The organism is Thermococcus camini (genome assembly GCF_904067545.1).
Lineage (GTDB): Archaea > Methanobacteriota_B > Thermococci > Thermococcales > Thermococcaceae > Thermococcus > Thermococcus camini.
This window is the reverse complement of the sequence record NZ_LR881183.1, coordinates 778,100-993,613: the sequence shown is the minus strand read 5'-3', so window position 1 is coordinate 993,613 and position 215,514 is coordinate 778,100. Positions and strand designations below refer to the sequence as shown.

The window sequence follows — 215,514 nt, the reverse complement described above, 5'->3', positions numbered from 1 at the left end:
ATGCCGTGATCGAAACCTACCGGCGGAATTACTCCCCAAAACCGGGAGCCTTCTTAAAGCGCCTCGCGGGGTATTTTGCAGTGTTCTTAGTTATAACCCTCTACGGCCACCCTGAGACCGCACTGGAGGTTCTGATAGTCCTGCTACTGCTGGACCCGTTCATTAGCCGGGTACTGGGCGGGACAGTATCAAAAGAGGATGGTGGTCATAAATGACTCCGACAACGCTCATTCCCGGGCGGGGGTGAAAACATGGACGATGGGAGATTTTTGGCATTCCTATTCATGTTCTTTTTTGCCGGCTACATTGTTTATCTGAATGAGTTTTATTCCACTACGGAGACGCTTTTCATGGCCACTGTCACAGTGGTCCTCGTGTACCTGATTCCAGTTGCGCTGGTGAAAATTATCCAGGGAAAAGGGTACACTCTCGTCAGCGGAATATTTGCTGCCACGATCTGGGAATTCATGTTGGCAGCTCTTGCGAGAGTACTGGCATTTCCAGCGTGGGAGAGATTCCTGCTGGCGGGGGTCGGCGGAGCCCTCACAACGGCATTCCTTGCGTTTGTGCGACAAGGGAAGGAAAAACGGAATGAAAATGCCGCGAAAGTCCAAATCTGAAACGGGGTGTCACAAATGTCCGCCACAGTGAACCCGTGGATCGGGGTCTTTGTAGTCCTCGGCATCCCTCTCCTCATCTATTTATACTCCAGAAGACGAATGAGCGCCCCTAAAGCCGGTCTGATGGCAGTTGCTTTATACCTCCTCCTTGGACTGGCCCTGATAGCCCGCGGCTGGAACATCAGCCCCTGGACAATAATCCTTCCCGGCCTCTTCGTGGCCTTCTTGGACGTCCTCCAGCTCAGGCAGCGCCCTTAGCAATCTTTTTATCCTCCCGCTCCAAATCCGCATCCATGAAGGCCGAAATCAAAAACTTCATCGACAGGGGCACTTACAGAAAGCTCCCGCTCTTCGAGGGAGAACTGCCCGAAGGCTCTTACGCCCAGATAGTCGAGGTCAAGCCGGGGCAGACGGTTAAGAAGCACTACCACAAACACCAGTACGAGCTGTTCTACATAATGAGTGGCGAAGCTAAACTTGGCATCGGCGAGAGAGAATACATCGCAAAGCCCGGGGACATCTTCCTTGTCAAGCCAAAGATCGTGCACTGGGTAATCAACGAGCGGGATGAGCCGTTCAGGCTCTTCGTGGTCAAGCTGAACTACTACGGCGATGACTCAGTCTGGCTGGAGGAGTGAAGACCAAAACAACAGAAACAAGAAAAACCGGGAAAATCAGAGCTTCCCAGAGAGAAACAAAGATAAACTGTACTTCAGGAGCTCTTTTTTGTCGTCATCGACAAGCGTTTCGGCCGCCTTCAGCAGGACTGGAATCTCCTGATATGGTGTGTACGCAGGTGGAGCCTCCCTCCCGAGATCGAGGAGGGTGTAGACGCCTATCATTGCAGACTTGACGGAATACTCGACGGTGAAGACGCACTCCCCAGGTATCTCGACGTACTGGCCGAGCAGAGCTAAGTTTCCGTAGTTTTCGGGAACAACCGGAGGCCTGTCGCCTGGCTTCCTCGGCATGAAGTGGGCGGTTATGTAGGGCATCATGGCGGTTCTCACGTTTATGACGGTCTCAAGGAGCTCGTCCTTCCTGTCAAGCCAGCCGAGGTGGTAGAGGAGCTCAAGGAATATCTCTTTTCCAGTTGCCTGGCTCATCGGCTTCTTGATGTAGTCGCCGGGCTTATCTACGAAGAGCCCGTAGCCCCAGAGAACGGTCACGTCATCAGGCTGGTTCCTGAAGTGGGGCTGTCTGAATGCTACTATTGACATCAGCCAGGAGGAGTCTTTGAAGGTGACCAGTCCGCCAGTTCCTGTCCTGTTGCCCGTGAACTCCTCGAGCATTTTAAGGAACCTATCTCCCCTGAAGGTTATCGTGAAGGATTCCCACTTGGTCTTGTCTATGTCCGAGGCAAAGGCATCGGGGTTCCCTAAGGCAGGATCCTTTTCAACCAGCTTTCTCCAGAGCCTCCAGCTGTCGCCCTCGCCCCTGTTGAGAACCGGTGGATGGTTAAAGTCCCCATAGGTTGAGTTGTCCACCATCGAACCCAGTGTTATGAAGACGAGGTCCTTCGGGTTAACTTCGATTGTCCCGCCATGCTGGCCCTTGAGGTGGAGCTTGGTGACATATTTTGTGCCGTCCCTCTCCTCGATTTCCACATCGACAACCGTCGTCCCCATTATGAAGTTGACGCCCCGCTCTTGGAGCCACTTCTGGATGGGCAGGATTATCGAGTCGTACTGGTTGTATGGGGTTCTCTTAACGCCTTCTATCCTGTTCATGCCCGGAACGAGGTGCATGAAGCGCAGCATGTACCGCCTCATCTCGGCAACGCTGTGCCAGGGCTGGAAGGCGAACATCGTTGCCCAGAAGTACCAGAAGTTCGTTTCAAAGAAGTCCTTCGAGAACCACTGCTCTATCGTTATTCCTGCGAGCTTTTCCTCCGGAGTTAAGATAAGTTCGTTCATCTCGTTGAGGTGCCTCACGGTTAAGCCGTACTTCGAGAAGTCCACCTTTTTGCCCGGCGTTCCAACGAGGCGGCACTTTGATGAGCCAACGTACTCCTTATTGAACTCCACAACCTCGTCGAGTATCGTCTTCTCTGGGTCGTCGAGTGAGGGTATCGAGCCGAGAAGGTCCCATGTGGCCTCATAATGCTCCTCGAACATCCTTCCCCCTCTGAGCAGGTAGCCGTTCTCCGGGGTTCCGGAACCATCGAGACAGCCGCCGTTGACCGGAGTTTTCTCAATGATGTATATGTTCTTCCCGGGCATCTTGGCGTCCCTTATGAGGAAAACGGCTCCGGCAAGAGAGGCTATCCCGCCTCCAACGAAGTATGCCTTCCTTTCCTTAATGTCCGGGATTTTCCTTGGAGTCGTCCTCCTGTAGTTCAACATATTCCTCACCCCAACATGTCTTATAAAGACATGTTTGATATAGTCATAGTGGCCAAATTTAAAAATATTTCTCAATAAAGGTTAGTGGTGAGTGAATGACTGAGAAAACCATCGGAATCCTCGGCGGGATGGGGCCTTTAGCTACTGCCGAGCTCTTCAGGAGAATAGTGGAGAAGACACCGGCAAAGCGCGACCAGGAGCATCCAAGGGTAATCATCTACAACAATCCGAAGATACCCGACAGGACCGCGTTCATCCTTGGGAACGGAGAAGACCCAAGGCCCGAGCTCATTGAGAGCGCTAAGAAGCTCGAAAGCTGGGGTGCGGACTTCATAATAATGCCCTGCAACACCGCCCACTTCTTCGCCGAGACGATCCAGAAAGCGGTAAAGATTCCGCTCGTCAGTATGATCGAGGAAACAGCAAAATTGGTTCGAGGAATGGGGCTGAGAAAGGTGGGTCTCCTCGCCACAGATGGTACCATCAAGGGCCTCGTGTATCACAGGGCCCTTCTATCCCACGGCGTTCAAATCGCTGTGCCGGGCAGAAGAGACCAGGAGCTCGTCATGAAGGGAATCTACGAAGGTGTGAAGGCCGGGAACCTTGAGCTGGGAAGAAGGCTCCTTTTGGAGGTGGCCAAAAGGCTCGAGCGCAGGGTTGATGGAATAATAGCCGGCTGCACGGAGGTCAGCGTTGCCCTGAGACCGGAGGATTTGAAAATTCCGCTGGTAGATCCTCTCGACGTGATAGCCGAGAAGGCCCTGAAACTCGCCCTCGGGCTCGACTCCTAAATCCACCTCTTCTTCCTGAAGTACATGAGCATTCCAACCGCGATAGAGAGCATCAGCAGGAGAACGAAGGGATAGCCATACCGCCAGTAAAGTTCCGGCATGTATCGGAAGTTCATTCCGTAGAGGCCGGTTATGAAGGTTAGGGGGATGAATATCGTCGAGACGACCGTGAGGATTCTAATGATGTCGTTTGTCTTCATCGAGATGGTCGAGTAGTAAAGCTCGACGAGGCTGTTGGCGAGCTCCCGTTGCCCTTCGAGGATTTCGAGAACCTCAAGGACGTGGTCGTGGAGTTCGTCTATGAAGGGCTTGGTGTCCTCGCTGAAGAAATCCCCTCCCTCAAGCCTCAGCTTCCTGAACGCCTCCAGGAGGGGGAATATCGTGCGGCGCATGAAGAGTATCTCCCGCCGTATTCCGTGTATCCTGTGAAGGATGCCCTCGTCCACCCTCGAAAGTATCCGCGCCTCGAGCTCTTCCATCTGGGAGCTTATGCGCTCGATTATCGGTACGTAGTTTTCAACTATCGCCTCAAGAATTGCGAAGAGCAGAAAATCGGCACCGTGTTCGCGGAGGAGTCCCTCCCCCCTGCGGATGCCTTCCCGTATCGGGTCGAAAACGTCCCCAGGGGTCTCCTGGATTGTTATCACGAGGTTGCCCTTCAGGAGGATGCCCATCCTCTCCCTCTTCAGTCCACCATCTATCTCATAGACCTGGTGGAGAAGGAGAAAGAGGTAGTCCGGGAACACCATCACCCTTGCCCTGCCGTTCGCCCGCCCCAGGGTCTTCATCGGCGTTTCGTGGATCCCCAGTGCATCCCTCAGTTCGAGCACGAGGGAGACTGTATCCACGTTCACCCACACAACATCATAGCCGCTTATGGAGAGGGCCTTCTCGATGCTTTCCGCCTTTCTGCTGAGAAACTTGTCCCGTGAGTACGCGAGGACTGTTATCCTCGGCTTTTCGTCGGTTTCTGTTGTCATGTTCCCACCTCAGAAGCCACGCCCCACCTCAACCCAGCACGGTAGCAGGTAGAAGGTTCCTCTACTCCAGTATCCGCGACTCCACCACAGTTCTTTCGACTGGCAGGGACGTATATTCGCATGGGTTTTCACCAAAAGAACTGGTGCAAAGGTGGAGTTATAGTTTTCGGCCGAAACCCCTTAAAACCCTCGCGCGAAGTTAGGGCGGTGGTAGCATGGAGATAGGTGTTGTTGGAAAGCCAAACGTCGGAAAGTCAACTTTCTTCTCGGCGGCAACCCTTGTCGATGTCCAGATTGCCAATTATCCGTTCACCACCATTGATGCCAACGTCGGCGTCACCTACGCGATAGCCGAGCATCCCTGCAAAGAACTCGGCTGCACACCGAACCCCCAGAACTACGAGTACAGGGACGGAAAGGCGCTTATCCCGATAAAGATGATAGACGTTGCCGGTCTCGTTCCGGGGGCGCATGAGGGAAGAGGCTTGGGCAACAAGTTCCTCGACGACCTGAGAATGGCCTCCGCTCTGATACACGTGGTTGACGCCACCGGAAAGACAGACGCCGAGGGAAATCCTGTGGAGCACCATGACCCCGTGGAGGACATCGAGTTCCTTGAGAAGGAGATAGACTACTGGATATACGGCATTCTCCGGAAGAACTGGGAGAAGTTCGCGAAGAGGATAAAGCTCCAGCATCTCAAGCTCGCCCAGGCCATAGCCGACCAGCTGACCGGAATAGGGGTGAGCGAGGAAGATGCCTTCGAGGCCATCCACAAGCTCGGCCTCGACAACGACCCGACTAAGTGGAGCGATGAAGACCTATTCGCCTTCGTCCGCGAGCTGAGGAAGATAAACAAGCCGATTATCATAGCGGCCAACAAAGCCGATGCCGCTGCCGATGCCCAGATAGAGCGTTTGATAAGGAAGGGCAAGAGCAGGGGTTACATAGTCGTTCCAACGAGTGCAGCAGCAGAACTAACGCTGAGGAAGGCAGCTAAAGCAGGGTTCATCGACTACGTCCCCGGTTCGAGCGACTTCAAAATCCTTAAGCCGTTGAGCCCCAAGCAGGAAAAGGCCCTTGGGCTGATAAAGGAGAGAGTCCTCGATCGCTTTGGGTCCACTGGTGTTCAGGAGGTAATAAACCGGGCAACGTTTGAGCTCCTGAAGCTAGTCCCCGCCTACCCTGTGGAGGACGAGCACAAGCTCACGGACCAGTTCGGTAACGTTTTACCCCACGTCCACCTCCTTCCAAAGGGTTCAACGCCCCGCGATTTGGCCTACAAGGTGCACACCGACCTCGGGAGGACCTTTCTCTACGCAGTCAACGCGAGAACCCACAGGCGCGTTGGAGAAGACTACGAGCTGGAGTTCAACGACATCATCAAAATTGTAGCCACGGCACGCTGATTTTGATTTTGCCGTTTTATTTTTCCTCAACTTCCCTGATCAGCTCCTGGTAGAGCCTCGGCTCAACGTCATCCTCGGTGAGGCCGAGCCTTTTCGCGATTTCCCATATCCTGCGCTTGGCTTCTTCCACATTGTCAGAGATTACCTCGATGTCCAGAAAAGCTCCCAGCCCTTCTACCTCGTTCAGCTCGAAGGTAACACCCTCCAGCCGGTAAACGAGGCGGCGTTTCCTGATCCGGATATCCTCCCGGAACCCAAGGCGCTGCAGGATCTCGACGGTCCTGTCGAAGTCGGAGACCTCAACTTCAATCTCGTCGAACTCCTCGTTTCGCCCGGGGTCAGCTATGCGCTTGTAGGTTAAAAAGGACCTCCCAAGGTTCGAGATCCTTCGAACCCGAAGAAGCTCATGGGAAGGAAGGGAGAAATAGATATCCTCCTGGATCTCCTCCCGCACGAAGTCAGCACCCAGGGATTCTATGGCGGCCCTGGTCTGATTGAAGTCGATTCGAAACTTTACCTCGATTTCCATCAGACACCCACCAGAAAGCCCACAAGGCCACTGCCCTTGCCGAATTCGTCTATGGGAATGACCTCCACCCTCTTGAGCGTGGGGAGAACCTTGATGGTTTCATCGACAAAGCGGTTTAGCTTTTCGGGGCTTTCCTCACCGACGAGGGCAACGACACCATCCTTGCCGCTCCTGGCAACGGTCAGGACATTGGGGAGGAGTGAGAGCGTTTTCATTATGTGCCTGATATATCTCTCCAGGAAATCCTCGATTATGGGAGTTTCGGCCTGTATGTAAACGATCGCCAGGGCTTTCGGCTGGAGATCCTCCCCGAGGACGATTGTGTATTTGCCGATGATGCCGCGCTCCTGGAGCTTTTTAATTCTGAAATGGATGGTTGATTCCGGCCTGTTCAGTCTCTCTGCTATCTCGGAGATGGTCAGCCTGGCATCTTCCTTCAGGATGCGGAGGATTGCCCTGTCAAGGTCATCGAGCTGAACCATGTTAACTCCTCCACCGGGGATATACATCGTTCTCAATGCTAAGAAGGTCTAAGATTTTTCCAATTATAAAGTTTACCATATCGTCTAAAGTTTTGGGCTTTGTGTAAAATCCTGGGGAGGCTGGCATAATTATCCCGCCAGCTTGAGTAACGCGCACCATGTTTTGCAGATGTATCAAGTTCAACGGTGTCTCCCTGACGAGTAGGACAAGCTTTCTTCTCTCCTTTAGCGCCACGTCCGCCGCCCGGGCGATCAGATTGTCAGCATAGCCGTTTGCTATTGCCGAAAGGGTCTTCATGGAGCACGGGGCTATGACCACGGCGTCGAAGGGATGTGAGCCGGATGCTATAGGGGCAAAGAGGTCGTCATCCATGTAATCCGGCTTGAAATCCGCGCCGGTCTCGTGCCGGAGCACTGCGAGGCCCGTTTTCGAGGCAACGGTGATGACCTCGTGTCCCTTTTCCCTGAGCACCTCGATGAGCCTGAGCCCATATATCGCGCCGCTGGCCCCTGTTATCGCGACTATCACCTTCATCTCCCACACCAATGAAACTACGTGCTGCCTGTTTTAACGTTTTCTGGATGTGCCCGGGCCGGTAGATTTTTATGTTGCAGGTGGTACTCTAAAACGGTTGGTGAGCATGGGGCGGGGGATTCCTGAAGTTTTAATAAACAGCGCGATAGGAATTGTGAAAGAGCTTGGGGGCAAGGCCCTCGTCATTCTGGAAGATATCGACCCCGAGAGGCTTCGGGACGCAGGCGTTACCATAGTCATAGTCGGTTCCTCCTTCGATGTTGAGGAGGAGATGGTCAAGCGGGTCTCGATACCCCAGAACCTCGACTTGAACAACATCCTGAACCTCATATCTGCGTTTCTGATAGAACACAACATCCTCGGGGAGGGCGAGTCCTTCGTCTACGTCACCCGGGAGATGATAGGGATAAAGACCGTCAAAAAGAGCATATCCGCCATGAGGGGATTTTTTGCCCAGAACCAGAGCGTGCTCCAGCGGCTGCTTGAGATAACCATAGAACTGAGTGTGGAAGGCCGCGAGGGAACGCCCGTTGGGACGATATTCGTCATCGGCGACACCAGGCGCGTTCTCAGGCACTCCCATCAGCTCATCCCGAACCCGTTCAAGGGGCATAAGGTGAACGTACTCGACAGGAACAGTAAGGAGATAATCAAGGAGTTTGCCCAGCTGGACGGGGCGTTTATAGTCCGCGACGACGGCAGGATCGCGGCCGCCGGCCGCTACCTGGAGGTCGAGCCGAAGGTCATAGACCTCATGCTTCCACCGGGCCTGGGGAGCAGACACATAGCGGCCGCGGGGATAACGAAGCTCACCAGGGCGATGGCGATAAGCCTCTCCGAGAGCGGCACGATAAGGATATTCAAAAACGGCCTCATGCTCCTGGAGTACAACCCGCGGATAAGGTACTGAAGGAAACTTTGCTGGTGCAAAGTTTGGCCCTCCATAAAAAAGTAGAGGATTGAATGAAAAATCAGAATAGCCACTGGTTCTCTATGCACTCGTCGCACGGCGGCTTCTCGCCCGCTATGGCTTTGAACTTGGTGTAGATGCACTCCGGCAGGCCGAGCGGGCAGCGGTCCGGGGTGACGCCGGGCCTGACCTTGGTCGGGTCAAGCTTTATCTTGATGTATGCCTCGTACTCCTCAACCTTCTTCCACGGCAGCACCTTGGCTCCGTAGATAACGAGGTTATCGTAAATCTTGGCGTAGTCGCCGACGACTGCGGTCTCCTTGAGTATGACGTTCTTTCCGACGACGACGCCCTCTCCGAGGATGCTGTCCTTTATCTCGGAGCGCTCCCTAACGATGTCGTTGCCTATAAGTATGGCACGCTTGAAGTAGGCCCTGTCCTCGACAACGGTGTTCGGACCTATATACGTGTAGGCCTTTATCTTGACGCCGTGGCCTATCTTAACCCCCTCGTCGATGTAAACCGGCCCCTGTATCTCAACGTCCTCTGGGACTTCGGCACCCTCTTTGATGACAAAATAGCCGTTCTCCTTGGCTATCTCATCCATCGCAACCTGGTGGGCGTAGAAGAGGTCGTCCGGGGTCCCGAGGTCGATCCAGTGGTACTCGCGCGGTATTTTGTGGGCGTAAACAAGTCCCCTGGCCACGTACTTCGGGAGAACCTCGCGCTCGAAGTAGACCTCCTTATTCTTCGGAATCTCCTCCAGGACCTTCTTGTTAACCATGTAGATGCCCGCATCGACGAGGTTGGTGCGGGGCCTGTGGGGCTTCTCCTCGAAGTGGGTGACCTGGTTTCCATCGTCCAGCTCGACGACTCCGTACTTCTCCGGGTCATAGACCTTGGTAACCGCAACTGTTATGAGGCCGTCGTTCTCTTTGTGGGCCTTAATGAGCTCCCTGAAGTCGAAGTTCGTGAAAACGTCACCGTAGATGACCAGAAAGTCGCCATCCACGTAATCCTCCACGTTCTTGAGCGCTCCGCCGGTCTCGAGCGGCATCGGGTCATTAACGAACCGTATCGTTTTGGGGTAGTCGGCCATCTTTTCGTCGATGAATTCCCTTATCTCTCCCCTCATGTAGTGGACGGACAGGATTATCTCATCGATCTCCTGGATTTTCTCCAGGCTCTCAAGGAGGTACTGAAGGTTTGGCTTGCCAAGAACCGGGATCATGGGCTTGGGTCTGGTCGATGAGAGCGGCCTTAACCTCGTTCCAAAACCGCCGGCAAGAATAACTGCCTTCATGGTATCACCATTTACCCTTTCAACAAAGGGTTTTATATGTTTTACGGCCATAAAATATATAACCGGCGGTGGCAGGTTTAACTGGCGGTGAAAAGTTCAAAAAATTCGAGTTTAAGCCTTCACAGGAGTGTTTTGTCCCAAAAATCGGGGTTTAACCGCGGAAAAAGATAAGTTTTTTGTAAAGGCCCCATCACGGTTTCAATGCCCGTCCTTCCGGCCGAGCCTGAAATCTGAGAGCTGATATACCTTCCCCTTAAAGCGAAAGCAGGCGCCGGGGCAAACGCTCTTAAGAGGGCAGGTGGCGCAGGAGTCGCCCGCTTCCACCTGCTCCAGGTAGCCGAGGTCGGCCAGCACCTCCATGGCGCCGACGACCTCGTCCCTCGGAACGTCCAGCTCCCGGGCTATCTCGTCTATGCTCCTTCCTTCCTCCAGCAGTTCTAGGATCCTCTCCAGCATTCTAACACCTCAGTAGCCCAGCGCCGTCCCCACGTTCCATATCAGGATCCCAACGAGCGACGCGAGGCCGATCATGTAAACCACCGTGAAGGCGGCCCATTTCCAGTTGCTCTCTGCCCTTATTGCCCCTATCGTGGCTATGCACGGGACGTAGAGGGTGGTGACCATGCCAAGCACGTAGGCCTGGAGCGGTGTCATTGCTCCCACTATGGCCTCCTCGCTTCCGTAGATTATTCCGTAGGTTGAGATGACGTTCTCCTTGGCGATTATCCCGAACAGCAGACTTACAGCTGCCTTCCAGTCAAGGCCCATGAGATGCATGTACGGCTCGAAAAACATGCCAAGCCTCTCCGCGTAGCTTCCTCCGGTGCCCATCCCCACGGGATAGCTGCTGAGGTACCAGATGGCCATCGAGCCGAGCAGGATTATGGTTCCCGCCTTCTTTATGAACTCCTTGCTCCGCTCCCACGAGTGGAGCGTCACCGTCTTCCACGACGGGATGAGGTACTCCGGCAGCTCGATGATGAACGGACTCTCTTCGCCCCTGATAACGAATCTGCTCAGGAGCCAGGCCACGAGGAGGGCAAGCAGCACTGCAGTGGCGTAGATGCTCACCGCGACGAGCGCCTGGTGGCTGGCAAAGAAAGCCCCAGCCAGGAAGCTTATGACGCTCAGCCTGGCGCTGCAGGGTATCAACGGGTTGACGAGCATGGTCAGCAACCTGTCCCTCTCGTCATCGAGCGTTCTGGTGGCCATCACTGCCGGGACGTTGCATCCGAAGGCGAGCACCAGCGGGATGAAGCTCTTGCCCGGCAGGCCGAACTTCCGCATTATGCGCTCCATGACCACGGCCGCCCTGGCCATGTATCCAACGTCCTCGAGGATGGAGAGGGCCAGGAAGAGAAGGAAGACGAGCGGGAAGAAGCTGAGCACGGAACCAACACCCGCTATGATTCCATCGACCAGGAGTCCCCTCAGAGCCTCGTTTGTTATATGCGGCGCGAGCCATTCTCCGAAAGCCGTGAAAGCATCGTCGAGGTATCCCTGGAGGGGCAGCCCGACGGCAAACACGAATTTAAACATGAGGTAGAAGACACCGAAGAGCACGAGGAGGCCGTAGACGGGGTGGGTGAGGAACCTGTCGAGCTGGTCGCTGAAGCTCTCGCCTTCCACCTTTGTGTACCTCACAAAGCGGTGCATGAGCCTGTCGATGAACTCGTACTTCTGGCTGGCGATTATAAGGTCCATCGCGCGCTTGTAGCGCTCCTCAACCTCCGCTATGTGCCCCATGATCTCATCGAGCTTCTCACTCCCAAGGTGCCGGAGGACGAGCTTTATGACCCCATCATCGCGCTGAAGGAGTTTTATCGCAAGCCAGCGTAGGTTGTAATCCTCTCCCAGTTCTGTGCCCCTGAGAACCGCGGTTATGTGCTCTATCTCCCTCTCGACCTCCGGGTCGTACCGGGGGATCACGGGCCTCTCCTTCAGCATCCCGTTGGCCATCTGGTGTATCTTCTCCTTCAGCTCGTCGAGACCGGCGCCCTCCTTTGCGCTCATCGCCACGACCGGAACGCCGAGAACCTCCTCCATCCTCTTCACGTTTATCTCGATACCGTGCTTCTCGGCCAGGTCTACCTTGTTGAGGGCTATGATAACGTTGTTGAGGCCCATCTCCAGTATCTCCATGGTAAGGAAGAGGTTCCTCATGAGAGCCGTTGCGTCGATGACGTTCACGACCACGTCGGCGCTCCCCTTCAGGAGGAAGTCCCTCGCGACGAGTTCGTCGATGGAGTGGGCCGTGAGGGAGTACGTGCCGGGGAGATCAACTACGAGAAACTTCTGGCCCTTGTACTCCAGGATTCCCTCCTTTTTCTCGACCGTGACGCCGGGCCAGTTGCCGACGTGCTGCCTCAGCCCGGTCAGTGCGTTGAATATGGTTGTTTTTCCGACGTTGGGGTTTCCTGCCAGTGCAATGACCTTCATCATGACGGCCACCTCACAGTTTCCGTATCATGACCTTCGCCGCCATTCCCCTGCCGATGGCGAAGCGCACGCCGCCGACGGAGATGATTATCGGGCCGTACTGGTGGGACTCGATTATTTGAACCGTCGCTCCGGGGGTGAGGCCCATGCCCACAAGCCGCTGCCTCGCGGTGGGGCCGCCGAGGATGTTCACCACAATCCCCTTGTCCCCGGGTCTGAGTGCGTTTAAAGGTACAATCATGAGCATCACCGTTAGGCTTTCCTAATTCGATATTCCAATCCCTCGATGACCTTAAAAAGCTTTGGTGAGCCTAACAAAATCAGAGAGTTCGAAATCAGAAATCCACGGGTTCCGAGACGCTCCAGAAAGGTGTTCCCGGAGGATACGAAATTTAAAACTTCGGAAAGGTATTTAAGGGATTGTGGAGAATACAAGGAGTTGAATTTCGGAGGTGTGTTATCATGGAGGAGACTCCGCCCGAAGAACCCAAGAAGACGTCCCTCGGCATGGATGAGAACCTTGAGGGGCTGCTTGCCTATCTCGCCTGGTGGATTACAGGGATAATATTCCTGGTGCTTGAGAAGGAGAGCGATTTCGTCCGTTTCCATGCGATGCAGTCGACGATAACCTTCATAGGCATCACTGTGCTCCAGGTGATCCTCAGCCTCATCCCGTACATAGGGGGCATCCTCGCCTGGCTCCTGGGAATCATAGGCTTTGTCCTCTGGATCCTCGGCATGGTGAAGGCCTACCAGGGCGAACGCTACAAGTTCCCGGTCGTCGGCAACCTGGCCGAGGAGTGGATGGGAAAGGTCAACGTCTGAGGCTTAGCTTTTTAAGCCTCCTTTTTTACCTCACCCCATGAGGGACATCGAGAGCGTTGTTGAGGAGATAGCGAGATTCTCCGGGGAACACGGGCTTTATGAAAAACGCATACTCGTCATGTTCTCTGGCGGAAAGGACAGTTCACTGGCCCTCCACATCCTCAAGGAGGCAGATCTTAACGTATCGGCGCTAACCTTCTTCCACCGCTGGAGCTGGAGGGAAACGCTCAACTGGGCGATGGGCTTTACCAAAAAACTCGGGGTTGAACACCACCTCGTTGATGTTACCGACGGGCTTCTTCGCGAGGCAGCCGGAAGAAAGGGGCCGATCTGCATCAACTGCAAGAAGGTCATGCTCTGGAACGCCAAGTGGTTCGCCATCAACAACGGCTTTGACATCCTTGCCAAGGGGGACAACGCCAACGATAAGATAATAGGTGCCCTGCTGGATCAGTGCGAGGGAGATATAAGGCTCTGCGGACTTCCGAGGATAGGGATTCCCTTCTTCAGACCTCTGATTAAATACACGGCCGAGGATGTTGAAGCCCTTGCAGAAGAGGCCGGAATAAGACCCTACCGCATGTACGAGCACTCGCGGAGAAGGCAGTGGAGGGAGGGCTGTCCGCTCCAGTACATTGACCGCGAGGAGATAGTGACAGAAAAGCTCATGGACTTGGCCTATCGGGTCAACTACGAGGTGAGCAAGATTGCGAGGAAGCGTAAAGTCCGCGTAAGCGTCAGGGTTCCCAGCTTCGAGGTCATGTGCTGGGACTGCGACGGGGAAACCCTTCGGGAGGTGGGGGAGATTATCTCGAAGTTTGGAGGGGATGAAAGTGGAACTTCCGCTCGGAAAACTTAGAAACGACCTCCTAAGGGACGTTGTGTTCCCCAACCTGGGAGTAGAGGACATGAGGGTGGTGTATGGACCCAGGGAGGGTTTTGACTCGGCGGTCCTCGAATACGACCACGACCACTATCTGGTGGTTGCCACGGACCCTGTTCTGGGCGTTCCGGAGGAGACCTTCGGGTTCTTTGCATACCACTTCGCGGCAAGCGATGTTGCGGTTTTCGGGGCGAGGCCGATGTGGCTGGTGGTTGATATCCTCCTCCCGCCCGGAAGCGAGAAGGGTTTTCTCGAAAAGGCTATGCGCGACTTAAACACGGAATGCTGGAAGTACGGGAGTTCGATAATAGGCGGCCACACGGGCGTTTATCCGAGTGTGGCTGAGCCAACCGCTACCACCACCGCGATGGGGCTCGTTAGGAAGGACGGGCTGAAGCTCCCTCTTGCTAAACCCGGCGACAGAATAGTCGTGACCGGTAAGGTTGGCCTTGAGTTCGCGGTCTCGGCTTCCTATTTCCGCGAGAGGGAGCTTAGAAAGCTCCTGTCCTTCAGGGAGATAGCCAGACTCAAAAAGTCCTTCAGGTTTGAAACCGTTGTTCCTGAGGCCCTCACTGCAAAGCCCTTTGTGAGGGGCATGCACGATGCAACTGAAGGCGGACTAACTGCCCTCCACGAGATAGCCGACAACTCTGGGCTTGGGTTCAGGGTATATGCCGAGAAGCTCCGGCTCGACCCTCTCGTGGAGAGGGTCCTCGATTTCTACGGGATCGAACCATGGAGCGTCTCCTCAACAGGCACGCTGATAGCGATAGCCCCACCAGAAAAATCCAATTCCCTAATTGCAGAATTACAGAAAAACGGAATTATTGCATTTGAACTCGGTGAGTTCACCGCCGATAGGAAACGTATCCTAATCGAAAACGGGGAAGAGAAGGAGTTTCCAACGTTCAAGGGCGACCCCTACGTGGAGCTGTACGGCAAAGGATAAATACCGGAAGGGTGTATTACTGACCATGAGCCGTGAGACGATCAGAGATGTGATTCTTAGGGTATCGAGAGAGCTCGGCCTAGAGGTCAATGATATAATCCTTTTCGGTTCCAGAGCCAGGGGCGATTTTAGAGCCGACAGCGATTGGGATGTTCTGGTGGTTCTCCCCAGGGCATTGGAGAGGAAGAAGGAACTGGAAGCGTACAAGAGGATACACAGGGAGCTTCTGTTAAAGGGAATCAAGGTGGATCTCCTGTTTATTTCTAAGGATGAACTCGAAAAGGTCAAGGATGACACGGGTTTTCTTTACTACTACGCTCTCAGGGAGGGTGTGAAAATTTGAGCTTTAGGAAATGGCTCGAAAAGGCTGAAAAAGACTTTGTACTGGCCAAAAATAGCCTTTCTCTTAAATTCTACGACTATGTAACCTTTCACGCCCAGCAGTGTGCTGAAAAGGCTTTAAAGGCGTTTTTGGTATCAAAGGGGAAACCCATCAAACGAACCCATGATATTGGAGAACTCATACTCCGGTGTGCCGATGTAGATTCTGAATTCTTAAAGCTCTTCGATGATGATGTGGATCTTCTAACCCGCTTATGCTGTGGAGGCAAGATATCCGACCATTCATGAGCCGGAGAAAGAAGAGGCGGAAAGTGCCATAAAACTGGCTGAGCTCGTCCTTGCATTTGTGAAGTCCAAACTTACTTCACCCTGAACCTCAGCAGTGCCGCCAGGCCGCCCAACGCTTTCAGCTTGTCGCCTCCCTCGTGCTCCGAGCTTACAACAACAACCTCGCCCCTCGAATACCTCACCGCGTCCATGAGCTCCTCTATCTTTTCCCTGTGCTCTCCCTTCAAGAGCTCGTCCAAAACGAGTAGCGTCTCAACTGCGCCGTAGTTCACAGCTTCCTCAACTTCCCTCAGACCGTAAGCGGCCAGGCCGTTGTTTCTGGCCACGTTTTCAAGCACCTTCTCGACGAGCTGGACTTCTTTCGCAACGCGGTTCTCGTGGTAGACCCTGTCAACCGTTCCGCGCCTTATGACCTCGTAGATGCCCGTCCTCCCGGTTACGCTCGTGTCCTCGATTACCACCTTCTTGGCCAGCTCTGGATAGTTTTCGCGAAGGAACTTGTGGAAGTCCTCCTTGACGAAGCCGGGACCGGCTACTATGGCCCTCTCTATTCCTTCACGGCTGATTATCTCCTCCATGCTCTTGGCGACATCGTGGAAGAACTTCTTCTCCTCGCTCTCGCGGTTGGTGCTGTACCTCTTCCCCCCGAGGTTGTAGCGTATGCCCTTCAGTATCTCGACGCCGTATTCTCTGATTATCGCCATATCAGCTTCTCCGTCGTCTATGACGACTATCATGACCCTTGCCCTCTTTGATGCCTCAACCGCTTCTTTCAGCCTCTCTATGTGGTGCTCCTTCCAGCGGGGCTTCTGAATGGTAACGACCGTGCCTTCCTCTATCGCTATCGTGTGGTACTTGCCGAGCGGGACGTCGTCCCTGCTGGCGTAGACTATCGGCCCGGTAACGCGAACCTGGTTGGCGAACTTGTGGAAGTTTATCTTCTCTGCCTTAACGCCGAGGAAGACGGGAATGACCTCAACCTTCTCGGCCCTCAGGGAATCGCTCCTCTGGCTCTGCTTCCTGAGCGTTTTCGCGTAAACGGTATCGCCCGGGTCTATGATGTGGTAGAGGTGCCAGAGGTCGTCGAGGGTCTCGGCCTTGACCTTTATCTTGCCCTCCTTGGCGTCCTGGTGGATTATCTGCACCCCTTTCACCTCCCGAAAAGAGTACCCTTAGCCCTTTAAAAAGTTGCTAAAAGGGAAGAGAATCAGATGAGCTCCCTCTCGGTTTTGGTGAGCCTCTTTGCACCGTTCTCCGTGATGAGGACAGTGTCCTCTATGCGAACGCCGCCGAACTTGGGAAGGTATATGCCAGGTTCGATGGTTATCACCATCCCTGGCTTGAGTTCCGTCTCATCGAACTGGCTCACCCTCGGCCACTCGTGAATCTCTAGGCCAACACCGTGCCCCGTTGAGTGTATGAAGTAGTCGCCGTAGCCGTACTCCGCTATGACGTCCCTGACGATGGTGTCGAGTTCTTTGGCCGTCATCCCGGGTTTGGCGGCTTCAACGCCCTTTCTCTGGGCCTCAAGAACGACGTAGTAGATGTCCTTCTGCTTCTCGTTCGGACTGCCCACGACTATCGTTCTTGTCGTGTCCGAGTGGTAGTGTCTGTAGAGCGCTCCCTCATCTATGACGACCAGATCGCCCTTCTCTATCCTCTTGTCGCTGGCTATCCCATGCGGAAGAGCTGAACGCCATCCGCTGGCTATTATCGTGTCGAAGGCCGTCTTTTCCGCTCCGTTCATCTTCATGACGTACTCCATCTTGGCCGCTATTTCCCTCTCGCGCTTGCCCTCGCTTATCTCCTCAAGGGCGGCCATCATTGCCATGTCCGCTATCTCGCAGGCGGCCTTTATGAGCTCGATTTCCTCTGGAGTCTTGATTATGCGGAGCTCCTTCACCACATCATCGACTGAGATGAAATCCGCGGCGCCCACCTTCTCCCTGAGTGTCTGGAGGGTCGAGAAGCTCGTTCTGCCCTCTATGCCAAGCCTTTTCAGCTTGAAGGAGGAAAGCCTCTCGTAAAGCTCCTTTCCTGTCTTGAATTTTTCGACGGGAACCCTGGAGGCTTCCCTTGCCTCCTCGTACTCCAGCTCCGGGACGATGAAGAGGGCATCATCAGGGGTAACGACGAGGTATCCCCCGAGGACGGGTGATGAGCCGGTGAAGTAGAAGAGGTTTTCCCGCCCAGTTATTAGAACCCCATCGAGCTCGTTTTTGGATATGAACTCCTTAAGCCGGTCAATCCTCATCTTTTAATCACCGGGCATTTGTAATCGTCATTACAATAAAACCCTTTCGGCAGACCATCGACGAAAACCCGAGCTTCTCGTTTCAGGAAAAGGTTATAATCCAGCTGAGGATACTAGGTACATGACGGTTTATCTGTTCGACTTTGATGGAACCCTCGTGGACAGCACGGGCGCGGTTGAAAAGGCCCTTCGCATAGCCATCGAAAAGACAGTCCCCGCGGTCATCGAGAGCGACCTGTACGAGGACTACTACAAGGCCCTTGCCCTGTTCATCAAGGGCAAGCTGACCTACCAGTACCTCGGTGTCATTCACGAGCTCGTCGCCCAGGGCACGATACACGAGTACTACAAGCTCATGCCGCGGTACATCAAGGACTTTCCCCACGCGAGGAGGGTTATCCGGGAGCTCAGAGCACGGGGAAGGCGCGTAATAAGCTTCTCCGGTGAGCATACTTACCCAGGCGGAAAGGTCATCTTCATGAAAAGGACAAACTGGTACGACGAGTTTGACGAGGTGATAACCTTCAGGGGCACCAAAGACATGCTCAAGAAGTTTGAGAACCTGCGCGAACTCTATCCCGACGAGCCCTTCGTCTGGGTGGACGACAGCCCGAGCAGGTTCACTTACATACTGGATGAGAACACGCTACTCGTTCAGAAGGCATCGCCGTACAAGAGCGACGTGGCTCTTCTTTTTGAGAGACAGAACTTCCTGAAGATAAGGAGCATCAGGGAAGTGTTGGAGATAGACGACGGGCTCTTCGCCTTCGCGGAGGAGGATAAGACTTAAAAATGTCTGTTGGAGAACCCTCACCCGGTGGAGGTGAGGGCGATGGCCAGGGGGAAGGCTCTCGTCCTTGCCTACGCCGGGACGAAAGAGCACCAGGACAACCACCACATGATTCTAAAGCCCCTTGGCATCGACGACAGGGGCGCTGCCTCGAGGCTCATAGGCAGGAAGGTCGTGTGGAGGACTCCAACCGGCCGGAAGATGTACGGCAAAATCCTCAGGACGCACGGCAACCGCGGTGAGGTGAAGGCCTACTTCAAGCCGGGCCTTCCGGGCCAGGCCCTTGGGGACTACGTTGAGATTCTCTGAGCGCAATCCTTTAAACCTCCCAACCTTTTCTTTCTCCGGTGAGATAATGGAACTCGTTGAGGTGCGCGAGGGTCTTGCAAAAATCCTTGTCCCGAAGGCGGAGAGGATATACGATGCTCCCGTCTTTTACAACCCAGTCATGGCCCTAAACCGGGATATAAGCGTCCTGGCCGTTGGAGTGCTCAAACCGGGGACTGTTCTCGACGCTCTCTCCGCCACAGGTATTAGGGGTATCCGCTACGCCCTCGAAACTCCGGCCAAAGAGGTCTGGCTCAACGACATAAGCGGGGAGGCCTTCAACCTGATTTTGGAAAACGTCCGGCTGAACCTCGGCATCGATGGGGAGAGAATAGGCGAGAATAGGGTCTCTTTTGAGGGAGAGAAGAGGATCGTGGCCAACCTCGACGATGCGAACAGGTTAATGGCGGAGAAGTTCCGCTACTTCGACTTCCTCGACCTCGACCCCTTCGGCTCGCCGGTGGAGTTCCTCGACACCGCCCTAAGGAGCGTCAGGAGAAGGGGCGTTTTAGCCCTTACCGCCACCGATACCGGCGTCCTCTGCGGTGCATACAGAAACGCCTGCCGCAGGAAGTACCTCGCCGAGCCCATACGGGGTGAGCTCTGCCACGAGGCCGGACTGAGGATTCTCATAGGGACGGTCGTCAGATATGCCGCTAAATACGACCTCGGCATTGACGTTCTCCTCGCGTACTACCGCGACCACTACTTCAGGGCATTTCTGAGGCTCAAGAGCGGCACGAGGAAGGCCGACGAGAGCCTTTCAAACCTCGGCTATCTCTGGCAGGATGAGAGCGGAAAGTTTACCTACGAACAGGCCTTCCTCCCTGAGAGGCCAAAAGCCTACGGTCCTCTCTGGCTCGGTCCACTGAAGGAACAGGGGTTCGTTGACGATATGCTGAGCCTGGCAGGTACCCACTCCCTCGCCCACAAGAAGACTCTTCCGTTCCTCGAAACCATCTCCGGGGAGCTCGACGTTCCGTTCCACTACGACACCCACGCGCTGGCGAGGAGGAACAACCTTCAGGTCGGGAAGCTCGCGGATATAATCGAAACCCTCCGCGGGAAAGGCTACTCCGCAACGAGAACGCACTTCTCTCCGACAGCGATGAAGACAGATGCGCCCTTCGAGGAGGTGCTGAAGGCACTGAGGAGCCTCCGATGACCGACACCCATTTAACCTCAGCCGCTGTTCTTTCCAGGGGGTGGGGGAATGGACGAGATGCTGGAACTAGCGAGGGGCTTTTATAAGGACGAGTACGCCGATTCAGTCCTCTACGCCCAGCTTGCAAGGATTGAAAAGGACGAGGAGATAAGGAAGGAATTTCTTCGGCTCTCAAATATCGAGTCAAAGCACGCCAAGTTCTGGCACGACTTCATAAAGCGACACGGAGGGGAGGTTCCAAAGCCTTCCGTGAAAAGGCTCACAATCTTCAGTGTCAAGCTCCTCAGAAGGCTCCTTGGACCAGGCTCGGTCGCTTCGCTCCTTGAGATGGGTGAGAACAGTGCGATAGGGAAGTACTTCAAGTACCTCACGACCTACGCGGACAGGTTCAACGAGGATGAGTTGAGGGAGATAAAGGATGTTATACTGGACGAGCTGGAGCACGAAAAGTTCTTCTACGAGAGCAAGGAGCGCTTCCACGTCGAGAATACCCGCGACCTCGTTCTGGGCATGAACGACGGGCTGGTTGAAATCCTCGGAGCAGTGACAGGTCTTTCTGCCGTGTATCCGAACAACCCGCAGCTCGTTGGAATAAGCGGCCTCATCGTCGGTGTAGCAGGCGCGCTCTCGATGGCGATAGGCACCTTCGTTTCCGTCCGCTCCCAGAGGCAGATTAAGGAGTCAATACGCGAGAGGATGGAGGTTCTCTTCAGAGTCTCGCCGGAAAGGGCGGCAGAAGAGCTTGTGGAAAAGCTCGTCGAGGGAGGAATGCCCGAAGAGGTCGCGAAGGAAGTTGCGAGAGAACTCGCCGACAACAGCGAGGCGGTAATGCAGCTCCTCCTCCCTGAGGCTGAGGAGAACGAGATAAGGGCGGCTCTCTACACGGGCTTCGCCTACCTCCTCGGTGTCGCTTTCCCGGTTACGCCGTACTTCGTAGCTTCCAGCTCGCTGACCGCGCTCCCGTTCTCGATACTGCTGGCGGGCTCGGCACTGGCGATAGTGGCGGCGTTGATTTCACTACTCTCCGGAATCTCAATCAGAAAGAAGGTCGCGGAGATGGTGGCAACGGGACTTGGAGCTGCCTTCCTGAGCTATCTCTTCGGCCGGCTCATGGAGACCCTCTTCAACGTCTCGACGCTTTAGAGGTAGGTTACCTCAACGCCGAGTTTCTCCGCTATTTTTCCCTGCTCTTTGTCACTGGTGGCAAGTTCGCCATACTTCAGGGCCTGAGCGATGTAGAGGGCGTCATAAACGGTGATTCTGTGCTCCAAGGCTATGCTCTTCGCGTGATGAAGATACTGTAGTCCACTTTCCAGAATGACCACATTAGGTACTGCGTCAACCACAAGCACCCGTTTTTCGAATTCCTCCCGTGAGATTCTTCCGTAGAGGACGTGATGTTTCCAGAGGGCGTTTGAAACCTCAGCCAAGGCGTAGTCAAGCGAGACGACATCTTTCAGGAGTAGCTCCTCGATCCGTTCCCAGCCAGGTTCGAGGAGAACGTATTTGGCTAGGACAGAGGCATCAATTACCATCACGGTCCTCCCTCACGTACCTTTTTGCGGTTCCTTCCTTAGCGGGGATTCCCCCAGCGAGTAACTCGTGCATCATCTCAACGGTTCTTCTCTTCTCCTCCTTGCTTATTCTCGAAGCTATGAACCGCCGTATCTCCTCGCTCCAGTTGATGTCGTACTTCTTCATCTTCTCCTTTAGCTCGTCCGGGACGCGAACGCTTATGACCGCCATACAACCACCGTTTACAGAAACGCATTACAAGGATATAAACGTTGTCGTCATACCTTCACGTACTTCCACTTGCCTCGCTTGAATGCCCACCAGAACAGCCCCGCGGTGGTGAAGGTTTCAAGGCTCATGGCTATCCACGCGGCGATGACCCCAAGGCCCTCAAACTGCACCGGCCCGATTGAAAAGCCAAAGCCGAGGATGTATGCCGGCACTATGCGGAAGAGGAGCTTGCTGACCGCTGTGATGTACATCGGCGTTTTAGTATCGCCGGCTCCCCTCAGTGCGCCTCCGAGGACGAAGAGCCATCCGAGGGGAATTTCGCTTATTCCGACTATTATGAGGTATATGCTGGCAAGCCTCATGACCTCGCCGTAGTTCGGGTCGCTCGGGCTTATGAAGGGCATGACAAGGTAGCGCGGGAATATTATCAGGACAGCCGCCATGACGCTCATAAACAGGCCCACCATCTTGAGCGCCTCATAGACGGTCTTTTCAGCCTTTTCTGGTTTTCCTTCGCCGAGGCTCTGACCGACTAAAGCTGATGTCGCCACGTTGAAGCCGAAGGCGGGCATGTACGCTATGCTCTCGACGCGGAGACCAACCTGATGGGAGGCAAGGGCCACGGTTCCAAAACGCGTAACGATGCTCATATAGAGGAAGTTGTAGAAGCTGAAGATGCCGCGCTCGATCATCGTCGGCACACCGATGCGGAGGATTCTGCTCGCCATCTCGGGGTGGAAGCTCCAGCTCGGCCGGAACCTCAGCACCAGCTTTCCGCTCCAGAGGAGGTAGAGGCCGAGGAGGAACGAGGTGGTGATTCCTATTCCCGACGCCCAGGCCGCTCCAACGGGGCCGAGCTGTGGGAAACCGAGCTTTCCGAATATGAGGAGGTAATCGAGAACCGCGTTTACCACGTTCATAAGGATGCCGAGCTTCATGGGGGTCTTTGTGTCTCCAGCCCCTCTGAGGGCCGAGAAGGCCGTAAAGCCGGCGAATCGAATGGGATAGAAGGCAAAGATTACCTTGATGTACTCGTAGCCCAGAGCAACTACGTCCGGCTTAGCGCCCATTATCCTCAGGATGTCATCCCCAAGGAACCAGCCGAAGAGCATAACGGGGATTCCAAGGAGGAACGCCAGGTAGAGGCTCTGCTCCAAAGCTAAGGTTGCGTTCTCCTCGTCTTTGGCTCCAACAAACCTCGCCACCAGCGCGAGGGTTCCCGTGGCTACGGCAGCCATAATGGGCATCATGAACCAGCTGACCTGGCCGCCGAGGCCGACAGCGGCTAAGGCCAAAGCCCCGAGCTGGCCGACCATCATCATGTCCACTAGGTTGAGAAGCGTCTGGGATATGTTGCCCATGATTGCGGGCCAGGCAAGCTTCCAGAGCCTTCTCTGCTCCTCGTTGAAGTGCAACATTAAGACGTCCCTCTAAACGAACAGAATGGCATTTAAGTTAATAAGAGTTGCGGTGAACCTGAAGATGCAGAAGGGGAAAATAAAAAGGTTCAGTAGGCGAGGTTCCTCTTCTTCCTCCACTTGTGGGACCAGCTGTACTTCCTCATGCGCCTGCTCCTGCCGAAGCCACAAGCGGCGCAGTAGCCCTTCTGGACGTTGAAGGCGCGCCTTCCGCAGCGCCTGCATCTAATGTGAGTTGGAGTGTGGTTCCTCCTGCCCTTTGGTTCGGTTCCCGCTCCCATGGTATCACCTCGCTAAGCCACGACTTCACTCAAGCTCAACCGGGGAGATGGCGAGAACGTTGTCTCCCCTGATGACGATTTTACCGTACCTCTTAACTTCCTCGCCCTCCTGGATGAGGGCAGCGTCCGCAAGGACGACGTTCAGGTGGATGTCGTAACCGATGAGCCTGCCCCTGAACTCCGAACCCCTCTTGAGGAGCACGAGGACATCCTTGTCGAGGGACTTGTGGATAACGTCGAGTGGTCTTTCCGCCATTTTCACGCACCTCCAAATAATCAAAGCTCGTAACGATAACGAGGGAAACGGTTTATAACTCTTTCCCCGTGCTTTTCGCTGGGGTTCCGGGAACACACCTCCTGTGGAAAACCATATAACTATGTATCACCAAGGGTGACTATGGTGGTTCCATGAAAAAAGGTGGCCTGCCTCTGATTCTCATACTCCTAACCGCCATACTGAGCGGATGCATCTCGGGTGAAACCCAGAACCAAACGGGCACGACTTCAAGCTCGGTTCCCACGACAGCCACTTCTCCGGTGCTCACTTCAACATCCACATATTCCCCTTCTCCAAAGGGTGAGTTCAGACTGCCGGAGGGCAACTACAGGGCCATCTACACCGGCCTCGGCAAGTCATGTCCAACCGGAATGGTTCCCGTGCGGTTTACCTATTATCCTAGGAACGAGACAGTAAAGTTAGTCAGTCTGCGCGGGAGTTTCAACAACTGGGATGAGTTGTTAATGAAAGAGGAGAACGGGACCTGGAGCACAACGGTCTGCCTCAGGCCCGGGAAGTACGAGTACAAGTACTTTATCAACGGCCAGTGGGTCAAAGACATGCCAGATGATGGCACAGGAAAGCCCTACGATCCGGACGCCGATGGATATGCCGATGACGGCTACGGCGGGAAGAACGCGGTCAGGGTCGTTGAGGGGAAGGAGAGCTTTTACCTTGACTTTGATCCCGGCGACCCGGCCTACCTGAGCGTTGCCGACAACAGGACGGTTGTGAGGTTCGAGGCAAAGAGGAATGCCGTAAACTCGGCCGTCCTTGTGACCGACAGAGGAAACTACACTATGGAGCTTCAGGTATGGTGGGACTCTGGGGAGGTGTGGCGCGCCGAGGTGCCGTTCGTTGAACCAATGAGGTATTACATCGCCGTAAATTCTACCGACGGTGGGATGTTTCTCGTCCTTAACACAAGCGAGAGCCCGTTCTTCAGCTTCGACGGCGTTGATAGGTTTCCTCAGCTGGAGTGGGTGAGCAACGGGATAGCCTACCAGATATTCCCCGACAGGTTCAACAACGGTAACGAGAGCAACGACGCCCTGGCGCTGGACCACGACGAGCTTCTCCTCAACCAGGTCAACCCCGGGAGACCAATACTCTCCAACTGGAGCGACCCGATAACTCCCCTCCACTGCTGCCACCAGTACTTCGGCGGGGACATAAATGGAATAACCAAAAAGCTCGACTACCTTCAGAGCCTGGGCGTCACGATAATCTACCTCAATCCCATCTTTCTCTCCGGGAGCGCCCATGGCTACGACACCTACGACTACTACAGACTGGATCCGAAGTTCGGGACGGAGGAAGACCTCAGGGAGTTCCTCAATGAGGCCCACAAGCGCGGCATAAGGGTCATCTTCGACTTCGTGCCCAACCACTGCGGGATTGGCAACCCTGCATTCCTTGATGTCTGGAAGAACGGAAAGCAAAGCCCCTACTGGGACTGGTTCTTCATAAAGAAATGGCCATTTAAGCTGGGCGATGGGGAGGCATACGTCGGCTGGTGGGGAATTGGCAGTTTGCCAAAGCTCAACACGACGAATCCAGAGGTGAGAGAGTATCTCATTGGTGCCGCCCTATACTGGCTCGACTTTGGCTTCGACGGGATAAGAGTGGATGTGCCAAACGAGGTTCTCGATCCCGGTACCTTCTTCTCCGAGCTGAGGGAGCGGGTAAAAGAGAAGCACCCTGATGCATACCTAATCGGCGAGATATGGACGCTCTCGCCTGAGTGGGTCAAGGGAGACCGCTTTGACTCGCTCATGAACTACGCCCTCGGAAGGGACATTCTCCTGAACTACGCAAGGGGCTACCTGAGCGGTGAAGCCGCAATGAAGATGATGGGCAGGTACTATGCCGCGTACGGTGAAAACGTCGTCGCGATGGGCTTCAATCTCGTTGATTCCCACGACACGTCGAGGGTCCTCACCGACCTCGGCGGCGGGAGCTTTGGAGATGAACCCACCAACGAATCTATCCAGCGGCTCAAACTGCTTTCGAGCATCCTCTACTCGCTTCCTGGGACTCCAGTGACCTTCCAGGGCGACGAGAGGGGCCTGCTGGGCGACAAGAACCACTACGACGAGCATCGCTATCCGATAGGGTGGGATCAGGTGAACGAGGACGTGCTGAACCACTACAGGGCGCTGGCAGAGCTCAGGAAGAGAGTTCCCGCCCTGAGGAGCAGTGTCATAAGGTTCTACACTGCTAAGGGAGGTATGATGGCCTTCTTCAGGGGGCACAACGATGAGGTTCTCGTCGTGGCAAACAGCTGGAAGAAACCTTCTCAGCTTGAGCTTCCCCCTGGGAAGTGGAGGATCGTCTGGCCTGAGAACTACACTGGAATTACCGTGTCAGGCCCCGTTGAGGTGCCCCCAGTTAGTGTCCTCCTACTGGAGAGGGACTAACTTCCCTCAGTCTTTTTTCATTGCCACTCCGACGATTCCCGTTCCAAAAGCTTTTTATGAAATGGCCTTACTCCAGTTTCAGGTGGTGAGTAATGGGAGAGAAGCCCGACAGATACGAGATTCTTCAGGACTTGATGAGGAGGAGAGGCTTTGCCTGGGGGAGCTTTGAAATCTACGGTGGTGCGAGAGGTTTTTATGATTACGGTCCGCTTGGTGCGACGATAAAGAGGAAAATCGAGCGGAAGATACGCGAGGCCTTCCAGAGGGAGGGCTTTTTCGAGCTGGAAACACCGGATATAACCCCTGAGAGGGTCTTCATAGCGAGCGGTCACGTTGACAAGTTCGTCGACCCGCTGGTTGAGTGTAAGAAGTGCGGTGCGCGCTTTAGGGCAGACCACCTTGTTGAAGAAGCCCTCGGCATAGACACAGAGGGCATGAGCGCCGAGCACCTAACTGAACTCATCCGCGAGCACGACATCCGCTGCCCCGAGTGCGGCGGCGAGCTTTCCGATGTCTGGTACTTCAACCTCATGTTCGAGACCAAAATCGGCCCCTACGGCGACCAGAAGGGCTATCTGAGGCCAGAAACCGCCCAGGGCATCTTTGTGAACTTCAAAAGACTGAACGCTTTCGCCAGGAACAGGCTCCCCTTCGGCGTATTCCAGATAGGTAAAGCATACCGCAACGAGATTTCACCGAGGCAGGGGATGTTAAGGCTGAGGGAGTTCACGCAGGCTGAAGCGGAGATATTCTTCAACCCGAAGGAGACTGCCCATCCTCACTTTGACGAGGTCAAAGACGAGGTTCTGCGCCTCTATCCAATAGAGCACCAGCTCAAGAACCTCGGTACGATTGAGATGACTGCGCTGGAGGCCGTGGAGAAGGGCTACATCATGAACACCTTCTTCGCCTACTACATGGTCATGGTCAAGCGCGTCCTCCTCGATATCGGCATCCCCGAGGATAAGATACGCTTCCGCCAGCAGCTGCCCGAGGAGCGCGCTCACTATTCGCGCGACACATGGGACGCCGAGATACACAGCGAGCGCTTTGGCTGGGTGGAGTGCGTTGGGATAGCCAACAGGGGAGACTACGACCTCAGCAAGCATCTGAAGATGAGCGGGGCAGATTTAACCGTCCTCATACACTACGATGAGCCCAGGATAGTCAAGCACCTCAAAGTAAGCCTCAACATGAAGAAGGTTGGTCCCAAGCTGAAGAAGGACGCCAAGAGGATAAACGACCTCATCCAGGGCTGGGACGAGGAGAAGAAGCGTGAGCTGGTTGAAGTCCTCGAAAGGGACGGAAAGGCTATCATCGAGGGCTACGAGCTTGAGAAGGACGACTTCATAGTCAGGGAAGTAGAAGAAAAGATCACCGGAGAAAAGATAGTGCCCCACGTCCTTGAGCCAAGCTTTGGAATAGACAGGCCGTTCTACCTGCTCCTTGAGAACAGCCTTGTAATCGAGGAGGACAGAACATACCTCAAACTGAAGAAGGATATGGCGCCGATCGAGGTCGCGGTTCTGCCCCTCGTTGCGAAGGAGCCGCTGAAGAGCATAGCCTACGACGTATTCAGGGCGCTCCAGAAGGCGGGCTTCATAGCGGTCTACGACGAGAAGGACACCGTCGGGAGGAGATACATCCGCTACGACGAGATAGGAACGCCCTACTGCGTCACAATAGACAACCAGACGCCCGAGGACAACACCGTTACGATCCGTGACCGCGACACGAGGGAGCAGATGAGGGTGAAGATTGAAGAGCTACCGGAGAAGCTCAGGGAGCTGATTTTTGGGGAGTGAGCTTAGCAGAGCTCTTTTACCATTTTCTCTTTAGACATAAACGAGGTCCCCCTTTATGTGCTCCCAGAAGCGATTTCTGCTCATAGCTGCACTTTTTGTTATCAGATCCACTTTGACTCCAAGCAGGGATTCGAGGTAGTCCTTGAGATCGACTATCTCCCAGCCGATGGGCCGTTCAAACTCGACGAGTATATCCACGTCGCTAAGCTCTGTCTCCTCTCCCCTTGCATAGGAGCCGAATATAGCGATTGAGCTGACTCCGAATCTCCTGCGGAGATCCTCCTTATGTGTTCTAAGAATACTCTCAACCTCGGAAAGGGTAATCCCTGTCATCAATAAACACTGAAGTTGTGAAAATATAAAAAGGTTCAGTCCCATCCCCCTTGGGGGTATCATGGCCGGGAAGCTCCACCTCATCTACCGTCGCCTTCCAAACAGGATTCTTGAGCGCGATGACGAGGTAGTCGCTGATTTGGGAGATGTCATAGTTGCCAAATCCCGCTTTGAGGGCATGCTTGCCCCGCTGAGAGTGAACGGCGTCGAGGTAATCAAGAACGGTTATAATATGCTCTATTTTGCCTTTGTCGGAGAGAACTACGACATCCTGAAGGTCTACGACGAGAAGGGAAACTTCAAAGGCCTCTACATCGACGTTCTGGCTTACACAAAGAGGGAAGGAAACACCCTTGAGATGCTAGACCTTTTCCTTGACATCTTCGTCTTCCCGAGTGGCGAGGCCTTCCTCCTCGATGAAGACGAGCTTGAGATGGCACTTAACTACGGAGTGATTGAGGGGGAGACCTTTGACTTCGCCTACCGCGTTGCGAGGGAAATCATCGAAAAGATTAAACGGAATGAGTTCCCGCCAGATATCGTGTGGAGATACAACTGGAGGGATTGATAATGAGCGCGAAGTTCCTGAAGGAGACCAAGGACGGGACGATTCTACTCGTTTACGTCCAGCCGAAGGCGAAGAGGAACGAGATTGAAGGCGTTGATGAGTGGCGCGGTCGCTTAAAGGTCAAAATCAAGGCCCCGCCCGTAGATGGAAAAGCCAACAAAGAACTCGTCAGGTTCCTCTCGAAGGTTCTCGGTGCGGAGGTTGAGCTCGTCAGGGGTGAGACGAGCAGGGAGAAGGATGTGGTGGTTAAGAGGCTAACCCCTGAGGAAATCAAGAAAAAATTGGGGCTGTAATCACTTCAAAATCCCCAGGCTCTCGTTCGTCTTCCTTATGCTCTCCCACTTGTCGGCCATCTCAAACATGGCCCTTATCGCGTCTATGTTCTCCGGAACGACGTCGCTCTCCTGGTGAACCGCCTGGATGTAGAAGAGCCTGTTTCTTCTCACACTTACGCTCTCCTTCCAGACGGCAATCTCGTAGAGGTTGTTCCACTCGCGGTGCAGGTCACGGGCGAACTCTATAAGCTGGGCCGTGCTGTCAAAGCCCTTCTCCTTCTCGAAGAGGAGAACCCTTGTGGTGTTCTCGAAGACCTCAACGACGTCCTTGGATTCGAGCGGCTTCTTCAGCTCGACCATTATGCTGTGAACGTGCATGAGCGTGGTCGGAACAACAAAGGCGCTCGTTTCAATGTTTATCGGAATCACCGTTTGAACATCAGGGCCGTGGTGCGAAGGAACCGCTACGCTCGGCGTTATCGCATTCACAGGTCCGCGCTTGGAGTCGTTCGGGTCGGCGGCCCTTCTAATCATAACTGCGTAGACGTAGTCTATGTACTCCTGAATCGCTGAGAGGGTTCTGGTAAGGCCCGTGGTGTTGCACGAGACAACGCGGACGTAGTCCTTCCCCAATGCTTTCTCGTAGTTGGCCTGAGCCACGAAGGAAACCTCCGCGACGCTAGCCTTCTCGCCACCCTGGAAAATCGCCTTAACCCCTGCCTCCTCGTAGAGCTCCTTGTTTTTGGCTCCCATTCCCCCAGGGGTGGCATCCACAATGACGTCAACCTCCTCAAGGAGGTCACCGAGTGTTCCTGCCACCTCAAAGCCCGCCTTCTCGAACCTTGGCAGGAACTCCTCGCTGGCAGCATAAACCGGAATTCCAAGCTCCATCGCGCGGTAAGCTTCAAAGTCCGGCTTCGTCTTGGTAACGCCCATGAGCTTCATATCGTCCTGCTTCGTGACCGCGTAGGCGACGCGCTTTCCTATCGTTCCGTAACCGTTAACTCCAACCTTCACCTTCATGCTACCACCGGAGAATTTTATCGCGATAAAATACTTAAGCCTTGTTTTCACCCGCGGTGAAAACTGCTATTGAGGGTACTGGATTTTTACATTTTCCTGCAAAGGAATTCCGCTGGGGTTATAAGGAGTTCCCCTGAAAATCCATCGGTGATTGTGATGTTCGCCGAGATACTCACGATAGGCGATGAGCTTCTCACGGGAAACACCGTGGACAGCAACTCCGCATTTATTGCCCAGAAGCTCACAGAGAGGGGCTACTGGGTGAGGCGGAAGACTACGGTTGGCGATGACGTTGAGGAAATCAAAACAGCGGTAAGGGAAATCCTCGCGAGGAAGCCCGAGGTTATTATCATCTCTGGAGGGTTGGGTCCAACTCACGATGACGTCACGATGCTGGCAGTTGCGGAGGCCATAGAGAGGAAGCTCGTCCTCTGTGAGGAGTGTCTTGAGAGAATCAGGAAGTTCTACCGCGAACTCTACGAGAAGGGCCTCATAGACAATCCTGAGTTAAACGAAGCGCGCAAAAAGATGGCATACTTACCCGAGGGTGCGGAGCCTCTGGAGAACACCGAGGGAGCCGCGCCAGGGGCATACATCGAGCATGGAGGAGTCAAGATATTCGTCCTTCCGGGGATGCCGCGCGAGATGAAGGCCATGCTTGAGGAAGAAGTTATGCAGAGGCTCGGCGAGAGGAGGTTCATCCAGAGAAAGCTTTTGGCCGAGATAACCGACGAGAGCAAGCTCGCGCCGATTCTCATCGAGGCTCTCAAGAAGTTCCGTGTGAGAATACACTCATCTCCGAAGGGCTTTGGGAGGTACATTGGCATCATAGTCTTCGGCGAGAGCGAGGAGGAGATAGAGCGCGCGAAGGCTTTCATGGAATCCAGAGGGATTAGGTTTGAAGAAGGCTGGTAGCGAAACGCTGATAAGGGAAAAGGCGAATTAACCGCGTTCCGTGCCAATAATGCAAGGTGTTGCCCATGCTTCCTGCCGAGGTTCGTTCAATCATTGAAGAGATGAGGGCTGAGAGAATCAGGGGCGCGGGCTGGCTCGCTAAAAGGGGTGCCGAGGCGTACATAGTCCTCTCCGAACTCCTCGAAGGGGAAGAGCTTGAGAGTGCCCTGAAGGAGATGAAAGAGGAAATCCCAGCCGTCAACAGGACGATGGCGTCACTTTACAACCTCTCGCGCTTCATGCCCATAACGGGGGATCCCGACGTGGTGAGGGCAAAGGCTGAGGAGTTCATCCGCCTTGGTGAAGAGGCAAAACGCGAGATAGGCAACATCGGGAGCGAGCTGATAGACGAGAACGAGGTTGTAATCACGCACTCATTCTCCTCGGCCGTTCTTGAGATATTCAATGCCGCGAAGAGGAAGGGCAAGCACTTCAGGGTCATACTGACCGAGAGCGCGCCCGACTACGAGGGGATAGCCCTAGCGAGGGAGCTGGATTCCATTGGAATTCCCTTCGAAGTTATAACCGATGCTCAGCTGGGCCTCTTCACCAAGAAGGCCACCCTCGCGCTGGTCGGGGCGGACAACGTTACGCGCGACGGGGCGGTTGTTAACAAGGCCGGAACCTATCTCCTCTCCTTGGCCTGCCACGACAACGGTATTCCTTTCTACGTCGCCGCGGAGAGCTTCAAGCTCCACCCAAGGCTGACCTCGGAGGAGGTTGAGATAGTCGAGAGGCCCTACGCGAGACAGGGCTACCGCGTGAGAAACCTGCTCTTCGACGTTACCCCCTGGCGGTACGTCAGGGGCATCATAACGGAGTTCGGAATTCTGGTCCCTCCAAAGGAGATATGAGCCGGCCAAGCAAAAGAGGTAGAAAAGAAAAGGTCACTCCTGGTGGGCAAGCCAGAGGAGGGCACCTTTGATGAAGGGCCAGGTGCTCTTGATGTATTTCTGATAGTAGTCGTCGCTGAGGGCCTTGCTTGAGCCGTAGGCGACTATTCTGCCGGTGCCGAGATCAACGGCAGCCGCTATAACCGGGTTGGTGCCGGGTATCCTGACGACGTTTCCATCGGCATCGACTGAGTAGCCGGTGTCGTAGCCTTTGATGAGCCATACAGCGGTGCCTCCTATTGTGAGGGTGTTACCGTTGTAGTACATCGTCCAGTCGTCGGGCACGAACTTCATGACCGGGTGTGCCTTGTTGTATATTCCGACGAACGGGTAGTATGGCCTGCCGCCGTTCTGGTCGTCGTCCATGAGCTCGTCCGGGTTGAAGGTTATTCCATAGTCACCAACTATCTCGTTGAAGTTCTCGACGTTGGCGTACTTGTACCATTCGCCCGTTATTAACAGGCCTCCGCCGTTCTCGATGTACTCTTTGATGCTCTCAATCTCTGAGGCGGTGAAGTCGTCCTTCGGGTCGGTAAGTATCACAACGTCGTACTCCTTGAGTAGGTCGTAGGTGAGCGGGAGCTGGTTTATCTCCACCTCCCAGCCGAGCTCGCTCTGTATCTTGTCCACGAGGTAGCTGACGCCGACCTTATTGACGTAGTACTGTCCGTGGGCGGCGTCGATGAGAACGCGGGTTATCTTGATGGTAACGTTGGTTGTGGGGGTGGTGTTGGTTTCAGGGGTGGTTCCCGTCTCGTTGCCAGGAACGGTTTCGTTGCCAGGGTTCACCTCGGTTTCGTTGGCCGGAGCCGGTGGGTGGCAGAGGGGCTCGACCTGGGTCAGTACTGCCTGGAGCTTTGGAAGGAGGTTGTTGATCTCCTCCGTTACATCCCTTCCCAGCATTGCGGCCTTCCTTATGTGGACCATTACCGGATAGTAGTACGAGTTCCTGTACGGGTTCTGCTGGACGAGAAGGCCTTTGAGGGCATCGTAAAGCTGGTACTGCCTCTGTATCTCTGCCATGCTGTCCTCTATCCACTGGACCTTCGGGGCGAGATCGCCGAGATCAACACCGCAGGCCTGGAGCTCGCTGACGGTCCAGGTAATGTTCTCGTAGAGCGGGGAGAGGGCTTCCATTTCCTTGGTGTAGAGCCTCTCGTAGTACGGGGTGAGGCCATACGCAACGACGTTGGGGTTTGGGACGACCCTGTATTCGTAAACCCTTTCATCAACCAGACCCCAGTCTCCCGCGAATACCTGTATGTCAATGGAAAGCTCTCCCAGGTTCATCGGGATGTATGAAAGCTCGTAGGTTACGCTTCCGTTGGTTTCTATCTCATGGGTTGCATTCCCGACCTTCGCCCCGTTGGCGTAGAGAACCACAGTTACGTTGTCTGCCACTTCTCCGTTGTTAACGACTGTAATCGTGAACTTCATCGGGATGCCCTTAATGGAGTAGTCCGGCTTGGCTACGTGAGAGATGCCAACGGACGGTATGTAGAGTTCATAGTCCGTTGGATAGACCTCAATGACCCGGTACTTGTAACCGATTCCCTCAACATATCTCAGCATTTTACCCTGAGTGACGTCCATTATTCCGTAGTAGTCGTAGAGAACCAGCGTTCCGGTGTCGTCAGCGACGGTGATGCTCTTCCCATCCACATCTACAACCCGGACCCACTCTAACCTGACGCGCATGCTCTGGTAGGAATCGTTCATCTCCCCTGCGCCAAGCACAACGGGTTCAGGAACTTCTGCAGAACCGACAACTTTGTAGGTGGGGTTCTTTATCTCGTAGAGTCCATTGTACGCAGCGGTTGTTCCATTAACCTGGACGACGTCTCCGGGCTTGACATCATGCATGAAGGAGCTGCCAACGTACACGTAAATTCCGCTGTTGGGTTCAGTGCCGTTCTGGATGAAGAAGCCGGTGCTGCGGGTGCCTATGACTATTCCGCTGGTGACGACCTGCTTGCCGGTCTCCCAGTTCTCCCTTATCTCCCTGATGGGCTGGTACTGCGGGCCCTCAGGGACGTAATAGACAACCTCAAGGTAGGGGTAGTTTCCATACTTGCTCTCCTTGGAGTTATAGCCTATGCTCTCGGCCACAACCCCCTCAACGTCGGATATGAGAACGAAGCTGACGACCTTGTCTCCGGAGAGCTCGGCCTCGACGAAGTCCGTCACGTTCCAGACGGACCAGTGGCGCCCATCTGTATCAACGAGGTCCTTATCGAGAAGCTCCCCTGCTGGGGGCTTGGTGTTCCAGGTTATAGAATCCTCGGTCCAGGAATCGTCGGAAACCGCGTAGGCGCTTATGTTCACGGGGGTTGAGTAGGCGCCGCTGTAGGTGTAGGCGTGGAGAGTTGCGCTGACTATGACCGCGTTGTCCGGAATGCTGGAGAGGTCGAACTTGAGATATGTCCTCTCATCTGCGTGGTCTTTGTAGTAGGTTCCGACGTAAAGACTGCCGTAGGAGCCGTAGTTTGAATCTGGAGCGGTATCCTTGACGTACGCGTCGTCGGTGGGGTTTATTTGAACCGTCGTTGCTGCAGCCGAAACCGCGTGAAATGCGACGTTCGGCACAATGCTCAAAATCAACAGGGCCATTAAAACGATGCTCCATCGCTTCATAGGGATCACCTGAGAAAAAACGGTATCAATGTATAAATAAGTTTTTCCACCAATTCCTTGTATCAATTATCACCCAAGGTATTCACCAACGCCCATAAAGGCTAAAAACTGAAAGGCTGCCAATTAAAGAGGTGGTCAAAATGTCCATCACCACGAAGACGGGAGATAAAGGTTTGACCGGCCTCTTCACCGGCGACCGCGTGGCGAAGTACTCGCCTATTATGGAAGCCAACGGGGCTATAGACGAGCTCGACAGCTTTCTGGGAGAGGCAAAGCACTACGTTCCCGAGGAGATGGTCGGGACTCTCGAAAAAATCCAGGTTCAGCTCTACGACCTGATGGCGGAGCTGGCCAGCAAGGGGAAGTACCAAAAGGTCGGTGAGGAGGAGGTCGAGTGGCTTGAGGGACTCATCCATAAATACGAAGAGGAAGTCCAGCTCCGGGCCTTCGTCCTCCCGGGCTCAACAATAGCGAGCGCCAAGCTCGATGTATGCAGGGCGATAGCGAGGAGGGCCGAGAGGAGAGTTGCCAAGCTCGTCCTTGACTATGGGTTTGGCCAAAACGCTCTCGTCTACCTCAACAGGCTCAGTGACCTGCTTTTCATAATGGCAAGGGCGATAGAGAAGAGGGAGGGGAAGCTGAGGGGGGTCAGGTGAAGGCTTCACTTTCCGTTTTCCCGCTTTTTCCGGTTCCGGTTGCTGCAGAAGAGCCGTTCTGTGCTTTGTCCAGAACGTAGAGTGGCAAAGCCACTTCCTTCACCGCCCAGCCGAGCTGGGAGATGAACCTTCCTATAGCAAAGAGCCAAAAGTTCCCCTTGAGGCTCACGGCACCACCTCCGCATTTTCTGAGCCGATGTTCACGACGGTTTCCCTAAAGCGAAGATAATAGTACAGGGTTACCATTACGCTCGGGACGGTGAGGGCGAGGATTATCACCGTTGTTCCAGCGACGTCGATGAGGGGTCCAACGAGGGCCATGCCGAGGGGTGTGGTGGCCATCATTATGGTTTCCATTGCCGTGAAAAATCTGGAGCGGACTTCATCGGGAACCGCCTTCTGGAGCTTCGTGAAGAGCGGTATGTTGACCAGGGTGTTGAAGAACCCAATCAGGCCGATTATCCCAAGCAGTGATGGATAAGCCAGTTCGCCGAGGATGGAGCGCGTCACGAAGGCGAGGCCCGTCAGGCAGAGAAGCTGGGCAAACAGTGCCCCGAAGAGAAAATCCTCAGATTTCTCGCCGAGCTTCAATGCGATGAGCATGTTTCCAGCCAGTGTTCCTAGAGTCGCCGCCGTCTCGACGCTGCCGAACTTGACGGAGGAGAGACCCAGCTCAATCCTGGCGAGGTAGGGAAGGACCACCGCGAACACCGGATTGAGGAGGGTGTTGAGGATGACTCCAAAACTCACGAGCACCATGAGGTTTCTCGAACTCCTCATGAAGCGGAATCCTCCGACCATGTCGTCCCAGACCTCACGAAGGCTTGAGAGCTTCCGTGTTTTCCATGGATATTCAATTAGAACCTCAAACAGTCCCGAGCCGAAGAAACTAACCGCATTGATGAGGATAGCCAGCTTAATGCCCCCGATGGCGTAGATTAACCCGCCGAGGATCGGGCCGAGTATCCTGAGTATTTGGCCGCCGCTCTGCAGTATCGAGTTCGCCCTAGCTAACTGCTCCCTCTCCACCAGGTCTGGGAACATCCCGACTATGCCGGCCGAGAAGAAAGCCCCCATAACGCTCATCGCCATCTGAACCACAAGGAGCTGGTATATCCCCAGCAGGTTGAACCCTATGACCGCGAAGAGGAGAACTCCTCTCGCTATATCGAGGCCGTACATGAGCTTCTTCCTGTCGTAACGGTCGCCGATTACTCCAGCTATCGGGTTTACGAGCAGCCTCGGAATCAGCTCGACCATTATGAAGAGGCTCATCATCGCCCCGCTACCGGCCTGGTCGAGTATATAAAGCGGAACGGCGACATCCTGGATAACCCAGCCGGCCTGGGATATCCACCTGCCTATGGTGTAGAGCCAGAAGTTCCTACCGAGCTTAGCCTCGAACATCTCATCTAACCCCCACTAGCCCAATTACCTAATTAAGTAATTGAAGAATTAAAGAACTAAATCAGCTCGACCCTAATGTCGCCGTTCACGGTGCTGACCTTAACTTCGAACTCACCCGTCCCTATAATTGGTTCGTCAGGGTCTACCCCGACCAGCTTGACGTCTCCGTTGACCCTTTTGCTGACAATCCTAGCATCGCAGAACTCGGTCAGGCGAAGCACGATGTCTCCGTTAACGCAGCTTACCTCGACGTCTCCCTCAAGCTCCTCGATGGTAAGCTCGATTTCCCCGTTCACGGTTTTAACTTGGAGCGGTCCGGCGACCGTTAGATGGGCCCGTACCTCACCGTTCACGGTGTTGAGCTTTTCGGCCTCGCAGTCTTCCATGCTTATTTCGCCGTTTACAGTCGTGACGTCCTCAAAGCGCACGCCCCTGGCCTTAAGCTCACCGTTCACGTTTCTGGCCTTCACCGGGACGCTCCGTGGAACCTTCACAACTATCTCGGCCCAGCCGTTCCCCTTGAGCAGGTTTAGGAACCTCTTCTTCGGTTCCTCCCGGATGATGAGCCTGCTTCCCTTCTGCTCGACTTCAACGTTTACCTCGCCGTGGAGGGTGTAGTTCACCTCGGCGTAGTCGTTTTCCCAGCCCTCTATCTCGATCCGGCCGTTGGTGGCATTTATCTCAACTTCCTCGACGTTTTCAAATATCACATCAAACCCCCCAGCGGATGAAATTCAAAATCAAAAAGGGGCCTCTCGTGCCCCGTCTTCTTTTCACAGCCTTCTTTCACTTCACCTGGGACTGTGATGGTTCCCAGTGCTCTGGAAATTGCCGCGGTTTCCATCCTCCTCACCCGATATAGCCCATCAGCTCGTCGAGAAGCTCCTTCACGCGCCTGTTGAGCAGGGTTCTGTCTATGCCAAGGCCCTCTATCAGCTCGGCGCTCTGCTCCTCCACTATCTCCTTCGCCTTCTCCATGACGAGCCTGTATGCCTCGGGGTCTTCCACCGTGTAAGTCCTTCCTCCGGCCCTTATCCTGACTTTGCCCTCTCTGGCGGAAATGACGACGTCCTCTATGCGTATCTTGGCCCTTCCCCTGCCAACGCTGACCGAGATATCTCCAGAACGGAGCGAGACAGTCTCACCAAGGCTGAGGCTCTCGTTTCCGCTCCTGTAGGTTACCCTCTCACCGTCGACCTCGATGGAGTACTCGTCGGTCTGGACCTTCAGCCTCTCGCCGACCCTGGTCAGCTGGAAGCCGTTATGGAGTTCTCGGATGGTCAGCATCTCAGCCGGGGGCATCTCAGGGTTGCCCTCGCGGAACCTCATTGGACCTATCTTGACCTCCTCACCGCCCGGCGTCTCTATGACCTCGATGAAGGGCAGTTTCACGTACTCAAAGCCTTCGCCCTCGTAGACCTTGATGAAGCCGAGGTCAACCACGCCCTCCCTCTTGCCCTTCTTGTAAAGCCCCTCAGGGTTCACGAGGTCGTTCACCCTTGAGACAAAGCCGGGATCCGCGGAAGTTTTCCGCCCGGCTATCCTCTCCTCAGTCCACACGATGACCGGGCTGAGGAGCCTTTTCGTTATCCTCCCGAGCGGTGTCTCCGCCTCGACTTCAACGCTTCCATCTATCACCCAGGCAACGTTCTTCCTTCCAAACTTCACGGGATAGGCCTTGCCAGTCCCCCTGAGCTTCACCTCGCCGAAGTCTGCCCCGCTGAACTCGTAGGCCTTACCTTCAACTTTGATGTCAAATTTTCTCTCATCGAACTTAGCCAGCAGAATTCCCGCTATGACGAGGACGACTGAATAAGCGAAGGCCGTTCCCGCGTAATTGTGGAGTGTTTCGGACATTCCCAGCCACCCCCCGAAGAACAGGAAAACGCTCGTCCAGAAGAAGCCTTTAGCCAAAGCAAAGACTATTCCGCTTATCGTTACTCCGAACCATTTGCCGACGCTCAGCAGCTCGAAGGCGAACAGGAGCGCCACTATCGCGTACACCAGCTGATCGTTGTATGCCTCAAGCCTCAGCGGCCCCTTGAACAGCCATGCAATGAGCAGTATCGCCGTGAGGGCTTTGAGGTACTCCGCCAGCTTAAACCTTGGGCCTTCGCGATGGGCATGGTACTTCCAGCTAAAACTCATTCTTCCACCTCCTCGAGGGCAGTTATTATCTCAAGCAAGCGCAAAAAGAGACGTCCATCGGGCGATATTTCGTATCTTTCCCCCTTTCTCACCATCCGGGTTTTCACCAGGAGCTTCAGGTGGTGGGAAACCGTGGGGCTTTCCACCCCAAGGGCATCCTTTATTTCCTTGAAGCCCATCGGTCCCTCGGAAAGCATCTTCAGGATCCTTATCCTGTCCGGGTTGGCGAGGGCCTTGAGGGTTCTCGCAGCTCTCTCCTCGTCTATCTCTGGCAAACTTCCACCTTCGAGCTTTCTCCTCAGGCGGGCCTTTATCGAGAGCATGACCTCATCAACGGGGTCAATGCTCTCCTCCAGCACCTCCAGCCTCTTCTTCAGCTCCTCGAGCTGAACTCTGAGATCCTCCATGGTACCACCGGGTACAGATTTTTGTAGTACAATCTTCTGTACTTAACTAGTGCGGTGGGTATATAAAAGTTTATCGGTTGATGGTCGCACGAGATAAATGCCGCCCTAAATATCCGGAAGGGGAGAGAAGAGAAAAGCAGGGAAAATCAATTCTCCGCGGAAAGTTCGGCCTCTATAGTTTTTATTTCCTCGTCCAGTATGTCGCGTATCCTCTTAAGGAGCTCCAGGTATGTCTTGACGGTCTCCCTGTCCATCGGCCTCTTAAGTTCCATCTCCTCAAGCTTTCTCTTCAGGGCCTCGTGGTAGTTGATTGAGGTATACAGCACCCTGAGGGCGAGATCGTTCGAGGTTCTGAGGTAATCCCATCCCTTCTCGGTGAGGCTGTACTTAACCCGTCTGACTTTTCCACGATACTCCTCCCTCGGCTCCAAAAGTCCCTCCTCAACCATCTTGCTCAGGATGGTGTAGAGGTTGCTGTGGCTGGGCTTCCAGAGGCCGATAGCGAGCTTTTCAAGCTCCTTCAGTATCTCATAGCCATGAGCTTCTCCCTTCAAGCCCACTATGACGAGTATGAGGTTCTTCAGGGGCACCGTAAAAAGTCCCTTGATTATTCTTCGCTCGGCGTTCTCCATGGTGACCACCTATGTTCAAAGTTTGAACCACAATCCTTATAAATGCTTCTCTCAACGACATGTCGAACTTTGACATGTTAAAACACATCATGTTGATGAGCGACAATGGTGGTGGGTATGGCCTGGAACGAGTGGATAGTGAAGCACGCAAAGGCCATCGTGGCCCTGTGGATAATAGCCGTCATAGCCGCGATGCCCCTGGCGATGAAGCTCAACAGCGTTACCAACTACAGCATGGACCAGTTCCTGCCCAAGGACGTGGAATCGGTTAAGGTGCAGGATACCCTGGCAAAGGAGTTCCAGGAGTTCTCAACGAGCACCAACCAGACTTACATGATAGTGAGCGGCGTTGATATCAACGACCCGGCAACGAAAGAAGCCTATAAACGCTTCAAGGCCGAGGCAAGGCCCTACGGTTCGAATTTCACCTCCTACTACGATGCCGTTGACATGCTCCACAACAAGTCCTATGAGATAGCGCTCAACCTCACCAGAACTACAGCTAACCTAACCGGAATCTTCTACGACTCGGCAATCAACGCCAGCAGCACTTATGGAACCCTTCTTTCTCAGATTGAGAACCTCAGCGAGCAGGTCAAGACACTCAACGAGACCGTCCCCGAGCTTGCCGGGGCCTACTTCGCGCTCGAGGCCAACCTGAGCGTTCTCTACAACCAGAGTCTCACCCTCCGGCAAGCGCTCAACCAGACGGATTTGGCCTACGTTGAGCTTCACGAAAACCTCACCCAGGCCAGCGAACAGTTGAAAACGCTGAACTCCACGATAGCAGGCCTTAACGTGGGCCTCTACAACCTGAGCGATAGCTACGCGAGAACTTACCTCGGAACGATAGGAGCCTACGATGCCCTCGTTCAGGCTGGAGCCTACGAGAGGAGCCTTGACGAGAGAACGGCGCAGGCGATAGCTGAAAAGCTCGGCGTTCCCGTCGAGTTCGTTTACGCGGTTTACAACTCCACCTACCCGGCCTACTCCGCATATGGTTCAGGGGCAATAACCGACGGCTTCCTGGCCAACGTCACCAGGGTGATGGTTCTCGGTCAGATCAGCGACCCGATGCAGAGGAACCTCGCCGAGGCATATTCCGTTGCATTCTACCAGGGCGTCATTGTGTTCGACCAGAAAGAGGGAAGCAACTACGCCCTAATCCAGCTCGGCGAGAATGCGGTTAGGCCCGTTGATGGGATAGCAAGCAACGCCCTCAAAAACCTCCCGCTCGTCGTCGAAGGGACTGGGGGAAGCTACGAGGTTCCGGGTTTCGGTGAGGTTCCGGCGGAGACTTTAGCTTACATCCTCAACGCCTCGATAAGCCTTGGAAGGAATCCCAACGCTTTGGCCGTCGAGAACGCGACCGTTGAGGTCGCAAAGGCACTCATGGCAGGAAGCCCGCTCCTCGAGATGCCGAACGCGGATGGGGTACTGAGGACGCTCCTCGTTTACGGCCCGACGAGGGGACTTGAGGAGAGCCTGCTCACCGGAGTGCTCAAAGAGAAGCTTCCAGAGGAGCAGAAGGATTTAGCAGAGCCAATAGTCAAGACCGTTGTAAACTTTGACTCGAACGCCACCGGCGTTCTGGCGAAGAACCCTGAGGTGCTGAAGAAGGCCACCGTCTCACTGCTCGCCCAGCTGGTTAAGGAAAAAGGCGTTGAGCTCCCGGAGAGCGTTATTGGCGGAGTCTACGACTCCAACGGGAACGTCACGCCGATAGCGAGGGAGATACTAATTCAGAAGACCGCCGAGAAGGTTGGGAGCGAGAAGGTTGCCGAAACCATCGTCGATACCGTCCTCAAGAACCCGGAGGAGCTTGCCAGGGGAGTTGGCGTTAAAGAGACCGTCAAGGAGATAATCACGAGCCTGGCTGGAGACGTCCCGATAGACCTCGGCAAAGCTGTGGACGATGTTTACGCCGGCAAGAGTCCTGAGGAGATAGCCTACGAACTCTTCGAGGAAGGGGTTAACGAAAAACTCGCCAACGTTACCGCCCCGGAGGACGTCAAGGAGACGCTGAAGGAGATAATGCTCACCGTTGCCAAGAACTACCCGATGAGCAAGTCCCAAATTGGGACCCTCGTCAAGGAGAAAACGGTGAAGCTTGTCGAGAAGTTCGTAGGGGAGATTAACCTCGGAGTTCCGCTCCACATAAACGCCATCGAGCTTGTGAACATCGCCTTCGAATTCAGGGACGACCCGGATAGGATAACGAAGGAAGGGGTCAAACCAATAGAGGAGCAGGTCTACCCGTCCATTTACAGCCTCGCAAAGAGCTACATCGGGATGCTCAAGAGCCCGGACAACAGGACGATGCTGATTCTATTTGTTCCAAAGGGCCTCAAGGGTGTAAGTGACCTGGAGAAGCAGAGCAAAGCACAGTACGAGAGCTCGTTGAAGGTCAAGGAGGTCGCTCTGAAAGAGTTCAGAGCGGTCTCGCCGAAAGTCGAGGTATACGTAACCGGAACGCCTATTCAGACCTACGAGGCCATTAAATACGGCAAGGAGGACAACGACAAGACTACGAAGTTCAGCATAGCTGGGGCGCTCCTGGTTCTCCTCGTCCTCATGGGCGTGGCGTTACTTGCAACGCTCCTGCCTTTCACTGGCGTCGCGACTGCAACGCTCACCGCGCTGGGAATACTCTACCTGCTCGCGAAGGGTGACTACCTGGACGTCGGGAGCTGGGCCCAGATGCTCACCGTCACGACGGCTCTCGGGCTGGGGATAGACTACTCCACCTACTACCTCCACCGCTTTAAGGAGTACCTGGCGGAAGGCTACGACCACGACAAAGCTGCAAGCGAGGCGCTGAAGAGGGCAAAGGACGCGGTCTTAGCGAGTGCATCGACCGACATCATAGCCTTCGCGAGCTTTATCCTTGCCTGGGAGTTCCCGATATTCAAGACCATCGGCATGATAGCACCCCTGGCAGTCATCGTAGTCCTCCTTGCCAGCCTGACGTTCATCCCTGCGATAACCGTTCTCATAGGCGAAAAACCGGCCTTCTGGTGGCCGAGGCACATCGAGCACCACATCGAGAGTGTGGACATCCACGAGAGGAGCAGAATCGCGGAGTGGGCCGTCAAGCACGCTAAAGTGGTTGTCCTCATAGCGCTCCTAGTGGCGGTTCCAGCCGCGTATAACTTCGTCAACTTCAACGGTACCCACGACATAAAGCTGTTCATCCCCAAGGACAGCGAGACCTACAACTTCCTCCGGCTCAGCGAGAGCACGGTTGGTGCGGGCGTTACCTCCCCGACCTACGTGGTCATAGACCTGGGCCACCCGCTGAGCGATGACGACCTCAAGGCCATCGAGGCGCTCGCGGGAAGGATTTCAAAGGTGGAGGGCGTCGAGTACGTCTACACCGTGACCCGGCCCTACGGGAGGCCCATAAACGTCAGCGTGGAGGAGCTGAAGAGCATCGGCGGTGACCGCTACATCTCGGAAGACGGCACCAAGGTGCTGATTCAGGTTACCGGGAAGTACGAAGCAACCGACGACCGCTCCAAGGACATGGTGAGGGAGATAAGGGCGATAGTGAAAGACGAGGAGAAATCGGGAGCAATAAAGTCAGGAATGGTCGGAGGGAACACAGCTTTGGCCCTTGACCTCAGCGACCTCATCAACGACGTCTTCTGGCACAGAATCTTCCCGGTGGCGCTCCTGCTGATGTTCCTCTCGCTGATACCGACCCTCAAGGGACTGCCGGCGGTTATAACCACCATAGGCACCATAGCGGTCGGCGTGCTCCTCAGCATAACCGTCTCCAGCTGGCTCTTCGAGAGGGTCTTCGGCCAGCAGGTTATGTGGTTCCTGCCCATGATGGTCTTCATAGTGCTCATGGGAGTCGGCATAGACTACAACAGCTTCTACCTGGTCAAAGCCAGGGACGAGTTCGAGCGCAGGAGCGCGAGGGACGCCCTGGTGGTCGCTGCCGGAACGATGGACACCCTCGTCGTCGGCCTCGCCGCCGTGCTGGCGGTAACCTACGGCTCGCTGATGACGGGAGCGACTTGGGGAATAAGGGAGATAGGCTTCGCACTGGCCATCGGAGTGCTCTTGACTGCCACGGCGGCGGTTTACTTCATTGGTCCGGCCACGATGGCACTCTTTGGAGAAAAGGCCTGGTGGCCTCTGCACAGGACGAAGAAGGAATGAGCCCCAACCCCTGCTTTTATTTTTTCAAGTTCTGCCCCAACCCCTTTTATTTTTCCACACTCGACAGACTTTTAAACGCTGAACTCAATGTTTAAGCATGAACATCGCCGAGATGCTCGCCCTCATAGCTCTTGGTTACGTCCTCAAGAAGCTGGTCAAATCGGAGAAGCCATTTGACTACCTCCGAATCCTGGTGAACGACTTTCTCCTCGCCCTGTTCATCTTTGGAAACGTCGCGAGCAAGGACCTGAACTACCTCCTGAGCATAAAGACCGTCTTCCTCTACGTCTTTTTGATAATCGCAATAAGCCTCGGGTTTTCGTACATCTATGGCAGGTTTAAGCTCAAAAACGACCCCTGGGCCGGTGCGCTGATGGTTCTCTCGGTCTATCCCAATACCGCCGCCCTTGGCTTTCCGATAGCGAGCCTCTTCCTCGACGACATAACGCCCGCGATACTCTACTCCACGACCAACTCGATGATAGTTATTCCAATCGTCACCTTCATAGCGGCCCACTACTCCAGCGGCGGCGCGAGCGTTAAGGACAGCTTCATCAAGGCCCTCAAGTTTCCGCCGACGGTGGCGAACCTCGTCGCCCTTGCACTCGTCATAGGCGGCGTTCATATCCCTACCCAAATCCTTGAGCCCATACGAAGCGTCGGCTGGCTCAGCATACCCCTACTTATCATCTACTTCGGCTCGCGGATAACGCTGAGGAGCTTCGACTGGCGCAAGCTCGCGGAGGTCGGGGCCTTCAGGATAGCGATTCCATTCACCTTTGTCTTCCTCACCCTCCGCTGGGCGGCCCCTGAGGTTTTCTACTCAGTCTTGGTTGAGGCCTCGATGCCCCCAGCTATAGCGGCCAACGCGATTCTGGCCCAGTACCGCCTGAAGGCCGAGGAGGCGATAAGCGTTACCTTCGTGCTGACCCTGCTCGTCATAGGGCTCTTCATGGTTCTCAGCGCGCTGACCGGCTGAGACCGATGCCCTTTTTAACCCTTCGACCTTTCTTTTAACGGTGGTCACGATGGAAAGGGTCGTCCAGATTCTCAGGGAAATCCTTGAGATACCCTCCCCGACGGGCTATACGAAGGAGATTATGGCCTACATAGCGGGACTTCTCAACGAAAACGGCGTGAAAACCTACTTCACCAACAAGGGTGCCCTGATAGCGGGCAACCATCCGGAGCCAGAACTCGTCATAGCAGGTCATGTAGATACGCTCGGCGCGATGGTTACTGGAATTCTGCCGAACGGGCATCTGAGCTTTACCAGGATAGGCGGCCTTCACCTTCCGGCCTTTGAGGGCGAGTACTGCACGATAATAACCCGCTCCGGGAAGAGGTTTAGGGGCACGCTCCTCCTCAAGAACCCCAGCGTCCACGTGAACAAAGACGCCAGCAAGAAGGAGCGCAAGGAGGAGAACATGTACATCCGCCTCGACGAGCTCGTTGAGAAGAAGGAGGACACGGAGAAGCTCGGCATAAGGCCGGGGGACTTCATAGCCTTCGACCCGAAGTTTGAATACGTCAACGGATTCGTTAAGGCCCACTTCCTCGACGATAAGGCGAGCGTTGCGGTTATGATTGACCTGCTCCTCGATTTGGCAGGCGAACTCGAAAAGCTCCCGGTGGCGTTCTTCTTCTCGCCCTATGAGGAGGTCGGCCACGGCGGTTCGGCGGGCTATCCGAGGAGCATGAAGGAGCTCCTCGTCGTCGACATGGGCGTTGTTGGAGAGGGCGTCGCGGGCAAGGAAACGGCAGTGTCAATAGCGGCCAAGGATTCAAGCGGGCCGTACGACTACGAGATGACGACGAAACTCATCGAACTGGCTGAGAAGCACGATATCCCTCACGTCGTTGATGTGTTCCCCTACTACGGCTCCGACGGCTCCGCTGCTTTAAGGGCAGGCTGGGACGTTAAGGTCGCCCTCATCGGCCAGGGAGTGCACGCAAGCCACGGCATGGAGAGGACGCACATTAAGGGCCTGCTTGCAACGAAGGAGCTGATAAGGGCCTATATTGGGGAGAAGTTCCGGGTCTAATACTTTCTCCATATTTTTGAACCTGAAAAAATGGGAAAGTCAGCGGCCTCATCTTTTCCGTCCCATCAGGACCACCAGTGCAAGTATCAAAAGGCCTGCCAGGCCGATTGCATACACGGGCGAGATGTTGGTGGCCGTTTGATGGCCGTCTGGTCCGTTGGCTGGTTCCTGAGGATATGGAGTCGAAACCTGGGACGTCGTGGGGGTAGTTGACGGGGAGGGAACTGGAGATGCTCCCCCAAATGCCCTCAGCTCCAGGTACAGGCTCCTTGGCTCGGACCTCTCGATGTAAAACGGCCCATTGCTTATGAAGGCGTGGCCTCTTTCCTCAATCCACTCCACCGCCCGCTTATAGCCCCTCGTCGGGTCGTCCACGTCCCCCGCTATCGCACCGGGGACTTCCTTCCCCTCCTTCAGAAGATCAAGTACCCTCTTCAGGTCCATCGCGTGCTCCCTCTCCAGAAGGTTGAGGCACAGGGGGCCTCTGCTGAACGAGTAATCTCTGGCTATCCCGTACTCGCCCGGCCTGGCAACAAGCTCGCTCATGGCGTGGTACAGTTCCCAGGGAAACGTTGGGTAGTGAAGGTAGTGCCGGGCCGTTACGTCATCGGCAAAGGGGTGGGCGTAGTTACCGTAGACCACGTAACCGTTGCCGGTGAACTCGAAGCCCAGGACATCTGAGAGTGATTTGGCCATGTCGTCCAGGTTCTCGTCGTAGTAGGGGTCGTCCGGACCGTCTCTGTAGGCCCAGGTGTAGAGGAACGCCAGGTAGTACTTGAAATCCGCCCCCCTAAGCTCCACACCGTCGTGCCACGTTGCCGGGCGGCAGGTAAAGGTTACCCTGACGCTGGCGGTCTCTCCGGCGTGGGGACTCACCCAGCCCAGGCTCTGGTTGTAGACGACGGCATCTCCAGGGATCGTGAAGTTGCCCCTCTCGACCGTCCAGTTGCACCCGTAGGGTTCATAGAGCCCGCCACTTCCAACGCGGCCACCGGGAACGTGGACGAATCCCCATAGGCTGATCGGAACGGTGGGGCTGTCAAAACCATCAACGGGATTGAAGGCACCGCAGAGTCCGCAGGTGGGGACGAAGTACGCCACCCTGAGCATCCCGTCGGGGGTACTCGTCCCCAGCAGGCTCCACCGGTTGAGGATTCCGGTGGTCGAATCGGGGGTTACGCCCGTAACCCTCTCCCTGTTCACCGGCGAGAGCTCCCACTCCTCGACGAGGAAAATCCCGGCGCTCTCCAGTATTCCGATGCCAACTGCCATCTTCTGCATGTCCCAGTACTGGTTGGCGCTGGTTATCGCGTAGCTCTCGCCGTTCACCTCGGCGCTAAGATTAAAGAGAAGCCTCGTCAGCTCCTCCTCAGTCCAGTTGAGCATCTCCCCCAGCTCCGAGGCTCTGCCGTAGTACTCCGCACCGATTGCCCTCAGGCCGTTATCCGGATTGCCGTTGCCGACTTCCCTCAGAAAGTCCAGGACCGTGACTGTGTTCCTGTGCTCCGGCCCAACCCTTCCCGGAAGGTAACCGTACCATGCCGAGTAGAACCAGGCGGCGTAGTCGTCTATCCAGAGGCCGGAGCTTTTATCGGCGAACCAGCCGCCGGTGTAGACGTTCCATTCGTAGTCGCTCGGAGGCTCGTTGAATATGACCTTGCTGGCCTTTTGCCTGTCGAAGTAAATCATCTCCACGGCGAAGCCGGCTTTTCTGAGCTGCTCGGCGATGTATAAACCCAGTTTTACCCTCTCGTCCTCGGTGCGGACGGCGAGCTTGACGGTTACCGGCCGGCCATCGAAGTGCCAGGTTTCGTTTATCTTTTCCAGCCTGTGGCTGTACTTGGCGACCTCATCCGCGGCATCCTCCATCGCCGTCTCAATCATCTGGAGGGCGAGTTCTTCGTTTCCCCCGGCCGTGAGGTTCAGGGCGGCATAGACAGGCTCGATGTACCCGCTGGCCGGGTGGCTGGGCCTCACACAGCTTAACATCGGTGCGGCAACTCCGTTGTAAATCTCCCCGACTATGTGCTCTCTGTTTACGAGATAGTTCATCGCGAACCTGACCTTTCTGATGGCGAAGGGATTGAAGTATGTCTCGTCTCCCCGGGTGACGATTGGGGCTTTCTTGTCCGGGTCATGGTAGGTGTTGAAGGTCAGGTCCACGTACGAGACGACGGTCTTGTAAAGTTCGAGGTTTTCCAGGCCGCGGTAGTTCTCTGCAGGGAGGGAGAAGAGTCCGACGTCGTATTCACCGCTGGCTATCTGGGGTATAACCTGCCCGCGGGTCTGAATCCCCTGGAACTTGATTACCTCCACGGGGATCCACTCCCCGGCCTCCGCTAAAGGTGCCAGAAGAACGAGGACGAGCAGGGAAAGGACGATTGCCGACCTCATAATCCATCACCGCGATGTTACCCTGTGAGATAAAGCCGACAGAATAATATACCCTCTGAAGCCATATAAATCTTACCACATTCGAGGAAAAAGAAAAGGAACTCACTCAATCTTTGCCCCGCAGACCGGGCAGAACTTCGCCCCCTCTGGAACTATGTGACCGTTGGGACAGCGCTTAATTTCGTGCCCGCAGTAGGGGCAGAAGCGCGCTCCGGGCGGGATTGGCTTGCCGCAGTAGGGGCAGATTTCCTGGTTAGGTTGAGCCGCTCCGGCAGGCTGGGCTCCCTGATATCCAGCCGGCGGAGCACCTCCACCGGCGTAGGGCTGGGCCGGTTGAGCAGGTTGAGCCGGTTGCTGGAGGAGCTGGGGCATTATCATCATACCAGCCCCTATAGCAGCTCCTTCACTCTTTCCGAGTTCTGCTGCCACCTGTTTCGCCGTGTCCATCTGCATAACAGCTTGAGCGTTGCCGGTCTGCATTATCCAGAAGAGCCTCTGGCGCCACTCGTCGGTGGTGTTTACGCCTTCAATCTTCACATCGACCAGCTCAAGGCCCAACCTGCGGAAGTCCTCCATGAGCTTGACCTTTACCTGCGTGCTCACCACCTCAAGGTTCTGGAAGAGGTCGACTATTGAATAGGCCGAGAGATGCTTCATCATACCCTCGTTGAAGTACGCCCTGATGAACTTCGTAACGTCCTGGGTGTCGTAGAGGCTCTGGCCGCCGACAACTTCCGTCAGGAAGAGAACGGGATCAGAAACCTTGAACCAGTAAACGCCGTAGTACTTGACGGGAGCGAGCTCCCTCGTCTGCGTTTCTCCTCCATAGCGTCCCTGGAACTGCTTCATACTGACGAATATCACCGTTGCCTTGAAGGGACTGTTTGAACCTCCAACGAGCTTGTAGAGGAGCGGCAGGTTCTGTGTCGTTAGGGTATGTCTGCCCGGCCCGAAGACGTCGTAAACCTTGCCGTCGCGCATGAATATTGCCACTTCGTACTCGTGGACTATCAGCTGGGCCCCCCACTTTATGACCTCGTTGGGGTACCTCCAGATTATCTCATCTTCTCCGGGATTCACCCACTCTATCACCTGCACCATATCAATCACCCATTATAACGTGGTTCCGCCTGTCCAGGAGCTCCTCAAGTTCTCGCACCTTATCATCGAGCTCAAACACCGCCATTCCGAGGGAATTCGGGTCTGCCATGGAGCCGTTGAGCCTCTTCACGGCCTCTTCTATCGCCTGGGCTGTCTCTATCAGCTTTGCGTCGTACTCTATGAGCTTCTCTATCTCCTTCTCCCTGACCGATATCCTGTCGAAGTACCCGGAGTAGCCCGCCTCGGCATGCCTGACCCTGCTCTCAAGGGCCATGAGCTTCTTCCTCAGGGTGTCTATCGCAACCAGCTGGGCACAGTTAAGCATGGCACACCTCTGCATGGCCCTCTCAATGTCCTTCCGTGCGAGGGCAAGCGTGTCCGCCACCTTGCCCCTGACTATCCTGTCGTCTTCCCTGAGAAGTTCCTTCTTCTTGTAGCCGTGGTAGCCGGGAACGATCAGTTCTATCTTCTCCAAAAGTTTGGTCTCCTTCCCCATGTTATCACCTCATAGGCTTGAAATACAGGTTCCCTCCACCGGTCCTCATGACCTCGCTCACCTTCCTCCTCTTGACGGAGCCCTTGGAGAATATCCCAAATGCCCCGACGCCGGCCGGGATAAGTCCCCCGATGAGACCCCAAGCACTTCCGTAGGCACCGGCGGCGGCAACACCGAAGACCAGGCCGGTTGCCAGAACCCCGGCCCCCAAAACCGTCGCCTTTTTCCTGGCACTGCTCATGAGCGGATACTCACCGAGGATAACCCGCCCGTCGGTGCCATCGACGTAGCCGGCAAAGCTATCTCCACCGTACTCATAGTGAACCTCCCAGATCGGGTAGTGTACCAGCCCGAGGAAGCGAACGTCGATTTCCATCCCTCCGACGGACTTATCCTCCTCCATTGCCTCGCTCCTGAGTGCGCTCTCCATCTCCTTCCTTGCCATTGACTCAGCCTTCTCCCGGTCAAGTTCCGGTTCGTAATACCTGCCCTTTTTGACTATGCTTTCATCGAAGAAGCGCTTTCCCCTTATCGGAAATGGGTAGTGGTCAAGTAGGTCCATAAACCTTGAAGCGGCCGGAAGGCCGAGGAACCTCACCTCCTCTATGGTGGACCAACGGGTGCTCCTTCCGTGGAGGTAGAAGAAGTAAACCGGAACCCAGTGGAGTTCCTTTTTCGTTATTCTCGCGCCGGTTATATCGGCTGGAGCCCCGTACTGCCTTGAAAGGAACTTAAGGAGAACTCCCCCGGCATCTTTCCTCATCGGTGGGAAGAAGAAGTGCTCCTCCTCGCTTTTCTCTCCGGTGTGGACGTGAAAAGTGGTACCGCAGTAGGGGCACGTGGCCACGCTAACCGTATCGGGGACCTTGAACCTGGCCGAGCAGGTGGGACACTGAACCTCCATCGTGATCACCTCTTAAAGGCCCCGGCGAAGTTTCCAAGGATTCCGCCGGAGCGTTCTATTCTCTGTCCCTCCAGAACGAGCCTTCCGAAGTAGCCGCTCGCCCCGGCGCCGAGGAGGATCGCCAGGATTGACACCACCGGTGCCCCGTTGATTCCCCCATAAGCTGCTCCAGCTGCCCCTATCAAAATGCCGAAGACCGTTCCAGCGAGATACTGGGCGCGCCTCCAGACGGGCATCGGCTCGGTGGACATGACGTCCTTCCCGTCCCAGCCCGCGAAGACCGTGTAGAATATGGAGTTCTCGAAGCGGTAATAGACGGTCCACATCGGAAGGAGAACGAGGTGAACGTTTTCGGGCTCGTCCGCGGTGATGTCAAAGCGGTCTATCCTGTCGGCTTTGGCCGAGTAGTGGTCCCTTATCACATCTATAGCGTCCTCCCGCATTATCGTCTTTGCCTGGGTCTCGTCCATCTCCGTATTGAGTATCTCAAGCTTCACTTTTCCCCACTCTTCTTCCTCCAGCTCAAGGAGCTTCTTTCCCTCAGGTCTGGAACGGGAGTAGTGGTTTATCATATCATCAACGCCGAGGCTCTTCACCTGCCTCCGTGCAGAGCCTATGAGCGGAAGGTTCTCGTTTATCCTGTCCCTGTAGTGCCTCTCAACGGTGTGGCAGTGGGTGTTGCCCTTTGAGTCCGTGTGGCACTCCTCTTCGCGGACGGTGTACTCCACGATGCCCTCGACGTGAACCGTCCCGACCCAGTAGGGGGCGTAGTGCCCCTCCACCTCAACTATCTCCAGTTTCTCCTTCATTCTCTTGAGGTCGAAGTCCCTCTCAACCCTATCCCAGAAGGCCTTGGCAATGGCGTTCTTGTCGAGTGTCGGGACTATGAAGATGTTATCCGTCTTCAGGTTGCCGCTCAGGTGGTTGGGAAAGCCGCAGTAGGGACAGATCGCGACTATCGTTTCGGGCGAAACCTCGAGGGGCGCACCGCACCTCTCACATTTAAATTCAATGGCTTCCATGAATCACCACAGTGCACATAACTACCTTGGAGTATTTAAGAGTGCCGGAGATTTTTATGAATCGTGGTAATATTGGAGGGCTTACAGCATTTTTCTTACCAGCCCCACAAGCTCCCACAGGTCGTTCACGTAGTAGTCGGCACCCTCAATTTCACCAAAGCGCGTTACGTTAACCACCTTCATGCCGGCGCGCTTTCCCGCCAGAACGTCATGACGGCTGTCACCGACCATCATAGTCTCTCTGGGTTTCAGACCGAGCGTCTTCAGGGCCTTTTCGACGAGGTAGGGGCTTGGCTTGACGCCGTCGAGGTTGGAGTAGTCCTTGCCGTACACAACGTCGAAATACTTCCCCAGGCCAAAGAGGCTCAGAACGAACTCCGTGCACTCCTGAGAAGCGTTGCTCACCGCGGCGACCTTCAGGCCCATCTTTTTCAGTTCTCCCACCGCACCAACATCGGGGAACGGCTTTATCCTGCCGAGTCTGGCCATTTCCCTCCGGTAGCGGAGGTTCACACCGTCAATGATCTTCCAGAACTCCACGTGGTCTATCCCGAACCGCTCCACGTAGCTCCTTGGCAGTTCGCCGGTTACCGTCTTTCTGTATGTCTCGTAGTCCAGCTCGATGCCCCGCTCTTGAAGGGCGGGCATAACCCACTTCTCGTACCATTCCCTGTGGTCGTAACCCTCGTAGTAAACCAGGGTCTCATCAACGTCGAATATCAATCCTTTGAGCATGCCTCGGCCTCCTGGACTGGTCATCACCCATCAGCCGGTTGATCCCTCGTCATCGGCGTAGAAAGTAGGGAAAAGAGGTTAAAAGGTTTCAGAACAGCTCCTCGAGCTTGACGTCAATCTTGTCCGGGTTGAAGGGCAGGACGTGCCTGGTGGTCTTCGGGGAGTAGACCTCGCCGCGCTTGACGAGCTCCATAACCTCTTCCTTGCTCGGGGCCTTCCTGATGAAGACGTAGTCGATCTCGCCCTTGCTCATGTCCTCCCTGGCGTCCTCCTTGAGGCCGTAGTAGATGAGCTCGATTTTACCCTCAACGCTCATCTCGTCGAGGACCTTGCTGACCTTCTTCTGCTCCTCAAGGTCGCCGGGTATGGCAAAGCTCTTCTCGCCGACAAGGGCAAAGGCTATCTCGCCCCTCTCAGCCTTCTCCTCAGCCTCAGGATCCTCGATGACTTCGAGGCCTTCCTTCTTAAGCCTCTCAAGAACCTCCTCAAGGCTTCCCTTGAAGGCCGGGTACCAGGTGTAGACCTTGACGTCGTCGCTGAAGTAGTCGAGTATGACGGAGGGAGCCTTCTTGGCGCCGAGCTTTTGAAGGCCGGCCCAGCGGTGGTGGCCATCGACGATGAGGTACATGTCCTCACCGGGGACCTTGGCGAGGAGCATGGGCTTCCAAAAGAGGCCGGAGCCTGTGACGCTCTCGATGAAGGCCTCGAGCTCCTTCTGAACGAGCTGCTCGTGGGGCTTCATCTTGTCGAGCTCGATAAAAACGTAATCAACCTTAACGGTCGGGATGTCGTACTTCGGAACCTTCTCAACTCCCATCTTCAAACCCTCCGTGAGCCTAAACCAGCAGACGGAAATCGAAGCGGAGGATAAAAAGGCTTTCCCATTTATATGACCAGTTTTTCCTGATGATTCTGCGTACTGTTGCCCAAAATTATGAAAATTCTACGGGGATAAGGGTTAAAACTCCGGACAGGTATATAACTTCGATGAGGAACGTAGCCCATCTGCCCCTCCACGGCGGCCGCGTCCCAGCGTGGCTGGCGCAGAGGATGAGAAAGCTCACAAGGTTAGTGTTAATTTTAGCGGTTGAGGAGTACGGAACGAAGGGCCTCCTTGAGAGGCTATCTGACCCGGTCTGGTTCCAGGCCTTCAACAACGTCATCGGGATGGACTGGGACTCCTCTGGCTCGACAACCGTAACGGCGGGCATGATAAAGGACGCCCTCTGGAGGGAGGAGCTTGGGGTTAAAGCCGCTGGGGGCAAGGGGAAGAAGAGCCGCGCCACACCAGATGAGCTGAAGAGGATAGCGGAACTCTACGACCTCGACCCCGAGCCTTATGTGAGGACATCCAGGCTAGTGGCCAAAGTCGACACGGTTGCGCTCCAGACCGGCTACGGGCTCTACCACCACGTCTTCCTTCTCGATGAAGAGGGTAACTGGGCGGTGATACAGCAGGGCATGAACGAGAGGGAGAGGATGGCGAGGCGCTTCCACTGGTTTGACGCTGAGACCTTCACCCTCGACCCCCACAAGGCCATCTCCGGGCTCAGGAGAGAGTTCGCCCTCAACACCGTCTCAAAGGAAGCCAAAGAATACCAGAAAACGCTCCTCAACGTGGTTCAAGAGAATCCGGTTAAAATAGAGCGCGAGCTTGAGAGTCTGAAAGCGCTCGCAAAAGGCTACCGCCCGCTCGTTTACTACAAGCCCCGCAACGTCAATGAGGTTTCCATCCTAAGGCGCTACGAAAGTATGGGAAGATTTGAGCTGAACAAGAGGGCATTAGAGTTTGCCCGCGAGCTTAGTGTGAGCAACTACGAGGAGTTTTTGCTGTTGAAGGGCCTCGGCCCGAGCACTTTACGCGCTCTTTCGCTCGTCCTTGAGCTGGTCTACGACGTCCACCCGAGCTGGAAAGACCCCGTAACGCATCCACCCGACCCCTTCAAGTTCACCTACGCCGTCGGGGGGAAAGATAGAGTGCCTTTCCCGATAGACAAGCCGGCCTACGACGAGCTCATCTCATTTCTTGAGGAGCTCGTCTCAAGGCACCCGGAGGAGAAGGCCCTCGTGAGAAACGTGACGAAAATAACCAGAAACTGGAAGTTCCCGGAGGAGGATAAGAGGGCGACATGATAAAACAGAGAACAAAATGGAACGGTTGTACCCCCGCTACTTTTTGGCTAAGCATAGGATTACCTTCATATTACCCCCCTCTACCTGCCCTTTAACCCAAAACCTGTTGTAGGTTCTCAAGTCAGAAACAATCTCCTTGCTGTCGATTATCTGGGAATAGATGTAATCAACGAACTCGTCGTGGAATAGAGGAGTGTAGTGCTCTGTGAAATCTGGAAACGTAGTTTTCCATGTAACTCCATCAGAGTAACCATACGGCAAAGACGTAGCAATATCAAGGTTAGAAATCTTTGAGTCCAATTGCAAGTTTGGGAACTTTCTGATGAACTTTGCCCTTAAATCTGAGATAAGCCTTGTTAAATCAGCCCCTGAGAAAGTATAATCGTATTTCTTGAATTCCTCACCAGTCAGAGTTCCTACGTAGTCAACAACAACTTTTCCAGACTCCAATCTCGCCTCATAGACCTTTGCAGAGGATATTATCAAATTCCTCAATGTTCTGTCAGAGTACTCGCTGCGCCAATAGGCCCAATACTTCCAATACGTCCCCAAATCCATTATTGGGGGGTGCTGGTCTATCATAAAGAACTGCCCATTAATTTTTATCGCAGTAGTTGCATGTCCCATCGGATCGTTTGAGAAGTCAATTTCAAATACGTATACCGGAGAATAGTTCATTGCCAAGAGCAGACCTGCAGTCAGGACAGCGTAATCCACGCAAACCCCCGAGCCACGCTGAATAGTCTCAGAAGGCTTCTGTATCTTAGTTGACCTCAAACCACGGTATTTTGCCCAATCGTATTGAATGTGTTGATCCTCCCACTCCAAGATATTCCACGCGCTCTCCTGCAGAGTCGAGCTCTTTAGTTGAAATGCCAGAGGTTCTAAGGCTTGAAACTCATTCGGATCGTTGAGGTAACATTCCAACGCAGCCTCCAACGAATAATCCACATTAGAGCACGCAACTGCAGTGGATGCCAGCGACTTTACGGAGGGCACTTCTTCAGTGGAGTTCTTTGCTGTGTCCCAAAACCCCAAAATCTTAGCCTCAATATCGTCAGGAATAGCCTGTCGCACAAGTTGCCCATTAGTATGACTAAGATCGTAGAGGGTAACTAATACCAAAAACACCAATATGAATCCAAAGAACTTTTTCCAAGGGCGTTTCCATTTTCGCTTTTTCTTAGGCTTTTCTTGTGAGGATGTTGCGGGAAAGGTTCTTTTATTAGTGGCAGGGTAAATTTTTCTTTCTGGCTCAGAAATGGACTTCCTGATTGACCTTTTGTTCACTTTAACACCAATATCCTCTTTTTTCTTCTGTTCTTCCAGTTTTTGTCTGAGTTCCTCATCTCGCCTCCTAATTTCAACTACCTTGTTGCTGAAGTACTCTTTCTTTGACTCTACATAGCCCTTGAGTCCGAGATAAGCCTCTACTTTCTCGGCCATCTCCCACAGATTGGATATTACCCTACCCTTGCTGTCGCTGTCAGGAAGTTTAGCTTCAATCCGGATCATAATTTCAAGAAGAGAATCTAGAATCTCGGTACCACGCTCAAGAAAATTCTCTCGATAGCTATACCAGAGATTATTTCTCCACTCTTCAAGCTCTGAGGCAAACGTGTCGCTTAAAGTATGATCCATCCAGTGGATGCGGGTATAACCATCACGACCATATAAGACGCGATTGCTAGAACGCAAAGAAGCAACAATCCAATTCAAGTATGGGTTGATGATTCGTGTAATAAGGTAATGGAGATCTTTCTTGGACATGTGAAGACCCCCCAACCAATTTAAGGAAGTCCACATGTGTTGTTACAGAGAACTATAAGAAAGTTTCGGCCCTTAAAATGCAACCTGAATATCCAAATCCGGTGTACAACTATCACAGGATAGTCTGAGCCCTCACACTAATGCCCCCTGGGCGTGTATCCGAGTTTTGGAAAAGCTTCACCAAAAGTTTGTAGCTCCTCGCAAAGAACGCCATGCGAGTGAGATTTTATGCTCCAACTGCAAAGTTTTTAAGCGGAGAACACTTTAAAAAATCCATTGAAATGGGTTTACTTTCTTTTAACGCCTACGGGCGTTTTTTTCCATGACTAAAACCTTTACGCTGAATCTTTGGATAGGTTCTCACTCAAAACAATGCTTTTAATTATTAAGAAACCCTCAGGAACTTGTACTTCGAGAAGGAGCTACGAACTTTGATGAAACTTTTCGCCAGAAAAGTTTCTATGGTGGGCCCGCGGGGATTCGAACCCCGGACCTCCACCTTGTAAGGGTGGCGTCATAACCATCTAGACCACGGGCCCGCCCGAAATAGGAGAAGAGAGGGACGTTATAAAATTTTCTACTTCTCAACGCCCCTGCGAACCTTCACGGCTAAACCGCTCTGGAAGACCTTCAGTTCCTCGCCGTTGAGAAGGGTCTGTCCGGTCGCGAGAAGCTCATCGCGCTCGTTTACCACCAGAACCTCGTCGTAGGGCCTTATATCCGGGTCTGCATCGACCACGAACTTGGCGAAGACGTTCTTGCCCTTCCGTGCGAAGGGGTCTGCATCTTCGTTGACCACAACGCGCATCCTCGGGAACGGCAGTATCTCACGTAGCCTTCTGGCACCCTCGATGCCGAGGGTTAACAGACCGTCCTCCGCTCTAAAGGTCGCAAGGTGCTTGCCATTGGCCTTTATCTGCCTCGGCATTCCGGTCTTTCTTGACAGCTCGACGAAGGCATCTCTGAACGCCTCGCCGGCCCCTTCTCCGAACTGGTATTCCGCTATGGCCATAACATAGCTCCTTGCTTCTCCCCTGGCGGGCTTGGTTATGGTGAATTCTTCCTCGCCCTCGCTCTGGGCGAAGGGGTAGGTTAAGCCGAGGTACCTAGGTATCTCTCCGAATATAGGGTGTTCTATTGTCTCAGGGAACTTGCTCTTAACGCGCTCTGCCCTCTCCTTAGCGCGCTGGGCGATCGGCCAGCTCATAGCTTCCTCGCTCACCTTGAAGAAGGCACTCGCCTTGGTCACCGGCTCGTTCTTTTCGAGGTAGTCCCTGTACTCCAGCAGTCTCTTGTAAGCAGCGTAAAGCTTCGGGTGTGAGCGAGCTCTCTCGTCCACGAGCTCCCAGAGGGTTCCCTCCTTTATCGCCTGCTTGACCCGGTTGAGCTCCTCGCGGATTACCCAGAGGTTGTGGAGAGCCAGAAGCCTCGTCCTCTCTTCCTTCGGCATCTCGCGAAGCTCTTGAGGCGTGTAGCGTGAGCACACCGGACAGGAGCAGGGAAAGTATTCGAGCTCTTCCAGCCTTTTGGTGCCTTCGGGCGTCAGGTAGCGGTCGTCCTTCGCGTAGAGGGCGTAGCTCGCGGAATCGAAGAGGTCAATCCCCATAGCGACCGCTAAAGCAAAAATCATCGGGTGACCTGCGCCGAACAGATGAACCGGCCTGTCGGGCCTGAGCCCCTGCTTTGAAGCAATAACGACATCAACAAGGTCTTTATATCGGTAGCTCTCCATGAGCGGAACTACAGCGCCGATGGGATGAATCTCAAAGTCCATCTCGCTGAGCTTTTTGGCGGCATAGGTTCTCAGGTCTGGATAGGTGGATCCCTGAACTGCCGCGTTCATCGCGATGTTCTTGACTTCCTCGGCTTCCTTTGCCCTTTCAAGGGTCACCCTGAGGTCCTCCTCGGCCTTCTCTCTCGGTGCATCCGGTGGGGTCGGAATGTCGAGGAAGGTGCCTATATCGACGCCTATCCTCTCCTGGAACTCGATAATCTCCCTGTTCGTAACGTCCACGCCGCCGTAGCGCATGAGCTGGAAGGAGCCTGAATCGACCTCGATGATACCGTCGTAATCGAGGAGCCCGTGGATTCCAAGCTCAAGGGCATTCTCCCTGAGTTCGGGCGTCTTGTAGATGATGTAGGAGTTGGTGATTATCATTCCAAAGCCCATTTCCTTGAGTTCCCTTGGCGTCACTATAAGCTGCTTCGGGTTGATGACCGGCATTATAGCTGGAGTCTCTATCGTTTTTCCGTTAACGGTCAACTTCCCAATCCTTCCCGCGGCGTCTCTCGCCTTTACCTCAAACTTAAACTCGACCATCTCTCAACACCTCTGAGACCTTCGGCGGGGGGTTTAAAAGCCTAAGCTAAGAACGTGATGAGAAGGTACGCTATGGTTCCCGCAAAAACCGGGGCTATTACCCAGCCCTTCACGATTCCCACGAGGAGTTTGATGTTCACATGCTCACCCTTGTAGAGTCCGAGGCCACTTATGGCTCCCACTATGGCCTGGCCCGAGCTGACGGGCAGGCCGATGAGGTTGGCCGCGCTCACTGCTAAAGATGCACCGAACTGGCTTGAAAAGGCCGACGTTGGCCCGAGGGGTGAGATGTCCCTTCCGACCGTCATCATCACCTCGTAGCTGAATGTCAGCGCTCCCAGGGCGAGGGTAATGGCCAGAACCAGTCTGAAGGGGCCGTTGATTCCCAGGCTCTCCATCAGTCCGGCGACGTTGGAGAGCTCGTTGGCACCAAGGTTGAAGGCTGAAAAAGCCGCCGCCGTGAAGACGAGCCACTTCTGGGTCAGTTCAAGGTTTCTTAGGCATTTTATCCTCCTCACCATGGGCTTATAGAGACGGTAGACGGCCACCGCGAAGAGCGCGGCGACGATCGGTGAGAGAACCCACGCCGAGGCTATTTTTCCAACGGTCCACCAGTCGACTGGCAGTCCAAGGGCAAGGGAAGCCCCAACGAGGCCGCCTATTATGGACTGGGTCGTTGAGATTGGCCTTCCCCAGAGGCTCGCGAGGGTTACAGCGGAGGCGGCGCTGAAGAGGACGAGACCGACCTCAACCGCGGACATTCCCTCGGCCAGTCCGCTGACCGTTCCAGAAACGCTGGAACCACCGATGATAACGCCGAGCGTTGTGAAGATACCTATGAGCAGCACGGCCCGTTTGAAGCTGATAACCCCTGAGCCAACGGCAGTTCCAACGGCCTTTGCACTGTCGTTCGCACCTATCGCCCACGCCATGAAGAGAGCCGTCGGGATTATCATCGTTATCACTATAGTCTATTTGTTGCCCCATAATCTATATAGTCTATGGAGTACTGAAGTGAGCATTTAAAAGGGTTTCGCCTCATATTGCCTCATGCATTCCGGAGGAGCACCGAGAGATAGCCGTAAACGTGGAGCGCTAGGTAAAAGGCCGCCCAGAACCAGACTATAACCGGAAACAGGAGCGCGTTTATCAGCCTACCGCCCTCGAAGAGAGTCGGTAAAAGCATCGTGAAGGTCTCGAAGAACCACCACAGGGCGAAGAGCTCAAGCTGTCCGGTGATGAGGAGAAGAGGAGGAACGATCACATCGAAAAACGCCACAACATCGGAGAGGAGCAGAAAGGCCAGGTCCTTGGTGAAACCGCCGCCGAGGTTCTTCAGGTCGCCGAGAAACCAGCGCTTTCTCTGTCTCCAAAGGATCCTTGGGCTCTTTGGCATCTCAGTCCAGACCCTCGCGCGGGGAGCGTAAACAACCTTCCCAAACTCCTTAACGGCCTTCGTCGTGGCGTAGTCCTCAACTATATCCTCAACGAAGCCGCCTATCCTCTCAAGGGCCCCCCTGCGGAAGGCCGCTATCGGGCCCGGAGCTAGGCTCAGGTCGTCCAGCTCCTTTGCCCTGCGGAACATCGCTATCCTGAGGTGCTCGGCGTCCTGCACCATCTCAAGAAAAGAGCTTCCGGCGACGCGGACCTGGCCGCCAACGCCGAGGACTTCATCGGAGTAGAAGCGTCTCACCAGCTCTCCCACGGCATCAGGTTCAAGATAACTGTCGGCGTCGGTCGTTACTATAACCTCGCCGGAAGCCTTCGAGAGGCCGAAGTTTAAAGCTTTGGCCTTTCCTCCGTGTTCCACCCTGTAAACCTTCAACCTGGCGCTCTTGACCGAGGAAGCGATCTCAAAAGTGTTGTCCTCGCTTCCATCGTCGACCACTATGACTTCAAAGTCCCGGTAATCCTGGGCAAGGGCCGACTTTATGGCCCTGAGAACTCTCTCCCCTTCGTTGTAGGCGGGGATTATTATGGAGACCCTGGGCTTCCATTCCATAATTCTGTAATTCCTGAAAAGGCTAGTTATGTAATTGAAGAAGAAGTAGCCGTCCCAGAGGAAGATGACGACGAGACCAGAGATGAGCGGGTTCATGTTGGGGATTCCGGTGGGGGGCTTTTAATCTTTATCCGGGAGTTCTAAGGAGGGGATTTTCCAATCCTGTACCTCACTACATACCTGCCACGCTCGAACTCGTCTTCATCGGCCTCCAAAACATCCACGGGCTCGATTTTCAGGCCGAGGTCCATAGCCTCCCACTTTATGTCGTCGAAGTAGTCGTACAGCCCGCATGTAGCACAGAAGGAACCGGAGAACTCGATGATGATCTCGTCCCCCCGAACCTCCAGCACCCTCGCCGTGGCCTCGCTTCCGTGAGGTCTGTTGAACTCCTCTATGGCCCCCTCAGCGCCCCAATATCCTCCTGCACGCTTGCCACCAGAAATAGCTTTCGAAATGATTAAAGCGGATGTTTAATCGACAGGCGGTGGCTTTTAATGCTCACGGCAGAGATACCATACGGTCGTGATACACGACCATACCATGGTCGGTTATCTCGTACTGTCGGATTGCGTCGTCGAAACCACTACCTCTGAGCTTGGTTATCCGTATTCCCCTCGAGAGCCTGCCGCCCACTTCAAACACTTTAAGCTCGATAACCCCGTTCACAAGGTACTCCTCTATATCCGTCCTTTCCAGTTCGGAGGTGAGCAGAACTGTGGTTTTTAACCGTATCATGCTTTTAACGAAGCTCAGGAACGCCTTGCGGTACTCCGTCTCTTTCGTTGCGGTCATCTTGAGCATTGTGATGGGGTCTATGACTATTCTGGTATAACGTCTCTCCTGGAACTGGCGTTTGATGGCGTCCGCCATTTTCTCGATGTTCGCCGCGAACTCCTCAAAGAAGTCGCTTATCAGTACGTAGCGCTCTGCCGTAGGGGTCGCATCGATGAGAGTAAACCGCGGATCGCGGAGATTAAAGCCCATACGGGTCATATCCACCTTCAGGTTTTCGGCGGGCTCCTCCAGGGTAACGTAGAGGACGTTTTCACCATTGGCAACGCCTGCCATTGCAAAGTGCATGGCTAGGGTGGTCTTACCGGTTCCAGGAGCCCCTTTGACAAGATAGACTCTGCCGGGTATAAGCCCTCCCTGAAGCATGGAGTCCAGGCCAGGGATTCCCGTTGAGATTTTTGATATATCCATGGTCTACCCCAAACGTTAGTTATCGCCCCAAATATAAGAACTTTTCGAGGCACGGTCCCCCGAAGAACGAAGTTCAGCGGACATTTTTTGGTGGAAAAGAAAAAAGATGTTAGAGCCACAGCATCTTAACCACAAAGGCCACGAGGTCGGTCAGCTCCCTCGCCCTCGTTTCCGGCGAGGCACCCATGTGGCCGCTCTTCGTCTCCACGCGGAGGTAAACATCTTTACTGACTTCCTTCATCCTGGCAAAGAACTTAAGAGCATGGGCGGGATGCACGCGGTCGTCGTGGAGACCGGTGTAGATGAGCGTCGGCGGATACTTTTGCTTTTTCACGTTGTGGTAGGGACTGTACTTCAGCAGAAACTCCCTGTCCTCTGGGTCGTCGGGGTTTCCGTACTCGGGAATCCAGACGCTTCCGATGTAGAGCTTGTGGAAGCGCATCATATCTATGACGGGATAGCCTATCAGCGCCGCGTCCATCACGTCCGGCCGCTGGACGAGCGTTGCCGAGACCAGAAGCCCACCGTTGCTCCTGCCCCATGCGGCAACTCTATAGCCTTCTGCCTTGAGCTTGCCGAGAACCGCTATGAAGTCATCGAAGACGTTCCCTTTGTTCTCCCTCATTCCTGCCCTGTGCCACTCCTCGCCGTACTCGGAACCGCCGCGGAGGTTGGCCATGGCGAAGGTTCCGCCGCGCTTTATGAAGGGTATCGCTTGAGGAAAGAAGCGGGGCGTCAGTGAAATGTTGAAGCCGCCGTAGCCGAAGACCCACGCCTTCTTCTCATCTCTGGTTCCCTTAACGAGGAAGTAGTGAACCCTCGTCCCGTCTTTGGAGACGGCAAAGTCCTCCTCGACCCTGAAGTCCCCTTCAACTTCTTGCCCCTCTATGAGGTTGAGCTTCCCGTCAAACCCGTAGAGCCTGTACGGAACCGTGAAGCTCTCGTAGCGGAGTAAAGCTCTCTTCCCGTCGGTGTCGAGTGGATAGACGCTTCCCGGGAGGTCAAAAGTTACTTCGTCAAGCTTTTCTCCATCGAGCGAGTAGACCTCAAGCCGGTGGCTCGCGTGGACGAGCCTGCCGGTGAGGATTTTGCCGTCCACGATGATCGCCCACTCCAGCGGGAATTCCCCTTCAGGGATGATCTCGGTAACTTCGCCGTCTTCTACCGTTATAACCTTTCCGAGGCCCTTTCCTTCCCTCGTGAGGACGTAGAGCTTTCCGTCGATCACGTCAATCGGCTCCGCAGGCACCTCCGCCGAATAGGCCTTCTTCCACATTCCCGGCTCCTCAATCGGCCCGACGTATATCTCCGCCCTGTTCCAGCCGAAGGTCACGGTTACCATCGCAGTCTTTCCGTCGGTGCTCTTCCTCAGCGAGATGAAGTAGCCGGAGCCGAGACCCTCCCCGAAGACCATTCTCTCTCCACTGCCGTCCTTCCAGAAGAGCCTCACCGCTGGAGCCTTAACGCCATCGGGCGTTTCACCGTGCCGGTAGAAGCGGGAAAAGTAGTAGCCGTCCCCAAGAAAGGTCACGTTCCAGACCGAGGGCTTCATCTCGTCGACGAGCCTTCCGGTTTTGAGGTCTACGATTCTCGTTATCCCCTCGTCTGCCCCACCTATCGAGAAGCTGTAAGCCAGGAACCTTCCCTTTTCATCGGCTGTGAAGCCCTGGAGCAGAACCTCGTCGTTGAGCTCCTCCTCAAGGGCCGTGGAGTCGACTATGACCTCTCCACCGAGCCATCTGATGAGCTGTCTTTCCCTCTCCTTGTACATCGCTATGGTGCCCTTATCGGTGAGCTTTGCGCCGTAGAGGGCCGGCATCGAATAGTACTCCCATACCTCCGGGAACAGTTCATCGCTCAGCTCCCCAATGAACTCCCTGAAGCGCTTGTTCTCCTCCTCAACGAGCCTGATAACCCGCTCATCTTCGAGGTTCTCCATCCATGCGTGAGTGTCTTCCATGAAAACCACCATTAAGATGACAGCCTTAACGCTAATAAGGGTATCGGTGAAACTCGAACTGTAATGTGTCAGAACGACAGAAATAGCCGCAAGTAAGTTGTCCATTTCGCCATTGTTACATGATTTCATGGAAAAAAGTTATATTGGGACGGGATCTTTCTCGACCGTCGCATCGAGGTGTCGGAAATGGACGTGATATGGACGACAATAGCGGTTTACATGGGAGCGATGCTAGCGATATCAGCGTACGCGCGGAAGTATATCAGAACCTCGGTCGACTTCCTGCTTGCCGGAAGAAGGCTGGGACTGGGACTCAGCGTAGGAACCCTTGCAGCCACTCACTATGGTGGTGGCTTTCATCCTGGGCGGAGCTAGCTGGGGAGCAACGTATGGGTTAGGTGGAATTTGGTACGGCTTCGCCTGTGGCCTGGGGCTTCTGGTTCTCGGTCTGACCCTTGCAAGGCCCATGCGCACGCTGGCACTTTACACCGTGCCGGACGTTCTGGAGATGCGTTATAGGAGCAAGACCATCCGTTTACTCGCCGCCCTGCTGTCGCTCCTGGCGCTCGTTGGCATACTGGGGGCACAGGTCTGGGCAGCCTCGGCGATCTTCGAGGCGATTGGACTGCCCGGCACGGCTGGAGCGGTGCTTGCGACGCTGGTCTTCATAGCCTACACTGCCTTTTCAGGACTGTGGGCGGTGGCACTTACGGATTTCGTTCAGGTAATCATCGGAAGCGTTGGAATCTTCGTGGCCGTGGTTCTCGGCCTCATAAAGGTGGGGGGAATAACCGGTCTGAGGGGTGCACTGGAGGGCATCCAAGGCCTTCCCCAGCCGGCCTCAAGCTACTTCAGCCTCACCTCGCTGGGAGTATCTCTCCTGGCCCTGACGCTCCTGGCCACGGTAATGTACACCCTCATTGGCCAGGACTTTTATCAGAGGCTGTTCGCAGCGAAGGACGAGAAGACAGCAAGGAGGGGCGCGATATACGCCGGTGCTCTGCTTATGGCACTCTCTTTCCTGCCGGCACTTGCAGGCATGCTCGCTATAGCTCTCTCAGGCAACCCGGAGTCAATAATAAACTCACCGAAGACCGCCGTGCCCGCGCTGGTCATCACAGTTTTCGGGAACGGCGTGGGGGCAATCTTCGTGGCGGCCGTTCTGGCCGCGGTGATGAGCACCGCCGATTCCCTACTATCAGCGGCAACATCCCACGTGGTGAGGGACATATACGCCAGCTTCATCAATCCCGAAGCCGACGAAAAGAAGCTGCTGAACCTTTCGGTGATAACCACTGTCGCCATCGGCCTGCTGTCCCTGGCAGCGGCGCTCACCATCCAGGGAATCGTGGAGCTGCTGATATACTCCTACGACGTGTATACCTCCGGCGTCTTCATACCCCTCGTGCTCGGCATTTACTGGAGACGGGCCACGAAAGAGGGCGCTCTGGCGGGTATGGCAGCAGGTTCCCTGACCGCGGTGCTCGGAATAACCGGTGTCGTGTCCTTCCAGTACTGGGAGTACATCTACGTCAGCGGGGCGCTGGTGTCGGCCGTGGTGATGGTGCTCGTGAGCCTCGCCACCAGGGCAGAGCCGCTTGAGGGGGAGCTGGAGGAGGCCTTTTCGGTTAGGGGCTGACTGCCAGCCCCCACCCCTTTTTCTCCGCCGCGACCCCAATCGCCAGAACCTTCTTCTCGAAGGGCAACTCTATGGCCTTCTCGGCAAGCTCCTCAGCGCTCTCAAAGGCTGGAAAGTCAAGTTCAGCAAAGCTAAGGTTGTAGGTTGCCGTTACGAAGGCCTTCCCATCTTTAAGCTCCAGCGATTTGACCCAGAACTCATCCCTGCCGGCGAAGCCCAGCCAGCCCTTACCGTTTCCGTGTTCAACTATCCCAGCTATTCTCGGAGTTGAGTAGGAATCGCGCTCGTAGTCGAGTGCATCCAGGACATGAACCAGGGCTTTCCTCGGGCTCTCCCACTCAAGGGTTTGAGCGATAAAGTCCGTCTGGAGGCCGTTGGTGACGACGGCATAGTCATCGAGGAGCCTCACCACGGGGTAGCTGACGTAGGGGTTGTCCGTCTCCGTCATGTTCTCGATGTAAACTGCCCTCCCTTTAAAGATGGCCTTTCTCTTCGGGAAGGAGCGGGAGCAGAGCAAATAAAAGGCGAAGGGCTCGCCGTTCATCAGGCCAATTCCCAGAGTTCTACCCGTGTACGTCAAGTTACCACCTCCTTAAGGCGGTCCTCCTCGAGGGCGAACTTAATCTCGCGCGCTATCCTCTCGCCCATGAGCATCGACCTCTCCCAGTAGAGGGCCGAGTACCAGTGTTTGGCATTGCTGCCGCCGTCTATGCGCGAGGCGAAGCCTATGCAGCGGAATTCACCATTGTAGGCGAAGTGGAGGGCGAAGGGACCTATGATGCCGGGAGGTTCAAGCTCCTCCATGGCCTCGACGAAGGCCAATCCGTAATCGTAGAGCACTGGAATGAGCGACTCTCTCAGCGCTACGGCCTTGTTTCCTGCTATGGTGTATGGGAGGGTCCTGAAGGGCCGCCTCTTGTTTGCGTCCGCGATGACCAGGCGCTCATCAACGCCAAAGAGCTCCAAACGGTTTGAAATCGGCGAATAGAAGAAGTGGACGTAGAGGTAAACGCCGTCTGTGAAGCGTTCAATCCTGTAGGGTTCGCTCAGGCCTTTGGTCTTCTCCTCCAGTTCATAACCGTAAGCCAAGAAGTGCCCGCTTCCGCCCCTCGGTCCCTCAAGGCGGACAAAGTAAAGCTCGTCTGGCTTAGCCTCTTCGGGCTCGATGACTTCAACCATCGGAATCCCTGCCTCGTCGAGGGCCTTATCCTGCAGTTCAAAGGTCGTCTCCCACTTGAGGAAACGCTTGTTGCCGAAGAACTTAGCCCTTGCTTTCTCGATGGCCTCTATGCCAAGGTATGCCACGAAAGAGCCGTGGGGTACGATGATGCCGTCATCACCGAGTACTTCCCTCATGTTTTCCGTTACGACGATTTCATCGACAAGCGGGATGGAGGAATAGAAAGCCTTTCTGCCCGGTTTGACGTAGAGCCTCGTTCTGAAGCCCTCTCTCTTTGCCCCCAGGAGTATCTGAAGTGAGGAATGGGAAGCTATGGTGGAGATTATCATTCTACCACCTCCAGGAGCTCTTCCTGGCTCAAAAGCCTTCCACCCTTCATAACGCGCATCGTGTCGCCGCTGAGCTCGTCTATCACCAGAAGCTCTCCATTCAGCCTGCCGAACTCCAGCTTGAAGTCTATTAGCTCAAGCCCCTTTGCGGAGAAGAACTCCTCCAGGATTTCGGCGACCCTTTTCGTTACCTCCTTCATTTTCTCCAGCTCCCCTTCGCTCGCTATACCGAGCCGTGATATTGCTTCTTCGGTTATGAGGGGGTCGCCGAGCGAGTCGTCCTTGAGGGTGAACTCAACTATTCCCAGCTCTTGGAGGGACTTCACCCAGCCTCTGTATCTCCTGAGGAAGCTTCCGTAAGCCTTAAAGCGGTATATAGTCTCCAGCGGAATCCTCTCTGCCTTCAGAAAGCGCGCCCTCCGCTCGTCAATCCGCTCGACGAAGTGGGTCCTTATCCCGTTCCTTTCCAGCAGGCTGAAGAAGAACTCCGTCTGCCCGAGAACTGCACTCCCCTTGCCTGGTCTCTCGCCTATCACCTCGTTGCCACCCGTGTCCTCTCTGCCGTCTTCGCCCAGCAGGGAGTCCTTGAAGTAAAAGACTAGATACGGGCCATCCTCGTAAACGTCCTTCGTTTTGCCGCGGTAGATGAGCCTCACTCGGCCTCACCCTTCCTCAGCATGTCGTTGATGAGCTTTATCGCGCAGAGGTCACCGCACATCGAGCAGGCCTCGGTCTTTGTAGGCCTCTCCTTCCTTATCTCGATGAACCTGTCCCTGTCCCCGCTCAGCTCGAACTGCTTTGCCCAGTCGAGCCTGCCCCTCGCGACGCTCATGAGGTAGTCCTTCCTGAAGTCCGCCTCGAAGCGCGTCAGGTTTACCGCATGGGCTGCTATCCTTGCTGCAATCACGCCCTCCCTCACGTGCTCCACCGTTGGCAGTCCAAGGTGCTCCGCCGGCGTTACGTAGCAGAGGAAGTCCGCGCCGTTTAAAGCGGCTATCGCCCCGCCTATGGCCGCCGTGATGTGGTCGTAGCCCGGGAAGATATCCGTGACGAGCGGGCCGAGGACGTAGAAGGGCGCGTTGTCCGTTGCAACCTTGGCGAGCTTCACCTGGGCCGGAATCTGGTCAATCGGGACGTGGCCCGGCCCCTCGACCATCGTCTGAACGCCGGCTTCCCTCGCGTGCTTCACGAGCCTCCCGAGGGTGTAGAGTTCCGCTATTTGAAGCTCATCGCCGGCATCTGGAAGTCCACCCGGTCTTAACCCGTCGCCGAGGCTGAGAACGACGTCGTACTCCTTGGCCAGATCAAGGAGGTAGTCGTAGTCCCTGTAGAAGGGGTTCTCCTCGCCCCAGTGAAGTATCCATGCCGCCAAAAATGTTCCTCCGCGCGAGACCATGCCGACAACTCTCTTTACCCGCTTCATCTTCTCGACGACTTCCCTGGTTACTCCAACGTGAATAGTGGTGTAATCAACTCCATCTTTGAAGTGCTTCTCAACGGCCCTCCACATGTCGTCCTCGGTCATCTCGATGATGGCCTTCCCCTTTGCTAGCATCTCCTCGGCGGCCTGGTAGATTGGAACGGTGCCGATTGGCACATCAACGGCGTGCATTATGCGCTTTCTTATTTCATCGAGGTCACCGCCGGTGGAGAGGTCCATTATGGTGTCTGCCCCGTATCTTATGGCCACCTTAGCCTTCTCTATCTCGGCCTCGACGTCTATAATGTCGCGGGAGGTGCCGATGTTGGCGTTGATTTTAACGCGGACAGCTTCCCCGACAGCTACCGGCTTCACCCAGTCGTGGCGGACGTTGCGGAAGATGACGGTGTGTCCTTTGGCCACGCTCCTCCTGAGCTTTTCGGGGTCTATACCTTCCCTCTCGGCGATGAACTTCATCTCCTCCGTGATTACGCCCCGCTTTGCTTCCTCAAGCTGGGTCATTCCCATCACCCGGTTTTAAAACCCGTTTATAACAAAGTTTTTAAATTTCAAAACTTAGTTTTTACCGCGGCTTAAAAGGTTTTGGGTGGTTGCGATGCTTAGGGAGATGGAGATAAGCAGGGCGATAATCGAGGCCTACACGGGGGAGCTTCTCGAGAGCTTAAGCCTTGATGTAGCGATAGTAGGTGCAGGCCCCTCCGGAATGGTGGCAGGTTATTACCTCGCCAAGAACGGGGCGAAGGTCGCGATATTCGAGAAGAAGCTCTCAATCGGCGGCGGAATCTGGGGCGGCGCGATGGGCTTCAACAAAATAGTCGTGCAGGAGGAAGCGAGGGAAATCCTCGACGAGTTCGGGATAACGTACAAGCCCTTCGGAAAAGGCCTCTACGTGGCAGATGCAATCGAGACGGCAACGACGATAGCGAGCAAGGCGGTGAAGGCCGGGGTAAAGATATTCAACATGGTCGAGGTCGAGGACTTAGTGGTTAAAAACGACCGCGTGGCCGGGATAGTGATCAACTGGACGCCGGTTCTCATGACGGGCCTCCACGTGGACCCGCTCACCGTCGAGGCGAAGTTTGTAATCGATTCAACGGGTCACGGTGCGCAGATAAGTCAGCACCTCGTTAAGAGGGGCCTCATTGAGGTTCCCGGGGAGGGCCCGATGTGGGCAGAGAAGGGGGAAGAGCTGACCGTTGAGCATACGAGGGAAATCTTCCTAGGTCTCTACGTCACCGGAATGGCCGCGAACGCGATAGCCGGAGCGCCGAGAATGGGACCGATATTCGGCGGAATGTTCCTCAGCGGGAGGAAAGCGGCCTTCGAAATTCTCGAAAAGCTGAGGTGATGGAATGGCCGTTTTGATTGTAGCCGGCCTCGACACCGGCGGTGGAGCGGGTCTAAAAGCGGACATCGAGACGGTCTCGGCTTTAGGGGAGCACCCGCTCCCGGTTCTCACTTCGGTTACCTACCAGAACCCCGAGAAGGTTTCCGGCTATTTTTCCCTTCCAGCGGAGGTCGTGAGGGAGGAGATACGGGCCGTTAGGGGGCACTTCGATATTAAGGCAGTCAAAGTGGGCATGCTTGGGAGCGGGGAGATAGCCAAGGTCGTCGCCAAGGAGACGGAGGACTTAAAGAGGGTCTTCGATCCGGTGATGGCTTCGAGCACCGGTGAGAGGCTCATTGACGACCTCGAGTCGCTCAAGGTCCTCGTGAAGGGCTCAATAGTTACCCCAAACGTCCCGGAGGCCGAAGCTCTAAGCGGTCTTAAAATCCACTCCCTCGAGGACATGAAGGAATCAGCAAAGGCCATCGCCGAGGAGCTTGGAGCAGAGGCGGTGATAGTCAAAGGCGGGCACCTGGACCTAACCGACCTCCTCCACTGGAACGGGGAGTTCTTCGAATTTAAGGGAAGAAAAGTTGATAGCTTCACCCACGGAACGGGCTGTGCCTTCTCCTCGGCTTTGGCCGCTTTTCTGACGAAGGGCCTTGAGCTTCCTAAAGCTGTAGAAAGGGCCAAGCGCTTCGTCGAAAACTCCATACGGTTCTCAAAAGCCGAAGCGAGGGCCGTCAATCCACTCTGGGAGCTCCAGAGGGATGCCCACCGCTTTAGAGCAAGGGAGGAGCTTGAAAAGGCCGTTGAAGAGCTCGTGAAGCTTGGTGAAAGACTTAACCCCCACGTTCCCGAGGTGGGAACCAACTTCGCCCTAACAACTCCCCTTGGAGAGGTCTTCGCGGTGAAGGGCAGAATCGTCCGCTACGAAAAAACGATAAAGCCCGTCGGGCCGGTCGAATTGAACGCCAGCGACCACCTGAGGAGGGCTTTGCTTAAGATGCGAGAGTTCTATCCAGAGGTTAGAGCCGTCCTGAACCTGCGCTATTCGGAAGGGCTGATAGAGCGGGCCAAAAAGCTCGGCCTAGCGGTTTCCTTCTACAACAGGCGGGAGGAGCCGGAGGATGTAAAGAGAGCCGAGAGGGGAACGATGGAGTGGGGAATAGAGACTGCCGTAAGAAGGGCAGAAAAAAGGCCCGACGTGATATATCACCTTGGCGACTGGGGCAAGGAGCCGATGGTTCTGGTCTTCGGAAGGGACGCGCGGGAGGTGGTGGAGAGGGTCAGGGTTCTCCTTTCTCCCTCTCCTCGATGAAGACCCTCACGTGCTCCGGCGCCTTCTCCTTTATTTCCCCGGCCAGCTCCGGCCGCTCGAGATAGATTTTGAGGAGAACCTCTCCCCTGCGCCACCGGTTTTCGATTCTTTCCGCCGTTCTCAGAGCGGCCTCGTGCAGTCCGGAGTGAACCAGCGCTATGGCGGCGGAATGGTACGCCTCATCGCTTCCAAGCTCCCTGGCCAGTTCCAGTCCGCTGTCGTAGAGTCCTCCCCAGGTAATCCTGTAAACTAGATGGGCCAGTGCCTTCTCCCCATAACTGGCTGGAAGGTGACGGTAAAACTCCTCCACCACGTTGAAAGGCACGTCGGAGCCTATCTCAAAGACCGCCGTGAGGAAATGGTTTGGATTCCTGAGGGTCGAGATTACCGCCAGCGCACCATCAACGTTGTTCCTGGCCAGAAGCATGGAGGTGAGCCGGGAGATTTCTTCCACCTCCCACGGGGCGTAAGCGGGAGGCAAGGCGTCGATGTCGATCGGGTGGGCGTCGAGCAGGAGGCGCAGTAGAGCTTTGGCCCGGCCGAGGGTCCTAGGGTAGTTTGAGTAGCCGAAGCGGAGGAGGGTTTCCCTCATCGCCTCCATGTCCCTGACTGCCATCGCGATGAATCTAACCGTGCCGTCGAACCACTCATCAACCGGAACCTCATCGTACACCCACTGGTGCGGGCCGTACCATTCCAGCGAGAGGACGTGGATTCTTTCACCGTCTGAGGCGAGGTGAAGGTCTATGAAGGGGTCGTAGGAGCCGAGACCAAGCAGGGGGTGCTCGTCGAAGAACGGCTCGAGGTTTCCCCCTGTGAGGGCGCCGAGGTATGGTGAATCATCAACGCGCCCCGTCCGGAGTTCGATCGGTTCGACAGGGCCGCTAATTCCAAGGAGGGAGAAATTGAAGGCCGCCAGCTCCTCGATGGCACTCAGAATGCTGCAGTCTGCCGAGAAGATGGGGACTTCTCTGCTAATCACGAGGTAGTCCTTATCCTGTAGAATCGATGAGCGGTAATATTCCATGTCCCCGCTCTCCATAAGTTCCTTGAGATTATAAAGGAGCGCTTCCCTGTCAGTCCCGAACTTCCAGTTTACCTCCATAGCCGACCACCTTGAGGAGAAGCCTGACTGGGGCCGTATTGCGCAGGAACTCCCTCCCCAGCCCCGCGGAGGAGTATCTTTCCCACAGCTCTTCCATATCCCACGGAAACGGTCCGAGGAGAAAGTCCCTTATCTCCTTCCGCACCTCGCTGACCTGGACTTCCCTTCTGTCGCCGTCTCCAACCGCAACTAGCGAGCCGTCCTTAACCTCAAAGGCCGCCCCATCCCTAGTGCCGAACTCGTGAACGAGCATGCCGCCCCTAACCCTACCAGAGAGCTTCACGCCGGTGATGTTGGCTATCTCCTGCGCGCCTCTGAACCTCCCGTCGATCCACGCTAGGAGGCAGAGCAGGCCCTCAACGAAGCCGAGGTAATCGGCCCTGCCATTCGCGACCGCCCATCTCCCGAGGGAGAACTCGACCTCTGCCTTCGGCCTGGCACATTCCCTAAGCCGGTAGCCCAGGCCCGGTGAGAAGAGCTTTCCCACGAAATCGCTCTCGTCCCTTGTCGCCTCGTCCACGAGGGCCTCCAGTGCGACCTTCTTTATGCACTCCTTTGGGTCGTTATCTTCTGGCACGGCTCTGATTTCCACTCTCATACGATTTGAAGTTGGAATAAGCCTTTTAAATTTTCCGGTTAGATTGGAAGCCCCGAAATAGGTCCGTGGATAAGCCTCAGCAGGCCCACGAGAACCGGCTGGTGGAGCAGGTAGATTGCCAGGGTGTGCCTGCCCGCGAAGGTTATGAAGTGGATCGCGGGACTCTGCGGCAGGGAAAGGTGCATTTTTCTTGTTCCTCCAGGGTAGAAAACACTCCCCGCGGCCATTCCCAGGAGGTGCACCCCAAACCAGGGGAAAATCGGGAAGTAATCGGGGGCGAAGTAATTCTCTGGCGTGATGCCCAGGGGGAGGAGCCAGAGGCCGTCGTGGAGGTTCCTTACCAGGAGGTGGCCGAAGAGGAAAAAGAAGGCCCAAAAGACGTTCTTCCTACCAAAGCGATAGAAAGGAACAGCCAGCAGGGTGGCCACGCCGAGGAAGTGGAGGATTCCAAAGTGAATCGTCATTTCGCCCGGGAGAATTGAGGTGACGAGGGTTATGAGCATACCAAGGCCAAAGAGCTTGAGAAAGCGCCGGAAATACTTCCGGTAGGGTTGGGGGTTTCTCTTTACCGCTCGGGAATAGCTTATCCTGAATGAGAGGCCCGATGTGAAGACGAATATCGAGGCGGTGGCAATCGCGAAGGAAAACCAGAACGTACGGTGCCCGGAGTAGTTGAGAAAGAGCCAGAGGTCTGTGACAAAGTTTGAGACCACCATCATCATTATTCCGATACCGCGCAGGAGGTCAACCTCCCAGTACCGGCCCTTCAGGTACACTTCGGCGCCGAGCATAAGGTTTCTTGGGACCCATCCCTAATAGCCATTTCGCCCTCCAACCTACAGGAGGACACACAGGACGTCGAAGAGCACCGAGCCGAGCCAGTGAAGGAGGAAGCTGGGGAGAAAGCTCCCGGCCCGAAGGTCGAGATTGGCGAAGACTATCCCCGCCACGAACGAATAGGGAACCTCTATGCCTGGCTTTCCAAAGTGGACGAGGGCGTAGGGAACATCCTGTGCCAGAATTCCGAGCCACTCGTTCCTCTTTGCAAGGGGGAAGAGTATTATTCCCCTGTAAAACGCCTCGTGGGCGAACATTATGGCTCCAACGGCCAGCTCCTTGACGATGAAATCAAGCGGTCCCGAGTATTTGAATATAGGGTAGTACGCCTTCATCGACGGAATAGTCGTGCCGTAGAGGCTCAGCGGAATTGTGGCGATGAAAAGGAAGAGGGCCCACCTGTACTCGGAAAGCCTGCCCTTCTGAACTCCCAGCTCCCGCCGCTCGAAGCCGAGGGCATACGCCAGGATCAGGGGGAGGACAAAGTAGAACAGGACGTTGTAACCTGCCCAGAGGAAGAGCCCGCCGCCGCTGTAGCGGACTGCGAGGATAAATGGTATCGAGAGTGCGTAGAGAACGTACGGGTTGCGTCTGAATTTCATGGAGAAAAGTTGGGGGAGAAGAATAAAAGCTTTTCACTCCTCCTTGGACTCGCCCTTCTTCTCCTCGGCAGCCTTGGTCTTCTTCTTGCTGGTGGTCTTCCTGGTCGTCGTTCTCCGGGTCTTCCTGCCCTTGGTGCTCTTTCTGGAGGTGCTCTTCCTGGTGGTCTTCTTCTTGGTCTTCTTCTCGGCCGTCTCTGCCTCCTCAGCATTCTCACTGGAGGGTTCCTCTGTCTCCTTTGCCTCTCCCTTCTCCTTTTCTTCGGCCTCTTCATTCTCCTCGGTCTTCTCAACGAGGGGCTCGCTGACCTCTTCCTCGAGCTCCACAACTTCCTCACCCTTCTCCTCGGGCGGCTTGAGGAGCTCGTCAACACCAGGCTTGAAGTTGACCTCCTCGTAGCCGATGAACTTGAGGTCGCTCTCGAGGAGTATCTCGCCGAGGACGAGGGTGTTCCTGTCAAGTCCGGCGTTGCTGAAGTCCACGGTGACGTCCTTCTCACCGACCTCGATGATGACCTTCTCGGTATCCACCATCGGCATGCGGAGCTCTATCAGGGCCTTGACCTTCTCTATCGGATCCTCAATCTTCTCAACAACCTCTGCCTCGTAGATGAGGTGCTTGCCGGCGTAGGGGTGGTTGAAATCAACCCTCACGCGGCCGCCGCTGACGGTGAGGACGCGGCCCTTGAGCTTCCTGCCGCTCTCGGTCTCTATCTCAACCGGCATTCCCGGGAACGGGTAGATGCCCTGCCTCCTGAACTGACCGAGGGTGAAGGTCTTTATGAGCTTGGGGTCGCGCTTTCCAAAACCCTTCTCGGGTGGAACGATTATCTCGTACTTCTTCCCGACCTCGAGGCCCTCAAGCTGCTCATCGAGGCCGCCGAGGACGTGACCGGCGCCGACGGCTATCGGAACCGGGCCGTAAATACCGTTCTCGTTGTAGATTCCGGCTTCCTTGGCAACCTCCTCGTAGGTGGTGTCAAAGACCTCGCCGGTCTCCTTGACCTTTCCGGTGTAGTGAAGCCTTATGACGTCTCCCTTCTGAACCTTCATCATCGTAACCTCCTTTTTCCTGCTCTACCCCGGATTGAGAGGGTTACTTTTTAAGCTTTTGCCGGTGGCCGTGCACACACATCCAGACTTCCAAAAAAAGAGCGGGCCGCGTACACAAATCTGGCCATAATGAAGGCGATAACCTAATAAAAGGGCTTCGCGAAGTTCCCCCGGTGGTGAGAAAATGGCTATAAGAGTGTACAACACCCTGACAAAGCAGAAGGAGGAGTTCAGGCCTTTGAGAGACGGGGAGGTCAGGATGTACGTCTGTGGGCCAACGGTTTACGATTACACTCACCTCGGCCACGCCAGAACCTACGTGGCCTTCGACGTTATCCGAAGATACCTTGAGCACCACGGCTACAGCGTTCTCATGGTTATGAACTTCACCGACATCGACGATAAAATTATCCGCAGGGCGAATGAAACCGGAGAGGATCCAAGGAAGCTTGCCGAGAGGTTCCTCCACCTCTTCCTTGAGGACATGAAGGCCCTGAAGGTCAAGCCCGCCGACGTCTATCCGCGCGTCACCGAGCACATGGACGACATTATAGAGTTCGTGAGGAAGCTCCAGGAGAAGGGCTACGCCTACGAAGGCTCTGACGGCGTTTACTTCGAGGTTCAGAGGTTCAGGGAGTACGGAAAGCTCAGCGGGATAAAGCTTGAAGAGCTCAGGAAGGGTGCAAGAGTTGAGCCCGGCGAGGGCAAGAGGAACCCCGAGGACTTCGCCCTCTGGAAGAAGGCCAAGCCGGGAGAGCCTAAATGGTCTTCACCGTGGGGCGAGGGAAGGCCCGGCTGGCACATAGAGTGCTCCACGATGAGCACCAAGTACCTCGGGGAGAGCTTTGACATCCACGGCGGCGGCAACGACCTCATCTTCCCGCACCACGAGAACGAGATAGCCCAGACCGAGGCCTGCACGGGGCACGAGTGGGTCAGGTACTGGCTCCATACCGGCTTCCTGATGGTGAACGGGGAGAAAATGAGCAAGAGTCTCGGCAACTTCGTGACTATAAGGGAAATGCTGGAGCGCTACGACCCCGAGGTCATAAGGCTCTTCATCCTCCAGAGGCACTACCGCTCACCGCTTGACTACACCGAGGAGGGCATGGAGCACGCCAAGAACAACCTCGAGAGGCTCTACAACACCCTCGAGAACATCCGCGTGGCCATGGAGAGGGCAGATATAGCATTCAAGTGGGGTCAGGAAGAGTTCGAGGCCTACGAGGCCATAAGAAACGCGAGGGAGAAGTTCTACAGTGCTATGGACGACGACTTCAACACCGCCGAAGCGTTAAAGGCGGTGTTCGAGGCAAGCAACGCGGTCAACAGGTATCTAACGAAAGCAGAAAAGCCGAAGGAGAGCATCCTCCGCAAGGCGCTGGAGTTCTTCAGGATCGTAAGCGAGGTCTTCGGCATCTTCGAGGACTACTTCAGGGAGCAGAGGGCGGGTGAGGAAGAAAAGCTAATTCAGCTCCTCATCGACGTCCGCGCCCAGCTCAGGAAGGAGCGCAACTTTGCTTTGGCCGACATGATAAGGGCCCAGCTCAGGGAGATGGGTGTTCAGCTCGAGGACACCCCGCGGGGAACGGTTTGGAAGAGAGTTAAGGTCTGATTTCCAGCCTTTTTTATCATCCCCCAATCAACGCCCTGGAGCAAAACACTTAAATACACCCTTCCCTCCGCTCAATTAAGGGAAATCCAATGAAGAAGTTTCCGGCTTATCTCGCTTCTTGGGACGACATAGAAAGGTGGGCAAAGGAAGGCGCCTGGAAGATTCTCGAAGACGGCTGGAAGCCCGATGTCGTGGTCGGGCTCGCCAGAGGGGGCTGGGTTGCAGCGAGGCTCTACTGCGACTACCTCGGCATCAAGGACCTGGTCAGCCTCAAGGTCGAGCACTGGGGCGTTACAGCGACCCCGGACGGGAAGGCAAGGCTCAAGTACGGCACCAGCTACGACCTGAGCGGCAAGAAGGTTCTCATCGTCGACGACATCAGCGACACTGGTGAGAGCCTAACCCTAGCTAAGAACTACATCGAGGGCAAGGAACCGGCCGAGATAAAGGTTGCAACGCTCCTCACCATCAGGGGTTCGCGCTTCAAGCCCGACTACTACGGTGAGGAGATCGATTGGGCGTGGATAGTCTTCCCGTGGAACTTCGTTGAGGACATGATAAACCTCGTTGGCAACCTCTTCGAGGAGAAGGAAGCTCTAACCACCGATGAAATCATCGACCTTTTCAAGGAGCTCCACGGGATGGAAGTCCCGAAGGGCAAGCTTGAGGAAGCACTCAGAATGGCAGAGCGCAGGAAAGTTTTTAAGTTCCGCGAGGGAGCCTGGCGCAAAGCCTGAGGGTGTGATAGCTTGGACCGGGAAAAGAAGGTTCAGGAAATCAGGAACCACAGCGTTTACGCTAGGGAAATCTACGATATGCACAGCGATAGCATAGATGAGGTGCTCGATAACTACGACGACCTCAAGGAGGGCTACCTGAACGACCACTCGCGGGCGAGAATAGTGCGCATAGTCTTCAACGAGGACAACGGGCTTCCGCTGGCGATAGAGTTCAACAGAAAGGACGACAGCTTCAAGGGGTTCACGATAGCCATCGGCAAACCCCACATCAAGAGCAACGGAAACGGAAAGGGCGGGGAGAAATCCCCTCACGGAGACGCCAGCGGCTGAACGTAGAAGCCAATTTCTATTCCCTTTTCACTCCATATTTCGTAGCTGCTCAGGTAGTAGGTCGGGTTCTGGAAGAGGGCCGTCAGGTTCCTGTTCTCTCCCGCCACCCAGACGATGTAGTTTCCAGGGTTGTAGGGGTTCATCACAGCCATTATTACGGCGGTTCCCGTGATGTTCCCAAGCTCCCCCGCGATAACTGGGTCTTCATCGTTCTCCGTTAGAACGTAGGAGTAAACCTCCTGGCCAGGATTCTTCTCGAGGACCCAGTGGCCGTCTCCCACGGGCACGAAGCGGAGCGGAAAGTCCTCGTCCAGCTCATCGACGAGCGAGTTTGAGTAAGGCCCTCCAACCAGCACCAAGTTCGACCCCAGGTCCTCGTCGGTGACGTTCACGTCCGCCTTGATCGAAACCTCCACCGTCCCGTTCCACTGGGAGTAGAAGATCCTGAGGTTCTCGGCTATGAGTTCAGCGGTTTCTCTGTCGTATTCCGTTCCCTTTGGGTCTGGGTTTTGCGTTCCGTAGACCACCACGACTTTTCCTGTAACGGCGCCCCTGTCGAAGGCCCTCAGCGGGGTCACCGGGACGCGCTCGCTGTAGATCTTCCCGGCATTCTCAGGGGGAATCATGGTTCTCAGGTCAACGAGCATCTCGTCCACGTAGTCGTCAATGGGGACGGAGTTCCCGACGCTCATTGCCGCGTACTTGCCGTAGAGCTGGAGCACCTCGTCTATCCAGAACTCGCCCCAGGCCCTCTGGAGCCACACCGCCAGAGCTGCGTAGTCAGGGTCCACGTTGGAGAGCGCGAAGTCCAGCCAGCCGTCGGCGAAGCCCTCGTATATCATTCCCGTCCGGTCCCAGAAGTGAATGTCGTAGCGCGCGAGGTAGGGCATGTCCTCCTCAATGGCCTCCTCCAGGTAGGCCAGCGAGTAGGTGTCGCCGTAGTTGGCGTAGAGGCCCGGCAGAGTAATGTCGTGGCCCAGCTCGTGGTAGACGAAGCCCAGGTAGATAAGCTCGTCGAGGCCCGTGTTGTTCACGTAGTCCCTGTTGAGGGGCAGGCCGAACATCGTGTCTCTAGCGGTCTTGTAGCTCCAGGCCGTCCTCTGGGGGTCGCGTCTCACGAGCGGCACCATTCCCCCGGCCCCGTATATCTGGACGCCGTCCCTGACGGGGTTGAAGCTGTGGCCGTGTATTGCCACCAGGAACGGGTGCAGGAACTCGAAGCGAACGTTAGAAACGTCGGTGTACCTGCTCAGGAACTCGTCCGGTGGCAGGAGCGAGAGCGCGTTCGTGTATATCCCGAGGTCTTCTCGGTAGTAATTCTGATGGGTTCTGTAAAAGGCCATGAAGTCGCTCTCCCTGGCGAAGTCCCTAAGGGCCTCGATGAAGTCGAGGGTCCAGGGGTCGTCGATGTTCCCCCAGGGCTGGAGCTCAGGAGGTTCTGTGCAGAGAAGGAGGTAGTATTCTGTGTAGAACAGTCTAAGGTCCCTCTCCGAGATGGAAGCGGCCTTTTCAAGGTGTTCTCGAAGCATCTGAACCGCGCGGTGGTTCCTGTAGGGGGCAAAGTACGAATCAACCTCATCGAGATAACCGCCACGGTCTATGACAAAGGGGTCGCTCCGTCCAAAGGCAAGGTAGTAAACCACGCTCAGCAGCTCCGAGTTGGGACTTATCTCGACGCTCACCTTTCCGGTCACATCGTAGCCGGTCACCTGCGGTGCGGCCGCTCCGATGAAGAGCGTGAGGATTATTAAAGCCCACAGTCGCTCCATCACGACACCCGGTGGTATTTCGGCTAGGGGTATTTAAAGTTTCCGAGGGCTTTTTAAAGCCGGCCATTAAAAAGAGTTCGGGTGACCGAAAATGAGGGCGAGAGGATTGATTATCACATTCATCTTACTAACCGCGGCGGCAGGGCTCATCCCCTTCGCCGGAGCCTCCTCAGAGAAACCCCTCGTAGTTACAAGCATAGCCCCGATTGCTTCGATAGTTCAGGACGCCTTCGGAGACTCCGTTGAGGTCGTCTACCTCATTCCACCAGGAGCCGACCCCCACGAGTACCAGCTAACCGCGAGCCAGATCGAACTCCTGAGGAAAGCCGACGTGATAGTAACCACCGGCGGCCATCTCCCGGTAGAGAAGAAGATAGCCGAGCTGATTGATGAGGGTACGATAACGGGGGAGGCACTTTTCCTCGATGACTACAAGCGCGAGGGCTTCCGCTATCTCCCCGAATACTGGTACAACGATAAGGACAACCCGCACGGCGTCTGGCTGGACCCGACCAATGCCCTGGCCATAGCGAGAGCCACAGAAAAGGCGCTCGAGAGGGTCAACCCCTCGGGGGCCGGGCTTTACAGGTCGAGTTACAAGGACTTCGAGAGCAGGGTTGGGACGATAGTGGAGGCATACAGGGCGCTGGTTGAGGACAATAAAACCGCCGTCATCCAGATGCCGCCCGACGAGTACGCCATCGAGTGGCTTGGGATACGGGCAATTGCCTCAATAAAGCCAGAGGAGGAGGTTCCAGCCATAGGCATCGACGAGCTCCTTGGAACCGCCGAAGGAACTGACCTCGTAGTCTACGCCAGGGACAGCCCGGACCAGATGAAGGATGCCGCAAAGGAGCTCGCCGCCAAGAGCGGAAAGCCGCTGGCAGAGATAACGGTCTTCTGGAGCGACAGGCCCTACACGGAGGTTCTAATCGAGAACAGCGCGGCTATTCTTAAGGCCCTCGGCGGAAGGCCGGGAGAAACCCCGCCGGCCCGGAGGGACGACGTGGGAAGATACGTGGCGCTCTCCCTGGTCGTTGGTATCGTCCTTGGTGTCGCCCTCGGGGTTATACTCAAGAAATGATTCACTCTTCTTTTCCCCACTGTGGCCAGTATTTTGCCATCGTGGAGGCAGATAAAAAGCAGAGAAAAGAAATGGTCACTCCCTCTTGTAGGGCCTTCCGTCCCACTTCGGCGGTCTGGCCTTGCCTATTATCCCCGCCACGATGATGAGGGTCATTATGTAGGGCAGCATCAGGATGAACTGCCCAGGGATTATGTGCTTCGGGGCGAGCCACGCGGCAAGGGCGTCGAAGAATCCGAAGAGCCAGCCGCCGATGAGGGAGACGAGCGGGTTCCAGCCACTGAAGACCATGTTGGCGAGGGCTATGAAACCCCTGCCTCCGGACATGGTCTTGTGCACGAGGCCGAGCCAGTCAACGCTCATGAATGCCCCACCGAGGCCGGCCAGGGCGTGCCCATAGACCGTTGACCAGAACCTGTATTTCTCGACGTTTATGCCCAGCGCGTCTGCCGCCTCCGGGTTCTCACCGACGGAGCGCACGCGGAGGCCGAGTGGGGTCTTGAAGAGCACCCACCAGGTGACCAGCGCGATGAGGATGGTCACCAGAACCATCGGACTGAGCTCACCGTAGGGCGTCTTCCAGTGCCACATCTGGGCATCGTGCGGGAGCTGGTGCTGGCCGGCGGTTCCCCAGTAGGCGAGGATACCGAAGGGAACGACACCCATGGCGAGCAGGTTGATGCCTATACCGGGGATAACGTGGTCCCCCTTTAGGTAGACGGTGAGGACGCCGTGCAGCATGCCGAGGAGTATTCCGATGAAAACGCCGCCAAGCAGTCCCATAACCGCGTTGCTGGTCAGTTCGGCGAATATCGCGCCGAAGAAGGCGCTCATCAGGAGTACACCCTCGTAGCCGATGCTGACCACACCGGCACGCTCGCTCCACGCGGCACCAACGCTAGTGAGCACTATGGGCACCATGGCCATTAGGGAGGTTATCAGGATGGAGAGCACGGATCCAACGTCCATCAGGCAGCCCCCCTGTGGATTGCTTTCTTAACCAGGTCGTACAGGCTCGGGATGGCGACGGTTATGACGATGATTCCCTGGATGACCTTGATGATCTCCAGCGGGACGTGGGCCTGAGCCTGCATTAGCGCCGTTCCAGCGCGGAGCATTCCAAAGAATATTGCCGACAGGATTATGCCCAGCGGGTGGTTCCTTCCGACGAGGGCAACGCCTATTCCGTCGAAACCGAAGCCGTATATGTTCGCACCGCCCTGGCTGATGGCGTAGCCCGGTCCCTCTCCCATGATCTTCATGGCACCGCCGAGGCCGCTGAGGAGACCACCGATGAGGAAAGACCACATGACCGCCATCTTTGGATTCATTCCCGCGTAGCGTGCGGCTTTCTGGTTTATTCCGCTGGCACGCATGCCAAATCCCATAGTGGTGTGCCAGAGCAGGAAGTAGGTGAGCACCGCGGCAACGACCGCGATGACTACCGCTATCGAAAGTCCGTAGCCGAGGATGGGAAGCCTGGCATCAACTGGTATCCTGATGGTCTTGTTGGGGTCGTTGGGGTTGGCGTAGGGGCCAACTATGAGCCAGAGAACGAAGAACCAGCCAATCCAGTTGAGCATGATTGTTGAGATGACCTCGTGAACGCCGCGGTAGACCTTGAGAACCGCCGCAGGCAAGGCCCAGAGTGCTCCGAGGAGCATACCCATGACGAGGCCGAAGAGCATGTTGTTCCAGACGTTGGTGAATATCACCGCCGCTATGGCTCCGAAGTAGAAGGAGCCTTCTGCACCTATGTTGAAGATTCCGGTTCTGGTACCAATCGCAAAGGTGAGCGCCGTGAGCATTATCGGGGTCGCGTACTTGAGCGTGGACGCTATTCCGTACGTGGATCCAAGGGCACCCTGGAAGAGCCAGTAGTACGCGGACCACGGGTTGTAGCCGAAGGCCAGGAGGACTATCGCACCGATGATGAAACCCACGAGTATGGCTATGAGGCTCTCAACGAAGGGGCGAAGGTTTATTGACTTCAGGGACTCACTTCCTGATTTCTTCATAGCGTATTCCCCCCATCATCATTCCTATCTCTTCCGTGTTCACTTCCTCGGGCTTCACAATGCCCATGAACTCGCCCTCGTAGATGATTCCCATCCTGTCGCTGAGCTGAATAACCTCGTCCAGATCGGCCGAGACCAGAAGGACGGCCTTGCCCTCGTTTCTGAGCTTGACGAGGTAGTTCCTTATGTACTCCGTCGAGGCGACATCGACACCGCGCGTCGGCTGGGCCGCGATGATGAATATGGGCTCCTTGCTGACCTCCCTTGCAACGATGAGCTTCTGCTGATTTCCACCGCTGAGGGATTTAACCGGTGCCTCGGTACCCGGGGCGGAGATGTCAAACTGCTCTATAAGCGACCTGGCGTGTTCTCTGGCCTTGCTCCAGTTTATAACGCCCTTGAAGCGCTGGAACCTGGGGTGCCAGTGGAGGCCGAGGACGGAGTTTTCAGTTACAGTCATGTCCAGGATGAGGCCCATGTGGGTTCTATCCTCAGGTATGTGCGCCATTCCAAGGTCGTAGAGCTCCCTTGGTCCCTTGCCCGTGATGTCCTTGCCCTGAAGATATATTCTGCCGCCCTCCACCTTCCGGAGACCGGAAATCGCCTCAATCAGCTCGGTCTGGCCGTTGCCCTCGACGCCCGCTATTCCAAATATCTCGCCGGCGCGGACATCGAACGAGAGGCCGTTGACAGCAATCTCGCCACGGTCACCTATCACCTTGAGGTTCTCGACGCGCAGAATCGGCTCACCGGGCTCCTTTGGCGGCTTCTCTACCTTAAGAACAACATCCCTGCCGACCATCATCTTGGCAAGGAGCTGGGGCGTTGCCTCGCTCGTGTTGACCGTTCCGATGACCTCGCCCTTCCTGATGACGGTGACGCGGTCTGTCAGCTCGATAACCTCGTTGAGCTTGTGACTGATGAAGATGATGGTCTTGCCCTCTGCCTTGAGCTGCCTCAGGACGCGGAACAGCTCCTCGACCTCTATGGGCGTGAGAACCGCCGTGGGCTCATCGAGGATGAGGACATCAACGTCGCGGTAGAGCATCTTGAGGATCTCTATTCTCTGCTGAACACCAACGGGGAGGTCCTCGACGGGAATTTCAAGGGGCACCTGGAAGTTCAGGTCGTCCATGAGCTTCTGGAGCCTTTCCCTAGCCCTGTCAACGTCTATCTTAGAAAACGCCCCGTGGCCCTCCATGCCCAGGATTATGTTGTGGAGGGCATCGAAAACTTCAACGAGCGTGAAGTGCTGGTGAACCATACCGATGCCGTGGGCGATGGCATCGGAGGGGCTCTTAAAGCGAACCTCTTCGCCCCTGATGAGAATTTTACCTGACGTGGGATGGAGCATCCCGAAGAGGATCTTCATGAGGGTGGTCTTTCCGGCGCCGTTCTCACCGAGGAGACCCAAAATCTCGCCTTTATTAACCGTAAGATCAACGCCTTTGAGGGCCTTTGTGCCGTCAGGATAGACCTTGACGATTCCCTTCATCTCGATTATTGGTGTTCTCTCCATTGCCGCACCCCCTTTGAAAGTAGAGAAAAGAAAATCAAAAGGGTCACTTGGCGAGTTCCATCATTTCCTGCCAGGTCTTGGCGTTCCTAACTTCTATAATTCCGTCTTTGTCCATGGGAGCCGGAACCTTGATGGTACCGGTCTTGATCTTGCCCGCAAGATCGTTCACGGCTTCCCATATCCAGTTGGGAACCTGGGCCCTGGTGTCCTCGAGATACTTCTTGAGCTCGTCCCTGCTGTTGAAGCCGAGGTCCTTGAGCTTCTGCTTCTGAGTGTCCTCAGGAAGTGAGTCGAACATGGCCATAACGTCGTCCACGGTGCTTATGCCGACACCGCCCTCTTTGAGGCCGAGCTCGACTATTCCTCCCCTGAAGTCGCCGTTAACCGCAGCCTCAACGGCTTTGTAAACACCGACGTCAACGCGCTTCATCATGCTGGCTATGATAACGCCTGGCTTGATCCAGTCCTGGGCGGAGTCAACACCGATAGCGAACGGCGGACCCATCTTCTTACCCTGGGAGTCGAGGACCTCTCCAACCGCGTCAAAGACACCGAGCCCGGTTCCGCCGGCGACCTGGTAGATGACCCAGGCACCCTGGGCGAGCTGGGCCCTGGCCGCGGCCTTACCCTTGGCGGCGTCGCCGAAGCTTCCGGTGTACTGGTAGAGGACGTCTATGGTAACGTCCTTGCCCTCCTTCTGCTTGTAGTAGTCCTCGGCCCACTTAACACCAAAGCGGTAGCCTGCTTCGAACTTGTAGAGAACCGGTATCTCCATTCCGAGAACGATGCCGACCTTGTCCTTGCCGTCGTTGGCCGCTATGAGGCCAGCGAGTGCACCGGCAAGGGCCGAACCCTCGTTCTCCTTGAAGAGGATGCTCATGACGTTGTCCTTGTCAGGAATGTAACCATCGATAATGGCGAACTTCTGGTCGGGATACTCGTCCGCGACCTGCTTAACGGCGTCGGTCATCATGAAGCCGACGGCTATGATAACGAGGTACTTCTTCTGGGCGGCAAGGGTTTCGAGGTTTTTAACGTAGTCGTCCTCGCTGTTGCTCTGGAGCTCAACGAGGTCGAGGTTGAAGTCCTTCGCCGCCTTGCTGGCACCGAGGTACGCCATGTCGTTGAAGCTCAGGTCACCCCTTCCGCCGACATCATAGACGATGGCAATGGCGCCTTTAGTGGACTCCTCTCCACCGGGGGATATACAGCCACTGGCCACGACGCTAAGGGCCATAAGGCCTATTAAAAACAGGCTCAGCCATTTCTTCATGTTAACACCCCACGAGTTTTCAAAGGTATAACTCCGGACGGAATATATAGTTTGCGGTCATAAAAGAACCGAAAATTTGAGAAAGAATTTTAACCACCTGATAAAAGTTTTTTGTGATGACCATGCTGAAGAAAATAGCCGAACTGGACTCGGGAGCCGTTTTAATAACGGGAGACGGGAAGAGACTTGCGAGAATATACATCAATGCCTGGAGCAGGGACGGCAGGCGCGTGCTTGCCGAATACATTCCATTCCAGGTGAACGGTGACATCTACATAGGCCCACCGTTTGAGAGCGACGACTTCGATGTGTACCTGATAATCAACCCCCTCTCGCGCTCGAAGGCAGAGAGGGAAAAGCTCCGGGAGTGGCTGGAAGAGCACAGGGACAAGCTCATTCTGCTGTACGAACACAAGTACGTGAAGGATTCGATAACGCGCTACAGAATCAAGGACTTCATTGACTACCTAATCGCATACAAGAGGGAAACCGTCGGCTTTGAAAGGGTCGATGTGATGCGTCTGGAGAGCGGGCGAATAGTTGAGAGCAAGACCTACGTCAGGAGGTACTGAACGGGCACGTGTGGTTTATAAACCCCCGGGAGGAGACACTCCCGCCCGATGACGAGTGGCTTCGGGTCTGAGGTGTGATGACACCAGCTATCGCCGAGGGCATTCATAATAATTATATATGCCTAAGTCTCTCGCTCATCAGGTGGTAAAGATGCTGGGAAAGCTCAAGGAGAAGTTAGGCTCATTCGTGGAAAGGGTTTCACAGACTGAAATAAGTGAGAAGGACGTGGAAAACGCCCTCTGGGATCTGGAGATAGAGCTTCTCGAGGCGGACGTCGCCCTCGAAACCGTTGAGGAGCTCAAAGAGAGGATAAAGGAGAAACTCGTCGGCCAGAAGGTAAAAATAGGAACCAACAAGAAGGCCATCGTTGAAAACGCCGTTAGAGAGGCCGTTCTGGAAGTTCTCACGCCGGAGAAAAGGATAGACCTCATCGAGCTTATCAGGTCAAAGGGGGAGAAGCCCTTCGTCATAGCCTTCGTGGGCTTCAACGGCTCCGGAAAGACGACGACCATAGCCAAGCTCGCCCACTGGCTCAAGAAGAACGGCCTCGGAGTCGTCATAGCCGCGAGCGACACCTTCAGGGCTGGAGCGATAGAGCAGGTTGAGGAGCACGCGAAGAGGGTTGGCGTTAAGGTCATAAAACACTCCTACGGCGCCGACCCGGCGGCTGTTGCTTACGATGCAATCCAGCACGCCAAGGCCAGAAACATTGACGTCGTCCTCATAGACACCGCCGGAAGGAACGAGCTGAACAGGAACCTGATGGACGAGATGAAGAAGATAGCGCGCGTAACCAATCCCGATCTGGTGATATTCGTCGGCGACAGCTTAGCAGGCAACTCGGTGGTGGAGCAGGCAAAGCAGTTCAATGAGGCCGTAAAGATAGACGGGGTAATCCTCACGAAACTCGACGCGGACGCAAGGGGCGGTGCGGCCTTGAGCATAAGCCACGCGATTGGCGCGCCGATACTCTTCGTTGGCGTTGGACAGGGCTACGACGACCTAAGGCCCTTCGACGAGAAGTGGTTCGTGGAGAGGATTTTCGGGGAGTAGCGGCCAATCTTTTTTGCTTTTCCCCGTTTAGCCACTCTACTATGTTTCCACTTTCTAAGAGGGCAATCGCTCAGAAGAGCCTCAGCTTTTTCTTAATGGTTCGATGGCGCTTCACGGTATAGCTCACCTCAAAAATTGCCAACAGAACCGGAAGCCCCGTTGAGATACCAAGCGAGGGGAGTTTTCAGGGCACTGGCTTGTTCAGAAACTCCAGTGGAGAGAAACACCATTCCACCTACAATAAAGGGTGGAGCGGAGCTTTATGGTTCAACCACCACCCATTAACACCATACGACCGTGAGTTCAGCCGCTATTGTCATACCTACTATAAGACCTGGTAGAAAGCCCGCAATACTGAGTAGCACTTTTTCCCGCCAGTCCCTCCCAAATCCTCCGCCGACCAGGGCCGAGACAAGGACCAGAACAAACAAAACACCCGGCCCAGTGGTTTTAAAGTAGACGACAATCACCGACAGAAGAGGTACTCCCGTTGAGAGTGCCAATCTCTTCAATGCTGGCTCTCTGAACCGGAGGTACAGGACGAGAAGGACGAGTGCCGGAAGCAGGACCAGTAGAAAGAACTTCACTGATGGGGAGTATCTGATCCAGGAAACGCAGGGTCTTCCGGCTCCACCCGTCCAGTTCTCAAAGAAAATCGTGCCTTTCTCAACGTAATACCCACCGATGGTCCGGCTGCTATAGGCAAGTACAAGCTCCCAGGCCGTTGCAAAGATAATGGAAAGGATATGCGGAATGAATTCTTTAGGGCTCATTAATTCACCCCCTTGGGAACTTTACATCACCTGCTTTCACGGACTTCCCCCATTGGGTATCTCTAGCACGCACCGTAGAATTGAGCAGATATTACGAATATAACCACCAGCCCCGGTAAAAATCCTCCAAAGGCGAGAATTGCCCTATCCCCAATGTCTTTCCCTAGGGTGATTCCACTGCTCAAGGAAACGAGCATGATTAGAATAGAATTGATGGAGGGGTCAAGCATGAAAACCGGTGCTATGGTCGCAGCCAATAGTGAAAACAACATGGAAAGGCCAAGATTTCTAAGTGATGACTCCCTGTGGAAAATATATGAAACCAGGAGCACGAGCGCAGGAAGAAGAACCAGAACAATGAAGATCGGAGAAGGAGAGTACTTCGTCCAACAGACGTAGGGCCTCCCGGCGGGGCCAGTCCAGTTCTCGAACCAGACCATTCCGCCTTTAATATAGTATCCTACAGGAATTTTGAAGGGAAGTATTAATTCCCACACAAAAGCAAAAAAAGGAATGAGGATTCTTGGGAGTTTCATGGGATCACCTCTTTTCAGGGATTATTTTTACAAGGTGAGTATGCGAGCCCCAGTTGCCCCATGCAAGATAGTGCTCATACATATCCCAACCGCTGTGAATGACCAGATAATCCACTGTGTTAGAATTCCCCACGTACCCTGTTATAACCACACTATGGTCTCCGTAAGGCCCTTGTCCATCCGTTGCGCTTCCGCCATTGTGAAGTTGAAGGAGGATAGGACGGTTGTTGTCAACTTCATTAATTACATCATCTGCCTCTATATAACCAAACCAAGAGCACAATCCTAATGTGCAAGTGGGTTGCGCATCATAGTTGTTTACAAGAGACCATGAAACTATCCCCTGATCCTTTAATCTCTGATATTCACTTGCAAAGGACTCAATGCCATCACACGCATCGGAACCGGGATATCCACACCACCAAGTCCATCCCTTCTTGTCTTTTGTATCAAACGTCCCCATGGTGTGGTGGAGGATGTCAACCAAAGACGTCATGTACTCCTTGTATTCCTGAGTGTAATAACCGTTTTCATAGATTTCTGGATGCTCATGGTATGCTATAATCTGTGCGGCAGCAATGGGAGTGCACCCATCCCATGCATCCCATGGATCTCCATCTGGCCCAACGTTCTTCGGATAACTCTTTGACAAATTTTTCGGGTCTCCAAAGTATGGATCCATCTCAGTCCATATTGGAACATTGGGTATAATTTTGGTGTATATGTCATCTGATAGAATCCCGATCGTAGGTTCACTTGCTGATGAAGTCTCAAGGGCTCTCCATATATTCGCCACATGTTTTGGAGAGAATGAGAGTTTGACAGTTTTGGGGACTGAAGAAACCTTTCCGTAAACGTTCATGGCCTTTCCATTCCCCAACTCTACGCTGTAGCTCAATGCACCGTAATAAAGTAGTCTGTGTTTCCCTACTGAGAATCCTCTGACTCTAGCCATGCCGACTCTTTTCAGCCTCTTACTTGGCGTTTCACCTTTGCTGAACTCAAGAACCGGGGGCATATACCTCTGAGCCGCCACGAGTATGAATCCATCGGGCTTACCGTTCACCAGCACGGTGAACTCGTAGGCGCTCTTGGTTCCGTTGGGGAAGTAATACACCACAGGCTGAGAAAGTTTCGAGTTCTTCCAGTCTTCAAAGTTCGGAACGTTTGAAGACGCCCACTGAAGGTGCCTCTGGGCAACGAGCATTGCTTCCTCTGGCGTTACAAAGCCGTCGTGGCCCTTTGGGGGAACCAAACTCAAAGCTCCCGCGAAGCTACTCAAAACCAAAACCGCAAAAAAACACCAACATACGGGTACTCAGCCGGTACATTATGGACCACCATAAGTCGTATAGTAAAACATCTTAAAAAGTTTTTTGATCACTTATTCTAAAAGGACAATTACTCTTCTGTTTTTCAGAAATAAAGAGCACATCCATGCATCTATGTATTGCCAAAAAGGACGTTTCTGAGTTCTTCAAAATCCACCTTCGCCGTCATGTCAATGTTCACCGGCGTGACGCTCACCTTTCTCTCCACCTTCAGCGCATAGGAATCCGTTCCCGGCTCGAAGTCCCGAACAAGTTTGCCCACGATCCAGTAGTAGGGGTTGCCCTTGGGGTCTATGCGCTCTTCAACCGTTGGGCAGTAGCGCTTCCTCGCGAGTCTCGTTATTGCTATTTCTGTCTCAGGCGTTGCATCGCCCGGCACGTTCACGTTGAGCATGTCCACACCCTTTGGCAGGCCTTTCTCAAGAACCGCCCTGGCTATCCTCCCCAGAAAACGGGACGCAACGGAAAAGTCTATTCCTTCACCTTCCCCAAGCGTTCTCTTCCACTCCACTTCGAGGCTTATAGCTATACTTGGAATCCCATGGGTGGAGGCTTCTATGGCGGCCGAGGCTGTTCCAGAAACCGTTATCTCCGTGCTGAGGTTCTCGCCGAGGTTTATCCCGCTAACTGCCAGGTCAAAGTTCCCGAAGCGCGCTATTGAGAACACAACGCAGTCTGTCGGCGTTCCATCTATGCCGTAGGCCACCTTCGCGCCTGGAATGTGGAAGCGCTTGGCCCTTATTGGCCTGTGGAGAGTCATTGCCCTTCCGCTCGCGCTCCTCTGGAAGAGAGGTGCAACCACATACACCTCGCCGAGCTCGCTCAGGGCCTTCACCGCCGCGCGCAGGCCGTTGGAGTAGATGCCGTCGTCGTTGATGAGGAGGATTTTGACCATTCAACCACCTTCTGGAGAATAGTCAGGTGCCCTCAAAAGAGTTTTTCCAATCCAAGAAAGGCCCATCATACATTTCCGCCTCCAGCTTCTGCCAGGATTTGGAGGTTTTCATTATTCCCTTAGCCCTTCTCAGTGCTTCTTCCTTGACAATCTTGCCCAAAAGAAGGGCGAGTTGAATCTCAAGCCAAAGGGGATCGTCAGTCTTGTGACGGGCTATGATTTTCTCAACGTCCTCCATTTTCTCACCATTAAAACCCTCGGTGCCGATCAATTTAAAACTTCCCTCACCTTTAAAAACCCTAACTCCCAGCGAGGCTTAGGTGAGAGAATGACATACTGGACGAGCGAGGACAATGTCGCCGGCAGACCCGGAACGGCACTTTTCATAATCCTTCCGACCATCGGCTGCTACCGCTTCAGGATCAACCAGGCCTGTTACATGTGCGCCTACCCCACCGCGGCACCTAGGGTCAGGTGGAGCCAGGACGCCATAGTGGACTACGTTAAGGAGGCCCTTAAAAAAATCGAAGGCAAGAATGGTCCTTTCGCGGTGAGAATGTTCACCTCCGGCTCTTTCCTCGACAACGGTGAGCTGAAGCCCGAAACCCGGAGGAGAATCTTCGAGCTTTTAGCTGGGATGGAAAACGTCGAGGAAATCGTGGTAGAGAGCAGGAGCGAACTCGTGAGATACGAGGCCGTTAAGGAGCTGGCAGAGATCGTCCCGGATAAGCACTTCGAAGTTGCCATAGGTCTTGAAACGGCCAACGACGATATAGCCGATGTCTCAATCAACAAGGGGAACACCTTCGAGGACTTCGTTAAAGCGGCCGAGATTACACACGAAGCCGGGGCAAAGGTCAAAACATACCTCCTGCTGAAGCCGATTTTCCTGAGCGAACGCGACGGCATAGAGGACGCGAAGGAGAGCATAATCAAAGCCGAGCCCTACACCGACACCTTCTCGATAAACATCACCGATATCCAGAAGGGGACCCTCTACGAGAGACTCTGGGAGAAGAATGAGTATCGCCCGCCCTGGCTCTGGAGCGCGGTTGAAGTCCTAATATGGGCGAAGAAGCGCTTCCCCAACAAGAGAATCCTGAGCGACCCGGTGGGAGCTGGCTCGAAGCGCGGGCCACATAACTGCCTCACGGACTACGACCGGACCATAGGAAGGGCAATAAAGAAGTTCTCGGCAACGCAGGATTTAACCCACATCGAGAACCTCAAGCTGGAGTGCCGCGAGAGGTGGGGGTATATAGTTGAGAACGGCCTCCTCGACTGGCAGCTGCTGACGTGGTGAATGTATTTCGTTTTTGAAAGAGTTTTCATACCCTCTTTTCGTTATACTTATAACGCCCCCCGTGATTCTTTGATGCCCATTTATGGGCACCCACGAAAGCTTTAAATGTTGACAAACGTAAAAGGGCTTAGCAAATCGTGGGTGATGCTTATGGCAGCTGTCGAAGGGAAAACCTTTGTCGTGAAGGAGAACTACCTCGTTACCGGCAAGGCGGAAGGTGTTGTTGAAATCGACGTCGACACTTTTCTCTGCAAGGGCTGCGGTGTTTGCGTTGAAATGTGCCCGAGAAAAGTGTTTGAGTGGAGCAAGGAGCTCAGCGAAAAGGGTGTCCACTACCCGGTCCCCGTCAATGCGGAAAAGTGCGTCAAGTGCAAGCTCTGCGAGCTCCTCTGCCCGGACTTCGCGATAGCGGTAAGGTGGTGACTCATGATCATCCGTGGTGACGAGCCTGAGCAAGTCAGGCTCCTTAGAAAGCTCTACAAACCCGGCAACTACTTCATGCAAGGCAACGAGGCATTAGCTTACGGCGCTCTCTTCGCAGGCTGCCGTTTCTACGCGGGTTATCCGATAACCCCCTCCAGCGAGATAGCCGAAACCATGGCTCGAGAACTGCCAAAGCTCGGTGGCTACTACCTCCAGATGGAGGACGAGATTGGAAGCATAGCGGCTATGATAGGCGCCTCCTGGACGGGCTTCAAGGTCATGACAGCAACAGCTGGCCCCGGGTTCAGCCTTATGCAGGAGAACCTTGGTTATGCAGTAATGACCGAGACCCCGCTCGTCCTTGTCGATGTTCAGAGGAGCGGCCCATCAACCGGACAGGCGACCAAGGGAGCGCAGGGCGACTTCTTCCAGGCCAGGTGGGGAACGCACGGGGACCACCCAATCGTTGCCGTTTCTCCGACGAGCGGACAGGACGCCTTCTGGGAGACGATAAGGGCATTTAACATCGCCGAGAAGCTGAGAACCCCCGTTGTGGTGCTCTTCGATGGCGTTTTAGCTCACACAAGGGAGCAGATAAAGATTCCGGACGTTTCTGAGGTTGAGATAACCTATCGCAAGCTTCCGGAGAACGAGGAAGAGGCTAAGCTCCCCTTCGGCGACCCTCACGGTGACGGCGTTCCTCCGATGCCGCTCTTCGGCCACGGCTACTTCACCCACGTCACCGGTTCGACCCACAAGGAAACCGGCCTGAGGGACGTTTACACGCCAGAGGTTCACGATAAACTCGTGAGGAGAATCCACCGCAAGATCGAGAAGAACCGCGAGGTTTACGAAAGCTATGATGAGCACTTCACAGAAGATGCGGAAATCCTCATAGTCGGCTGGGGTGTTACCGCGAGACCAGCCCTCGGAGCGGTTCTTAAGGCAAGAGAAGAGGGAATAAAGGTCGGCCTCTTCGTGCCGAAGACAGTCCACCCGTTCCCGGGAGAGAAAATGAGGGAACTCGGAAAGCGCGTTAGAGCGATTTTGGTTCCAGAGATGAACCTCGGGCAGATGATAATAGAGGTCGAGCGCTACGTCAACGACGACGTTCTCCTCAAAGGTGTGAACAAAATCGGCGGTGTTCCATTGACTGTTGAGGAAATCCTCCGCGAGATAAGGGGTGTTGCCTGATGGCGAAGAAGATATACTCCACCTACCCGATGGTCAAGTATCTCCGCAAGGAGGCCTTACCAACGGCCCTCTGTCCCGGCTGCGGCGGTGGAACGGTCCTCAACGCCTTTGCAAATGCGATAGACCAGCTCAAGCTTGACCCAAAGGATTTAGTAGTCGTCAGCGGAATAGGCTGCTCCGCCTGGATAGCCTCGCCGTACTTCCTTGCCGATACCCTCCACACCACCCATGGAAGGGCGATAGCCTTTGCCACCGGCGTCAAGGTCGGTTTGCCGGACAAGAAGGTCGTCGTCATAAGCGGCGACGGTGATTTAGCCAGCATAGGCGGAAATCACCTCCTGCATGCGGCAAGAAGAAACATCGACATAACCGTGATACTCGTGAACAACTTCATCTACGGAATGACGGGCGGGCAGGTGGCCCCAACGACACCTTTCGGCGCTAAAACAACCACCAGTCCGTACAGGAACATAGAGCACCCGCTCCAGATTTCCGAGACCGTCGCTTCTGCAGGGGCGAGCTACGTGGCAAGGTGGACAACTGCCCACGTTTACCAGCTCATCGAGAGCATAAAGAAGGCCCTAACTGTTAAGGGCTTCTCGCTCGTTGAGGTCATCTCCCAGTGTCCAGTCCAGTACGGAAGGAGGAACAGGATGAAGGAGCCGGCAGAGATGCTCAGGTGGTTCCTCAAGAACTCGGTCCCGGTCAGCAAAGCTAAGAACATGAGCCCGGAGGAGCTTGAGGGCAAGTTCGTCATAGGGGAGATAGTCAACAGGGAGAGGCCGGAGTTCACCACGGAGCTTAACAAGCTCATAGACGAGGTTCAGGAGCACTTCGGCCTTAAGGGTGAGGGGGATGTTTGAGGTAATTGGCAGAAAAATCAGGGAAGCCTTCGGTGAGAGGGTAAAGGAAGTGATAATCTTCGGCTCAAGGGCGAGGGGAGACTGGAATGAGGAGAGCGACCTTGACGTTATGGTAGTTCTTGATAGGGTCAATCCAGAGGACTGGGACATCGTTGGAAAGCTCAGCGCAGAGCTAACCATTGAACTTGGAGTTTCGGTTATGATAGTGCCTCACTCAAGAAGGGACAGCATCTACATGAGCGCACTGAAGGAGGGGGTCGCAGTATGAAAGAGATAGACGCCCTGATCAGAAAAGCCGAGGAGCGGCTTAAAGCTTCAGAAGAGCTGATTTCAAACGGTCACTACGGGTTTGCCGTATCGAGTGCCTATTACTCGATGTTCTACTGTGCCAGGGCACTGCTTCTCTCAAAGGGGATTGCTCCAAAAAGCCACGCCGGTGTCCACGCCCAGCTTGGGAAGGAGTTCGTTAAAAGCGGAGAGATGCCGGCGAGACTTTTTACCGCCTACTCAAAGGCCCTGAACATGAGGCACACAGCGGATTACGATGTGTTCGTTGAATACACCGAAAAAGAGGCCAGTGACGTCTTAAAGTCCGCACGTGAGTTTTTGGAGTTCACAAAGAAATACCTCGACTTGGGGGTGTGACGTATGCAGGTTAGGTTTGCAGGCATAGGAGGCCAGGGCGTTGTTCTAGCCGGTGTCATACTCGGCGAGGCCGCCGCCATAGAGGGGCTGAACGTCGTCCAGACCCAGGACTACAGCTCCGCAAGCAGGGGCGGCCACTCCATAGCGGACGTAATAATATCCAGGGAGCCGATTTACGACGTCATAGTCACCGAGGCGGACGTTCTCGTCGCACTCGCCCAGCTCGGCTACGACACGGTGAAGGACGAGCTGAGAAAGGATGGACTGCTGATTATAGACACCGACCTGGTTAAGCCCGATAGGGACTACATCGGTGCCCCATTCACGCGCCTGGCTGAGGAGAACACAGGTCTGGCACTCACTGTCAACATGGTGGCTTTAGGTTACTTCGTGGCGAAAACCGGCGTTGTGAAGAAGGAAAGCGTCGAGGAGGCCATAAGGAGGAGGGTTCCCAGGGGAACGGAGGAGATAAACATCAAAGCCTTCAGGGTTGGCTATGAGGAGGGATGCAGATGAGGTACCCTTTCCCTGTTGGTAAGAGCGACTTCATTCAGGGCGACGAGGCCATAGCGAGGGCCGCTATTTTAGCCGGCTGTCGCTTCTACGCTGGCTATCCGATAACGCCCGCAAGCGAGATATTCGAGGCGATGGCGCTCTACATGCCCCTCGTTGATGGGGTAAGCATACAGATGGAAGACGAGCTGGCCAGCATGGCGGCGATAATAGGCGCCTCCTGGGCCGGGGCGAAGGCCATGACTGCAACTAGCGGGCCAGGGTTCAGCCTCATGCAGGAGAACCTCGGCTACGCGATAATGACTGAAACCCCGGTCGTTGTCGTGGACGTCCAGCGCGGCGGTCCGTCGACGGGCCAGCCAACTTTGGCGGCGCAGGGCGACATAATGCAGGCCATTTGGGGAACTCACGGCGACCATTCGCTCATAGTCCTCAGTCCCTCAACCGTCCAGGAGGCCTTTGACCTGACGATAAGGGCCTTCAATCTGGCCGAGAAGTACAGGACTCCGGTCGTTCTTCTCACCGACGCCGAGATAGCCCACATGCGCGAGAGAGTTTACATTCCCCTGCCTGGGGAAATCGAGCTGGTCGAGAGGAAGCTCCCCGCCAACGAGGAGGAGGCGAAGTTCCCGTTCGGTGACATACACGGTGACGGCGTGCCGCCGATGCCGATATTCGGAAGGGGGTACAGAACCTACGTTACAGGTTTGACGCACGACGAGCGCGGAAGGCCCAAGACGGTAGATGCAGAGGTTCACGAGAAGCTCATACGAAGAATAATCGAAAAGCTGGAGCGCAACAAGATGGACATCATAACCTACGACGCCTTTGAGCTCGATGATGCCGAGGTGGCGATAATAAGCACCGGCATCGTTTCCCGCTCGGCGGTAAGGGCCGTCAAGATTCTCCGCGAGAGGGGCGTTAAAGCCGGTCTGCTGAAGCTCAACACGATATGGCCCTTTGACTTCGAGATGATTGAGGAGCTTGCCGAGCAGGTGAAGAGGATATACGTCCCGGAGATGAACCTCGGACAGCTCTACCACCTCGTCAAGGAAGGGGCGAACGGGAAAGCTGAGGTCGAGCTGATAGCGAAGATAGGCGGCGAGGTTCACACTCCGATGGAGATAGTCGAGAGGGTGGTGGGCTGAATGTACCTGAAATCCGCTTACGATATTCGCGACAAGTACCTGAGAAAGGACATGCTCCCCACGATATTCTGCCCGGGCTGTGGAATAGGCTCAGCTTTACAGTACACGCTCCGAGCGATAGATGACTTAAAGCTGAACCCGGACGAGATAGTCTGGGTCAGCGGAATCGGCTGTTCCTCCCGCGTTCCGGGATTCGTCAACTTCGACGGCCTGCACACGACCCACGGAAGGGCTTTAGCGTTTGCCACCGGCATAAAGCTCGCCAATCCGGACCTCAAGATAATCGCCTTCATGGGCGACGGAGATGCCGCAGCCATCGGTGGGAATCACTTCATTCACGCCATCAGGAGAAACCTTGACGTTACGGTGATACTCATCAACAACTTCACCTATGGAATGACAGGTGGACAGGTAGCGCCAACAGCTCTGAAGGGTCTGCGCGGAACCACAGCGCCGTACGGCCAGTTCGAGAACCCCTTCGACATAGCTGACTTGGCAGTCTCTGCCGGAGCCAACTACGTGGCGAGATGGAGTGTCTTCAACTACCTCCAGGGAATCAACAGTATAAAGAAGGCTCTCCAGAAGGAGGGCTTCACACTCGTCGAGTTCCTCTCGCCGTGCCCGATAAGCTTCGGAAGGAGGAACAGGATGAAGACCGCTCCGGAACTTCTCCGCTGGTACCAGAAGATAACCGTCCCGCTCGCGAAGGCCAAGAAAATGTCTCCAGAGGAGCTCGAGGGCAAGATCGTCATAGGTGAATTCGCCGACAGGGACAGGCCCGGTCTCGTGAGGGAGTACGAAGCCTACAAGAAGCGTGCCAAGAAGATGATGGGGTGGGAGGAATGAGGAAGGAGATACTCTTCAGCGGCTTCGGCGGTCAGGGAGTTATCCTCGCCAGTGTCATCCTTGGCAGGGCAGCGGCCGTTTACGAGAACCTCTACGCCGTCCAGACGCAGGCCTACGGGCCGGAATCGAGGGGCGGGGCGAGCAAGGCAGAGGTAGTCATCAGCGACGAGCCCATAGACTACCCCAAGACCCTCAATCCTGACTGCGCCGTCTTTTTCTCCCAGGAGGCCTACAACAAGTACCTCCACACCGTCAGGAAGGGTGCCAGGATAATAGTCGAGGAGGAGCTCATTCCACACAGGGACATCGAGTTTGAGAAGGGGCTTGAGGTGGTCTCGCTACCGCTCACGGAGATAGCCGAGGAAACCACCGGTTTAAGCCTCACGATGAACATTCTCACCCTCGGAATCCTGACGGCATGGACCGGCGTCGTGAGCAGGGAGGCCATAGAGAAGGCCGTTTTGGACGCTGTGCCGAAGGGAACGGAGGAGATAAACCTGAGGGCATTGAGGAAGGGCTTCGAACTTGGGGAGAAGGCCAAGTCAGGTGAACTTTGACATTTTATTTTCCCAAAAACTTATCAACCCGCGCCCCTCATTTCTTACCATGCTCATCAACGAGACCAAGGAGCGAATATGGCATGGGCCTGTCAAGTTGGCGGACAGCTTCTTTAAGCGCTTTAGAGGATTAATGCTGGTTAGAAACATCAACTACGCTCTGGTCTTCGTTCTTCCCGCCGAGACGAAGGCTAACGCTTCTATTCACATGTTCTTCATGCTGAGCGATATCGACGTCATCTGGCTCGATTCAGCGAGACGGGTGGTTGATTTCAAAACCGCCCGGAAATGGCGGCTTTACTCTCCAAAAGATCCGGCCAAGTACATAATAGAAGGGCCCCTGGGACTGATAAAAACGCTCGACGTTGAGAGGGGCGATTTGATAAGCTGGTCTCCGAGCGAGGAGAAGGAAAGGACCGTGCCGGTGAAGGTGTCGCTGCCTGATGGCCTCTCCTTCGAGAAAGGAACCAACGGAATGGCGCTCACAGAGAGCGTGAGGGAAGTTAAGGCGAAGGGGAACTAAATTAGTGTTTCAAGCTTCTTTTTCAGCTGTGGAATATTATCATTGGGGGTTCGCCATACCACCCGGTGCTGACCTCCTCCCCGCCCTGAAGGGCGGGGGTTTCACTGGAGAACCCCCTAACCTAAAGGTGGGGAGGTTTGAGGAGTTCTCATCAGGGCAACCCTTGAAAAGGGTTCTTCGAACCCCTCTGGCCCGGTCTTGAGCCAGTTACCCCTACCCGCCAGAGCAGGCAGGCTCGGGGTTATAGCTTTAACCTTCCTCAAAATATTAAAAGCTCCCACAAGGTCAGCATTCATAACAACGCCCTCTCTGTGGCACTTAAACAAACCCCTAAAAATCCGCCCGTCAGAGTGGCGTTGGCCGCAGAGGGGACAAGTTTTTGAAGTGAAAGCCTCATCAACGACTTCAACAACAATACCATACTCCTCGGCCACTTCTTTGAGTCTCTTAATGACATAATTAAACCGCCACACGTGAGAGAGAATGAAATTCTGTTTCTTTCCCTTCTCAGAGTTTCTGGCGATACCCTTGGGATAACCGACGACAATCTTAGAAACTCCCAAATCATAAAGCCTTCTGACAGCCCCTCTTACTGCCGTGTTAATGTAATGCTTCGCCCGAAGTTTCGCCTTCTCGTGCATTCTCTTAAGCTTCCTGCTCGTTTTCGCCCCACTCTTATTGAGTTTGGACTGGTAATCTGCTATTTTTCTTTGCCAGTAGAATGCTATTGACTTCAATGGCCTCCCATTCACGAGGAAGCTTTCCCCGTTCTCCACATAAACGGTCATCAAATTGTTCACTCCCAAGTCAATCCCCGCGGAAAGGCTTCCTTTTGGCGTTCTCGGGAGTGCAACCCATTCCTCGCCCTCAAGTTTCTCCTCAACTTTGGAGAAGCTGATGTGAGCGTACCACTTCCGCTTTACCGGGTCGTAAGTTATTTCCAACCTCCCCTGCTTTCCCTTGAGGTAAATTCTCCCCTTGAACTGGATTTTGAGTATTCCGAACTTACCAAGTCTCCTCAATTCAATAACGTTTCCCTTAATCCGATACTGGTCGTTCCTTAATGGAATTGCAAAGATTTTTCTGCCGTTCTCTTCCCTAACGAATTTGGGCGGTCTTGGCTTGAACCATTCTGGAAGTTCTTCCTTCTTTTTCTTCTTGTTGAGGGAAAAGAAACTCCTCCAGCTTCCAGCGTTCTTTCTGGCCAACTGTTGAACTGTTGAGCCACCAATCCAGTTTTTGAACTCGTGGTATGCTTCCTTTTCCGTCCCGTTAAAGTCGATTTTGCCGAATTCCCTGAATTGCTTGAGCCTTCGGTAGTTGAGCTTGTTCCAAATTACTGCTGAAGCGTAAGCTAACTCAAAGAGGATTTTCTCCTGCGCCTTTGATGGTTGAAGTTTAACCGTTACTGAACGCTTCATTTCAAAGTATGGTATGGGTTTTATGCTTTAAAAAAGTGTTGCTTTCCTGCTCAAGAGCCAAATTCTCGAACACTGTACCCCGCCCTAAAGGGCGAGGCTTGCAAAAGAAAAAAGTCAACTCCGAAATATGCATGTATGAAAGGTACGGATGACTGCAAAATGTGTCTTCTCATCCCATTTGAACTCTTCGAATTCCACATTCTCAGTAAACCCTTCTATTAGAGATATTGCCTCCTACTCTTCCCAGAATCCCTTCGGAACGAGCTTGATGATGTCCTTTACCGCTCCAAAGTCCTCATCGAGGGCGGCAAGCTTGTCACAGTTGTATTCCAAGGCCGTGGCGAGAATTCTGGCGTCGTGGGGAAGGAGGGAGTAATCATGAACGAACGTGGCAACGGTCAGCCAGTCCCGGGAGTCAGAAACCAGTAAAATATCTTTTGCGTCAATAAGTGCTAAGATGTCCGATATGACATCAGAAGCGCGTCTCCTGAACTCTGCGTCGTTCCTGAGAAGCTCCTTAACTTTCCAGATTGACCTTGCGTTGTACTCCTTCTCACCAAGCTTCCTGATGAGTGCATAAAATAACTCATCAACGACGGTGTCTGAAGTTAGTTTCCCCTCTCGAGACTCAAGAACATCAACGGCGTATTCGGTAAGGCTGGTTTCGATAAGGTAGTTGTAGAGAACGCTTGAGTCTATAAAAATCACCGCTCGTACACCTCAAGCCTATACCTTTTGAACTCCTCAGCGCTCCCCTTCCCAAACATTCCGGGTCTGACTTCCTTTTTTTTCACCTCGATAAGCTTCTTAAGTTCAAGAGCCTCCTTGAAAAGATGAGAATACAGCTTTAACATCCGTTCTGAAGTAACCTCGGACATTCCGTTCACCATTGCTAACTTCCACATTGGGGGATAAAAATGTTTCTCAGAACTCAAACTCCACCCCGTTCTCCTCGCCCTCCCAGAGGACTATCCTCTGGAGCCTTATGCCACTGGGAAGCCTCTTTTCAATCTCCTCCGCTATCCACAGGGCGACGTTCTCGGTCGTTGGGTTCTCGAAGAGAACATTTAAGTTTCTGTGGTCAAGCTTCCCGATGATTTCGTTCACGATTCTCCTCAGCTCGAGAAAGTCCATCACGTAGCCCCTCTTAAGCTCTCCTTCGACCGCCACTTCAAGCCTGAACGTATGTCCGTGTATCTCTTCAGGCTTTCCGTTGATTACAACGGCATGGGCCGCCTCGAATTTGAAGCGCTCGATGATTCTGGCTTTCATGATGCTCACCACCGGTCGTGGATGCCATCCAAACTAAAACCTTTGGTCCGTGGATATGCATAACTCAACATATTTTGGCCATTTAAAAATAACCTACCGTAATGTTTTTAACGCGAAGTCCTTATAAGGCCCTAAACCCATTGCCGGGACGGTGGTTAAAATGGTCAGGTACATGGTAACATCTGCACTCCCTTACGCTAACGGGCCGATTCACGCGGGACACCTGGCAGGAGCGTATTTACCAGCGGACATTTTCGTTCGCTACCTGAGGCTCAAGGGAGATGAAGTGCTCTTCGTCTGTGGAACCGATGAACATGGGACTCCGATAACATTCCGTGCTCTCAAAGAGGGAAGAAGTGCCAGGGAAATCGTCGATGAGTTCCACGAACACATAAAGACGACCTTCGAGAGGGCAAAGATAAGCTTCGACTACTTTGGCAGAACCGAGCTTCCGGTTCACTATAGAATCAGCCAGGAGTTCTTTTTAAAAGCACTAGAAAACGGTCACCTGGTCAAGAAAGTCACGAAACAGGCCTACTGCGAGCACGACAAGATGTTCCTGCCTGACAGGTACGTCATAGGCACCTGCCCCTACTGCGGTGCCGAGAACCAGAGGGGAGACCAGTGTGAGGTCTGCGGGCACCCACTTACGCCGGAGATACTCATTAACCCGCGGTGCAACATCTGCGGTAATCCAATAACCTTCAAGGACTCAGCCCATTACTACATAAGGATGAAGGACTTCGAAGAGAAGCTTAAGGCCTGGGTCGAAAGCCAGGAACACTGGAAGCCAAACGTCAGGAACACTGTCCTCGGCTGGATAAAGGAGGGCCTTGAGGAGAGGGCCATAACGCGCGACCTCGACTGGGGTATTCCGGTCCCCCTCGACGATGAGGACGTTAAGGGAAAGGTGCTCTACGTCTGGTTTGAGGCGCCTATAGGCTACATCTCGATCACCATCGAGCACCTGAAGAAGCTCAGCAGAGAAAACGAGTGGAAGAAGTTTTGGCTCAACCTCGACGGCCAAACTAAGGTAATCCACTTCATCGGCAAGGACAACGTGCCCTTCCACGCGATATTCTGGCCCGCCTTCCTCCTCGCGTATGGCAAATACAGGGACGGGGAAGTCGAGGCCGAGTGGCTTCTGCCGTACGACATCCCTGCAAATGAATACCTCAACCTTGAGGGCAAGAAGTTCTCCACCAGCAGGAACTGGGCGATATGGGTCCATGAGTTCCTCGATGCGTTTCCAGCAGATTACCTCCGCTACTACCTCACCGCGATAATGCCCGAAACTCGCGATAGCGACTTCAGCTTTGCAGATTTCAAGAGCAAGATAAACGAAGAACTGGTAAACAACCTCGGAAACTTCGTCCACAGGGCGATGACCTTCGCCAACCGCTACTTCAACGGAACCGTGCCGGAGAGAGGCGAGCTCGATGAGCTCGACAGGCAGGCCTTCGAGGAGATTGAGAGGGCCTTTAAGGAGACCGGAAAGCTGATAGCCCAGTACAAGTTCAAGGACGCGTTGAAGAGGGTCATGGAGCTGGCAATCTTCGGCAACCGCTACTTCGACTACCAGAAGCCGTGGAAGACCGCCAAAACCGACCGCGTGAGGACGGCCACTACGGTAAACATCTCCCTCCAGATAGTCAAGGCCCTCGGGATCCTCCTTGAGCCGTTCCTTCCAGATGCGGGCGAGAGGATATGGCACCTCCTCAACCTTGAGGAGCTCAAGCGCTGGGAGTTCACCGAGATTCCGGCCGGGCACCGCGTTAGAAAGGCCACCCCGATGTTCAAGAAGGTGAGCGATGAGGACATAATTTACTTCATCGTGAACTACATAGCCAGGGGCAATCCGGAGAGCGCGAGACTGCTCCTCAACAAATACTACAAGCGGGACGATGTCGTGAAAGTGGCTTTAGAGCGCTTCAAGAGTGAGGAGGAAGCGAGGGCAATCCTTAAGAGCATCTACGGTGATGAGCTGGAGGCCAAAGCCGAAAAGGCCGGAAAGGCCTCGAAGAAGGGGAAAGTGAAGAAAAAGGAGAAAGGTGGTGAAAGCGTGGAGTACATAAGCTTTGATGACTTTGCCAAGCTCGACCTGAGGGTCGGAAAGATAATCGAGGTCAAGGACCACCCCAACGCCGACAGGCTCTACGTGGTCAAGGTTGACCTTGGCGACGAGGTCAGGCAGCTCGTTGCTGGGCTTAAGAAGTACTACAAGCCGGAAGAGCTGCTCAACCACTACGTCGTCATCATAGCGAACCTCGAACCCAAGAAGCTTCGCGGTGTGGAAAGCCAGGGAATGCTCTTAGCGGCTGACGACGGCGAGAACGTGGCTCTGCTGATGCCGGACAAAGAGGTAAAGCTCGGCTCAAGGATAATGTGATTCTTTCTTCTCCCCTTTTCGTGTTGATGGTGCATGTTTGAAAGGCTTCTCAAAACAGGGTTTAGGTTTGAGGAGGACAAGATGTTCATTGAATACCCCACTGGGCTTTAATGCCAACTTTACGACTCATAAAAAAGTTATAATCCACGTATTATACCATGTCAATAACTTTCGTTAATCACGCCCCAAGGCCTTAGAGGATTTCACCCCCGTCAGGAACGAAGATTGAAATTAAAAGGAAGTCCCAAACAAAGACCCGTCTAAAGCCTCAGCTCCACCCAGTTTTCCTTCCTGCCCTTAAGAACCTTCACCAGACCCTTCCTCTCAAGGCGCTTGAACATCCTCCATGCGGTGGTTTTGGGCAGGCCTATCGCTTCCCTGACCTCAGCCTGGCTGGCCTTTCCGCCCCTATCGAAGAGGTAGAGCAGCGCACGCCTCTCCTCCTCGTTGAGGTCGAGGTTCCCAAGCCTGGCCTGGAACTCCTCACGGCTTGGCATTGAGCTCTGACCCTTTTTCTTTCTCCATAGGGCGTAGGCAGAGCCCCCGACTACCGCGAGGCCTCCCAGGACTGGCAGATACTCCGAGCTCCCCGCTCCACCCTCGCTGCCGGCTCCTCTTCCGCTGAGCGTGTAGGAAACGCTCTGGTTTCCGGGGGGCATGGTTATCGAGTTCCCCGCTATCTCAAGGGGTATGTCGCTCAGGTCAACCACTATGGCGTTTGCAGGCAGCACAACTGTGAAGGAATCGTTGGTCGCAATGTTAAGCGTCCACACCATGCCCTGCTTCACGGTCAGGTCGGGGGTGTAGTAGGAGACCTTGACTACTTCAGCGTTCCCGGAATAGATGAGAAGGCTTCCGTTCTCAAGCCTGAAGTTGAGGGGATTTCCGTTCCCGTCCTCGACGATAACGTTCTCGTAATGGTCTCCGAGGAGGGGGAGTTCAACCTGGGATGAATACTCCGAGGGTAGGATTTCATATTCAACCTTGGTGTAGCCGTCATTGTAAACCGTCAAAACCAGGGATGAAACGGTATAGGAACTAACCCTGGGCAAGAGGATGAGCGTTATCAGCATGAGGGCCGCAACTGTGAGTCTCATTTAAGCATCCCTCCCTAAGCTAAAAAGGAAAGGTCAGGAGTGCCTTAGAATGAACTCATCCACCCTGTGGAGCACCTCCAGCGCTATTGCAAAGTGTGCCCTGGCCTGGAGGGGCTTCTTCGCTTTTAGAAGCTCGACGCCTATCCTGAGCTCCTGGATAGCTACTTTCAGCTGGATCTCTGCCCGGGTGGTGTCGACCCCCCTGCTCTTGAGCTCGCGGAGCGCCTTTGCATCCTTCTGGATCCTGCCGTTCATCTCCATAAGGAAAGCGCGGACGTCCTTTAGCTTTTCATCGAGCTCCCTCTCGCGAACCTTCCTGAGTACGAACTCAACAGCCCTGTGGAACTCAATTATTGTTTCCCTGTTGTCTTTCATGACTGTGAGGGCGTCCTCCCACCTGCCCTCGTCCGCGAGGGCCTTGACCTGACTGTAAACCTCCGAAAAGGCATCGAGCCTCTCCCGGAGCTCCGTCACGTTGTAGCTGTTCTTCTCCCCGACCTCGATTGCCTTCTGAGCTATCTCCATTCCCTTCTCACCCTTGATCAGGAAGTCCTTGACGATCTTATCGGCGTTGGCATAGGCGAGCTCCTCGCGGACCTTTCTCAGCTCTCTGTCGAGAAGGGCCTTCTTCTCCTTGGCGACTTCATAGTCTGCCCTCGCCTTTTCGTAGTCTCCGGCCTTAAGGTCATCCAGTACAACTTTATAGGCATCCTTGGTCTCGTTGTAAAGTGCGGTGAGGTTGCTCACGTCTATCCCCTGGTTCTCCGCCAGCCTTATGGTCTTCTCAACGAACCTGAAGTACTCTCTGGCACGCTCGATTTCCAGTTTGATGCGTTCCCTTACATCCTGAGCCTTTTCTCTGCCTTCCTTAAGTGCCGAGAGGGCAACCTTGTAGTGGTGCATTGCTGTGAGGCTGTCGAGTATCGAGCTGTAGTAGTCGCCGGCCTCGTATTCACTCACCGCCTTTTCCCTGTAGTCCTCAGCGAGCTCGTAGTGGGTTAGTACAGTCGAGTTCTCGGGTAGCCTGTCCTTTATAGGCTCTATCTTATCTTCGGCGAACCTGCTCAGCCTCTGAAGCTGGTCAATCAGCTGACCCGCTATCACCATCTCCCTGGTGCTGTTGTCGAGGACTCCTGTGTAGCTCTCGGTGGCGTTGCTCGTGCCCTCGGCTTCCGCCAGTCCCAGAGGTATCACGCTTCCAACCAGCAATATTGCCAGGGCCAGTGCAAAGCCCTTCGTCCCCTTCATGGGCATCACCAATGAACGCTACGCCCCAAACCTATTTGAGGACTCCGACGAAACGAACGTTTCAGAGCGTTCCATTGGCTTCAAGCTCCCCCACACGAAGGGCTGTGACGCATATACCCTCAACTACGCTCGTAAAATACGGAATCTCGCCAAACTGGGCGTACAAACTCCCGTAGTTCGGGTGCCACGCATCGACCTGCTCGCGTCCCCTTGCGGTGATGATGTACACCACCCAGCCCTTTTCCTTGAGCATCTCAACGAGCTTCCACGCGTTCGTCATGTCGTTTTCATTCCTTATCTCGACTCCAAACTCCTCCTTTACCCTCTTGAAAAGCTCCCTCATTTCCTCACCCAGGGGATTTTGGGGGAGGACCTAATAAATCTTCGTAGAGGCATCTCCGGTGGAACCTTCACAGGAGCATTCTGATTGCAACGATCACGAGGATGGCGGAGAAAGCCCTCCTCAAGTGCCCGGGATGGAGACGGTGGACGAGAAGGGCACCGATTCTGGCCCCGATTATGAGGCCAGGAGCCAAGAGCAGTGCGGTGTGAAGGTCAACCTGTCCGAGGCGGTAGTGTCCGATTGAACCTGCCAGTGCTGTAAAGAAAAGGGCAAAGCTCGATGTTCCGACCGCGTAGCGCATTGGTATTCCAACGTAGGAGTGAAAGAGGGGCACGTTGAGAATCCCACCGCTGATTCCCAAGAGGCCCGAGGTAAGGCCAGAGAGGACGCCAACCAGGGACACGCGGGATGTTTTGAGTTCCCCCGGTTTCGAATGTGATGACGCATTCCCCCGCCACATCTGAAAAGCGAGGTAAAGGAGAATCCCAGAGAAGAGAACCTTAAGATAGTTCTCCGGCAGCAGGGAGGAGAGGTAAGCACCCAGAAGTGCCGCCGGGACAGAGAACGCCTCCTTAAGGAAGACGACCCGGTATAAAACCGCCTCCTTCCTGATGTGAGTTACCGCTGCCGAGAGGGAGCTGAGGACTATACAGGCTAGACTCGTCCCTATTGCAACGTGTACGGGAAGACCGAGGAAGACGAGGGCAGGGACTATGAGGAATCCCCCGCCGACCCCAAAGAGACCGGCTATTAGACCGATGCCGATGCCGAGGAGGAAATCGAGGAAGTAACCCAGCATGGGAACTCTTTTTAGGGATGGCATTAAAAATTCTCCGGTGGTTGTGTGAGGGCCGCAGAGCTCAGGTTCTGGCTCATGGTGACACTTGCCTTCGTCCTCACCCAGCCGGGTTCGATAGCCTTCGCCAACTGGGACGCTCCTTACGGCTTCTACAAGGATCTCTCGGTCTGGCTCAGCTCTTCTGCCGGAGGATTGCTTCTGGTGATTGCATACGGCCTGTACGAGTGGAAACGCGAAAAACTGGGTTGCGCAAACATTATTCTGGCTACCGTTATTGTGGTTTTAGCAACTATAATCGGTTATCGCGCTGAGCTTGCCCTCGGAGGCGAAATGGGCTACGGAAGCGGGAACATAGTGCTTTTTGTGATCGGAGGGCTCATTGGCTTTGTCCTGTCGATAATGCTCCTTCCCGTTTCTCTGCCCTACGCGCTCACCGGCGACCTCTACTACCCCTACGATCGTCCCCTAGCCGTTGCATGGGTGGTGATGATAATAATTGCCGCAATCCTGCTGGCTGCATACATAAAAGCAAGAAAAGAAGAGAAGCTCATGGAACCGGAAGGCCGAGGCCCTTCAGTATCATCCTCAGGGCAAGGAGGGCCATAACGACCGCGAAGGCCTTTTTCAGGGAAGACGCCCTCGTCCGCTTCGCTATCCTCGCGCCGAGCTGGGCGCCGATTATGAGCCCCGGAACGAGGAGGACCAGCCACTGGGTTTCAACGTTGCCCATGGCGTAGTGCTTGAGCGCTCCGGCGGTTGCGGTGAAGACTATCGCAAAGCTAGAAGTTGCTACCGCGTAGTGTATCGGCAGGCCGAGGTACGTCAGGAAAGGTACGTTGATTATGCCCCCTCCAACGCCGAGGAGACCGCTGGATATTCCCGCGAAGAAGCCACCGAATGGAACGAGCTTGTAGTTGACCTCAACTTCCTCAAGCCTAACCTCGCTCGGCTCGGCCGTCTTCTTCCGGTATATCCTGGCTGCAACAACGATTAAGGCAAGGCCAAATATGACTTTCAGCTGGCCGGCGCTTATAAAGGAAGTCATCCAAGCGCCGATGTACGCCCCGATTACAGCCGTTGAGGCCAGGAGAAGGCCGGCCTTATAATGTATTCTTCTCTGCCGGTGGTAGGCTATCGCCGAGCTGAGGGATGTGAAGACGACGGCCGCGCTGGAAGTTCCGACGGCGTGGTGTATCTCAACGCCGAGGAAGTTGAGCGTGGGGACTATCAGAAAACCCCCTCCAAGGCCGAATAACGCTGCCAAAATACCGATAAAGACTCCAACTGCGAAGTAGCCGATGTATTTTAGCAAGGAATCACCTCCAGAGCCCTTTCTTCGAAAGCGCTCGCGGAAAGCTTTTTATACAACCGTGATTTCTCATGAGATGGGGCCTTCCCCCACCTGTAACCTTTCCATTGTTCGCTTCCTTAAGAGTGCCTGACGGCAAATGAGCGCGAACCTTACCAAAGGCGATCATTTCTTAAACACCCCTACGAGCTTCTTCGCATTTTCTGCTCATAGCTGACTCATAGACCTTACATCTCCAGTGTTATCGCCTCTATGAGCTTTATCAGCGCCTCAAGGTCGGCCAGATGAAGGGTCTCGACCTCGCTGTGGATGTACCTTATCGGAACGCTCAGAGCCAAGACCTCGCTCCTGTCCTGGAAGACCGACGCGTCCGTTCCGCCGCCAGTAACGCCCACCTGGAGAGGGATGCCGTTCCTCGACGCTATCTCGGCAACCTTTCTAGCGAGCTTCCTCGTGTAAATCGCGGAGTTATCTACGGCCCTTATTACCGCTCCCCCGCCGAGCCTTACGTCTCCGGTTATCTCACCGCAGCAGGCGAATGAATCGACGGCAAAGGCGTACTTTGGGGTGTAGTGCTCCGCCAAGAACTTTGCTCCCTTGAGGCCTATCTCCTCCTGGACGGTGAAGGCGAAGAGCCACTTTCCATCGAGGTCGTGGTCAACGAGATCCTTTATCGCCTCAACCAGAGCAACGACTCCAAAACGGTCGTCCAGAGAGCGCGTAGAAATATAGCGGTTATTAAGAACCGCGAAGTGCTTCTTGAAGACCGCGTAGTCGAGAACCTTAACGCCGAGGGCTTCCGCCTCCTCCCTGCTCTCGGCGCCGATGTCTATGACCAGCCTGCTCCAGGGGACCGTGTCGAACTTCCTTTCAAGGTTCAGGTGCACCGGAAGTGCCCCGATAACGCCGTCGAGCTTCCCGTTTTCGGTAATTACCTCGAAGTGCCTGCCGTAGAGGAGCCTATCGTCTATTCCACCGATTTTCCTGAAGGTAAGCTTTCCGTCAGGCCTTACACCCGTTATCAGGAGCCCTATCTCGTCCATGTGGGCCATGAAGATGCCCTTGAGCTCACCCTCACCGAGCTCAACGACGAGGTTTCCAATGGTGTCAACCGTATAGTCGGCGTATGGCTCAAGCCACTCAGCTATCTTTTCCCGGATCCTTTCCTCGTAGCCCGAAATACCGGGGATCCCGGTTATTTCCCTCAGCTCCTCAACAAGCATCACGACCACCTTAAAGCATCTTAACGTCCTCTGGGGAGCGTATCTCAACCACCTCACGGTTCACGAGCGCCTCCGGGACCTCCCCCCTGAGAACGGCGAGTAGGTTTCTAACCGCCTGGAAGCCCATATCCTCCATGGCCTCCTTTGAGAGACCCGCGTAGTGAGGCGTTAGAACGGTCTCCCACTCGTGCTTAAACAGCTCGTGTTCCTGAACTGGCTCGTTTTCAAAGACGTCCGTTGCGTAGCCCTTTAGTTTACCCTCTTTGAGGGCCTTCACGAGGGCCTTCTCGTCTACCAGCGTCCCGCGCCCGATGTTGACGAGGTATTTGCCTTCAAGGAGCTTCAGCCTCTCCTCGTTGATGATGTGGTACGTCTCCGGTGTGGACGGCAGGGCCAGAATCACGATATCGCTTTCCCGCAGAACATCTTCAAGGGGCTTGTAGATAGCTCCGACTTCCTTTTCAATATCGGGCTTCCTTGACCGGGACCAGTAGAGTATCTCCGTCCCCATGGCCTTCATTCTCCTCGCTATGGCCTTTCCTATGGCACCCATTCCGAGAATTCCTGCCTTTTTTCCATAGACCGTTTCTATGTCCCTGAATCCGCTCCAGACGGTTCTGTGGGAGTCCCACTTCCCGGCACGGATGAACCTGTCTGAGTAGGTTATCTTCCTGAGGAGCGCTATGGTCAGTCCAACGGCAAATTCCGCAACGGCCTCGCTCAGGACACCAGCAACCTTGGTGACGTATATTCCCCTCTCCGTTGCGGCCTTAACGTCAACGTGGTCGTAGCCGGCGGAATGACAGCTTATCACCTTTAACCGCTCGGCCCTCTCGATGACTTCGCGCGGAAACCTGTTCAGCGGGGAGATTATGACGCCATCAAACTCTTCTATCCTTTCTTTGAGCTCATCGACGCTTGGATACAGGATGAACTCGACGTCTGCGTACTTCTTGAGTTCCTCAACGGGCTTGCTCTTCATCTTAAAGAGAACGGCCACCTTCGGCCTCATGGTATCACCTTAAGATGCTTATCGAAACGGCCCTAATAAGGTTTTTGCATGGGTTCGTCAAAAATCCGAGCCGCCACCGGGAAAACTTAAAAACTTTTCCGGTTTCTCCCTTTAGGTGGTGTAGATGGGTAAGGTGGAGAGGAAGAAGTGGAGCGAGGAGTTCAGTGAGTGGTACAACGAGCTTATTGAGACCGCTGGAATCCAGGACAAGCGTTATCCCGTCAAGGGAATGAACATCTGGCTCCCGTACGGGTTGAAAATCATGAGGAGCATTGAGAGATTCATACACTCCGAGATGGAGAGAACGGGCCACGATGAGGTTCTGTTCCCGGCGCTCATCCCCGAAACCGAGTTCCAGAAGGAAGCCGAGCACATAGCCGGCTTTGAGGGGGAGGTCTTCTGGGTTACCCACGCGGGCCACGATCCGCTCGATATCAGGCTGATCCTCAGACCAACGAGCGAGACCGCTATGTACTCGATGTTCTCGCTCTGGATACGCTCTCACGCGGACCTTCCCTTCAAAGTTTACCAGATTGTCAACACCTACCGCTACGAAACGAAGCATACAAGGCCCCTCATCCGCGTCCGCGAGATAAGCAGGTTCTTCGAGGCCCACACCGCCCACGACAGCTTTGAGGACGCGGAGAGACAGATAAAGGAGGACCTCGAGATATTCGACAACCTCGCGAGGTTCCTTGCGATACCGTACATAATCTCCAAGAGACCTGACTGGGACAAGTTCCCCGGCGCCTACTACTCCCTCGGCGCCGAGGTCATGATGCCCGACGGCAGGACGCTCCAGATTGGAACCATGCACAACTATAGACAAAACTTCGCGAAGGCCTACAACATCCAGTACGAGACCGAGAGCGGGGACCACGAGTACGCCCACCAGACCACCTTCGGAATGAGCGAGCGCCTTTTGGCGGCGGTCATAGCCATACACGGAGACGACAGGGGAATGGTTCTGCCTCCCACAATAGCTCCGATACAGGTGGTTATAGTCCCGATTCCCAAGAAGGACGCCGAGGCTGACGTCTTCGCCTACGCGGGGGAGATAGCGGAGGAGCTGAGGGCAGCGGGAATAAGGGTTCACATCGACGAGCGCGACATAAGGCCAGGCAGGAAGTTCTACGACTGGGAGCTCAAGGGAGTTCCCCTTCGCATAGAGGTCGGCCCGAGGGACGTTGCCGGCAGGAAGGCCGTTCTTGCGAGGCGCGACACCCTTGAGAAGCTCGTGGTGGGGCGCGAGGGAATCGTCGAGGAGGTCAGAAAGACCCTGGACGCGATCCACGAGAACCTCCACAAACGCGCCGAGGAGTTCCTTGAGAGCCACATAAAGCGCGTCGAGACCATAGAGGAGGCCAAGGCTGTCTTCGAAGACAGACGCGGCATTGTTGAGATCCCCTGGTGTGGCGAGGAGAGTTGCGGTCTTGAGATGGAGGAAGCCCTCGACGCCAAGATGCTCGGAACGCCCTACCCAGAGGAGAAGGCCAAAGCCCCTGAGGGCAAGAAGTGTCCCGTCTGCGGCAGGGAGGCCAAGTTCATAGCAAGGTTCGCGAGAACCTACTGAGCCCCCAGCCCCAGATTTTTCTTCTGATTTTATCATAAAAGGAGCAAAAAGAAGGATCAGGCGTTCTGGGATTCGAGCTCCTTGAGGGCCTGCTCGAGGACGTCAACGGCCCGGCTGGCGTAGATGTATGCCTTCCTTATGTGGACGCTGAAGACAACCCAGCTGAGGGTTCTGGTGTCCTTGGGGATGCCGTAGGTGAGGGCCTGGTCGTACTGGGCGGTGGCGTTGTTGTAGAGCTCAAGAGCGAGGGTGAGGGTCTCGTTGCTGACGTTCATCTGAACGCTGAGGTTGTAAAGCTCGTTGAAGGTCCTCTCCTTGTCCTGGTAGAGGTAGTACCAGGCCACGGACTGCTTGATAAAGTTCTTGTAGCTCCAGGTGGTAGCGCCCGCGGCCCCGGCAAATGGAACCAGAGCCACCATCAAAACCGCGAGGAGTGCAGCAACTCTCTTCATGGTTCCACCTCCTTCAAATGTATTCATCGAGCGGCATTTTTAAATTCTTCCCTCCCCTAACGTTTAAAAAACGAACATCGAACGAACCACCATGATACTCGGAATCCACGACGGTCACGACGCCGGTGCGGTGCTGATAGACGGCGGAAGGATATTCGCGGTAAATGAGGAGAGGCTGAACAGGATCAAGAAGTACCGCGGCTTCCCAGGGATGAGCGTGGCGAAAGTCCTCGAAATGGCAGGGGCATCGCCGGAGGATGTGGAAGCCATAGCGGTCGCTGGCATATTCAGGAAGCAGAAACGCCTGCTTGAGCTGGAGGAGAACCTCAGGGGAATATTCGGAGCAGACTTCAAGAAGAAAGTCATCTTCGTCGAGCATCACCTGGCCCACTCCGCGAGTGCCTACTACACCTCCGGATGGCGTGATGCCCTCGCAGTAAGCATAGACGCCGCGGGAGACGGGCTGAGCTCCTCAATTTATATTGCGAGAGACGGCGAAATGATCAGGATAGCCCAGAGTACTTATCTCGACTCCCTCGGCGACTTCTACGCCTCCGTTACCGAGCTTTTGGGATTCAAGCCGATGAGACACGAGGGCAAGGTTATGAGCCTGGCCGCATACGGGAAACCCTCTTACGACCTTAGCTCAATAATAGAACTCAGCGGGCTGAGTTTCAACAACCATCTCGGAGTAATTGGAGTCGAAGCGACGAGGAAGCTCGCAGAGCTCTTTGATTACCCCCTCAGACACGCCAGAGAGATAGCCCTTCAGATGAAGAGGGGAAGGCTTGAGGGCAAGCTCCAGAAAAAGGCCATAGAGATAGCAGCGAGTGCTCAGGCACACTTAGAGAAGCTGATGGAGGAGCTGGGGTTGAGGCTGAGGTCTAAGAGCTTTCCCCTTGCCTACGCAGGTGGAGTTGCCCAGAACGTCAAGGCCAACGCCGTGCTGAGGCACATCTTCGGGGACGATAACCTGTGGGTCTTTCCGGCGATGGACGACGGCGGTCTGGCCTTCGGCGCCGCGGTTTTTGTGAAGGCCCAGTTCGAGAGGCTCGACGGGAAGTGGAGGCCCTCCAGACTGGAGCACGTTTACCTCGGCCCGTCCTACAGGAGGGAAGAGGTTGAAGAGTTCCTGGCGAGGGAGGGCGTTGAGTTTGAGGAGATAGATAATGTCCCGAGCCTCGTTGCAGATGCTCTCGTTGATGGGAAGCTCGTTGGCTTCTTCCAGGGGGCGATGGAGTTCGGACCGAGGGCCCTGGGCAACCGCTCGATTTTGGGGGACCCGAGGAACGAGGGGATCAAGGAGAGGCTCAACGTGGCTTTAAAGCGCGACGTCTTCCAGCCATTTGCACCTTCGCTGCTCTGGGAGAAAGCCGAAGGATACCTTGAAGACCTTGGCGGAAGACCAAACGAGTTCATGACCATGAGCTACACGGCGAGCGAGGAGTTCAGGGAAGTTGCCCCCGCCGTTGTCCATGTGGACGGTACAACGAGGCCGCAGGCTGTGAGGAGGGAAATCAACCCCGTTTACTACAAGGTAATCAAAGCCTTCGAGCGGGAGACAGGCCTGGGCGCGATTCTAAATACCAGCTTCAACATGCACGGTGAGCCGATAGTCTGCTCACCTGAGGATGCGCTGAGAACGTTCCAAACGGCCGGACTGGATGTCCTGGTGGTTGAAGGGTTCGCGGTGTGGAAAGGTTAATATAGTACGCTGACAAATCTACTACGAAGGTGAGCCTCCTATGAACGTTACCAAAGTAACCCGAAACTACCAGATAACGATTCCGGCGGAGATTAGAAAGGCGCTCGGAATAAGGGAGGGGGAGCTCCTCGAAGTTCACCTTGAAGGCGACAGGATAGTCCTGAAAAGGCTGGAGAGGAAGAGAAAGAGGCTCAGGATTGGAAGAAAACTTCCTCCGGAGGAAATAGAGAAGGCCATCGAGGAGGGCATGAAGGAATGCATGGAGTGATAGATACCAACGTCCTCATCTATGACACATTCGAGGACTCGGAGTTTCACATAGAGGCCGAAAAAGTTCTGGAGTCCCTCGATACGTGGTATATACCCCCGATAGTCCTTCAGGAGTTCGTCTGGTTCTTCAAGAACAACGGGTTTTCCGTTGATGAGACGCGGGAAGTTCTGAGGGGATACCTCGATGACCCGAGGTTCAGAGGGCTTAAAGATGATCCCGAAATCGTGAGGAGAGCCCTTGAGTTGCTAAAGGCTGAGAAACTTTCACTCTCCCGCTTCAACGACGCCATGATTTTAGTCCGTGCCATTGAAAAGGGCGTTTTAATAACGTTCGACTCCAAGTTCAGGAAACTGGCCAGAAGGAGGGGTGTTAAAGTCCTCCCGTAGGGCGTCACGAGCTTTATGGGATCTGTGTTAGAGTTGCTCTCTCAATGACCCTTTAGGTTCTTTCATGCTATTTTCAGCACTTCGATGAACATCTTTTCGTTGAGGTAAAGTTATAAACATTGTCCCTAAGGAAGAGCGGTGATGCTTATGGCGCTGAGCGACAGGCTGGAACTCGTCAATCCTTCTGAGATCAGGAAGCTCTTCGACCTCGCCCAGGGCGTTGAGGGTCTCATCTCACTCGGAATCGGCGAACCGGACTTCGATACCCCCGAACATATCAAGGAGTATGCCAAGGAGGCCCTTGACAGGGGAATGACCCACTATAGCCCGAACGCGGGAATCATGATGCTCCGCGAGGCCGTATCAGAGAAGCTCAGGAAGCAGAACGGCATCGAGGCTGACCCGAGGAGCGAGATAATGATCCTCGTGGGCGCCAACCAGGCTTTCATTCTGGGCCTCGCCGCGTTCCTCAAGGAGGGCGAGGAGGTCCTCATTCCGAGCCCGATGTTCGTCAGCTATGCCCCGGCCGTCATTCTGGCGGGCGGAAAGCCCGTTGAGGTGCCGACCTACGAGGAGAACGAATTCAGGCTGAGCGTGGACGACCTTGAGAAGCATGTGAGCGAGAAGACCCGCGCGCTCATCATCAACAGCCCCAACAACCCGACTGGAGCAGTTCTCACCAAGAAGGATCTCGAGGAGATAGCAGATTTCGCCGTTGAGCACGACCTCATCGTCTTCAGCGACGAGGTCTACGAACACTTCGTCTACGACGGCGTCAAGAACCACAGCATAGCCTCTCTCGACGGCATGTTCGAGCGCACGATAACCATAAACGGATTCTCCAAGACCTTCGCCATGACCGGCTGGCGCCTCGGCTTTGTCGCGGCCCCCTCCTGGATAATTGAGAAAATGGCGCGCTTCCAGATGTACAACGCCACCTGTCCCGTTACTTTCGCCCAGTACGCGGCGACGAAGGCCCTGAAAGACGAGCGCAGCTGGGAAGCCGTCGAGGAGATGAGGCAGGAGTACGACCGCAGGAGGAACCTCGTGTGGAAGAGATTGAACGAGATGGGACTTCCGACGGTTAAGCCCAAGGGAGCGTTCTACATCTTCCCGCGCATCAGGGACACAGGTCTGAGCAGCAAGGAGTTCAGCGAGCTGATGCTTAAGGAGGCAAGGGTCGCGGTTGTTCCGGGAAGCGCATTCGGAAACGCCGGCGAGGGCTATATCAGGATAAGCTACGCGACGGCCTACGAGCAGCTTGAAGAGGCCATGGCCAGGATGGAAAAAGTTCTGAAGGAGAAAGGGCTGGTCTGAGGCTTAAAGCCGCTCCAGCTCCACACCATCCACCCTCTTCTTTTCCACATCATAGTCCACAACGGCGTAGTACCCCCTGAAGAGGGGACCCGGGTTCACGATCACTGTTCCGCCGATTCTATCGACGCTCCTCGCCTCGTGGATGTGGCCGGTGAGAACGAGCGGGGGTTCTTTCCTCTCTATAAACCCCCTCAGTGCGGGACTTCCCACGTGGAGGCCCGAATGAACGCGGTCTGCATTCGTATCTTTCGGGGGTACGTGGGAGAGTATCACGTCCCCGTCGCGGTAGTTCCGCTCCAGAATTCCTTCAATTTCGTCCTCCGTGAGCTCCCAGAACGTGCGGAACGGTGTTATGTTTGAGCCTCCGATGCCGGCGATTCCAACGCCCCCGATTTCAACGTGCCTGTCGTGGGCCCATATCCCTATCCCCTCCAGAAACGAGGGAACGTCCTGCCCATCGCAGTTGCCGTGAACCGCAACCACGGGCCTCTTCAGCTCCAGTAGGGGGGTCAGGACCTCGCGGGCCCTCTCAGCACCTCCAAAATGAGTTAGGTCTCCCGCCACCGCCAGGATGTCAAAGTCCATCCCACGAAGGACCTCCACGAGCTTTCCAACCTTGCCCCGGTTTCCGTGGATGTCCGTGATGGCCACGATCCTCACGTTACCACCTCCTCACGAGTACGCCCCTGTCTCCTCCGCCAGCTTCATAAGCCTCTCGACGCGCTTTCCCGTTTGAGGGTGGGTGGAGACTAGGTCCGCAAACTCCCCGCGGTACGGGTTCACGATGAAGAGGGGGGCGGCGGCTAGATTTCCGCACTTCATCGGCCTGAACGAGATTGCGCGTTCCATTTTTAACATGGCGCTGGCGAGGGAAAGGGGCCTGCCGCTTATCTCCGCCGCCATGGCGTCCGCGCGGTACTCAAGCTCCCGACCCAGTACAAAATGCAGTATCCCCGCGGCAATGGGTGCAGTGAGCATGAGGCCACCCCTGTAATCCCCAGCCCCCCTCCCGACACTGTCCGCGGGATGGATGAGAGCGTCCAGCCAGTAAGCAAATCCCACCACCGAACCCACCATCACGACGGTGAGGGTCTGAATGGGGGTTTCACCGGAGAGTATGTGGGCGATCTCATGGGACATGACCGCCTCAAGCTCGTCTGACTCGAGGGTGTGGAGGATGCCGTGGGTGAGAACGATAACGCTCCGCTTCTGGTTGCCTCCTGTGGAAAACACGTCTGGGGTGCCCGTTGGAATCAGGGCAAGGTCCGGGGTCGGGATCCCGGCGCGGGAGGCGAGGCGCTCGGCGATTTCGTAGATGGATGCGTAATCCCGTCTGGGAAGAATCCGGGCCCTGTACCACCTGAGCACAAGTTCATCACCATACATGTACATCCAGGAATGAACCACAACAGAGAGAACCTGTGCCCCTATCAGGCCGGGAATCCCGAAGATAAAGTAGCCCGCAGCGGAGAAGAGCCACGTAACAAACGCAATCACGAGAATAACCTTGAGCCATAGGAGAGCGCTCACATCCGACCACTCCCCAGCCGCAGGTATGGCAGCACCTCGTCATACACGCCGCTCCAGTCAACGATTCCGAACCGCCTTTTAATTCCCCTTTCAAGGAGTTCGGATATCTCCTCCACAACCTCGCCGGGAGTCTTTCCAGTCGTGTCAATCTCCAGAACGTTCTCGTTTTCCTCGAGGGCCTCGACCAGGATGACATCCACCAGCTCCGCCTCGACGTTCTCGGCGAGCTTCTCCCTCGAGTAGCCCCGCTCCATCAGTCTCCCAACAACGAGCTTGGGATTGGCACGGAGGACTATTACGACGTCCGCCGGTACAAAGTGGCTGAGGTGGCCGTCTATCACAACATCCCTCCCGTGAAACTCCCGTGACATGGCTTCGGCCAGTTCATCGACATCTATCTCCAGCTCCTCGCCCACCATCTCGCCGATACCCCGCTCGAAGGCGAAGTCTTTGACGCTCACGTACTCGTAGCCAAGCTTCTCGCTGAGGAGCTTTGAAACCGTGGTTTTACCTACTCCCGGCGTTCCGGTTACCGCTATTATCATCCACGCTTCACCGGGTGCGAGATACGCGCTGGGGCTTATATCCTTGTCTTCCGTCGATTGCCGAATGTACATGTAGCATTTATCGAAAACCTTATAAGGACCGGGAGCGCCTAAGAGTTTAGGTGATATCTATGGAGAGGTTGAAATCCACCCTACTTCAGAAGAGGCTTGAGGTTGTTAAGAAAAGGAAGGAGCTCCTCGCCCTTGAGGAGGCCCGCCTCGTGAGGATGGCCCGCCAGAAGAAGGCCGCCGCTTCCCAGCTTGCGAAGGTCAAGAAGGAGAAGGTCGCCATAGCCCTCGAAGAGGCGAAGCTCATAAGGGTCCTCAAGCAGAGCGGCTACCCTGCCGTCTGAGGCTTCTTCCAAAACTTTTAAACTCCCGATCCGATCTCAGGCTTAGAAAACTTTGAAAGAGAAAAGGATCAGAAGACGTTGAGCTGGTCGTCGAGAATCATCTTCTGTATCTTCGTTATGTCGGCGAGCCAGGCGTCGGCTATCTCATAGGCCGGCTTCTGGATGGTCTCGAGGCTGTAGCCCTTCTTCGGGATAACCTGAACGCTCGCGACGAGCGGCTCGTCAATGGGCTTGCCTATCTGGCTGAGTATCCTGACGTAGACCTCTTCCACTCCCTCAACCTGCTCGGCGATGTCGCTGGCGATGAGCATCGAGAGGAGGTTGTATATCTTTCCAACGTGGCTGACAGGGTTCTTTCCGGCAGCAGCCTCCATGCTCATGTGCCTGTTCGGGGTGATGAGGCCGTTAACGCGGTTGCCCCTTCCAACGCTACCGTCGTCTCCAGCTTCCGCACTGGTTCCGGTGACGGTTATGTAGTAGATGCCTTTCTCCGGGTCGTCGGCGGTGTTGACGTAGATGTTGACCTTCCTCTCGGTGTGGGCCTCGGCGACGCCCTTGGCAGCCTCGTAGATGGCCTCCTTAACGGCCATGTACTCGTCCGGACCGGCAACCTCGCTGTCCACCATGGCGGCCGCGATGGTGATGTCTATCTCATCGCCCTTCCTGAGGCCCATGACCTTGATGTCCTCACCAACGGCGGGGTACTTCTTCTTAAACTCGTCGCTGTTGAGGAGCTTCTCGGTCTCGTAAACAATCCTCTCGGTCTCGCTGAGAGGAGCGTAGCCGACTCCAAAGCTGGTGTCGTTGGCGAGCGGAATCGGGGTTTCCTTGGCCTTGTTGAAGACACCGACAAGGTCCACACTGCCCTGTCCGATGCGGGAGTCGATGACGACGTGGTTCTCAAGGTCGAGGTGCCTGACGGCCTTCTTGAGGTACTCGCGGGCGGCTTTAATGGCAACCTCGTGAACCGGGAAGAGCTCGCGGTCAACGATCTCAACGGCCCTTCCGGAGAGAAGGATGTATATCGGCTTGATGACCTCACCGCCGCCGAAGCGCGGGTAGGCCTTTCCACCAACGACCTCCACCTGGTCGGTGTTGTGGTGGAGGATGATGCCGTACCTCTTCACGTACTCCCTGCTGAGCGCCCTGCTGACGGCCTCGGCTATGCCGTCAGCAATGCTGTCAGGGTGGCCTATTCCCTTCCTCTCAACGAGCTCGACCTTCTGCATCTCAACGGGGGTCCTCATAAGCTCCTCAACAACTATGTTCCTGACCTTCTCAGCCATGAGCGTCACCTCTCAGGGTTTGTATGGTCGGGTCTGTGCATCCATTTATATACTTTTCGGCATGAATTCGAGAGCCGAATATTCCTGTCAGTTATTTATCCCGAAACCCTTAAAATTTTCCCCGAAAATAATTCGTACGAGCATCCGACGACGCCCGGTGGCCCGGTCCCGGGAGCGTTCGGGCAGCGATGAGCGGGTGCGACGATGCCGGGCGGACAGGGCTCGCCCTCCGGACCGCCGGAGGACGCCGTCCGGCCGCCGATGATGGATGGAGATGGGCCGAGCCCACATTTTTAACCCCTTTGTCGAACTTCTTCCGGTGAGATCATGGAGCTGAAGAAAATAATAGCCGAGATTAGAGAGGTTCTCGATGAGAAGGATTCGCTCAGGGAGGAGGCGTTGAGACTGACGAGGGAGATAGTCAGGATGAGCGGGGACACGATAAAGGCCCTGCACAGGGGGGAGATTGGGGAGGCTGAGAAACGGCTGAGACTCGTCCGCGAGAAGGTCGAGGAGCTGCGGAGGAAGCTGAAGGATCACCCAGACCTCTACCACACAGGCTACGTCCAGAACGCCCATCAGGAGTTCGTTGAGGCCAGCCTGTTCTTCGCGTACATGACCGGAAAGGACTATCCCTCGCCGGGAGAGCTTGGCGTGCCCCACGCCGACTACGCCCTCGGTATCGGGGACTTCATAGGTGAACTCAGGAGGCACTTCCTGCTGCTCCTCCTCGACGGGAGCCTCGAAGAGGCGGAGAGAACCTACCGCACCATGGAGAAGACCTACGAGGAGCTGATGACGCTGGAATATCCAAAGGGCCTCGTAAACGTAAGGGGAAAGCAGGACCAGGCAAGGAACATCCTTGAAAGGACCCTCGAGGACCTTATGAGGGCAAAGCTGAGCAGGAGTCTGGAGATAAAGCTCGATCTCGCGGCAGGAGTGCTGGAAAAACGGGAAGACGGGGCAAACGGATGAAATGATCACATAAAAATATAATTCGGTGATTATGTGGTTGCAGAATTGCAAGAAAAACTTGAGAGGATCGCCGCGGCCCAGATGAAACTCGCAGGAAGGGTCGTGGAGAGACCCGTTGACCCTGATAGTGTGCAGGTTGTCGCCGCAGTAGACGTATCGTACAGGGAGAACCGGGCAAGGGCGGCCCTAGTTCTCTGCACCTTCCCCGACTGCGAGGTTCTGGGCTCAAAAACAGCCATGGTCGATGTCACGTTCCCGTACATTCCCACATATTTTTTCCTGAGAGAAACCAGGCCGGTTCTCCTGGTGCTCCGTGGTGAGGAGTTCGATGTTCTACTCGTCGAAGGACATGGAAGGGCGCACCCGCGCGGCTACGGACTGGCTTCCCACATCGGTCTGCTGGTCGGACGGCCAGCCATAGGCGTTGCCAAAGGGCCGCTGAGGGGTGCGCCGGAGGGCTCGTTCAGACGGATGGGAAAAGCTTATGTAAGCGTCGGCCATTTAATCGACTTGGAATCCGCAGTGAGAATCATTGAGCCGCTGCTCGAGGGGGGTTATCCCAAACCGCTCAGGCTCGCTGACAGACTGTCGAAGAGGGAAACGCTATGAAGAGGATAAAACTGCTCATCCTGCTGGCCAGAAGGGGGGCTATTGGAGAGAAGGTCAAGGTGACGCTGAGGGATCTGGGCGATGAGCTCGGGGTTTCCCCGCAGTCCGTTCTGAGGCTCCTCGAGGACATGGAGGGGGAGGGATTCATAGAGAAGTCCGTCGAGGGGAAGAAAACATACGTCGAGATAAGCCCCAACGGTCTGGCCTTTCTGGAGGAACTCTGCGATGCCATATCGGGCGTTCTTTACAACGGCGTTATAATCGGCGAGGTTATCTCTGGAATAGGGGAAGGGGCATATTACGTAAGGCAGTACTCCCAGTTAATCGAGGAGTACCTGGGCTTCAAACCGTATCCAGGAACGCTGAATATCCGCGTTATCTTCCCGAGGACGGTGTTTGATGCCCTCTGCGGCGTCAGGCCGGTCATCCTTCCGGGATTCGTGAAGGATGGAAGGACCTTCGGAGACGTCAAAGCATACCGGGTTAGGATAGGGGACGCCGAGGGTGCAATAGTTATCCCCTCGCGGACGGTCCATCCACCGAAGATAGCGGAAATAGTGGCCCCTACCTACCTCAGGGAGAAGCTGAACCTTCAGGACGGCTCAAAGATAACGATAAAGGTCGTGAAATCATGAACCTGCGGGATGTAAACTGGAGGTCGCTCCTTGCCTGGGCAGGGGTGGGTTCGTTCATAGGCTTTGCGGTAGCGGTGGCCATGTACTCGCCCGGGGCTGGAAACGAGGGGTTCGTGTATCTGATATACGTCGGCCTGCTCGCGGGAGTCCTGCTGGGCCTCAGATACCCCGCTAACGTCGGGGCCTCTGCATACGCGTTCCCCATGGGGTTCCTGGCCACTTCCCTGCTGGCGGGTCTGTGGACGGTAAGGGACGTCGGCCCCTCAGGGGCGTACGCATTCATAGCCGTCGTCATGGCGGTCATGATTATCGTTGGCCCCTCCAGCTACCTGGACATGTTCCTCGTCCCGCTCAGTTACTTCGGTGGCTTCGCCGTGGCAATGCTGGTCTTCAAAGGGTACGAACCCCTCCAGGGCACTGAGGGGGCCGTTGCGAGCCTGTTCGTCGTTGGGGTCATGGGGGCAGTGCTGGCGTTCTTCGCGGTATTTGCAAGGTGGGCCTTTGAGGTGGCCAGGAGCATTCCCAGGAGGTAACGTTTAAATACGTCCACCAACAACCTATTCCGGTGATTAAAATGGTGATGCGCCTCTCAAAGCTCTACGGGAAGCAGATATACAACACCAGGGGCTACTACGTCGGCTACGTCGACGAGATTCTGATCGATATTGACCGGGGCCAGGGAAAGGTGCTAGCCCTTGGACTGCCGGGTGAAAAGGTCGGCGTGCCCTACAACAGGGTTACCGCGATAGGTGATATAATACTCGTAAAGGCAAAAGAAGAGTGATCAGCCTTCTTTAACTTTTAGCGCCTCCAGGAACTTCTCCGTTATGGCCTCCTCCGCCAGCCTGAGGAGCGAGCCCTTGTCCTTGGCAAGCTTGAAAATTCCAAGCGGGATTCTCGCCCCACCCGACTGGGAGTGGCCGCCACCGCTTCCTATGTCGCCGAAGGCCTCCCTGAGGACCGCCCCGATGTTCACCCTGACGTCGCGGGTCCTGGCGGAAATCTCTATTCTGTCGTCCACTATGCCAAAGACAAGGACCGTGGTTATGCCCTCCAGGCGGAGGAGAAAATCTGCTGACTCCGCTATGGCGTCGCGGTTGGTGATGAAGCCCACGTTGCTGACGACAACGTTCTTGTAGATGCGCCTGTTCATTATTGCCTTCGCCAGTATCTCCGCCGTCTCGGTGCTTATGTCCGGGTGCTCTATCTTGTCAAGGAGCTCGTAGTCCACCTTGCCCGCCAGGAACTCGATGGCCCTGAGGTCGACATGGCTCAGCTTGGAGAACTTCTTGGTGTCGATGTAAATGCCGTAGAAGAGGGCGGTGGCCATGAGGGGAGACAGGGAGATGTTGAGCATCCTGAGGTACTCGGCGAGGATCGCGGCGGAGGAGTGGACATCGGGCCGTATGTCGAGGAACGCGTCCTCGGGGATGAGTTCCTGAAGGTGCTGGAGTATCTGGTGGTGGTCGATGAGTATCTTTATCTTCCTGTAATCTGACTGATCAAGGGTCGTGAGGTTTCCGTTCGGCTGGCAGTCCACGAGGGCTATGAACGGGTAGCGCTTCAGCTCGTAGGAGCCTCTGGAAACCTTCCTGAGGTCGACGCCGAGCAGGTTCACGAAGGCCCTGTTCTCGTGGTGCGCTATCTCGCCGCCGTAGACTATCTGGGTCTTGAAGCCGAGGGTCTGGGCTATGACGCTCAAGGCCGTGGCGCTGGCTATTGCGTCAGGGTCGGGGTTGTCGTGCATGACTATCAGAAGGGAATCTGCCTGGTTCCTGAGCTCCTTGAGCTTCCTGACGAGTAGGTTAGCGTTTTTCCGCTCGCCGATCCTCTCGACCGTTCTGATCAAGGCCTCTTTAAGGGCGTTCCTGGGCGAGACTGCGTAGTCAACCTTAACCTCCGCCTCGTACTCCTCGTTTATCTGGGAGACGAGGTCATCCAGGCCAACATCGTCGGGAAGAACCGTAACGATCGGCACGTCTTTGTTGTTGGTCCTTATCACGTAGACGGTTTTTCTGATTACATCAACGTTCATTGTGGTTATTATGACGAGCTCGGCTTTGTCAACTCCCGCCTTCAGGAGGGTGGCGGTGTATGAGAAGTCCCCGTTGATGACCTGGAACCCGCTCTCCTCAAGGGCCTTGGCACGGATTTCATCCTTCTCTATAACCACCACCTCAAACTCCCCTCTCAGGGATTCGGCTATCGCACGGCCGATTGCCCCGCCTCCGAGTACCAGCACCCGCATGTTCCCCACCTTTTTGCACAATAATGTTTAAATACAAGCGCCGATATACTAGGACGGTGAATTCCTCTCTGGGATTTTTTGGCTGAGGGATATATATAGCTAATGGTGATGGATATGCAGCTGCCAGACAAGGGGCCATTCATGGAGAACGTGGTAGCAACCTCCGCAGGGGAGCTGGGAGCGCTCATTCAGAAGGCGCTTTCCCAGGGCAACGGGGCTTTTCTAAAGATATTTGCCAGGAGCGCAGAAGGTAAGTACTACATAACCGTCCTCCTTGACAGGTCAAAGGTGCTCGCAGCGGAGTGCCTCGTGGTTGACACGAAGCAGAACCTCTCGGGAGAGGAAGCAATCAGGGTGCTGAAGTCATCCGTTGGCAAACCAATGGTCGTTGACGTTTATACCCTCGATGAACTCGAGCTCAAACTGTCCGTGGCGGATAATATCGACGCATACACTCAGACCCCAAAAGTCCCGCTGGATGAACTCTTCAAAGTCCCCGGCGAGGGGCCTCCCGCAGAGCCCGCAAAGAGGGAGGAACCCGCTGAGAGGGGGGCAGCGATGGCAGCAACGGTGGGAGCCGCGGTGACCTCCCAGCCCCTGGCGGTGGAGGCAGAAAAGCCCAAGCCCGCCCCAACCCCTGCGGGGAAGCCCGAGGTTGTGGTCAACCTGACCGGTGGGAGCATACCTGAGAAGGCATTCCAGGTCTATGCAGAGGACCTCCTCAAGGAGGCCAAGAGGATAAAGGGTCTTACAATAAACAGAATAGAGTTCGATGCCAGCGTGGGAGAGGGCGTTGTCTATCTTAACGTCCACATCCACGGAAACTCCACCGGCGATTCAAGGGACATAGAAGTGGCGGAGAAGAGGATGCTCCACGCCGTTAGCAAGTACGCCCCCGTTCTCCTCAGGGAGGCCGAGATAAAGCCGATAATTAGGGATGTGGGCATAATCATCGACGGCCAGGAGCTCAAGCCCCAGGAGATAGTGGACAGGGACAAGAAGAAGACCGGAAACGTCACAAAGGACGGGAGGATTTCCCTGTCCGTTCTTGAGGACGTGTGGCCGTACTTCAGCGCCTACGCCAGGACCGTTGTGACGGAGATAGAAAGCGCGGGGATAAAGATCGACAAGGCCCACTTCGACATCAGGGGCCGGAAGGAGTTCGAGATAAACCTGTCCCTCGTGGTTGAGACCGGTATGACCAAGGATTCCGTCCAGAGAATAGTCAAGGACATCCTGAACAGGCACGCAAGGGAGCTCGGAAGAAGTCTGAAGCGCTATATAACCGTTCACAGCATAGAGGTTGAAACGGTGTCAAAGGCGAGTGTCTCAGGTTCTGCAGCTGTCCCTGTGGCCGTTGAGACCAGCGGCAAGGCCGCGGAGATAATCGCCAAGAAGGAACTCCTGGAGAAGGAGGTCGAGCAGCTCCTTAAACAGGCTGGAATAGATGAGCTCTCCGTCCTCACGGAGGAAAAGAAGAAGGAAAGCGAGGAAACCATGCTGAAGAGCCGCATAGAACCCGCAGTGGAGACCCTAAAGAACAGGGTTCACGCGGAGCTCAAGCTCGTCCCGCGCGTCACGTTCAAATGGCTCAAACTCAACCACGAAATCAAGGGTTCCACCGTTTACGTTGATATCGAGGCCAGCTTCCTCAGGGAAAACGTTGGAGGCCTCTTCGGTTCGTTCTCCGGAGTCTCCGACGAAAAAATAAAGCAGGACATAGCGGCGACGATTCAGCGGGTCATCAAGGACGTGTCCAGGGAGTACGGAATCGCGATCAACATGCGGAGATTGAACATAATCCTCCGCTGATTCCTTTTTTCTATTGCATTCACGAATCAGCACTCAAGATCGTCATCATCCTGACGTCAGATATGCCGAGGTCATCATCCATTCCAATTCTGCGGGAGGTTTAATAACTTTGACGGCATTTCGTCGAGCATCTAAACGCTAAGTTTTTAAACTAAGTACCCGCCCTCATCAACATGGACGGCTTAATCCTCGGAGTCTTGGCGGCGCTGGCATCGGCATTCTCGTGGGCGGCATCGACGATACTGATAAAAGCCGGAATGCGGGACAAGAGCCCGGTGGCAGCCAACATATTCCGCCTCTACGCCGTCTCAGCGATGTTTGTGGCCATCTTCCTGATAAACGGCACCTTCTCGAAGGTCGCCGAGCTGCCGGCAAAGCTGCTCGCGGTCGCGTTCATCTCCGGTGCCTTCGGCTTCGTCATAGGCGACTACTTCTACCTCAACGCCCTCAAGATGATGGGCGTCTCAAGAACCGTCCCGATAACCTCCACCTACCCGCTGTGGGCCATACTGTGGGCCTTCCTCTTCCTCGGGAGAGATGTAAGTGCCCAGATAATAGTGGGCGCCGCGCTGGTGGTTTCCGCGATAGTGGTCGTGAGGAAGGCGGAGGAGGAAGAGAGGATAAACCCAAAGGGATTTCTCTTCGCGATCTTAGCCCCAATCTCATGGAGCTTCGCGATACTCACCATGGACTGGCTCACAGGTTACGTGGACGTGCTCACACTCGCGGGGATAAGAATGATGTTCGCGGCCCTGGCCGTGTCGCTGTTCCTGCCGAGGTACGCGGGTGAGCTGAGGAGGATAACCCTCCGGGAAGCGCTCCTCCTGACCGGCGCCGCGGCCACCGGCCTGCTCCTCGGGCAGTACCTCTTCGTCTACTCGATAAACCTCGTGGGCTCCCAGATATCGGCCCCCGTTTCGGCTATAAACCCCATAATAGCCTCCACCCTGGCGATATTAGTCCTCAAAGAACCGCCCAACAGGAGGATACTCGAGGGACTGATCCTGGCAGTTCTCGGGGTAATACTAATCTCCACCGGCTGAGGCTCAGGTTTTTAAGGTGGTCGGTCATAGAACAAATCGCCGACAGTGAGGGGACAATGCGTCTCCTCATGGGCTCGGTCAACCCGCCTCCGCGAGGCACCGGGTTCCGTGAGCGGAGCGTGCTCACGCCGAGCCCACAGGGCCGGGAGCATCCACCCGCGCGAGCGAATGAACGCGGGCCTCTGTACCCGGCCCACAATTCGATGCACTTCTGAGGAAGGCTTATAACCGGGAGGGCGGGAGTTAGTTTCTGAGAAGCCGACATAATCGGTGGTTATTTATGGTGATAATTCCCCGACCGATAGAACCGCAGGAGATAAGGCGAATTCGCAAGGAGCTCGGAATAACCCAGGAGGAGCTTGCGGAGAAGGCAGGGGTCACGCAGGCGTACATCGCCAAGCTGGAGACCGGAAAGGTGGACCCGCGACTCTCGACCTTCAACCGAATCCTCCAGGCTCTGCTCGAGTGTAAGAAGGCCCAGCTGACTGCGAGGGACGTCATGTCATCCCCGGTTCTCTCAGTCAAACCCTACGACAGCGTTGAGAACGTTATAAAGCTCATGAACGAACACAACATATCCCAGATTCCGGTCATAGCGGGCAACAAGGTCGTTGGCTCCGTCACGGAGAGAACCCTCGTCAGGCAGAGCCTCGAGTACGAGGACATCTACGACCACAAGGTTATGGAGGTCATGGAAGAGCCGTTCCCGATAGTGAACGAGGACGAAGACCTGGAGGTCGTCAAGTACCTCCTGGAGGAGCACCCAGCTGTTCTCGTCCAGAACAGGGAGGGCAGGATAACCGGCATCATCACGCGGGTGGATATATTCAGGATAGGGAAAGGCCGCGGCTGAGTTTCCCGCGCAGGCAACTTTACGTTCCCCTCTTCTAACCTCCGTGGCAAAAATATCCAACAACTTTATATACCCCCAGCCAAACCAGTGATGGACAATTAATCCAGGTGATGAGCAATGAAGAGAACCGCCCTTCTGCTCCTGGTGCTCCTCATCGGAGCCGTCGTTGCCTCGGGCTGTCTGAACGGTGGAGGGACATCAACCACTCCGAGAACGACTCCCAGCACTACCCCGAGCAAGACTCCAACCGAAACGACTACCATACCCACCGAGACCGAGAAGCCGTACTATCCAATAACCGTAACGGACTTCGCCAACAGAACCCTCACGATTGAGAAACCCCCTGAGCGCGTTGTGACGCTGGCCCCGAGCATCACAGAGGACCTCTACTACCTCGGTCTCTTTGACAGAGTCGTTGGGGTTACGGACTTCGATGATTTTCCAGCAGGAGTTGCCAACGTCACCCGCGTGGGCGGTTACGGCCAGTACGCCAACCTTGAAGTGATAGCATCGCTCAACCCAGACCTGATACTGGTGGACAGTTACTCCATGACGATCCTCGAAGACCTCCAGAGGATAGCCCCTGTTCTCGTGGTCGATCCACACAGCATCGATGACATCCCAAGGGCCGTCGACCTCTTAGGCAGAGTCTTCAACGCCGAAGAGGGGGCAAAGAGGACAACCGCAGAGTTTCAGGCGGGGGTAGAGGAGATAAGCTCGGCGGTGAAGGACGAGCCCAGGCTCAAGGTCTTCTACGTCGTCTGGAACAACCCGCTCATGACCGCCGGCGGCGGAACCTTCATAAGCGACGTCATAAAGCTCGCAGGGGGAACCAACATCTTCAACGACACCACCGGCTGGCCGACGGTGAGTCCCGAGCAGGTCATCGAGCGCGACCCGGACGTCATAATCCTCACCCCTCACTGTGGCATGACCGTCCAGGACGTCTACAACGGCCCGCTCGCCGGCACCAGCGCCGCGAGGAATGGAATGGTTTACATCATCGAGAACGAGAACGACCTGATACACCCGAGCCCGCGCGTCGTCAGGGGCCTTGAGACCGTTGCCAGGCTCCTCCACCCGGAGGCCTTTAAGGTCGAGTACCCGCTCACCGTGACCGACTTCGCGGGCAGGGAGGTGACCATCGAGAGCGAGCCTATGAGAATAGTCACCCTGGCTCCAAGCATAACGGAGGGCCTCTTCTACATAGGTGCGGGCGACAAGGTCATCGGGGTTACCGACTACGATGACTTCCCGCCGGCGGTTAGGAACATCACCAGGATAGGCGGCTACGGCAAGTACGCCAACCTCGAGGCCATAGCATCGCTCGAGCCGGACCTCATTCTCGCGGACGGCTTCTCGCTGGAGATACTCGGGAGCCTGGAGAAGATAGCGCCGGTCGTCGTAATTGACCCCAAGAACCTAAGTCAGGTCTACGACGCCCTTGAGCTCCTCGGAAGAGTAACCAACCGCGAGGAGGGCGCGAGAGCGGTCGTAGCCGAGATGAAGGCCAGAGTAGCCTACGTCACTTCCATGGTCTCAGACCAGCCAAAGGTCAAGACCTTCTTCCTCCTGAGCTATTACAACGGCTACTGGACCTCTGGCAAGGGAACCTTCATCGATGACCTCATAAGGCTCGCGGGCGGCGAGAACATCTTCGGCGATGTGAGCGGCTGGGGAGCGGCGAGCGAGGAGCAGATAATAGCCAGGAACCCCGAGGTCATAATAATCTCACCCAACGCGGGAATAAAGCCCGAAGACCTCTGCTCCGGCCCCCTCGCGGAAGTCGATGCGGTGAAGAACAGAAGGGTCTACGTCCTCAGCGACGAGAACCTGGTCGTGAGGCCCGGGCCGAGGATAGTGCACGGGCTGGAGGAGATAGCGGAGTACCTCCACCCCGACGTCTTTAACCTTCAGCCCCAGCCCCTGGCCTGCAACGCAACGGCCGAGACCGGGGGCTGAACCTTCCACTTTTCTTCTTTGTCCATGAATGCCATAACACATTCCCGAGGTAACTGTTTTATACTCGAATGCACATAACACCAACGGTGATACCATGCGGGCGATCGAATCGCTCGACTCGATTAAACTCGACGAACTGCTTGAGAGGCTCGGAGACATGGGGAACAAGCTTCTTCTCGTTAGGGCGTCCGGGGAGAAGATTCTCCTCCACGGGGGCGGCAGGATTGTGAAGAAATACACCGAACCCCCTGAGAAGCTGAGAAACGTCGAGATAGTAGAACTGGATAAGTTCGAGTTTCTCGACCACCTCCAGGAAGACGAATCCCGGGACACCCCGACGGTGGTGGAGTTTTCATACTCCCTCGAAGCCCCGAGCGACGTCTACCTGCGCCTCGAGGAAGCCCTCCTCAAGGCGGTGTCAAGGGCCTACAAGACCCTCGGTGTTGCCGTTGGACAGGCCGAGCTGAAGGCTTCCGTGAGGTACGGCGCAACCGGCAGGGACATACTCCTCGTTAGGGGGAACGTGGAGGCGTTCTCGACCGGTGAAGTGGAAAAAACCAATCTGGCGCGGGTTCTGTCAGAGGCAATATCCCGGGAGACCGGCTTCGACACCAGGGTTGTGATAAGGGAGCTCAGCCTGACCAGAACCCCCGGAAAACCCGTGCTGAAGGTGCCAGTGGCGAGGACTCACGTCAGGGGAGGAAGGGTTCTCGAGGTGCCCCTCGGTGGAAAGGACACCGCGGCGATAAACAGGGAGAAGGTGGAGGCGGAGGTCGAGAGAATACTCCGTGAGGCGGGGATAGGAGAGCTCGCCGGAAAGCTCAAGGAGGGCGGTGGAAAGGGCGTTTCGGCAAGGGCGCTGGAAGCGTTCCTCCTGGAGAGGCTTTCCGGGACCGAGGAGGTCAAAGTGAATTGGGTCCGGGTCTCTCCAGCAGGGAACGGTGAATTCAAGGTCGCCATTGGGGCCTCCAGGAGGTCGAAGTCAAGGAGCGACGTTGAAATAGCAGAGATGACTGGGAAAAGCATAGTGGCCGCTGAAAGGGAGGGTAGGGCCAGGGGTCTGGCGTTTAAGGTTTTCTCGGCGTTCCTTGTGCTGGAGGAGGACATCTATTAGGTTCAATAACGTTAAAAGCTCCCTCTCCTATTTTCCCACGGTGGGAGCATGGAGAGGAAGACGTTCTACAGAATCCTGCTCGCCGTGGTTCTGGTCCTCACGGTGATTTACACCCTTGGAATAATGGGCGTCATACCCTTCCGGTGGAGCTACTACATCACGCTGTTCATGATAGTCCTCTTCTTCTATCTCAAGCTGGACAGGATGTCACGGGGAGAGCCCTAATAGGCCTTTCGCAGGGCTCTCACTGAGAGGAGAATAAGTCCCAGGGCTATCAGGAGCAGGAGGGAGAGCGAATAAAGCGGTGGAACCACGTCGTAGTAGCCTAGGAGGGCATAGCGGAGCCCCTCAACGGAGTAGGTCATCGGGGTCAGGAGACCAATCGCCATGAACCACGCGGGAAAGAGCGTCAGCGATGCCAGCGCGCCGCTTGTGAATATCATCGGCAGCCTTATCACGTTGAGCCAAGTCATGACGTTTATCGGGTTCTCAACGGCCAGAGAAACGTAGACGCCCAAAGCGGAGAAGGTCAGGTTGGCAAGGAGCACAAAAGCAACCGTCAGCGGCCAGCTCCAGACGGGATAAACCATGAAGTACCTCACCAGGGCAAGGGTTATGAGGCTCACCATCAGCCCAAAGAGAGCCCCCACCAGAACCTTGGCGAGGATTATCTCGCCGTAGCTCACCGGTGCCAGCAGGAGACGCTCGAAGGTCTTGAGCCTGCGCTCAAATATCAGGGAGGAGGCAACGAAGGAAGTCGTGGCGAATAGGGCTGAGATGCTCACCAGGCCCGGGGCGAGGTGGTCGATGTCGCCGAAGCGGACTATGAAGGAGAGCGTGAAGACGAGGGGGAATATCAGCCCCCAGCTTATCGAACCCGGCTTGAGCAGGTACTCCCTGAGTTCCTTGGCCATTATAGGGACGACCTTCACAGCGGACACCCCCCACAGGTGCAGGGTCTCTCGCGATCCTCGTTGCTCTCGGTCAGCTGAAGGAACACCTCCTCTATGCTGGGCAGCTCGGTTGAGAGGTGGAGAACCCTGAAGCCAAGCTCTTCCTTCCATTGCCAGAACTCATCGAGAAACCTATCGGTGTCATCAACGGTTACAACAATTGAATCTCCGTCCGGTTTGGGCGAGTAATGCTCGAGGAGGCGCAGCAGTTTGTTGCCCAGGGGCTCAAGGCGAAGGCGCACCCTCACTCCACCCCCGACCAGCTTCCTCAGCTCGTTCCTTCCGCCTATAGCCACTATCTTTCCCCTGTTGATTATGGCTATCCTGTGAGGCAACGTCTCGGCCTCCGCCATATTGTGGGTCGTCAGGAATATCGTCTTCCCCTCCTTGTTGAGAAGCCTGACCATTGCTCTAACCATCTTAGCTGACTGGACGTCCAGGGCTACTGTGGGCTCGTCCAGGAAAATCACCGGTGGCTCGTGTATGAGGGCAGCCACTATGGCTGCTCTTCTTTTGTATCCAGAACTCAGCTTCCCGAACTTCTTCCTTGCCGGAAGGTTGAAGTCCTTTATCAGCCGGGAGACGTTCTCCATGGGAGCATCGTAAAGCCTGGCCAGGAAGCGGAGGTTTTCCTCCACGGTGAGCTCATCGTAGAGGTTCGACACGTCCTGCACAACGCCGATACTCCTCTTCACGGCCAGTTTTTCACGACGGACGTCGTGGCCGTCAATGTAGGCCTCCCCCTCCGTTATAGGAGTCAGCGTGGAGAGCATTCTGACCGTCGTCGTCTTGCCAGCTCCGTTGGGGCCGAGGAATCCGAATATTTCCCCCCGCTTCACCTCAAAGCTTATTCCATCGACGGCGGTGAAGTCTCCGTAGCGCTTGGTCAGGTTTACAGCCTCTATTATGGCCCTCACTCTCTCATCTCCCTCCACATGAGCACCGCTAGAGCCGCCACGAGGGCCAGTATTCCACCGGCAACGAGGGGGTTTCCGAGGTCACTCTTACCCTCTGCCCCAGTTGTCGTCTCAGTGGGAGAACCCCCGCCAAGGACGGCAAAATCAACGGTACCCTCGCAGATGTCCTTCCCGTGAACCCTGTGGGTGACCGCCAGGTAGCGGGCGTCCTTCGAGATGGCCACACGTTCAACGGTCTCGTTCGGGTAGTAGTCCCAGAGCACGTTCCCGTCGGGCCCTATGAAGAACGCGTCGTCCCCGCCGGCGACTATCGTGTAGCCCCTCGCAGTGTCCACGTCGAACGCCTCGAGCAGGAACGGCACGGAGTAAACCTCATTTCCATCCCCGTCAAGCAGGATGACGCTGTTCACGGCCCCCGCAACGGCCACGCTGCTGCCGTCAAAGGACATGTCCATGAGCTTCCCGTTGAAGTGCTTCGTCCACAGGAGTTCCCCCCTCCAGTTGAGGGAGACAACCTCGCTCCACGACCCGTCGGGGGCCAGCACCAGGACGACTATCCTCTCCGGGGAGGCCGAGACCTTCTTGATGGTCCCGTTTAGGTGCGCCGAGAAGATTTCGGAGCCATCCGCGCGGAGTGCCACAAGGTCGCCGTTGTCGTTTCCCGCCACCACCTGGTCTCCGGAGAGATCAACGCTCCACACGAAGGCGCCCGTGTTGTGTTTCCACGCAAGCTCGGTTCCCCTGAAGAAATAAACGTTCCCATCGCCACTCCCCGCAACCGCGTACTTTCCGTCGGGGCTTATATCAACGCTCCAGACAACATCGTCTGCCCTGTACTCGTTCACGAGCCCCTTCTCGGGAGCGAAGAACTGTATCCAGTGGCCGTCTGTCCCGATGATGAGGGTATCGTTGTCGCTCAGGGCGGAGGAGTATGCAAAGCCCCTCACGGGAGCACGGAGAAGCCTCTCACCATCGCGGCCTAGGATTATCGCGTAGTATCCAAAGCCAAGGCCCAGGTCGCCGTTGTCGTTGAATGCCGCCGAGAAGACGATGCAGTCATCGTGGTAGTGCCAGCTCCAGGCCGGCTCGGCCAAAACGGGCTCTACAGCAGACAGGATAATGAACAGGATGAACGGGATTGCCCTCCAATGGTACCTTCTCATCCAACCCACCACGCCCCCTAGGAACCTCCGCCTTAAATGGTTAATGGTTCAGAAGCCTAATGCAGTGCCTGGCTGTTCAGGACGTGCCAAAAACTGCCGCCCCGGATTTTCCAAAAGATTGCGCATTAGGCTCAACGAACCCTTCTCAACCTTTGGTTTAGAATTTTCGGGTTTAAAAACGCTTTTTTAACCTCTGGCCAAGCATCAATTGAGGGGATAAACATGAGCACGTGTATATTTATGTTCACTGGAGGTGGTCGGTTTGAGATACGTTAAGCTCCCGAAGGAGAACACCTACGCGTTCCTTGAAAGGCTCAAGGAGTGGGGCAAACTCTACGCCCCGGTTAAGATATCCGAGAAGTTCTACGACTTCAGGGAGATAGACGACGTCAAACAGGTGGAGTTCAGCTACAACAGAACGATAATGCCGCCGAAGAAGTTCTTCTTCCTTCCCAGGGAGAAGCTCTTCGAGTTCAACCTCACCAAAGCCGAGTACAGGGAGGTCATAGAGGACGTCGAGCCCTTTGTGCTCTTCGGCCTTCACGCCTGCGACATCTTCGGCCTCAAGGTGCTCGACACCGTTTACCTCGACGAGCTACCGGATAAGTACTACAAGGTTCGCAGGGAGAAGGGCATCATCATAGGCATCAGCTGTATGCCCGACGAGTACTGCTTCTGCAACCTCCGTGAGACGGATTTTGCCGACGACGGCTTCGACCTCTTCCTCCACGAGCTCCCGGACGGCTGGCTCGTAAGGGTCGGCACGCCAACAGGCCACAGGATAGTGGACAAGAACATCAAGCTCTTCGAGGAGGTCACCACCGAGGACATCTGCAACTTCCGCGAGTTCGAGAACAAACGCTCGAAGGCCTTCAAGTACCACGAGGACTGGAGCAATCTGCGTTACCTGCTCGAGCTCGAAATGGAGCACCCGATGTGGGACGAGCAGGCTGAGATATGCCTCGCCTGCGGCAACTGCAACACCACCTGCCCGACCTGCCGCTGCTACGAGGTTCAGGACATAGTCAGCCTCGACGGTGAAACCGGCTACCGCGAGAGGCGCTGGGACTCCTGCCAGCTCAGGAGCCACGGCCTCGTTGCGGGAAACCACAACTTCAGGCCGACCAAGAAGAGCCGCTTCCGCAACAGGTACCTCTGTAAGAACTCCTACAACGAGAAACTCGGCATAAGCTTCTGTGTCGGCTGCGGCAGGTGCACCTACTTCTGCCCGGCGGGTATAAGCTTCGTGAAGAACCTGCGCACGATCATGGGACTTGAGGAGAAGACCTGTCCGTCCGAGATAAGCGAGGAAATCCCGAAGAGGGGATTCGCCTATGCCTCGGAGATAAGGGGTGAGGACATATGAGCGAGGTAGTTCCCAGGGAGATTATGATGCCCAACGAAAACCCCTACGCGCTCCACAGGGTCAAGGTTCTCAAGGTTTATCCGCTCACCGAGAAGGAGAAGCTGTTCCTGTTCAGGTTTGAGGACCCAGAGCTGGCCGAGAAGTGGACCTTCAAGCCGGGACAGTTCGTCCAGCTCACCATCCCCGGCATCGGTGAGGTTCCGATAAGCATATGCTCCTCCGCGATGAGGAAGGGCTTCTTCGAGCTCTGCATCAGGAAGGCTGGAAGGGTCACCACGGTCATCCACAGACTCCAGCCCGGAGATACAGTCCTCGTCCGCGGCCCCTACGGCAACGGCTTCCCCGTTGACGACTGGGAGGGCATGGATCTGCTCCTAATCGCCGCTGGCCTTGGAACCGCCCCGCTCAGGAGCGTCTTCCTCTACGCCATGGACAACCGATGGAAGTACGGCAACATAACCTTCATCAACACCGCCCGCTATGGAAAGGACCTTCTGTTCTACAAGGAGCTTGAGGCCATGAAGGACCTTGCCGAGGCCGAGAACGTCAAGATAATCCAGAGCGTAACCAGAGACCCCGAGTGGCCGGGACTTCACGGAAGGCCGCAGAACTTTATAGTTGAGGCCAACACCAACCCGAAGAACACAGCCGTTGCCATATGCGGCCCGCCGAGGATGTACAAGGCCGTCTTCGAGTCCCTCATCAACTACGGTTACAGGCCTGAGAACATATTCGTCACGCTGGAGAGGAAGATGAAGTGCGGAATAGGAAAGTGCGGCCACTGCAACGTCGGAACGAGCACGAGCTGGAAGTACATCTGCAAGGACGGCCCGGTCTTCACGTACTTCGACATAGTATCAACACCTGGCTTACTGGACTGAGGTGGTGGAGATGGAAGGAAAGGTCAGAATTGGGTTTTACGCTCTCACCTCATGCTACGGCTGTCAGCTCCAGCTGGCCATGATGGATGAGCTCCTTCAGCTGCTTCCGCACGCTGAAATCGTCTGCTGGTTCATGGTCGAGAGGGACAGCTACGAGGACGAGCCGGTGGACATAGCCTTCATCGAGGGAAGCGTCTCCACCGAGGAGGAGGTCGAGCTTGTCAAGAAGATACGCGAGAACGCGAAAATCGTTGTGGCCGTTGGCTCCTGTGCAGTCCACGGCGGTGTGCAGAGCTGGGAGAAAGACAAGAGCCTTGAGGAGCTCTGGAAGACCGTCTACGGCGACGGGAAGGTCAAGTTCGAGCCGAAGATGGCCGAGCCGGTGGAGAACTACATCAAGGTTGACTACCGCATCTACGGGTGCCCTCCTGAAAAGCGGGACTTCCTCTACGCGCTCGGCACGTTCCTTGTCGGCTCTTGGCCAGAGGACATAGATTACCCGGTCTGCGTCGAGTGCAGGCTGAAGGGGCACCCGTGCATACTCATCGAGAAGGGCGAGCCGTGCCTCGGGCCGATAACGAGGGCTGGTTGCGACGCTCGCTGTCCCGGCTTTGGCGTGGCGTGCATCGGTTGCAGGGGAGCTATAGGCTACGACGTTGCCTGGTTCGACTCACTCGCCAGGACGTTCAAGGAGAAGGGAATCAGCAAGGAGGAGATACTCCAGCGCATGAAGATGTTCAACGCCCACAACCCGAAGCTCGAGGAAATGGTTGAGAAGATATTCCAGGGGGTGGAAGAATGAAGAACCTCTACCTTCCCATCACCGTTGATCACATAGCGCGCGTTGAGGGCAAGGGCGGCGTTGAGATAGTCGTTGGAGACGATGGTGTTAAGGAAGTCAAGCTCAACATCATAGAGGGTCCGAGGTTCTTTGAGGCCATAACGGTGGGCAAGAAGCTCGAAGAGGCGTTAGCCGTCTACCCAAGGATATGCTCCTTCTGTTCGGCTGCCCACAAGCTCACAGCGGTGGAAGCCGCTGAAAAGGCTGTTGGCTTTGAACCGCGCGAGGAGATCCAAGCGCTCAGGGAGGTCCTCTACATCGGCGACATGATAGAGAGCCACGCCCTGCACCTTTACCTCCTAGTCCTTCCGGACTACCTCGGCTACTCCAACCCGCTCAAGATGGTGGACGAGTACAAGAAGGAGATAGGCATAGCCCTGGAGCTTAAGAACCTCGGAAGCTGGATGATGGACGAGCTTGGAAGCAGGGCGATACATCAGGAGAACGCGGTACTCGGAGGCTTTGGAAAACTTCCGGACAAGGCCACCCTTGAGCTTATGAAGAAGCGCCTCAGCGAGGCACTACCCAAGGCTGAGTACACCTTCGAGCTCTTCGCAAAGCTTGAGCAGTACGCTGAAGTCGAGGGGCCGATAATCCACATGGCTGTGAAACCGAGGGGAGACGTCTACGGCATATATGGCGACGCCATAAGCGTCAGCGACGGCTTCGAGTTCCCGAGCGAGGACTACAAGAAGTACATGGTCGAGCGCGTTGTGGAGCACAGCTTCGCCAAGCACTCTTTCTATCGCGAGAGGCCCTTCATGACCGGAGCCATATCCCGCGTCGTCAACCACGCTAACAAGCTCTACGGAAGGGCGAAAGAGCTCTACGAGAGCCACAGGGATCTGCTCAGGCCAACCAACCCCTTCGCCAACAACCTGGCCCAGGCCCTTGAGCTGGTTTACTTCACCGAGAGGGCTATCGATTTGATAGACGAAGCCCTCGCGAAGTGGCCGATACGGCCCAGGGACGAGGTTGTCCTGAAAGACGGCTTCGGCGTCTCAACGACGGAGGCACCGCGTGGAATCCTCGTCTATGCCCTCGAGGTCAAGGACGGAAGAGTAGCTTATGCGGACATCATAACTCCCACAGCGTTTAACCTCGCCATGATGGAGGTCCACGTCAGGATGATGGCGGAGAAGCACTACAACGAAGACCCGGAGAGGCTCAAGTACCTCACCGAGATGGTGGTAAGGGCCTACGACCCGTGCATCTCCTGTTCGGTGCACGTTGCTAAGCTTTGATTTCTCAACTTTTTTAAGGGATAGTTACAGAAAAATACCGGGGGTATTATGGCTGAAGAAATCGTTGATGTTGTTATACACGTGAAGGTGCCAAAGAAGTATGCCGAGACATTCAGGAAGGACGTTGAGGCTATGGCATGGTATCTCTCCCACAAGGACGAACTCTTTGAGAACATGAGAAAGCTCAAGGGTATCATGAAGACCGACAAAACCTGGAAGGAGCTCAAGAGGGAGATTTATGAAGGATTTACTTATTGACAGCTCTCTCATTGTGGAGTACTTCAAAGGCAACGAGCGGGCGGTTGAACTCTTTGAGTCCTTCGAGAACGAAGACCTTGCTCTTTACATAACCGAAACAGTGTCTAGTGAGGTCACGTATCTTCTCCTTGGCTACTTCTCGAAGCTTGCACCTCGAACCATCAAAGGCAAAAAAGGCAAACTGCCGTCGGAGATTCAGGTCGTTTTCAAAGCTCTGAGAAGCTTTGGATTTGTTGAGTCATCGCAAAGGACGCTCTTCAAGGCTATGGAGCTCATCGAGAAGTACGCCATGCTGCCCAACGACGCTCTAATTTTAGCCACCTGCATAGAACATGGCTTTGCCCTGGCAACCCTCGATGAGGACTTCTTCGAGCCGGCAAAGAAGGAAGGGGTTGAACTCGTAACGGGGTGATTCCATGAGAACGCTCATCTTAGCCCTCGGCAACGAGCTGATGAAGGACGATGGAGTCGGACTGAAGGCCGGCAGAATACTCGCGAAAAAGGGCTACAACGTTCTCGACGTTGGCACGGACATATTCATGCTCTCCGCCCATTACAATGGGGAGGAAAGGCTGATAATCATCGACGCGATTCTGAGTGAAAAGTTTCAGCCGGGAAAGATAATTCACCTCGCAGGTAAAGATGTCTTCGAGAAGCTGAAGGGGGAGATAAGGAGCGCCCACTTCATTGGGGCCATAGACGGGCTTAAGCTTCTGATGGCGATGGACGAGCGCCTTGCTAAAGCGGATATACACTTCATCGGCGTCGTTGCCAGGGAGATAGACCTCGGAATGGGGCTCACCGAGGAAGTTGAAAAGGCCCTGCCAAGGGTCGTCGAGCTGGTTGAAGAACTCTGCAAAGAATGAATTAAATAATTGAATAATCAAAGAATCGGCCGGGGGCTCACATGCCCCCGCTGACCGCTAACTCGATTATCTTCCGTATCTCCACGAGGAACTCCATCGGAATGTCCTTGAGCATCGGTTCGAGAAAGCCCTTGACTATGAGCTGGGTCGCTTTTTCTTCATCCAGTCCACGGCTCATCAGGTAGAACAGCTCTTCCTCGCGTATCTTGCCGATAGCTGCCTCGTGGCTGAGCTGGGCGTCATCGACCTTGCTTATCAGTCCCGGGTAAGTTTCCATCGTGGCTTTGTCGCTCATCAGCAACGCGTCACAGCTTATGTGCCCTTTGGTCTTCGGCGCCTCGGCCTGGATTATTCCCCTCGTTATCACCGTGCTTTCGTCCATTATGACGGCTTTGCTCGCGTTTATTCCAGCCGAACCTTTGCCCTGGAGGTACATCCTTCCACCCAAATCAACGTAGAAATCCTTCTGGCCGAGAAGAATGCCGTTCAGCTCAACGTAACCGTTCTCCGCTACCCAGTACCTCGGATCGCCTATGTTGCTCTTTCCGGAGCCAAGGGTAACGGTGGTGTTGATGAATCTCGCGCCCTTTCCTATCCTCGCCCTCGTCATCGGCCTCGTGTGAACGTACTCCGGCCAGTTCTGGAGAACCGTCAGTTGACCCTTCGCACCATCGTGGAAGTAGGCCTCGGTCATGTCAAGATGTAAAGAGTGCTTGAGCAGAATCGGTGCAGTACAGCCCTCGATGAGGTGGAACTCGCTGTTCGGCTCGGCTATTATGATAATGTGCGGCGCCTGGGCCAGTGCACTCTCCTGGATGAGGAAGAACAAGTGCAGCGGGAACGGGACTTTAAGGCCCTCCTTGACGTAGAGGAAGATTCCACCGTTCCAGACGGCAGTGTGGTAGGCCGTCAGCTTGCTCTCGTCAACGCGGAAGAGCCTGAGGAAGTGCTCTCTAACGATGTCCGGGTACTTTCTTACCGCCTCCTCTGTTGGGAGAACGATGAGCCCCTTCTTTTCCCACTCCCTGAGGAACTCGTTGTAGATGACCCCGGTGTCCGTCTGAACCGCCAGACCGGCTATGTACTTCTGCTCGACCTCACTGATACCGAGTCTGTCGAGGAGGGCCTTCATCTCTGGAGGTAGGTCATCGAGGCTCTCTATGTGAGAGGGAACGCCCTCTATCTCGGGCTTCGCTATGAAGTGGAGCAGCTCCTCCTCGCTTATAACGGGATCCCTGTGGGGAGCTTTCTCAAAGGCTTCCAGTGCCTTGTACCTTATCCTTGTCATCCACTCCGGTTCTTTGTTCCTCTTTGAAAGCTCTTCAATCTGATTCTCGATTATTGCCTTGGCATCTTTGATTGTTATGGTTTCGGTCATTCTCCCACCTCCTCGAATATCCTGCTGAAGCCCTCGCTCTCTATTCTCTCCACCAGCTTACCGCTTCCGGTCTTCACTATCCTGCCGTCCTTCATGACGTGGACCCTGAGCTTCTCCCTATCTAGGTGTCCGAGTATCCTGCCGTAGTGGGTGATGAGGAGCACGGCCGTGCCGCGCTGGTGTAGCTCCTCTATCTTTCTGCTGATGACACTCAGGGAGTCAACGTCGACGCCGCTGTCGGGCTCGTCGAGGATGAGAAGCTTCGGTTCTATGAGGAGCGCCTGGAGGAGCTCAAGCCGTTTCCTCTCGCCACCGGAGAAGCCAACGTTAACGTAGCGGTGAAGGTCCTCCTCCCGGAACCACAGCTCCTCCGCCTTTTTGACTATCCTGTCGTAGGCCTCTACGGGATCAACGCCCTTCGTCTCAACCAGAACCTGCTGAAGGAACTCGATGATCCTAACGCCCTCTACCTCGTGAGGGTGCTGGAAGGCCAGCATTATTCCCCTCTTGGCCCTCTCGTCGGGGCCAAGGCCGGTTATATCCTCCCCGTCGAAGAGTATCCTTCCACTCTCCACGGAGTACCTTGGATGACCCGCTATTGTGAGGGCCAGCGTTGATTTCCCAGAGCCATTCGGCCCCATGACAACGTGAAACTCACCGGGATTCACCTCAAGGGTGAGGCCTTTGAGTATGGCCCTGCCCTCTACCGAGACGTGAAGGTTCTCAACTTTGAGCATTAGCTCACCTCCGTGGGTAACGTGGATGGGACGTTTTTTAAGCATTTCTGGACATTAATGGGAACCACGAACCGAAATTGCGGACGACGGAAGAAGAGGGAAGGAAAGTTCAAAGGGAAAGCGGAAGGGCCTCCCTTATGCGCCTGAGGAGTTCTTCCTTCTTCTCGTTGTCCACGAGAGCGATCTCGAGGACCTGGTCAATGGTCTCGACCGGGAATATCTGTATCTTCTCCGCCTTGTCCCTGCTGAGGAAGACGTCCTTCTCGTTGGCCTTGGGGATTATGACGGTCTTTATGCCGGCCTCGATAGCTGCTTCTATCTTCGGCGTGGCACCCCCTATGGGGAGCACCTCACCGAGGACGCTGAGCGAGCCCGTCATGGCAACGTCCTGCCTTATCGGTATCTCCTCCAGCGCGGATATAACCGCGGTGGCCACGCTTATGCTCGCCGAGTCGCCCTCGACACCCTCGTAGGTCTGGAGGAACTGGACGTGGATATCATACTTGCTTATGTCCTCGCCCTTGTAGCGCTTGATTATCGCCGAGACGTTCTGAACTGCTTCCTTAGCTATCTCGCCCAGCTTTCCGGTGACTATAATCTTGCCCTCCTCCTTGCTGGCGGCGGGGGCGACGACCGCCTCTATCGGCAGGACTATACCGCTCTGCTCGCCTATGACGGCGAGACCGTTCACGCGGCCGATTCCCTTGCCCTCCGCCTTGATGACCTGGTACTCCTTCTTCCTCTCGATGTACCAGTCGGCGAGCTGCTTCTCGAGCGGCTTCGCCATCCTGATGGCCTCTATAACGTCCTCCCTCTCGACGTACTTCCTGCCCTTCTTGATTGCAATGTCTCCAGCGGCCCTAACGATACCACCGAGGTCGCGGAGGCGGAGGGTAAGGTGTCCCTTTCTGCCGGCCCGTTTTTGCGCTTCCCTCACTATCTCCTCAACGGCCTCCCTGGTGAAGTGGGGTATCTTTCCGTCGCGGATTACCTCCTGTGCGACGAACTGGACGAGCTTCTTCCTGTTCTCCAGGGTGTCCGGCATCGTCGTGCGCATGTAAACCTCGTAGCCGTAGCCCCTTATACGGGAGCGCAGGGCAGGGTGCATCTTGTCAACGGTATCGAGGTTTCCAGCCGCGACGAGGACGAAGTCGCATGGGACCGGCTCGGTCCTGACCATCGCGCCGCTCGACATCTCGCTCTGGCCGGTTATCGGGAACCTCTTCTCCTGCATGGCGGTGAGGAGGCTCTGCTGCATCTTAAGGGAGAGGGTCGCTATCTCGTCTATGAACAGCACCCCTTTATGGGCGCGGTGAATCATTCCCGGCTCAACGCGCTCGTGGGCGGGCGTTCCTAAACCGCCGCTCTGGAACGGGTCGTGGCGCACGTCACCGAGGAGCGCTCCGGCATGGGCGCCTGTAGCGTCGATGAACGGTGCCTTGGTTCTGCCGCAGTTGTCCACGAGAAGCTTCGGGACGAGGACAGTATTGCGGAGGCGCATGTTGGAGAGCGCCATTATGGTGAGTATTACAACGAAAAGGCCCATAAGGAGCGTGGTCGCACTGAAGTCTATGAAGAGGGCGAGCATGACGGTGAACATAACGAACAGGAGGATATACGATTTTATACTCTCCTGACCCTTGGCCTTCTCCCGGTACTTCTCGACTATCCTTCTCCCCTGGCAGGCGGGAACGGTCTTTATCCTGGGCATGTTCTCGTCTTCTGAGTTCGGGAAGACCAGTATGTCTTCGAGGTTCTCCGTCGGGAGAAGCTCCGCCATGGCCTGACCGAGCATGGACTTGCCTGTTCCGGGCTCTCCGATTAGAAGGACGTGCCTCTTCTGGTTCGCTGCAGTTCTGATGACCTCGACGGCATGTTCCTGGCCGATGACCTGGTCTATTAGCTTCTCCGGAACCTTGATCTCCTCGGTGGTGCTGAAATCCACGCCCAGCTCCAGGCTCTCGCCGTACTCCCTGGGGGCCAGGGCCTCTTCAATCTTTTCTTTGTCCCCCATTTTTCTTCCCTCTTTCGTTCTCTCAACCCTGAATGCTCGGGGCGATTTATAACTTTTTTGAGGCACCTGAGAAAAAGCTAAAATAGTGCATAGAATCCATAATGAATGGTGAAAGCGATGAGGGTAGAGGATCAGATAGTGTTTACGGCGCATCACGGGAACTGGAAGGTGGCGGACAGACTCCTTGATATGGACGATGAGAAGGTGGCCCACTTCATAGCGAGCATCTCCAACACGGTCAACGCGAAGATACCGGAGTACCTCACGGAGGTCATGAACGTCGCGGGAATAGCAAGCCTCGCCGAGGAGCTGGCGCAGAAGAACCTGAGCGATGCTGTCGTAGCGCTCAAATCCCCGGGAACCGCGAGGAAGCTGGGCCAGCTCGTCTTCGAGGACGACAAGAAGCTCAGGAAGCACCTCGTTGACGTTGCCAAGGCACTCCTAGTCAGGGAGGTTCTCTCCACGAAAGTCCCCGTGGACTACCCCGAAGAGCCGCTGAGCGAGGTCAGGATAGTCTTCCCTTACAACGAGGACCATGTCAACTTTACGGCGTTCCACCTCAGCGCGGAGCACGGCAAGTGGAGAGCTGTTAGGAGGCTCATCATCGACGACAAGACGCCGATGGCGGACGTCGCAAGGCTCCTCGCGGGCATAAACGAGAGCATAACCCTGAAGCTCCCCGTCTATGCCGGCATCGACGTGGATGGGATAGACGCATGGTTCGGGGAGTTCAAGAAGGTTAGAAAGGCCGAAATCCCGGCGGTCGTTGAGAAGTACATGCACTTCCCGGCTGAGAACTACGCCCCCAGGCCGTTCGTTGAGCATGCACGTGTTTACGCCCTGAGGAAGGCCCTGGAGAAGATAGGCCTGCCCCTCGATGTCCCTGCCAAGAGCCTTGAGAAGTACCTGGAGAAGAAGTGAACCCGGGGAGAGTGATGAAGCCGAGGACACCCGAGGGGGAACCGATGAGGAGTCTTCGCTTCGCTGATTCATTTTAGAGGTGAGAGAATGAAAAAGGAAACCGTCTTTACCGAGAGGGCCCCCAGGCCGATAGGTCCCTACAGCCAGGGAGTTATCGCCGAGGGGAAGTTTCTCTTCGTCTCAGGGCAGATTCCAATAGACCCTGAGACCGGGGAGCTCGTGAAGGGGCCGATAGAGGAGCAGGCGAAAAGAGCCATCAGAAACCTCCTTGCGGTCGTTGAGGCCGCCGGAGGGAGCGCGAAGAACATCGCCAAGGTAACCGTCTACCTCAGGGACATGAAGGGCTACGCCCGATTCAACGAGGTCTATGAGAGGTATTTCTCGGCCTCCAGACCCGCGAGGGCTGTCGTTGAGGTCTCAAACCTGCCCAAGGGTGTGGCGGTTGAGATAGAGGCCATCGCCGTCCTCTGAGTCTTTTCCTATTTTCACAGACAAGAAGGTGAAAGCATGGAAGTCGTGAGAATAAGGAGGGAGCTGCTCGAATACCTGCTGGAGCTGGCGCGCGAGTTCTACCCGAACGAGTTCGCCGGATTCCTGAGGGAGAAGGACGGGGTTTTCGAGGAAGTCCTCATAGCCCCCAACCCCCACTTCGGCACGAGTTCCGCTTTCTTCGACACCTGGATGCTACCCTATGACGAGAGCATAAAGGGAACCGTTCACTCACATCCCGGCCCGAGCGCCTGGCCCTCACAGGCTGACCTTCACTTCTTCTCGAAGTTCGGGGGCGTTCACCTGATAATAGCGTATCCCTTTACTGAAGACGCCGTTAGAGCATACTCAAGCAGCGGCGAGCGCATCAGGATGGAGATAGTGGACTGAGACCACCGCACAAGGGATCGACGCTCGTTCATGTGAAAATTCTTAAAAAGGTGGGCCGCACTAAGAGTTTTGGTGTTGGACATGAAGGTGCGTGACGTCCTGGACAAGCTGGACGAGAAGCAGAAGAAGACAGTGATGCAGTGTTTTGAGACATGCAGCATCCCAGACCTCGACAGGGAATTGGACATCCACGTCGATGACGAAACTATGCGGTTCCTCAAGGCGATATCCAACCCCCTGAGGTTCAGGATACTCAAGCTTCTGAAGGACAACTGGATGTGCGTGTGCCTGATATCCAAGATACTCGAGCAGGACCAGACCCTGATCAGCCACCACCTCCGTACCCTTAAGGCCCTAAACCTGATCGATGAGCGCAAGGAGGGCAAGATGCACTTCTACAGAACCAACAGAGAGGTGCTCGAGGAGTATCTCACAAAGGTCCGCGAGGGGCTGGTGTGACGTGAACGAGCACCAGGAAAAAGTTGATAGGCTTGTCAGGGAGTTCGGCGGCTACTGGAGCCCCTTCGAGATGCTAGCGGCGCTGGTGGAGGAGGTCGGCGAGCTGGCGGACGAGCTTCTGAAGGTTGAGGGTGTAAAAGGCACCGGCGGGAGGGAAAGTCTGGAGGAAGAAATTGGCGACGTGGTCTTCGCACTCGCCTGCATCGCGAACCACTACGGTGTCGACCTCCTCACAGCGCTGGAGAAAAGTGTGAAAAAGTACCGGGCCCGCGACAAGAACCGATGGGGAGAACCCGATGAGGACATCAAGGGATAAAGGTCTTCCACTGTAACAACTGGTTCCACTGTATAACCAGGTTTTACGGCCATTAGGGGCCCGCAGAGTGACCGGAGGGTTAGAAATAATCCAACTTATAGAAACATTTTTATAATCGAACGACCAACCAGGATTAAAAATACTGGGGGGTGAAGAGATGGCTGATAAAATAAACGGAATCGACATCCGCATTTTAAAGCTTCTCTCAAGGAACGCCCGCCTTACCTATAAGGAGCTCGCCGAGATCCTTGGCACCACCAGACAGAGGATATCCAGGAGGATGGACCGCCTTGAGAGGAACGGCGTCATAAAGAAGTACACCGTCATACCCGACTACGACGCCCTCGGCTACGTCCACGTGATCCTCGGAATAACCCTCAAGCCGTCGGTCAACATCGACGAGATAATCCCCACCCTGGTTGAGGATGAGAACATCAAGATAGTCCAGCGTGCCATCGGCTCCCACAGCCTGGTCGTCCACATAGTTGGACCGAAGGACATGAAGGAGCTCGAGAGAATCATCGCAGAGGTCTCCAGAAAGATACCCGGAATCGACAAGCTCGACATAACCTTCGTGACCGAGACCGTCAAGTTCGAGGTTCTTTGATTTCCTTTACTTCCTTCGTCAACCGCCGAGAGAAAGAATAATAAACGCACCGCAGCACTTCTTCCCAAGGTGGCAAAGATGCTCGAAAGAATCGCCGTGGACGTGGCAGTGGTCGCCGGGCTGGGCCTCGGCTCGTATCGGTTCAAGGCCCTCGATGCAAAGGGTGCTGCAGCGGCGGCGGCGCTGGGGCTTGTTGTCATAGAGCTCGGCGGGATTTATCCGTTCCTGGCCATGGTGACCTTCGTTGTCATCGGCGTTCTTGCAACCAGGTACCGGTTTATGGAGAAGGTCAAACTCGGCACGGCCCAGAGCAGAAACGGAGTCCGGAGCTGGGGCAACGTACTTGGAAACGGGCTCGCTGCCGCCATCTTCCTAGTCTTCGAGCAGCTGTCCCATATGGGCGTCTTCTGGGCGGCGACGTTCGCGGCCATCGCAACAGCAAACGGAGACACACTCGCCAGCGAGCTCGGAAAGGTCTTCGGAAGGAGCCCGAAACTGATAACCAACTTTAAACCCGCCAGGCCCGGAACCAACGGCGCCGTGTCATTGGCAGGTGAGCTCTTTGCCCTTGCCGGAGCGCTGGTAATAGCTCTGTTTGCCCTCCCCCTGACCCCGGAAACGGGCCCCATGCTCCTCGCGGTGACCCTGGGCGGTTTCATCGGGGTCAATCTGGACAGCCTCATCGGAGCAACCCTGGAGAACGAGGGCATCACCAACAACAACTCCACCAATTTCCTGGCCTCACTTCTGGGCGGCTTCGTGGGCGCCGGCCTGTTCTACCTCCTCAACGGAGGGGCGTGAGATTTTAAAACCTAAACGGGAATTCCCCTCGGCGGATGATGACTACGGCGGATTCCCGAGCGGTGAGGACGACCTTAGGGTCTGACGCCTCGCCAAAGCATAATTCAAGAATTGAAGAATTAAAGAAAACTCAGGTTTTTTCCTCCCGCTTCCCTGTGTATTCCTCGTAAACCTCCCAGAGGGACACGAGTGCGGCTGGAATGCCGTGCTCGGTGGCAAAGGTCATATACGGGGCAAGGTCGATCACGTAATCCGCGAACCTGAAGAGGCCCCTCGGAATCCCCTCGCGGGAGCCGATGAACACAACGACCTCCTTCGCATGGAACATGTCACGCGCAAGCCTCTCTCCCACCTCCGCCACGGTTGGGCCTTTGGGATCCGTTATTATGAGGAGCCTTTTGTCCCTCCTTTTGTCGCGAACTACCTGATAAAGGTCCCACACGCTGACGGGAACCTTCTCAACCTTCCATGGATAGCTCTCACGCTGTATTCTGTGCCTGCTCTCCTGACCAACCCGGACCCCTTTGATGAACTCGGCCAGCTCAAGGGCGTCCATCTTTCCCTTCGGGGCTATTATGAGCTCCTTCACCTCAAAGGCCTGGGCGGCCCTTCCGATCTTCTCCCCGAAGGAGCGGCAGACCTTAAGGCCTCCCCAGTACGGCATCTGAACCACGGTGACCTTGCGGAAGAGCTCCCTTGCGTCCTTCTTGTCGGGAGTGAACTTCCTGAACTCCTCGCCCGGGAGAACCGAAACGTATGCTCTGTCCCCGATTATCTCGACCTGGACAATCTTGTCCGGCCAGCTGAGGTTCACGTCGGCGCCCGTGAGCTCGCGCACCTTTGCTCCGAGCTCCCTGTTGACGTCGATGCTTGAGAACCCGTGCTTTCCGCGCCTCTTTGTCTTCACTGCGAAGGTCTCGTTTTCCCCTATGAGCGGGACCACCTTCTCGGCGGTTTCAACGATCCTCTCAAGCTCGGCAGGAACCTCCGCGAGAACGGGAATTACCCTCTCGATCTCGGGAATGCCGAGCATCACCTCGCCCGCATTCTCGTCCCCAGTCTCCACGATGACGAGTCCGTAATAGCCCATCGGGGAGATCCATATCTCCGCGTCCGGAAGTGCCTCCCTGATATAATTGGCTGCAACGCCCTCCATACCCCGCTGGGTCTTCACGAGAAACTTCACACCCTCACCCCCAGGAAACACTCGCGGGAGTATTTAAAAGCATGTGGGCAGCGGCAGGAGGTCAGAGAATAGAGAATTGAGAGGCCATCAGGCCTCCGGCTCGGCGAGAACCTTGATCTTCCTGATCTCAGCCCTCTTGATCGGGTAAATCTTCCTGGCTTCCTTGGCTATCTCAGCCGCCATCTTGCCGCTGACGGCCTCAAGAACGAAGTCCCTGTAGTCAAGCTCCTCGGCCTTCTTGTAGATGATGTCCCTGATGATCTCCCTGATGGCCCTCTCCTGGCTGGTCTGGATGCGCCTGTAGGCGATGACCATGCCCATGACGCGGAGCTTGTAGCCGTCCTTGGTGGTGACGTTGTAGATACCGTCAACGCGGGTGGTTCTCCTCCTGACGAGGCTCCTTATGTAGCTCCTTGAGAGGGTGTGGCCCTTGAACTTGGTGTAGGCGTTCTGGCCCTTGACGTCGTAGACCTGGAAGTAGAGCTTGACCTGGCCCTTGGTGAAGTCGCCGGTGAGGTCCTTGAGGGTGGTCTCGATGACCCTTCCTATGACCTTCTCCGGCTCGTCGGCCGGGGTAAGGCCTATCTCCTTGCTCCCGAAGAAGTCCGGAGCGTAAACTATATACCACTCCTTGCTCTTCCACTTATCCTTGGTAGCGGCAGCCTTCTTCCTTGGGTTAACTTTTGCCATCTTAACACCTCCACTTCACACCTTTTCGGTTACATCTTCGGCGATTTTGATTGAAAACACCAAATCGTCCAGCGCTTTGATGAGTGTTTCAATCTCACCCGAGTATTTAACCTTTGTTATGACGTCCCCATTTTCCCATCGGGTCAGCACATTTAAACTTTTCTTTAGGTCATCCGGAATGTTCGCGTTGTCCACTTCAAGGGACCGGGCTATGGCCTCCGCCCTCTCCGGATCGCCGTAGTGCCAGATCATCTCCACCCTGGCCTCAATTCTCACCGGATTTTCCCTCCCGGAGCTGCCTTCCAAGGGCCTCGTTGAAGAGCCTGATGAACTCCTCGATCCTGTCCCTCGGGAAGCGAATTCCTGCGGCTATCGCATGCCCTCCGCCCTCTCCGCCGAGCTTCTCCGCGACCTCACGCAGTGCATCGCCGAGGTGATAGCCCTTCGCCAGGGCTTTCTCGGTTGTCCTTGCGGATCCCTTCACGAGGCTCTCGTCCTCGTCGCTGTCGGCCAGCACCACGACCGGCTTCTCTGGGTCAACCAGCCCGGCGTTTATCGCTATGTTGGCGGCGATGCCGACGAGAGTGTCCCGGATGCTCCTGCCCGCGTAGAAGACGTAGGCGTGCTCTCCCTCATCCGCCATGCTCCAGTTCTGGATTATGAACTTCCTGGCCTCTATCTGTTCCCGCTTGTAGTCGTCAAGCATCTTTCTGGCCTTCCTGTAGGCATCCTCGTCGCCGAGACATATCGCAACTCCCAGCGTCCCGGCGTTCAGTCTGCCGGTGGCGTTGAGCAAAGTTGCGAACTCCCTCGCCTCGTGCCTCGGGTCGCCCTCGGGATAGAGCGGGCTTACCACCACGTCGCCTATGAGCCTGTCTATGGCCTCCTTTGGGGCGCCGTGCTTGATGAGATGTATCACGAGTGCATCGTGAAGCTTCCTCTTCTCCTCCTCGCGGAGCTGCCAGTACCTCACGTCCGGGTCGAAGCCCTTGGCGCGGAGCCACTCTATGGCCTTCCGCTCATCGCCGGTTACCTCGGGAATCTCCGGGTTGGTGGAATAGGCCAGCATCTGGCGCAGAGGCCGGCTTTCGCGTCCGAAGAGGCGAAGTTCCTTCCGGATCTCCAGGATACCGAGACCCTTTCCGTCCTCTATGATGTCCATGTTCATGCCGTGGAACGTGCCGTCTATCTCCTGCATGTCACCGACTGCACCGACGAGGGCTATATAGGCCAGATCACGGTTCTTCTCGTTCATCTCCCTGGCGACAAAGTAGGCAACGCCCGAACCGCTGAGATCGCGGACGCTGTTGGCGCCGAAGGGGACCGGATTAACGAGAACGTGGGACTCCGTGGAGAAGCTCTCCTTCTCGGGCGGGTGGTGGTCAGCAACAACGACCGTGGCGCCTTCAAGGTACTTCTCGATGAGACCCATCGAGCCGCTTCCCAGGTCACTGAAGACATATATCCTGTGCTTTTCAGCGGCCAGGTCCTTGATGAGCTCCTCGCTCACCTGTTTGACGATGCTGAGCTGGAAGGTTCCGCCCTCGCGTGCAACAGCCCTCGCCAGAATCGCCCCGGCGGTTATGCCGTCAGCGTCGCGGTGGGAGACTATGCGGATGGTGTGCCCTAACTCAATGTGCATCTTGATCAGTTCGGCGCCTTCCCTGGCCCGCTCCAAAAACGCCCCTCTATCCACGGCAGGTTCACCACCGCAGGTTTAAGAAGAAGGAAAGGATCAGCGGACCAGGAGCTTGGCCTGCTCCGGATCGTAGCGCCACTTGGCCGGAAGCTTGCCGGTCCTGCGGTAGTACTTGACGAGGCGCCTGATCTTGCTCTCGGTGAGCTGGAGACCGCGCCTTGAGTGCTTGTCCTTCGGGTGCATCTCGAGGTGCTTCCTGAGCTTAACCGCCTTCCTGATGAGAGCCATGAGGTCCTCCGGGATGTTCGGCGCGAGGCCGTTCTCCTCAAGGATCTTGGTTATCTTCTTGCCGGTGACGAGCTTGACGCTCGGGATTCCGTACTGGTCCCTGAGGATGGTTCCTATCATTGCCGCGCTGTAGCCTTCCTTCCTGAGCTTGATAACGAGTCCCTCAACCTCCTCCGCCGTGTACTCAACCCAGGTCGGCGGAGCGGTCCTCGGTGGCCTCTTAGAACCAGACTTACCCCTCTTTCTCGCGTGTATCCTTGCCATACCATACACCTCCCGGTGACGGCCAGCTCCCGCCAGCCGCCCCTTCGCGTTGGGAATTGAGGGGAGGTTTAAAAAGGTTTGCCCTTATGACGTATCCCCTGCTTCCCTTCTCATACTCCTCATGCCAGAGACTTACGGCCTTCCTGTTTGGATAATCAAGTTTTAATTCAATCGCTCGCCTGAGTTTTGCTTCTTTTCTCCCCGCAGTGAAACCAATCTCTTTGGCAAACCGCATGACGTCACCAAAGCGGGAAATCCGTAGGATGAACATATCAACGTTTGATGAGTACTCCCCACCGCGGATAACGACTCTATGCCCTTTTGAATACAGTCTGGATATTTTGGAGATCATTCCAAGTGCTTCCAACAGCTTTCTAACGAACTCCAAAACCACCAGATCCGAGTTGACTGCGGCAACCTGCACTGTAAAGGTCTTTCCAGCGGATATTGTAGGGAACCCCTCACTATCAAAGAACCCCCTGAGGAATTCCGCAGGATATTCGCCGGCCAGAGAAAACAGCCTCTCCCTAGGGCCACTCAGGAGCTGAAATAGGGTCTTATTGCTCCCTTCCACGTAAAATCTATCCACGCGGGTTGAGTCCCTTTCAAATCCCATCGTGGCCCTAATCCCGAGTTTGTCTAAAGCGTTAGCAAACGCCTCCGCAAATTCCCGGTCAATGACCTTAAGTTTAACCACGTACCGTCCGTTGCCCTTCATGTGGATGCTACCATCTCCCAGGTAAACACCGATTATGTAGGAAAGCTCGGGGGAGGGTTCCATGGAAATGGCTCTAATTCTGTTAAATGGGCTATGCGTACCTTTAGACCAACGAATCACAGCTGCCTTTGAGAGTCGGACATTGTATTCGTCAGAAATCATTCCGACAATTCTCCCATAGCTGTGTCCCTCAGAACGCAGTACCTTCACACGTTCTACGACCTCATGAAGTTCATCAATATGGAGGTCCTTAATTCGCCGCATGACTATCTATAGCAGTAACAACGGAATTATAAAAATATTTCGCCCTTCGATGATGTGGGTTCAAGAGTCCAAATGACTAAAAAGAAACACCAAGCACCATACAAGAACAGCAATGCACAAAATAAGCTGGTAGCGGGGGGAAGATTTGAACTTCCGACCTCCGGGTTATGAGCCCGGCGGGCACTCCTAGCTGCCCCACCCCGCTGCTCGACCCGTTAGTTAGTGAACCGTGGAGGGTTTATAAATTTTGCGGATGCTCCCAGAGACAGGCAAAAATAAAAAAGGCCAGACCGGGTTACTCCTTCGGCGTAATGTGAATCACCATATGGGCGTCTGGGTCCGTGTACTCGAACTCCACCGGGACGCCCCTGGACGTTACAAGCACCTGCCACTCCTTTCCGCTTCCGACCTGAATGCGGTACTTGAAGAGCTTCTCCTTCAGCCCGAGACCCATCAGGATCCTGTCCATCAGGGATGGGGAGTCACTGACTATCTGGACGTTTCCGGAGTTAACGGCGACATTACGAAGTAGCAGGGTGGGAAGGCTCGCTTTAATCGCCTCAAGCGCCTGCTCCTGGCTGATACCATAGTACTTCTCCCAGAAGGTTACTATGTCCATGCTCGTTCCATCCGCCAGGGTCACGGTTCCCGAGATCTTCCCCGTGTTGAGGTCAACGAGCGCGTCTCCCTCCATGGCAAGTGAGCCGTTTATGTAAAATTCCTCGTGCTCCTGGACTCTACCCGAGGTAAGATCCACGCTACCCGTCGCCATCATTCTGCCGGTGTACAGAAACTGTTTCCTGATGCTCCTTGAATCTCCGTTATCAACTACATAGACCCTGTACTGGTTGAAGTTGATCTCACGGGTAAAACGGTACGTTTTCATGTTCTCCAGAGCTACCACAAGCGTCTTCTGTGCCGGCGGCTGGGAAAGGGCGTAGGCCGTGCTCAACACTCCCCCAAGGATCACCAGCGCGAGTATAGGAACCAGATACTTCCTCATATCCATCCCTCCTCAGTATCCCCCTCCTCCGAGGAATTTGTAGTGCCACCTCATCGTGAGGGTGGAGCTCGGTCCGCCGTCGGCGTCGTCCAGGAACGGGTAGTAGAAGTTCGCCGTGAACGTGGCCGAAGAATACGTCCTGTACAGGGAATACCCTGCGGTGTTTGTGAGCTTCGCCGAGGCATAGTCGAGGTCGTATGTCCCGAGCACAATCACTGCAATGTGGGAAGCTCCCGAGCCTGAGTACCAGGAGGTCGAGTAGGACTCCACCCTGCCCTTCATCTCGAAGGGATAGTAGTTGGGCCATTCGCCGACCACTGTGTTGTCGTAGAACGTTGGGCCATTGTCCGATAACACAACGTCATAGGTGGGCCCCGCTATTGTCCCGGTTACTGGGGTCGCACCCATCCCAAATAGTACCAAAAATAACAACACTACTGCACCCTTCTCCACAGCTCCCATCACAGGTCCCTCCTGAGAGTGGGCATTAGTATTATTATCAAACATCAAATAACTGTTTCTGTTGGTCAATATCCATGTACTGACTTTCAAAAATGGAAGGGAGGGCTTATAAAAGGGGACGCTCATTATGTGAAAGGTGGTGTCATGTACCTGACTAAGGAGGAGGAGCTGATTCTGGCGGGGGAGTACGGCTACGCCCTCCAGAAGGCGATGGAGATACTCGTCGCCCTTGGGGAAATTTACGGTGCTGATAGGCTCATCCCGATAAAGAGCGCTCAGATTGCTGGCGTTTCCTACAAGAACATCGGCGATGCGGGGATGGAGTTTCTGAGGGACTTCGTCAATGCTGGAGCAAAGGTCAGCGTCTACACGACCCTCAACCCAGCGGGCATAGGCGACGATGAATTCATGGAGAAGCAGAGGGAAGTTCTTGAGCTTTACAGAAGGATGGGAATCGAGATCACCTCAACCTGCACCCCCTACTACGGCGCGAACCTTCCGAAGTTCGGCGACCATATAGCATGGAGCGAAAGTTCTGCGGTAAGCTTCGCCAACTCCATCCTGGGTGCAAGGACGAACAGAGAAGGCGGCCCCTCAAGCCTGGCCGCCGCGATAGTCGGCAAGACCCCCAACTACGGCCTCCACCTGGACGAGAACAGGAAAGCGACGGTGATGGTCAACGTTGACGCGAAGATGGAAACCTTCGTTGACTACGCGGCCCTCGGCTACCACCTGGGCAGGACGCTCGGCAACGATGTGCCCTACCTCAGGGGGCCAAAACCCGCGAGAACCGAGTTCCTCAAGGAGATGGGAGCGGCGATGGCAGCGAGCGGATCAATAGCGCTCTACCACGTGGAGGGCGAGACCCCCGAGTACCGCACCGCAATAGCGGAGGAACTTGAGACGATAACCGTTGAGGACTCCGATATTAGGGCCGTACGGGAGGAGTTCAGGGACGACTGGAGCGAGATAGACATGATCCTCATCGGCTGTCCCCATGCCTCACTGCAGGAGGTAAAGGAGATCGCGGAGCTCCTCAGGATGCGCGGGAGGCCCCTCAGGATACCCCTGTTCATCACGGCAAGCGGCGCGGTCAAGGCTTTGGCCGATGCCCTCGGCTACACGGAGATAATAGAGCGCTACAACGGGAGAATAATAGCGGACGCCTGCTTCGTTGTCTCCCCGATAAAGGGGTGGTATTCGGGTATAGCAACCAACAGCGGAAAATCCGCGTTTTACTTCCGCTCATTCGGGTTCAGCGTGAGGCTCGACGATGCGGAGAACCTGATACGGGAGGCGCCGTGAGGTGATACCATGAAGCTCCGGGGAAGGAAGATAGTCGGGGGAAAGGCAGAAGGAGAGCTGATAGTTTCCAGGAAAGCCCTTTCGTTCCTCGGCGGCGTTGACCCCGAAACGGGAATAGTTACGGATGCAGAGAGCGACATAAGGGGGCAGAGCATAGCCGGAAAGATACTCGCGTTTCCCCGCGGGAAGGGCTCGACGGTTGGCTCCTATGTAATCTATGCCCTCAAGAAAAACGGGAAGGCGCCGAAGGCCATAATCGTTGGCGAAGCGGAGACCATAGTCGCGACGGGTGCAATAATAGCCGGCATCCCCATGGTGGACGGGATAGACGTTTCGAGGCTGAGGAGCGGGGAGCGCGTTAAGGTTGATGCTGACTCCGGGGAGGTGGAGGTTCCCGAACCCCGGGAGTAGGGTTTTTAACCCCTCCCGACTCTTTATTCTGGGAGGAAAAATGTCGAGGGGAATTTACGAGTGCGTCAGGTGCGGTCACAGGGAAGTCATCGATTCCAGCGAGCCGGTTCTGGAGAATGGTTGCCCCGAGTGCGGCGGTGACATGGTTCTGGTGGGCTTTGAGGCCGGGGCCGAAAACGCCCCGAACGAACCATCCGTCTCCCAGCGTATTCCTCTCCACACCGTTCATCCCGCGGCACTTCCGCCTGCCGTGGAGGCAAAGCTGAGTGAGTTCTACGTCATCGAACCCCGCGGGGTCGAGGGCAACGTCTTCGTCTTCGAGGTCAGGGATGTCCTGGAGGGGGACTTTGAAAGGGTCCTGAGGGAGCTCGAGGAGCTCGGCTACTGGGCGGCCCTCAAGAGGCGCGGGGGGAGGGTTCTCCTCTACGTCTTTCCCGCCGGGGAGGTCAGGGAGGACAACCGCTGGCTCCCCTGGGTTTTCCTAATCGCGACGATATTCACCACGTTCCTCGCCGGGTACTGGCTCTCCCTGAGCTACATCTCCCTCCTCGACGAATACGGTCTGCCCGGGATAAGAAACCCCTACGTCAACGCGCTGGCATTTTCAATAAGCGTCATGGCGATACTCGGAACCCACGAGCTGGGCCACAAGATTGCAGCCGCCTACCACGGCGTTAGAGCAACGATGCCCTACTTCATCCCGTTCCCCAGCATGCTCGGAACGATGGGCGCTGTGATAAGGGTGAAATCCCCCCTGCCAACGAGGAACGCCGCCATTGACCTCGGCGTGAGCGGCCCAATAGCGGGTTTTCTCGTTGCCATCCCCGTCAGCATAATAGGGTTGAAGCTATCGGTTCCGGTTCCCGTCAGTATGGTGCCGCCAACGGGGGGAATAACCTTCGGCGAGAACCTCTTTTTCATGTTCATTGAGAAGTACTTGGTGACGTTCCCCGAGAACAGCGTCGTGTTCCTCCATCCGGTCGCCATAGCGGGGTGGGTCGGAATACTGGTGACCTTCCTGAACCTCATCCCCGCTGCCCAGCTTGACGGGGGCCACATAGCGAGAGCCTTTCTGAGCGAGAGGACGCACCGCTACCTGACCACGGCCGTTGGGCTCGTGCTCATAGGCATGAGCTTCCTCTGGGTAGGATGGCTGATATGGGGAATCCTCGTCCTCATGATGGGGGCCATGGGCAACCCCGGGGCGCTTGATGAGGTGTCCCCGATATCGAAGAAGAGAATCGCCCTGGCGCTGGCGGCGCTGGTGCTCTTCATACTCTCCGCAACCCCTGCCCCGATAAGCGCTACCGGCTGACCCGCCCCTTCTTTTTCTCCTTGAGTATCTGCTCGATGTCGTAGTATATCGAGTCCCTTGAGACGCTGAACATCCTCGCTATTTCGGAGATGTTTAGGACGCGGGGGTTGTAGTTGAACGTCTCCAGAATTCTCGCCAGGAGCTCCCTGCGTTCCTTTATTGTGAACTCGTTGAGGGGCTTCTCCTCCAGGGGCGCGTTGTAGACCACGACCACGACGGCGTAGGTCCTCCTGGTCACAGGGGTTGTATAGGTGCCTACCTCGAAGTCCACAATCCTGGCGTTCTTCGGTAGGAGCCTGTTGATCTTGTCCATTGTCTTGCTTATGGCGTCCTCTTTGTTTTTCCCGTGGGCGTAGTCCGCGAGGATACCTTTTTTCATATCATTACGGGTATCAAGCAACATTGTTACCGTGAGGTTCATGAAGGCACCGAACGTGAGGTTTATTTTGGAGGAAACGATAGAACCCGGCAGGGGGTACAGCAGTTCCCTTGACTTTAATAGTATATTGTTTATACAATCTTCAATGCTCGATGATTCACATTGGACGCTTACCAACTCCACGAAACCACCCCTGCTGTTTCCGCAGTATTGGGGGCCATCTCCTTAAATTTGGGGAGAAAGCTATATAAGCTTTTTCGGTGCATTTAGGTATGAAGTAATCCTTTGGAGGTGGATAACATGAAGAGGAAGGCCCAGGGTGCGATTGAGTACCTGTTTATGATCGCTGCCGCTCTGGTTATAGTGCTTATAGTCTGGAGGCAGCTCAAGAACAGGGGACAGAGCGCCAGTGACATAGCCGACACTGCAGAGCAGCAGATAAGTGAGGAGCTCAACAGCGAGATCGGTAGCTGAAGTTTTGTTCTAAACTTTTTTAAACTTTTAATACTTCTTAAGGTATTGGGTGATTTGGAATGCGGAGAAATGCCCAGGGTTCAGTGGAGTACCTTTTCATGGTAGCCATAGCTATCGTTATGATATTCGTGTTCGTACGCAAGTTCTTTGATCCCCGCTTTGGTACCATCCACAAGACTGGAGAGCTCCAGAACACGATCGAGAGCGAAATATCAGAGGACATAGAGAGCGCTATGAACGGCCAGAATGGATAACCTTGGTAATCTTCAGGAGTTTGCCCCTCACGAGAACCCGACCCTTTGACGTGTAGTGCAGTTCTCTCCCAGCCACCCAGAATTTCTCGGTACCGACGTATATATTCAAGACATCCTCACGCATGTCGGGATCGGGGACGTTTCCGTCATCGTCTATGGCAATCCCCGAAAACGTCACGACAAGCTCTGCGGTATCGTTTTTAAGAGTGATCATGACCCCACTAGCATTTGCTACAACAGTAGCAACCACATAGACACTATCTTCATTGTACCATTTAACAAGAAAACTATCCCCATCGAGCCTTTCCAGAACCGTGCTGAAGTTAAAGCTCTGGTTCGAGGCAATTGGATAAACTGCAAAGGTCTCGTGGATTCCATCTAAGAGCCATAATTTTCCTTCCCTGGATTCAGGGGTGAGCATCCTTGCAGGATAGTCAATCCTGGATACCAGGATCAGATCTCCATTCGAGTAAGAGCCCGAAAAGATGGGGGTTCCATTTACCAAGGCAAACGATTTGATCGGGGAGTACAGCGCATTTAAGTCAGAGTTTCTATCTGAGATTTTATCCATCCATGTACCGAGTACAATGCAATCCACACCGATTTCCTTAAGATCTTCCACCAGTCGGCCTGGAGGATATTCTGCCATGTACAGCAGCCCAAATGAGTCAACGAACCACGGTGGAACATTGAGACCCAGATAATAAGCGTTCATCGGGTTTATCGAATACGTCACATTACATGGATGAGACTCAAGATAAGCATCGGCACCGTCTCTCAGGGACTTTGAGTGAATGCTCATGGGAAGTTCCAAACTGCCGCGGGGGGCGTTGATGAGGAGTCCATAGTCGGTCATGGACATAAGCAGGAGAAACACTGTTCCAAACACCATGAGGTTTCTAAAGTTTCCCATCGAACCGGCGGACATTACCACATCAAGGGCAAACAGATAAAACACCAGGATGAAAGGAATCAAAAACCTAAGGTTGGGGATTATTGGGAACAGCAGCATATACATCACGAAATTCAATAGAAACAGGAGTGAGACAGCACTGTCCCGTTTAAGCTGATTTTCCCTGAGCAGCAGCACCAGGGTGACAGCGGTCAGGAAAAACATCGGAACGAAGACCGATGCACGTTCCTGAACGCCGGAATAGAATGTATTAATAACCTCACTGGAGAGCTGGAAGAGCGCGGCGAACGAGAAGTACCTGCTACTCTGGAGAAGGTAGGTCTGGTTTAGGTAATCGGTGGATACTGCGTATCCAAGCAGGAGCTCAACCACAGCCTTGGGGATCAAGAGGGAAAGCAACAGGTACGCCGCAGGTTTTAAGTGTCCCATTGTCTCGCGGGCTATATGCACCAACTTCCCGACATATCTGCAACCGAATACGTAAATCGTTAGGAATGCCCATGCAACGACGATGAGCCCCCCAACGTATTTATGACCTACTAGAGAAAACGGATGTATCCCCAGGAGCACGAGGATTTTCTCGGTAACCCACGAAGGCCAAGCCATTCGGAGTGAGACGAATACGGCGGCAAGGAGCAGGTATAGCGCCATGACAACGAGGACCTGGGAGCTGGAGAGTACTGTTCGAAGGCCAGATTCAATGTACTCCCAGGATTTTTCCCCCAGCAACATAAGCACGAACACAATGTACAGGGCCACAATATACGGTATAATTGTGAACTTGATGGCGCTTCCAATTCCAGCCAGAGCAAGGGAGATATAGGCGTATTTAATCAAACGGGTCTTTTTGTATCTGATAAAATAATACATTGAAAAAATCACGAAAAGTTCCACGAAGGTATCGTGTAGTACTAGCCGATTGACTCGAAGTATCGTCGGGTCAAGAACTAAAGCAAGCGCGAACAGTATCCCCAGTTTTTCATCTCTAAGCTCGCTTCCAATTTTATATGCTATGATGATGGAAATTCCACCGGCCACCACGGAAAGCATCCGTCCAACGATGTAGCTATCCCCAAAAACACGCAGCCATAAAGCCAGGATGTAGTAGTAGAGGGGAGGATGAACGGCAAAGATATCCCGGTATGGGAGGTATCCCTGGTTGATAAGTCTAGCTATTAGTAGGTATGTCCCCTCGTCATAGTCGATGTATTCGTTCATCTGGAACAAGAGCGTAACCCGCGTAATGGCATATATCAAAAGAATGAGCCCAGGAATCAATCTTTCAAGAGCTGCTCTCTTCATTGAATCCCCCCCAGTACCTAATGGAGATTCTTATCTCACGGTTTCACAGCCTTTCATTTTGCCTCCTCCTCAGTTGCGGGATTTCTAGCCATTGCCTGAAACTTCAGTCAATTGACTTTCGCACCGATGTATATAATGCTTAAAGGTCTCCGTGACACACTTTACCACTGAGTCCTCGGGGCGTATTGGAGTCATAGCGGGGTCCTGGCCGGAGCACCTGTACACCACCTGCCTCAAGTCAATTACCTGAACGTTGGAGTAGCTGCCGTTTTGGAGTCTCCCATTAATGACCTTCATGGAAGAGTTGAATAATCTTCCATACAGTGAGTCTACGATAACTATGCTGTTGTTCTGGAGGTAAGAGTTGCCAAAAACTGTCCTTACTACATAAGTGGTGTTCCTGTTGGCAAGGCGTGGGAATATGTTTCCCTGGACTACCAGTGCACATCTCCTGTCTGCCTCGTAGAATACAGGCAAGCTCTCATCTAGGATTTCCATATAACCATCCCATACGTCCCACACGCTGGAAAGTGTGTAGGAAGAGGTCCCCCAGACTCCAATGTATTCCGAGAAGTTTATGGGAGGTGCGACCAAAAGAAAAATCATCATTGCCATACCAAGGCTAAACCTCATCGTTTTTAAAAGAGGACTGTTTTCAGATGATCTCAGGGCACGAAGCGCGTAGATTGAAGACACAAGGCTCATAGGAAGGAGAATATATGAATAGTGCGTTCCAATAGCCACCACCGGGCTCCACGAGCCCATAACTATGATCTCCGCTAATGGAATCAAAGGCGGAATCAAAAACCGGGGATTTTTAAGCAGCGGTATCCCAAAGTAACCCAACCATACTACTATGTATATCGCCCTCAGATAAAAAGAATCGAGATCCAAGTAAATCTTTCCCACATCTCCTGACAGGAAAGGATAATGGCCGGTGGGATTAAACATTGGAACCAGCACAAATGTTTCAACGATAACCGACGTGATTCCAACGAGTATAAAGGTCACTTCAAGCTGATGAGCCATACAAAATTCCCGAAGTCCTTTGATTGAGGCCATGTTCCTTAAGATGCTCCACAAACTTCTCCTCTCCCTTACAAGGATAAATAGGACGCCAATGCTAACGAGAGCAATTCCCGCATCTTCCTTAGTGGACAACAGCAGAATCGAGAGAAGAATGACTCCGAGCTTGTTTGATGGGGAGGAGTCCCCCATTACCAGTATCCTGTGGGCAAAATAAACGATGGCAAAAATTACAGGAACTGCCAGAACTGAGGGGTGAAAATCGTCAGTAATCCATGCAAATGGACACAGAATGAAAAATAAAATAACATATACTGAATGCTCAATACCTTCAAGAGCGTCCCGCGAAAAGAGGTAGAAAATCACCCCTGCGACAAACATAGCAATAGGGACCAGTGTGAGAAGCAATTCAGGGCGCGAATACAGGTAATAAAGAGGAACTAAAATAAAGAGGATCGGCTGAAAGTGTACCTCCATATGGGACTTAACACCCAGCTCTATGAACTCCGGGGTGTTAAACAGAAGCCCCTCCGAATGAGCGGTCGTCCACAGTGACTGAGAAAACAGGCCCAAATCGAAAGCCCCCGTTAGGAAAAGCCAGTGCCGAATCATCAGCCTCAGCCACAGTTCGAACGCATAGACTACTAGCAGTATGATCCACAATCGAGCAGTAATGGCCTTGTAAAACGCATCTCTGCGCCACATCTAGTGGTTTAAGGGGTGGAGGATATATAAGGTTATCCTATAGATGCCAAACATTTATATTGTGCCGTTTCCAAAGTTGTTCTAGGGGAAACCCAGAATGGGACTTATGAGCGATGAAATAGAAATGATTCATCTGGATTTTGAAAGGACCTACTGGTGGTTTAAATCCCGCAGAGATCTCATTAAGTCGCTCTTATTAAAATTCCACTTTCACGGACCTCTTCTGGACGTTGGTTCCGGAAGCGGTGAAAATCTAGAAGCTATCAAAGGCATAGTTCCCCACTCGGTTGGAGTGGAATTGTCGGACACTATGATTGAGTACGCTTCAAAATTAGGGAGAAACATCATACGGGGCAACGTAGAAGCACTTCCATTTGATGATTCAACGTTTATGAGCGTTGCAGCCCTGGATATACTGGAGCACGTGGACGACAGACGCGCTATCAAGGAGATATGGCGTGTTCTAAAGCCGGGAGGGAAACTCCTAATAACCGTACCTGCTTTTATGTGGCTTTGGGGCATTCACGACGACGTTCATGGCCACAAGCGAAGGTACTCTGCAAGGCAGGTGCTGAAATTAACTCAGGGTACAGGATTCAACATTGTTTTCTGGTCGTACTGGAATTTTATATTGTTCATCCCCTCAGCAATCCAGAAGAAACTGGGAAAATCTCACAGCCTAGTTCGCCTTCCCAAACCACTAAACGACGCTCTCTATGCGATATCCAAACTCGATAATTACTTAATTCTTCGAGGACTGAAACTGCCCATTGGAACCTCGATAGTGGTGATTGCCCAGAAACCCTGTCAATCGGGGGAAGATTGTCATGAGACCTCCAAAGGTATACGTGATAATTCCAGCGTATAATGAGCAGGACTTCCTTGAAAATGCCGTTGATAGTGTCATAAGAGTTCTGGCGCGCTCGGAAATTAGTGATTATACCATACTCATTGCTGAAGATGGGAGCACGGACGGAAGCGACGTGATCTGCATGAAATTATCGCGGAAGTATTCACGGGTTCTGTGCATTCATAGCAAACGCAGACTGGGAAAAGGCGGCGCCATCAAGAGATCCATCAGGAATCTTCCCAACACAGGGATAATGATACACCTCGATGTCGATCTTTCCGTGCCCCCGGAGTATATCCCGCTTGCGGTTAAGCACATCACGGAGACAGGCTGTGATTCCGTGATATGCTCTAGACTTCGACCAGGCTCCACGGTGAACAGAAGCCTCTACCGTCAGATTCTGAGTATAGGCTACAACCTGCTTGTTAACGTTCTCTTCCGCACGGGAATCACGGATCACCAATGCGGCTTCAAGGCGTTTAACCTCGAAACAACAAGGGATTCTCTACTGGAAGCCCAAGACAGCGGGTGGTTTTGGGATACCGAGATTCTGGTAAGGCTCAAGCGGAAGGGCCTAAAGGTGTGCGAGTTGCCGGTAGTATGGAACGAGAGCGAGCGGGACAGCAGGTTGAATTTGAAAAGGGACATCATCGAGATGTTCATATCCCTTCTCAGGTTCAGGTTTGGAGCTCCAAGATTCTCAAAGCGAAAGTCTTAACTAGGATTGCCGTAAGTGACTAATTAGGTGATCCCCATGGCGTTCCTCTCCTTCGGTTCGAAGAGGGATAAAATAAAAAAGCTCATCGAAGCGGAACGCTTTGACGAGATAGTCTCCATGGTGGTGAAGGACAAGAAGGCACTCAACGGACTCATCGAACTCCTCAACGACACAGCACCGGGAATCAGGGGAGATGCGCTGCTGATTCTGGGAATGGTAGTCGGGCAGAGGGCGGACGTTATCGAACCCCACGTCGATAAAATATTCCCCAAAGCCATCGAACTTACCGGAAACAGGAACCCCTACGTGAAGGAAAACGCTATGGTTCTCTCTTACGAACTCGCCCGCAGGTTTCCTGACCGGGCAAGGGCCCTGAAGGGTACAGTAATCAACGACCTAATCGATGCACTGAAGGAAGGTGACAGAAACACAAAGGGGTTCGCGTTGATACTAATCGGGGAGCTTGGGGCTAAGGAGGCAAGAGAACACGTTGAAGAGCTCGTCAGCGTCGAGGACAAGGTTATACTCCCGTTCGAGGGCAGGAAGTGGGTCCCGCTGGGGGAGATAGCCAAAGAGGTTCTTGAAAAACTTCCATAAACTGAAATCGAATCAATACATTTCTTTCATAATTCCATTTATGTTGCGAAAGATTAATAAGCCCGTTCTTTTTAACTACTTAAGGTGATACCATGATAGCGGAGTTGCTGTTCCTGTTTTTCCTGCTCCTGGCCGTAGTGCTGATAGTCAAGGTTGGTTTTGCCATAGTCAGATACCTCGTGGCCAACGCGGTAATCGGCCTGATAATTCTGTGGTTCACGAACTGGATTGGCCTTTCAAGCGTCCCGTTTACGTTGTTGAACGTGCTCATTGTAGCTATAGGCGGTGTACTCGGAGTGATAGCACTCATAATAATCTCCTGGTTCTAGCTGAATCCTCCTCCATTCCTAAACTTTTATAAATTCCCTGCTTTTTCATTCTCAGGTAGCGGAAACTGGCTGGAAAAACGTTCTGAAGGAGAGTGATGCTCATGTCTCACAAGTCTGCGGAGATGTATGAACTAAAGAAGAAGGTCGAGGAGCTGAAGGGTTATCGAGGTCGAGCCACAGAACTGGTGAGCCTCTACGTTCCTGCCGGGTACGACCTGAACAAGGTCATGCAGCAGTTGCGAGAGGAGTACGGAACGGCCCAGAACATCAAGAGTAAATCAACCCGAAAGAACGTCCTCGGTGCCCTCGAAAGGGCGATGCAGCACCTCAAGCTCTACCGCAAGACCCCCGAGACCGGCCTGGCCCTCTTTGTCGGCAACGTCAGCGAGCAGGAGGGGGTAAGCGACATAAGGCTGTGGGCGATAGTCCCGCCCGAGCCGCTGAAGGTCAGGCTCTACCGATGCGACCAGACCTTCATCACCGAACCGCTTGAGGAGATGCTCCGCGTTAAAGATGCGTATGGCCTCATAACCGTTGAGAAGAACGAGGCCACCATCGGAGTCCTCCGCGGAAAGCGCATCGACGTCATAGACGAGCTAACCTCAAACGTTCCCGGGAAGACCCGCGCCGGTGGTCAGTCGGCCAGGCGTTACGAGCGCATCCGTGAGCAAGAAACGCATGAGTTCATGAAACGCATCGCAGAGCACGCCAACAAGGCCTTCCTTCCCCTCCTGGAGAAGGGCGAGCTGAGGGGCATAATCATAGGCGGCCCCGGGCCGACCAAGGAGGACTTCATAGACGGCGAGTACCTCCACCACGAGCTCAGGAAGAAGATAATCGGCGTCGTTGATATCAGCTACAGCGGGGCCTACGGCCTCAAGGAGCTCGTCGAGAAGGCCAGCGACATCCTGAAGGACCACGAGGCCATAAAGGAGCGCCACCTCATACAGAACTTCTTCAGGCACCTCGTCAAGGACACCGGGATGATAACGTACGGTGAGAACGAGGTCAGGAAGGCCCTTGAGCTTGGAGCGGTAGATACGCTCCTCCTCAGCGAGGGCTACGACAGGGTCAGGGTCAAGGTTAAGTGCAACAGCTGCGGCTGGGAAGACCTCAAGACCATGAGTGAGTCCGAGTTCCATGTTTACAGGAAGAAGCTCACCCACTGCCCCAAGTGCGGCAGTCAGAACCTCAGCTTCGAGAAGTGGGACGTCGCTGAAGAGCTAATAAAAATGGCGGAGGAGAGCGGCTCCGAGGTGGAGATAATATCACTCGACACCGAGGAGGGCCAGCAGTTCTACAAGGCCTTTGGAGGAATAGCGGCGTTCCTGAGGTACAAAATTCAGTGAGTTATTTGTACGCATCTCCCCTTTTCTTCAGCCTATGGATTAGTACCAGGCGTTTTTCCCAGTTTACGGAGTAGATGATTCTATATTCCCCGATTCTAACCCGATATATGTCCAAATCCCTAGAGCCTTTTATTTTGACGATGTCGAACCTGTCTTTTGGAACTGCCTCATAGTGAAGGGCATCCTTTAGTTCCATGAACTTTCTTCGGTTGGCTTTAGGGAGAGATTTAAGGGCTTTGATGACTTCCTTCTTTATTTTAACGTCGAACGTCATGAATCATCCTCCAGGAGCCCCTCAAGATCATCTGCGTCAATCCATTCCTCCTCATAAAATTCCCTGGCTTCTCGTTCTATTTCTTCAATTTCCTCCGCCGAAATCTCGTTTTTAACCATTGGAACCAGCATGGCCTCAAGGCGCTGGATTTCAACTTTTAGGCGCTCAAGCTCTTCCATAACGTACTTTATGTTCGCCTCACTTACTCTCTCCATAGTCTCACCATTTAGCGGTTCTTCTTCTAACTATTTCTACTTTTCGTCCTCAAACTCAGCCCAGCACCTCGGCGAGCAGTTTTCTTATCCCCTCTTTTACGTTCTCCCCATCCATCAGATACGGAGGCCTTAGGACAGGCCTTATTGAGAATCCCCTGAGGGACATGGCGAGCTTTATTGCCGAGCCAAAGGAGGAGGCAAGGTCGTAGACCCTCGACAGCTTTGCCAGTCTGCGGGCATACTCAAAGGCATCCTCGAACCGCTTCTCCTGAAACGCCTTCCAGAGGGCAAGATGAACCTCTGGCGCGAAGTTGGCGCAGGCCATTATACCGCCGTCGCCGCCGAGGGCGAGTGTGTTCAGAAAGTGCTGGTCTAGACCGGTGAAGACCCTGAAGTCATTCCTCTCGCCCTTGACATCAAGGATAACATCCCTGATGTGGTTTATGCTGTCGATGGTCTCCTTTACGCCGGCGATATTTGAATACTCCAAGGTTAGGCGCTTGATGAGGGAAACACTGAGGGCATTGGCACAGGAGGGGATGTTGTAAAGTATAATAGGAATATCAGTTCTCTCGGCGACCATCGAGTAGTGCCTAAATAGGGCCTCGTCGTTCAGGGGGCAGTAGTAAGGGGGCGCTATGACGGCGTAGTCAGCCCCTATATCCTGGGCGTGCTTCGTAAGCTCAACGACCTCAGAGGTGTTGGATGATGCGGTACCGACAAGATAGAAGGACGCGTTAACGAGCTCCCTGCCCTTCTCGGCCAGAAACTTTCTCTCCTCGACGCTGAGACTCGTGAACTCTCCGGTTGTAGCGTTGATGAATATCCCATGGACGCCGACCGTCTGGAGAAACTCAATGTGCTCCTCGAGGGCCGGAACATCAATGGAGTAGTCCTCATTGAAAGGCGTCACAAGGGGCACTATAACACCGCGCATGGAACCACCGGGAGGTGTTAGAGAAAGGGGGTATTTTAGGGTTCCGGGAAGTTTTTAAGTATCGGTACCGATACCTGGTATCGGGGGCGATACCTATGCTCTTTGACCCGAGACCAAAGGAGAGAAGGGAGGAGATGTTTGATAGAGAGAAAGAACTTGAAGCCATCCTCAGAGGCATGGGGGAGTATCCAATAACCCTTATCATAGGAATCCGCCGCGTGGGTAAGAGCTCCCTTCTAAAGGCGGCCCTTAACGAATATTGGGGAATCGGACTCTACCTCGATGCCCGCAGGCTCTACGCGGCAGGGAGCGGAAATATAAGCGCCTCAGTGATAACGGACGAGCTTAGTAGAGTACTCCTGGGAAGGGGCCGTTTTGGATTTCTCCGGGGCATGAACATTGAGAAGGTGAACCTTGGAGGCATCCAGATCAAACCCCGTGACATGGGGTTCATGGACATCCTTGAGGTTATCAACAGAATTGGGGAAAAAACGGGCCATAAGGCCATACTGGCCTTTGACGAGGCCCAGTATCTAAGATTCTACGGTTCCCGGGGTGGAAAGGATCTGCTGGCTGCCATAGCCCACGCCTACGACTCAATGCCCAACCTGGGTTTTGTATTCACAGGCTCGGAGGTCGGACTTCTCCACGACTTTCTGGGACTGGATGACTACTCAAGTCCCCTCTACGGAAGAATCTACGAGGAGGTTGAGGTCAGGCCGTTTCCGAGGGAGCTTTCCGAGGAGTTCCTTAGGGCGGGCTTCTCGGAGGTTGGGTTGAACGTACCGCAGGATGACATCAAAAGGGCCGTTGAAGAGCTGGATGGAATACCCGGATGGCTCGTTGAGTTTGGATTCAATTACTGGAAAAAGGGAGACCCCAAAAAGGCCCTGGAAACCACGATGGCAAAGGCGAGGAGCATGATACGGGAGGAACTGCTGGAACTTGAAAGACGCTCCCCAAGGTACACCCTCATCCTGCGCGCGGTCTCCATGGGACTATCGAGGTGGTCTGGGATAAGGGACTACGTGGAGACAAAGAGTGGCCCCATAACGAACGCCAGGATGGCCACTCTCCTCAGAAACCTGGAAAAGATGGGATGGATAAAGAAAGAAAATGGCGGATACAGGATAATAGACCCCGTGGTGGAAAAAGTGCTGAGGGAGTGATCACATCTTCTCCGGCGCCTCTATGCCGAGTAGTTCAAGAGCATTGCTGAGAACCTGTTTCACTGCTAGGACCAACAGCAGCCTCTCCTCCACTATGCCCTCCTCCGCCTTGAGCACGGGGTGGTCCATGTAGAACTTGTTGAAGAGCGAGGCGAGCTCGTTGGCGTACCACGGGATGAGGTGGGGCTTGACGTCCCTGCCTGCCCCCTCCACGACCTCGGGGAACTTTGCGAGGAGCTTTACCAGTTCCTTTTCCCTGTTGGTGAGCCTCGAGAAGTCTGCCTTCTCCATGAGGACCTCCCAGTCGGTCTCGATGCCACCGTCCGCGGCCTTTCTGAGGATGGACGCACACCTGGCGTGGGCGTACTGGACGTAGGGGGCGCTGTCTCCCTCGAAGTTGAGAACATCGTCCCAGCGGAAGGTTATCACCTTGTCCGGGCTGTACTTAACGAGGTTGTAGCGGACGGCGCCGACTCCAACGGCTTCGGCTATGTGCTCCTTCTCCTCCCCGCTCAGGCGGGGGTTCTTCTCCTCCACGAGGGCCCTGGCACGCTGAACTGCCTCGTTGAGAACCTCATCAACCGTGAAGCCGACCCAGGTTCCCTTCCTGCCCGAGAACTTACCCTCCTCGCGGACAACGTGTTCATAAGCAAGGTGGTGGAAGTTCCCTGCAGAGTCCTCAAAGCCGAGAAGCTGAAGGGCGTACTTGATGGCCATCTGGGGGTGCTTCTGCTCGGCGCCGATGACGTTGATGACCACATCGGCTTTTCCGAACTTTCCGGGCATCGCTCTCCCATCGGGGGCGGTCGTCCAGGTCTCGTGCTCTTCGTTCTCCCACGGCCTGTAGAGCATATCAGCACTGACCTTTCCGAACTTCCAGAGGTGATAGGCTATGTCCTTTCCGGTGTATGTAGCGGTTCCGTCGCTCCTCTTGAGGACAAGGAAGGGGTTCTTCATGTCCGGAAAGAGCTTTCTGAGGTCCATCACGAAGGCTCCTTTGTACTTGCCTTCCTCCGCCCAGAAGAAGTTCTCGTTGGCCTCGATGAGCTTGTAGGCCTCATCGAAGATTCCGCTCCGCATTATGTCGCTCTCCCAGCTGAGGAGGTCGTAGTTTATCTTCATGCGGCTGGTAGTGAGCATCTGCGCCCTGACAACCCTCTCCGCGAGCTTTCTGCCGATTTCCGCTATTTCGTTGTCCCCCTCCTCGAGCTTCTTCATCAGCTCACGAACTTCCCCATCAACATCGGGGTTCTCCTCTATGCGCCTGTTAACCTCGACGTAGAGGAGCCCCATTACGTGGTCAATGAAGTCCTCCTTGAGGCCCTTTTCCCTCATCTCCGCCTCGATCCTGTCGAATTCCTCTTTGAGGTTCAGGTAGCCCCAGAGAACCTGGGCAAACTGGACGCCGAGGTCGTCTATGTAGTTCTGAACCTCGACGGTGTAGCCGAGCTTCCGCATTATCCTTGCCATGGTATCGCCGAGAACCGAGTTCCTGGCGTGCCCCATGTGGAGCGGCTTAGTCGGGTTCACGGAAGTGTGCTCGACGATGACCTTCTTCCCTTCCCCAAGCGCGCTCTCGCCGTATGCGTTTTTCTTCTCAAGTATCTCGCGGACGAGTTCGCGTCCGAAGGTGCCGTAGTTCAGGTAGAAGTTGATGTAGCCGTTGACCGCCCTGACCTCTGAGATTTCCTCGGGGAGCTTCCCACCGAGCCTCTCCGCAAGCTCCTCGGCTATGAGCTTCGGCGCCTTCCTGAAGACCCTGGCAAGCTGAAATGAGACCGCCGTTCCGAAGTCGCCGAGCTCGATGTTCGGGGTGTCATCAAACGTTATCTCCCCGCTCCATTCCTTCCCAGCCTCTTTCAGCATGTCCTCAAGGGTTTCCTGAAGGATGAGCTTCATTTTCTCCTTAACTTCGCCGTATCCCATTCACACCACCGGTCGTGATTTGGGGTATGGACTATAAAGTTTTGCGTGGTGATGATGAGAGGACAGAAAATCCCGGAAAGGCGAGGGCTGAGGACCAACTTTAAAAACTTCTCCCACCAATTTACTTTGGAGGTGGGTAGAATGAAACACCATGTGGGCGAGCACAAGGCGAAGAAGGGACTCATAAGGATAGAGTTTGATGAGAGGGACGGCAGGGTCGAGCACGTCAGGATCACGGGAGATTTCTTCATGCATCCCGAGGAGGCGGTCCATGAGCTGGAGCAAAAGCTCGAGGGGCACGGGATCGACGAGCTGGAATCTCTGATGGACGAGTTCTTTGCTATGAGGATGGACATTGAGATGCCCTACGTAAACATAGAGGACTTCAAAATCGCCCTCAAAAACGCGCTGAAGGAGTGATGGACGTGCTCGATGTGAAAGTTCCGAAGAGAACCATGGGGCACCTGCTGCTGGTGTTCATTCTCTCGGCCCTCGGAGGATACTGGGCCGGGGCCGCCAGTCCGGACACGGCCCTCGAGGCAGTTCGCAGGATAATCGAGCAGATCGGGCCTATCTCTGACTCCAGCTTCCACAACTTCGTCAAGATATTCACCAACAACTCTATGGTGGCGCTCCTCACCTTCATATCGGGCCTTTTCTTCGGTCTCGGTCCGTGGCTTATAATGGCCTTCAACGGCTTCGTCGTTGGACTGGTGGTACTTGCGGTTCACAGGATGGGTGGGATGCCGATGGGACAGATACTCCTCGGCTTGGTGCCCCACGGTGTCGTCGAGATACCCGCGATAGCCCTCGCCGGCGTCGCCGGTATCGTCTGGTACAGGGAGATAATCTCAGGAGAAGGCGAGGGGGGAGAAAGGTTCAGAAGGGGGGCAGTTAAGGGCCTGAAGCTTTTTGCCCTGTCAGTTCTGTTCCTTTTCGTCGCGGCCCTCATTGAGGCCTACGTAACCCCCAGGGTTGCGGGCCTCTGAAATCCCTGCCTCCCCAATCTTCATCGCGCTGAACGTTCCGAACTCTTCGTACGTCTCGATCTCGTCGAGTATAACGTCCATTGGGTTCTCAAACCCGCTCACAACGCTCCTGAGGTACGCCCGGTAGCTTCCGTTCATCCCCATCATGCGCTCTGCCATCATAGCGACCTTCACAGGATCAGTTGAGTGGAACTTGACGCCCTTCTCGACGAGCCACCGTGTCACCGCGAGCAGTCTGCCGGGGTAGGTGGAGATCGTGGGGGTTCCAAGGGCTATGGCCTCACGGTTCATCGTTCCGCCCGCCCCTATCATGAGCCTGGCGTAGTAGAGCAGGCTGAGGCTGTCAACGGGCTCCTCCGGCATGACCACGTTGTCAAAGCGCTCGAAGCGCTCCCTCTGCTCAGGGGTCCTGGGGAAGAGAACTATGGGCACCTCCGGTAGAAGGGGTATAACGTCCTCAAGTACGCTCTTCCCGTTCCCGTTGAAGTAGTTGGCCTTAACAGGCTCGGTGCGCATGACGATGTACCCGTTCCTCCTGACGCCGAGCTCGTTCAGAACCTTCCTGTCTGGAACGAAGCCGTAGAGGTGGGACAGCTCGGAAAAGCCGTTTATCGGCCTCATACCGTTGGGGTCGGCGCCGCATCTGATCAGTTCGTAGGCGTCTATGGCCTTGGGAAACACCAGAAGTTCGGTGTACGGGAGTATAAGCTTGTTCTGGCCAACGGCGGTTTCGTTGTCCACGAAGCCTATCGAAGGAATCTGAAGACCAAAGGCGACGCGCGGTGCCTCCGCGGAGTGCTTGTACAGAGCCAGGTCCGGCTTCTCCTCCACAATGAGCTTGCTGAGGCGGTACATCCTCTCGGTACCGGCCACGAGCTTGCCCTCGAGAGTGGCACCCCCGTGCCTTCCGACGACGTAGTAATCAAACCCGTACATATCGAGGATGCCCGTGAGGCCGTCGAATTCGCGCGTGGTTATTAAAACCTCATGCCCGACCTTTTCGAGTTCCCTGATTATACCCTTGAAGAAGTGAACGTGAGGGGAGTTTGTTATGTCGATCCATACCTTCATTCTACCCACCATGTTACTGAACAGCTCTGTTCAATATAAGGCTTTCCCAAAAACGGTTGTGAAGTCTTCTTTTCAAAGCTTTAACAGTATGTTTTCAAACAAAAGAACGTTTAGAACGCTTTCTTTCCATGAAAACAACCTCGACCGAAGGTAAAAGCCTTGTAAATATGTTCTGGCCCCGCAAAATAGTGCAAAAACCCCTGGATTCCAGGAAACCGGGGCGGAAACCGTTTTCTGGAAAAGGCTTTTATTCATGCGGGAAAAGCGTTGATGGGTGACACGAATGCGGGACAGGATAGAGAAGAGAATGGCAGAGATAGCCGTCATCGGCCTCGGGTACATAGGCCTCCCGACCGCGATAATGTTCGCCAATGCGGGCTTCAATGTTACCGGGTATGAAATAAGAAAAGATGTTGTTGAGAGAATAAACTCCGGAAAGGCCCATATAGTCGAGCCGGACATAGACGATCTCCTCAGGAAGGTCATTGAGAGCGGAAAGCTGCGGGCAACGTCGAACCCCGCAGACATCAGAGAAAAGGACGTTTACATAATCTGTGTCCAAACGCCCCTGAGGGAGGACAGGACGCCCAACCTCACCTATCTGGAAAGCGCCGTTGAAACCGTCGCAAAGGCTATGAAACCGGGCGCACTCATCGTTATCGAGAGCACCATTCCACCACTCACGACGGTTAGAATGGCCGAGTTCATCGAGGAGCTGACCGGATTGAAGCCGGGAAGGGATTTTTACATGGTCCACGCGCCGGAGAGGGTGATGCCGGGCAGGATATTCCGGGAGCTGGTGTACAACTCGCGCATTCTCGGTGGGATAACCCCCGAAAGCGCCGAGATTGCCGAAAGGCTCTACCGCTCCTTCGTCAAAGGACAGGTATTCAGGACAAAATCAACCGTCAGTGAGGTCGTCAAGCTCATGGAGAACACGTTCAGGGACGTTAACATCGCCCTCGCAAACGAGTTCGCATACCTCGCCCACCAGTACGGGATAAACGTCTTCGAGGCGATAGAACTGGCCAACAGCCACCCGCGCGTTAAAATCCACGTTCCGGGGATAGGCGTTGGCGGCCACTGCCTTCCAAAGGACCCCCACCTGCTCGTCTGGCCGGCGAGGGACGACTTTGGCCTCATAAGGCTCGCGCGGGAGATAAACGACGGTATGCCCCTCCTCGCCAAGGATCTTCTTTTCGAGGCGCTGAGAACCATCAACCTCCCGCCGGAAAAGGCCGTGGTCGCGGTCCTTGGGCTGGCTTACAAGGGGGACAGCGACGACACCAGGAACTCCCCCGCCTCCGCATTCGTGGAAGCCATCGTGGATGACGTGGCGGAGGTAAGAACCTATGACCCGTTCGTGGAAGGAACCCACGGGAGCCTTGAGGAGGCCCTGAGGGGCGCCGACGCGGTAGTAATAGCGACGGACCACACGGTCTTCAGATCCCTCGACTGGGAAACCCTCGGGAAGCTCATGCGGAACCGCGTTCTCATCGACGGCCGTCACGTGGTCGAGATGCCGCCCGAAGGGTTCGTCTTCAAAGGCGTTGGGAGGGGAGAGTATTGAAACCAGCCTTTGTATTCGGAACCCGACCGGAGATAATAAAGCTCGCGCCGGTAATACGGGCGTTCCTTGATAGGGGCGTTGAGCCGCTCCTGATTCACACCGGACAGCACTACGACTACGAGATGAGCAGCGTCTTTCTGGAAGAGCTGGAGATGCCCCCCATAGACCATCACCTTGAGGTCGGTTCGGGAACGCAGGCCGAGCAGACGGGTCTCGCGATGATTAAGATCGAGAAGGTCCTGGTGGACGAGAGGCCAGACGTCGTGCTCGTTCAGGGGGACACCAACACCGTGCTGGCCGGGGCTCTAGCCAGCGTCAAGCTCAAAATCCCCGTTGCCCATGTGGAGGCAGGCCTCAGAAGCTTTGACCGGACGATGCCGGAGGAGATAAACAGGATTCTTGCAGACCACGCGAGCGAGGTTCTCTTCCCCCCAACGGAGGAGGCCCGGAAAAACCTGGAGCGCGAGGGCATAACTGAGAACGTTTACGTCGTTGGCAACACCGTTGTGGATGCCGTTCTTCAGAACGCGGAGGTGGCGGAGAGGAAGAGCGACGTTCTGGAAAGGTTCGGGCTGAAGCCGAAGGAGTACGTCCTCATCACCGCCCACCGCGCCGAGAACACCGACCGAAGGGAGAACCTTGAGAGACTCATTGAGATTCTGGAAGGGCTTCCAACAAGGGCGGTCTACCCGATGCATCCCCGCACGAGGGGCAGGCTCGAGGAGTTCGGCCTCTGGGAGAGGATGGCCTCGATAGAGAACCTGACCGTGACAAAGCCCCTCGGCTACCTCGACTTCTTGAAGCTCGAGAAGAATGCATTCGCGATAATGACCGACTCGGGCGGAATACAGGAGGAGGCCATAATCCTCAACGTACCCTGCCTAACGCTCCGGTACAACACCGAGAGGCCGGAAACGGTAAAGGCGGGCGGCAACGTTCTCGTGGGCCTGGAGAAAGAGCGCGCCCTGGGGTATCTCCAGAGACTCCTGAAGGATGGGGAGTTATACCGGAAAATGGCAGGGGCGGCGAATCCCTTCGGCGACGGGAAGGCCGGGGAGAGGATAGCGGAAATCCTGATGGGGCTGTACAAGGAGGGAAAGCTGAAGGTGAAAAGCTCGAAGTTCATCTAGTTCAGGGTCTCCGCCCAGGCTTCCAGCTCCCTCGCCACCTCCCGGGAAAGGAGTTCCCAGCAGTCCTCGCCGCTGAGCTTTCCGTTCCTGACCTCAAGGGTGTTCCAGTAAACAACCAGCGTGGAGTAAGGCCTACCGCTGTACTCCCTCGCCTCCGCCGTCTGGAACAGCTCACGGGCAAAGTTCCCCAGGTCGTCCGTGTCCCCCTGGTACCTTTCCTCAACGGAAAGATAGCTCCCAACGTCGCCGCTGGAGCTCGCGTAAAGCAGAACGCTGGCGTAGCAGGTCTCGTAGTAGAACCTATCCTCGTGCCCCTGGAAGGGTATGAACAGAACCACCACTGGCCCGTCTATCCAATCCGGCGGACTCTCGCCGGGCATTATTATTACCGGCCTGACGTGGGCAAACTCCACACTGATGTTCCTCCCCTCGAAGACCTCCCTGATGGAGGATTTGATGGCGCTTTCAAAATCCCCGCGAAGACCAAACTCCGGGTAAACGTCGGAGGCAAGTTCCACCTCCAGGGGAAAATCAACCACTACACGCTTTTCCGTCGTCACGTTCTCGAGGTGGCTGAACTCACCGGAGGATTTCCACGAGACGTCGGCCGTGAAGAGGAGATAGCCCACGGTTGAATACGCCACGAACATCAGCAGCATAAGGATCTTCCCGGAACGGTTCACCCGCCTTCACCCCTCAAAAGGCGCTCGACGCGATCGACCACTGCCTCGGAAGAGGCCCTCAGCAGGTGCCGGTTGTACCCGATAAAGCCGATGATACCCCGGGATTCATCCGAGACGTCCACCAGAACGCAGACCCCATAACCTGAAGTGCAGTTCTCCCCGGAGAATCCCAGAGTCTTCGTTCTGGACGAATCCGAGTCGTCGAGGTGGCCGGGGTCACCGGAGCCTGAGTAAAACGCGCCGACCCTGACGTGCCCCCGTGCGAAGACCGGGAAGTAGGTGACGTTGATCCGCTCAACCCAGACGGCTAAGAATTGACCGTCGCACTCAACGGGGGCCGATAGGAGAAGGACCCTGTACCCCCTGGACCTGAGTTCCGATGCCACGAGGTTTCCGAGGGTAGAGTCGGGATAAACGCAAAAGCCGGAACCCGCGGAGACGTTCACCTGGCCCGGCATCACCACTGCCCTGGAGTCCGTTTTCGAGCTTCCGAAAACGAAGGGACCGAAGTAGAAGGCAAGAAGGAGTACCAGGAAAACCGCGGCCGCGAGGTGGAGCTTCCTCATTCACGACACCCCCGACGTCTGAAGAAGCTCTCCAACTCCTTCGGCTATGGCCTCAACCGCGCCCTCGCAGGGATCGCCTCCAACCAAGCGGCCCCTCTCAGCCTTCATTCCCCTCCACCACGCTATCCCAACGTCCCCCAGGAGCGCATTGGTCCCGAGATACATCGTTGCCCGGGACTTAAGCTCCTCCGCGAAGGCCTCGGGGTCGCTTGTCTTGATTGTCGCGTAAGCGGCCAGGAAGCTCTGGACGTCTCCGACGGAGGAGTAGTACGCAACGACGTTCAGCTCGCAGGCCCTGGAGAGAAGTCCGCCCTTCTCGTCCTCCGAGAGAACATAGACGACGAGCAGTCTGCCCTTGAATTGAACCGCGGGAAGGCTATCTATTTCCGTGGCAACGACCCCCGGGTCAAGTCCGTACCTCCGGGCCACAGGCGGAATGGCGACCTCAAGTTTGGACTTCAGAGGTTCCCTCGCCACGACCACGATGTAAAGCTCGTTCGGGTCAAGGGGGACGCGGGTCGAGTTGCGCTCATCTATACCCGGACTGCTTGTAACCACTTCTCCTCCGGAGTACTCAGTAAATACGCTGTCCTGGGAGGCCATAATAAGCGTTGGGACCGCGAGAACTGTGAGAAGGACGACTATTAACAGCGCCTTCTTCATAACTACTCACCAGGGTAGAAGTTGGAGGAGGCACTTAAATAATTTTTGGACTTGTGAGCAAAAAAGCGTTAAACGGGTGTTCCGATGTAAATGCCGTGCCTCGTCCTTACTATCCGCACCCTCACTCTGTCCCCAACCTCGGCGTCGGTGTTGATGACCTCTATGAGACGGTTCCTGGCCTTCGCGAGCATCTCGCCCTTTATCCTGCCCGGGAGGACGACCTCCGCCTTGATGATTTCCCCCGGCCGGAAGGAGAGGGGTATAAATTCTCTCTTCTCCATTCCGAAGTGTTTGGGCTTCAGGACGAGCGGTTTCATTCCGGTTTTCTCCTCAAGCTTCCTGAGCCAGGCGTAGAAGTCCTTAAAGGGAACGAGCTTCGCTATTGTGGGGTTCCTTCCGAACTTGTAGGGAATGTAGTTCTGGAAGCCGAGGGCCGGCCAGCGCTTCCCGGCACCGATTTTCCTTGCAAACTCGATGAAGGCCTCGGCCTCGTCGTCGTTTATGCCGAATATTATGACCGGGGCGATTAGGACGTCGATGCCAGCGTTCACCATGGCCTCGGCCATGTCCAGAACGTGCTCAAGGTCGTAGCTTTTCATTCCCATGAGCATCCTGGCCCTGTCCGGGTCGAGGGAGTGGAGCGAAAGGTTCACACGGTCGAGGCCGGCCTCCGCCAGCTCCTCGATGAGTTTGTCCGTGAGGAGTGTCCCGTTGCTCTGCATTGAGATTACGGACACGTTCGGGTGTTCCCGGAGTGCCTGGACAAGCTCAACGCGGAAGGGGTAGATCAGTGGCTCCCCCTGGCCGTCGAGGTGGGCCTCCAAGCCTTTTCCCTTTATTCTCGCAACTTCATCGAACCATTTCATCAGGTAGTCAACATCAACCACGTAGTCGAGCTTCCTCGTCCTCGAATACGGCCCCTCATCAACGGAGCAGAAGACGCAGCTGAGGTTGCAGCCGCTCACGCCGCGAATCTGAATCAGGTTGGTCCCCCTGTCAATCAGGCCGAAGGCGTTGTAACCGAGCAGGGGGATTTCCATTCCCTCGTGAATGTACAGGACCTTTCTGCCGGTGTACCTGTTTCTTAACAGCGCCCCCAGGTTGTTCTGAATGTATATCGCCACGAACTTCTCGATGCCAGAGTAGTCCGTGTCGATGACCATGGCCCCGTTGCGTACCGTTATCTCGGGCTCAACGCGGTACTTCCGCCGTATAATCCTTGCCAGCTCACCCTTGTCGAAGTCCGCGTAGAGGGTCTCTCTCCATATCAGCCTGATGCTCTCGCCGGCATCCTCAAAGGTGACGTGGGGAAGGTGAACCTCGATCATGTTCCGGGGTTTGGAACCATTCTTAAAAATCCGACGATGGATAAAACATCCCGACACGGGTGGGCCTCCAGGGGCCTCACTGCCCAAAGGTTTTTAAAGGAAGACCTGTTGGCATCATGCGGGCATGGAAACATTTTAATATTATTGAATTAAACAGTCTACCGATGGACTAGTGTGGGTGATATGGAATGTGGGGAAAGATCGAGCATTATTTTGACGAGTATCCAGTCAGGAAGCAGATAGCCAAGACCCTCCTCAAGTACGGCCTCAAGGTCTCCGATGACCTCAAGATCAAGGCAGGTGATATCGAGGTTCCGTACACCAAGATCGCCAAGGCCCTCGACGTGGACAGGAGGGTCGTCAAGGAGACCGTCGGCATGATACTCAAGATACCCGAGCTGAAGGAGATATACACCAACCTCGAGCCGACGGTTCACATGAAGTACGTCGGCAGACACGTCGGCTACGGTGTCATCGAGATAGAGCCGGAGCCAAGGGCGATAGGAATACTCGCCAAGATAGCCCTCAAGATAGCCGAGCGCGACATCAACATTGTCCAGGTCGTCGCGGAGGACCCGGAACTTTATCCCGAGGCAACCCTAACGATAATTACCGAGAAGCCCATTCCCGGCGACCTCATCAATGAGCTCTCCAAGCTTGAGGGTGTCAAGAGGATTTCGATATACTGATGGTTCGTTCCCACCCTTCCCATCTTTCATCATTTTGAATCCTGCAATTCTTGTTCCAACATCCTCCGTCCGGATCCCGATTTCTAAACGCAACCCATGGATTCTCATCCCTCAGATGGAGATGGACAAACTGGAGGTATTGGCTCCTATAAAGCGGTGCTCCATGAAGAACCCCTCTTGTCATCAAAGAACAAATCTGATGCCCCCATTTTAACCAAAAGTTTTAAACCTTTGTTCTTCGCAGGTAAGGTTTATAAGTCAATGTTAAAAACCAAAGATTAGCTTCACTTAACTCTGTTCGGACATGTCCACCAACCGCTGGAGGTTGATGATATGGGAGAAGCAAGCAAAATAAGCAGATACCTGTACACGGTGATCGTGCTGTTCTTGATATGGCTGGCCATAACTGCCAGCCTGGACGTACAGGAGCTAGGATTCGGCCTACTGCTGTCGCTCATAGTCGCGGCATTCACCTACGAGATATTCACCACCAACGGCCTGGCGAACCTCAACCCCAAGAGGATAGCGTACATGATAGCGTACATACCCTACTTCCTGTGGGCAATGATTAAGGCCAACCTCGACGTTGCCTACAGGGTCCTCCACCCCAAGAGGCCCATAAGGCCCGGAATAGTGAAGTGCAAGACCGTCCTCAACAGCGATGTCGGAAAGCTCGCCCTGGCCAACTCGATAACACTTACGCCGGGAACAATAACCCTCGACGTCGACGAAGATGAATACTTCATCCACTGGATATGGGTTCCGGATGAGGCCCTGACCGAGAGCGAAGAGGAGCACGTTAAGGCCTCCTCCGAGGGAATAACCGTTCCCTTCGAAAAGTTCCTGAAGGTGATCTTCGGATGATAGGGATAAACATCTACCTCGCCCTGATAGCGATAGCAACGCTGCTCAGCGTGTACAGGGTTTTCAGGGGACCGACTACCGTCGACAGGCTCGTTGCGGTTGATATCATGACCACCATCACCGCGGGACTCATGGTGCTCTTCGCACTCTACTACAGGAGAATGATATTCCTCGACGTGGCCCTGGTCTACGCGATACTCGCCTTCGGTGGAGTCATAGCCTTCGCACGCTACATGGAGGGAGGACTATGAACGCCCTGACCGCGATAGGGGAAGCTCTCGTCCTCATAGGAACGTTCTTCTACTTCCTGTCGGCCCTGGGTCTCATCAGGATGCCCGACGTGTACAACAGAATGCAGACTTCAACCAAGAGCGCGACCCTTGGAAGCCTCGGCGTCATGGTTGGTGTTGGCATCTGGGCGCTCGGTACTGACTTCGGAAGCGCCGCCTGGCTCACCAAGACCGTGGTCATCGCGATCTTCCTGCTGCTCACCAACCCGATAAGCGCCCACGCCCTCATCAGGGCAGCGTACAAGAGCGGCGTACCCCTCTGGGAGGGCAGCGTTGTCGATAAGTACCGCGAGCACCTGGAGGCCAAGGAGAGGGAGGAAGTCGAAGAAACACCCGCTGAGGAGGGTGGTGAGGAATGAACTGCATAACCTGCATCGAGTACATCATAGTGGGCATAATGATAATCTCCGCAGTACTTGCCGTCGAGTGGAGGGACCTGCTCGCGGCGGCCGTTGGAATGGCGGCGGTCAGTCTATTCGCGTCGCTGCTGTTCTTCATGCTGCAGGCTCCGGACGTTGCGATGACAGAGGCAGCCATAGGCGCAGCGCTCAGCGGTGCGATATTCATCTTCGCCATCAAGAGGACCCAGCGCTTTGAGACCGAGGAAGAGGAGAAGCCCGGCTGGTGGGTGAGGTGGTGAAAATGCTCAAGCGTGCGCTCGCGATAATTTCCCTGCTCCTCATAGGCTACTGGATCGCCCAGGGGCTGGCGGGAGTCCCCTTCGGGCAGGACAGGATGCTCGTTGCCCAGTACTACCTTGACCACGTTAAGGAACAGACCGGCGCGGTCAATGCCGTCACCGCAATAGTCGTTAACTACCGTGGATTCGATACCCTCGGTGAGGTCACCGTTCTGTTCATAGCCTCAACCGGAGTTGGAGCACTCCTCTGGAGGAGGAAGAAGCAGAGGACTGCCAGGACCGAGGGCTCAATAGTTCTCACGACCGGAACCAGGCTCCTCGTGCCGTTTGTGATGCTCTTCGGTGCGTACATCTTCATCCACGGACACCTCACCCCAGGTGGAGGATTCCCCGGCGGAGCCACCATAGCCACCGCGTTCCTGCTGCTCTACATGGCCTTTACCACCTACGAGATACCGCACAGGGCCTTCGAGAAGACCGAGGGCGCGGTCGGAATGGCCTACGTGCTCGTCGGCCTCATAGGCCTTGCCATAGGTGGCTACTTCCTCTACGACTGGATATGGCAGGACTGGGGCTTCGGCGTTGACAACATCGGCAGGCTCCTCAGCGGAGGATTCATCCCCATAATCTACACCATCATCGGCCTCAAGGTCGGCACCGAGCTGAGCGGAATCATCGACAACATGCTCAAGGAGGAGGTGAGCGAATGATTTCAGTCTACTACTTCGGTGCCATCTCCCTCATACTGATAGGCCTCTACGCCGTCCTCGTTAAGAAGAACCTCCTTAAGATGCTCATCGGGCTCAGTATAATGGAGACCGGCGTGAACCTCCTCCTGGTCAGCGTCGGCTACGTTGCCGGAAGGAGCGCGCCCATACTGAGCGAGGGGATCGGGCCGAACCAGGCCGTTGATCCGATTCCCCAGGCGCTGGTTCTCACGGCAATAGTCATAGGCGTTGCCACCACAGCTATGGCCCTTAGCGTCGCCATGATACTCCACGAAAAGTACGGAACCCTTAACGTTGAGGAGATAAGGAGGTTGAGAGGATGAACGGGCAGTACGCTTCACTCCTCATAGCATTGCCCCTCATAAGCGCCTTCTTCGTGCCCCTGATAAAGGGCGCCGGAAAGAAGGCCGTTAAGTACTACCTCATAGCCGTCACCGCAGTCCAGACCGGAATCGCGGCGTGGATCTTCCAGCAGGTTTACACCACCGGACAGCCGATAATAGTCATGGCCGGCGCCTGGAGACCGCCCGTTGGAATCAACCTTTACATCGGCCACTTCGCGGCTCTCTTCGTGCTCATCGTTGCCGCGGTCAGCTTCATGATGGCCGTCTTCAGCCTCAAAGCTATCGAGGTCGAGCCGATAGACAAGTACGCCATGCTGTTTCTCCTGCTGATGCTCGGAGCCACCGGCATGATAGCGACGGGAGACATCTTCAACCTCTTCGTCTTCATGGAGATAACGGCCATAAGCGCCTACGCTTTAACCGCCTACAACAAGACCGGCGAGGCGGCGGAGGCCTCAATGAAGTACATCGTCCTCGGAGGAATAGGCTCAAGCTTCTTCCTCATCGGCATAGCCCTCATCTACGGCTCGCTCGGGACCCTTAACATGGCCCAGATAGCCCAGCTCGCCGGCGGAATGAACGCCACCGTCGCCCAGGTTGGGCTGGCGCTTATAGTCTTCGGCTTAGCCGTTGAGGCCGAGCTCTTCCCGCTCAACGCCTGGGCGCCAGACGCATACCAGGCCGCGCCGCACCCAATAACGGCCATGTTCTCGGCCTTCGTCGTCAAGGCAGGCCTCTACGCGATGGCCAGGCTGCTCTACCTCATGCAGGCCGTCGAGAGCTGGCACAGCGTCCTCAAGCTGCTCATAATAATGGCCACCCTCACCGTCTTCGTCGCCGAGTTCGCGGCACTGAGGCAGAGGAACGTCAAGAGAATGATAGCCTACTCCAGTATAGCCCAGATAGGCCTTATAGCCCTCGCCTTCGCCCTCGGAAGCAAAGCTGGCGTCGATGCCGGAGTCTTCCACATGGTGAACCACGCTATAGTTAAGGCCCTCCTGTTCCTCGCCGTCGGGCACGTCGCAGTGACCCTCGGTGGGGCGGAGATGGAGAGGTTCGAGGGGCTTGGGAAGAGAATGCCTCTAACGGCTTTTGCCATAACCATCGGCGCCATAGCCGCCGTGGGGATACCGCTGTTCAACATATTCTGGAGCAAGCTCAGAATCCTCCTCGCCACCCTCGGCGCGGGCTACGCCTGGGCAGCCGCGGTCGTGCTCATTGCCAGCGTCGTGGAGGCGGTCTATTACTTCAGGCTGATACACACAATGTGGTTCGCCGGAGAGGGCGAGAGGATAAACGAGGGACTGGCAATAAGCCTCATGCTGCTCTTCCTTGCAGCCCTCGTGGTGGTCATAGGCGTTTACCCCGACTACGCCTGGAGCATCGCCCAGAAGGCTGGAAACGACATCTTCAATGTGGCCCAGTACATTAAGAACGTTCCACTGATGGGGGTGGGAGCATGATTAACGAGCTGCTTATCATCCTCCTCGCGCCCCTGATTGCCGGTGTCATCGCATGGGCACTTGACATCAGGGGTCTCAGGGAGGGAATCGGCATCATCGGTGCCGCAGTACCTCTGGCCATGCTGGCCAAGCTTTACTCAACCGTCCTCAGCGAGCCGGTCGAGTACTCGCTCACCGTCAGCGGGTTCACCCTCCAGTTCCAGCTCAACACCATGAGCTGGTACTTCGCGGCCGTCGCTTCCCTCGTCGGCCTCGCGATGGCCTTTGGAATGGCCGTCACCTCGAGGGAGAGCTACGACTGGCTCTTCGCCCTGATGAGCTTCACAGGAGTGCTCGGCGTCTTCCTGAGCCAGGACTTCGTGGGCTTCTTCCTGCTCTGGGAGCTCATGACCTTTGCCAGCTTCATGATGGTGCTCAGGAGGAACAGGCACGAGTCCCTCAAGTACTTCGTGCTCAGCGTCATAGGCGCCTATGCCATGCTCATAGCCATTGGAATGCTCTACGCTAAGACCGGTGCCCTTGACTTTGCATCCATCCGGCAGGCGCTCTACATGGACGCAGCCATGGGCACTATAACGACCAGGGAGATGGCGGTGATATTCGGTCTCTTCCTGACCGCCTTCGGCGTCAAGGCCGGTGCCTTCCCGCTCCACGTCTGGGCGCCCGGAGCTTACAGCGAGACCGATCAGAGCTACACCGCCTTCTTCAGCGGCGCCCTCAGCAAGGCCGGGGCTTACGGTTTCCTCCTGCTCTACATCCTCATGGGCTACAAGCTCTACGCCGCCTTCGGAACCTTCCACGACCACCTGGTCTTCGCGTACATAATCGCCTGGATAGGTGCCATCACCGTCGTGGTAGCCAGCTTCCTGGCCGTTCTCCAGGAGGACATCAGGAAGCTCTTCGCCTACTCCTCCGTTGGCCAGGTCGGCTACATACTGCTTGCCTTCGGTCTCGGAAGCACCCTGGGATTCGCGGGAGGCCTCTTCCACGTGCTCAGCCACGCGGTCTTCAAGGGCCTCTTCTGGCTCGTCACGGCCGCCATAATCCTCCAGACCGGCAAGACCCAGTTCAAGGACATGGGCGGCCTTGCCGAGAAGATGCCGTTCACCTTCGCGATGGGTCTGATAGCGGTGCTCAGCCTGGCTGGAATCCCGCCGCTGGCGGGCTTCGCCAGCAAGTGGCTCATCTACGAAGCTGCTATAAGCGCCCACATGCCGCTCGTTGCCGGTGCGATATTCCTCGGAAGCGGCCTGGCCTTTGCCTATGTTGTCAGGTTCCTCTACGCGGTGTGGTTCGGTCAGAGGCCGAGCGACCTTGAGGACGTCAAGGAGGCCCCGCTACCGCTCCTGATAGCCATGACCATACTGGCCATCCCGAACCTGCTCTTCGGTGTGGCTCCGGGCTTGGTCACGGGGTACATCAACAAGATGCTCGGTGGAGAGGTAGTCGGCGGCGACTACTACAAGCTTGTCACCCCGACCGGAACCTACAACGCCCTGCTCGTGACGATAGTCCTCACGATAGGCCTCGCCATAGCCGGGCTGATATACCTCTACGGCGCAAAGGTGAGGAAGATAAGCGTGACCAACACCTACCAGTCCGGTAACCCGGTCACGGAGGAGTTCAACCTGAGCATCAGAAAGAACTTCTACAGCCCACTGGCCGAGGCCTTGGAGTTCTGGCTCAAGTACAGCTGGGACAGGTTCTACGAGCGCCTAGCGGGCATGGCGGAGGACTTCGCGGACTCTCTCAGGCAGGCGTTCTACAACGGCAACGTTCAGAGCTACTCATGGTATCTGGTGATAGTGCTCCTTATACTCGCGCTGTGGGGGGTGCTGTGAATGATAGACTGGAAACTCGTGCTTGAAGTCATAGGAATGCTGATATACGCCACCTTCATGGGCTTCATCTTCATGGGCATTGAGAGAAAGGCAATGGCCAGGATACAGAGGCGTGTCGGACCTCCGATATACCAGCCGATCATAGACACCCTCAAGCTCCTCGGCAAAAAGGAGAGCGTCAGCCACGGCTTCATCTACGACTTCGGACCGATATTCGCCCTCGGCGCCAGCATAGCCGCGCTCCTCTTCATCCCCCTCGCCAACTTCCAGCTCTTCAGCAGCAACGCCGACCTCATCGTCGTCGCCTACCTCCTCGAGGTACCGATGCTTGGCATAATGCTCGGTGCCATGAGCTCGGGCAACCCCTACTCAGCCGTCGGTGTCCAGCGTGGTCTGCTCACCATGGTGGCCATGCAGCTGCCCTACGGTCTCGCCTTGATAGCCCTCATCCAGCACTGGGGAACCTTCAAGCTCAGCGAGATAGTGGCCCTTCAGCAGACTCAGGGATGGAGCATCCTCGTTCCTGCGCTGCTCCTGGCACTGATAGTCTTTGACATAGTCTTCCAGGCGATGCTCGGCCTCGAGCCCTTCGACATAATCACCGCTCCGGCGGAAATCTCCATGGGTCCGATGGTCGAGTACGGCGGCAAGCACGCGGCACTGCTCTTCACCCAGCATGCGGTTCAGCTCTTCGCGGAGACAGCGTTCTTTGCCGTGCTCTTCCTCGGCGGAGCCAGCAACCTGCTTGAGCTGCTGGTCAAGCAGATAGCGGTGCTCTTCATAGCGATATTCGTGGCCAGCATCTACCCGCGCTTTACCATCGACCAGGCGGCCAAGTTCTTCTGGAAGTGGCCGACCATACTGGGAATAATAGCCGTGCTCCTGACGGTGTGAGGTGATGTGGATGAGCGAGAGGAAGAATGACGAGTTCATAAACTACGAGCTCCAGGAGTTCAAGCTCTTCGAGCCCCTGTTCAAGTGGGCCAGGAAGAAGAGCCTCTGGATAGTGGCCTTCTGTACAGGATGCGGCGGTATCGAGATGCCGCCGCTGGCCACTGCTCGCTACGACTTCGAGCGCTTCGGAATAATGCCCAACCCGGCACCGAGGATGGGTGACCTGTTCCTCATCACGGGCTACGTAACGCCGAAGACCCTCAAGAGGATAATCATAACCTACGAGATGATGCAGGACCCGAAGTACATCCTCATACACGGCTCCTGCCCGATAAACGGCGGCGTTTACTGGGATTCCTACAACGTGGTCAAGCAGTTCGACAAGTACCTGCCGGTTGACGTTGCCATAGCGGGCTGCATGCCCAGAGCTGAGGCCGTTATGGATGGAATAATGGAGATAATGCGCAAGATAGAAGACGGAACGGCAGATGGCTGGAAGCGCTATAGGGAGAACTATGAGTACTACAGGAAGAACCAAGACGAGCTCTTCGGTGAAGGATGGCGCGAAAAGGACGCCAGGAGGTGGCTGGCATGGATATGAACGAGAAGCCCAAAGTGGAGGAGAAGGTCGAGGAGCAGAAAAACGAGGTTTCGAAGCTCCCCGACACCCGGGAAGGAAAGCTCGTCGCGGAGGTGCTTGAGAAGGCACCCTACGCCGAGGGCAGCGTAAGGAGAAGAAAGCGCGTGGAGTTCAAGGTCCCCGCTGAGAGGATAAAGGAGTTCCTCGAGCTAGCAAGCGAGAAGTTCGAGATGCTGATGCAGATAAGCACCGTTGACTGGCTCAAGGAGAATGAGTTTGAGCTCGTCTACCAGCTCTGGAGCGTGAGCGAGGGCGTCCACGCATTCGTGAGGACGAGAATCCCGAGGGACGATCCGCGGGTCCCAACGGTCAGGGACATATGGCCGGTAGCGGAGACCTATGAGAGGGAATCCCACGAGTTCTTCGGGATAATCTACGAGGGCAACCCGAGGCTCGGTCCGTTCATCCTCGAGCCGAGGGAGTACGAGAAGCACCCGCACAGAAAGGACTTCAACATGCTCGGCTACGTCAAGAGTATCTACGGCGAGGATTTCGACAGGTACGACGAGAGCAAGACCAATTACGTGATATGAGGTGATGATCATGGCGAATTTGGAAGTCCCGAAGGAGCTTAAAACCGAGGCAAAGGCCCACGACATGTACCTTCACCCCATAGACAAGGACACCTACGAGCTGTTCTTCGGACCACAGCACATGGCCACGGAGAACTTCAGCATAATCCTGAAGATGGACGGCAACAGGATAGAGAGGGCCATCGTTAATCCCGGTTTCCTCCACCGCGGTTTCGAGAAGCTCGCAGAGCAGAGGCCCTACTTCACCAACATCGCCCTGCTCCTCCGTATATGTGTTCCCGAGAGCGATGTTCCGGAGAACATCTACTCCATGGCCGTTGATGAGATAGTCGGCTGGGAGGTTCCGGAGAGGGCCCAGTGGATAAGGACGGTAGTCCTCGAGATGGCCAGGATGAGCGCCTGGATGTTCTGGATTATGGGCTTTGGAAACGAGATAGGTCTCTACACAGCGGGCCAGTGGGCGGCAGCTTATCGTGAGCGCTTTATGCGCCTCTTCGAGGAGCTCACCGGCGGCAGGGTTTATCACATCTACACCGTGCCGGGAGGTGTTAGAAGGGATATACCTGGAGACAAGTGGTTAAGACAGCTCAGGGACACCGTCGAGTACCTCAAGGGCAAGATGAAGGACTTCGACGAGATACTCTTTGACAACTACATCACCTTTGAGAGGACTGAGGGAGTCGGTGTAATGGACAAGCGCTTTGCTCTCAAGCATGCCGTCACCGGGCCGAACCTTAGAGCCACAGGAGTCCCCTACGACGTCAGGAAGGACGACCCGTATCTGTTCTATCCAGAGCTCGAGTTCGAGGTGCCAGTCCTAAAGGAGGGCGACAGTCTCGCGAGGGTCCTCGTGAGGAGGTACGAGATGGAGCAGGACCTCTACATCCTCGAGCAGCTCCTTGACATGGGGCCGCCGAGTGGGCCGTACATGGTGAAGGACGCCCGCTTAAAGGCCCTGCCGAGGTTCAAGCCGCCGAAGGGAGATGCCTACGCCCACGTTGAGAGCACGAAGGGTGACTTCGGTGCCTACGTTGTCAGTGACGGAACCCACAAGCCGTACCGCGTCCACGTTCGCGGACCGAGCCAGAGCCACGGTGTTACCGTGCTTGAGGAGCTGTTGAAGGGAGCGCGCCTGGCGGACGTTCCGGTCATCCTCAAGACCCTTGACAACTGCCCGCCGGACATAGACAGGTGATGAAGATGGAGAGCGTTGAGAAGCCAAAGGTTAGGATCGTCGGCGAGGAGAAGGTCAAGCTCAAGAAGTCATTCGTCAAGCCGTGGATGGGCATCAAGTACCTCTTCAAGAAGCCGGTCACGATAAAGATACCCTTCGAGAAGATAGAGCCGGCACCAAAGTACAGGGGATTCCACACGCTGAACTGGAAGACCTGCGTCGGCTGTAACTTCTGCGGCCAGATATGCCCGGCGAGGGCCATAGAGATGACCTGGATAGAAGTGGACGGCAAGATGGAGAAGAGGCCGCACCCGAAGGTGGACTACGGAAGGTGCACCTTCTGCCAGTTCTGCGTTGACGTCTGCCCGACGGGAGCGCTGGGCTTCACCGAGAACTACTACCTGACCACCGGCGGCTTTGAGGAGGACCTGGAGCTCTACGACTGGGTGCCCATACACCCGGACAAGATGAAGGAGCTGAACGAGAAGTTCGGGGACTACCGCTTCCCGGTCGAGAGAATCGAGAAGCGCGAGGACGGCACACACATCTACCACCTCCGCGATGGCTCCAAGATAGAGTTCAAGATACTCGGCTACGGCCTGAGGCCGCCTAAGAAACCTACGCCAGCAAAGCCAGCGGCTAAGCCTGCCAAGGCTCCGGAAAAGAAAGAGGCCCCCAAGCCGGCCGGGAAGAATGAAGCATCAGGCGAGAAGGCCGAGGTGGAGAAGAAGGAGTAAATTCCTTTTCTCCCTTTTCTCCCGGACAGTATCCGGCGTAACCTTTTAAAGTTTTAATCCCAACTAACCTCCGGTGGTCACATGGTGGAGCTGAGGAGCGAGAGGAATCTCGGGATTATAGGTTCGGTTCTGGTCCTCGTTGGGAGCTTTACCGGCGTCATCCCCTACTGGGGGATGGTGGCTGGAGGTTTATCGCTGGTCGGGGAAATACTCGTGCTGATAGCGCTGAAAGGCCTCGGCGACAAGCTCAAAGACGATAGACCCTTCAGGTACTACCTCTACTCGGTGATAGCTACGATAGGCATAGCGGTCATTGCGATAATCTTCATGGCGGTAGGCATCGTTGCAATGGCAAGCACCGGCATGACCTTCAACGAAACCCCTGAGCAGGTTCTGGGGGCCCTGGGCATGGGGATGATATTCCTCGGGCTGGCCCTCATATTAGCCGCAGTCGTGGTCGGCATCTACTACGCCGTAAAGACCTGGAGGGTCACCTACGAACTTACGGGCGTTGAGGAGTTCGACAAAACTGCAACGTTCATAAAGTGGGGGGCAATAACCGCGATACTCCTCGTTGGAATTCTACTCCTCTTCGTTGCGGCCATCTACCAGATAATAGCTTTCGCGAAGCTGCCGGAGGAGCTGGAAGGAAAGCCCCAGACCGAAACTATAAACGCCCTCTGAATTTCCCACTTTTTCAGGTAAGCTTTTTAAGAAGGAACGCCGTTTTTATTTCCGGTGGTGTCCGTGGGAATAGACATCAGCAGTGAGAAAAATCTTGGACTGTGGGGCTCTATACTGGCCCTGGTCGGGGGCTTCGTCCCGTACCTGGGAAGCGTGCTTGCTCTGGTAGGATTTATTTTGGTGCTGGTCGCGCTCAAAGGAATTGGGGACAAGGTCAAAGATGACAGGCCCTTCAAGTACTACCTCCTTGCCTTCATCTCCGCGATAGTGGTGGCTGTTATATTTGCCATCGTGGTCTTCACGAGCCTCTTTGCGTTCAGTGGCTTCGGTGTTATCGAAGAGACGCACTCTTCAGTAATAACACCTGAGGGGGAGACCGTTGTAGTGCCTCCCCATGGAGTCCAGCACAGCGCGCCTACCTTCGTGATAGCCGGCGTCTTTCTGTTCTTCCTGGTGGTAATGATAGTCGTTGCGTACTTCGAGATGAAGACCTGGGGAGCAATGTACGAGATAACCGGAACAAAGGAGTTCCGTGATGCCTCTAACTGGTACAAGTGGGGGGCGATGACTGCCATAATCCTCGTTGGCTTCCTGCTTATGTTCATAGGCAGGATATTCGTCATACTGGGCTTCTCCAACATGCCGAAGGAGCTGGAAGAGAAGCCATCGGACATGCCCATGGACTCCCCGATAGTCTAAGCTCTCCCTGCTTTTCTTTAAAAATTTAAAGGGAGTCAGAGGATTCTCTCAAGGACTATCGCAGTCAAAGCTCCAACCGCCATTCCTGACTCTAAGATGCTTGCTACGACCTTTGGAAACGCCGCCAGGAACTCCGCCGGGAGCTGTGGTGCGCCGAGGCCGGCTATCAGTGCGGCGGCCAGTATCAGCGTGTTCCTGTCAGTAAACTCGACCCTCTCCTTTATCAGCCTCAGACCGGTAACGCTTATCATTCCGTAGAGCGCCAGAGTTAATCCCCCAAGAACGGGAGCGGGCATTGAGGCGAGGATTCCGGCAAACTTCGGGAGCAGGGAGAGGAATATTAGAATAATCGCCCCCATCTGCACCACGTACCTGCTACCGACCTTGGTGAGCGCAACGACGCCTATGTTCTCGGAGTAGCTCGTCGTCCCGCACGCTCCGAGGAGGCCCGCTATCGAACAGGCCAGGCCTTCGCTGCCTATTCCCCTCGCTATGTGCTTACCCGTTACCTCCGAGCCCGTAACGGCCGCTATCGCGTGGTAGTCCCCGACGCTCTCTATGATGCTCACCATGAAGGCGAAGAGGAGCAGGATTATTGCGGTTGTGTCAAAGACCGGACTGCCCCACGGGAAGGGCCTTGGGATGCTCACAACCGGCAGGCTCTTCACCAGTTCAAAGTCCGCGAGGCCGAGGGGAACGCTCACGATGTAGCCGACAGCTGCACCGACAACGACGGGCATCGCCTTCAAGCTCCCACTCGCCCTAAGGGCCACGAAGACCGTCGTCAGGAAGGTTATCATTGCCACCAGGGTGGCCTTGATGATAGTTCCCCCTGAGGGGTCGGCGTAGAAGTTGAAGAAGTTCTTTACCGCCACGTCGGCCAGGCTGAAGCCTATCAGCGTTATCGTAACCCCTGTGACCAGCGGGGTGAAGAGCTTCCTGACCTTTCCGATTATCCCGAACCATCCGATGGCAGCCTCTATCAGGCCCCCAACGATCAGCGCACCCTGTACCGCGGCCATTCCGAGGGAAGAGCCTATAGCTATCAGCCCCGGAATGAAGGCGAAGCTTGAGCCCTGCACTATCGGGTAGCGCGAACCCATCGTCGTCTGGAGCAGCGTTGCGATGCCCATCGCCAGCAGAACGGCCTGTATCATGAGGGCTATCTGGTCGCCATTCAGGCCAACTGCACCCCCCACAACCAGGGGAACGGTGACGGTGGCACCGAACATCGCGAGAACGTGCTGAAGGCCAAAAACCAAAGCCTTTGAAGGTTCAACCTTATCCTCGATTCCAACCTTCAGTACCGGTCCTTTCATGGTTTCAAGGGTTTCCATTGAAGCCCGCTCAACCTGTGTAAAAGTTTGTTTAAAAAGATTTCGGAAACTGAAAAAATGGACAGAAAAATGTCAATCACCAGCCCTGAACCTTCGTCAGGACATCGTCCGGAACCCTGCCCTCCTCAACATCGGCTATGGCCTGTTCCAACCTGTTGAGGCCTTCCTCCAGGAGTTCCTCCTCTATCGTGAGGGGCGGCTGAATCCTCAGCACGTTGCCCTGGAGGAACGCAAGAACTAAGCCGAGCTCGTAGGCGCGCCAAACTACCTTCCTCGCCTCCTCGTAGGCCCGCTCTTTGGTTTCTCTGTCCTTGACGAGGTCAACGCCGAGCATCAGGCCAAGGCCCCGAACGTCACCTATGAGCTCGTGCTCCTTCTTCATCTTCTCCAGTCGTTTTTTGGTGTATTTCCCGAGCTTCTTCGCCCTCCTGAGCAGGTCCTTCTCCTCGATCTCCTCGATAACCGCCAAAGCTGCCCTGCTCGTCACGGGGTTGCCGCTCAGTGTGAACGTGTGGCCCAGAGACGGCAGAGAGTCCATAACATCGGAGCGCCCTATTATCGCGCTTATGGGCAAACCCCCGCCGAGGGGTTTAGCGAGCGTTATGACATCTGGCTTTACCCCGAAGTGCTCTATCGCGAACCATTTGCCGGTTCTCCCCATGCCGCTCTGAACCTCGTCCACTATGAGGAGAATCCCGTGCTCATCGAGGATTTTCTTCACCTCCCTGAAGTAGTCCTCCGGAGGAACTACCATTCCAGCATCGCCCTGTATCGGCTCGGCGAAGAGGGCGGCGGTTCCTTCGGCGTAAACCTCTCCCTCGAACTTCTCCTTGAGGTAGGAGACGCACTCCATCTTACATGTCTTCGGCTCCTTCCCGAAGGGACAGCGGTAGCAGTTGGGGTAGGGGATGTAGTGGATCCCGCTGAGCTCGCCGACCTTGGAGCGGACCTCGAAGTCAAGGCCCGTTATACTCATGGCACCGTAGGTTGCACCGTAGTAGCTTCGCAGGTAGCTCAAAATCGTTCTCCTCCCAGTGTAGGCCCGCGCGAGCTTTATCGCCCCATCGTTGGCATCGCTCCCGCTCATGCCGAAGCTGACCTTGGGACTTTCAATCGGTGCTATCTCGGCCAGCTTTTCAGCCAAGAGTAGAGGCTCAACCGGGAAGCCGTAGATGAAGGTGAAGTGAATAAGCCTTTCCGCCTGGTCTTTTATTGCTTGGACAACCCTGGGGTTGTTGTGGCCGACGTTCTGAACCGCCGCGTCGCTCAGGAAGTCTATATATTCCCTTCCCTCGATGTCCCAGACGCGGGCGTTCTGGGCTTTAACGCCCACAATGGGGGCATAGGTGACCCTTGAAGACCTCGGAAAAACTCTCGAATAGCGCTCCAGAACTTCATCCTTCCTTCGGGGATAGTTCATGCTCTCACCGCACTGCTATACGCGTTTGAAATTAATAGCAATTTCGCATAAATTTTGCTAATTTCGCAGAAAAAGTTAAAAGGATAGCAAAATATCGACAAAAATTGAGGTGAGAAAATGCGTACTGATGAGCATCTTGACGAACTGGACAGGATGATACTCCACATCCTCCAGGAGGACGGAAGGGCCAGCTACTCAGAGATAGCCAGACGTCTAAAGGTTCCGGAATCGACGGTTAGGTTGCGCGTGAAGAAGCTCGTCGAAAAGGGCATCATCAGGAAGTTCTCAGCCTTAATAAATCCATTCAAGGCAGGCTACTCAATCGTCGCCTTCATAGCCGTTGATGTTGAGCCGAGGTGGGTGAAGAAAGCGGCGGAAGAGCTCAGCAAGCTCCCTGAGGTGGACGTCCTGGGCATAGCAACCGGGGCGCACGACATACTCATGCAGGTAACCGTTAAGGACCTCCAGGAGCTGGAGAGCTTCCTCATCGAGAAGCTCGGAAGAATAGAGGGGATAAGGAGCACGGAAACGTCAATCCTGACGAGCGTGCGGAAGTGGGGCTACGCGAGGGTGTTTTAGGTCACCCTCTCCAGTCCGTTCCTCTTCACTATGTAGGTATCCTCGTGCTTTATCGCCCCCTCAGGAATCATCAGCGGCGAATGGATAACCGTCAGAACCATGTTCTCCTGAACTTTCGCGGCCCTCTGCGGGACGACTATCGTCGCTATCGGTGGCTCCTCTATGAGCAGACCAACGCCATGGGTGTATCCGGCTATGTAAGCTTCTCCAAAGCCCTTCTCTTTAAAGAAGCTCGCGAGCTTCTTCTCAACGGCGTTGATTGGCACTCCTACCTTTGTCTCCTCCAGTGCAAGCCTGTAGGCCTCTTCTTTGACCTCAATGGCTCTCTTAGCCCTCTCGCCAGGGTCTCCAACGACGAAGGTCCTCGCCATGTTGGCGTAGTAGTGGTTCCAGTCGGCCCCGATAACGACGGTGACGATTCCATTCTCCGGAACTTTCAGGTCGCGGAAGGGCTCAGCGTGCGCCCTCGGCGTTACGGAGACGTAAACTTTGGGGTCTTCGCTACCGTTCAGCATGAGCTCCCTGACCACCTCTGCCGCTATCTCAAGCTCGCTGAGGCCGGGCTTTATGACATCCTCCGCTACTCTCATTCCATTAGCGGCTATCTTTCCGGCCTTCCTGATGTTGTCCAGCTCCCACTCGTCCTTTATCATGCGCATGCCCATCGTGAGTTCTAGGACGTCGACTATCTCGATTGATGGGTTGAGGCGCTCGAATATCTTGAGGAATATCAGATAGGCGTCGCGCTCTATTCCGAATTCGAGACCAACTCGGCTCATGCCGTTGCGGTGTATCCAGCTCACGACGCCGGCCATCATGTCTTCCACCTTCTGAAACTCCACGACGTTTTCAATCCAGCTCTTCTCCCGGAAAAGCTCCGCTTCGCCTTTGACAACGTAAACGACCGGCTCTCCCTTGGCAGGGATGAGGAGGCTCGGCCGGAGCCACTTGGTGCCGGTGAAGTAGATGAAGCTGGAGAGGGTTCTTATGACCGCCCCGTCTATCTCGTTCTTCCTGAGGAGTTCCTGAAAGCGCTCCACACGTTTTCGAAATACCTCGGGGTCACCCCTCATCTCAGTCCCTCCAGTCCAGCAGTCTCTTCTCGCCTTCAATCCTTTTATACGGTTCGATATCCATCGTCATTTCAAGCGTCCCGATGTAGTTTCCGTCCCTGTCAAAGAGGGGCACGTATTTTATGTAAACGTACTTCGGCCCGAGCCTGAGCCAGAACGTTGCCTCGCTCTTCCTGCCCTCCTTGAATGCCCTGAGTATCTTATTGACGATGTGGACGCTCTTCGGCGGGTGACAGAGCTGAACCGGCCTTCCGAGCACCGAAAGTGTCCTGTCGAATATCCTCTCTCCGGAAGAGAAGAACCTAACGCGGTCGTCCTTGTCGATGAAAGTCACGTCAACCGGAAGGGCCTCGAATATCGCCTTGAGTTCCTCAAGGTTCACGTAGCCGGTTCCGAGGTCGATGTCGCCCTCGCGCTTCAGCTGGCTTTTGTCAAACTCCAGAGGACGGCCTTTCAGGGCCTGCTGAACTTCCTTTGGAAGGTTCAAAAGTTCCTCAACGCTTAGTTCAGGGTTGATTTCCCATGGATGGAGCGGTTTAACGTCCTCACCGGGGTCCCAGGCAGGCGGGTTGACCTTGTAATAGCCGATTTCATCCTCCTGCAATCTTATCGCCTTCCATTCTCCGTCTGAGAGGAGGGCTTTAAGGGTGGGGTAGTAGATGTTGTTCTCCCTGAAAACCATGTCGCTGAGGGCGAAGGCCGCTTCACCGGCTTTAGTCTTGAACTTCTCAACGAACTCCTCCCAGGGCATCTCGTTCCGTTTCCTCAAGAGTTCCGCCAGATGCTTTATCATGAACCTGATTTCATCGTGCTTCGTCCACAGGACGGTGGCTATTGCAGTAAGACCTCTCCGCTCGATGTACGGGAAGGTAAGCATCTCCTCCCTGTTGTAGTGGGTGAAGCCGACCTTTCTGAGGTTGCCCACTATCTCCTCCAAGACACCGAGGATTTCAGCTTTCATGCGCTCATCTTTGGTAGTCGCCAAAGTCCTCGCGTAGAGGTTGAGCATCTCGGCGTCCTTCATTATCTCCTTGTTTTCGAGGTAGAGCGTCTTGAGCGGGTGTCCCTCAGGCAAATCCCTCTCCTCAAGCTCCTCCGTTCCCCTAACGGCTTCACGGAAGAGTTCGACGTGCAGGTCGCACATCTTTGCTATCTCCTTCGCCGAGATTCCCTCTTTAACGAGCTCCTGCTCGATGAGCGGAATCTCAAGGGGTGAAATGCCGCTGAGAACTGCTCTGAATTCTTCCTTGAGTTTATTAACATCTTCACCATTGTGAATCCTGAGGAGAAGGGCCTTTAAGGCTTCTTTTTTCTGCTCCCGGTTCTTCAGCAACTCAGTCATCTTTATCACCTTCATGACAGATGTCATATCCTGCTTTTATAAGCATTGCTGGGCATATCTGCCCAACAAAGTTTATATGCCGCACGTCATAAAATTGAACGGTGAAGAATAATGATGCTCGACGTTCGGGGTTTGAAACCGCCCCAGCCGGCGGTTATGATAATGGAAGCCCTCCCCAAGCTCGAAGTAGGGGAAACGCTTGAAGTAATCGGTGATAAGCCCTTCGTTGATCTGCTCCCGAAACTTGAGGATGCCGGCTACGAGATAGAGGTCGGCGAGGTCTCGGGGTTCTTTTTGTTTAAGGTCACCAAAACTGAAGAATCAAGGGAACTTAGCATAGAGGCCAAGGAGTGCGACGATAAGCTTGAGGAGATAACGGAGGAAACCAACGTGGCTAAACTCCTGAAGGCCTACCCAGAATCACTTAAAATACTCGTGAAGTATGGATTTTCGCCCCTTGAGAACTCCATGATGAGGAAGACCCTCGCGAGGACGATAAACTTGAGGCAAGCAAAGAAGCTCATTGGAATGAGCGACGAGCGCTTTAAGGAAATGATGGAGGAGCTTAAGGCCCTGGAAAAGGTTTAAATATTCCACGCGTCATAAAGGATACCATGAAGACCAACGCCTTTGAAGTGGCCTCGCGCTACGTGTATCCCTCACTCAGGCGGAGGCTCGTTGAGATACTCTACGAAAACGGCCTGAAGCAGACCGAGATAGCCCGGCTTCTCCACATAACCCAGTCGGCGGTTTCCCGCTATCTTCGGATGAACAGGGGCGCTTTGATGGACGTTTCCCAGTTTCCAGACATCGATAACGAGCTTCGTTCATTTGCCGACGAGATCATTGAGAAAAAACCGAGTGAGTATGAAATACACAAGAGGCTCGTAGAAATCTCCGTTGAGATGCTTGGAAAGGGCTACGTCTGTCAGTTCCATTCAAAAATTGACCCCGAGACAAATCCCGCGGAATGCAACGTGTGCCTTGAACTTTTCGGCTGAACTAAGGCTTCTAGGGTGCTCTAAGGGAAGGTTTAATACCTTTCGACGCCGATTTTAATGGAGGTGATTGGGATGAAAAGAGCCCTTGTAACCCTCACCCCGCCCGAGAGCAAGAGGCTCATCGCCAAGGCAGTTGTGGCAATGCCCGAAGTCCAGCACGCCCTCAAGCACGGATTTGTTTACATTGCCACCGGCACGACAGCAGCCTACGTGGCCGAGGAAATACTAGGCGAGAAGATAGAGAAGGAGAAGTGGACGGTTGGAGTAATAAGCAAGGGCAGAACCTGCGTTACTCCAAAGGCCACCTGGCCCAAGCACCTCGTCCTCTACAAGGGCGAGCCCTTTGATGAGCCGCTTGAGGCCCTCAAGAGGATGGGGCCGAAGGACGTCTTTATCAAAGGTGCCAACGCGATAGACATCAACTGGAACGTCGCTGTTTTCGCCGCCGCTCCCGACGGCGGAACCATAGGGAAGACCTTCGGATGGACAATAACCAAGGGGGTCTTCACAATAACGCCGATCAGCCTTGAAAAGTTCGTGCCGACGCCGGTCGAGGAGAGTGCCAAGCTCACCGGTATCTACTCCTTCGACTGGGGAACCGGGCTTTACTCCGCCCTCGTGCCGATACCCCACTCCCACCCGGTTACCGAGGTGGAAGCGTACAGGATTCTGGCAGGTGTCGAGGCCATACCGATAGCGGCCGGCGGAGCGGGCGGAGCTGAAGGAAGCGTCACCCTCGTCCTTGAGGGGGACGACGAGGCAATGGAGAGGGCGAAGGAGATAACCAAAGCGGTCAAGGGTGAGCCCTACCTCAAGCCCTACACCGAGGACTGCTCGGTCTGTCCGTTCGCCAAGATATGCGGCCTCGGGAGTGGTTCCCTCTGAGGTGGTGTTGGTGAAGCGGGCTCTCGTTTTCCTTCTTTTGATCATTCTGATGGCCCCTCTTGTTTTAGCTGACGGTGACGGCGAAGAAAACGAGTACGAAGCAGGCTACACGTCCCTCGCGGTGGCAGGAGTGGCAATGATAGCGGTTGGCGTCGTCTACTACTCCCTGACCAAGAGAAAGCTCGTCGTAGTCCACAAGAAGTCCAGTGAGTGGGGCTTTGAGATAAGGCCGGAGCACCCATATATGACGATTTTCGGTCCAGTGTACCCCATTACCATTCACCACGTCCTCACCATAACGGGAACGGCTCTCGTCTTCATCCACTTCTTCTCATGCGCCAACTATGGGGGACTTACCGGAGGCACCGGACTGGCGATGGGCATCGTGCTGGTTCTGCTGAACCTGAACGGGTTCATCGGCAGGTACATACATGGAAAGGTTCTCCTCGCGGCGAAGAAGCACGACAGGAAAATGGCAAAGAGGTTCGTGGGCATACTGGGCCACTGGAAGAAAGTCCACATAGCCCTTGCCGTGCTCTTTGCGATACTGCTGGCCATTCACCTCGCCACTAGTGATTAGTGTCCCATGAACTCTCTTTCAAAAATTTCTTTTTAAATCCCCTCACTTCTCTTTTCTGACGGGGGTGAGGGGATGGACGAGCTTGAGATGATAAGGAGAAAGAAGATGCTCGAACTCATGAAGAGGGCCGGCATGATAGAGGTCAAGCCAAAGAGAAAGGTAGTCATTGAGGTCATAACGTCGCCCGGCTGTCCCTACTGCCCGATAGCCTGGGCAATGGCTCAGGAGCTTGGGAAAAAATACGAGGAAGTCGTAGCGAGGGAACTGAGCGTGGCCACTCCCGAAGGCCAGAGGAAGGCCATGGAGCACAACATAATGGGCACTCCAACGATACTCATAGACAACGGGGTGGAGTTCATAGGGGTTCCGAACTTTGGGGAATTCGAGAGAAAGGTGAGGGAAAAGCTCGGCCTAAAGTGAAGCGCCCGCAAGAACCCAGACTCCGATGGCAATCAGCAGTAACCCGGCTATGACCGAGAGCTCTCTGCTGTGCCGCACCATGGCCTGGGAGAAGCTCTTGCTCTCGGTGACGCTCCCCATGGCGAGCAGTATGACGACCAGTGGTAGGACGAAGACGAGGTTGTAGAGCGCCAGGAGGAGGAACGCAAGTGCTTTCCCGGCCTTGGAGATTATTATCGCATAGACGAGGTAGCTGCCGGCCGAGCAGGGCAACAGCGTAGTTGAGACTATAACTCCAAGCGTAAAAGCGCCTATGGCTGTCGCGTCGCTGCTGAATATCTTCCTCCTGATCTTGCTCTTGTCCCCGACCCGGGACTTCTCCATCAGGCCGGTTATTATCGTGTAGGCACCGAATACTATCGCCGCAACTCCAGCGACCCAGAGGGGCAGGTAGCCGGCGAAGTACAGCAGGCCGACTCCAAGGAGGTAGTAGGAGACGTAAACGGCCGCGATGAAGGCAGCTCCGATGAGGTAAAGCCTTCTCTTCGATACCTCCCTGACCGAGAGGGCTATGAGGAGCATGGTGTATATGACGAAGGTGCACGGATTTATGGAGTCGCTCATAGCTAAAGCGAAGAACTTGGGTATGAAGTCCACCATGCCCAGTGCCCACAGCGCCAGGGAGCTAACCCCAAAAGAGGCCAGAAGGATTATCGCCAGACCCTTTACCTCACTTCTCATGGTAGAAAGTTATCCCGGGTCTTTTTGTGGCTTTCTAAAACAAAAAGTTGAGAACGAAAGGTAGCTCAGCCGGAAGTGGAGTTTGCATTCCATGACGGCATTCTGTGCTCGACGAAGATTTCATGGAGTCTATTAAGGGTTTCTCTGGCGTCATCTTTGTCCCATGGAAGGAGATAGACCTTGCCCCCAACCACCAGGAAAGTCCCGTTGTTCTGCATCGCCGTTGCTAGTATCTTGGGAGTGGCGGTCACGTTGAACTCGCCCTCTATTATCGCGTATATCGTCCCGTTGTACGTTATCGCTATCGCCGGAACCCCCTGAATTCCCGTCAGCTGGTAAACCTGCTGGAAGAGCTTCGTGTTTTCCTCGTTTCCAACCAGCTCATAGTAGGTCAGGCTGTCGTTCCCGTAAGCCTTGGGAATCTCCTCCCTCATTCTGTGGCAGTGGGGGCAGGTCTTCATGCCGTACATGTAGAAATGAATGTCGTTGAGGTATATTCTCGTCCCATTCACGACCACGTATTCCTGGCCCGGAGAGGTTGTTTGAGTTGAAGATCCCGTATTCGAGCTGCCTGAGTCCGAGATACAGCCGGCCCCAAAGCCGACGAGGAGAATGAGGAGGAGCACTATCCCAAATTTTTTCATCAAATCACCCATCTAAACTTATCCCCGGAGGTTATAAAACCTTGCTCCCATTCAATCTCGGTTGAAGCTATCCGAACAGAACGCTTAAATCCTCTGGCGTCAAGGATGTTAGGGGATAATCATGCAGGAGTGGTACCGCTCCAGGGCACTGTATGAAGCGGTTCTTAAACTCGTCAACTCTGGAAAGACCGGGGAAGCGCTTCAAATGGCGGAGGGGATACCTGACAGGGTTATTCGCTCCAAGGCATTCTCGCATATAGTCATTGAGGTTGCGCGGAAGGACCGGGACTACGGGAAGGCCTTGGAGAGAGCGGTGAAGGCTGCCCTCGATATAGAAAACCACGAGGAGAGCACAAAGGCTCTCATGAGCCTAGCCTTCGAATTCCTGAACCTCGGAAAGCCCGACGAAGCCATGAGAATATCCAAGTACATAACCGACCTTTCCAACAGGTCAAAGGTCGAGGCGGAGGTGGCGCTGGCCCTCACCAAGGAGGGAAAGGTTGCCGAGGCCATGGAGATAATTAACGGCATAATGGACGACGATGTTAAGACGTGGGCAATGTCCAGACTAGCCAGCCAGCTTTAGCTCGAATTTGCCTATTTTCCCGCGACATTTTTGAAAATTTAACACGCAACAATCCACAAGGCTTTTTTAGGTTCTCCCGTTTCCCGTCCGGGTGAGAAAAATGGAAGGTGGCGCGATAATAGGACTCATAGGAATGCTTCTCCTGGTGAGCTCGTGGGTTCCCCAGACCTGGGAGACCATAAAGACCAGGAAATGCCCCCTCAACCTGCAGTTCATACTGATCTACGTAACGGCCTCGACGCTGCTCACGGTGTACTCGTACCTGATAGGGGACTGGATATTCTTCGCCCTGAACTTCCTGGCAGCGTTCCAGAGCGCTATAAACCTCACCGTAAAGCTGATGGAAAAGAAAGGGTAGAGTCACTTCCTCTCGTAGAGCCCGACGAGCTCTCCCCACTGGATAACGTGGCCTTCCATGGCCCGTTCCAGTTCTTTCCTGCTTGAGCCGGGTTTTAGGTTGAGGGTCGTGTCGAGACCATAAACCTTGAAGTGGTAGTGATGCACTCCATGGCCTCTCGGTGGGCACGGCCCACCGTAGCCTATCCTTCCGAAGTCATTACGCCCCTGAACAACGTGCACGGGAGCATCAACCTCGGGCTGAGGGGGCACGCCTTTGGGAATCTCCCCAAGCGGGGGAATGTTCCACGCTATCCAGTGGGTGAAGGTTCCTCCGGGAGCGTCGGGGTCGTCCATGATGATAACCAGGCTCTTGACATCGGGGTCTATGTGCCCTATGAATATCGGGGGGTTAACGTTCTCCCCGTCGCACGTGAACTCAACGGGTATGGTATCCCCGTCGTGAAATATGGAACCAACCTCAAGATCCATCCTAACATCCCCTCCGGAATCCTTTGAAGATATGCATCCCCCGCTCAGGGCCAACAAAACCACTAGGAGCGGCGCTAACCATCTCATGTAAATAGTATACTCGACAGAACGTAAAAAGATTTCGGCCCAATACTTTATCAATAGCAACAACATTGTGGTGTTGATGATGGGAGCGAAGCCTGCCAGAAATACTGGCCGATACCAGCGTGAAGTGGCCGGGAGATGCCATATCCACTCAAGGAAGAAGACAAACGTTGCGTGAACCATGAATTGATTTTTAAGCTCCTTCTCCATTTTCCCTTGATGCCCCATGAAGGTACTGTGGGAGAGGGAAATTCCAGCCGATGAGATAGTCGTCTCGCCCAGGCCGGTCTGGAAGTGCCGCTCCTGCCCGATGTATGGGAAAAGGCCGAGCTGTCCGCCCCACGTTCCTGACTGGAGAGAAGCGAAGGAGTGGGTTCATTCCTTCAAGAGGGCCTTCATAATCAAGTTCGAGATAGATATGGCACGCTTTGAGGAGGACAAGAGAGAGGTTCTGCTGTACCTCCTGAGACGAGAGGAAGAACTGTTTAAAGAGGGAAAAATGTATGCAACAGCCCTGTTTCCCGGAAACTGCAACCTCTGCGACGACTGCCCCTTCGAGAGGGGCGAGCCGTGCAAGCTTCCAACCAAGGTCAGGCCGAGCATAGACGCCATCGGCATCGAGATTGGAAGGCTCGTGAAAATCGACTTCTCCGAAAGCGTTTTGTACGGGATGGTGCTAATTGAATGAAGGTGTGAACGGATGAAAATGGACAGCTCTTCCCTGGTAAAGTGGGGAATCTCGCTCATCATGACGCTCGTCTATGCCTTTGGGGCGGCTCTCTTCTACTACCTGCCCGCGAGGGGAGAGCCGAACCTTGACGTGGAGTTCCTACAACTGCTTCTACACTTCACCGTTTTGGCCTTCCTTTTCTGGATAGTCTTAATCCCAGAGAGAAAATCGGGCAAAGCGGTTGATGCCCTCATGCTCACGGTTTTAACCGTTCCCGCAGGGGTGGTTGCATCCCTGCTTTTCCTCTTTGCCGTTACAGGCTTTGGAATTTACGAGGCATGGGGCGCTGAGTACTTTGTGATGGCACTGGTTCCTTTCCTTCTCGCCTACGGAACCGTCAAGGGGCGAATCTCAGCCGTGCCATTCATCTTAGCGATAGCCTACGGTGCTTTAGCGTACGTGTGGGGGCGTGGTTTATGAAGATTGCCTACATAACCCTGCTCGGCCGCTCGGAATGGGCACTGGTAAATACCTACTACGCGGTCGTCTCAAGGGGGAGTAAACCGGACCGGGTCTTCATATTCACGGAAGAGACGTATCGCAAAAAGCTCCCCAGAGTTGTGGAGGCATTAAAGGCAATCTCGCGGGCCTATAACTTCACTCCCGAGATCGAGGCCATCATAATCCCCGACAACAGCTTCCTTGAGGCCGACAGAAAGTTCAAGGAGCTCTTTCAGAGACTTGAGAGGGAAGGATACACCATCGACCTGGACATAACGTCCGGACGGAAGGCCCTCGCCACCGCTGCCGTGGTTCAGCTCAGGGAGTTCCCAGTGGAGGGGATAATCTACATGGCACTCCTCGACATGGACTTCCCGGACAGGCCCTATATGATGATACCCATCCACATGCAGCGTCTCAAGAACTTCCTGGGTGATAAAGATGCGGTCTCCTATTGAGGTTATTGAAAAACCCGAGCTCCAGATCCTTATGAACGTCCTTGGTGAGATTAGTGTGAGCTATCCCCTCTATGACCTCCCCCTTCTGAGGGCAAAGCCGATAGAGACGGGCTACCGCGTTGAGGCCATCGCTGGCAAAAGGGAATTCAACGCAAAGGTTCCTGAGTACCTCTCCCACGAACTGCCCACCTACACCGACTTCTACGAGTGCTTTATCTCCTCGGGCATAATCCTCTACGACAACGTGGACGAGTTCCTCCAGAACCTTGAGCTCTACGAGAGGCTCAAAAAGGGCGTCGCCTTTGCCCCCGACACGAACCTTTTCTACCACCGTTTCATCTCGGGCTTCCGACCCCTTGACAGGTATCAGATAGTCGTGGCGGAAGGCGTGAAGAAGGAGATTGAAAACGCGATGAACTACAAGTACAGGCACAGAGAGCTTGAAGAGATGAGGCGCGAGGTGAGGAATGGAAGCCTGCTGAAGGAGTTCAGCAACAGGAGGACGAAGAGGAGCAGGAAAGCGGCTTACATAGCCCTAAAGGAGTTCGAGAGGCTAAAGGACAGGATAATCATAGCGGAGAGCGTCAAGGAGCCAGCCCACAACAACGACGAGATAATAGTGAAATCCCTCAAGCACTACGACAACATGACGCCCACCCTGCTCGTCTTCCTTACGGCGGACATAGCGATAACAGATGTTGCCGAGATGGAAGGTTTAGAGTACTTCCTCTTCAAGTATCCGCGCAGAGAGCTTGGGAGGCACGACGTTACCGCTTACCAGCTCAGGACGCTCCTCTTCAACCTCGCGGCGGTCTTCGGCGTCATCGAGGTGAACGGGATAACTGTGTTCGGCGAGTTTGGGGGGAAGCAGGGACTGAACGAGCTGAAGCTTGTCTTCCCGACGGAGAACAGGGCATATCACGAGTTCGAGTTCCACCTGAAGCTCAGCAGGAAGCTGATGGAAATCATGAACGACTAAACAGCTTGAACTTTGCGAACAGACTTGCAACCTCCATCAGGAAGATAAAGGCAGCGAAGACTTCTGCAAAGGTCATGTGGAGGGGAGCAATAACTATTGAGGCCGAGACGCTGAAGGCAACAAGCTCTTCTCCTTCCTTGCTCTCGCTGCCATAGCGATACTCAAGGGCAAAGGTGAGCCAGCCGAGGAGAACCACCATGAGGTAGTCCATTCTGAGTTCCATGAACAGGTAGAAAAGACCCAAAACGAGAAACGGAAGGGCAATGAGGAGGCGCCTCATGTTTTCCCCCCAAGCACCAGTCCACCAGCGGCTACTTCAAAGTTCTCCGGGGTTATGATCGAAAAGACATAGTGCTCCGATTCTTCAACCCTGAGAATCAGCCTCAGGTCACCCAACGCCATTAGGGTAGAGTTTGAGGCGCCGTTAAGGTAATCCTGGCCCCAGCTTCCCGAAGCCTTAACCTCATGCACGGGATTTACCGTCAAAAACGCCCTGTACCTGCGCCCACCGTACTCGATGCACACCGGAATTCTCTCGGCGTAGGAGACGTAGGTGGTGCCTTTTATCGGACGGGCGTTTACGATAACCTCGAAGTCCACCGGTTCGTGCGGTGGGGAAAGCCTCAGGGCGAGGAGGGTTATGCTGGCGTTCATCTCGTCCCCGGTAACTCCCGCCTCGAACGAGTAAAGAGTGGCGTTGAGTCCTTCGAAGTAATCAGTGACCTCGCCTGCTATCGCTGCTGGAACCACGATACCGCCGGAGAAAGTTCCGTTGAGCTGGATGTAGGTCAGTGCGGGCCCACCATAGGGCAGGAACCCCAAAAGTGCCAGAACCACCGGAAAAACGAAGAGCCTCTTCCCCCAAAACCCCGGCAACACTTTATCACCGGGAAAAGTTAAAAGATTAAAGCTTAAAAGTTTTACTGAAGCATTCCCTCAAGCTTTTCCACGAACTCCATGCTCCTCCTGAGGTCGGCGAAATACTCCTTAGCTTTTTCGATGTTCTCCCTCTCAACCCTTCCGCCCCTGGCAAGAACACTGGCTGGCGCAAGGAGCTGCACCGCGTAGCGCAGGCTCGTCTTCTCGCCGAGCTCCGCGAGGTACTCGATGGCATCCTCGCTGACCTCGATCTTCTCTTCCTTCGCCCTTATCTTGACTATCTCGCGAATTTCCTCCTTCCTGTAGGGCTCGGTGTTGATTATGAGCAGCCTGTCGAGCATATCTATCGGAATGCCGTGCGGGGCCTCAAGGTCGGTGCCCCTTATCTTCGTCCTTCCGCGGTTCGTCGCGAGGATTAGGATCGGCGCCAGCTCGCTCTCCATGGCTCTGGCCAGGAAGGAGAACGCCTCGATGTCGAGCATGTGAACCTCGTCAATGAAGAGAACACCCGGCACGAGGCTGGCTTTCCCCTCTTCGATCCACTTCTTGACGGTCTCGTCAACCCTCTGCCTTATCTCGTCGCTTATCTCCGCCCCCGTGCTGAAGAGCAGGCCGAAGATGTTTCCGCGGGCGTTGGCAACGTCGAGGTCGTGGAGGGTTACTGTGTAAGTGAACTCCTTTATCTTGAGAACCGGGCCGCTCGGCAGGTTCACTTTCCTCTTGAAGAACAGGCCCTCCTCCTCTTTGGTGGTGCCTATTTTCGAAATCCTTCCTGTTTCCGCGTCAATCTGTATGACGTCGCCCTCCTCGACGCCCATCTCAAGCAGCTGGTAGGCTATCTCCCGTCCTGCCCTAATCGTCTTCTCGTCATCCTTCGTGCGGAGGGTTATGATGACGCTCTCAGGAATCTCGACGTAGGGGTTGAACGGGTGCTTCGTCCTGTTGATTTTAATCTCCCTTATCTCACCCTCGTAGACCTTTCTCTCCTCGCTTATCCTTACGCCTATGGCCCTCCTCAAAGCTTCCTTCAGGAACTCGGTCTTCTTGACCTCGGCAGAGTAAATCTCGCTCCCTGCTATCTGGACGAAGGGAACATCTTCACCGAGCTCCCTCGCTATGCCCATGGCTATCGCCGTCTTACCGCTCCCCGTCGGGCCGACGAGGAGAATTCCCTTTCCGGCGAGCTTGCCGCGCTTGATGAGCTCAACGGCTATTCCAGCCGCTTCCCTCGCCTTGACCTGTCCGACCATCCCATCTCCCATGAACCTGGCCTTTCCGTTCTCGTCGAGGCCAAGGCCCCTTATGTGGGAGTGGCTTCCAATCCTCTCAAAGCTCCTCGGTGCGGTAACTTCCTCAATTACTGGCATGGCACCACCCCCTTAATCTTTCCGTGGGTTACTAAAAGGGGGGAGATTTAAAAATTTGACGGAGGCTCAGGCCGTCGATCCCGGGCATCACTCACCCCAAAGGCCAATGTCATCATCGCCGGGAGAAGTTGGGGAGGAGCTTTAAAAACCCTCTCAAAGCACGTTGAGGTACTTATGAACCTGGAAGCTCAGCCCGACGTTCTTCCGGCCCATAACGAGCGAGGCTTCGCGGTACAGCTCCATGAGCTTCTCCTGACTTATCTCGATCGGCTCCCTCGGCTGGATTACGAGTGGAGCCAAACCCTTCAACAGTTCAGCGTACCAGCGGACGTTCTCGGGCTTTGTTTTAGACGTAACGACGAGCTTAGCGTAAGCCTTCGCGCCAGCTTCTTTCAGAACCCTTATGCTCTCGACCTCACGGAGAACCAAAGCCTTCCAGTCCCCTGTGGCCTTTGCCGTCTCGTCCTTTATGTCAACGCTCGCGTAATCCGTGAGATGTGCCACTTCCTTAACCAGCTCCGGAAGGCCGCCGTGGGTCTCAAGGAAGTTGTCGAAGCCGAGGCTTTTCACTTTCTCCATAAGCGCCTTGAGCGCCCTTATCTGGAGCGTGGGCTCGCCGCCCGTGTAGCTTACCGAGTGTACGTCACCGGTATCGAGGCGCAGGATGGCATCAACGACATCATCGAGCTCCGCAGGGTTTGGTCTGTACTCGAACTCCCCTGTAAAGGGCTCTACCTCATATCTCCAGCGGGAAACGCGAGAGGCGTCTATGTATTCCCTTGAGTCGCACCAGGCACAGTTAAGGTCGCAACCTGCGAAGCGGACGAAAATCTGCCTCCTGCCGAAGGCACTTCCGGGAACGCTCCCTCCTTCACCCTGCCAGCTGTTGAAGACCTCGGCCATCACGAGCTTCATGCCAACACCTCACAGCCCATCCACATCAACGCCCTTAACGTGTTTGCTCACGTAGCCTTCAAGAATCTCGACCCGTACCTTTCTTTCCTCGCCGGTCATGTCTGCCATCAGCTGAACTCCCCTCGCGTAGTCCCAGAGGCGCCTCTTTGCCTCATCGGTGATCCTCTCCGCCATGATGATTATCTCCCGCTCGTTGGGCCTTTTGCTCACGATTTCGATGACCTTTCTGGCATCTTCCTCGGTAAAGGTTCCCCTCTTCTTGAAGAGCAAGCAATCACCCCCCGTGCAATTACATAACTCAGCATTTATTTAATTATGCAGTTAAGCAATTGGGCGCTCAGAGGTATCTCATCAGCATCTCAACGGCTTCCTCAAATATCTCCCTGTCCCGCCCCTCGAGAACGCTCTCCAGATAGTGAAGGTTCGCGATGTTAATGATTATGTAGGCAGTGTTCCTGTCAAGGCCGAGGTCGTAGGCCTCGTAGAAGACGATTTCCCTGCCCAGGGCCTCATTCAGCATCTCCACGAAGTAGGCGATGTCTTCCACGCGGAGCTCGTCCCACTTGCTCTCCATCTCGTCGAAGTAGCGCTCCATGACGCGGAGCGTTTCGAGGTCGAGCCTGAGTGTCCCCTCGAAGTAGGGGAACTCGCCCACGCGGAAAATTTTTACGCCTTCTTCGTCCTGAACGCCGATGTAGTCCCACAGGAGAAGGCCTTCTATGGGATTGTGCCCGTATTTGCTCGCCAGATACGAGAAGCGCTCCATTATCCCGGTCATGTCATCGAGAAATTCCTCTTCGTCGCGGAAGTGTATTATCTTACTTATCGTTCCAGCCATGTCCTGCACCTAATTGGAGTTGGGGGCGAAGTTATAAGGGTTTGCTCGTCCTCTGCATGAGAATCGCGAGCAGAAAGTAGCCGGATATACCACCCAGAACATACCAGTTGCCCGGTGGACTGTGTCTTATTCCAATGAGAAGCCATATTAGCGTGAAAAGTCCGAAGATGAAGACACTTCTTAGAGGCATTCTGCCGTCAAGGTAAATGCCAGCCGAAGAAGAGAGAACCACCCCGCCGACAAAAACCCATGAAATAAGGGGAGTGAACTGTAGGCTGTACTGCTTCATTGTTAGAGCGAAGACGATTGTGTAAACGAGCGGAAACACCGAACCCCATACCCTTTCCATACCGTTTGCCTCCCATAGATGATGCTAATCCCAGAAGGCTTTTATCTTTTTGTACCAATATAAATCTGCCCGACGAGTATGGGGTTGCGATGACGTCGGGACCCCCAGGGGGGCGACAGCTCAAATGCCCCCCTTACAAACTTCGCCTGCGCGAAGTTTGATCAAGGTTTGTGGCTCCTCCTCAGGGCTTGTTTCTAAAGTGTGATTATCGTGTGAGTTTAAGCCTTAGAATGTTGGAATTCGTTAAGGCACGCTCTTTTTAGAGGAGTTCGTTTTTAAACCGACGCCCGGAGGGCGTCAATGGGGGAGAACTCCCTTTTAACTTGTAAAGCGAATGGATTCCGCGTTGAAAGCTCTTCACTTAGAATAATCACACTTAAGCACGTTCAAGTTTAGTGGAGCCACAAACTTTTGGTGAAGCTTTTCCCAAAAGCTTCAGCGCTGGCGGAAAATGAAGTGCCCGTTCTAAAATTGGCAATTTTTGAAAGGAGTTTCGTTCCAATTTGCTCCCCCATGAGTGTTTCACTCTTCAAACGGCGTCCAAAGGACGCCAAAAATGGACTGAAACTATTCAAAAGCTCCTACTTAATGTCAAACTCGCCTCAGAATTGCCCAATCCATCAGCGCACAACCTATTTTTGCTCCTTTGAATGGGAAAGGGCGTTCTTTGGTCAAGCTTTCCTAAAGCTTGTTCGCCTGCGCGATGTCGAGCTTTGCTCGACGCAAGGGACGACAGTCCCGCAGAGTTTGATCAAGGTTGGCGATTCGTTTTTGAGGCGCTTTTTTGAGGTGGTTTGCCTCATTGAGTGTGGTTTTTGGTGAAGAATTCCTTTTTGAAATTGCCTTGTTTAAGTGGGTTTGCTTCTTCCGCGCTCCGTTGGAGCGCTTTGATGGTTTAAACCCCTGTTTTGAGGCTTGTGAAATGTGAATTCCAGCTTAAAATGGCAGTTTGATAGTGCAAACCCTTTTCAACTGCACCTTTTGGAAGAGGAATCACAAACTTTGATGAAACTTTTCGCAAGAAAAGTTTCTTTGGTGGAGCTTTTCCCAAAAGCTTCAATCACACACTTTGATGAAACTTTGCCCGACAAAGTTTCAGCGCTCGGATAAATTTTATAAGGGAATCTTCCATCAACCGGCGGGTTTGAGGGAACCGCGAACTTTGATGGGACTTTGCTCCCCAAAGTTTCCAGGCAAAGGTTTATAAAACGTCCCCGGAAACACTCTCCAGTCGTGAAAATCGGTTGATAGTTAGGGGTGATGCTCATGGGAAGGACTACTAAGGTTGGTTCAGCCGGAAGATACGGTCCGAGGTACGGTCTTAAGATCAGGAGAAGGGTCGCAGCTGTTGAGGCCAAGATGAAGCAGAAGCACGTCTGCCCGGTCTGCGGAAGGAAGGCCGTCAGGAGGATAAGCACGGGCATATGGCAGTGCCAGAAGTGCGGCGCCACCTTCGCCGGCGGTGCCTACCTGCCGACCACTCCTGCCGGAAAGGTCGCCAAGCGTGTCACGGCCTCCAAGGCCTGATCCCTTTCCTTTGCTTAGTTTAGGGTGATAACCATGGTGATGGCCGTTTACCGCTGTGCAAAGTGTGGAAGGGAGGTCGAGCTCGACCTCGAAAACACCAGGGAAGTCCGCTGCCCCTACTGCGGCAGCAAGATACTCTACAAGCCCAGGCCCAGGGTGGCCAGGCGCGTAAAGGCAATCTGATTCTTTCGTTTCGAAAGCCTTTTATCGATTAAACGAATTTTGAGTGAGGGCCATGATGCTGATAACGACTTCCCACAGACCCACGAGGAGGACGAGGAGCTTCGGCCACGACCTGGAGAGGGTCTTCCCCAACTCGCTTTACCTGACCCGGGGAAAGAAGACGATACAGGATTTACTCATGGAAGCATACGACAGGAATTACGAGAGGCTTCTGATAGTCAACGTCTGGAAGGGCAACCCGCTTAAGATGACCTTTATCAGGGTTGACCCCGAGGACTGGGGCTATCTCGGCTACCTGTACCTCCACGGCATAAAGCTCCAGCGTGAGATTGGTTTCAGGGATATAAGGCCCATACGCGAGGAGATGCCGCTTGTTGTGACCACAGCAAAGCGCGTCGGCCTCGACCACGTTGCCTTCGCCCAGGTCTTTGCCGAGCTTACCGGCGGGAAGTTCGTGCCGAGAAAGGAGCGCTCGCTCCTCGGAATAGCCGACAGGTACAACACCGACGTTCTGAGCGTCATCGAGAGGCATCCGCGCGGAATGGCGGTGAACTTCTATCGCCTGGACGTTAATAAGGAGAAGGCCGTTGGCCCGCTCATAAGCGTCAAGATCTGGATAATGGAGGACGGGCGGAGATGGGACTACAAAGAGGCTCTTCTAAAGAAAAAACCTGGTCAATCGAAGGAATGATCGAGCTCTCCTTTCCCGACGAGGAGACTGCGAGAATAGTTTATGAAAGCGTCCTCTACGAGCACGAGAGCGTGCCCTATCGAAGGAGTAAGATAGAGTTTCTCCGCGAGGGGGACAGAATAATAATCCGCTTTCTCGCCCGGGACAACTCCGCTCTGAGAGGTACGCTGAACTCCTATCTGAGATGGATTAAGGTCGCTATGGACTCGCTTGAGGTTTAAGAATCTTCGCTACATATCCTGGAACATTTAAATACTATTATCAATATTATTTTGGTTGATGGCCTGCTGGAGGGGATTAGATGAGACAAAAAATAGTATGGTTTGTACTGGGTATCTTAGTTGGAAGCTTGTTTTTTGCTTCAGCGCATCCTCAAGCAGATACCTCAACTAGAGCCAGTAGTTCTGTGGATATCCTACCTAAGCAGGGGATTCACGAAGTTGTTTCAACGTTGAACCGCGGAAGCTTTGTGCTAGTTGACACTCATACTTTGAAGTCTCTCGTCAATATGGGAGTTCTTCCTTACGCTCCCTTGTTCCAAGGAAACACTATGTATGCAGTGAGAATTCTTCCTGATGGAAAGTTCTTCGTATACGCCGGTACTAATGTCAAGGATCCTACTAGGTTTCTCTCTGAAGCCAGAAAAGAGTTTTCAAAAATAGACTGGGACAAGGACATAACTCTGAAGGTTGAACCCTCTAATTTCTCGTGGCGTACGGTTATTAATGGAAAGTCCGGAGGGACTTATACTCCAGAATCCGTAGCCACAGTTAGCGCTCATATTGAGAGCACGATCGAGTGGAGTTCTAATGACGACTGGAAGCCTCACGGTAAGCTCAAACTCGTCTGGGAAGTGTACAGGCTTGCCGACACAGACTCAAAAAAGGACTATAGAGTTGTTGATATGATAACCTATGTCTGGTCGGGTCATTACCTCTACGGCGACAGCGGAACTGGAAAATGGCAGATTGACACTGTTAAAATTACCGCTAATGTGAAGCCTGATGGCAACAACATTTTCAACCTAGCTGACTTTGGTCCCAGCCACGATGTTAACGAATACAACTCTAAGGCTCAGTCCACCATCTCATATACCCTCGGCACGGGAGGGGCTTCCATTAGAATACAGCAGGTAATTAAGCTTTTCAAAATTCAAGTTGATACCAACGAGGACTGGGTAAGGTGGACATACACATTCAACAGGAATGAAGCTGAGAGCTATGCCGACAGCTGGGTCAAGCTGGAGCCGGGATACCAGTTTATAACCCATGTTCCTATTTCTTCAACAACTGTTCACCAAAAACTAACCGCGTCTGTTGAATGGACATACAATCGCAGGAGCTGGTTTGATGACCATTGGACCGGCTCAGTAACCATTGATTGGGTATGGAACTTTACATAGCCCTACTTCCCTCCGTGGTTCTGTTGTTTTCTCTTTTAATTTGTTCCCTAAACTATTTAAAGCCCGCCCCTTACTCTAACCCGGCATTACGATTACGGAGGTGTGTGTCATGCAGAACATTCCGCCCCAGGTTCAGGCCATGCTCGGTCAGCTCGAGAGCTACCAGCAGCAGCTCCAGCTCGTCATTCAGCAGAAGCAGAAGGTTCAGCTTGAGCTCACCGAGGCAAAGAAGGCCTTGGAGGAGATCGAGAAGGTCGAGGATGGAACGGTTATCTACAAGACCGTTGGGACTCTCATCGTCAAGACGGAGAAGGCCAAGGCCCTGGAAGAGCTGAAAGAAAAGGTCGAGACCCTTGAGGTTCGCCTCAGTGCCCTTGAGAGGCAGGAAAAGAAGCTCAACGAGAAGCTCAAGGAGCTGACGGCAAAGATACAGAGCTCACTTCGCCCCACTGCGGGCTGACCTCTTCTCTTTCATTTGGGGGGATAGTGATGGACGAGGGAGCCAGCGGAAGGAGGGTCATCAACATCGGTCTGCCGGAGCTGAGCGAGGGGCAGCTCATAGAGGTCGGCGAGCTCGCTCAGGAGACGATAATCAAGCACGTCTTCGACGTCCTCAACAGAAGTGATGTCAAGGATATAGAGGTCACGATGAGGATAAACAGAGAGGAAACCCTCGACCTTGAGGTTGAGGTCTACCTTGAGGTTCCCATTTTCGTGAAGGTGGACGTTGAGGGGCTAATAGACGAAGCCGTTGAGAAGGCTTACGCGGTCGTCGAGAGAAAGCTGAGGGAGATTGCGGATGAAGGGAAAACTCAAGCTTAAGCGCTTCCTTCAGGGGTCAAAGGGCAAGTCCTTCCTCCTCCTCTGCCACCACAACGCCGACCCTGATTCCCTTGGTTCGGCGATAGCCTTTGCCATCTACCTCAAATCCCTGGGCGTTAAAAGCGTGAGAATAGGCGTCGCCCAGAGCGTCTCCTCCTACGCGAAGAGACTGTTAACGCTCTCACCCGTTCCGCTAGAGAAGGACCCCCTTGTTAAGGAAGACGTTGTCATAATCTTCGACACCTCCTCGCTGGAACAGCTAGAACCCATCGAGATTCCGCGCGGTAAGACCGTTATCGTCATCGATCACCATGCTGAGAAGGAGAAGCCGATCAAGGCGGATATATCCGTCGTTGACTCCTCACGCACATCCACGGCAGAGATAGTCTGGGAGCTGTTCAAATATTTTGGCTTCTACGATGAGACCGCCGTTAGAGCACTCCTCGCCGGAATAGTCACCGACACGGCAAACTTCCGCTTCGCGAACGTGAAGACTTTCAAGGCGGTAAGCGAGATGCTGGAGCACTTTCCAATCCCGATGGGCGAGATTTTCCAGCTTGTCTCTCCAGTCAGCGGCGAGAACATCGATCAGGCGAAGAGAATGGCCATCCTCAA

Annotated in this window: 249 protein-coding genes and 2 tRNA genes (2 of these 251 only partly in view); 133 read left to right on the top strand and 118 right to left on the bottom strand. The window is 54.9% G+C overall.

What is annotated here, in order from left to right:
* The 4 genes in view from TIRI35C_RS05360 to TIRI35C_RS05345 are tightly spaced (at most 36 nt apart) and all read left to right on the top strand, a layout consistent with a single transcriptional unit that may run on beyond the window.
* Nucleotides 1–215, top strand: the 3' portion of a protein-coding gene (locus tag TIRI35C_RS05360) for a hypothetical protein (RefSeq protein WP_188202032.1). The gene continues 19 nt to the left of window position 1, outside the view; the window shows 215 of its 234 coding nt (coding positions 20–234); the start codon falls outside the window, past its left edge; its stop codon occupies nt 213–215.
* A gap of 36 nt (nt 216–251) precedes the next feature.
* A complete protein-coding gene (locus TIRI35C_RS05355; protein WP_188202031.1) occupies nt 252–620 on the top strand; it encodes a hypothetical protein in 369 nt (122 codons plus the stop codon).
* Between the two features lie 15 nt (nt 621–635).
* A complete protein-coding gene (locus TIRI35C_RS05350; protein ID WP_188202030.1) occupies nt 636–878 on the top strand; it encodes a hypothetical protein in 243 nt (80 codons plus the stop codon).
* A gap of 35 nt (nt 879–913) precedes the next feature.
* Nucleotides 914–1,258, top strand: a complete 345-nt coding sequence (locus TIRI35C_RS05345; RefSeq protein ID WP_188202029.1) for a cupin domain-containing protein — start codon at nt 914–916, stop codon at nt 1,256–1,258.
* A 36-nt stretch (nt 1,259–1,294) separates the two neighbouring features.
* On the opposite strand, the gene TIRI35C_RS05340 is transcribed toward TIRI35C_RS05345, so the two are convergent.
* Nucleotides 1,295–2,965 carry an oleate hydratase gene (locus TIRI35C_RS05340; RefSeq protein WP_188202028.1) on the bottom strand — a complete coding sequence of 557 codons (1,671 nt, stop codon included), beginning with the start codon at nt 2,963–2,965 and terminating at the stop codon, nt 1,295–1,297.
* Between the two features lie 95 nt (nt 2,966–3,060).
* Between TIRI35C_RS05340 and TIRI35C_RS05335 the strand changes: the two genes are divergently transcribed.
* A complete protein-coding gene (locus tag TIRI35C_RS05335; protein ID WP_188202027.1) occupies nt 3,061–3,756 on the top strand; it encodes a cysteate racemase in 696 nt (231 codons plus the stop codon).
* Here the strand turns inward: TIRI35C_RS05335 and corA are convergent.
* Nucleotides 3,753–4,736 carry a magnesium/cobalt transporter CorA gene (gene corA, locus TIRI35C_RS05330; RefSeq protein ID WP_188202026.1) on the bottom strand — a complete coding sequence of 328 codons (984 nt, stop codon included), beginning with the start codon at nt 4,734–4,736 and terminating at the stop codon, nt 3,753–3,755. The two genes, TIRI35C_RS05335 and corA, sit on opposite strands and share 4 nt — an antisense overlap.
* Before the next feature lie 215 nt (nt 4,737–4,951).
* On the opposite strand from corA, the gene TIRI35C_RS05325 reads away from it, so the two are divergent.
* Nucleotides 4,952–6,145: a redox-regulated ATPase YchF gene (locus TIRI35C_RS05325; protein WP_188202025.1), complete on the top strand. Its 1,194-nt coding sequence runs from the start codon at nt 4,952–4,954 to the stop codon at nt 6,143–6,145.
* Between the two features lie 16 nt (nt 6,146–6,161).
* Here the strand turns inward: TIRI35C_RS05325 and cyaB are convergent, their stop codons facing one another.
* Genes cyaB through TIRI35C_RS05310 form a run of 3 tightly spaced genes read right to left on the bottom strand, consistent with a single transcriptional unit; the run spans nt 6,162 to nt 7,691 of the window.
* Nucleotides 6,162–6,674 carry a class IV adenylate cyclase gene (cyaB, locus tag TIRI35C_RS05320; RefSeq protein WP_188202024.1) on the bottom strand — a complete coding sequence of 171 codons (513 nt, stop codon included), beginning with the start codon at nt 6,672–6,674 and terminating at the stop codon, nt 6,162–6,164.
* Nucleotides 6,674–7,156, bottom strand: a complete 483-nt coding sequence (locus tag TIRI35C_RS05315) for an Lrp/AsnC family transcriptional regulator (RefSeq protein ID WP_188202023.1) — start codon at nt 7,154–7,156, stop codon at nt 6,674–6,676. Before TIRI35C_RS05315 ends, cyaB begins: the two co-directional genes overlap by 1 nt.
* Nucleotide 7,157: 1 nt before the next feature.
* Nucleotides 7,158–7,691: a UbiX family flavin prenyltransferase gene (locus tag TIRI35C_RS05310; protein ID WP_188203054.1), complete on the bottom strand. Its 534-nt coding sequence runs from the start codon at nt 7,689–7,691 to the stop codon at nt 7,158–7,160.
* Nucleotides 7,692–7,797: 106 nt separating this feature from the next.
* On the opposite strand from TIRI35C_RS05310, the gene TIRI35C_RS05305 reads away from it, so the two are divergent.
* Entirely contained in the window at nt 7,798–8,601 is an 804-nt protein-coding gene (locus TIRI35C_RS05305; protein WP_188203053.1) for a DNA integrity scanning protein DisA nucleotide-binding domain protein, read from the top strand.
* 61 nt (nt 8,602–8,662) lie between these two features.
* Here the strand turns inward: TIRI35C_RS05305 and TIRI35C_RS05300 are convergent, their stop codons facing one another.
* The 4 genes from TIRI35C_RS05300 to TIRI35C_RS05285 all read right to left on the bottom strand — a co-directional run bounded on the left by TIRI35C_RS05300 (nt 8,663) and on the right by TIRI35C_RS05285 (nt 12,584).
* On the bottom strand, nt 8,663–9,904 hold the full coding sequence (locus tag TIRI35C_RS05300; RefSeq protein WP_188202022.1) for a sugar phosphate nucleotidyltransferase: 1,242 nt from the start codon (nt 9,902–9,904) through the stop codon (nt 8,663–8,665).
* A gap of 198 nt (nt 9,905–10,102) precedes the next feature.
* Nucleotides 10,103–10,360: a DNA-binding protein gene (locus tag TIRI35C_RS05295; protein ID WP_188202021.1), complete on the bottom strand. Its 258-nt coding sequence runs from the start codon at nt 10,358–10,360 to the stop codon at nt 10,103–10,105.
* A 9-nt stretch (nt 10,361–10,369) separates the two neighbouring features.
* Nucleotides 10,370–12,346 (bottom strand): ferrous iron transport protein B, encoded by a 1,977-nt coding sequence (gene feoB, locus TIRI35C_RS05290; RefSeq protein WP_188202020.1) that lies wholly within the window; start codon nt 12,344–12,346, stop codon nt 10,370–10,372.
* Between the two features lie 10 nt (nt 12,347–12,356).
* On the bottom strand, nt 12,357–12,584 hold the full coding sequence (locus TIRI35C_RS05285) for a FeoA family protein (protein ID WP_188203052.1): 228 nt from the start codon (nt 12,582–12,584) through the stop codon (nt 12,357–12,359).
* Nucleotides 12,585–12,805: 221 nt separating this feature from the next.
* Here TIRI35C_RS05285 and TIRI35C_RS05280 point away from each other — a divergent pair, with 221 nt between their 5' ends.
* The 6 genes from TIRI35C_RS05280 to TIRI35C_RS11205 are packed head-to-tail and all read left to right on the top strand — an operon-like array spanning nt 12,806 to nt 15,715.
* Nucleotides 12,806–13,168 carry a DUF4870 domain-containing protein gene (locus TIRI35C_RS05280; protein ID WP_188202019.1) on the top strand — a complete coding sequence of 121 codons (363 nt, stop codon included), beginning with the start codon at nt 12,806–12,808 and terminating at the stop codon, nt 13,166–13,168.
* 37 nt (nt 13,169–13,205) lie between these two features.
* Nucleotides 13,206–14,027, top strand: coding sequence for a 7-cyano-7-deazaguanine synthase (locus tag TIRI35C_RS05275; protein ID WP_188202018.1), 822 nt, complete (start codon nt 13,206–13,208; stop codon nt 14,025–14,027).
* On the top strand, nt 14,002–15,000 hold the full coding sequence (locus TIRI35C_RS05270; RefSeq protein ID WP_188203051.1) for an AIR synthase family protein: 999 nt from the start codon (nt 14,002–14,004) through the stop codon (nt 14,998–15,000). The genes TIRI35C_RS05275 and TIRI35C_RS05270 overlap by 26 nt, the downstream gene beginning before the upstream one ends.
* A gap of 25 nt (nt 15,001–15,025) precedes the next feature.
* A complete protein-coding gene (locus TIRI35C_RS05265) occupies nt 15,026–15,343 on the top strand; it encodes a nucleotidyltransferase domain-containing protein (RefSeq protein WP_188202017.1) in 318 nt (105 codons plus the stop codon).
* Nucleotides 15,340–15,630, top strand: a complete 291-nt coding sequence (locus TIRI35C_RS05260; RefSeq protein ID WP_281400520.1) for a HEPN domain-containing protein — start codon at nt 15,340–15,342, stop codon at nt 15,628–15,630. Before TIRI35C_RS05265 ends, TIRI35C_RS05260 begins: the two co-directional genes overlap by 4 nt.
* Nucleotides 15,602–15,715, top strand: a complete 114-nt coding sequence (locus tag TIRI35C_RS11205) for a HEPN domain-containing protein (RefSeq protein ID WP_281400519.1) — start codon at nt 15,602–15,604, stop codon at nt 15,713–15,715. Before TIRI35C_RS05260 ends, TIRI35C_RS11205 begins: the two co-directional genes overlap by 29 nt.
* On the opposite strand, the gene TIRI35C_RS05255 is transcribed toward TIRI35C_RS11205, so the two are convergent.
* Complete coding sequence (locus TIRI35C_RS05255) at nt 15,702–16,775, bottom strand: mRNA surveillance protein pelota (protein ID WP_188203050.1); 1,074 nt, start codon at nt 16,773–16,775, stop codon at nt 15,702–15,704. The two genes, TIRI35C_RS11205 and TIRI35C_RS05255, sit on opposite strands and share 14 nt — an antisense overlap.
* A 62-nt stretch (nt 16,776–16,837) precedes the next feature.
* Nucleotides 16,838–17,884, bottom strand: coding sequence for a Xaa-Pro dipeptidase PepQ (pepQ, locus tag TIRI35C_RS05250; RefSeq protein WP_188202016.1), 1,047 nt, complete (start codon nt 17,882–17,884; stop codon nt 16,838–16,840).
* 121 nt (nt 17,885–18,005) lie between these two features.
* On the opposite strand from pepQ, the gene TIRI35C_RS05245 reads away from it, so the two are divergent.
* From TIRI35C_RS05245 to TIRI35C_RS05230, 4 genes are read left to right on the top strand one after another with little or no spacing between them, the layout of a single operon-like run.
* Entirely contained in the window at nt 18,006–18,674 is a 669-nt protein-coding gene (locus TIRI35C_RS05245) for an HAD family hydrolase (RefSeq protein ID WP_188202015.1), read from the top strand.
* A gap of 42 nt (nt 18,675–18,716) precedes the next feature.
* A complete protein-coding gene (locus TIRI35C_RS05240; protein WP_188203049.1) occupies nt 18,717–18,983 on the top strand; it encodes a 50S ribosomal protein L35ae in 267 nt (88 codons plus the stop codon).
* A 46-nt stretch (nt 18,984–19,029) separates the two neighbouring features.
* Nucleotides 19,030–20,166: a tRNA (guanine(10)-N(2))-dimethyltransferase gene (locus TIRI35C_RS05235; RefSeq protein ID WP_188202014.1), complete on the top strand. Its 1,137-nt coding sequence runs from the start codon at nt 19,030–19,032 to the stop codon at nt 20,164–20,166.
* A gap of 48 nt (nt 20,167–20,214) precedes the next feature.
* Nucleotides 20,215–21,309, top strand: coding sequence for a VIT1/CCC1 transporter family protein (locus TIRI35C_RS05230; protein ID WP_188202013.1), 1,095 nt, complete (start codon nt 20,215–20,217; stop codon nt 21,307–21,309).
* On the opposite strand, the gene TIRI35C_RS05225 is transcribed toward TIRI35C_RS05230, so the two are convergent.
* From TIRI35C_RS05225 to TIRI35C_RS05205, 5 genes are all read right to left on the bottom strand, one after another.
* Entirely contained in the window at nt 21,306–21,701 is a 396-nt protein-coding gene (locus tag TIRI35C_RS05225) for a type II toxin-antitoxin system VapC family toxin (RefSeq protein WP_246454788.1), read from the bottom strand. The two genes, TIRI35C_RS05230 and TIRI35C_RS05225, sit on opposite strands and share 4 nt — an antisense overlap.
* A complete protein-coding gene (gene vapB, locus TIRI35C_RS05220; protein ID WP_188202011.1) occupies nt 21,691–21,912 on the bottom strand; it encodes a type II toxin-antitoxin system VapB family antitoxin in 222 nt (73 codons plus the stop codon). Before vapB ends, TIRI35C_RS05225 begins: the two co-directional genes overlap by 11 nt.
* Before the next feature lie 47 nt (nt 21,913–21,959).
* Complete coding sequence (locus TIRI35C_RS05215) at nt 21,960–23,330, bottom strand: MATE family efflux transporter (RefSeq protein WP_188202010.1); 1,371 nt, start codon at nt 23,328–23,330, stop codon at nt 21,960–21,962.
* Between the two features lie 89 nt (nt 23,331–23,419).
* A complete protein-coding gene (locus TIRI35C_RS05210) occupies nt 23,420–23,611 on the bottom strand; it encodes a 50S ribosomal protein L37e (RefSeq protein WP_167902596.1) in 192 nt (63 codons plus the stop codon).
* 25 nt (nt 23,612–23,636) lie between these two features.
* Entirely contained in the window at nt 23,637–23,867 is a 231-nt protein-coding gene (locus tag TIRI35C_RS05205; RefSeq protein WP_014011940.1) for an LSm family protein, read from the bottom strand.
* A gap of 152 nt (nt 23,868–24,019) precedes the next feature.
* Between TIRI35C_RS05205 and TIRI35C_RS05200 the strand changes: the two genes are divergently transcribed.
* Complete coding sequence (locus TIRI35C_RS05200) at nt 24,020–26,308, top strand: alpha-amylase family glycosyl hydrolase (RefSeq protein WP_188202009.1); 2,289 nt, start codon at nt 24,020–24,022, stop codon at nt 26,306–26,308.
* Nucleotides 26,309–26,400: 92 nt separating this feature from the next.
* Nucleotides 26,401–28,113: a glycine--tRNA ligase gene (gene glyS / locus TIRI35C_RS05195; protein ID WP_188202008.1), complete on the top strand. Its 1,713-nt coding sequence runs from the start codon at nt 26,401–26,403 to the stop codon at nt 28,111–28,113.
* A gap of 30 nt (nt 28,114–28,143) precedes the next feature.
* On the opposite strand, the gene TIRI35C_RS05190 is transcribed toward glyS, so the two are convergent.
* Entirely contained in the window at nt 28,144–28,446 is a 303-nt protein-coding gene (locus TIRI35C_RS05190) for a nucleotidyltransferase family protein (RefSeq protein ID WP_188202007.1), read from the bottom strand.
* Nucleotides 28,447–28,507: 61 nt separating this feature from the next.
* On the opposite strand from TIRI35C_RS05190, the gene TIRI35C_RS05185 reads away from it, so the two are divergent.
* Together TIRI35C_RS05185 and TIRI35C_RS05180 are read left to right on the top strand one after the other, a co-directional pair.
* Complete coding sequence (locus TIRI35C_RS05185; protein WP_188202006.1) at nt 28,508–29,014, top strand: DUF402 domain-containing protein; 507 nt, start codon at nt 28,508–28,510, stop codon at nt 29,012–29,014.
* 2 nt (nt 29,015–29,016) lie between these two features.
* Nucleotides 29,017–29,307 carry a DUF167 domain-containing protein gene (locus tag TIRI35C_RS05180; RefSeq protein WP_188203048.1) on the top strand — a complete coding sequence of 97 codons (291 nt, stop codon included), beginning with the start codon at nt 29,017–29,019 and terminating at the stop codon, nt 29,305–29,307.
* Here the strand turns inward: TIRI35C_RS05180 and TIRI35C_RS05175 are convergent, their stop codons facing one another.
* Entirely contained in the window at nt 29,308–30,312 is a 1,005-nt protein-coding gene (locus TIRI35C_RS05175; protein WP_188202005.1) for a phosphorylating glyceraldehyde-3-phosphate dehydrogenase, read from the bottom strand.
* Between the two features lie 156 nt (nt 30,313–30,468).
* Between TIRI35C_RS05175 and TIRI35C_RS05170 the strand changes: the two genes are divergently transcribed.
* Both TIRI35C_RS05170 and TIRI35C_RS05165 read left to right on the top strand, forming a co-directional pair.
* Nucleotides 30,469–31,227 carry a molybdopterin-binding protein gene (locus tag TIRI35C_RS05170; protein WP_188203047.1) on the top strand — a complete coding sequence of 253 codons (759 nt, stop codon included), beginning with the start codon at nt 30,469–30,471 and terminating at the stop codon, nt 31,225–31,227.
* Nucleotides 31,228–31,292: 65 nt separating this feature from the next.
* Nucleotides 31,293–32,120: a translation initiation factor eIF-2B alpha/beta/delta subunit family protein gene (locus TIRI35C_RS05165; protein ID WP_188202004.1), complete on the top strand. Its 828-nt coding sequence runs from the start codon at nt 31,293–31,295 to the stop codon at nt 32,118–32,120.
* A 33-nt stretch (nt 32,121–32,153) separates the two neighbouring features.
* Here TIRI35C_RS05165 and TIRI35C_RS05160 read toward each other — a convergent pair whose 3' ends face one another.
* A complete protein-coding gene (locus TIRI35C_RS05160) occupies nt 32,154–34,793 on the bottom strand; it encodes a CBM96 family carbohydrate-binding protein (RefSeq protein ID WP_188202003.1) in 2,640 nt (879 codons plus the stop codon).
* 140 nt (nt 34,794–34,933) lie between these two features.
* On the opposite strand from TIRI35C_RS05160, the gene TIRI35C_RS05155 reads away from it, so the two are divergent.
* Nucleotides 34,934–35,449 (top strand): cob(I)yrinic acid a,c-diamide adenosyltransferase, encoded by a 516-nt coding sequence (locus TIRI35C_RS05155; RefSeq protein ID WP_188202002.1) that lies wholly within the window; start codon nt 34,934–34,936, stop codon nt 35,447–35,449.
* Here TIRI35C_RS05155 and TIRI35C_RS05150 read toward each other — a convergent pair.
* The 7 genes from TIRI35C_RS05150 to TIRI35C_RS05120 all read right to left on the bottom strand — a co-directional run bounded on the left by TIRI35C_RS05150 (nt 35,442) and on the right by TIRI35C_RS05120 (nt 40,043).
* Nucleotides 35,442–35,618, bottom strand: a complete 177-nt coding sequence (locus TIRI35C_RS05150) for a hypothetical protein (RefSeq protein WP_188203265.1) — start codon at nt 35,616–35,618, stop codon at nt 35,442–35,444. The two genes, TIRI35C_RS05155 and TIRI35C_RS05150, sit on opposite strands and share 8 nt — an antisense overlap.
* Nucleotides 35,615–36,856, bottom strand: coding sequence for an MFS transporter (locus TIRI35C_RS05145; protein ID WP_188202001.1), 1,242 nt, complete (start codon nt 36,854–36,856; stop codon nt 35,615–35,617). Before TIRI35C_RS05145 ends, TIRI35C_RS05150 begins: the two co-directional genes overlap by 4 nt.
* A gap of 56 nt (nt 36,857–36,912) precedes the next feature.
* The gene (locus TIRI35C_RS05140; RefSeq protein ID WP_188202000.1) at nt 36,913–37,566 is read right to left on the bottom strand and encodes a DUF4097 family beta strand repeat-containing protein; all 654 of its coding nucleotides are present in this window, start codon (nt 37,564–37,566) and stop codon (nt 36,913–36,915) included.
* On the bottom strand, nt 37,563–37,700 hold the full coding sequence (locus TIRI35C_RS05135; protein WP_188201999.1) for a hypothetical protein: 138 nt from the start codon (nt 37,698–37,700) through the stop codon (nt 37,563–37,565). The genes TIRI35C_RS05140 and TIRI35C_RS05135 overlap by 4 nt, the downstream gene beginning before the upstream one ends.
* 5 nt (nt 37,701–37,705) lie before the next feature.
* Nucleotides 37,706–39,004, bottom strand: a complete 1,299-nt coding sequence (locus tag TIRI35C_RS05130; protein WP_188201998.1) for a hypothetical protein — start codon at nt 39,002–39,004, stop codon at nt 37,706–37,708.
* Nucleotides 39,001–39,411, bottom strand: coding sequence for an ArsR/SmtB family transcription factor (locus TIRI35C_RS05125; protein WP_167892049.1), 411 nt, complete (start codon nt 39,409–39,411; stop codon nt 39,001–39,003). Before TIRI35C_RS05125 ends, TIRI35C_RS05130 begins: the two co-directional genes overlap by 4 nt.
* Before the next feature lie 146 nt (nt 39,412–39,557).
* On the bottom strand, nt 39,558–40,043 hold the full coding sequence (locus TIRI35C_RS05120) for a PadR family transcriptional regulator (RefSeq protein WP_188203046.1): 486 nt from the start codon (nt 40,041–40,043) through the stop codon (nt 39,558–39,560).
* A gap of 117 nt (nt 40,044–40,160) precedes the next feature.
* On the opposite strand from TIRI35C_RS05120, the gene TIRI35C_RS05115 reads away from it, so the two are divergent.
* The 3 genes from TIRI35C_RS05115 to TIRI35C_RS05105 all read left to right on the top strand — a co-directional run bounded on the left by TIRI35C_RS05115 (nt 40,161) and on the right by TIRI35C_RS05105 (nt 46,258).
* Entirely contained in the window at nt 40,161–44,213 is a 4,053-nt protein-coding gene (locus TIRI35C_RS05115; RefSeq protein ID WP_188201997.1) for an MMPL family transporter, read from the top strand.
* Nucleotides 44,214–44,310: 97 nt separating this feature from the next.
* Entirely contained in the window at nt 44,311–45,192 is an 882-nt protein-coding gene (locus TIRI35C_RS05110) for an AEC family transporter (RefSeq protein WP_188201996.1), read from the top strand.
* A 49-nt stretch (nt 45,193–45,241) separates the two neighbouring features.
* Entirely contained in the window at nt 45,242–46,258 is a 1,017-nt protein-coding gene (locus tag TIRI35C_RS05105; protein WP_188203045.1) for a M42 family metallopeptidase, read from the top strand.
* A gap of 48 nt (nt 46,259–46,306) precedes the next feature.
* Here TIRI35C_RS05105 and TIRI35C_RS05100 read toward each other — a convergent pair whose 3' ends face one another.
* The 7 genes from TIRI35C_RS05100 to serK all read right to left on the bottom strand — a co-directional run bounded on the left by TIRI35C_RS05100 (nt 46,307) and on the right by serK (nt 53,727).
* Entirely contained in the window at nt 46,307–48,652 is a 2,346-nt protein-coding gene (locus TIRI35C_RS05100; RefSeq protein WP_188201995.1) for an ABC transporter substrate-binding protein, read from the bottom strand.
* Between the two features lie 102 nt (nt 48,653–48,754).
* Nucleotides 48,755–49,753, bottom strand: a complete 999-nt coding sequence (locus tag TIRI35C_RS05095; RefSeq protein WP_188201994.1) for an SPFH domain-containing protein — start codon at nt 49,751–49,753, stop codon at nt 48,755–48,757.
* Nucleotide 49,754: 1 nt separating this feature from the next.
* The gene (locus TIRI35C_RS05090; protein WP_188201993.1) at nt 49,755–50,249 is read right to left on the bottom strand and encodes a hypothetical protein; all 495 of its coding nucleotides are present in this window, start codon (nt 50,247–50,249) and stop codon (nt 49,755–49,757) included.
* Nucleotides 50,250–50,253: 4 nt separating this feature from the next.
* Entirely contained in the window at nt 50,254–51,153 is a 900-nt protein-coding gene (locus TIRI35C_RS05085) for a zinc ribbon domain-containing protein (RefSeq protein WP_188201992.1), read from the bottom strand.
* A 5-nt stretch (nt 51,154–51,158) separates the two neighbouring features.
* Nucleotides 51,159–52,175, bottom strand: coding sequence for a hypothetical protein (locus TIRI35C_RS05080; protein ID WP_188201991.1), 1,017 nt, complete (start codon nt 52,173–52,175; stop codon nt 51,159–51,161).
* A gap of 81 nt (nt 52,176–52,256) precedes the next feature.
* Nucleotides 52,257–52,910: an HAD family hydrolase gene (locus tag TIRI35C_RS05075; RefSeq protein WP_188203044.1), complete on the bottom strand. Its 654-nt coding sequence runs from the start codon at nt 52,908–52,910 to the stop codon at nt 52,257–52,259.
* An 88-nt stretch (nt 52,911–52,998) separates the two neighbouring features.
* Nucleotides 52,999–53,727 carry an L-serine kinase SerK gene (gene serK, locus TIRI35C_RS05070; protein ID WP_188201990.1) on the bottom strand — a complete coding sequence of 243 codons (729 nt, stop codon included), beginning with the start codon at nt 53,725–53,727 and terminating at the stop codon, nt 52,999–53,001.
* A gap of 170 nt (nt 53,728–53,897) precedes the next feature.
* On the opposite strand from serK, the gene TIRI35C_RS05065 reads away from it, so the two are divergent.
* Nucleotides 53,898–55,043: a DUF763 domain-containing protein gene (locus tag TIRI35C_RS05065; RefSeq protein ID WP_188201989.1), complete on the top strand. Its 1,146-nt coding sequence runs from the start codon at nt 53,898–53,900 to the stop codon at nt 55,041–55,043.
* Between the two features lie 36 nt (nt 55,044–55,079).
* Here the strand turns inward: TIRI35C_RS05065 and TIRI35C_RS05060 are convergent, their stop codons facing one another.
* The 8 genes from TIRI35C_RS05060 to TIRI35C_RS05025 all read right to left on the bottom strand — a co-directional run bounded on the left by TIRI35C_RS05060 (nt 55,080) and on the right by TIRI35C_RS05025 (nt 64,301).
* Complete coding sequence (locus TIRI35C_RS05060) at nt 55,080–56,813, bottom strand: transglutaminase-like domain-containing protein (RefSeq protein WP_188201988.1); 1,734 nt, start codon at nt 56,811–56,813, stop codon at nt 55,080–55,082.
* 462 nt (nt 56,814–57,275) lie between these two features.
* Nucleotides 57,276–57,352, bottom strand: a tRNA-Val gene (locus TIRI35C_RS05055).
* A gap of 38 nt (nt 57,353–57,390) precedes the next feature.
* Nucleotides 57,391–59,133, bottom strand: coding sequence for a tRNA guanosine(15) transglycosylase TgtA (gene tgtA / locus TIRI35C_RS05050; RefSeq protein ID WP_188201987.1), 1,743 nt, complete (start codon nt 59,131–59,133; stop codon nt 57,391–57,393).
* A 41-nt stretch (nt 59,134–59,174) separates the two neighbouring features.
* The gene (locus tag TIRI35C_RS05045; RefSeq protein ID WP_246454787.1) at nt 59,175–60,089 is read right to left on the bottom strand and encodes an inorganic phosphate transporter; all 915 of its coding nucleotides are present in this window, start codon (nt 60,087–60,089) and stop codon (nt 59,175–59,177) included.
* Between the two features lie 92 nt (nt 60,090–60,181).
* Nucleotides 60,182–61,231 (bottom strand): glycosyltransferase, encoded by a 1,050-nt coding sequence (locus TIRI35C_RS05040; RefSeq protein WP_188201986.1) that lies wholly within the window; start codon nt 61,229–61,231, stop codon nt 60,182–60,184.
* Between the two features lie 44 nt (nt 61,232–61,275).
* Nucleotides 61,276–61,581 carry a hypothetical protein gene (locus TIRI35C_RS05035; RefSeq protein WP_394354778.1) on the bottom strand — a complete coding sequence of 102 codons (306 nt, stop codon included), beginning with the start codon at nt 61,579–61,581 and terminating at the stop codon, nt 61,276–61,278.
* A 55-nt stretch (nt 61,582–61,636) separates the two neighbouring features.
* Nucleotides 61,637–62,341 carry an RAD55 family ATPase gene (locus tag TIRI35C_RS05030; RefSeq protein WP_188201985.1) on the bottom strand — a complete coding sequence of 235 codons (705 nt, stop codon included), beginning with the start codon at nt 62,339–62,341 and terminating at the stop codon, nt 61,637–61,639.
* A gap of 109 nt (nt 62,342–62,450) precedes the next feature.
* Complete coding sequence (locus TIRI35C_RS05025) at nt 62,451–64,301, bottom strand: prolyl oligopeptidase family serine peptidase (protein ID WP_188203041.1); 1,851 nt, start codon at nt 64,299–64,301, stop codon at nt 62,451–62,453.
* A gap of 186 nt (nt 64,302–64,487) precedes the next feature.
* On the opposite strand from TIRI35C_RS05025, the gene TIRI35C_RS05020 reads away from it, so the two are divergent.
* On the top strand, nt 64,488–64,676 hold the full coding sequence (locus tag TIRI35C_RS05020; protein WP_188201984.1) for a hypothetical protein: 189 nt from the start codon (nt 64,488–64,490) through the stop codon (nt 64,674–64,676).
* Entirely contained in the window at nt 64,645–65,940 is a 1,296-nt protein-coding gene (locus TIRI35C_RS05015) for a sodium:solute symporter family protein (protein ID WP_188201983.1), read from the top strand. Before TIRI35C_RS05020 ends, TIRI35C_RS05015 begins: the two co-directional genes overlap by 32 nt.
* Here the strand turns inward: TIRI35C_RS05015 and TIRI35C_RS05010 are convergent.
* The 4 genes from TIRI35C_RS05010 to thiC are packed head-to-tail and all read right to left on the bottom strand — an operon-like array spanning nt 65,930 to nt 69,391.
* The gene (locus TIRI35C_RS05010) at nt 65,930–66,520 is read right to left on the bottom strand and encodes an IMP cyclohydrolase (RefSeq protein ID WP_188201982.1); all 591 of its coding nucleotides are present in this window, start codon (nt 66,518–66,520) and stop codon (nt 65,930–65,932) included. The two genes, TIRI35C_RS05015 and TIRI35C_RS05010, sit on opposite strands and share 11 nt — an antisense overlap.
* Nucleotides 66,517–67,449, bottom strand: coding sequence for a formate--phosphoribosylaminoimidazolecarboxamide ligase (locus TIRI35C_RS05005; protein ID WP_188201981.1), 933 nt, complete (start codon nt 67,447–67,449; stop codon nt 66,517–66,519). The genes TIRI35C_RS05010 and TIRI35C_RS05005 overlap by 4 nt, the downstream gene beginning before the upstream one ends.
* Nucleotides 67,446–68,105, bottom strand: a complete 660-nt coding sequence (locus TIRI35C_RS05000) for a phosphoribosylaminoimidazolesuccinocarboxamide synthase (RefSeq protein WP_188201980.1) — start codon at nt 68,103–68,105, stop codon at nt 67,446–67,448. The genes TIRI35C_RS05005 and TIRI35C_RS05000 overlap by 4 nt, the downstream gene beginning before the upstream one ends.
* Nucleotides 68,102–69,391 (bottom strand): phosphomethylpyrimidine synthase ThiC, encoded by a 1,290-nt coding sequence (gene thiC / locus TIRI35C_RS04995; RefSeq protein WP_188203040.1) that lies wholly within the window; start codon nt 69,389–69,391, stop codon nt 68,102–68,104. The genes TIRI35C_RS05000 and thiC overlap by 4 nt, the downstream gene beginning before the upstream one ends.
* A gap of 94 nt (nt 69,392–69,485) precedes the next feature.
* Between thiC and TIRI35C_RS04990 the strand changes: the two genes are divergently transcribed.
* Both TIRI35C_RS04990 and thiD read left to right on the top strand, forming a co-directional pair.
* A complete protein-coding gene (locus TIRI35C_RS04990; protein WP_188201979.1) occupies nt 69,486–70,238 on the top strand; it encodes a sulfide-dependent adenosine diphosphate thiazole synthase in 753 nt (250 codons plus the stop codon).
* A gap of 4 nt (nt 70,239–70,242) precedes the next feature.
* Nucleotides 70,243–71,538, top strand: coding sequence for a bifunctional hydroxymethylpyrimidine kinase/phosphomethylpyrimidine kinase (gene thiD / locus TIRI35C_RS04985; protein ID WP_188201978.1), 1,296 nt, complete (start codon nt 70,243–70,245; stop codon nt 71,536–71,538).
* On the opposite strand, the gene TIRI35C_RS04980 is transcribed toward thiD, so the two are convergent.
* Genes TIRI35C_RS04980 through TIRI35C_RS04960 form a run of 5 tightly spaced genes read right to left on the bottom strand, consistent with a single transcriptional unit; the run spans nt 71,507 to nt 75,733 of the window.
* Nucleotides 71,507–72,643 carry a hypothetical protein gene (locus TIRI35C_RS04980; RefSeq protein ID WP_188201977.1) on the bottom strand — a complete coding sequence of 379 codons (1,137 nt, stop codon included), beginning with the start codon at nt 72,641–72,643 and terminating at the stop codon, nt 71,507–71,509. The genes thiD and TIRI35C_RS04980 overlap by 32 nt on opposite strands.
* Complete coding sequence (locus TIRI35C_RS04975; RefSeq protein WP_188201976.1) at nt 72,615–73,241, bottom strand: hypothetical protein; 627 nt, start codon at nt 73,239–73,241, stop codon at nt 72,615–72,617. The genes TIRI35C_RS04980 and TIRI35C_RS04975 overlap by 29 nt, the downstream gene beginning before the upstream one ends.
* Before the next feature lie 38 nt (nt 73,242–73,279).
* A complete protein-coding gene (locus TIRI35C_RS04970; protein ID WP_188201975.1) occupies nt 73,280–74,032 on the bottom strand; it encodes a heparan-alpha-glucosaminide N-acetyltransferase in 753 nt (250 codons plus the stop codon).
* 45 nt (nt 74,033–74,077) lie between these two features.
* Nucleotides 74,078–74,680, bottom strand: coding sequence for a CPBP family archaeomyxosortase MrtA (gene mrtA, locus TIRI35C_RS04965; protein ID WP_188201974.1), 603 nt, complete (start codon nt 74,678–74,680; stop codon nt 74,078–74,080).
* A 33-nt stretch (nt 74,681–74,713) separates the two neighbouring features.
* The gene (locus TIRI35C_RS04960) at nt 74,714–75,733 is read right to left on the bottom strand and encodes an FKBP-type peptidyl-prolyl cis-trans isomerase (protein WP_188201973.1); all 1,020 of its coding nucleotides are present in this window, start codon (nt 75,731–75,733) and stop codon (nt 74,714–74,716) included.
* A gap of 181 nt (nt 75,734–75,914) precedes the next feature.
* Between TIRI35C_RS04960 and cysS the strand changes: the two genes are divergently transcribed.
* From cysS to TIRI35C_RS04945, 3 genes are all read left to right on the top strand, one after another.
* Nucleotides 75,915–77,345, top strand: a complete 1,431-nt coding sequence (gene cysS, locus TIRI35C_RS04955; RefSeq protein ID WP_188201972.1) for a cysteine--tRNA ligase — start codon at nt 75,915–75,917, stop codon at nt 77,343–77,345.
* An 89-nt stretch (nt 77,346–77,434) separates the two neighbouring features.
* Nucleotides 77,435–78,082: a phosphoribosyltransferase gene (locus TIRI35C_RS04950; RefSeq protein ID WP_188201971.1), complete on the top strand. Its 648-nt coding sequence runs from the start codon at nt 77,435–77,437 to the stop codon at nt 78,080–78,082.
* A gap of 12 nt (nt 78,083–78,094) precedes the next feature.
* Nucleotides 78,095–78,415: a hypothetical protein gene (locus tag TIRI35C_RS04945; RefSeq protein WP_188201970.1), complete on the top strand. Its 321-nt coding sequence runs from the start codon at nt 78,095–78,097 to the stop codon at nt 78,413–78,415.
* Here TIRI35C_RS04945 and TIRI35C_RS04940 read toward each other — a convergent pair.
* Nucleotides 78,394–80,184 carry a DUF4932 domain-containing protein gene (locus TIRI35C_RS04940; RefSeq protein WP_188203039.1) on the bottom strand — a complete coding sequence of 597 codons (1,791 nt, stop codon included), beginning with the start codon at nt 80,182–80,184 and terminating at the stop codon, nt 78,394–78,396. The genes TIRI35C_RS04945 and TIRI35C_RS04940 overlap by 22 nt on opposite strands.
* Nucleotides 80,185–80,275: 91 nt before the next feature.
* Here TIRI35C_RS04940 and TIRI35C_RS04935 point away from each other — a divergent pair, with 91 nt between their 5' ends.
* Nucleotides 80,276–81,268: a metal ABC transporter solute-binding protein, Zn/Mn family gene (locus TIRI35C_RS04935; protein WP_188201969.1), complete on the top strand. Its 993-nt coding sequence runs from the start codon at nt 80,276–80,278 to the stop codon at nt 81,266–81,268.
* Between the two features lie 75 nt (nt 81,269–81,343).
* Here the strand turns inward: TIRI35C_RS04935 and TIRI35C_RS04930 are convergent, their stop codons facing one another.
* Genes TIRI35C_RS04930 through TIRI35C_RS04915 form a run of 4 tightly spaced genes read right to left on the bottom strand, consistent with a single transcriptional unit; the run spans nt 81,344 to nt 86,078 of the window.
* Nucleotides 81,344–82,237, bottom strand: coding sequence for an ABC transporter permease (locus TIRI35C_RS04930; RefSeq protein ID WP_188201968.1), 894 nt, complete (start codon nt 82,235–82,237; stop codon nt 81,344–81,346).
* A complete protein-coding gene (locus TIRI35C_RS04925; protein ID WP_188201967.1) occupies nt 82,237–83,286 on the bottom strand; it encodes an ABC transporter permease in 1,050 nt (349 codons plus the stop codon). The genes TIRI35C_RS04930 and TIRI35C_RS04925 overlap by 1 nt, the downstream gene beginning before the upstream one ends.
* Nucleotides 83,267–84,805, bottom strand: coding sequence for an ABC transporter ATP-binding protein (locus TIRI35C_RS04920; RefSeq protein ID WP_188201966.1), 1,539 nt, complete (start codon nt 84,803–84,805; stop codon nt 83,267–83,269). Before TIRI35C_RS04920 ends, TIRI35C_RS04925 begins: the two co-directional genes overlap by 20 nt.
* A gap of 43 nt (nt 84,806–84,848) precedes the next feature.
* Nucleotides 84,849–86,078, bottom strand: coding sequence for a BMP family lipoprotein (locus TIRI35C_RS04915; RefSeq protein WP_188201965.1), 1,230 nt, complete (start codon nt 86,076–86,078; stop codon nt 84,849–84,851).
* A 122-nt stretch (nt 86,079–86,200) separates the two neighbouring features.
* Between TIRI35C_RS04915 and TIRI35C_RS04910 the strand changes: the two genes are divergently transcribed.
* Both TIRI35C_RS04910 and ftsY read left to right on the top strand, forming a co-directional pair.
* Nucleotides 86,201–86,650, top strand: a complete 450-nt coding sequence (locus TIRI35C_RS04910) for a hypothetical protein (protein ID WP_188203038.1) — start codon at nt 86,201–86,203, stop codon at nt 86,648–86,650.
* 151 nt (nt 86,651–86,801) lie between these two features.
* On the top strand, nt 86,802–87,704 hold the full coding sequence (gene ftsY / locus TIRI35C_RS04905; RefSeq protein ID WP_188203037.1) for a signal recognition particle-docking protein FtsY: 903 nt from the start codon (nt 86,802–86,804) through the stop codon (nt 87,702–87,704).
* A 281-nt stretch (nt 87,705–87,985) separates the two neighbouring features.
* Here ftsY and TIRI35C_RS04900 read toward each other — a convergent pair whose 3' ends face one another.
* The 5 genes from TIRI35C_RS04900 to TIRI35C_RS04880 form a co-directional block, all read right to left on the bottom strand.
* Nucleotides 87,986–88,477: a hypothetical protein gene (locus tag TIRI35C_RS04900; RefSeq protein ID WP_188201964.1), complete on the bottom strand. Its 492-nt coding sequence runs from the start codon at nt 88,475–88,477 to the stop codon at nt 87,986–87,988.
* Between the two features lie 62 nt (nt 88,478–88,539).
* On the bottom strand, nt 88,540–89,013 hold the full coding sequence (locus TIRI35C_RS04895) for a hypothetical protein (protein ID WP_188201963.1): 474 nt from the start codon (nt 89,011–89,013) through the stop codon (nt 88,540–88,542).
* 4 nt (nt 89,014–89,017) lie between these two features.
* Complete coding sequence (locus TIRI35C_RS04890) at nt 89,018–90,295, bottom strand: hypothetical protein (protein WP_188201962.1); 1,278 nt, start codon at nt 90,293–90,295, stop codon at nt 89,018–89,020.
* Between the two features lie 161 nt (nt 90,296–90,456).
* Nucleotides 90,457–91,239 (bottom strand): 5'/3'-nucleotidase SurE, encoded by a 783-nt coding sequence (gene surE, locus TIRI35C_RS04885; RefSeq protein ID WP_188201961.1) that lies wholly within the window; start codon nt 91,237–91,239, stop codon nt 90,457–90,459.
* Nucleotides 91,240–91,261: 22 nt separating this feature from the next.
* Nucleotides 91,262–91,477: a hypothetical protein gene (locus TIRI35C_RS04880; protein ID WP_188201960.1), complete on the bottom strand. Its 216-nt coding sequence runs from the start codon at nt 91,475–91,477 to the stop codon at nt 91,262–91,264.
* Nucleotides 91,478–91,567: 90 nt separating this feature from the next.
* Here TIRI35C_RS04880 and TIRI35C_RS04875 point away from each other — a divergent pair, with 90 nt between their 5' ends.
* From TIRI35C_RS04875 to TIRI35C_RS04825, 11 genes are all read left to right on the top strand, one after another.
* Nucleotides 91,568–92,542 (top strand): archaeosine biosynthesis radical SAM protein RaSEA, encoded by a 975-nt coding sequence (locus TIRI35C_RS04875; protein WP_188201959.1) that lies wholly within the window; start codon nt 91,568–91,570, stop codon nt 92,540–92,542.
* Between the two features lie 150 nt (nt 92,543–92,692).
* Nucleotides 92,693–92,965 (top strand): 2-oxoglutarate ferredoxin oxidoreductase subunit delta, encoded by a 273-nt coding sequence (locus TIRI35C_RS04870; RefSeq protein WP_188203036.1) that lies wholly within the window; start codon nt 92,693–92,695, stop codon nt 92,963–92,965.
* A gap of 3 nt (nt 92,966–92,968) precedes the next feature.
* Nucleotides 92,969–94,159, top strand: a complete 1,191-nt coding sequence (locus tag TIRI35C_RS04865) for a 2-oxoacid:acceptor oxidoreductase subunit alpha (RefSeq protein WP_188201958.1) — start codon at nt 92,969–92,971, stop codon at nt 94,157–94,159.
* Complete coding sequence (locus TIRI35C_RS04860; RefSeq protein WP_188201957.1) at nt 94,159–95,022, top strand: 2-oxoacid:ferredoxin oxidoreductase subunit beta; 864 nt, start codon at nt 94,159–94,161, stop codon at nt 95,020–95,022. The genes TIRI35C_RS04865 and TIRI35C_RS04860 overlap by 1 nt, the downstream gene beginning before the upstream one ends.
* The gene (locus tag TIRI35C_RS04855) at nt 95,015–95,290 is read left to right on the top strand and encodes a nucleotidyltransferase family protein (RefSeq protein ID WP_188201956.1); all 276 of its coding nucleotides are present in this window, start codon (nt 95,015–95,017) and stop codon (nt 95,288–95,290) included. The genes TIRI35C_RS04860 and TIRI35C_RS04855 overlap by 8 nt, the downstream gene beginning before the upstream one ends.
* The gene (locus TIRI35C_RS04850; RefSeq protein ID WP_188201955.1) at nt 95,287–95,667 is read left to right on the top strand and encodes a HEPN domain-containing protein; all 381 of its coding nucleotides are present in this window, start codon (nt 95,287–95,289) and stop codon (nt 95,665–95,667) included. Before TIRI35C_RS04855 ends, TIRI35C_RS04850 begins: the two co-directional genes overlap by 4 nt.
* Before the next feature lie 3 nt (nt 95,668–95,670).
* Nucleotides 95,671–96,183 carry a 2-oxoacid:ferredoxin oxidoreductase subunit gamma gene (locus TIRI35C_RS04845; protein ID WP_188201954.1) on the top strand — a complete coding sequence of 171 codons (513 nt, stop codon included), beginning with the start codon at nt 95,671–95,673 and terminating at the stop codon, nt 96,181–96,183.
* Entirely contained in the window at nt 96,180–97,328 is a 1,149-nt protein-coding gene (locus TIRI35C_RS04840; protein ID WP_188201953.1) for a 2-oxoacid:acceptor oxidoreductase subunit alpha, read from the top strand. The genes TIRI35C_RS04845 and TIRI35C_RS04840 overlap by 4 nt, the downstream gene beginning before the upstream one ends.
* A complete protein-coding gene (locus tag TIRI35C_RS04835) occupies nt 97,329–98,174 on the top strand; it encodes a 2-oxoacid:ferredoxin oxidoreductase subunit beta (RefSeq protein ID WP_188201952.1) in 846 nt (281 codons plus the stop codon).
* Nucleotides 98,171–98,731 (top strand): 2-oxoacid:ferredoxin oxidoreductase subunit gamma, encoded by a 561-nt coding sequence (locus TIRI35C_RS04830; protein ID WP_188201951.1) that lies wholly within the window; start codon nt 98,171–98,173, stop codon nt 98,729–98,731. Before TIRI35C_RS04835 ends, TIRI35C_RS04830 begins: the two co-directional genes overlap by 4 nt.
* A gap of 49 nt (nt 98,732–98,780) precedes the next feature.
* Complete coding sequence (locus TIRI35C_RS04825; RefSeq protein WP_188201950.1) at nt 98,781–99,254, top strand: DUF192 domain-containing protein; 474 nt, start codon at nt 98,781–98,783, stop codon at nt 99,252–99,254.
* Nucleotides 99,255–99,370: 116 nt separating this feature from the next.
* On the opposite strand, the gene TIRI35C_RS04820 is transcribed toward TIRI35C_RS04825, so the two are convergent.
* The 4 genes from TIRI35C_RS04820 to TIRI35C_RS04805 form a co-directional block, all read right to left on the bottom strand.
* Complete coding sequence (locus TIRI35C_RS04820; protein WP_188201949.1) at nt 99,371–100,675, bottom strand: RNA-guided endonuclease InsQ/TnpB family protein; 1,305 nt, start codon at nt 100,673–100,675, stop codon at nt 99,371–99,373.
* Nucleotides 100,676–100,909: 234 nt separating this feature from the next.
* Nucleotides 100,910–101,383, bottom strand: coding sequence for a PIN domain-containing protein (locus TIRI35C_RS04815; RefSeq protein ID WP_188201948.1), 474 nt, complete (start codon nt 101,381–101,383; stop codon nt 100,910–100,912).
* Nucleotides 101,380–101,562: a hypothetical protein gene (locus TIRI35C_RS04810; RefSeq protein WP_167891997.1), complete on the bottom strand. Its 183-nt coding sequence runs from the start codon at nt 101,560–101,562 to the stop codon at nt 101,380–101,382. Before TIRI35C_RS04810 ends, TIRI35C_RS04815 begins: the two co-directional genes overlap by 4 nt.
* 37 nt (nt 101,563–101,599) lie before the next feature.
* The gene (locus TIRI35C_RS04805) at nt 101,600–101,947 is read right to left on the bottom strand and encodes a 6-pyruvoyl trahydropterin synthase family protein (RefSeq protein ID WP_188203035.1); all 348 of its coding nucleotides are present in this window, start codon (nt 101,945–101,947) and stop codon (nt 101,600–101,602) included.
* A gap of 160 nt (nt 101,948–102,107) precedes the next feature.
* Between TIRI35C_RS04805 and metG the strand changes: the two genes are divergently transcribed.
* Complete coding sequence (metG, locus tag TIRI35C_RS04800) at nt 102,108–104,336, top strand: methionine--tRNA ligase (RefSeq protein WP_188201947.1); 2,229 nt, start codon at nt 102,108–102,110, stop codon at nt 104,334–104,336.
* Nucleotides 104,337–104,596: 260 nt separating this feature from the next.
* Here metG and TIRI35C_RS04795 read toward each other — a convergent pair whose 3' ends face one another.
* The 4 genes from TIRI35C_RS04795 to TIRI35C_RS04780 form a co-directional block, all read right to left on the bottom strand.
* Nucleotides 104,597–105,433 (bottom strand): helix-turn-helix transcriptional regulator, encoded by an 837-nt coding sequence (locus TIRI35C_RS04795; protein ID WP_188201946.1) that lies wholly within the window; start codon nt 105,431–105,433, stop codon nt 104,597–104,599.
* A 33-nt stretch (nt 105,434–105,466) separates the two neighbouring features.
* On the bottom strand, nt 105,467–106,681 hold the full coding sequence (locus TIRI35C_RS04790; RefSeq protein WP_188203034.1) for a coiled-coil domain-containing protein: 1,215 nt from the start codon (nt 106,679–106,681) through the stop codon (nt 105,467–105,469).
* Nucleotides 106,682–106,742: 61 nt separating this feature from the next.
* Nucleotides 106,743–107,024: a hypothetical protein gene (locus TIRI35C_RS04785; RefSeq protein ID WP_188201945.1), complete on the bottom strand. Its 282-nt coding sequence runs from the start codon at nt 107,022–107,024 to the stop codon at nt 106,743–106,745.
* Between the two features lie 67 nt (nt 107,025–107,091).
* A complete protein-coding gene (locus TIRI35C_RS04780) occupies nt 107,092–107,823 on the bottom strand; it encodes a sulfite exporter TauE/SafE family protein (RefSeq protein WP_188201944.1) in 732 nt (243 codons plus the stop codon).
* Nucleotides 107,824–107,868: 45 nt separating this feature from the next.
* Between TIRI35C_RS04780 and TIRI35C_RS04775 the strand changes: the two genes are divergently transcribed.
* Complete coding sequence (locus TIRI35C_RS04775; protein WP_246454684.1) at nt 107,869–108,429, top strand: hypothetical protein; 561 nt, start codon at nt 107,869–107,871, stop codon at nt 108,427–108,429.
* Here the strand turns inward: TIRI35C_RS04775 and TIRI35C_RS04770 are convergent.
* The 3 genes from TIRI35C_RS04770 to TIRI35C_RS04760 all read right to left on the bottom strand — a co-directional run bounded on the left by TIRI35C_RS04770 (nt 108,371) and on the right by TIRI35C_RS04760 (nt 111,367).
* On the bottom strand, nt 108,371–109,135 hold the full coding sequence (locus tag TIRI35C_RS04770; RefSeq protein ID WP_188201943.1) for a sulfite exporter TauE/SafE family protein: 765 nt from the start codon (nt 109,133–109,135) through the stop codon (nt 108,371–108,373). The two genes, TIRI35C_RS04775 and TIRI35C_RS04770, sit on opposite strands and share 59 nt — an antisense overlap.
* A gap of 224 nt (nt 109,136–109,359) precedes the next feature.
* On the bottom strand, nt 109,360–110,355 hold the full coding sequence (locus TIRI35C_RS04765; protein ID WP_188201942.1) for a M42 family metallopeptidase: 996 nt from the start codon (nt 110,353–110,355) through the stop codon (nt 109,360–109,362).
* A 10-nt stretch (nt 110,356–110,365) separates the two neighbouring features.
* Nucleotides 110,366–111,367, bottom strand: coding sequence for a 2-hydroxyacid dehydrogenase (locus tag TIRI35C_RS04760; protein ID WP_188201941.1), 1,002 nt, complete (start codon nt 111,365–111,367; stop codon nt 110,366–110,368).
* 124 nt (nt 111,368–111,491) lie between these two features.
* Between TIRI35C_RS04760 and proS the strand changes: the two genes are divergently transcribed.
* The gene (gene proS, locus TIRI35C_RS04755; protein WP_188201940.1) at nt 111,492–112,940 is read left to right on the top strand and encodes a proline--tRNA ligase; all 1,449 of its coding nucleotides are present in this window, start codon (nt 111,492–111,494) and stop codon (nt 112,938–112,940) included.
* Between the two features lie 56 nt (nt 112,941–112,996).
* Here proS and TIRI35C_RS04750 read toward each other — a convergent pair whose 3' ends face one another.
* Nucleotides 112,997–113,392 carry a pyrolysin gene (locus tag TIRI35C_RS04750; RefSeq protein ID WP_188201939.1) on the bottom strand — a complete coding sequence of 132 codons (396 nt, stop codon included), beginning with the start codon at nt 113,390–113,392 and terminating at the stop codon, nt 112,997–112,999.
* A 91-nt stretch (nt 113,393–113,483) separates the two neighbouring features.
* On the opposite strand from TIRI35C_RS04750, the gene TIRI35C_RS04745 reads away from it, so the two are divergent.
* The 4 genes from TIRI35C_RS04745 (at nt 113,484) to TIRI35C_RS04730 (ending at nt 117,071) form a co-directional block, all read left to right on the top strand.
* Complete coding sequence (locus TIRI35C_RS04745) at nt 113,484–115,097, top strand: carbamoyltransferase family protein (RefSeq protein ID WP_188201938.1); 1,614 nt, start codon at nt 113,484–113,486, stop codon at nt 115,095–115,097.
* Nucleotides 115,098–115,137: 40 nt separating this feature from the next.
* Entirely contained in the window at nt 115,138–115,365 is a 228-nt protein-coding gene (locus TIRI35C_RS04740) for an AbrB/MazE/SpoVT family DNA-binding domain-containing protein (RefSeq protein ID WP_188201937.1), read from the top strand.
* Nucleotides 115,353–115,754, top strand: coding sequence for a PIN domain-containing protein (locus tag TIRI35C_RS04735; RefSeq protein WP_188201936.1), 402 nt, complete (start codon nt 115,353–115,355; stop codon nt 115,752–115,754). Before TIRI35C_RS04740 ends, TIRI35C_RS04735 begins: the two co-directional genes overlap by 13 nt.
* Before the next feature lie 147 nt (nt 115,755–115,901).
* Nucleotides 115,902–117,071 (top strand): pyridoxal phosphate-dependent aminotransferase, encoded by a 1,170-nt coding sequence (locus TIRI35C_RS04730; RefSeq protein ID WP_188203032.1) that lies wholly within the window; start codon nt 115,902–115,904, stop codon nt 117,069–117,071.
* A gap of 3 nt (nt 117,072–117,074) precedes the next feature.
* Here the strand turns inward: TIRI35C_RS04730 and TIRI35C_RS04725 are convergent, their stop codons facing one another.
* The 3 genes from TIRI35C_RS04725 to TIRI35C_RS04715 are packed head-to-tail and all read right to left on the bottom strand — an operon-like array spanning nt 117,075 to nt 119,146.
* Nucleotides 117,075–117,731: a metallophosphoesterase gene (locus TIRI35C_RS04725; RefSeq protein WP_188201935.1), complete on the bottom strand. Its 657-nt coding sequence runs from the start codon at nt 117,729–117,731 to the stop codon at nt 117,075–117,077.
* A gap of 12 nt (nt 117,732–117,743) precedes the next feature.
* Entirely contained in the window at nt 117,744–118,601 is an 858-nt protein-coding gene (locus TIRI35C_RS04720; protein WP_188201934.1) for a M48 family metalloprotease, read from the bottom strand.
* On the bottom strand, nt 118,598–119,146 hold the full coding sequence (locus TIRI35C_RS04715; RefSeq protein WP_188203031.1) for an adenylate kinase family protein: 549 nt from the start codon (nt 119,144–119,146) through the stop codon (nt 118,598–118,600). Before TIRI35C_RS04715 ends, TIRI35C_RS04720 begins: the two co-directional genes overlap by 4 nt.
* Nucleotides 119,147–119,277: 131 nt before the next feature.
* On the opposite strand from TIRI35C_RS04715, the gene TIRI35C_RS04710 reads away from it, so the two are divergent.
* A complete protein-coding gene (locus tag TIRI35C_RS04710; protein ID WP_188203030.1) occupies nt 119,278–119,499 on the top strand; it encodes a hypothetical protein in 222 nt (73 codons plus the stop codon).
* A 68-nt stretch (nt 119,500–119,567) separates the two neighbouring features.
* On the opposite strand, the gene TIRI35C_RS04705 is transcribed toward TIRI35C_RS04710, so the two are convergent.
* Nucleotides 119,568–120,785: a methionine adenosyltransferase gene (locus TIRI35C_RS04705; protein WP_188201933.1), complete on the bottom strand. Its 1,218-nt coding sequence runs from the start codon at nt 120,783–120,785 to the stop codon at nt 119,568–119,570.
* A 327-nt stretch (nt 120,786–121,112) separates the two neighbouring features.
* Between TIRI35C_RS04705 and TIRI35C_RS04700 the strand changes: the two genes are divergently transcribed.
* The 5 genes from TIRI35C_RS04700 to TIRI35C_RS04680 all read left to right on the top strand — a co-directional run bounded on the left by TIRI35C_RS04700 (nt 121,113) and on the right by TIRI35C_RS04680 (nt 123,788).
* Nucleotides 121,113–121,760, top strand: a complete 648-nt coding sequence (locus TIRI35C_RS04700; protein WP_188201932.1) for a translin family protein — start codon at nt 121,113–121,115, stop codon at nt 121,758–121,760.
* Nucleotides 121,761–121,841: 81 nt separating this feature from the next.
* The gene (locus tag TIRI35C_RS04695; protein WP_188203029.1) at nt 121,842–122,369 is read left to right on the top strand and encodes an endonuclease V; all 528 of its coding nucleotides are present in this window, start codon (nt 121,842–121,844) and stop codon (nt 122,367–122,369) included.
* Nucleotides 122,366–123,004: a DUF120 domain-containing protein gene (locus TIRI35C_RS04690; RefSeq protein ID WP_188201931.1), complete on the top strand. Its 639-nt coding sequence runs from the start codon at nt 122,366–122,368 to the stop codon at nt 123,002–123,004. Before TIRI35C_RS04695 ends, TIRI35C_RS04690 begins: the two co-directional genes overlap by 4 nt.
* Complete coding sequence (locus tag TIRI35C_RS04685; RefSeq protein ID WP_188201930.1) at nt 123,001–123,537, top strand: hypothetical protein; 537 nt, start codon at nt 123,001–123,003, stop codon at nt 123,535–123,537. The genes TIRI35C_RS04690 and TIRI35C_RS04685 overlap by 4 nt, the downstream gene beginning before the upstream one ends.
* 41 nt (nt 123,538–123,578) lie before the next feature.
* Nucleotides 123,579–123,788: a PRC-barrel domain-containing protein gene (locus TIRI35C_RS04680; RefSeq protein ID WP_188203028.1), complete on the top strand. Its 210-nt coding sequence runs from the start codon at nt 123,579–123,581 to the stop codon at nt 123,786–123,788.
* Here the strand turns inward: TIRI35C_RS04680 and TIRI35C_RS04675 are convergent, their stop codons facing one another.
* Nucleotides 123,789–125,252 carry a DHH family phosphoesterase gene (locus tag TIRI35C_RS04675; RefSeq protein WP_188201929.1) on the bottom strand — a complete coding sequence of 488 codons (1,464 nt, stop codon included), beginning with the start codon at nt 125,250–125,252 and terminating at the stop codon, nt 123,789–123,791.
* Nucleotides 125,253–125,366: 114 nt separating this feature from the next.
* Between TIRI35C_RS04675 and TIRI35C_RS04670 the strand changes: the two genes are divergently transcribed.
* From TIRI35C_RS04670 to TIRI35C_RS04645, 6 genes are all read left to right on the top strand, one after another.
* On the top strand, nt 125,367–127,064 hold the full coding sequence (locus TIRI35C_RS04670) for a DUF2226 domain-containing protein (protein WP_188203027.1): 1,698 nt from the start codon (nt 125,367–125,369) through the stop codon (nt 127,062–127,064).
* Between the two features lie 173 nt (nt 127,065–127,237).
* A complete protein-coding gene (locus TIRI35C_RS04665) occupies nt 127,238–128,107 on the top strand; it encodes a DMT family transporter (protein WP_188201928.1) in 870 nt (289 codons plus the stop codon).
* 280 nt (nt 128,108–128,387) lie between these two features.
* A complete protein-coding gene (locus tag TIRI35C_RS04660) occupies nt 128,388–128,960 on the top strand; it encodes a CBS domain-containing protein (protein ID WP_188201927.1) in 573 nt (190 codons plus the stop codon).
* Between the two features lie 117 nt (nt 128,961–129,077).
* Nucleotides 129,078–130,922 carry an ABC transporter substrate-binding protein gene (locus TIRI35C_RS04655; protein ID WP_188201926.1) on the top strand — a complete coding sequence of 615 codons (1,845 nt, stop codon included), beginning with the start codon at nt 129,078–129,080 and terminating at the stop codon, nt 130,920–130,922.
* Nucleotides 130,923–131,016: 94 nt separating this feature from the next.
* Entirely contained in the window at nt 131,017–132,036 is a 1,020-nt protein-coding gene (locus TIRI35C_RS04650; RefSeq protein WP_188201925.1) for a hypothetical protein, read from the top strand.
* A 48-nt stretch (nt 132,037–132,084) separates the two neighbouring features.
* On the top strand, nt 132,085–132,261 hold the full coding sequence (locus TIRI35C_RS04645) for a hypothetical protein (RefSeq protein WP_188201924.1): 177 nt from the start codon (nt 132,085–132,087) through the stop codon (nt 132,259–132,261).
* Here the strand turns inward: TIRI35C_RS04645 and TIRI35C_RS04640 are convergent.
* The 3 genes from TIRI35C_RS04640 to TIRI35C_RS04630 are packed head-to-tail and all read right to left on the bottom strand — an operon-like array spanning nt 132,258 to nt 135,069.
* Nucleotides 132,258–132,968 (bottom strand): ABC transporter permease, encoded by a 711-nt coding sequence (locus TIRI35C_RS04640; protein ID WP_246454681.1) that lies wholly within the window; start codon nt 132,966–132,968, stop codon nt 132,258–132,260. The two genes, TIRI35C_RS04645 and TIRI35C_RS04640, sit on opposite strands and share 4 nt — an antisense overlap.
* A complete protein-coding gene (locus tag TIRI35C_RS04635) occupies nt 132,965–133,924 on the bottom strand; it encodes an ABC transporter ATP-binding protein (protein WP_246454680.1) in 960 nt (319 codons plus the stop codon). The genes TIRI35C_RS04640 and TIRI35C_RS04635 overlap by 4 nt, the downstream gene beginning before the upstream one ends.
* On the bottom strand, nt 133,903–135,069 hold the full coding sequence (locus TIRI35C_RS04630; RefSeq protein ID WP_343044046.1) for a WD40 repeat domain-containing protein: 1,167 nt from the start codon (nt 135,067–135,069) through the stop codon (nt 133,903–133,905). The genes TIRI35C_RS04635 and TIRI35C_RS04630 overlap by 22 nt, the downstream gene beginning before the upstream one ends.
* 262 nt (nt 135,070–135,331) lie before the next feature.
* Here TIRI35C_RS04630 and hydB point away from each other — a divergent pair, with 262 nt between their 5' ends.
* The 7 genes from hydB to TIRI35C_RS04595 are packed head-to-tail and all read left to right on the top strand — an operon-like array spanning nt 135,332 to nt 140,525.
* A complete protein-coding gene (gene hydB, locus TIRI35C_RS04625) occupies nt 135,332–136,435 on the top strand; it encodes an NADPH-dependent hydrogenase/sulfhydrogenase 1 subunit beta (protein ID WP_188201921.1) in 1,104 nt (367 codons plus the stop codon).
* Complete coding sequence (gene hydG, locus TIRI35C_RS04620; protein WP_188201920.1) at nt 136,432–137,316, top strand: NADPH-dependent hydrogenase/sulfhydrogenase 1 subunit gamma; 885 nt, start codon at nt 136,432–136,434, stop codon at nt 137,314–137,316. Before hydB ends, hydG begins: the two co-directional genes overlap by 4 nt.
* Nucleotides 137,317–137,326: 10 nt before the next feature.
* A complete protein-coding gene (hydD, locus tag TIRI35C_RS04615; protein ID WP_188203025.1) occupies nt 137,327–138,118 on the top strand; it encodes an NADPH-dependent hydrogenase/sulfhydrogenase 1 subunit delta in 792 nt (263 codons plus the stop codon).
* Nucleotides 138,115–139,401, top strand: a complete 1,287-nt coding sequence (gene hydA, locus TIRI35C_RS04610) for an NADPH-dependent hydrogenase/sulfhydrogenase 1 subunit alpha (RefSeq protein ID WP_188201919.1) — start codon at nt 138,115–138,117, stop codon at nt 139,399–139,401. Before hydD ends, hydA begins: the two co-directional genes overlap by 4 nt.
* A gap of 48 nt (nt 139,402–139,449) precedes the next feature.
* Nucleotides 139,450–139,659 carry a hypothetical protein gene (locus TIRI35C_RS04605; RefSeq protein WP_188201918.1) on the top strand — a complete coding sequence of 70 codons (210 nt, stop codon included), beginning with the start codon at nt 139,450–139,452 and terminating at the stop codon, nt 139,657–139,659.
* Nucleotides 139,640–140,071: a type II toxin-antitoxin system VapC family toxin gene (locus TIRI35C_RS04600; RefSeq protein ID WP_188201917.1), complete on the top strand. Its 432-nt coding sequence runs from the start codon at nt 139,640–139,642 to the stop codon at nt 140,069–140,071. Before TIRI35C_RS04605 ends, TIRI35C_RS04600 begins: the two co-directional genes overlap by 20 nt.
* Before the next feature lie 4 nt (nt 140,072–140,075).
* Nucleotides 140,076–140,525: a hydrogenase maturation protease gene (locus tag TIRI35C_RS04595; protein ID WP_188201916.1), complete on the top strand. Its 450-nt coding sequence runs from the start codon at nt 140,076–140,078 to the stop codon at nt 140,523–140,525.
* A 37-nt stretch (nt 140,526–140,562) separates the two neighbouring features.
* Here TIRI35C_RS04595 and TIRI35C_RS04590 read toward each other — a convergent pair whose 3' ends face one another.
* The 3 genes from TIRI35C_RS04590 to lonB all read right to left on the bottom strand — a co-directional run bounded on the left by TIRI35C_RS04590 (nt 140,563) and on the right by lonB (nt 144,654).
* Nucleotides 140,563–141,903, bottom strand: coding sequence for an SUF-like minimal system protein SmsB (locus TIRI35C_RS04590; RefSeq protein WP_188201915.1), 1,341 nt, complete (start codon nt 141,901–141,903; stop codon nt 140,563–140,565).
* Entirely contained in the window at nt 141,900–142,640 is a 741-nt protein-coding gene (gene sufC, locus TIRI35C_RS04585) for a Fe-S cluster assembly ATPase SufC (RefSeq protein ID WP_188201914.1), read from the bottom strand. The genes TIRI35C_RS04590 and sufC overlap by 4 nt, the downstream gene beginning before the upstream one ends.
* 109 nt (nt 142,641–142,749) lie before the next feature.
* Entirely contained in the window at nt 142,750–144,654 is a 1,905-nt protein-coding gene (gene lonB / locus TIRI35C_RS04580; protein WP_188201913.1) for an ATP-dependent protease LonB, read from the bottom strand.
* Nucleotides 144,655–144,771: 117 nt separating this feature from the next.
* On the opposite strand from lonB, the gene TIRI35C_RS04575 reads away from it, so the two are divergent.
* The 7 genes from TIRI35C_RS04575 to TIRI35C_RS04545 all read left to right on the top strand — a co-directional run bounded on the left by TIRI35C_RS04575 (nt 144,772) and on the right by TIRI35C_RS04545 (nt 148,637).
* On the top strand, nt 144,772–145,575 hold the full coding sequence (locus TIRI35C_RS04575; RefSeq protein ID WP_188203024.1) for a DUF2666 family protein: 804 nt from the start codon (nt 144,772–144,774) through the stop codon (nt 145,573–145,575).
* A gap of 87 nt (nt 145,576–145,662) precedes the next feature.
* Nucleotides 145,663–146,046, top strand: coding sequence for a RidA family protein (locus TIRI35C_RS04570; RefSeq protein WP_188201912.1), 384 nt, complete (start codon nt 145,663–145,665; stop codon nt 146,044–146,046).
* Nucleotides 146,047–146,082: 36 nt separating this feature from the next.
* Nucleotides 146,083–146,454 carry a Mov34/MPN/PAD-1 family protein gene (locus TIRI35C_RS04565; RefSeq protein WP_167890601.1) on the top strand — a complete coding sequence of 124 codons (372 nt, stop codon included), beginning with the start codon at nt 146,083–146,085 and terminating at the stop codon, nt 146,452–146,454.
* An 81-nt stretch (nt 146,455–146,535) separates the two neighbouring features.
* The gene (locus TIRI35C_RS04560; protein WP_188203023.1) at nt 146,536–146,913 is read left to right on the top strand and encodes an ArsR/SmtB family transcription factor; all 378 of its coding nucleotides are present in this window, start codon (nt 146,536–146,538) and stop codon (nt 146,911–146,913) included.
* 1 nt (nt 146,914) lies between these two features.
* Nucleotides 146,915–147,229: a MazG nucleotide pyrophosphohydrolase domain-containing protein gene (locus TIRI35C_RS04555; protein ID WP_188201911.1), complete on the top strand. Its 315-nt coding sequence runs from the start codon at nt 146,915–146,917 to the stop codon at nt 147,227–147,229.
* A 157-nt stretch (nt 147,230–147,386) separates the two neighbouring features.
* A complete protein-coding gene (locus TIRI35C_RS04550; RefSeq protein ID WP_188201910.1) occupies nt 147,387–147,836 on the top strand; it encodes an Lrp/AsnC family transcriptional regulator in 450 nt (149 codons plus the stop codon).
* 78 nt (nt 147,837–147,914) lie between these two features.
* Entirely contained in the window at nt 147,915–148,637 is a 723-nt protein-coding gene (locus TIRI35C_RS04545; RefSeq protein ID WP_188201909.1) for a DUF92 domain-containing protein, read from the top strand.
* Nucleotides 148,638–148,767: 130 nt separating this feature from the next.
* Here TIRI35C_RS04545 and TIRI35C_RS04540 read toward each other — a convergent pair whose 3' ends face one another.
* The 9 genes from TIRI35C_RS04540 to TIRI35C_RS04500 form a co-directional block, all read right to left on the bottom strand.
* Nucleotides 148,768–149,823, bottom strand: a complete 1,056-nt coding sequence (locus TIRI35C_RS04540) for an SPOUT family RNA methylase (RefSeq protein WP_188201908.1) — start codon at nt 149,821–149,823, stop codon at nt 148,768–148,770.
* Nucleotides 149,824–149,910: 87 nt separating this feature from the next.
* A complete protein-coding gene (locus TIRI35C_RS04535) occupies nt 149,911–150,513 on the bottom strand; it encodes a 30S ribosomal protein S3ae (RefSeq protein WP_188201907.1) in 603 nt (200 codons plus the stop codon).
* Nucleotides 150,514–150,528: 15 nt separating this feature from the next.
* Nucleotides 150,529–150,789, bottom strand: coding sequence for a KEOPS complex subunit Pcc1 (locus TIRI35C_RS04530; RefSeq protein ID WP_188201906.1), 261 nt, complete (start codon nt 150,787–150,789; stop codon nt 150,529–150,531).
* The gene (locus TIRI35C_RS04525; protein WP_188201905.1) at nt 150,779–152,209 is read right to left on the bottom strand and encodes a DHHA1 domain-containing protein; all 1,431 of its coding nucleotides are present in this window, start codon (nt 152,207–152,209) and stop codon (nt 150,779–150,781) included. Before TIRI35C_RS04525 ends, TIRI35C_RS04530 begins: the two co-directional genes overlap by 11 nt.
* A gap of 39 nt (nt 152,210–152,248) precedes the next feature.
* Nucleotides 152,249–152,704 (bottom strand): 30S ribosomal protein S15, encoded by a 456-nt coding sequence (locus TIRI35C_RS04520; protein WP_188201904.1) that lies wholly within the window; start codon nt 152,702–152,704, stop codon nt 152,249–152,251.
* Nucleotides 152,673–153,686, bottom strand: a complete 1,014-nt coding sequence (locus TIRI35C_RS04515) for an LAGLIDADG family homing endonuclease (RefSeq protein ID WP_188201903.1) — start codon at nt 153,684–153,686, stop codon at nt 152,673–152,675. The genes TIRI35C_RS04520 and TIRI35C_RS04515 overlap by 32 nt, the downstream gene beginning before the upstream one ends.
* Before the next feature lie 127 nt (nt 153,687–153,813).
* Nucleotides 153,814–153,891, bottom strand: a tRNA-Met gene (locus TIRI35C_RS04510).
* Nucleotides 153,892–153,981: 90 nt separating this feature from the next.
* A complete protein-coding gene (locus TIRI35C_RS04505; RefSeq protein WP_188201902.1) occupies nt 153,982–154,689 on the bottom strand; it encodes a hypothetical protein in 708 nt (235 codons plus the stop codon).
* 12 nt (nt 154,690–154,701) lie between these two features.
* Nucleotides 154,702–155,151, bottom strand: a complete 450-nt coding sequence (locus TIRI35C_RS04500; RefSeq protein ID WP_188201901.1) for a hypothetical protein — start codon at nt 155,149–155,151, stop codon at nt 154,702–154,704.
* A 144-nt stretch (nt 155,152–155,295) separates the two neighbouring features.
* On the opposite strand from TIRI35C_RS04500, the gene TIRI35C_RS04495 reads away from it, so the two are divergent.
* From TIRI35C_RS04495 to TIRI35C_RS04485, 3 genes are read left to right on the top strand one after another with little or no spacing between them, the layout of a single operon-like run.
* Nucleotides 155,296–156,456, top strand: coding sequence for an aconitase X catalytic domain-containing protein (locus TIRI35C_RS04495; protein WP_188201900.1), 1,161 nt, complete (start codon nt 155,296–155,298; stop codon nt 156,454–156,456).
* Between the two features lie 9 nt (nt 156,457–156,465).
* Complete coding sequence (locus tag TIRI35C_RS04490) at nt 156,466–156,867, top strand: DUF126 domain-containing protein (protein WP_188201899.1); 402 nt, start codon at nt 156,466–156,468, stop codon at nt 156,865–156,867.
* A gap of 40 nt (nt 156,868–156,907) precedes the next feature.
* Nucleotides 156,908–158,182, top strand: a complete 1,275-nt coding sequence (locus tag TIRI35C_RS04485) for a site-2 protease family protein (protein ID WP_188201898.1) — start codon at nt 156,908–156,910, stop codon at nt 158,180–158,182.
* Here TIRI35C_RS04485 and TIRI35C_RS04480 read toward each other — a convergent pair.
* Nucleotides 158,172–158,603: a hypothetical protein gene (locus TIRI35C_RS04480; protein WP_188201897.1), complete on the bottom strand. Its 432-nt coding sequence runs from the start codon at nt 158,601–158,603 to the stop codon at nt 158,172–158,174. The genes TIRI35C_RS04485 and TIRI35C_RS04480 overlap by 11 nt on opposite strands.
* A 258-nt stretch (nt 158,604–158,861) precedes the next feature.
* Here TIRI35C_RS04480 and TIRI35C_RS04475 point away from each other — a divergent pair, with 258 nt between their 5' ends.
* Together TIRI35C_RS04475 and TIRI35C_RS04470 are read left to right on the top strand one after the other, a co-directional pair.
* Nucleotides 158,862–159,035, top strand: coding sequence for a class III signal peptide-containing protein (locus TIRI35C_RS04475; RefSeq protein ID WP_014012107.1), 174 nt, complete (start codon nt 158,862–158,864; stop codon nt 159,033–159,035).
* A gap of 59 nt (nt 159,036–159,094) precedes the next feature.
* Entirely contained in the window at nt 159,095–159,289 is a 195-nt protein-coding gene (locus tag TIRI35C_RS04470) for a class III signal peptide-containing protein (protein WP_188201896.1), read from the top strand.
* Here TIRI35C_RS04470 and TIRI35C_RS04465 read toward each other — a convergent pair.
* Together TIRI35C_RS04465 and TIRI35C_RS04460 are read right to left on the bottom strand one after the other, a co-directional pair.
* Complete coding sequence (locus TIRI35C_RS04465) at nt 159,267–161,504, bottom strand: ArnT family glycosyltransferase (protein ID WP_188201895.1); 2,238 nt, start codon at nt 161,502–161,504, stop codon at nt 159,267–159,269. The two genes, TIRI35C_RS04470 and TIRI35C_RS04465, sit on opposite strands and share 23 nt — an antisense overlap.
* Before the next feature lie 84 nt (nt 161,505–161,588).
* The gene (locus tag TIRI35C_RS04460) at nt 161,589–163,235 is read right to left on the bottom strand and encodes a DUF2079 domain-containing protein (protein WP_188201894.1); all 1,647 of its coding nucleotides are present in this window, start codon (nt 163,233–163,235) and stop codon (nt 161,589–161,591) included.
* A gap of 106 nt (nt 163,236–163,341) precedes the next feature.
* Here TIRI35C_RS04460 and TIRI35C_RS04455 point away from each other — a divergent pair, with 106 nt between their 5' ends.
* The 5 genes from TIRI35C_RS04455 to prf1 all read left to right on the top strand — a co-directional run bounded on the left by TIRI35C_RS04455 (nt 163,342) and on the right by prf1 (nt 167,078).
* On the top strand, nt 163,342–164,103 hold the full coding sequence (locus TIRI35C_RS04455) for a class I SAM-dependent methyltransferase (protein ID WP_188201893.1): 762 nt from the start codon (nt 163,342–163,344) through the stop codon (nt 164,101–164,103).
* The gene (locus TIRI35C_RS04450) at nt 164,063–164,803 is read left to right on the top strand and encodes a glycosyltransferase (RefSeq protein ID WP_188201892.1); all 741 of its coding nucleotides are present in this window, start codon (nt 164,063–164,065) and stop codon (nt 164,801–164,803) included. Before TIRI35C_RS04455 ends, TIRI35C_RS04450 begins: the two co-directional genes overlap by 41 nt.
* Nucleotides 164,804–164,839: 36 nt before the next feature.
* On the top strand, nt 164,840–165,400 hold the full coding sequence (locus tag TIRI35C_RS04445) for a HEAT repeat domain-containing protein (RefSeq protein WP_188201891.1): 561 nt from the start codon (nt 164,840–164,842) through the stop codon (nt 165,398–165,400).
* Nucleotides 165,401–165,492: 92 nt separating this feature from the next.
* Nucleotides 165,493–165,729 (top strand): pro-sigmaK processing inhibitor BofA family protein, encoded by a 237-nt coding sequence (locus tag TIRI35C_RS04440; RefSeq protein WP_188201890.1) that lies wholly within the window; start codon nt 165,493–165,495, stop codon nt 165,727–165,729.
* Between the two features lie 101 nt (nt 165,730–165,830).
* Nucleotides 165,831–167,078, top strand: a complete 1,248-nt coding sequence (gene prf1 / locus TIRI35C_RS04435; protein WP_188203022.1) for a peptide chain release factor aRF-1 — start codon at nt 165,831–165,833, stop codon at nt 167,076–167,078.
* A gap of 1 nt (nt 167,079) precedes the next feature.
* Here the strand turns inward: prf1 and TIRI35C_RS04430 are convergent, their stop codons facing one another.
* From TIRI35C_RS04430 to TIRI35C_RS04420, 3 genes are read right to left on the bottom strand one after another with little or no spacing between them, the layout of a single operon-like run.
* Nucleotides 167,080–167,352 carry a type II toxin-antitoxin system RelE family toxin gene (locus TIRI35C_RS04430; RefSeq protein WP_188201889.1) on the bottom strand — a complete coding sequence of 91 codons (273 nt, stop codon included), beginning with the start codon at nt 167,350–167,352 and terminating at the stop codon, nt 167,080–167,082.
* Complete coding sequence (locus TIRI35C_RS04425; RefSeq protein WP_188201888.1) at nt 167,349–167,567, bottom strand: DUF5646 family protein; 219 nt, start codon at nt 167,565–167,567, stop codon at nt 167,349–167,351. The genes TIRI35C_RS04430 and TIRI35C_RS04425 overlap by 4 nt, the downstream gene beginning before the upstream one ends.
* Nucleotides 167,568–167,622: 55 nt before the next feature.
* A complete protein-coding gene (locus TIRI35C_RS04420) occupies nt 167,623–168,504 on the bottom strand; it encodes a dihydrodipicolinate synthase family protein (RefSeq protein WP_188201887.1) in 882 nt (293 codons plus the stop codon).
* 95 nt (nt 168,505–168,599) lie between these two features.
* On the opposite strand from TIRI35C_RS04420, the gene TIRI35C_RS04415 reads away from it, so the two are divergent.
* Nucleotides 168,600–169,673: an AAA family ATPase gene (locus TIRI35C_RS04415; RefSeq protein ID WP_188201886.1), complete on the top strand. Its 1,074-nt coding sequence runs from the start codon at nt 168,600–168,602 to the stop codon at nt 169,671–169,673.
* Here the strand turns inward: TIRI35C_RS04415 and TIRI35C_RS04410 are convergent, their stop codons facing one another.
* A complete protein-coding gene (locus TIRI35C_RS04410) occupies nt 169,674–171,599 on the bottom strand; it encodes an arginine--tRNA ligase (RefSeq protein ID WP_188201885.1) in 1,926 nt (641 codons plus the stop codon).
* Nucleotides 171,600–171,740: 141 nt separating this feature from the next.
* Here TIRI35C_RS04410 and TIRI35C_RS04405 point away from each other — a divergent pair, with 141 nt between their 5' ends.
* Both TIRI35C_RS04405 and TIRI35C_RS04400 read left to right on the top strand, forming a co-directional pair.
* On the top strand, nt 171,741–172,019 hold the full coding sequence (locus TIRI35C_RS04405; protein ID WP_188201884.1) for a lipoate protein ligase C-terminal domain-containing protein: 279 nt from the start codon (nt 171,741–171,743) through the stop codon (nt 172,017–172,019).
* Nucleotides 172,019–172,588, top strand: a complete 570-nt coding sequence (locus TIRI35C_RS04400; protein WP_188201883.1) for a stage II sporulation protein M — start codon at nt 172,019–172,021, stop codon at nt 172,586–172,588. The genes TIRI35C_RS04405 and TIRI35C_RS04400 overlap by 1 nt, the downstream gene beginning before the upstream one ends.
* On the opposite strand, the gene TIRI35C_RS04395 is transcribed toward TIRI35C_RS04400, so the two are convergent.
* The gene (locus tag TIRI35C_RS04395; RefSeq protein WP_188203021.1) at nt 172,520–173,659 is read right to left on the bottom strand and encodes a DUF354 domain-containing protein; all 1,140 of its coding nucleotides are present in this window, start codon (nt 173,657–173,659) and stop codon (nt 172,520–172,522) included. The genes TIRI35C_RS04400 and TIRI35C_RS04395 overlap by 69 nt on opposite strands.
* Nucleotides 173,660–173,942: 283 nt before the next feature.
* Here TIRI35C_RS04395 and TIRI35C_RS04390 point away from each other — a divergent pair, with 283 nt between their 5' ends.
* On the top strand, nt 173,943–175,229 hold the full coding sequence (locus TIRI35C_RS04390; RefSeq protein ID WP_188203020.1) for a UDP-N-acetyl-D-mannosamine dehydrogenase: 1,287 nt from the start codon (nt 173,943–173,945) through the stop codon (nt 175,227–175,229).
* Complete coding sequence (gene wecB, locus TIRI35C_RS04385) at nt 175,226–176,359, top strand: non-hydrolyzing UDP-N-acetylglucosamine 2-epimerase (protein WP_188201882.1); 1,134 nt, start codon at nt 175,226–175,228, stop codon at nt 176,357–176,359. Before TIRI35C_RS04390 ends, wecB begins: the two co-directional genes overlap by 4 nt.
* Here the strand turns inward: wecB and TIRI35C_RS04380 are convergent.
* The 4 genes from TIRI35C_RS04380 to TIRI35C_RS04365 all read right to left on the bottom strand — a co-directional run bounded on the left by TIRI35C_RS04380 (nt 176,356) and on the right by TIRI35C_RS04365 (nt 179,599).
* On the bottom strand, nt 176,356–177,042 hold the full coding sequence (locus TIRI35C_RS04380; protein ID WP_188201881.1) for a hypothetical protein: 687 nt from the start codon (nt 177,040–177,042) through the stop codon (nt 176,356–176,358). The genes wecB and TIRI35C_RS04380 overlap by 4 nt on opposite strands.
* Complete coding sequence (locus tag TIRI35C_RS04375) at nt 177,039–177,608, bottom strand: hypothetical protein (protein ID WP_188201880.1); 570 nt, start codon at nt 177,606–177,608, stop codon at nt 177,039–177,041. The genes TIRI35C_RS04380 and TIRI35C_RS04375 overlap by 4 nt, the downstream gene beginning before the upstream one ends.
* On the bottom strand, nt 177,609–178,271 hold the full coding sequence (locus TIRI35C_RS04370; protein ID WP_188201879.1) for a hypothetical protein: 663 nt from the start codon (nt 178,269–178,271) through the stop codon (nt 177,609–177,611).
* Nucleotides 178,272–178,339: 68 nt separating this feature from the next.
* Complete coding sequence (locus TIRI35C_RS04365; RefSeq protein ID WP_188201878.1) at nt 178,340–179,599, bottom strand: radical SAM protein; 1,260 nt, start codon at nt 179,597–179,599, stop codon at nt 178,340–178,342.
* A gap of 188 nt (nt 179,600–179,787) precedes the next feature.
* Between TIRI35C_RS04365 and TIRI35C_RS04360 the strand changes: the two genes are divergently transcribed.
* The 16 genes from TIRI35C_RS04360 to TIRI35C_RS04285 all read left to right on the top strand — a co-directional run bounded on the left by TIRI35C_RS04360 (nt 179,788) and on the right by TIRI35C_RS04285 (nt 191,819).
* Nucleotides 179,788–180,288: a hypothetical protein gene (locus TIRI35C_RS04360; protein WP_014788042.1), complete on the top strand. Its 501-nt coding sequence runs from the start codon at nt 179,788–179,790 to the stop codon at nt 180,286–180,288.
* Between the two features lie 333 nt (nt 180,289–180,621).
* Nucleotides 180,622–181,152 carry a Na+/H+ antiporter subunit E gene (locus TIRI35C_RS04355; RefSeq protein ID WP_188201877.1) on the top strand — a complete coding sequence of 177 codons (531 nt, stop codon included), beginning with the start codon at nt 180,622–180,624 and terminating at the stop codon, nt 181,150–181,152.
* Nucleotides 181,149–181,403 (top strand): monovalent cation/H+ antiporter complex subunit F, encoded by a 255-nt coding sequence (locus TIRI35C_RS04350; protein WP_188201876.1) that lies wholly within the window; start codon nt 181,149–181,151, stop codon nt 181,401–181,403. The genes TIRI35C_RS04355 and TIRI35C_RS04350 overlap by 4 nt, the downstream gene beginning before the upstream one ends.
* Nucleotides 181,400–181,801 (top strand): monovalent cation/H(+) antiporter subunit G, encoded by a 402-nt coding sequence (gene mnhG, locus TIRI35C_RS04345; protein WP_188201875.1) that lies wholly within the window; start codon nt 181,400–181,402, stop codon nt 181,799–181,801. Before TIRI35C_RS04350 ends, mnhG begins: the two co-directional genes overlap by 4 nt.
* Nucleotides 181,798–182,082, top strand: coding sequence for a DUF4040 domain-containing protein (locus tag TIRI35C_RS04340; protein WP_014788046.1), 285 nt, complete (start codon nt 181,798–181,800; stop codon nt 182,080–182,082). The genes mnhG and TIRI35C_RS04340 overlap by 4 nt, the downstream gene beginning before the upstream one ends.
* Nucleotides 182,083–182,084: 2 nt before the next feature.
* Nucleotides 182,085–182,792 (top strand): Na(+)/H(+) antiporter subunit B, encoded by a 708-nt coding sequence (locus tag TIRI35C_RS04335; protein ID WP_188201874.1) that lies wholly within the window; start codon nt 182,085–182,087, stop codon nt 182,790–182,792.
* A complete protein-coding gene (locus TIRI35C_RS04330) occupies nt 182,789–183,133 on the top strand; it encodes an NADH-quinone oxidoreductase subunit K (protein ID WP_014012133.1) in 345 nt (114 codons plus the stop codon). Before TIRI35C_RS04335 ends, TIRI35C_RS04330 begins: the two co-directional genes overlap by 4 nt.
* Complete coding sequence (locus tag TIRI35C_RS04325) at nt 183,130–184,617, top strand: proton-conducting transporter transmembrane domain-containing protein (RefSeq protein ID WP_188201873.1); 1,488 nt, start codon at nt 183,130–183,132, stop codon at nt 184,615–184,617. The genes TIRI35C_RS04330 and TIRI35C_RS04325 overlap by 4 nt, the downstream gene beginning before the upstream one ends.
* A complete protein-coding gene (locus TIRI35C_RS04320; RefSeq protein WP_188201872.1) occupies nt 184,614–186,458 on the top strand; it encodes a proton-conducting transporter transmembrane domain-containing protein in 1,845 nt (614 codons plus the stop codon). Before TIRI35C_RS04325 ends, TIRI35C_RS04320 begins: the two co-directional genes overlap by 4 nt.
* On the top strand, nt 186,459–187,352 hold the full coding sequence (locus TIRI35C_RS04315; RefSeq protein ID WP_188201871.1) for a respiratory chain complex I subunit 1 family protein: 894 nt from the start codon (nt 186,459–186,461) through the stop codon (nt 187,350–187,352).
* A gap of 10 nt (nt 187,353–187,362) precedes the next feature.
* Nucleotides 187,363–187,953 (top strand): NuoB/complex I 20 kDa subunit family protein, encoded by a 591-nt coding sequence (locus tag TIRI35C_RS04310; protein WP_188201870.1) that lies wholly within the window; start codon nt 187,363–187,365, stop codon nt 187,951–187,953.
* The gene (locus TIRI35C_RS04305) at nt 187,944–188,525 is read left to right on the top strand and encodes an NADH-quinone oxidoreductase subunit C (protein ID WP_188201869.1); all 582 of its coding nucleotides are present in this window, start codon (nt 187,944–187,946) and stop codon (nt 188,523–188,525) included. The genes TIRI35C_RS04310 and TIRI35C_RS04305 overlap by 10 nt, the downstream gene beginning before the upstream one ends.
* A 10-nt stretch (nt 188,526–188,535) precedes the next feature.
* Nucleotides 188,536–189,720 carry an NADH-quinone oxidoreductase subunit D gene (locus TIRI35C_RS04300; RefSeq protein ID WP_188201868.1) on the top strand — a complete coding sequence of 395 codons (1,185 nt, stop codon included), beginning with the start codon at nt 188,536–188,538 and terminating at the stop codon, nt 189,718–189,720.
* Nucleotides 189,721–189,725: 5 nt separating this feature from the next.
* On the top strand, nt 189,726–190,436 hold the full coding sequence (gene nuoI, locus TIRI35C_RS04295; RefSeq protein WP_188203019.1) for an NADH-quinone oxidoreductase subunit NuoI: 711 nt from the start codon (nt 189,726–189,728) through the stop codon (nt 190,434–190,436).
* 81 nt (nt 190,437–190,517) lie between these two features.
* Nucleotides 190,518–191,120 (top strand): DUF996 domain-containing protein, encoded by a 603-nt coding sequence (locus TIRI35C_RS04290; protein WP_188201867.1) that lies wholly within the window; start codon nt 190,518–190,520, stop codon nt 191,118–191,120.
* A gap of 54 nt (nt 191,121–191,174) precedes the next feature.
* Complete coding sequence (locus TIRI35C_RS04285; protein WP_246454679.1) at nt 191,175–191,819, top strand: DUF996 domain-containing protein; 645 nt, start codon at nt 191,175–191,177, stop codon at nt 191,817–191,819.
* Nucleotides 191,820–191,854: 35 nt separating this feature from the next.
* On the opposite strand, the gene TIRI35C_RS04280 is transcribed toward TIRI35C_RS04285, so the two are convergent.
* Both TIRI35C_RS04280 and TIRI35C_RS04275 read right to left on the bottom strand, forming a co-directional pair.
* A complete protein-coding gene (locus TIRI35C_RS04280; protein WP_188201866.1) occupies nt 191,855–193,156 on the bottom strand; it encodes a uracil-xanthine permease family protein in 1,302 nt (433 codons plus the stop codon).
* A gap of 76 nt (nt 193,157–193,232) precedes the next feature.
* Nucleotides 193,233–194,576, bottom strand: a complete 1,344-nt coding sequence (locus tag TIRI35C_RS04275; RefSeq protein WP_188201865.1) for a leucine/methionine racemase — start codon at nt 194,574–194,576, stop codon at nt 193,233–193,235.
* A 117-nt stretch (nt 194,577–194,693) separates the two neighbouring features.
* Between TIRI35C_RS04275 and TIRI35C_RS04270 the strand changes: the two genes are divergently transcribed.
* A complete protein-coding gene (locus TIRI35C_RS04270) occupies nt 194,694–195,155 on the top strand; it encodes an Lrp/AsnC family transcriptional regulator (RefSeq protein WP_188201864.1) in 462 nt (153 codons plus the stop codon).
* Here TIRI35C_RS04270 and TIRI35C_RS04265 read toward each other — a convergent pair.
* Nucleotides 195,152–196,228: a M24 family metallopeptidase gene (locus TIRI35C_RS04265; protein WP_188201863.1), complete on the bottom strand. Its 1,077-nt coding sequence runs from the start codon at nt 196,226–196,228 to the stop codon at nt 195,152–195,154. The genes TIRI35C_RS04270 and TIRI35C_RS04265 overlap by 4 nt on opposite strands.
* Nucleotide 196,229: 1 nt before the next feature.
* The gene (locus TIRI35C_RS04260) at nt 196,230–197,570 is read right to left on the bottom strand and encodes a DUF438 domain-containing protein (protein WP_188201862.1); all 1,341 of its coding nucleotides are present in this window, start codon (nt 197,568–197,570) and stop codon (nt 196,230–196,232) included.
* A 111-nt stretch (nt 197,571–197,681) separates the two neighbouring features.
* On the opposite strand from TIRI35C_RS04260, the gene TIRI35C_RS04255 reads away from it, so the two are divergent.
* The 5 genes from TIRI35C_RS04255 to TIRI35C_RS04235 all read left to right on the top strand — a co-directional run bounded on the left by TIRI35C_RS04255 (nt 197,682) and on the right by TIRI35C_RS04235 (nt 200,456).
* The gene (locus TIRI35C_RS04255) at nt 197,682–198,158 is read left to right on the top strand and encodes a DUF1858 domain-containing protein (RefSeq protein WP_188201861.1); all 477 of its coding nucleotides are present in this window, start codon (nt 197,682–197,684) and stop codon (nt 198,156–198,158) included.
* 26 nt (nt 198,159–198,184) lie between these two features.
* Nucleotides 198,185–198,571: a transcriptional regulator gene (locus TIRI35C_RS04250; protein WP_188201860.1), complete on the top strand. Its 387-nt coding sequence runs from the start codon at nt 198,185–198,187 to the stop codon at nt 198,569–198,571.
* Nucleotides 198,572–198,643: 72 nt separating this feature from the next.
* Entirely contained in the window at nt 198,644–199,456 is an 813-nt protein-coding gene (locus TIRI35C_RS04245) for a hypothetical protein (RefSeq protein ID WP_188201859.1), read from the top strand.
* A gap of 10 nt (nt 199,457–199,466) precedes the next feature.
* Nucleotides 199,467–200,036, top strand: coding sequence for a hypothetical protein (locus TIRI35C_RS04240; RefSeq protein WP_188201858.1), 570 nt, complete (start codon nt 199,467–199,469; stop codon nt 200,034–200,036).
* 72 nt (nt 200,037–200,108) lie between these two features.
* Entirely contained in the window at nt 200,109–200,456 is a 348-nt protein-coding gene (locus TIRI35C_RS04235) for a thioredoxin family protein (protein WP_188201857.1), read from the top strand.
* On the opposite strand, the gene TIRI35C_RS04230 is transcribed toward TIRI35C_RS04235, so the two are convergent.
* Nucleotides 200,448–201,176, bottom strand: a complete 729-nt coding sequence (locus TIRI35C_RS04230) for a cytochrome c biogenesis protein CcdA (RefSeq protein WP_188201856.1) — start codon at nt 201,174–201,176, stop codon at nt 200,448–200,450. The genes TIRI35C_RS04235 and TIRI35C_RS04230 overlap by 9 nt on opposite strands.
* A 65-nt stretch (nt 201,177–201,241) precedes the next feature.
* Complete coding sequence (locus TIRI35C_RS04225; RefSeq protein WP_188201855.1) at nt 201,242–201,820, bottom strand: thioredoxin domain-containing protein; 579 nt, start codon at nt 201,818–201,820, stop codon at nt 201,242–201,244.
* A 121-nt stretch (nt 201,821–201,941) separates the two neighbouring features.
* On the opposite strand from TIRI35C_RS04225, the gene TIRI35C_RS04220 reads away from it, so the two are divergent.
* Both TIRI35C_RS04220 and TIRI35C_RS04215 read left to right on the top strand, forming a co-directional pair.
* The gene (locus TIRI35C_RS04220; protein ID WP_188201854.1) at nt 201,942–202,406 is read left to right on the top strand and encodes a hypothetical protein; all 465 of its coding nucleotides are present in this window, start codon (nt 201,942–201,944) and stop codon (nt 202,404–202,406) included.
* A 100-nt stretch (nt 202,407–202,506) separates the two neighbouring features.
* On the top strand, nt 202,507–202,764 hold the full coding sequence (locus TIRI35C_RS04215; protein WP_188203017.1) for a hypothetical protein: 258 nt from the start codon (nt 202,507–202,509) through the stop codon (nt 202,762–202,764).
* A gap of 2 nt (nt 202,765–202,766) precedes the next feature.
* Here the strand turns inward: TIRI35C_RS04215 and TIRI35C_RS04210 are convergent, their stop codons facing one another.
* Complete coding sequence (locus TIRI35C_RS04210; protein WP_188201853.1) at nt 202,767–203,321, bottom strand: YbhB/YbcL family Raf kinase inhibitor-like protein; 555 nt, start codon at nt 203,319–203,321, stop codon at nt 202,767–202,769.
* Between the two features lie 223 nt (nt 203,322–203,544).
* Here TIRI35C_RS04210 and TIRI35C_RS04205 point away from each other — a divergent pair, with 223 nt between their 5' ends.
* Genes TIRI35C_RS04205 through TIRI35C_RS04190 form a run of 4 tightly spaced genes read left to right on the top strand, consistent with a single transcriptional unit; the run spans nt 203,545 to nt 205,926 of the window.
* Nucleotides 203,545–204,006 (top strand): DUF2284 domain-containing protein, encoded by a 462-nt coding sequence (locus TIRI35C_RS04205; protein ID WP_188201852.1) that lies wholly within the window; start codon nt 203,545–203,547, stop codon nt 204,004–204,006.
* A 12-nt stretch (nt 204,007–204,018) separates the two neighbouring features.
* The gene (locus TIRI35C_RS04200) at nt 204,019–204,468 is read left to right on the top strand and encodes a hypothetical protein (protein WP_188201851.1); all 450 of its coding nucleotides are present in this window, start codon (nt 204,019–204,021) and stop codon (nt 204,466–204,468) included.
* On the top strand, nt 204,465–204,947 hold the full coding sequence (locus TIRI35C_RS04195; protein WP_188201850.1) for a hypothetical protein: 483 nt from the start codon (nt 204,465–204,467) through the stop codon (nt 204,945–204,947). Before TIRI35C_RS04200 ends, TIRI35C_RS04195 begins: the two co-directional genes overlap by 4 nt.
* On the top strand, nt 204,931–205,926 hold the full coding sequence (locus TIRI35C_RS04190; RefSeq protein WP_188201849.1) for a PIN domain-containing protein: 996 nt from the start codon (nt 204,931–204,933) through the stop codon (nt 205,924–205,926). Before TIRI35C_RS04195 ends, TIRI35C_RS04190 begins: the two co-directional genes overlap by 17 nt.
* On the opposite strand, the gene TIRI35C_RS04185 is transcribed toward TIRI35C_RS04190, so the two are convergent.
* From TIRI35C_RS04185 to TIRI35C_RS04155, 7 genes are all read right to left on the bottom strand, one after another.
* A complete protein-coding gene (locus tag TIRI35C_RS04185) occupies nt 205,913–206,206 on the bottom strand; it encodes a hypothetical protein (protein WP_188201848.1) in 294 nt (97 codons plus the stop codon). The genes TIRI35C_RS04190 and TIRI35C_RS04185 overlap by 14 nt on opposite strands.
* Nucleotides 206,203–206,805 carry a hypothetical protein gene (locus tag TIRI35C_RS04180; RefSeq protein ID WP_188201847.1) on the bottom strand — a complete coding sequence of 201 codons (603 nt, stop codon included), beginning with the start codon at nt 206,803–206,805 and terminating at the stop codon, nt 206,203–206,205. The genes TIRI35C_RS04185 and TIRI35C_RS04180 overlap by 4 nt, the downstream gene beginning before the upstream one ends.
* Before the next feature lie 41 nt (nt 206,806–206,846).
* Nucleotides 206,847–208,172: a RuvB-like helicase gene (locus TIRI35C_RS04175; protein ID WP_188201846.1), complete on the bottom strand. Its 1,326-nt coding sequence runs from the start codon at nt 208,170–208,172 to the stop codon at nt 206,847–206,849.
* Between the two features lie 153 nt (nt 208,173–208,325).
* Nucleotides 208,326–209,087, bottom strand: a complete 762-nt coding sequence (locus TIRI35C_RS04170) for a 7-carboxy-7-deazaguanine synthase QueE (protein ID WP_188201845.1) — start codon at nt 209,085–209,087, stop codon at nt 208,326–208,328.
* A gap of 9 nt (nt 209,088–209,096) precedes the next feature.
* Nucleotides 209,097–209,357 carry a hypothetical protein gene (locus tag TIRI35C_RS04165; RefSeq protein WP_188201844.1) on the bottom strand — a complete coding sequence of 87 codons (261 nt, stop codon included), beginning with the start codon at nt 209,355–209,357 and terminating at the stop codon, nt 209,097–209,099.
* Nucleotides 209,358–209,424: 67 nt separating this feature from the next.
* On the bottom strand, nt 209,425–209,925 hold the full coding sequence (locus TIRI35C_RS04160; protein WP_188203016.1) for a hypothetical protein: 501 nt from the start codon (nt 209,923–209,925) through the stop codon (nt 209,425–209,427).
* Between the two features lie 31 nt (nt 209,926–209,956).
* Nucleotides 209,957–210,274, bottom strand: coding sequence for a hypothetical protein (locus TIRI35C_RS04155; RefSeq protein ID WP_188201843.1), 318 nt, complete (start codon nt 210,272–210,274; stop codon nt 209,957–209,959).
* 1,266 nt (nt 210,275–211,540) lie between these two features.
* On the opposite strand from TIRI35C_RS04155, the gene TIRI35C_RS04150 reads away from it, so the two are divergent.
* From TIRI35C_RS04150 to TIRI35C_RS04115, 8 genes are all read left to right on the top strand, one after another.
* Nucleotides 211,541–211,801, top strand: coding sequence for a 50S ribosomal protein L37ae (locus TIRI35C_RS04150; protein ID WP_014012168.1), 261 nt, complete (start codon nt 211,541–211,543; stop codon nt 211,799–211,801).
* 33 nt (nt 211,802–211,834) lie between these two features.
* On the top strand, nt 211,835–211,984 hold the full coding sequence (locus TIRI35C_RS04145) for a DNA-directed RNA polymerase subunit P (RefSeq protein WP_014788082.1): 150 nt from the start codon (nt 211,835–211,837) through the stop codon (nt 211,982–211,984).
* 52 nt (nt 211,985–212,036) lie between these two features.
* On the top strand, nt 212,037–212,675 hold the full coding sequence (locus tag TIRI35C_RS04140) for a ribosomal biogenesis protein (protein ID WP_188203015.1): 639 nt from the start codon (nt 212,037–212,039) through the stop codon (nt 212,673–212,675).
* On the top strand, nt 212,621–212,896 hold the full coding sequence (pcc1, locus tag TIRI35C_RS04135) for a KEOPS complex subunit Pcc1 (RefSeq protein ID WP_281400512.1): 276 nt from the start codon (nt 212,621–212,623) through the stop codon (nt 212,894–212,896). The genes TIRI35C_RS04140 and pcc1 overlap by 55 nt, the downstream gene beginning before the upstream one ends.
* Nucleotides 212,897–212,976: 80 nt before the next feature.
* Nucleotides 212,977–214,077, top strand: coding sequence for a hypothetical protein (locus TIRI35C_RS04130; RefSeq protein ID WP_188201841.1), 1,101 nt, complete (start codon nt 212,977–212,979; stop codon nt 214,075–214,077).
* 109 nt (nt 214,078–214,186) lie between these two features.
* Nucleotides 214,187–214,537, top strand: coding sequence for a prefoldin subunit beta (locus tag TIRI35C_RS04125; RefSeq protein WP_188201840.1), 351 nt, complete (start codon nt 214,187–214,189; stop codon nt 214,535–214,537).
* A 29-nt stretch (nt 214,538–214,566) separates the two neighbouring features.
* Nucleotides 214,567–214,899 carry a DUF3194 domain-containing protein gene (locus tag TIRI35C_RS04120; RefSeq protein ID WP_188201839.1) on the top strand — a complete coding sequence of 111 codons (333 nt, stop codon included), beginning with the start codon at nt 214,567–214,569 and terminating at the stop codon, nt 214,897–214,899.
* Nucleotides 214,877–215,514, top strand: partial view of a DHH family phosphoesterase gene (locus TIRI35C_RS04115; protein WP_188201838.1) — the 5' portion only. Its footprint extends 346 nt past the window's final position; 638 of the gene's 984 nt are visible here — the first part of the coding sequence; the start codon lies at nt 214,877–214,879; its stop codon lies beyond the right edge, outside the window. The genes TIRI35C_RS04120 and TIRI35C_RS04115 overlap by 23 nt, the downstream gene beginning before the upstream one ends.

What these genes read in the sequence shown, in the direction of transcription:
- TIRI35C_RS05355 (WP_188202031.1), top strand. Translation starts at nt 252, where the DNA reads ATGGACGATGGGAGATTTTTGGCATTCCTATTCATGTTCTTTTTTGCC.
- TIRI35C_RS05350 (WP_188202030.1), top strand. Translation starts at nt 636, where the DNA reads ATGTCCGCCACAGTGAACCCGTGGATCGGGGTCTTTGTAGTCCTCGGC.
- TIRI35C_RS05345 (WP_188202029.1), top strand. Translation starts at nt 914, where the DNA reads ATGAAGGCCGAAATCAAAAACTTCATCGACAGGGGCACTTACAGAAAG.
- TIRI35C_RS05340 (WP_188202028.1), bottom strand. Translation starts at nt 2,965, where the DNA reads ATGTTGAACTACAGGAGGACGACTCCAAGGAAAATCCCGGACATTAAG.
- TIRI35C_RS05335 (WP_188202027.1), top strand. Translation starts at nt 3,061, where the DNA reads ATGACTGAGAAAACCATCGGAATCCTCGGCGGGATGGGGCCTTTAGCT.
- corA (WP_188202026.1), bottom strand. Translation starts at nt 4,736, where the DNA reads ATGACAACAGAAACCGACGAAAAGCCGAGGATAACAGTCCTCGCGTAC.
- TIRI35C_RS05325 (WP_188202025.1), top strand. Translation starts at nt 4,952, where the DNA reads ATGGAGATAGGTGTTGTTGGAAAGCCAAACGTCGGAAAGTCAACTTTC.
- cyaB (WP_188202024.1), bottom strand. Translation starts at nt 6,674, where the DNA reads ATGGAAATCGAGGTAAAGTTTCGAATCGACTTCAATCAGACCAGGGCC.
- TIRI35C_RS05315 (WP_188202023.1), bottom strand. Translation starts at nt 7,156, where the DNA reads ATGGTTCAGCTCGATGACCTTGACAGGGCAATCCTCCGCATCCTGAAG.
- TIRI35C_RS05310 (WP_188203054.1), bottom strand. Translation starts at nt 7,691, where the DNA reads ATGAAGGTGATAGTCGCGATAACAGGGGCCAGCGGCGCGATATATGGG.
- TIRI35C_RS05305 (WP_188203053.1), top strand. Translation starts at nt 7,798, where the DNA reads ATGGGGCGGGGGATTCCTGAAGTTTTAATAAACAGCGCGATAGGAATT.
- TIRI35C_RS05300 (WP_188202022.1), bottom strand. Translation starts at nt 9,904, where the DNA reads ATGAAGGCAGTTATTCTTGCCGGCGGTTTTGGAACGAGGTTAAGGCCG.
- TIRI35C_RS05295 (WP_188202021.1), bottom strand. Translation starts at nt 10,360, where the DNA reads ATGCTGGAGAGGATCCTAGAACTGCTGGAGGAAGGAAGGAGCATAGAC.
- feoB (WP_188202020.1), bottom strand. Translation starts at nt 12,346, where the DNA reads ATGATGAAGGTCATTGCACTGGCAGGAAACCCCAACGTCGGAAAAACA.
- TIRI35C_RS05285 (WP_188203052.1), bottom strand. Translation starts at nt 12,584, where the DNA reads ATGATTGTACCTTTAAACGCACTCAGACCCGGGGACAAGGGGATTGTG.
- TIRI35C_RS05280 (WP_188202019.1), top strand. Translation starts at nt 12,806, where the DNA reads ATGGAGGAGACTCCGCCCGAAGAACCCAAGAAGACGTCCCTCGGCATG.
- TIRI35C_RS05275 (WP_188202018.1), top strand. Translation starts at nt 13,206, where the DNA reads ATGAGGGACATCGAGAGCGTTGTTGAGGAGATAGCGAGATTCTCCGGG.
- TIRI35C_RS05265 (WP_188202017.1), top strand. Translation starts at nt 15,026, where the DNA reads ATGAGCCGTGAGACGATCAGAGATGTGATTCTTAGGGTATCGAGAGAG.
- pepQ (WP_188202016.1), bottom strand. Translation starts at nt 17,884, where the DNA reads ATGAGGATTGACCGGCTTAAGGAGTTCATATCCAAAAACGAGCTCGAT.
- TIRI35C_RS05245 (WP_188202015.1), top strand. Translation starts at nt 18,006, where the DNA reads ATGACGGTTTATCTGTTCGACTTTGATGGAACCCTCGTGGACAGCACG.
- TIRI35C_RS05240 (WP_188203049.1), top strand. Translation starts at nt 18,717, where the DNA reads ATGGCCAGGGGGAAGGCTCTCGTCCTTGCCTACGCCGGGACGAAAGAG.
- TIRI35C_RS05235 (WP_188202014.1), top strand. Translation starts at nt 19,030, where the DNA reads ATGGAACTCGTTGAGGTGCGCGAGGGTCTTGCAAAAATCCTTGTCCCG.
- TIRI35C_RS05230 (WP_188202013.1), top strand. Translation starts at nt 20,215, where the DNA reads ATGGACGAGATGCTGGAACTAGCGAGGGGCTTTTATAAGGACGAGTAC.
- TIRI35C_RS05225 (WP_246454788.1), bottom strand. Translation starts at nt 21,701, where the DNA reads ATGGTAATTGATGCCTCTGTCCTAGCCAAATACGTTCTCCTCGAACCT.
- vapB (WP_188202011.1), bottom strand. Translation starts at nt 21,912, where the DNA reads ATGGCGGTCATAAGCGTTCGCGTCCCGGACGAGCTAAAGGAGAAGATG.
- TIRI35C_RS05215 (WP_188202010.1), bottom strand. Translation starts at nt 23,330, where the DNA reads ATGTTGCACTTCAACGAGGAGCAGAGAAGGCTCTGGAAGCTTGCCTGG.
- TIRI35C_RS05210 (WP_167902596.1), bottom strand. Translation starts at nt 23,611, where the DNA reads ATGGGAGCGGGAACCGAACCAAAGGGCAGGAGGAACCACACTCCAACT.
- TIRI35C_RS05205 (WP_014011940.1), bottom strand. Translation starts at nt 23,867, where the DNA reads ATGGCGGAAAGACCACTCGACGTTATCCACAAGTCCCTCGACAAGGAT.
- TIRI35C_RS05200 (WP_188202009.1), top strand. Translation starts at nt 24,020, where the DNA reads ATGAAAAAAGGTGGCCTGCCTCTGATTCTCATACTCCTAACCGCCATA.
- glyS (WP_188202008.1), top strand. Translation starts at nt 26,401, where the DNA reads ATGGGAGAGAAGCCCGACAGATACGAGATTCTTCAGGACTTGATGAGG.
- TIRI35C_RS05190 (WP_188202007.1), bottom strand. Translation starts at nt 28,446, where the DNA reads ATGACAGGGATTACCCTTTCCGAGGTTGAGAGTATTCTTAGAACACAT.
- TIRI35C_RS05185 (WP_188202006.1), top strand. Translation starts at nt 28,508, where the DNA reads ATGGCCGGGAAGCTCCACCTCATCTACCGTCGCCTTCCAAACAGGATT.
- TIRI35C_RS05180 (WP_188203048.1), top strand. Translation starts at nt 29,017, where the DNA reads ATGAGCGCGAAGTTCCTGAAGGAGACCAAGGACGGGACGATTCTACTC.
- TIRI35C_RS05175 (WP_188202005.1), bottom strand. Translation starts at nt 30,312, where the DNA reads ATGAAGGTGAAGGTTGGAGTTAACGGTTACGGAACGATAGGAAAGCGC.
- TIRI35C_RS05170 (WP_188203047.1), top strand. Translation starts at nt 30,469, where the DNA reads ATGTTCGCCGAGATACTCACGATAGGCGATGAGCTTCTCACGGGAAAC.
- TIRI35C_RS05165 (WP_188202004.1), top strand. Translation starts at nt 31,293, where the DNA reads ATGCTTCCTGCCGAGGTTCGTTCAATCATTGAAGAGATGAGGGCTGAG.
- TIRI35C_RS05160 (WP_188202003.1), bottom strand. Translation starts at nt 34,793, where the DNA reads ATGAAGCGATGGAGCATCGTTTTAATGGCCCTGTTGATTTTGAGCATT.
- TIRI35C_RS05155 (WP_188202002.1), top strand. Translation starts at nt 34,934, where the DNA reads ATGTCCATCACCACGAAGACGGGAGATAAAGGTTTGACCGGCCTCTTC.
- TIRI35C_RS05145 (WP_188202001.1), bottom strand. Translation starts at nt 36,856, where the DNA reads ATGTTCGAGGCTAAGCTCGGTAGGAACTTCTGGCTCTACACCATAGGC.
- TIRI35C_RS05135 (WP_188201999.1), bottom strand. Translation starts at nt 37,700, where the DNA reads ATGGAAACCGCGGCAATTTCCAGAGCACTGGGAACCATCACAGTCCCA.
- TIRI35C_RS05130 (WP_188201998.1), bottom strand. Translation starts at nt 39,004, where the DNA reads ATGAGTTTTAGCTGGAAGTACCATGCCCATCGCGAAGGCCCAAGGTTT.
- TIRI35C_RS05125 (WP_167892049.1), bottom strand. Translation starts at nt 39,411, where the DNA reads ATGGAGGATCTCAGAGTTCAGCTCGAGGAGCTGAAGAAGAGGCTGGAG.
- TIRI35C_RS05120 (WP_188203046.1), bottom strand. Translation starts at nt 40,043, where the DNA reads ATGGAGAACGCCGAGCGAAGAATAATCAAGGGACTTTTTACGGTGCCC.
- TIRI35C_RS05115 (WP_188201997.1), top strand. Translation starts at nt 40,161, where the DNA reads ATGGCCTGGAACGAGTGGATAGTGAAGCACGCAAAGGCCATCGTGGCC.
- TIRI35C_RS05110 (WP_188201996.1), top strand. Translation starts at nt 44,311, where the DNA reads ATGAACATCGCCGAGATGCTCGCCCTCATAGCTCTTGGTTACGTCCTC.
- TIRI35C_RS05105 (WP_188203045.1), top strand. Translation starts at nt 45,242, where the DNA reads ATGGAAAGGGTCGTCCAGATTCTCAGGGAAATCCTTGAGATACCCTCC.
- TIRI35C_RS05100 (WP_188201995.1), bottom strand. Translation starts at nt 48,652, where the DNA reads ATGAGGTCGGCAATCGTCCTTTCCCTGCTCGTCCTCGTTCTTCTGGCA.
- TIRI35C_RS05095 (WP_188201994.1), bottom strand. Translation starts at nt 49,753, where the DNA reads ATGGTGCAGGTGATAGAGTGGGTGAATCCCGGAGAAGATGAGATAATC.
- TIRI35C_RS05090 (WP_188201993.1), bottom strand. Translation starts at nt 50,249, where the DNA reads ATGGGGAAGGAGACCAAACTTTTGGAGAAGATAGAACTGATCGTTCCC.
- TIRI35C_RS05085 (WP_188201992.1), bottom strand. Translation starts at nt 51,153, where the DNA reads ATGGAGGTTCAGTGTCCCACCTGCTCGGCCAGGTTCAAGGTCCCCGAT.
- TIRI35C_RS05080 (WP_188201991.1), bottom strand. Translation starts at nt 52,175, where the DNA reads ATGGAAGCCATTGAATTTAAATGTGAGAGGTGCGGTGCGCCCCTCGAG.
- TIRI35C_RS05075 (WP_188203044.1), bottom strand. Translation starts at nt 52,910, where the DNA reads ATGCTCAAAGGATTGATATTCGACGTTGATGAGACCCTGGTTTACTAC.
- serK (WP_188201990.1), bottom strand. Translation starts at nt 53,727, where the DNA reads ATGGGAGTTGAGAAGGTTCCGAAGTACGACATCCCGACCGTTAAGGTT.
- TIRI35C_RS05065 (WP_188201989.1), top strand. Translation starts at nt 53,898, where the DNA reads ATGAGGAACGTAGCCCATCTGCCCCTCCACGGCGGCCGCGTCCCAGCG.
- TIRI35C_RS05060 (WP_188201988.1), bottom strand. Translation starts at nt 56,813, where the DNA reads ATGTCCAAGAAAGATCTCCATTACCTTATTACACGAATCATCAACCCA.
- tgtA (WP_188201987.1), bottom strand. Translation starts at nt 59,133, where the DNA reads ATGGTCGAGTTTAAGTTTGAGGTAAAGGCGAGAGACGCCGCGGGAAGG.
- TIRI35C_RS05045 (WP_246454787.1), bottom strand. Translation starts at nt 60,089, where the DNA reads ATGATAATCCCGACGGCTCTCTTCATGGCGTGGGCGATAGGTGCGAAC.
- TIRI35C_RS05040 (WP_188201986.1), bottom strand. Translation starts at nt 61,231, where the DNA reads ATGAACCCGCTCATCTCTGGTCTCGTCGTCATCTTCCTCTGGGACGGC.
- TIRI35C_RS05030 (WP_188201985.1), bottom strand. Translation starts at nt 62,341, where the DNA reads ATGGATATATCAAAAATCTCAACGGGAATCCCTGGCCTGGACTCCATG.
- TIRI35C_RS05025 (WP_188203041.1), bottom strand. Translation starts at nt 64,301, where the DNA reads ATGGAAGACACTCACGCATGGATGGAGAACCTCGAAGATGAGCGGGTT.
- TIRI35C_RS05020 (WP_188201984.1), top strand. Translation starts at nt 64,488, where the DNA reads ATGGACGTGATATGGACGACAATAGCGGTTTACATGGGAGCGATGCTA.
- TIRI35C_RS05015 (WP_188201983.1), top strand. Translation starts at nt 64,645, where the DNA reads ATGGTGGTGGCTTTCATCCTGGGCGGAGCTAGCTGGGGAGCAACGTAT.
- TIRI35C_RS05005 (WP_188201981.1), bottom strand. Translation starts at nt 67,449, where the DNA reads ATGATAATCTCCACCATAGCTTCCCATTCCTCACTTCAGATACTCCTG.
- thiC (WP_188203040.1), bottom strand. Translation starts at nt 69,391, where the DNA reads ATGACCCAGCTTGAGGAAGCAAAGCGGGGCGTAATCACGGAGGAGATG.
- TIRI35C_RS04990 (WP_188201979.1), top strand. Translation starts at nt 69,486, where the DNA reads ATGCTTAGGGAGATGGAGATAAGCAGGGCGATAATCGAGGCCTACACG.
- thiD (WP_188201978.1), top strand. Translation starts at nt 70,243, where the DNA reads ATGGCCGTTTTGATTGTAGCCGGCCTCGACACCGGCGGTGGAGCGGGT.
- TIRI35C_RS04980 (WP_188201977.1), bottom strand. Translation starts at nt 72,643, where the DNA reads ATGGAGGTAAACTGGAAGTTCGGGACTGACAGGGAAGCGCTCCTTTAT.
- TIRI35C_RS04975 (WP_188201976.1), bottom strand. Translation starts at nt 73,241, where the DNA reads ATGAGAGTGGAAATCAGAGCCGTGCCAGAAGATAACGACCCAAAGGAG.
- TIRI35C_RS04970 (WP_188201975.1), bottom strand. Translation starts at nt 74,032, where the DNA reads ATGCTCGGCGCCGAAGTGTACCTGAAGGGCCGGTACTGGGAGGTTGAC.
- mrtA (WP_188201974.1), bottom strand. Translation starts at nt 74,680, where the DNA reads ATGAAATTCAGACGCAACCCGTACGTTCTCTACGCACTCTCGATACCA.
- TIRI35C_RS04960 (WP_188201973.1), bottom strand. Translation starts at nt 75,733, where the DNA reads ATGATGAAGGTTCAGAAGGGAGACGTCATAAGGCTTCACTACACCGGA.
- cysS (WP_188201972.1), top strand. Translation starts at nt 75,915, where the DNA reads ATGGCTATAAGAGTGTACAACACCCTGACAAAGCAGAAGGAGGAGTTC.
- TIRI35C_RS04950 (WP_188201971.1), top strand. Translation starts at nt 77,435, where the DNA reads ATGAAGAAGTTTCCGGCTTATCTCGCTTCTTGGGACGACATAGAAAGG.
- TIRI35C_RS04940 (WP_188203039.1), bottom strand. Translation starts at nt 80,184, where the DNA reads ATGGAGCGACTGTGGGCTTTAATAATCCTCACGCTCTTCATCGGAGCG.
- TIRI35C_RS04935 (WP_188201969.1), top strand. Translation starts at nt 80,276, where the DNA reads ATGAGGGCGAGAGGATTGATTATCACATTCATCTTACTAACCGCGGCG.
- TIRI35C_RS04930 (WP_188201968.1), bottom strand. Translation starts at nt 82,237, where the DNA reads ATGGACGTTGGATCCGTGCTCTCCATCCTGATAACCTCCCTAATGGCC.
- TIRI35C_RS04925 (WP_188201967.1), bottom strand. Translation starts at nt 83,286, where the DNA reads ATGAAGAAATCAGGAAGTGAGTCCCTGAAGTCAATAAACCTTCGCCCC.
- TIRI35C_RS04920 (WP_188201966.1), bottom strand. Translation starts at nt 84,805, where the DNA reads ATGGAGAGAACACCAATAATCGAGATGAAGGGAATCGTCAAGGTCTAT.
- TIRI35C_RS04915 (WP_188201965.1), bottom strand. Translation starts at nt 86,078, where the DNA reads ATGAAGAAATGGCTGAGCCTGTTTTTAATAGGCCTTATGGCCCTTAGC.
- TIRI35C_RS04910 (WP_188203038.1), top strand. Translation starts at nt 86,201, where the DNA reads ATGCTGAAGAAAATAGCCGAACTGGACTCGGGAGCCGTTTTAATAACG.
- ftsY (WP_188203037.1), top strand. Translation starts at nt 86,802, where the DNA reads ATGCTGGGAAAGCTCAAGGAGAAGTTAGGCTCATTCGTGGAAAGGGTT.
- TIRI35C_RS04900 (WP_188201964.1), bottom strand. Translation starts at nt 88,477, where the DNA reads ATGAGCCCTAAAGAATTCATTCCGCATATCCTTTCCATTATCTTTGCA.
- TIRI35C_RS04895 (WP_188201963.1), bottom strand. Translation starts at nt 89,013, where the DNA reads ATGAAACTCCCAAGAATCCTCATTCCTTTTTTTGCTTTTGTGTGGGAA.
- surE (WP_188201961.1), bottom strand. Translation starts at nt 91,239, where the DNA reads ATGGTCAAAATCCTCCTCATCAACGACGACGGCATCTACTCCAACGGC.
- TIRI35C_RS04880 (WP_188201960.1), bottom strand. Translation starts at nt 91,477, where the DNA reads ATGGAGGACGTTGAGAAAATCATAGCCCGTCACAAGACTGACGATCCC.
- TIRI35C_RS04875 (WP_188201959.1), top strand. Translation starts at nt 91,568, where the DNA reads ATGACATACTGGACGAGCGAGGACAATGTCGCCGGCAGACCCGGAACG.
- TIRI35C_RS04870 (WP_188203036.1), top strand. Translation starts at nt 92,693, where the DNA reads ATGGCAGCTGTCGAAGGGAAAACCTTTGTCGTGAAGGAGAACTACCTC.
- TIRI35C_RS04865 (WP_188201958.1), top strand. Translation starts at nt 92,969, where the DNA reads ATGATCATCCGTGGTGACGAGCCTGAGCAAGTCAGGCTCCTTAGAAAG.
- TIRI35C_RS04860 (WP_188201957.1), top strand. Translation starts at nt 94,159, where the DNA reads ATGGCGAAGAAGATATACTCCACCTACCCGATGGTCAAGTATCTCCGC.
- TIRI35C_RS04855 (WP_188201956.1), top strand. Translation starts at nt 95,015, where the DNA reads ATGTTTGAGGTAATTGGCAGAAAAATCAGGGAAGCCTTCGGTGAGAGG.
- TIRI35C_RS04850 (WP_188201955.1), top strand. Translation starts at nt 95,287, where the DNA reads ATGAAAGAGATAGACGCCCTGATCAGAAAAGCCGAGGAGCGGCTTAAA.
- TIRI35C_RS04845 (WP_188201954.1), top strand. Translation starts at nt 95,671, where the DNA reads ATGCAGGTTAGGTTTGCAGGCATAGGAGGCCAGGGCGTTGTTCTAGCC.
- TIRI35C_RS04840 (WP_188201953.1), top strand. Translation starts at nt 96,180, where the DNA reads ATGAGGTACCCTTTCCCTGTTGGTAAGAGCGACTTCATTCAGGGCGAC.
- TIRI35C_RS04835 (WP_188201952.1), top strand. Translation starts at nt 97,329, where the DNA reads ATGTACCTGAAATCCGCTTACGATATTCGCGACAAGTACCTGAGAAAG.
- TIRI35C_RS04830 (WP_188201951.1), top strand. Translation starts at nt 98,171, where the DNA reads ATGAGGAAGGAGATACTCTTCAGCGGCTTCGGCGGTCAGGGAGTTATC.
- TIRI35C_RS04825 (WP_188201950.1), top strand. Translation starts at nt 98,781, where the DNA reads ATGCTCATCAACGAGACCAAGGAGCGAATATGGCATGGGCCTGTCAAG.
- TIRI35C_RS04820 (WP_188201949.1), bottom strand. Translation starts at nt 100,675, where the DNA reads ATGAAGCGTTCAGTAACGGTTAAACTTCAACCATCAAAGGCGCAGGAG.
- TIRI35C_RS04805 (WP_188203035.1), bottom strand. Translation starts at nt 101,947, where the DNA reads ATGAAAGCCAGAATCATCGAGCGCTTCAAATTCGAGGCGGCCCATGCC.
- metG (WP_188201947.1), top strand. Translation starts at nt 102,108, where the DNA reads ATGGTCAGGTACATGGTAACATCTGCACTCCCTTACGCTAACGGGCCG.
- TIRI35C_RS04795 (WP_188201946.1), bottom strand. Translation starts at nt 105,433, where the DNA reads ATGAGACTCACAGTTGCGGCCCTCATGCTGATAACGCTCATCCTCTTG.
- TIRI35C_RS04790 (WP_188203034.1), bottom strand. Translation starts at nt 106,681, where the DNA reads ATGAAGGGGACGAAGGGCTTTGCACTGGCCCTGGCAATATTGCTGGTT.
- TIRI35C_RS04785 (WP_188201945.1), bottom strand. Translation starts at nt 107,024, where the DNA reads ATGAGGGAGCTTTTCAAGAGGGTAAAGGAGGAGTTTGGAGTCGAGATA.
- TIRI35C_RS04780 (WP_188201944.1), bottom strand. Translation starts at nt 107,823, where the DNA reads ATGCTGGGTTACTTCCTCGATTTCCTCCTCGGCATCGGCATCGGTCTA.
- TIRI35C_RS04765 (WP_188201942.1), bottom strand. Translation starts at nt 110,355, where the DNA reads ATGCTTGTTGAGGAGCTGAGGGAAATAACCGGGATCCCCGGTATTTCG.
- TIRI35C_RS04760 (WP_188201941.1), bottom strand. Translation starts at nt 111,367, where the DNA reads ATGAGGCCGAAGGTGGCCGTTCTCTTTAAGATGAAGAGCAAGCCCGTT.
- proS (WP_188201940.1), top strand. Translation starts at nt 111,492, where the DNA reads ATGGGTAAGGTGGAGAGGAAGAAGTGGAGCGAGGAGTTCAGTGAGTGG.
- TIRI35C_RS04750 (WP_188201939.1), bottom strand. Translation starts at nt 113,392, where the DNA reads ATGAAGAGAGTTGCTGCACTCCTCGCGGTTTTGATGGTGGCTCTGGTT.
- TIRI35C_RS04745 (WP_188201938.1), top strand. Translation starts at nt 113,484, where the DNA reads ATGATACTCGGAATCCACGACGGTCACGACGCCGGTGCGGTGCTGATA.
- TIRI35C_RS04740 (WP_188201937.1), top strand. Translation starts at nt 115,138, where the DNA reads ATGAACGTTACCAAAGTAACCCGAAACTACCAGATAACGATTCCGGCG.
- TIRI35C_RS04735 (WP_188201936.1), top strand. Translation starts at nt 115,353, where the DNA reads ATGCATGGAGTGATAGATACCAACGTCCTCATCTATGACACATTCGAG.
- TIRI35C_RS04730 (WP_188203032.1), top strand. Translation starts at nt 115,902, where the DNA reads ATGGCGCTGAGCGACAGGCTGGAACTCGTCAATCCTTCTGAGATCAGG.
- TIRI35C_RS04715 (WP_188203031.1), bottom strand. Translation starts at nt 119,146, where the DNA reads ATGATAATAGCGGTAACCGGAACGCCGGGAGTAGGTAAAACCACGGTT.
- TIRI35C_RS04710 (WP_188203030.1), top strand. Translation starts at nt 119,278, where the DNA reads ATGGAGAGGTTGAAATCCACCCTACTTCAGAAGAGGCTTGAGGTTGTT.
- TIRI35C_RS04705 (WP_188201933.1), bottom strand. Translation starts at nt 120,785, where the DNA reads ATGGCTGAGAAGGTCAGGAACATAGTTGTTGAGGAGCTTATGAGGACC.
- TIRI35C_RS04700 (WP_188201932.1), top strand. Translation starts at nt 121,113, where the DNA reads ATGGAGCTGAAGAAAATAATAGCCGAGATTAGAGAGGTTCTCGATGAG.
- TIRI35C_RS04695 (WP_188203029.1), top strand. Translation starts at nt 121,842, where the DNA reads ATGAAACTCGCAGGAAGGGTCGTGGAGAGACCCGTTGACCCTGATAGT.
- TIRI35C_RS04690 (WP_188201931.1), top strand. Translation starts at nt 122,366, where the DNA reads ATGAAGAGGATAAAACTGCTCATCCTGCTGGCCAGAAGGGGGGCTATT.
- TIRI35C_RS04685 (WP_188201930.1), top strand. Translation starts at nt 123,001, where the DNA reads ATGAACCTGCGGGATGTAAACTGGAGGTCGCTCCTTGCCTGGGCAGGG.
- TIRI35C_RS04680 (WP_188203028.1), top strand. Translation starts at nt 123,579, where the DNA reads ATGGTGATGCGCCTCTCAAAGCTCTACGGGAAGCAGATATACAACACC.
- TIRI35C_RS04675 (WP_188201929.1), bottom strand. Translation starts at nt 125,252, where the DNA reads ATGCGGGTGCTGGTACTCGGAGGCGGGGCAATCGGCCGTGCGATAGCC.
- TIRI35C_RS04670 (WP_188203027.1), top strand. Translation starts at nt 125,367, where the DNA reads ATGCAGCTGCCAGACAAGGGGCCATTCATGGAGAACGTGGTAGCAACC.
- TIRI35C_RS04665 (WP_188201928.1), top strand. Translation starts at nt 127,238, where the DNA reads ATGGACGGCTTAATCCTCGGAGTCTTGGCGGCGCTGGCATCGGCATTC.
- TIRI35C_RS04660 (WP_188201927.1), top strand. Translation starts at nt 128,388, where the DNA reads ATGGTGATAATTCCCCGACCGATAGAACCGCAGGAGATAAGGCGAATT.
- TIRI35C_RS04655 (WP_188201926.1), top strand. Translation starts at nt 129,078, where the DNA reads ATGAAGAGAACCGCCCTTCTGCTCCTGGTGCTCCTCATCGGAGCCGTC.
- TIRI35C_RS04650 (WP_188201925.1), top strand. Translation starts at nt 131,017, where the DNA reads ATGCGGGCGATCGAATCGCTCGACTCGATTAAACTCGACGAACTGCTT.
- TIRI35C_RS04645 (WP_188201924.1), top strand. Translation starts at nt 132,085, where the DNA reads ATGGAGAGGAAGACGTTCTACAGAATCCTGCTCGCCGTGGTTCTGGTC.
- TIRI35C_RS04630 (WP_343044046.1), bottom strand. Translation starts at nt 135,069, where the DNA reads ATGAGAAGGTACCATTGGAGGGCAATCCCGTTCATCCTGTTCATTATC.
- hydG (WP_188201920.1), top strand. Translation starts at nt 136,432, where the DNA reads ATGAGCGAGGTAGTTCCCAGGGAGATTATGATGCCCAACGAAAACCCC.
- hydD (WP_188203025.1), top strand. Translation starts at nt 137,327, where the DNA reads ATGGAAGGAAAGGTCAGAATTGGGTTTTACGCTCTCACCTCATGCTAC.
- hydA (WP_188201919.1), top strand. Translation starts at nt 138,115, where the DNA reads ATGAAGAACCTCTACCTTCCCATCACCGTTGATCACATAGCGCGCGTT.
- TIRI35C_RS04605 (WP_188201918.1), top strand. Translation starts at nt 139,450, where the DNA reads ATGGCTGAAGAAATCGTTGATGTTGTTATACACGTGAAGGTGCCAAAG.
- TIRI35C_RS04600 (WP_188201917.1), top strand. Translation starts at nt 139,640, where the DNA reads ATGAAGGATTTACTTATTGACAGCTCTCTCATTGTGGAGTACTTCAAA.
- TIRI35C_RS04595 (WP_188201916.1), top strand. Translation starts at nt 140,076, where the DNA reads ATGAGAACGCTCATCTTAGCCCTCGGCAACGAGCTGATGAAGGACGAT.
- TIRI35C_RS04590 (WP_188201915.1), bottom strand. Translation starts at nt 141,903, where the DNA reads ATGACCGAAACCATAACAATCAAAGATGCCAAGGCAATAATCGAGAAT.
- sufC (WP_188201914.1), bottom strand. Translation starts at nt 142,640, where the DNA reads ATGCTCAAAGTTGAGAACCTTCACGTCTCGGTAGAGGGCAGGGCCATA.
- lonB (WP_188201913.1), bottom strand. Translation starts at nt 144,654, where the DNA reads ATGGGGGACAAAGAAAAGATTGAAGAGGCCCTGGCCCCCAGGGAGTAC.
- TIRI35C_RS04575 (WP_188203024.1), top strand. Translation starts at nt 144,772, where the DNA reads ATGAGGGTAGAGGATCAGATAGTGTTTACGGCGCATCACGGGAACTGG.
- TIRI35C_RS04570 (WP_188201912.1), top strand. Translation starts at nt 145,663, where the DNA reads ATGAAAAAGGAAACCGTCTTTACCGAGAGGGCCCCCAGGCCGATAGGT.
- TIRI35C_RS04565 (WP_167890601.1), top strand. Translation starts at nt 146,083, where the DNA reads ATGGAAGTCGTGAGAATAAGGAGGGAGCTGCTCGAATACCTGCTGGAG.
- TIRI35C_RS04560 (WP_188203023.1), top strand. Translation starts at nt 146,536, where the DNA reads ATGAAGGTGCGTGACGTCCTGGACAAGCTGGACGAGAAGCAGAAGAAG.
- TIRI35C_RS04550 (WP_188201910.1), top strand. Translation starts at nt 147,387, where the DNA reads ATGGCTGATAAAATAAACGGAATCGACATCCGCATTTTAAAGCTTCTC.
- TIRI35C_RS04545 (WP_188201909.1), top strand. Translation starts at nt 147,915, where the DNA reads ATGCTCGAAAGAATCGCCGTGGACGTGGCAGTGGTCGCCGGGCTGGGC.
- TIRI35C_RS04535 (WP_188201907.1), bottom strand. Translation starts at nt 150,513, where the DNA reads ATGGCAAAAGTTAACCCAAGGAAGAAGGCTGCCGCTACCAAGGATAAG.
- TIRI35C_RS04520 (WP_188201904.1), bottom strand. Translation starts at nt 152,704, where the DNA reads ATGGCAAGGATACACGCGAGAAAGAGGGGTAAGTCTGGTTCTAAGAGG.
- TIRI35C_RS04515 (WP_188201903.1), bottom strand. Translation starts at nt 153,686, where the DNA reads ATGCGGCGAATTAAGGACCTCCATATTGATGAACTTCATGAGGTCGTA.
- TIRI35C_RS04505 (WP_188201902.1), bottom strand. Translation starts at nt 154,689, where the DNA reads ATGAGGAAGTATCTGGTTCCTATACTCGCGCTGGTGATCCTTGGGGGA.
- TIRI35C_RS04500 (WP_188201901.1), bottom strand. Translation starts at nt 155,151, where the DNA reads ATGGGAGCTGTGGAGAAGGGTGCAGTAGTGTTGTTATTTTTGGTACTA.
- TIRI35C_RS04495 (WP_188201900.1), top strand. Translation starts at nt 155,296, where the DNA reads ATGTACCTGACTAAGGAGGAGGAGCTGATTCTGGCGGGGGAGTACGGC.
- TIRI35C_RS04490 (WP_188201899.1), top strand. Translation starts at nt 156,466, where the DNA reads ATGAAGCTCCGGGGAAGGAAGATAGTCGGGGGAAAGGCAGAAGGAGAG.
- TIRI35C_RS04485 (WP_188201898.1), top strand. Translation starts at nt 156,908, where the DNA reads ATGTCGAGGGGAATTTACGAGTGCGTCAGGTGCGGTCACAGGGAAGTC.
- TIRI35C_RS04480 (WP_188201897.1), bottom strand. Translation starts at nt 158,603, where the DNA reads ATGAACCTCACGGTAACAATGTTGCTTGATACCCGTAATGATATGAAA.
- TIRI35C_RS04475 (WP_014012107.1), top strand. Translation starts at nt 158,862, where the DNA reads ATGAAGAGGAAGGCCCAGGGTGCGATTGAGTACCTGTTTATGATCGCT.
- TIRI35C_RS04470 (WP_188201896.1), top strand. Translation starts at nt 159,095, where the DNA reads ATGCGGAGAAATGCCCAGGGTTCAGTGGAGTACCTTTTCATGGTAGCC.
- TIRI35C_RS04465 (WP_188201895.1), bottom strand. Translation starts at nt 161,504, where the DNA reads ATGAAGAGAGCAGCTCTTGAAAGATTGATTCCTGGGCTCATTCTTTTG.
- TIRI35C_RS04460 (WP_188201894.1), bottom strand. Translation starts at nt 163,235, where the DNA reads ATGTGGCGCAGAGATGCGTTTTACAAGGCCATTACTGCTCGATTGTGG.
- TIRI35C_RS04455 (WP_188201893.1), top strand. Translation starts at nt 163,342, where the DNA reads ATGAGCGATGAAATAGAAATGATTCATCTGGATTTTGAAAGGACCTAC.
- TIRI35C_RS04450 (WP_188201892.1), top strand. Translation starts at nt 164,063, where the DNA reads ATGAGACCTCCAAAGGTATACGTGATAATTCCAGCGTATAATGAGCAG.
- TIRI35C_RS04445 (WP_188201891.1), top strand. Translation starts at nt 164,840, where the DNA reads ATGGCGTTCCTCTCCTTCGGTTCGAAGAGGGATAAAATAAAAAAGCTC.
- TIRI35C_RS04440 (WP_188201890.1), top strand. Translation starts at nt 165,493, where the DNA reads ATGATAGCGGAGTTGCTGTTCCTGTTTTTCCTGCTCCTGGCCGTAGTG.
- prf1 (WP_188203022.1), top strand. Translation starts at nt 165,831, where the DNA reads ATGTCTCACAAGTCTGCGGAGATGTATGAACTAAAGAAGAAGGTCGAG.
- TIRI35C_RS04430 (WP_188201889.1), bottom strand. Translation starts at nt 167,352, where the DNA reads ATGACGTTCGACGTTAAAATAAAGAAGGAAGTCATCAAAGCCCTTAAA.
- TIRI35C_RS04425 (WP_188201888.1), bottom strand. Translation starts at nt 167,567, where the DNA reads ATGGAGAGAGTAAGTGAGGCGAACATAAAGTACGTTATGGAAGAGCTT.
- TIRI35C_RS04420 (WP_188201887.1), bottom strand. Translation starts at nt 168,504, where the DNA reads ATGCGCGGTGTTATAGTGCCCCTTGTGACGCCTTTCAATGAGGACTAC.
- TIRI35C_RS04415 (WP_188201886.1), top strand. Translation starts at nt 168,600, where the DNA reads ATGCTCTTTGACCCGAGACCAAAGGAGAGAAGGGAGGAGATGTTTGAT.
- TIRI35C_RS04410 (WP_188201885.1), bottom strand. Translation starts at nt 171,599, where the DNA reads ATGGGATACGGCGAAGTTAAGGAGAAAATGAAGCTCATCCTTCAGGAA.
- TIRI35C_RS04405 (WP_188201884.1), top strand. Translation starts at nt 171,741, where the DNA reads ATGAAACACCATGTGGGCGAGCACAAGGCGAAGAAGGGACTCATAAGG.
- TIRI35C_RS04400 (WP_188201883.1), top strand. Translation starts at nt 172,019, where the DNA reads ATGGACGTGCTCGATGTGAAAGTTCCGAAGAGAACCATGGGGCACCTG.
- TIRI35C_RS04395 (WP_188203021.1), bottom strand. Translation starts at nt 173,659, where the DNA reads ATGAAGGTATGGATCGACATAACAAACTCCCCTCACGTTCACTTCTTC.
- TIRI35C_RS04390 (WP_188203020.1), top strand. Translation starts at nt 173,943, where the DNA reads ATGCGGGACAGGATAGAGAAGAGAATGGCAGAGATAGCCGTCATCGGC.
- TIRI35C_RS04375 (WP_188201880.1), bottom strand. Translation starts at nt 177,608, where the DNA reads ATGAGGAAGCTCCACCTCGCGGCCGCGGTTTTCCTGGTACTCCTTCTT.
- TIRI35C_RS04370 (WP_188201879.1), bottom strand. Translation starts at nt 178,271, where the DNA reads ATGAAGAAGGCGCTGTTAATAGTCGTCCTTCTCACAGTTCTCGCGGTC.
- TIRI35C_RS04365 (WP_188201878.1), bottom strand. Translation starts at nt 179,599, where the DNA reads ATGATCGAGGTTCACCTTCCCCACGTCACCTTTGAGGATGCCGGCGAG.
- TIRI35C_RS04360 (WP_014788042.1), top strand. Translation starts at nt 179,788, where the DNA reads ATGTGGGGAAAGATCGAGCATTATTTTGACGAGTATCCAGTCAGGAAG.
- TIRI35C_RS04355 (WP_188201877.1), top strand. Translation starts at nt 180,622, where the DNA reads ATGGGAGAAGCAAGCAAAATAAGCAGATACCTGTACACGGTGATCGTG.
- TIRI35C_RS04350 (WP_188201876.1), top strand. Translation starts at nt 181,149, where the DNA reads ATGATAGGGATAAACATCTACCTCGCCCTGATAGCGATAGCAACGCTG.
- mnhG (WP_188201875.1), top strand. Translation starts at nt 181,400, where the DNA reads ATGAACGCCCTGACCGCGATAGGGGAAGCTCTCGTCCTCATAGGAACG.
- TIRI35C_RS04340 (WP_014788046.1), top strand. Translation starts at nt 181,798, where the DNA reads ATGAACTGCATAACCTGCATCGAGTACATCATAGTGGGCATAATGATA.
- TIRI35C_RS04335 (WP_188201874.1), top strand. Translation starts at nt 182,085, where the DNA reads ATGCTCAAGCGTGCGCTCGCGATAATTTCCCTGCTCCTCATAGGCTAC.
- TIRI35C_RS04330 (WP_014012133.1), top strand. Translation starts at nt 182,789, where the DNA reads ATGATTTCAGTCTACTACTTCGGTGCCATCTCCCTCATACTGATAGGC.
- TIRI35C_RS04325 (WP_188201873.1), top strand. Translation starts at nt 183,130, where the DNA reads ATGAACGGGCAGTACGCTTCACTCCTCATAGCATTGCCCCTCATAAGC.
- TIRI35C_RS04320 (WP_188201872.1), top strand. Translation starts at nt 184,614, where the DNA reads ATGATTAACGAGCTGCTTATCATCCTCCTCGCGCCCCTGATTGCCGGT.
- TIRI35C_RS04315 (WP_188201871.1), top strand. Translation starts at nt 186,459, where the DNA reads ATGATAGACTGGAAACTCGTGCTTGAAGTCATAGGAATGCTGATATAC.
- TIRI35C_RS04310 (WP_188201870.1), top strand. Translation starts at nt 187,363, where the DNA reads ATGAGCGAGAGGAAGAATGACGAGTTCATAAACTACGAGCTCCAGGAG.
- TIRI35C_RS04305 (WP_188201869.1), top strand. Translation starts at nt 187,944, where the DNA reads ATGGATATGAACGAGAAGCCCAAAGTGGAGGAGAAGGTCGAGGAGCAG.
- TIRI35C_RS04300 (WP_188201868.1), top strand. Translation starts at nt 188,536, where the DNA reads ATGGCGAATTTGGAAGTCCCGAAGGAGCTTAAAACCGAGGCAAAGGCC.
- nuoI (WP_188203019.1), top strand. Translation starts at nt 189,726, where the DNA reads ATGGAGAGCGTTGAGAAGCCAAAGGTTAGGATCGTCGGCGAGGAGAAG.
- TIRI35C_RS04290 (WP_188201867.1), top strand. Translation starts at nt 190,518, where the DNA reads ATGGTGGAGCTGAGGAGCGAGAGGAATCTCGGGATTATAGGTTCGGTT.
- TIRI35C_RS04280 (WP_188201866.1), bottom strand. Translation starts at nt 193,156, where the DNA reads ATGGAAACCCTTGAAACCATGAAAGGACCGGTACTGAAGGTTGGAATC.
- TIRI35C_RS04275 (WP_188201865.1), bottom strand. Translation starts at nt 194,576, where the DNA reads ATGAACTATCCCCGAAGGAAGGATGAAGTTCTGGAGCGCTATTCGAGA.
- TIRI35C_RS04270 (WP_188201864.1), top strand. Translation starts at nt 194,694, where the DNA reads ATGCGTACTGATGAGCATCTTGACGAACTGGACAGGATGATACTCCAC.
- TIRI35C_RS04265 (WP_188201863.1), bottom strand. Translation starts at nt 196,228, where the DNA reads ATGAGGGGTGACCCCGAGGTATTTCGAAAACGTGTGGAGCGCTTTCAG.
- TIRI35C_RS04260 (WP_188201862.1), bottom strand. Translation starts at nt 197,570, where the DNA reads ATGACTGAGTTGCTGAAGAACCGGGAGCAGAAAAAAGAAGCCTTAAAG.
- TIRI35C_RS04255 (WP_188201861.1), top strand. Translation starts at nt 197,682, where the DNA reads ATGATGCTCGACGTTCGGGGTTTGAAACCGCCCCAGCCGGCGGTTATG.
- TIRI35C_RS04250 (WP_188201860.1), top strand. Translation starts at nt 198,185, where the DNA reads ATGAAGACCAACGCCTTTGAAGTGGCCTCGCGCTACGTGTATCCCTCA.
- TIRI35C_RS04245 (WP_188201859.1), top strand. Translation starts at nt 198,644, where the DNA reads ATGAAAAGAGCCCTTGTAACCCTCACCCCGCCCGAGAGCAAGAGGCTC.
- TIRI35C_RS04235 (WP_188201857.1), top strand. Translation starts at nt 200,109, where the DNA reads ATGGACGAGCTTGAGATGATAAGGAGAAAGAAGATGCTCGAACTCATG.
- TIRI35C_RS04230 (WP_188201856.1), bottom strand. Translation starts at nt 201,176, where the DNA reads ATGAGAAGTGAGGTAAAGGGTCTGGCGATAATCCTTCTGGCCTCTTTT.
- TIRI35C_RS04225 (WP_188201855.1), bottom strand. Translation starts at nt 201,820, where the DNA reads ATGAAAAAATTTGGGATAGTGCTCCTCCTCATTCTCCTCGTCGGCTTT.
- TIRI35C_RS04220 (WP_188201854.1), top strand. Translation starts at nt 201,942, where the DNA reads ATGCAGGAGTGGTACCGCTCCAGGGCACTGTATGAAGCGGTTCTTAAA.
- TIRI35C_RS04215 (WP_188203017.1), top strand. Translation starts at nt 202,507, where the DNA reads ATGGAAGGTGGCGCGATAATAGGACTCATAGGAATGCTTCTCCTGGTG.
- TIRI35C_RS04210 (WP_188201853.1), bottom strand. Translation starts at nt 203,321, where the DNA reads ATGAGATGGTTAGCGCCGCTCCTAGTGGTTTTGTTGGCCCTGAGCGGG.
- TIRI35C_RS04205 (WP_188201852.1), top strand. Translation starts at nt 203,545, where the DNA reads ATGAAGGTACTGTGGGAGAGGGAAATTCCAGCCGATGAGATAGTCGTC.
- TIRI35C_RS04200 (WP_188201851.1), top strand. Translation starts at nt 204,019, where the DNA reads ATGAAAATGGACAGCTCTTCCCTGGTAAAGTGGGGAATCTCGCTCATC.
- TIRI35C_RS04195 (WP_188201850.1), top strand. Translation starts at nt 204,465, where the DNA reads ATGAAGATTGCCTACATAACCCTGCTCGGCCGCTCGGAATGGGCACTG.
- TIRI35C_RS04190 (WP_188201849.1), top strand. Translation starts at nt 204,931, where the DNA reads ATGCGGTCTCCTATTGAGGTTATTGAAAAACCCGAGCTCCAGATCCTT.
- TIRI35C_RS04185 (WP_188201848.1), bottom strand. Translation starts at nt 206,206, where the DNA reads ATGAGGCGCCTCCTCATTGCCCTTCCGTTTCTCGTTTTGGGTCTTTTC.
- TIRI35C_RS04175 (WP_188201846.1), bottom strand. Translation starts at nt 208,172, where the DNA reads ATGCCAGTAATTGAGGAAGTTACCGCACCGAGGAGCTTTGAGAGGATT.
- TIRI35C_RS04170 (WP_188201845.1), bottom strand. Translation starts at nt 209,087, where the DNA reads ATGAAGCTCGTGATGGCCGAGGTCTTCAACAGCTGGCAGGGTGAAGGA.
- TIRI35C_RS04160 (WP_188203016.1), bottom strand. Translation starts at nt 209,925, where the DNA reads ATGGCTGGAACGATAAGTAAGATAATACACTTCCGCGACGAAGAGGAA.
- TIRI35C_RS04155 (WP_188201843.1), bottom strand. Translation starts at nt 210,274, where the DNA reads ATGGAAAGGGTATGGGGTTCGGTGTTTCCGCTCGTTTACACAATCGTC.
- TIRI35C_RS04150 (WP_014012168.1), top strand. Translation starts at nt 211,541, where the DNA reads ATGGGAAGGACTACTAAGGTTGGTTCAGCCGGAAGATACGGTCCGAGG.
- TIRI35C_RS04145 (WP_014788082.1), top strand. Translation starts at nt 211,835, where the DNA reads ATGGTGATGGCCGTTTACCGCTGTGCAAAGTGTGGAAGGGAGGTCGAG.
- TIRI35C_RS04140 (WP_188203015.1), top strand. Translation starts at nt 212,037, where the DNA reads ATGATGCTGATAACGACTTCCCACAGACCCACGAGGAGGACGAGGAGC.
- pcc1 (WP_281400512.1), top strand. Translation starts at nt 212,621, where the DNA reads ATGGGACTACAAAGAGGCTCTTCTAAAGAAAAAACCTGGTCAATCGAA.
- TIRI35C_RS04130 (WP_188201841.1), top strand. Translation starts at nt 212,977, where the DNA reads ATGAGACAAAAAATAGTATGGTTTGTACTGGGTATCTTAGTTGGAAGC.
- TIRI35C_RS04125 (WP_188201840.1), top strand. Translation starts at nt 214,187, where the DNA reads ATGCAGAACATTCCGCCCCAGGTTCAGGCCATGCTCGGTCAGCTCGAG.
- TIRI35C_RS04120 (WP_188201839.1), top strand. Translation starts at nt 214,567, where the DNA reads ATGGACGAGGGAGCCAGCGGAAGGAGGGTCATCAACATCGGTCTGCCG.